We start from the raw sequence: 226,033 nt of genomic DNA on the forward strand, positions 1-226,033 counted from the left end.
CTGGGTCAGCTCCAGGTTGTCGAGCCCGGCCAGCTCCACGACCTTCGCGTTGCTCTTGCCCTTGAGCTGCTCGCCGATGAACCGGCCGGCGTTCAGGCCCATGCCGTAGTTGTCGCCGCCGATCCAGCAGCGGTACGCCTGCGGGCTGTTGAAGATCCGGTCCAGGTTGACGACGGGGATGCCGGCCCGCATGGCCTTCAGCCCCGCCTGCGTCATCGCCTTGCCGTCGGCCGGGAGGATGACGAGGACGTCGACCTTCTTGTTGATCAGCGAGTCGACCTGGCCTATCTGGGTGGCCGTGTCGTTCGAGCCCTCGGTGATGTCGAGGGTGACGTCCTCGTACTTCTCCGCGCGCGAGCGCGCGTTGTCGTTGATGGCGTTGAGCCAGCCGTGGTCGGCCTCGGGGCCGGCGAAGCCGATGGTGACCGGCTTGCCCGGCTTGTCGTCCGAGACGTTTGCCTGCTGCTGCTCGGAGCCGCCCTCGTCGTCGCTGTCGTCATTGCTGGTGCAACTGGTGAGGAAGGCGGCAGCCGAGACACCGGCGGCGCCGAAGAGCATGTTTCTCCGGCTGAAAGGCGATTCTGGCATGTGAGTACGACCCTTCATTGCGTCGAGGATTTACGCGAAGTGTGGTGCTGGATAAGGACGGCGGCGACGATGATCGCGCCCTTGGCGATCTTCTGTACGTCGCTTTGCACGTTGTTGAGCGCGAAGAGGTTGGTAATGGTGGTGAAGACGACCACGCCCAGCACCGAGCCGGTGATGGTGCCCCGGCCGCCGCTGAGCAGGGTGCCGCCGATGATCGCGGCCGCGATGGCGTCCAGTTCGTACAGGTTGCCGTTGGTGTTCTGGCCGGAGCCCGCGAGCACGATGAGCATGAACGCCGCGATGCCGCAGCAGAGCCCGGACAGGCCGTACAGCAGCAGGCGCTGGCGCTTGATGTCGATGCCGGCGAGCCGGGCGGCCTCGGGGTTGCCGCCGACCGCCACGGTGCGGCGGCCGAAGGTGGTGCGGTTGAGCAGCACCCAGCCCAGGGCGGCGACGCCGAGGAAGATGAGGACCAGGTACGGGATGCCGAGGATGCGGGCGTCCGCGTTCCCGAGGTCCAGCACCGCGTCGACCTCGACGATCTGCGTCTGGCCGTCGCTCATCTGCTCGGCGAAGCCGCGCGCGGAGGCGAGCATGGCCAGCGTGGCGATGAACGGCACGAGGCTGCCGTACGCGATGAGGACGCCGTTGACCAGGCCGCAGCCTATGCCGACGGCTATGGCGCAGAAGAGCATGCCCGTCAGGCCGTAGTCCTGCGTCGCCTGCGTCGTCGCCCAGACCGAGGCGAGGGCGACGATCGCACCGACCGACAGGTCGATGCCGCCGCCGATGATGACCAGCGTCACGCCGATGGTGACGACGCCGATCGCCGACGACTGGGTGAGGATCAGCCGGAAGTTGTCGACGTCCAGGAACTGGTCGGGCTTGGTGAGGGCGCCGACCGCGACCAGCAGGCCGAGCACGCCGACCAGCGCCAGGAGTCTGAAGTCCAGACGGCTGTGCCAGTCGGCGGCGTTGCCGTTCCCCTGAGGCTTCTCCGGCGCCGGGGCGGAGAGCGAGTCCGATTTGCTCAACACTTACGAGGTCCCTTCCATGACGAGGTCGAGCACCCGGTGCTCGTCGAGATCCCGGGCCGGGGCGGTGTGCACGACCCGGCCCTCGCGGAGTACGAGGACGCGGTCGGCGAGGCCGAGGACCTCGGGGAGTTCGCTGGAGACGAGCAGGACCGCGACGCCTTCGTCGGCGAGCCTGCGGATGAGCGCGTACAACTCGGCGCGGGCGCCGACGTCCACGCCGCGGGTGGGCTCGTCCAGCAGCAGCACCCGGCAGTCGCGCAGCAGCCAGCGCGCGAGCACGGCCTTCTGCTGGTTGCCCCCGGAGAGCGTGCGGACGAGGGCGTCGGGGTTGTCGGGACGCAGCGAGAGGTCGCGTACCGCCTGCCGGGCCGCGGCCCGCTCCCCCGACCGGTCCAGCCAGCCGCCGGTGGAGAAGCGGGTGAGCGAGGAGATGGAGACGTTGCGGCTGACGGACTCCGTCATGAGCAGCGCCTGCGACTTGCGCTCCTCGGGGGCCAGCCCGATGCCCGCCTTGACGGCGGCGGTGACGCTCCCGGGGCGCAGCGGGCGGCCGTCGACGAGCACCCGGCCGGCGGTCGGCTTGCGGGCGCCGAAGACGGTCTCCAGGATCTCCGAGCGGCCGGAGCCGACGAGGCCCGCGAGCCCGACGATCTCGCCGGGGGCGAGCTTGAGGTCCACCGGCGCGAACTCGCCCTGCCTGGCGAGCCCTTCGAGGGTGAGCACGGGATCCTTGCCCGCGCCGGGCGCCTCGGGCCGCTCGGGAAAGACGTGCGCGACGTTGCGGCCGGTCATCAGGGTGACGATCTCGTTGGTCGACGTGCTCTGCGCGGGCAGCCCGCGGGCGACGGCGCGGCCGTCCTTGAGCACGGTGACGCGGTCGCCTATCCGGCGGATCTCCTCCAGCCGGTGGGAGATGTAGATGACGGCGACGCCCTGCTCGGTGAGGTCGGCGACGATCCGGAAGAGGTTGTCGACCTCGTCGGGGTCGAGCGCGGCGGACGGCTCGTCCATGACGATGAGCTTCACGTCGTGGGAGAGCGCGCGGGCCATGGAGACGACCTGCTGGCCGGCGGCGGAGAGGTCGCCGACGATGGTGGACGCGGAGATCTCCGGGTGGCCGAGCCGGGCCAGCAGGTCCTGGGCGGCGCTGTGCGCCTCGCGGGCCTTGATGAACCCGCCGGAGGAGCGCTCGTGGCCGAGGAAGACGTTCTCCGCCACCGACAGGTGCATCACCAGGTCGAGTTCCTGGTAGATGGTGGCGATGCCCAGCCGCATGGCGGCGACCGGCGACTTCAGCGCGGTCTCGTCGCCCTGCCAGACGATGGTGCCGTCGTCGGGCTGGTGGGCGCCGGCGAGGACCTTGATGAGGGTGGACTTGCCGGCGCCGTTCTGGCCGAGCAGGCAGTGCACCTCGCCGGCCACGACGTCGAGGTCGACGCCGTCGAGCGCGCGGACGCCGGGGAAGGACTTGGTGATCCCCGTCATGGTGAGCAGGGGTGTGGCGGGGGTGGGCGGCGTATCTGACGTAGGCGCCATGTACGGATCTCCTCGGCGGTGCTCCGACTGCGGCTGCGCAGGGGCAGGTTGGGCAGGGCGGAGCGCAAACGGGCGGGTTCACCGGGCGGTGCGGGTGGTGCGGTGGAGTGGTCGGAGGGCAGCGGCGTGGTGCGGGGGCCTGCGCGGGTGGTGCCACGGTCGGCCGGGGGTGCTGCGGGAGTTGCGGGTGCTGCGGAGTGGTGCGGGTGGTGCTCTCGGTGCCTGTGGTGCTGGGGTGGTGCGGTGGGTCGGGCCCGGGGTGGTGCGGGCCGTACGGGTGGTGCGCGGATGTCCGCGCCCGGCGTCAGGCGGGCGAGAACAGGTGGTCGCTGGTGAGCCGGGCGGCGCCGATCACCCCCGCGGTGGGGCCCAGCTCGCCGAGCACGATGGGGAGGTTGCCGGTCGCCAGGGGCAGCGACTGGCGGTAGACCTGGGTGCGGATGGCGGCGAGGAGCGTGTGACCGAGGCCGGTGACGCCGCCGCCGATGACCACGAGACCGGGGTTGAAGAAGCTGACCAGTCCTGCGATGACCTGGCCGGTACGGGTGCCGCCCTCGCGGATGAGGTCCAGCGCGACCGCGTCGCCCGCGGTCGCCGCCGCGGCGACGTCCTTGGCCTCCAGCTCGCCGGTCTCCTCCAGCCGGGCGGCCAACTGCGCGGACCGGCCCTCGCGGGCGGCGTTCTCGGCGTCCCGGGCGAGGGCGTAACCGCCGAAGTACGCCTCCAGGCAGCCGCGGTTACCGCAGGCGCACGGGCGCCCGTCCACCTCCACCTGGATGTGGCCGATGTCGCCGGCGCTGCCGTTCGTCCCGCGGTAGACCTCGCCGCCGACGAGGATGCCGCAGCCGATGCCGGTGCCGATCTTGACGTAGAGGAAGTCCCGTACGGCACGGGCGACACCGGCGTGCTGCTCGCCCTGGGCCATGATGTTCACGTCGTTGTCGACCATGACGGGGCAGCCCAGCTCCTGGCTGAGCGCCTCGCGGACCGGGAAGCCGTCCCAGCCGGGCATGATCGGCGGCGCGACCGGCACACCCTCGGGGAAGCGGACGGGACCCGGGACGCCGATGCCGGCGCCGTCGAACCCCTCCGCCACCCCGGAGGCGCGGAGCTTGGCCGCCATCGCCAGCGCCTGCTCGAAGACCGCTACCGGGCCCTCGCGCACGTCCATGGGCTGGGTCAGATGACCGAGCACCTCCAGCTCCGCGTTGGTGACCGCCACGTCGATGGAGGTGGCGCCGATGTCGACGCCGAGGAAGCGCAGCGAGGGCGCGAGGCGGATGTTGTGCGACCTGCGTCCGCCCCGTGAGGCGGCGAGGCCGTCGGCGACCACGAGCCCGGTCTGCAGCAGCCGGTCGATCTCGACCGCCAGCTTGGACCGGGACAGTTCCACCTGATCGCCGAGCTGCGCCCGGGAGTTCGGCCCGCCGTCACGCAGCAGGCGGAGCAGTCGCGCCTGGTGCGCGTTCGCGGGCCGAGCTGTCATGCGCCTCACGCCACTCCTCCCCGGCCTCGCGTACGTCGTTCTCGTACGCCGTTGTCGGCTTTCCGAGGGAAACGTAGCAGTGCTTCGCCACCGAGGGAAGAAGTTCTGCAGGAATCGGTATCTACTTTCTCCACCATCAGGACAAAGATGGGGTCGCCATCGGCGGCGTACGCTGACCGGCATGGGTCGGGTGACGGTGCGGCGTCCGGTGGTGCGGGTGCGCGGGGGGCGGGTGGACCGGCGGGCGGACACGCTGGTGGCGGAGGAGCCGCTGGAGATCCGTCTGGGGGGCCGGGCGCTGGCGATCACGATGCGGACGCCGGGTGACGACTTCGCACTGGCGGCGGGGTTCCTGGTCAGCGAGGGGGTGGTGGCCGAGGGCCGGGAGCTGGCCGGGATCACGTACTGCGCGGGGGCGGTGGACGGCGCGGAGGGCGGCAACACGTACAACGTGGTGGACGTGCGCCTGGCCGCGGGCGTGGTGGTGCCGGACATCACACTGGCGCGGAACGTCTATACGACGTCGTCGTGCGGGCTGTGCGGGAAGGCGAGCCTGGACGCGGTCCGTACGACGACGCGCTGGCCTCCCGGCGACGAGGGCATGCGTCTCGCGCCCGGGATCCTGGCCGCGCTGCCGGACCGGCTGCGGGCCGGGCAGCGGGTCTTCGACCGCACCGGAGGGCTCCACGCCGCCGCCCTGTTCACCGAGGGCGGGGAGCTGATCGACCTGCGTGAGGACGTGGGCCGGCACAACGCCGTCGACAAGCTGATCGGCCGGGCCCTGCAACAGGACCGCCTCCCGCTCTCCGGCACCGTGCTGATGGTCTCCGGTCGCGCCTCCTTCGAACTGGCCCAGAAGGCGGCGATGGCCGGCATCCCCGTCCTGGCCGCCGTCTCAGCGCCCTCCTCCCTGGCCGTCGACCTCGCCGCCGAGACCGGCATGACGCTGGTCGGCTTCCTGCGCGGGGACACCATGAACGTGTACGCAGGCGACCACCGCATCGTGCTCTGACGCACCCCGGGCGGGCGGGTAGACAGTGTCCACCCGCATGGTAGACACTGTCCACCATGACCGCGGACACCCGCGCGCGCCTGCTGGAGGCCGCGCTCGAACTGCTCGACGAGCGAGGCGTCGACGCCCTCACCCTGCGCGCCATCGCCCGCCGCTGCGGCGTCTCGCACGGCGCCCCGCTCAAGCACTTCCCGCACCGCGCGGCGCTGCTGTCGGCCGTGGCCACCCAGGGCTTCCGCGAGTTGCAGGACTGGGCGGGCGAGGCGCTGGCGAAGCTGCCGGCGGACGCGAGCCCGGCCCGGCGGCTGCGCACGGGCACGCGCGCGTACGTGGAGTACGCCGTGGCCCGGCCCGAGATGTTCGCGCTGATGTTCCGCCGCGACCTGCTCGATCCGCAGGACCGCGAGCTGGGCCGCGCCGCGCTCGGCGGCTTCGAGAACCTCGTCCGTCTCGTCGAGGCCCGGCAGGCCGAGGGCTGGCGGGCCGACGCGGACCCGCGGCTGCTCACCGGCGCACTGTGGTCCGCCCTGCACGGCACCGCCGAGCTGTGGTCCTGGGGCTCCCTGCCGCTGGCGACCGGCGCGGCGACCATCGACGACGTACTCGACGGCCTCTGCGAGGCGTTCGAGATCGGCCCACCCACCGCACGACGAAAGCGAAGCACGCCATGACCACCACCCCTCCCCCGGACTTCGACCGGGAGACCGCCGTCCACGCGCGGCCGGACGAGTCCGGCACGTACGACACGGACCTGCCCGGCGCGTGGAAGGTCGGCCAGGGCATCAACGGCGGCGTGCTGCTCGCGGTCACCGCCCGCGCGCTGGCCGCCGAACTCGGCACCCCCCGCGACGACCGCCCCGGCCACCCGGACCCGCTGTCCGTCTCCGCGTACTACCTCTCCACGGCCACCGCGGGGCCGGCGGTCGTCCGCACCGAGACCATCCGCCGCGGCAACTCCGTCTCCCACGGGGGCGCGGAACTCCTCCAGCAGGAGGACCCCGCCGCCGACCCGGCCACCCGGCTGCGCGTCCTGGCGGCCTACGGCACCCTCGCCGACCAGCCCGACGACGTCAGGACCTCCGCGAAGCCCCCGGCGCTGGCGCCGGTGGAGCAGTGCATAGGCAGTGACGCCGCCCCGCCGGAGTTCCGCGCGGAGTCCCCGATGCTCACCCGCGCCGACCTCCGCCTGGACCCGTCCTGCGTGGGCTGGGCGGTCGGCGCGCCGTCGGGCCGGGGCGAGATGAAGGGCTGGTTCCGCCTGCCGGAGGACCGCGACCCGGACCCGATGCTGCTGCTGATGGCCGTGGACGTGCTGCCCCCGGTGAGCTTCGACCTGGGCGTGATCGGCTGGGCCCCGACGCTGGAACTGACGGCCCACGTACGCGCCAGCCCGGCACCGGGCTGGCTCCGGGTGATCCACACGACCCGCAACGTCGCGGGGGGCCACATGGAGGAGGACGCGGAGATCTGGGACTCGGCGGACCGCCTGGTGGCCCAGTCCCGCCAACTGGCCCGCCTCCCCAGGCAGTCCTGACCGGGGCCCGCCCGCTCCCGCCGGAGATCGCCGCCCGAGCCGGGCGGTTTCGGCGCGCTGCTCCCCGTGGGAAGGCGTGAAGCCCGTTCGGGGGCCGGGGAGTCGGTGCCGGCCTTCGTCCGGTCCCGCCCTGCACTCCCGCCATGTCCGCCGGCCCGGGGCGGGGTTGACACAGTGCATCATGTCCATGACTGTCGAGCCTTCGGCGACGTGCATCCGTTCCGGGGGCGCAACGCCGACGACAGGCCGCCGACACGGAGGTACGTGGATGGGGGAGCCGACGTTCGGACTCCTGGGGCCGCTGCGCGTGTGGGCGGGAGGCGTCCCCATCCGGATCGGGGGGCCGAAGCCGAGGGCGGCGCTCGCCACGCTGCTGCTCCAGCCCGGTCGCTTCGTCTCCGTGGACGTGCTGACGGAGGTGCTGTGGCCGGGCGGGGCGCCCCCGTCGGCCGTGGCCAACGTCCGTACGTACGTGCGCAACCTGCGCCGGGCGCTGTCCGCCGCGGGGATCTCCGCCGCGGGGCTGCGGACGGAGCCGTCCGGCTACGCATTCGACGTCGCGCCTGACGACGTCGACATGCTGCTCTTCGAGCGCCGCCTGGACCGGGCTCGCGCGGCCCGCGACCGGGGCGACGACGTCGCCGCGCTGCGCGACTACGAGACGGCGCTCGGCCTCTGGCGCGGCGGCGTACTGCAGGACGTACCGGCCAGCGTGGTCTGGGACCCCGGCGTCACCAGGCTGGAGGAGCTGCGCGCGACCGCGGTCGACGAGTGCCTCGGGGTCCGGCTGCGGCTGCGGGACTACGCGCTCCTCCTCGCCGAGTTGCGCTCCCGGCTCACCGAGGATCCGCTCCGGGAGGACCTGTGGCGGATGCTCGTACGGGCGCTGCACGACTCGGGCCGTACGACCGAGGCCCGCTCCGCCTACGCCGAGGCCGAGCGCGTCCTGGCCGCCGAACTCGGCACCGAGCCGAGCAGGCCGCTGCGGGCGGTCGGCGAGGAGGTCAACGGCTACGCCGGGCGGCGCCCCGCGGTGGCGGTCACGCCCGTGTACCAGTTACCCATGGACGTACCGGACTTCACCGGCCGGACGGCGGAGATCGCCGCACTGGAGAAGCTGCTGTCGGCGGCCGACCGGCGACCGGTCGTCGTGGCGATGTCGGGGCCGCCGGGGTCGGGGAAGTCCGCGCTGGCGGTGCACGTGGCGCACCGGGCCCGGGCGGCGTTCCCCGACGGCCAGCTCTTCGTCGACCTCGGCGGGCTGAGCGACCGGCCGCGCGACCCCGCCGACGTCCTGGCCGAGATGCTGCGCGGCCTCGGTGTCGTCGACAGCACCGTCCCCGCCGAGCGGAGCGAACGGGCCGCGCTGCTCCGCTCGCGTCTGGCGCAGCGGCGCTTCCTCATCGTTCTCGACGACGCGGCCGACGGCGCGCAGGTACGCCCCCTGCTGCCCGGCACCGGAGGCTCGGCCGTGCTCGTCAGCTCGCGCCGCCGGATGCCCGATCTGCCGGCGCACCACTTCTCGCTCGGCGAGCTGAAGCAGGAAGAGGCCCGCGCCCTGCTGGGCACCGTCGCCGGCCCCGACCGGCTGGTCACCGACGCGGCCGGGGCGGACCGGGTGCTCGCCGGCTGCGGCTCGCTGCCGCTGGCCGTACGGATCGCGGGGTCGCGGCTGGCGAGCCGGCGGTCCTGGACCGCGGCGACGCTGGCCGATCTCTTACAGGACGAGCGCGGGCGGCTCGACCAACTGCAGGCGGGCGAGCTGGAGGTGCGGGCGAGCGCGGAGCTGAGCTACCGGCACCTGCCGGAGGCCGCGGCCACGGCCTTCCGCGCCTTCGGCGGGCTGCCGGCCGAGCCGGTGGGCGGCTGGCTCGTGGCCGTCGCCATGGGCGGCGCCGCCGACGGCGAAACCACCGCAGAAGCGCTGGCCACCCTGGCCGACAGGCATCTGATCGAGGCCGTGGGGACCGACGGACTCGGGCTGCCGCGCTACCGCATGCACGACCTGCTGCGCTGCTACGCGCGCGAGCTGGCGGACGCGGACACCTTCACGGTGCGCCGGCGGCAGCAGCTCCGTATCGTCGACGCCCTGACCGCACTCGCGCGGAGTGCGAACGCGGCCATGCCCACGCGGTTCCTCGGCGTGTTCGGTGCGGCGGCCCAGCCGGCCGGGGCGGGCGCGGAGATCGCGCGGGCCGTGCGGGCGGCGCCCGTCGAGTGGTTCGAGACCGAACGCCGGATCCTCGTCGCCACGGTGGAGTCCGCGCTGCGGCTCGGCCGGGTCGCGCAGGCCGCCGACCTCGCGCTGGAGCTGGCGAGCTTCTTCGACCTGCGCGGCTACTACGGCGACTGGCTGCGTACGCACCAACTGGTGCTCGACGCGATACCGGCCCCGTCGGACGCGCGGGCCGCGGCGCTGCTCCGTAACATCGGGCAACTCCACCTCTACCGCGACCGCTACGCCGACGCGCTCGACTCCTTCGTCTGGGCACGCGCGATCTTCGCCGCGGTCGGGCACCCCGCCGGCGAGGCGATGGCGGCGGCGGGCGAGGGATCCGTACACCGGATCCTGGGCGACCTCGACGCGGCGCTGGCGACGTTCACCGACACGCTGCGCGGCTTCCGGGAGGCCGGCGACCGGCACGGCGAGGCGGTCGCGTGCAACGCGATCGCCTCCGTCTGGCTGGAGCGCGGGAACCCGCGCGCCGCGGCGTCGTGGCTGGACGGAGCGCTGGAGCTGGCCCGGGACCTCGGCGACCGCCACCGCGAGGCGCAGGTCCGCCGCCGTATCGCCGTGCTGCACGATCTGCGCGGCGAACCGGACCTGGCACGGGCGGAGCTGGAACGGGCCCTGGACATCTTCGGCGACCTCGCCGACACGCACTGCGCCGCCTACGTGCAGGAGAGCATCGGCGAACTGTGCCTGCGCCGCGGCAACGCGGGCGAGGCGTCGGCGCTGCTGGCCGACGCGCTCGCCGTGCAGCGGCAGTTGGGCGACCGGCGCGCGGAGGCGAGCCTCGCCTGCCTCCTCGGTGAGCTGCACCGCGCGACGGGCAGGGAGCAGACCGCGCGGCACTACTTCCACCGCTCCCTGTCCACCTGGCGGCGGCTGGAGCAGCACGACCGGGCCGAGGTGGTCCACGCGAAGCTGCGGACGCTGCGCTCCGGCCCGTAATGACGCGCGTAGAGCGAATGCGCGGAAAACAGGCGCATTCGCTCCACGCGGGCACGTCAGCAACCGTTCGTGCTCTTCAGCCGCCGGTCGAGGTAGTCGTACCAGGTGACGCCTTGGACGACCGCGACGACGACGGAGCCGTTGTGGATCTGCTCGTAGTGCAGGTGGGGGGAGAACTCGTAGATCGCGGACGTGGCGCCGACCTTCCCGATCACCTGGCCCCGCTTCACCTGCGTGCCGCGCGCGACGCTGCGCTCCTTCAGATGCGCGTACCGGGTCCGCCAGCCGTCGCCGTGCGCGATGACGACGGTGTTGCCGTAGCCGTCGCCGGTGGAGTAGTACGACGCGACGACCTCGCCCCCCGCGCTGGCGAGTACGCGGCGGCCCAGGTCGTCGGGGGTGCCCTGGGCGTTGTAGTGGTTCCAGTCGATCGAGTGCGCCGGGCTGTGCCCGCTCCAGTTGTTGCCGCGCCAGACCTGGCCGCAGATGAACGGCATCCTGAAGGCGGGCCGGGCCAGCGGTTCCGCCGTCGCGGACGACGTGGCGCCCTGGGGCGCCGCGACGGCGACCGGCGTCGCGACGGCCACGGCGGCGGCCACGCTCACTGCGGCGAACAGTCGGTGGAAACGTCTGCGCATGGTTCTCCCCTTCTCATCGGTGACCCGGCGATTGAAGGGGGCGCCGATACAAAGCGGATACACAAGGGCGGGCAGTCCGCACACGGCCGCGACCTGCTGAAGCCCTGCGGCGGCAGCCTGTCGGACTCCCGGCAGAAGGGCCTTCCGACGGGCGGAAGACGACCCTGCCCGACGTCGTGGAACGGGCCGCGAAGGAGCGGCGTACGAACCGTGCCGCCGGCGTTCCGGTCCGCCCCTGCGCCCGCTGACCCGGCGCGGCGGGGTATGGGCTCCGTTGCGGCGGTGGTACGGATGGCGTCGTGGAGTGGTTTTCGTCTGACGGGTACTGGCTGAGCCGGCTGGTTTTCCAGCGCGGGCTCGCCCTGCTGTACGTCGTCGCCTTCGTCGCCGCGGCGCGGCAGTTCCGGCCGCTCATCGGTGCGCGCGGCATGCTGCCCGTGCCGCGCTTCACCGCGCGGGTGCCGTTCCGGCGGGCGCCGAGTCTCTTCCAGGTGCGGTACTCCGACCGGCTGTTCGCCGGGGTCGCCTGGTGTGGTGCGGCCCTGGCGGCCGCCGTGGCCGGCGGGGCGGCGGATGCGGTGCCGTTGTGGGGGGCGATGCTGCTGTGGGCGGTGTTGTGGGCGCTCTATCTGTCGATCGTCAACGTGGGGCAGGCGTGGTACTCGTTCGGCTGGGAGTCGCTGCTGCTGGAGGCCGGGTTCCTCGCCGTCTTCCTCGGCAACGACACCGTCGGGCCCCCCGTGCCGGTGCTCTTCCTGCTGCGCTGGCTGCTCTTCCGGGTCGAGTTCGGCGCCGGGCTGATCAAGATGCGCGGCGACCGGTGCTGGCGGAAGCTGACCTGCCTCTACTACCACCACGAGACCCAGCCGATGCCCGGGCCGCTGAGCTGGTTCTTCCACCATCTGCCCCGGCCCCTCCACCGCGTCGAGGCCGCCGCCAACCACGTCGCCCAACTCGGGCTGCCCGTACTGCTGTTCACGCCGCAGCCGGTCGCCACCTTCGCCGCCGCGGCCATCGTCGTCACCCAGCTCTGGCTGGTGCTCTCCGGCAACTTCGCCTGGCTCAACTGGATCACCATCCTCGTCGCGCTCACCGCTATCGACGGGCGGTTCGTCGCCGACCACACCCCGCTGCCCGGCCCGCCCGGGTTCGGCGCCACGCCCACCTGGTTCATCGTCGTCGTCTGCGCCGCGACCGCCGTCGTCCTCGCGCTGAGCTGGTGGCCCGCCCGCAACCTGCTCTCCCGGCGGCAGCGGATGAACGCCTCGTTCAACTCCCTCCACCTCGTCAACACCTACGGCGCCTTCGGCAGCATCACCCGCGTACGGCACGAGATCGTCGTCGAGGGCACGGCCGACACCATGCCCACCGCGGCGAGCGAGTGGCGGGAGTACGGGTTCAGGGGCAAGCCCGGCGATCCGCGGCGGCTGCCGCGGCAGTTCGCGCCGTACCACCTGCGGCTCGACTGGCTGATGTGGTTCGCGGCGCTCTCCCCCGCGTACGCGGAGCGGTGGTTCGGCCCCTTCCTGCTGCGGCTGCTCGACGGGGACCGCGACACCCTCCGCCTGCTGGCCCACAACCCCTTCCCCGGCACACCGCCGGGCAGCGTCCGCGCGCGGCTCTTCCGGTACGAGTACACGGGCTGGGCGGAGCTGCGCCGCACCCGGGCGTGGTGGCGGCGGGAGTTCGTCCGCGAGTACGCCCCGCCCGTGACGGCCGGGGAGCGCAGCGGCCTCAGCCCGTGAGCCGCTGGAGCCCCACCACCCGCAGCAGCTCCAGCCGCTGGTGCGACTCGCTGCCCGGCCGCGCCGTGTAGACCACCAGCCGCTGGTCGTGCTCCGGGTTCAGCAGCACCTCGCAGTCCAGCTCCAGCAGCCCGACCACCGGGTGGACGAACCGCTTGGCCTCCCGGCGCCGCACCGCCACGTCGTGTGCCTCCCAGAGCGCCGCGAACTCCGCGCTGCGCGCCCGCAGCCGCCGTACCAGCCCGGCCACCCGGGTGTCGTCCGGCCGCCGGGCGACGGTCGCCCGCAGGTCGGCGACGGCGCGGCGGGCGACGTCCTCGCGGTCCTCCGGCGGGATCAGCGCGCGGCTCTCCGGCTCCGTGAAGAACCGCCAGACGATGTTGCGCCCGTCCCCGGCGCGGTCGGCGGTGTCCCCGGACAGCGCCCGCGACAGGGCGTTCTGCGCCAGCACGTCGCCGCAGTCGGCGAGCACCTGCGCCGGGGTGTCGGTGAGCCGGTCGAGGATCAGCAGCAGCCCCGGGCGGACGTGCGCCCCCGCGCCGCGGGCGCGCGGCGGCTCCTCGCCGGCCAGGTGGAACAGGTGGTCGCGCTCGTCGTCGCCGAGGCGCAGCCCGCGGGCGACGGCGGCGAGCATCTGGCGCGACGGGCGGGAGCCGCGGGCCTGTTCGAGCCGGGTGTAGTGGTCGGCGGACATCCCGGCGAGCTGCGCGACCTCCTCGCGCCGCAGCCCCGGCGTGCGGCGCCGCGCCCCGGGCGGCAGGCCGACGTCCGCGGGGGTGAGCCGGGCGCGGCTGCGGCGCAGGAAGTCGGCCAGCTCCGTTCTGTCCATGGCCACCAAGGGTGCCGCAGGGGTGCGCCCGCAGCCAGGGACCGCCCGTCCCCGGATGAAGCCGTCTCTCCCGTCGCGGGCACGCCGGCCGCAGGGTGGCGGGGACGTCGGCGTACGAGGAGCGGAGTGACGATGAGCGTGCTGGTGACGGGAGCGACGGGGGCAGTCGGGCAGCGGTTCGTACCGCGGCTGCTGCAGTGGGCGGGCGGCGAGGAGGTGCGGCTCCTGGTGCGCGACGAGGAGCGCGCCGCGCCGCTCGCCGGGCGGGGCGCCCGCCTCGTCGTCGGCGATCTGCGGGAGCCCGGCGACCGGCGCCGGGCGCTGGCAGGGGTACGGGACGTGGTGCACGTCGCCGCGGCGTTCCGCGACGTGCCGGACGAGGAGGCGTACGCCGTGAACCGCGACGCGACGCTCGCCCTCGGCGCCGAGGCCGCCGCGGCGGGCGTGCGCCGCTTCGTCTTCACCAGCACCAACCTCGTCTACGGCGCCGGCCGCGGCCGCCCCGCCGTGGAGACCGACGAGCCCCGCGGGGACGGCCCGCTGGCCGGCGCGTACCCGCGGTCGAAGACCGCCGCCGAGCAGGGGCTGCTGGAACTCCACCGGGGCCGCGGCCTCGACGTGCGCGTCGCGCGGCTGGCGTTCGTCTACGGCGAGGGCGACGGGCACCTGGAGGCGTCACTGCGCTGGACCCCGCACATGGCCGCGCACCAGCGGATCCAGATGGTGCACCAGGCGGACGTCGCCCGGGCGCTGTGGCGGGTGCTGAGCGCTCCGGGACTCGCCGGGCGGGTCTACAACGTCGCCGACGACGCGCCGGTCAGCGCGCTGGAGCTGCTGCACCTGGTCGGTGCGCCGGTCCCGGAGGGGATGGCGGAGCGGGCGTCGGACGACCCGTGGCACGGGGTGGTCTCGAACGAGCGGATCCGCGCGGAGCTGGGCTTCCGGCCGCTGTACCCGTCGCTGTGGACGGCCCGGGACGCGGGGGCGCTGTAAGGGAGCGCCGCGTCGGACGAGAACGGCCGGGCCCGGTCCGTACACCGCCGCCACCCGCGGCGTACGGACCGGGCCCGCGCACTTTCGCCGTCCCCGCGCCGCGCCCGCGCGCGCCGCGCCATGCTGGACTCGCCACTCCTTCCCGCCGGCCGGGCGACGTGCGCCCCTCGCAGAGGTTCCGTGCAGAGGTGATGGAGGATCGCAGACCAGCGGCCTCCTCGGGTACGGTCGCCGCGCCGGGCGCCCCACCGTCTGAGGAGAGTAAAGCGTTGCGCGAGTTCACCGTGCCTCCCCTGGCAGACGCACCGAAGTCGGGGGGGCTAGCGGACGCGGTCTTCCAGCGGGCCGCGCAGGATCCCGGGCAGATCGCCTTCGCCCGCAAGGTCGGCGGCGAGTGGCGGGACGTGACGATAGGGGCCTTCCGCGACGAGGTGCTCGCTCTCGCCAAGGGGCTGCTGGCCGCGGGGCTGCGGTTCGGCGACCGGGTGGGGATCATGTGCAGGACCCGGTACGAGTGGACCCAACTGGACTTCGCCCTCTGGTCGATCGGCGCCCAGGCCGTGCCCGTCTACCCGACCTCCGCCCCCGACCAGGCGTACTGGATGCTGCACGACGCCGGCGCCGTGGCCTGCGTGGTCGAGAGCGCGGACCACGCGATGACCGTCGGCTCGGTGATCGACAAGCTGCCCGGGCTCAAGCTGCTCTGGCAGATCGACGAGGGCGCCGTCGAGGAGCTGAGCGCCGCCGGCGCGCACCTCGACGACGACGTGGTGGAGCGGCACCGCCTCGCCGTCACCCCGGACTCCCCCGCCACCGTGATCTACACCTCCGGCACCACCGGCCGGCCGCGCGGCTGCGAGCTGACCCACGCCAACTTCATGGCCGAGGCCGACAACATCCTGCTGCGCTACGAGGCCCTCTTCCGCCCGTACGAGGGCGAGCCCGCCGCCACCCTGCTCTTCCTCCCCCTCGCGCACGTCTTCGGCCGGATGATCCAGGTCACCGCGGTCCGCGGCGGGGTCAAGCTCGGCCACCAGCCGGACCCGTCGGCGCCCGTGCTGCTCGCGGACCTCAGGACGTTCCGGCCCAGCCTCATCCTGGCCGTACCGCACATCTTCGAGAAGATCTACGCAGCCGCCCGCCGCAAGGCCGAGACCGAGGGCCGGCTCGCGGTCTTCGACAAGGCCGCCGACGTCGCCGTCCGGTACGCCGGGGCCCGCGAGGACGCGTCCTTCGGCGCAGGCCGCGGGCCCGGCCCGGCGCTGCGGGTGGAGCACCAGGTGTTCGACAAGCTGGTGTACGCCAAGATGCGCGCGGCGCTCGGCGGCCGGACCCGCTTCGTGTTCTCCGGCGGCTCGGCGATGCAGCGCCGGCTCGGGCTGTTCTTCGCCGGCGCGGGCATCACGGTCATCGAGGGCTACGGCCTGACGGAGACCACCGCCGCCGCGGTCGCCAACCCGCCCGAGCGCCCCCGCTACGGCACCGTCGGCATCCCCATCCCCGGCATCACCGTCTACATCGCCCCCGACGACGAGGTCTGGCTGCACGGCCCGCAGGTCTTCAGCGGCTACATCGGCGACCGGCCGGGCGCCGCGCACGCGCTGCGCGACGGCTGGCTGGCCACCGGCGACCTGGGCAGCCTCGACGAGGACGGCTATCTGACGATCACCGGCAGGAAGAAGGAGCTGCTGGTGACGTCGAACGGCAAGAGCGTCTCGCCGGTGCCGCTGGAGGAGCGGGTGCGGGCGCACCCGCTGGTCTCGCAGTGCCTGGCGGTCGGCAACGACCGGCCGTACGTCGCGGCGCTGGTCACCCTGGACCCGGACGGCGTGGCGCACTGGCAGCTCATGCGCGGCCGGCCGTCGATGACTCCGTCCGAGCTGGTCAGGGACGGGGAGCTGGAGGCCGAGATCCGGCGGGCGGTGGTGGCGGCCAACACCCAGGTGTCGCCGCCGGAGTCGATCCGGGCCTTCCGGATACTGGCCGTGCAGTTCACCGAGGAGCACGGGCTGGTGACGCCGTCGCTGAAGCTGAAGCGGAAGGCGATCGAGAAGGCGTACGCGAACGAGGTCGAGGCCCTTTACCAGACGTAGGCCCGGTCCGGATGATGATCGAGGGAATGCCACGGCGGCCGATCGCGGTTAGCGTCGGGAGGGCGAACCGCCTGTACGCACTTTTCGACCAAGAGGGATGCATCCCACGTGAGCAACGTTCCGACCATCACCCTCAACAACGGCGTCGCGATGCCGCAGCTCGGCTTCGGCGTCTGGCAGGTGCCCGACGCCGAGGCCGAGACCGCGGTGCGCACCGCCCTCGACGCCGGTTACCGGAGCATCGACACCGCCGCCGTCTACGGGAACGAGGCGGGCACGGGCAAGGCCCTGACCGGGTCCGGCCTCCCGCGCGAGGAACTGTTCGTCACCACGAAGCTGTGGAACTCCGAGCACGGCTACGACGCCGCCCTGCGCGCGTTCGACGACTCGCTGCGCCGGCTGGGCCTGGACCACGTCGACCTGTACCTGATCCACTGGCCGGCGCCGGCCAAGGACAGGTACCTGGAGACCTGGCGGGCCCTGGAGAAGCTGTACGCGGACGGGCGCGCCCGCGCCATCGGCGTCTCCAACTTCCAGCCCGCCCATCTCCAGCGGGTCCTGGACGAGGGCACCGTCGTGCCCGCGCTGAACCAGGTCGAGCTGCACCCGGACTTCGCCCAGGCCGACGTGCGCGCCTTCCACGCCGCGCACGGCATCGCCACCGAGGCGTGGTCGCCGCTGGGCCAGGGCAAGGGGCTGCTGGACGAGCCGGTGCTGCGGGAGCTGGGCGAGAAGCACGGCCGCAGCCCCGCGCAGATCGCGCTGCGCTGGCATCTGCAACTGGGCAACGTGGTCATCCCCAAGTCCGTCACCCCGTCGCGGATCCGGGAGAACATCGACGTCTTCGGCTTCGAGCTGGACGACGCCGACATGGCCGCCGTCGCGGGCCTGGACACGGGCAACCGCATCGGCGACAACCCCGACGACGTGAACTGACGCACCCCACCCCGCGGACGGCCGGCCGTCCCGCTCGGAACCGTTGCACCCGCAACCGCGTCTGAGGGGACGACCGGAAGTCGATCATCGAGGGGGAGTCAGATGGCTGCACGGGCCGGACGTGAGCTCGACTGGGACGGCTGCTTCAACGTACGCGACCTCGGCGGGCTGCCCGCGGCCGGCGGCCGCCGCACCCGGCCCGGCGCACTGGTGCGCGCCGACAACCTGGACGGGCTGACCGGCGCGGGCTGGGCCGCCGTCGCGGACCACGGCGTCCGCACCGTGGTCGACCTGCGCAACGCCATCGACCACCGGCCCCGGCTGCCCCGCCCGGAGGGCATCGGGCTGGTCCGGGTGCCCGTGGACGAGCTGGCCGGGAACGTGCGCTGGTGGCGCGAGTGGGGCCACCTCGAAGGGACCCCGCTGACCTGGGCCGCCTATCTGGAGTACGTGCCGCAGGTGGCGGCGTCCGTCGTCCGCGAGGTCGCGGCGGCCCCGCCGGGCGGCGTCGTGGTGCACTGCACCGCGGGCCGGGACCGCACCGGCTTCGCCTCGTTCGTGCTGCTGACGCTCGCCGGGGTGGCGGCGGCCGACATCGCCGCCGACTACCTGCTCAGCGGCCCCAACCACCGGCGGGCCGCGGCCGCTCTGGGCCACCCGGACCAGACGCTGGAGATCGCCGGGATCCAGGCCCGCTCGGGCCGTACCGCCACGCAGGTCATCACCGACACGCACGCGGCCTTCGACGCGGCGGCGTACCTCGCCAAGGCCGGGCTGCCGGACGCGGCGGTCGCCGCGGCCCGGGAGCGGCTGCTCGCGCCGGGGTGACGCGGCGGCCGGGAACGTCAGCTCGCGCCGTGCTCCGGGGCGACGTCCTCGATCCGGCGCGCGAGGTCGAAGTCCAGCTCGGTGACCCGGCCGCCCACGCTGTGGGTGTTGACGGCGATATCGAGGGTGTTGTAACCGAGCGTGAGCATCGCGTGGTGCCCCAGCTCCTCCTGGATCCGGGAGACGTCCGCGACCATCGCGGCGGCGGGCGGGTGCGAGTCGAAGCGGTACGTGCGCGACAGCAGCTCCCCCTCGGCCACCGACCAGCCCGGAAGCCGGGCGAGCCGGTCCTCGGTGTCCTGCGGGGAAAGCGGTTCGACGGCCATGCGAGGGGCTCCCTTCGCGGCGGGGCGGTTCCCGGCCGACAGTACCCCGCGGAACTCGGTTACCGTCGATGACATGACGACCTCCGGTCTCCCCGTCACCCCAGGTACGCCGGCCGGCGGCACGCCCCGTACGGGCGGCCCCGACGACGGCGCCGCCACCGCGGGCGCCCTGCTGCGCAACTGGCGGGAGCGCCGCGGGCTGAGCCAACTGGAGCTGGCGCTGCGCGCGGACTCCTCGGCGCGCCACATCAGCTTCGTCGAGACCGGGCGGTCGCGGCCGAGCCGGGCGATGGTGCTCAAGCTCGCCGAGCACCTGGACATGCCCGTACGCGAACGCAACGCGCTGCTGCTCGCCGCCGGCCACGCGCCGCACTACCCCGAGACCCCCCTGGACGACCCGGCGATGGCCGAGTTGCGCCAGGGCGTCGAGCAGCTCGTCGCCGCGCACGAGCCGTTCCCCGCGGTGGTGGTGGACGGCGCGTACACCGTGGTGGCCGCCAACCGCGGCATCCTGCTGGTCCTCGACGAGGTGCCGGAGGAGCTGCTGCGCCCGCCGCTGAACGCGATGCGGCTGACGCTGCACCCCGACGGGCTGGCGAAGAAGATCCGCAACCTGCCGCAGTGGCGCGCCCATCTGCTGCACCAGATGGACCGCCAGCTCTCGCTGGTGCGCTCGCCCGCACTGAAGGAGCTGTACGACGAGGTGGCGGCCTATCCGCTGCCGCCGGAGGCGGGCGACGAGGTGGTCGAGGAGGTCGGCGGCCGGGCACCGTTCGCGCTGCCGCTGCAGGTGGCGCACGACGGGCACCTGCTGTCGTTCGTCTCCACCATCTCGACCTTCAACACGCCCATGGACGTGACGGTTTCGGAGCTTGCGCTGGAGACGCTGCTGCCCGCGGATCCGGAGACGACGAAGTACCTGCGCCAGCAGCTCGGCTCCTGACTTACCCGATCGGGGCAGGGCACTTCCCACCCGCAAGCTTTCATAAACCTTTAGTAGGGCTTTATTTGACGGAAGGTCCGCCGTCGCGCAAGATCAGCGTGAACTGCCGGTCCCTTCCAGCGCGCCGGCGCCCGAAGGGAGCCCGTCATGGCCAGCCGTCGCGAAGTCCTTGCCACGTCCGCGGTCGCCGTCGGCGCGACCGCCTTACCGCTCCCCGCCGGCACCCCCAACGCCCGCGCGGCGGTCGCCGACCCCGACCCGACCCGGCCGCCGGGCCGCGGCCCGAACGTCGTCCTGATCGTCCTCGACGACCTGGGGTACGGCGATCTCGGCTGCTACGGCTCGGAGTTGATCGACACCCCGCACCTGGACCGGCTCGCCCGCCAGGGCACCCGCTTCACCCAGGGCTACTCCGGCGCCCCGGTGTGCAGCCCGTCCCGCGCCGCGCTGCTCACCGGACGCGTACCGCCGCGCACCGGCGTGCGCAAGGTGCTCAGCCGGGACGACTCGCAGGGGCTGCGGGCCGCGGAGAAGACGCTCCCCGGCTATCTGCGCGACGCGGGCTACCACACGGCCGCCATCGGCAAGTGGCACCTCGGCCGGCTCGACGAGAACCACCCGTCACGGCACGGCTTCGACTCGTACTTCGGCGTCGACGCGATGTTCTCCGAGGACTCGTACCCCACCGAGATCTGGCGCGACGGCGCCCCCGTAGGGACCCTGCGCGACGACGCCGACCTGGCGACGCTGACGCGCCGGTTCACCGACGAGGCGATCGACGTGATCGACCGCGCCGGGAAGCGGCCGTTCTTCATCTACCTCGCCGAGACCATGCCCCACCTCCCGCTCGCCGTGGAGCCGGAGTTCGAGGGCCGCTCCCGCGGCGGCCTCTACGGGGACGCCGTCGAGTCCGTCGACCACCACCTCGGCCGCCTCTTCCGCGCGCTGGCGGACCGCGGCCTCGAACGGGACACGCTGGTCATCGTCGCCAGCGACAACGGCCCCTGGTTCGAGGGCTCCACGGGCGGGCTGCGCGGCCGCAAGTCCGGCTGCTACGAGGGCGGGGTGCGGGTGCCGTTCCTCATGCGCTGGACGGGGACCGTCCCCCGCGGCCGCGAGTCGCACCAGGTGGTCTCGTTCCTCGACGTGCTGCCGACGCTCTGCGGCCTCGCCGGCGTGGTGCCGGACCGCGGGGTGAAGCTCGACGGCACCGACCTGCGCACGGTGCTGCGGGGCGAGCGGCTGCGCGAGCGCCCGCCGGTGCCGTTCTTCCTCGGCCGGCACGCGGCGGCGGTACGCGACGGCCGCTGGAAGCTGCACGTCCGGCGGGCCGGGCGGAACCAGCGCTTCCTGCCCGAGCTGTTCGACCTGGAGGCCGACCCGCGCGAGGTGGCGAACGTGGCCGCGCGCCGGCCCGAGGTCACCGAGCGGCTGCGCACGTACCTCGCCGCGCTGGAGGAGGACGTGGCCGCGGAGCGCCGCCCCGCGGTGGCGCTCACCGCGAAGCCCCCGCTCTTCGCGGGCCGCGCCAACACCCTGCGGGTACGGCTGTCGCGCGCGCTGCGTCCCGGGGGCGGCGGCAAGGCCAGGGTCTCGGTGACGGTCGCGGTGCCGGAGGGCTGGACGGCGACGACCGTACGGAAGGCCGTCGACCTGACCGCCGCCCCGGTGGTCGAGATCGACGTCACCCCGCCGCCCGCGGCGGGTGCACCCGCCGGGCGGCTGCGCGGCCACCGGCTCACGCCCCGGGTCGTCGTCGACGGCCGGACCGTGACCGGCGCCGACGTGCAGGTGTACGCCGTGCCGCACGGCCGCGACGCGGCCCTCGCGCTCGACGCGGGACCCGACGGCCGCCCCGCGCTGCCCTCGTACCGCCATCTGACCCCCGCCACCGCCTGGGACCGGGCCGCCGGGTTCGGCTGGGTCTCCGCCCCGCCGCAGTCCCGCGCCCACGCGGGACCCGACCCGCTGCGCCGCGGCGTGGTCCGCGACCGGTCGGCGGCGGTGCTGCGGCTGCGGCTGGCCGCGGGCCGGCGCCGGATCTCGCTGCTCCGCGGCGACGACAAGCGGCCCACGCACGGTTTCACGGTGGCGGCGGACGGCGAGACGGTGATCGAGCCGGGCCCGCGGCTGCCCGCGGGGGCGTACCGCTGGGAGGAGTTCGTCCTCGACGGCGGGCCCGAAGGCCGGACGATCGAGCTGGGGCTGAGCGGCACCGGGGGCAACAGGTGGACGCTCGTCGCGCTGGTGGTGCACTGACGCCGCCGGGTTCCCACCCCGGCGCCCCCGGGGCACGCCCAACGCGGCCGCCCCGCCCCTGACTTGCCCGAATGGCACCCAGACGTGCCCTCCTGTGCACCTTCATAAACCTGTAATACGCTCTTATTTGACGCAGGGGCCGCCGAAGTCCGAGGATCAGCGGCACCTGCCGGTCTCCCTACGCGCCGGCGTCCGAAGGGAGTCCGTCTTGGCCAGCCGTCGCGATGTCCTCGCAGGATCGGCAGCGGCGCTCGGTACGAGCGCGTTATCCGTCTCGGTCGGCGGGCCCCACCTGCAGACCGCGGCCGCACAGCCGGCCCGGCCCGCGGGCGGCGGCCCGAACGTCATCATGGTGCTCCTGGACGACCTCGGCTACGGCGACCTCGGCTGCTACGGCCATCCGCTGATCCGCACCCCGCGGCTGGACCGGCTCGCCCGCCAGGGCACCCGCTTCACCCAGGGCTACTGCGCCGCCCCCGTGTGCAGCCCCTCGCGCGCCGCGCTGCTCACCGGACGCGTACCGCCGCGCACGGGCATACCGGACGTGCTGAGCCGCGACGACCCGCACGGTCTCGGCACGGCGGAGCGGACCCTGCCCGAGTACCTGCGCACCGCGGGCTACGTCACGGCGGCGATCGGCAAGTGGCACCTCGGCCGGCTCGACGCCCACCACCCGGCGCGGCACGGCTTCGACTCGTTCTTCGGCGTCGACGCGATGTACACGGCGGACACGTACCCCACCGAGGTCTGGCGCGACGAGCAGCCCGTGGAGACGCTGAACAGCGACGCCGATCTGGCGACGCTCACCCGGCGCTTCACCGACGAGGCGATCGACGTCATCGACCGCGCCGGCGACCGGCCGTTCTTCATCTACCTCGCCGAGACCATGCCCCACCTCCCGCTCGCCGTGGAGCCGGAGTTCGACGGCATCTCCCGCGGCGGCCTCTACGGCGACGCCATCGAATCCGTCGACCACCACCTCGGCCGCCTCTTCGACGCGATCGCCGAGCGCGGCCTCGACCGGGAGACGCTGATCATCGTCGCCGGGGACAACGGCCCCTGGTTCGAGGGCTCGTCGGGCGGACTGCGGTCCCGGAAGTTCGAGGTCTTCGAGGGCGGCGTGCGGGTGCCGTTCATCGCCCGCTGGACGGGCACCGTGCCGCGCGGCCGGGAGTCGGACGACGTGGTCTCCTTCCTCGACCTGCTGCCGACGGTGTGCTCGCTGGCCGGCGTCGAGCCGGAGCCGGGCGTGCCGCTGGACGGCACCGACCTGACGGCGACGCTGCGCGGCGCGCGGCTGCGCGAGCGCGCGCCGGTGCCGTTCTTCCTCAGCGCGCGGGCCGCGGCCGTACGCGACGGCCGGTGGAAGCTGCACGTCCGGCGGCGCGGCTCGGACCAGCGCTATCTGCCGGAGCTGTACGACCTCGACGCGGACCCGCGGGAGTCGGTGAACCTGACGGCGCGGCAGCCGGAGGTGACCGCGCGGCTCCAGGAGTTCCTGACGGCGCTGGAGGAGGACATCGCGCGCGAGCAGCGCCCGCCGGTGGAACTCACCGCGGACCTGCCGCTCTTCGCCGGCCGCCCCCATGCCGTCCGGGTACGGCTCACCCGCGCGCTGCGCCCCGGCGGCGACCCCGTGGCGGAGGTGACGGTGTCGCTGGCGGCGCCGGACGGCTGGGCGACGACGGCCGTACGGGAGGTCGTGGACCTCGGCACAGAACCGGTGATCGACGTCGAGGTCACCCCGCCCGCCGCGGTCGCCGCCCCCGCGGGGCGGCTGGCGACGTACGCACTGACGCCCCGCGTCGAGATCGACGGCCGGACCGTGACCGGCGAGCCGGTGCGCGGCTACGCCGTGCCGCACGGCGACGACGTGGCCCTCGCGCTCGACGCGGGCCCGGCCGGCTCCCCGGTCACCCCCTCCTACCGCGCCCTGACGCCCGAATCCTCGTGGACGGAGGAAGCCGGCTACGGCTGGACGGGTGGAGCGCCGGTACCGATGTCCCGCGACCGCGGCGCGCCCGACGTACTGCGCCGCGACATGGTCAACAACCAGCCCGCGGCGCTGCTGCGACTGCGCCTGCCGGCCGGCCGGAGCACGGTCTCCGTGCTGCGCGGCGACGACGACTACGCCACGCCCGGGATCGTCGTCGCGGCGGACGGGACGGAGGTGCTCGCACCGGGACCGCAGGTGCCGGCGGGCGCGTACCAGTGGGAGGAGTTCGTCCTCGACGGCGGGGCGTCGGGCCGGGTGACCGAACTGCGCGTCGGCGCGCCGGAGACCGCGAACTGGAAGATCGTGGCACTGCTGGTGCGCTGACCCGGCCGCGGGCCGCCGCCCCGGCGAGCGCCGGGGCGGCGGCCCGTACGTCCGGGCGGTCAGCGCCCGGCGGCGGCCCGCAGGCCGCGCAGCAGCCCGTACTGCACGACGGCGAAGCCCAGCACCACCGCCGCCTGCATCGGGATCCACACGTATCCCGCGGTGGTCGGGTCGAGGACCCCGGTGACGAGGACGACGACGCTGGCCACCGCCCACGCGACGTTGATGTCGACCACCAGCGCCACCAGACGCGCGGGCGGTACGGGCTTGCGGGCGAGCCAGGCGACGTCGGCGGCGTAGAGGACGAGCACCGCGCCGAGCACGAGCAGCAGCCCGCGGTCCACGCCGAGGAGGTCGGCGACGGGCCCGGAAAGGGCCAGGTACGCCAGCCCGTTGGCGCCGGTGACGACGGCGTCGAGGCCGAGCCAGCGGCGGAGCGTGATCTGCGGGGTGGAGGCGGCGGTCGGGGAGACGGCTGCGGACATGACGGATCACCCTCCGTACGACGTAGGTACCGGTCAGAGCCGGAACCCGGGCCGGAGTTCGCCGGTCCGGGCTCCGATACCCCTACGGTGCCCGCCCCCGCTCCGCACGTCGATTACCGGCGAGGTAATGTCCGGCTCCCCACGGTCCGGCTCTGAGGCGGGCGACCTGCCGGTTTCGGCGCTATTGCGGTGCCGCCTCCGTGGCCCTACGTTTCCGGAAGCGGCCCGTGCCCGGCCTGAGATGAGACGGCGATGGATTTGGAACTGCGGCATCTCAAGCTCGTGCGCGCCATCGCGGAGACGGGGAGCCTCACCCGGGCCGCCGGCCGCCTCGGTCTCGCCCAGTCGGCGATCAGCGCGCAGCTCAAGCGCATCGAACGGGCCCTGGGCGGCCCGTTGTTCGTACGCGACCGGGCCGGCGCCCGGCCCACGGCCCTCGGCGAGCTGGTGCTCGACCGGGCGCAGGTGCTGCTGCCCGCGGTGCGGGAGCTGCAGGAGGAGGCGGTGCGGTTCGCGAACGCCTGGGAGGACATGCACCGGTTCCGGCTCGGCGGCACGCACGGGCCGCTGCTGGGGGCGCTGGTGGACCGGCTGGCGGCGCTCCACCCGGACGAGCCGGTGAGCACGTACACCTCCTGGTCGGTGCAGGAGATCAGCGAGATGGCGTCCTCGGGGCGGCTGGACTTCGCGCTGATCGGGGTCTGCGGCGAGAGCCCGCCGCCCGCGGAGGACCTGGAGTGGCGGGTCGTGGGCACGGACCCGGTGTTCCTCATGCTGGCCGGGGACCATCCGGCGGCGGACGAACCGGAGCTGGAGCTGGGGCGGTTCCGCGAGGAGCGGTGGACGACGGTGCCCGGCGAGGGGTGCTTCGGGGACTGCTTCTCGGCGGCGTGCGCGCGGGCCGGGTTCACGCCGACGCCGATCCTGGAGACCGACACCGTCTCGTGCGCGCACCTGGTGCAGGTCGGCCGCGCGGTGGGGCTGTGCCGGGCGACCATGCCGCCGACGCCGGGGATCGCCACCGTGCCGATCACGGGGACGCCGCTGAGCTGGCGGCACCTCATCGGCTGGCATCCGGAGTCGCCGGCGGCGGGTACGGCGCCCGCCGTGCTGATGTACGCGCGGGCGGCACACGCGGAGGCGGCGCGGCGCAACCCGGTCTACGCGAAGTGGCTCGCCGCCCACCCCGAGTACGGCACCGCCGGCTGACGGGCCGCCCGGCCGCCGTCACCCGGCGCGCTGGTCCTCCGCCACCGGCTCCGCGCGCACCCCGGCCGCCGCCGCCCGGCGCACGACCGGGCCGCCGCACTCGCCGATCCACCGGCGCAGCACCCGGTGCACCGACTCGGCGCCCGCCAGCGTCTCCCCCGCCGGAACCGGCGGCGTCAGCCCCTCGGGCCAGAACAGGAACGCCCGGCTCTGCTCGCCGCCGAGGCCGCCGTGCGAGCCGATCTGGTCCTCGAAGGCGTGCACGGTGCCGGTCTGCGGGTCGTACGAGGAGTTGACCATGATGTCCGCGGCGTGCGGGAAGCGCGCGGTGCGCAGCACCGTCCCGGCGGCGCCGGGCCCGAAGGGCAGCAGCGGGTCGATGCCGACGACCTTGCCGGTCTCCAGATGGTGCTCCGCCCCGTCGGCGCCGAGGACGACGGGGCCGTGCTCCCCGGAGCGCACCAGGACGAAGCCCACCCCGGGGTGCTCCGTCAGCGCCGGCAGCAGCGCCGGGTGGCGGCGCTCGATCGTCTCCCAGCTGGCGACGCCGGGCAGTTCGGGGAAGGACACCAGGCCCAGGTTCCCGGAGGCGAGCACCACGGGCTCCAGCCCGCGGCGCCCCTCGCCGCCGTGCCCGTCCTCCGGGCGCTCGGGCCGGCGCAGCGCGGCGCGGGCGGCGGTGCGGGCCTCGGCGCCGCTCCTGGTCTTGCCGACCCGCCGCGAGACGGGCAGCCCGCAGCCGGCGCGTACCAGGTCCTGCAGCGTGAGACCGTACGCGGCGGCGAACGTCGGGCCGTGGCTCTGGCCGTGGTCCGACAGCAGCACGATGCGGTACAGGCGCGGGGCGTGCTCCGCGGCCTTGGCGATGAGCGCTATCGAGCGGTCGATGCGGCGCAGCACCTGCTGGGTGTCGCGGTGGTGCGGCCCGGCGTAGTGCGCCACCTCGTCGTACGCGACGAGGTCGGCGTAGACCGCCGTGCGCCCGGCGAGCATGTCCCCTATGACGGAGGCCACGACGACGTCCCGGGAGACGACGGTGGCGAAGGCGCGGATGAACGGGTACAGCCCGCCGCGGCCGACGCGCGGCGTCTCCCGGCGCAGCCGGGAGCGCAGCGACTGGAAGACCTCGCGGACGGCCTCGGCGACGAAGGAGGCGAAGGTGCGGGAGGCGTTGGCGGGGTCGGAGAAGTAGGCGAAGTACCCGGCGCGGGAGCGGGTCTTCTTGTTCCGCCGGACGGCGACCGAGAGCACGAGGGCGAGCTGGGTGGCGCCGCCCGTGAAGAGGTTGCCGCGGCTAGCGGTGTCGCCGGGCTCGCCGGTGGCCAGCAGCCCGCCGGGCGCGGCCGGGTCTGCGGTGCGGGAGGCGGCCCGGCGCTCCAGCTCCTGCGCGGTGGAGGGATGGCTGCAGACCATCACCTCGCCGGTCTCCTTCTCGTACCAGCGGAAGGCGGGCACGTCCTCGTTGGTGCCGTGCAGGATGCCGAGCTGGCTGGCGCCCGTCTGGCTGGACCAGTCGGTGCGCCAGGGGATGAGCCGGTGGCTGGTGCCGTGCCACGAGGCGACGGTCTCCATCACCGGCGGCAGCCGGTGCGCGAGCAGCCGCTGCCCGCCGAGGCTGCGCCCGCCGGCCCGCTCGCGCTCCTGGAGCGCGGCGTGCAGCACGTCGTGGCCGACGCCGTCGAGCTGGAGGAAGACGATGCCGGGGGCGGCGTCGGGGGACACCGCGGGCGCGCCGCGGCGGTATGCGAGCCGGGCGAGCCGGCGGCGGTACGCGCCGTCGTCGCGGACGGTGAGCGCGGTGCTGGTGGCGGAGGACGCGGCGGACATCACCGCGGCGACGACGACGGCGGTCTCCGGGTTGGCCTCGCCGCGTCCCGTGGGGTTGAGGCTGAGCGCGATCAGCAGCAGGGAGCCGTTGAGGAAGAAGACGAGCAGGCCGAGCACGAACGCGGGCACCAGCAGCAGGGCCCGGACGAGTACGGGCCAGACCAGCGCGGAGAGCACGCCGAAGACGCCGGCGCCGACGGCGGCGGTGACGGCGATGTGGGTGGCGCTGTCGCCGCCGGGCGCCTGGAGCCGGAAGTCGGGCAGGGCGCCGGCGAGGATGAGCATCGTCACCGTGCCGACGGCCCACACGACGACGATCCGGCCGAGGCCGCGGGCGGCGGCGCGGCGGCCCCTGCGCGTGGCCGCGGCCCGCAGGGCGGTCAGGCCCGCGCGGGATCCGGAGCCGGTGCGGGGCGGGTCGTCCTCGTCCGTACGGAACGGGTCGTCCGGCTCCGTACCGGGTTCGTGGCCCGGCTCCGCGGGGGACCGGCCGTCCGGCTCCGTGCCGGACTCGGGCCCCGGCTCGGTGCGGGACAGGGGGTCCGGGTCCGCGCGGGACCCGGCGTGCGGCCCGGACCGGGGGTCCGGGCCGGGTCTGGTGCCCTCCCCCGCGCCCTCCCCGGACTCGGGCTCTTCACCCGGTCCGGAGTACCCGCCGGGCGCCTTCCGCGGCTCTGCCATGCGCTGTCTCACCTCCGCTCCTGTCGTACCAGCCTTCCACAGCCGGGCGGCAACCCGTTCCGCCCGGAGCCGCGGGGCCGCACGGGGCGGGCGGGACGCCGTACCCTCGGTGGGGCCGGAGCTGGTGGTGGCGGCGGAGGGAGCGGGCGTTGCCGGTCGAGATCACGTGGTGGGGGCATGCCACCGCGACCGTGCGGGACTCGGGGGTGCGGGTGCTGACAGACCCGCTGTTCGTACCGCGGCTGATGCACCTGCGGCGGCGCCGCGGCGCGCTGCCGCCGCCCGCGGCCGCGATGGCCGACGTCGTGGTCGTCTCCCACCTGCACTCCGACCACCTGCACCTGCCGTCCCTGGCCAGGATCGCGCCCGGCACCCGGCTCGTGGTGCCGCACGGCGCCCCGGGCGCCGTCCCCGGGCTGCGGCGGCTCGCCGACTCCCGCGGGCTGCGGGTGACCGAGGTGCGCCCGGGGGACGAGGTCGTCGCCGGGCCGCTGACGATACGCGCCGTGCCCGCCGCCCACGACGGCCGCCGCTGGCCCTACGGGTCGCGCACCGCGCCCGCGCTGGGCTACGTCTTCGAGGGCGAGGCCCGTACCTACTTCGCCGGCGACACCGGCCTCTTCGACGGCATGGCCCGCGCCGTGGGCCCGTGCGACGTGGCGTTGCTGCCCGTCGGCGGCTGGGGCCCGTTCCTCGGCCACGGGCACCTCGACCCCGGCCGCGCCGCGGAGGCGCTGGCCGAGCTGGCCCCGCGCGCGGCGGTGCCGGTGCACTACGGCACGTACTGGCCGATCGGCATGGACGCCGTCCGCCCGCACGAGTTCCACGCCCCCGGCCACGACTTCGTCCGCCGGGCCGCGGCGCTGGCCCCCGAGGTGGCGGTGCACCGGCTGGGGCACGGCGAGGGCATGCGGCTGGAGGCGGCCCGTTGAGGCTGCCGAACGCACCGCCCGAGCTGCTCGCCGCCGCCCGGGACGTGGCCCCCGCGCAGCAGGCGGTGGGCTACCCGTCGCTCTTCCTGCTCGTGCTCGTCGGATCGCTGGTGCCCGTGGTGCCGACGGGTGCCGTGGTCAGCTCCGCCGCCGTCGTCGCCTTCCACCACGAGGCCGCGTACGCGCTGCTGCTGGTGTTCGGCACCGCCGCGATCGCCGCCTTCCTCGGCGACGTCGCGCTGTACTGGCTGGGCGGCCGCGGCGTGCGCTCGCGCAACGGCTCGCGCTGGCTCGACCGGCTGCGCGACCGGGTCGCCCCCGAGCAACTCGCCCACGCGCAGCGGAGGCTGGAGCAGCACCGGATCTCGGTGCTCGTGCTGTCGCGGCTGCTGCCGGCCGGGCGGATCCCGGTGATGCTGGCGTGCCTGCTGGCGCGGATGCCGCTGCGCACGTTCGTACGGGGCAACTTCCCCGCCTGTCTGGCGTGGGCGGCCACGTACCAGTTGATCGGCATCCTCGGCGGCTCGCTCTTTCCCGAGCCGTGGCAGGGCGTGGCGGCGGCGGTGGCGCTGACGGTGCTGATCAGCGTGGCGCCGCCGGTGTGGCGCCGGTTGCGCGGCCACGGCGGCCCGGGGCGGGGCGCGTAGTACGTACGCGGCCGTGCGCGCCGTACGCCCCGCGCCACCGTCACAGCACCCGCGACGCGCCCACCGGCAGGTCCCACAGCTCCGCCCGCGGCCGGCCGGTGCGCTCCCAGGCCGCCCGCACCCGCCGCAGCGGCTCCAGCGGCGGCTCCGCCGACAGCAGGAACGTGCCGAAGTGCATCGGCGCCATCCGCCGCGCGCCGACGTCGCCGCAGGCCCGCACGGCCTGCTCGGGGTCCATGTGTACCGGGCCCAGCATCCAGCGCGGCGAGTACGCGCCGATGGGCAGCAGCGCGAGGGCGATGCCGGGCAGCCGGCGGCCGATCTCCTCGAAGAAGTGGCCGTAGCCGGTGTCGCCGGCGAAGTAGATCCGCCGGCCCGCGCCGTCGGTGAGCACCCAGCCGCCCCAGAGCGAGCGGCAGGTGTCGGTCAGCGTGCGCTTGCTCCAGTGGTGCGCCGGTACGAAGTCGAAGCGCACCGGCCCGCCGGGCGCGGGCAGTTCCGCGGCCTCCCACCAGTCCAGCTCGGTGACCCGGGTGAAGCCGCGGCGGCGGCACCAGCGGGCGAGCCCGGCGGGCACGAACAGCGGGGTGGTGCGCGGCAGTCGCTTGAGGGTGGGGCGGTCGAGGTGGTCGTAGTGGTTGTGCGAGACGACGACGGCGTCGACGGGCGGCAGGTCCTCCCAGCGCACCCCGACGGGGGTGACGCGGGCGGGGGTGCCGAGGATCCGCCGGGACCACAGCGGGTCGGTGAGCACGGTCAGGCCGCCGATGCGCAGCACCCAACTGGCGTGCCCGGCCCAGGTGACGGCGACGGTGGCGGGCCCCGCGGCGGGCAGCGGCCCCGGCTCGTAGGGCAGCTCGGGGATCTCCTCGAGGGTCCTGGCCGACGGGCGGAACTGGCCGGTGCGGGCCAGCCGGGCGAGCATGCCGATGCCGGGGAGGGGGGCGTTGAGGCGGTCGGTGAAGGACCGCGGCCAGCGGCGGATCTCGCCGAGGGGGCGCGGTTCCGTGCCGGAGCGCCCGGTCGGTGCGGCGGGCCCCGCGGCTCCCGTCCGCTGTGACTGGCTGGTCAACGGCGCACTCCTGTCAGCTCGGTAAGGGCCGATCCGAGGGACCTCAACGCCTCGGCCACCTGCGGCCAGTCCGCGGGGTCCGGCTGCTCCTCCCCCGCGGTTCCGGGGGCGGCGGGGCCTGCCGGGCCGGGCGCGGCGGCGCGGGTCAGGGTGGTCGCCGCGACGGCGGGCGGCCTGGCCTGCGCCGAGGCGAGGGCGGCGGCGTGCGCGCCCCCGGCGTCGCCGAGCAGCGGCGCGGTCGTCACCCGCAGCCGGAGCGCGGTCAGGTCGTCACCGAAGCGCTGCGCGCCGACGACCGCGCGGGCGCGGGGCCCGGGGCCCAGCGCCCGGACGACGGCCGTCTCCAGGTCCACGGCGTCCACGACGCCGCGGCGGGCCAGGTCCCGGCGCAGGGCTTCGAGGTCCGCGTACAGGTGGTAGCCGGCGTGCGGCGGGCGGACCAGGGCGCCCGCGCCGGTCAGGACGGACCGTACGGCCGCGGTGAGCGCCGTGTGCAGCCGGACGGCGGCGGCCAGCCGGCCGGTGACCGCGGGCGGCTCGGCCAGCGCCGCCGTGGCGGCGGCCTCGACGGGCGGCGGCAGCGGCGGCACCGCGGTGCCGAGCACGGCCAGCGCGGCGGCGTGCAGCGCGGCGCCCGCGCGGGTGGCCGGGAAGCGGGCGACGGCGGCGGGCCAGCCGGGCGGGGTGAGCGTGCCGCCGAGGTCGGCGAGGACGACGACGTCGTCGGGCAGCATCTCGGCGGGGCTGACGAGCACGGTGGCGTGCGGGTCGTGCAGCGTGTCGCGGTACGTCTCGTCGCTGACGACGAGCAGCCCCTCCCGGGCCGCCGCCTCGCACGCCTCGTGCACCAGCTCCGGCGGCGGCACGGTGCCGGTGGGGTCGTCGGCGACGGAGAGGACCAGCAACCGGGGGTCGCCGCCCTCCGCCCGTACCCGCCGGACGGTCTCCAGCAGCGCGATCGGGTCGGGGGTGCCGCCGGCCTCGGCCGTGGTGGGCACGCGGTGCACGGCGCGGCCGAGGACCGCCGGCTGGGCCGCGTACCAGGACGCGGAGGGCCGGGGCAGCAGCACCTCGCCGCCGACGGCGGCGACCAGGGCGAGGAGCAGCGCGGGGCCGCCGGGGGCGGCGACGGTCTGCCCGGGGTCGGTGGCCAGGCCGCGGCGGTGCCAGTAGCCCGCGGCGGCGGCGCGCAGCCCCGGGCCGCCGCCGGGCGGCCCGGGCGCGGCGGTGGCGGCGCCGGCGAAACAGTCGACGAGTTCCGCGGGAGGTGGCAGACCGGCGTCGGGGACGGCCTGCTGCATGCGCCACCTCCCGCTGTCACGCGCCCGTCGGGCGCTCACAAGAGTGCGAATCTCTCCCACTGTCCCAGATCGGGCGGCCTCCGGGGCGGTGCGCTGCGCGCCTGGTCAGGTGAGGTGCGGCCGGGCGGGCGCGGCGGGGCGCGCGGCGGGCGTACGGCCCGGCGCCCGGCCCGTACGCCCGGTACGGCCCGTTCGGCACGCGTCCCCTGCGCACGTCCCTCAGCCGCGCTCGCGTGCGCCTGCACGGGTGCGGCCGAGCGCGACGGAGCGTTCGGGGTGCCGGCTCAGGTACTCGCCTTCGAGCTGCGCCATGCGGGTGTTGTGCATGGCGAGTGCCGCCGCGGACCCGTGCAGCAGCGTGTCGTGGCGGGTGCGGTGGATGGTCTCCAGCTCCCTTATCAGTTGCTGGTCGGTCAGCCGCGCGGGGGCGATGCCGCCCCGGCGCCGGTCGCTCTCGCCCATCTGCGGCTCTCCTTCGCGCCGGCGGTCTCCGTCTCCCAGGATCGGGCAATCCGGGCCCCGCTGCTACCCGGAGGACGCGCCCAGATTCGCCGAACCCTCCCCGGGTTCCCGTATAGCGAGACGATACTTCTCGTCATACGAGACCGGAGCTACGCTGCCGCCATGGCCGTTTACACGCACGGACACCACGACTCGGTGCTGCGCTCGCACCGCTGGCGCACGGCCGCCAACTCGGCGGCGTACCTGACCGGCGAACTGCGCCCGGACATGCACGTCCTCGACCTCGGCTGCGGCCCCGGCACGATCACCGCCGACCTCGCCGCCCTCGTGCCCCGGGGCCGGGTGACGGCGGTGGACGCCGAGGAGGGGATCCTGGCGCGGGCGCGCGCCGCGGCGGCGGAACGGGGCGTGGCGAACGTGGAGTTCGCCGTCGCCGACGCCGAGGCGCTGGACTTCCCGGACGACTCGTTCGACGTGGTCCACGCCCACCAGGTGCTCCAGCATCTCGCGCACCCCGTGCGGGCGCTTGAGGAGATGCGCCGGGTGTGCCGCCCCGGCGGGCTCGTCGCCGCGCGGGACGCGGACTACGCGGCGATGACCTGGTACCCCGATGTGCCCGCCCTGGACGACTGGCTGGACACCTACCGGCGGGTGGCGCGCGCCTCGGGCGGCGAGCCGGACGCGGGGAGGCGGCTGCTGGGCTGGGCCCGCGAGGCGGGGTTCGAGGACGTCACGGCCTCGGCGGGCGCATGGTGCTTCGCGACGGCGGAGGAGCGGGCGTGGTGGAGCGAGTCGTGGGCGGACCGCACGGTGGCCTCGTCGTACGCCCGCCTCGCGGTCGACGGCGGGCACACGGACGCCGCGGGGCTGGCGCGGATCGCCGGGGGCTGGCGGGAGTGGGGGGCGGCGGCGGGCGCGTGGTTCGCGGTGCTGCACGGCGAGGTGCTGTGCCGGGTGCCGTGACGGCGCGGCTGGCCCGGCGCGTACCCGCGTCAACGGCCCGGCGTCCGGGCGGGCTTCGCCGCCCCTAGACTCTCCCCCATGGAGATCCTCGGCACCTCACTGCGCATCTGCGTGGACGACCTTGAGTCCGCCGTCGACACGTACGAGAGGCTCACCGGCGAACAGGCGCAGCACTTCTCGCAGGCGGGCGTCTCCGTCGCCGCGGTCGGCTGCTTCCTGCTGATGTCCGGTCCGCCGCAGACCCTCGACGTGCTGCGCAGAATCACCGCGACGCTGGCGGTCAAGGACGTCGCCGAGGCGTACGCGACGCTCCGGTCGGTCGGCGCGGAGATCGTCGCGGGCCCGTCGGAGACGCCGATCGGGCGCAACATGGTGGCGCGCCACCCCGACGGCAGCATCTTCGAGTACGTCGACCGCCGCCGCTGACCCGCGCCGCCGGCCGCTACCGCGGAGGGCCGTCGATGTCGGTCATCTCGACGGTCAGGGCCCAGCGTTCGTGGTCGCGCCAGGCGCCGTCGATGAAGAGGTAGTCGGGCGAGAAGCCCTCCAGCCGGAAGCCGGCGCGCTTGGCCAGCGCGATGGAGGCGGCGTTGCCCGGCTGGACGTTGATCTCCAGCCGGTGCAGCCCGAGGTGGGTGAAGGCGTGGCGGACGACGAGGCCGATGCCCTCGGACATGAGCCCGCGGCCCGCGTACGGCACGAAGGCCGCGTACCCGAGGGCGCCGGAGAGGAAGGCGCGGCGCACGATGGCGTTGATGTTGACGAAGCCGGCGAGGGCGCCCGACTCCCGCTCGCAGACGAGGAAGCCCTCGGTCTGCGGCTCGGTGAGCCGCTCCAGATAGGCGCGGTAGTCGGCGGGAGTGGCGGGCGGGGACAGCCACGGGTGGTGGAGCCGGGCGCTGGCCCGGGCGCGGGCGAGGAACTCCTCCTCGTCCGCGGGGCGCGGGAGGCGGATCGCGGTGCGCGCGCCGGCCGCGATGACGTCGTTCTCGGGCACCGGGCGAGTGTACGCCCCGCCGCCGGTCAGGGGTTCGGCTGGACGAACCGCAGCCGGTTGCCGAAGGGGTCGGTCAGCTCCAGGATCGTGCCGATCCCGGCGTCCTCCTCGAGTCCCGGCTTCAGGTACGGGTAGTCCTTGGCCTTCAGCTCGGCGTGCAGCTCGCCGGCGCCGTCGACCTCGACGTAGACCGTGGCGCCGGGACTGGCGTCGCCGTGGTGCTCGCTCAGGTGGAGGGTGAGGTCTCCGCGGGAGACCTGCATGTAGAGCGGGAATCCGTCGGCGAATCGGTGCTCCCAGTCGACCGTGAAGCCCAGGTAGCCGAGGTAGAACTCGCGGGCCTTGGCGATGTCGAAGATGCGGAGGATCGGTGCGGTACGCCGGAAGAGGACAGTCATGTCTCCACTATGCCTCCGCCGCCAGCCGCTCGGCGAGACGGCGCATCCCGTCTCCGACCAGGTAGTGGCCGGGCAGCCCGGGGATCTCGACGGGGCGTCCGGTGGGGCGCCGGGGCGGGTGGCGTATGAGGTGGCCGAGGACGCGGGCGGCGAGCGCGGGGTCGTCGGGCGGGTCGCCGAGGACGTAGTGGTAGGCGTTCGGGCGCCAGTGGGGATAGCGCTCGGTGAGGCCGACGATCAGCGCGGGCGGACGGCGGCGGTACGAGGCGTAGGGCTCGGCGTAGGACGAGGTGCGGCGGCCCTCGGCGACGTTGCACGAGTCGCAGAGGAGGCCGCGGACCAGCCCGGAGACGTGGTGGTGGTCGACGACCAGCCGGGCCGGGCGCAGCCCGCAGACCGCGCACCGGCCGTCCTGCCAGCGCCGTATCGCCCCGAGCGCCCCGCCCGGACCGGCGGCGGGCACGAGCGCGGGTGCGGCGCCGGGCGGCGTCCACTCGTGGCAGGCGGGGACCTCGCGGCCCGGCGGTGGCGTGCTGCTCATGGTCCCGACGCTACGGCCCGGCACTGACATCGGCCGCCGCCCGCGGCCCCTCCGCCCGCAGCAGCGCGACGAGTTCGTCCACGTGCTCGCGGCGGGTGAGGAACCCGTTGACGTTGATCCGCAGCGCCCGCCTGCCGTCGAGGACCGTGGTCGCCACCCACGCCCGCCCACCGCGCTCGACGCGCTGCTGGAGCGCGCGCTGCACCGCGTCCCGCGTCGCGGCCGGCGCGTTGCGTACGGCCGCGGGCAGATAGCGCACGCAGCACACGGCCGTCTGCACGTCGCCCGCAGGCTCCGCTCCACGGTGGGTCCCGACCTGGCCGCCGGGTCGCTGGTCGAGCTGCCCGTCACCGACCTGCCGCGCTGGGAGCTGACCCTCGCCCTGGCCCACCGCACGCAGGACACCGCCACCGCCCCCGTACGGGCGCTGCGCGCGGCGCTGCTCCGCGGCTGAGGCCGCGGGGCGCCCGCGTCACCTGCGGCGCTGGAGCATCCACCCCACGATGATGCCGATCACCGCCACCGCCAGCAGCGCCAGCCACAGCGGCGTGGTGACCTCCCAGAACAGCAGTTGGATGCGGGTGCGGCGGGTGTTCTGGAAGATGAACGCCAGGCCGAGGGCGGCCAGCACGAGCGCGGCCACCCGGCGGGCCGTGAGCGCCTGCCGGGGGCCGCCGGTCCGTACCGAGGTGTGAGCCATGAGCCCAGCGTGCTCCCCGCTTGCGGGATCGCGCCCGGCGGCCGGGACCGTTCGGGCGAACGCCGGCGGCGGCTCAGGCGAGCCCCGGGGCGTCGAGGGTGAGGGTGCCCGCATCCGCGTCGAGGACGGCGGGGAGGCCGAGCGGGACGGTGAGGGCGGGAACGCCGTGGCCGAAGTCCAGGCCCTCCAGCACCGGCACGCCGAGGTCGCCGAGCCGGTCGGCGAGCACGGCGCGGACGGCCTCGTACGGGCCGGAGTCCTCCCAGGTGCCGCAGACGACACCGGCGACGCCGGTCAGCCAGCCGCTGCGGCGGAGCTGGGTGAGGATGCGGTCGAGCCGGTAGTCCCCCTCCTCGACGTCCTCGATGAGCAGGATGCCGCCGGCGGCGCCGGCGCGGGCGCCGGGGGTGCCGAGACCGGCGGCGAGCAGGCTGACACAGCCGCCGAGGGTGACGCCGCGGGCCCGGCCCGGGACGAGGGCGCGGGCGCCGGGGCTGGTCAGGCGCTGCACGGCGGCCGGCTCGAAGAGGGTGCGGCGCAGGTGCTCGCGGGTGGCGTCGTCCGCCGCGAACGGCGCCCAGGCGGGCATCGGCCCGTGCAGGGTGGCCACACCGAGGTGGGTCGCGATGGCCTCGTGCAGGGCGGTGGCGTCGCTGAAGCCGACGTAGACCTTCGGTCCCGCGGCGCGCAGGGCGGCCCAGTCGACGTGGTCGAGCATGCGGTGGGCGCCGTAGCCGCCCCGGCCGGAGAAGACCGCGGCGACCTCCGGGTCGCACCAGGCGCGCTCGAAGTCGCGGGCGCGGGCGGCGTCGTCGGCGGCCAGGTAGGACAGTGTGTCGTGCTCGCCGTACGCGGTGGGGTGAACGACGACGTCCAGGCCCCAGCCGCGCAGCACCTCGACACCGGCGTCCAGCTCCTTGCGCGGGAACCCGCCGCTGGGGGCGACGACCGCGACCCGGTCGCCGGTCCGCAGCCGGCGGGGACGGACGAGCGCGGCGGCGGACCCGGTGCCCGGGGCGGCCGGGCGGGCGGTCGCGGCGGCGGGGGGCACGGGCGCGCCCAGGTCCACGGCCGGCACGTCCGGCGCCGCGAAGCCGAACGTCTGCGCGTACAGCGACAGCTCGGCCTCCAGCGCCCGGATCAGGGTGTCGGCGCGGCGGAAGCCGTGGCCCTCGCCCTCGAAGGTCAGGTAGGCGTGCGGCACGCCCCGGCCGGCGAGCGCCGCCAGGAACCGCTCGGACTGCACCGGCGGGCAGATCACGTCGTCCAGCCCCTGGAGCAGCAGGAACGGCGCGGTGATCCGGTCGGCGTGGTGGACCGGGGAACGGTCACGGTACCGCTCGGGCACCTCGGCGAGCGGGCCGACCAGCGACTCCAGATAGCGCGACTCGAAGTCGTGGGTCTCGTCGGTGGCCCAGCCGGCGAGATCGAGGATGGGGTAGACGATCGTGCCGCACGCGTACAGCCCCCCGGCCAGCGGCGAGGTAAGGGACGCGGCGGTGGTCCAGCCGCCCGCGCTGCCGCCGCGGATCGCCAGCCGGGCCGGATCGGCCGTGCCCTCGTCGGCCAGCGCGCGGGCGACGGCGGCGCAGTCCTCGACGTCCACGACGCCCCACTGCTCGCGCAGCCGCTCGCGGTAGGCGCGGCCGTAGCCGGTGGAGCCGCCGTAGTTCACCTCCGCGACGCCGATGCCGCGCGAGGTGAAGTAGGCGATCTCCAGGTCGAGCACCAGCGGTACGTGCCCGGTGGGGCCGCCGTGCGCCCAGATCACGTACGGCGGCAGCTCGTCCTCGGGGCCGGTCAGCTCCGGGTGGCGCGGCGGGTAGACGTGGGCGTGCACCTCGCGGCCCCCGGGGCCCGCGAAGGTGCGGGACACGGGCCGCGGCAGGAAGTCCGGGCCGACGGCGTCGCGGTGGGCGTTGCCCGCGACGCGGGCGTAGCCGGTGGCGGTGTCCAGCTCCACGACCTCGTACCCGGTGACGGGGCTCGCGGCCAGGCCGAAGACCCGCTCGCCGGCGGCGGCGAGGGCCGCGGCCCAGTTCGACCACGGTCCCGGCACGTCGGCCAGCTCGCCGGTGGCGGGGTCGAGAACGCCGAGGCGGGTGCCGCCGGTCCCGTGCAGGGTGGCGACGAGGCCGCTGCCGAGAACGGCGAACCAGCGCAGCCCGACCTTCCACAGTGCGTCGGCGAACTCCTCGGGCAGCGGGCAGAGTTCGGTGGTCACCGCGGTGGCGGGGTCGACCCGGTGCAGGTTCCACCAGCCGCTGCGGTCGGTGGCGGCCACCAGCGTGCCGTCCGGCAGCCACTCGGCCTGCGCAACGGACTCCGCCTCGGAGCCGGTCTGGGCGCCGAGGACCGTGGTGACCCCGGCCAGCCGGCCCTCTCCGGTGACGTCGGCGACGCGCAGTTCCGTGCCGTCCCACGGCATCTGCGGGTGGTCCCAGGCGATCCAGGCGGCCTGCCGGCCGTCCGGGGAGAGGCGGGGGCCGGTGACGAAGCGGTGCCGGTCGTCGGTGAGCTCGCGTACGGCCGACCGGTCGGCCGCGGCGGAGCCGTCCAGCGGCACGGCGGCGAGCACGCGGCGGACGTCGGTGGGGGCCTGGCCGGTGAACTCCTCCAGCACGCACCACACCTCGCCGCGCTCCGGCAGCACGACCGCGTCGCACCAGCGCAGCCCGCCGCCGACGGCGGAGACGGGGGTGAGCGGGCGCGGCTCGCCGCCGCCGTCCGGCTCGTACGCGTACAGCCGCTGGTCGGCGAAGTGGGTGAAGACGATCAGCGGGCCGCCGGTGGCGCGCGGGACGCCGGCCCAGGGCCGGCCGCCGTACTCGATGACCCGGTTGCGCACGTTCCACGGCGGGGGCAGCACCGACTCCTCGGTGCCGTCCGGGCGCAGCCGCACCAGCGCCCGGCGCCCGCCCTCGCGCGGCCGCGGGGCGGTCCACCACACCTCGTCACCGACGGCGTCCAGATACTCCGGGCGGCCGTCGTGGGTCGCGGCGAGGGCGGCGGTCAGGGGGGAGGGCCAGGAGCCGTACGGGGCGGTGGTCACGGGCGGCGTCGTCTCTTTCCGCTGGTGGTCGAGGCGCCGCCGTTCTCGGCGGGCGCGCTCGCTGGTCGTGGGCCGCGTCCCGCGCGGCCGCCGGGGTGGAGGTGTGCCGTCAGGCCGATCTGAGGAAGTCGTCCAGCACCCGCACGCCGAAGTGCAGCGCGTCCACCGGCACCCGCTCGTCCACGCCGTGGAACAGCTCCTGGTAGTCGAATCCGGCGGGGAGCTTCAGCGGCGAGAAGCCGTAGCCGGTGATGCCCAGGCGGGAGAACTGCTTGGCGTCGGTGCCGCCCGACATGCAGTAGGGCACGACGTGCGCGCCGGGGTCGAAGCGCTCCAGGGAGGCGCGCATCGCGGCGTAGAGGGGCGCGTCGACGGGGGCGGTGAGCGGGACCTCGCGGTGGCTGAACTCCCAGTCCACGTACGGTCCGGTCAGCTCGTCGAGCGTGCGCGCGAACTCCTCCTCGCCGCCGGCCACCATCCGGCCGTCGATCTGGGCGGTGGCGCTGCCGGGGATGACGTTCACCTTGTAGCCGGCTTCGAGGACGGTGGGGTTGGAGCTGTTGCGCACGGTGGGGGCGACGAGGGCGGCGGCGGGGCCGAGCTTGCCGAGCAGCGCGTCCACGTCGAAGGCGGGGTCGTCCAGCTCCCCGGGGGCGACCTCGACGCCGTAGGCCGCGGCCGTCTCGACGAGCGCGGCGCGGACGGTGGGGGTGAGCCGGACGGCCCAGCGGTGCTCGCCGATGCGGCCGACGGCGGCGGCCAGCCGGGACACGGCGTTGTCCGCGTTGACCTTCGAGCCGTGTCCCGCGCGGCCGCGGGCGGTGAGCCGCAGCCAGGCCGTGCCGCGCTCGCCGGCGGCGACGGGATAGAGGCGCAGGCCGTTGCCGGCGTGGAAGGTGAAGGCGCCGGACTCGCTGATGCCCTCGGTGCAGCCGTCGAAGAGCGCGGCGTGCTCCTCGGCGAGGTAGCCGGAGCCGTACTCGGCGCTGGCCTCCTCGTCGGCGGTGAAGGCGAGCACGATGTCGCGGCGGGGGCGGACGCCGGCGCGGGCCCAGGCCCGTACGACCGCGAGGACCATCGCGTCCATGTTCTTCATGTCGATGGCGCCGCGGCCCCAGACCACGCCGTCGCGGATCTCGCCGGAGAAGGGGTGGACGCTCCAGTCGGCGGGCTCGGCGGGCACCACGTCGAGATGGCCGTGGACGAGCAGCGCGTCGGCACCGGGGTCCGTGCCCTCGATGCGGGCCACGACGTTCGTCCGGTCGGGGGCCTTCTCCAGCAGGGCGGGCTCGATGCCGGCGCCGGCGAGGCGCTCCGCGACGTACTCCGCGGCCTGGCGCTCGACGCCGTCGCCGCCGCCGTGGTTCGTGGTGTCGATGCGGATCAGGTCGGAGGTGAAGCCCACGACCTCGTCCAGCGCCGCGTCGTCCGGGCCCGGGTGCGGGGCAGCGGGGGCGTGCGGGGTCGCGTCAGCCATACTGCTCCTCCACCGCGGCCGAGACGAGCGTGGTGACCGCCTTGAAGCAGCGGATGCCCTCGTACATGGTCTCCGTCGTATACGCCACGCGCCGCTCGCCGGTCGGCGCCACGCCCGGCACCACCGTGGCCGCGCCGGCCAGATGCTCCGCGTCGAACTCCAGCTCCACCGTGAACGGGCCGCCGCGCACCGGCTCCGCCCGCACCGCGAGCGCCGCGCCCTCGGCGGCCGCGGCCCGGATGTCCGCGGCGGTACGCGCCGGGGTGCGGCACACCGCGGCGTACCGCGAGACGTAGTCCTTGACGGCGACGCCGGGGGCCGCGGGCGCGTACCCCTTGGCGTCCTCGATCGTCTTGTCGTCGCCGGTGACGAGCACGACGGGGACGCCGAACTCGGCGACCACGTGCGCGTTCAGCAGGCCCTCGCTGGCCCGCACGCCGTTGAGCCAGACGCCCGTGAGGGAGTTGGCCAGGTAGGTGTGCGCGAGGACCCCTTCGGCGCCCGCGCCCGTGTGATAACCCACGAAGGCGATGCCGTCGACGTCGCCGTGCTGGACGCCCTCGACCATGGACAGCGACTTGTGCCGCCCGGTGAGCATCTGGGCGCGGTCGTCGATGCGCTCCAGCAGCAGATTGCGCATCGTCCAATGCGCCTCGTTGACCAGCACCTCGTCGGCGCCGCCGGCGAAGAAGCCCTCGATGGCGGCGTTGACGTCGGATGTGAACATGGGCCGGCAGCGCTCCCACTGCGGGCCGCCGGGAAGCACGTCGGCGGGCCACGTGACGCCGGTGGCCCCCTCCATGTCGGCGCTGATCAAGACCTTCATGCCGAGCCACGGTACGCGGTCGGACGAAGCGGTGAAACCCCTGTGGATACGTACAGAGGTCTAGACCGCCCCAACTCCCCCGGAACGCCCCGCGACCAGCCACTTCGACAACCGTCGCGGTCCTCCGCCAGCCGGAGGATGCACGCTCGCGACGACTGGCGCCGCGCCCCGGCGCACCCGCCCCGGCGCGGGTCGTCCGCCCGGCCGGAGCGGCGGCTAGTCGCCGTGGCCGAGCTGGAGGTCGCGTTCCGTGCGGCCGCCGCCCTCCACGCGCAGCACGGTGGCCACCGGCGGGTATCCCGCGGCGATGACGGTGTACTCGCCCGCCGACAGGTCGACGAAGCGGAACGCGCCGTCCGGCCCCGTGGTGCCGGTGTCGACGACGTTGCCCGCGGCGTCCAGGAGCGTCACCCTGGCGTCCTCCACCGGCCTGCCGCCGTACGCCCGCACGGTGCCGCGGAGCACCGCGCCGCCGGCCAGCTCGACGTCCTGCCGGGTCTCCCGCGCCGCCTGCACCGACACCGGCAGCGCCGCGGGCCGGAAGCCCGGTGCGGTGGCCGCCAGGGTGTACTCGCCCGCGACCAGCTCGCCGATCGCGTACGAGCCGTCGTGGCTGCTGCGCGCCGAGGCGACGACCTCCCCGCGCGCGTCGGTGAGCGTTACGACGACGTTCCCCAGCGGCGTGCCGTCGGCCGCCGCGACGGTGCCGCAGATGCGGCCCGCACCGCCCAGCACCAGGTCCAGTTCGACCGGCCGGTCCCCGACGGTGACCGTGACGGCCTGCGGCTGGTGCCCGCCGGCCGCGGCCACCAGGACGTACGAGCCCGCGCCCGGGGTCGGCAGCACGTACCGGCCGTCGTCACGGCTGGCGTCACGGCCCACCTGGCGGCCGGCGCCGTCGATGAGGGTGAGCGCCGCGCGCGGCACGGTGGTGCCGTCCTGGTGCTGCACGCTGCCGCACACCGGCACGCCGGCGCCCGCCGGGACGGTGCCGCGGGCCGCGGGCACGGTGGTGTCGACCCCCGGGTACTCGTCCGTGGCGGGGCCGGGCCCCGAGTGGTTCTGGGACACCAGTGGTCTCTCCTTCAGCAGGAACGCGAACACCACGCCGAGGACGAGCACGGGCACCAGGTACAGGAAGATGCCCGGCATGGCCTCGGCGTAGGCGCGGATGTAGCCGTCGCGCAGCTCGGCGTCGAGCGCGTGGACGGCCTCGGGGGTGATCGACTCCGCCTCCGGCAGCGTGGCGCCGGGGGGCGGCGGGGGCAGGGTGCCGGCCAGTTCGTCGGCCAGGCGGTCGAAGAAGAGGGTGCCGAAGACGGCCGTGCCGACCGAGCCGCCGATCTGCCGGAAGTAGTTGTGCGCGCTGGTAGCGACGCCCAGGTCGGCGGGGCGCACCGCGTTCTGCACGGCGAGGATGAGCACGGGCAGGACGAGCCCGAGGCCGATGCCGAGGACGGCCATCCAGATGCTGTACGAGAGCTGCGAGGTGTCCTCGTCCAGCCGGGAGAGCAGCCACATGCCGACGGCGGCGACGGCGCAGCCGGCCACCGGGTAGGGGCGGTAGCGGCCGGTGCGGGTGATGAGCTGGCCGGAGGTGATGGAGGCGGCGACGGTGCCGATCATCATCGGCAGCATCAGCATTCCCGACTCGGTGGCGCTGGCGCCGTCGACCATCTGCAGGAAGGTCGGCAGGTAGCTGGCGGCGCCGAACATCGCCACCCCGGTCACCACCCCGACCAGGGAGGTGACGTTGAAGATGCTGTCGCGGAAGAGCCGCAGCGGCATGACGGGCTCGACGGCGAAGTGCTCGACGACGAGCAGCAGGACGGTGGCGGCGACGGCGCCCGCGCCGAGGCCGAGGATGACGTCGGAGGTCCAGTCGTACTCCAGGCCGCCCCAACTGGTGAGCAGCACCAGGCAGGTGGAGGCGGCGGCGAGGAACAGCCCGCCCAGGACGTCGAGCCGGGGCCGGGCCGCCGGCTTGGGCAGCTTCAGCACCAGTCCGGTCACCAGCAGGGTGACCAGGCCGAAGGGCACGTTGAAGTAGAAGCACCAGCGCCAGGACAGCTCGTCGGTGAAGAACCCTCCGAGCAGCGGTCCCGCGACCGAGGCGAGCCCGAAGGAGGCGCCGATCAGGCCCATGTACCGGCCGCGTTCGCGGGACGGGACGATGTCCGCGATGATCGCCTGCACGCCGATCAGGAGGCCGCCGGCGCCCAGTCCCTGGACGGCGCGGAAGGCGATGAGCTGGTCCATGCTGCGCGAGGCCCCGGCGAGGGCGGAGCCGGCGACGAACACCACGATGGCGAACTGGAAGACGCCCTTGCGGCCGAAGAGGTCGCCGAACTTGCCGTAGATCGGCAGGCTGATGGTGGACGTGAGCAGATAGGCGGTGATCGCCCAGGACATCTGGTCCAGGCCGTGCAGCTCGCCGACGATCTTCGGCAGCGCGGTGGCGACGATCATCTGCTCCAGCGCGGCGAGGAGCAGCGCGAGCATCAGGGCCGGGAACACCAGCCGGACACGCCAGGGGCTCAGCTCATCGCCGTCGCCGTCGCCGGCGCCGGGCGCGGCGCCGCTCCCGGCCGGCGGTCCGCCCTTTCCGGTACGTCCCGGCCGTTGCGCCGGCTCCGCCGTGCCCACCGCCGGGCCGGCCGCGGGCACGGTGACCGGCTCGTCGTTCACCAGGGTCGTCCCCACGTGCCAGCTCCCCATCGTCCGCCTGCGCCGGACCATTCTTCGCACCGTCCAAGATCCGGGGGCAAACGCGATTCACTCCCCCGTACGGCCCGGCCGAGCCGTGCCAACTCCGGTGCGCGGGACGCCGGTCGGGCGCTCATCAGCGGCTTTCGCGAACGGGCCCGCGGAGCGGGAGGCGTACGGGCGCGCGGCGGGAATCCACCCGAACCGGCGAGCCGCACGGCGGCCCGCGCGGAGCGGCGTTGACCAGGGTCACCCGATCGAGGACTCGACGCGAAGGGAACGTGTGTTCTATTCTCGGCGGCAGATCAACGGGAGGTGCCGATGCGCTGGGAGAATCTGACCGACGAGGCCGCCGACGGGGGCGCGGCCACCGGGGCCGGGCCGCCCGCCCTCTTCGGCACGGCGGCCGTCGTGACCCGCACCTTCGACACCCCGGAGTTCCGCGGCATCACGTTCCACGAGGTGCGGGCCCGCTCGATCGTCAACAGGGTGCCGGGCGCGTCGCGGATGGCCTTCGACTGGACCGTGAACCCCTACCGGGGCTGCAGCCACGCCTGCGTCTACTGCTTCGCCAGGAAGACCCACGGCTACCTGGACCTCGACACCGGCCGCGGCTTCGACTCGCAGATCGTGGTGAAGATCAACGCCCCGGAGCTGCTCCGCCGCGAGCTGGCGAGCCGCCGGTGGCGCGGCGAGCACATCGCCATGGGCACGAACGTCGACTGCTACCAGCGGGCCGAAGGACGCTACCGGCTGATGCCCGGCATCCTCGCGGCGCTGCGGGACTTCGCCAATCCGTACTCGATCCTCACCAAGGGCACGCTGATCCTCCGCGACCTGCCCCTGCTCAAGCAGTCGGCCGAGGTCACGCAGGTCGGGGTCGCGGTCTCGGTGGGATTTCTGGACGAGGAGCTGTGGCGCACCGTGGAGCCGGGCACGCCCGCGCCGCAGCGCCGGCTCGACGTGGTGCGCACGCTCGCCGAGCACGGTATCGGCTGCGGGGTGCTGATGGCGCCGGTGATCCCGTTCCTCAGCGACTCCCCCCGGCAACTGCGCGCCACGGTGCGGACGGTGGCGGAGGCGGGCGCCACGTCGGTGACGCCGCTGGTGCTGCATCTGCGGCCGGGCGCGCGGGAGTGGTTCATGGCCTGGCTGGAGTACCACCACCCGCATCTGGTCCGCCGCTACCGCACGATGTATGCGGGCGGGTCGTATGCGCCGAAGTGGTATCAGCGCCAGATCACCCGCCAGGTCCACGAGTACGCGGCGGAGCTGGGCATAGGCCCGTCGGCCCCGGGCATCGCGCGCCGTATCGAGCCCGAGGGGGGTCCTGGCGCGCCGCCGGAGGGCCCGGAGAACACGCAGTTGACGCTCCTCTGACGCCGCCCCGCGCCGCTACGCCGCGAGCCGGGGCCGTGCCGCCGCGCCCGCGGCCCGCACCGCTCCGCCCTCGCCCCGCGCCGCCTTCACTGCGACGGGGTGCGCGGGCCGATGCGGGTGATCGCCGCCGTCGCCGCGCGCCACAACTGCGGGAAGCCGAGCGCCTCGGAGAGCGCCGGGATCGCGCGCGGGTCGCCCAGCTCGCCCAGCCCTTCCACGCAGGCGGTGGCGATCGGCCAGTGGTGCTGCGGCTCGCGCACCAGCCGCTGGAGCGTGCTGATCAGCGCGGGCGCCGACTCCGGCGCGCGCAGCCTGACCAGCAGCCGGATGGCGTGCAGCGCGTACGCGGTGCGCAGCGGGTTGGTCGCCAGGGCCGCCGCCGCCCGCGCGGTGCGCGGGTCGCCGAGCCGGGCCAGCGCGCACGCCGCGCTCTCCGCCCGTACCGGATCGCGGTAGTTGAGCAGCAGCACCAGCGTCTCGAACGCCCGCCGGTCCCCCGCCGTGCCCAGCGCGAAGGCCGCCAGCTCCCGGGCCCACAGCGGCTCGCCCGGCTGCTCCAGCACGCGCGCCAGCTCCTCGTGGGCGGTGGTCGTGCGCTGCCGCGCGAGCGCGGTCATGTGCTCGAACCGCGCCCGCGCCGGCGGGTCCTCCAGCCTGCCGCGGATCCGTTCGGTGAGCGCCAGATACTCCTGGTCCATGCCTCGGCCCCCTGCCTCGCCGGCACTCAGGGTACGTACCCGCCACCGGTCGGTGACGGGCTCGTCGATCGGGGTTCACTCCATGTGTGCCCCTGCTGACGGGTACATTCCCTGATTCGCCCTCTGGCGCCCATGGTTACTCACGAGTTAAGCTCGGGGGACGAGCAGCACCCCTGCTCGGGCGGTCTGGTGACGCAGCCGCCGAGAGCTGAAGTCGGTTCGGCAACTGACAGCACGCGCGACGGGCGCCCCGGTGCCCGTGGCGAGGACGCCCGGCCCCGGGACAGGGCAGGCCGCGGATCTCGCCGCGCGCGCTCCGCCGCCCCGCGCGGTTCCCGCCGCGGGCTCCCGCGCCCCGGCCCGGACTCCGTGCGCGTGCGGCCCCGGACCCTCATCTCCCGCGTCACGACTGGAGTCCCGCGATGGACCGCAGCCCTGTCCCCGAGTCCCCCGAGTTCCCCCCTGTTCCCTTCCCCACCGTGGCCGTCGTCGGCCTCGGCACCATGGGCACCGGCCTCTGCGAGGTGCTGGCCCGCGCCGGCCGCGAGGTCGTCGGCATCGACGTGAGCCCGGCCGCCGCCCGCGGCTGCGTCGCCGCGCTGGAGCGCGCCACCGAGCGCGCCGTGGCCCGTGGCCGGCTCGCCGAGGGGGATCGCGCCGGCGTCCTGGCCCGGCTGCGCACGTTCCCCGGCCTGCGCGCGGCCGCGGACGCGGACCTGGTCATCGAGGTGGTGCCCGAGTCGTACGAGATCAAGCAGCAGGTCATCGCAGAGCTGGACGGCATCGTCCGCCCCGGCACCGTGCTGGCCACCGGCACCAACGCGCTGTCCGTCACCCGCCTCGCCGCCTCCTCCGCCCGCCCCGAGCGCGTCCTCGGCCTGCACTTCTTCACCCCGGTCCAGGCGATGCGGCTGGTGGAGGTGGTCTCCTCGGTACTCACCGAGCCGTCCGCGGTGGCGCAGGTCACCGCGCTGGTACGGGAGTTGGGCAAGGAGCCCGTCGCGGTCGGGGACCGGCCCGGGTTCATCGCCGACGGGCTGCTCTTCGGCTATCTCAACCAGGCCGCGGCGATGTACGAGTCGCGGTACGCCACCCGCGAGGACATCGACGCGGCGATGAAGCTCGGCTGCGGCCTGCCCATGGGCCCGCTGGAGCTGCTCGACCTCATCGGCGTCGACACCGCGCGTACGGTGCTGGAGGCCATGTACGCCGCGTCGCAGGACCGGCTGCACGCCCCCGCACCCGTCCTCGGCCAGTTGACCGCCGCCGGGTTCACCGGCCGCAAGGCGGGCCGCGGCTTCTACGCCTACGACGCCCCGGGCAGCGGCACCGTCGTGCCGGACGCCGCGCCCGGCGCCGCGGCGCCGGGCGCGCCGCCGCGGCCCGTCGAGGAGATCGGCGTGGCCGGCTCGGGCACGATGGCGAGCGGCATCGCGGAGGTCTGCGCCCGGGCCGGGTACGCGGTCACCCTCGCCGCCCGCAGCACGGACAAGGCGGCGGCGGCCCGGGCCCGGGTCGCCGCGTCGCTGGACCGCTCCGTGGCCAGGGGCCGCCTCGACGCCGCCGGCCGCGACGCCGCGCTGGCCCGGATCTCCCCCGCCGGCACCCTGGACGCGCTGGCCGGCGCCGGCCTGGTGGTGGAGGCCGTCGCCGAGGACCTGGCGGTCAAGCGGCAGGTGTTCGCCGCCCTGGACGAGGTGGCACGGCCCGGTGCGGTGCTGGCGACCACCACCTCCTCGCTGCCCGTCATCGCCTGCGCCGCCGCCACCTCGCGCCCCGAGGACGTGGTCGGCATGCACTTCTTCAACCCGGCGCAGGCGATGAAGCTCGTCGAGGTGGTGCGCACGGTCCGTACCGCGGACGACGCGCACGCCACCGTCCGCGCGGTCTGCGCCAGGCTGGGCAAGCACGCGGTGGACTGCGGCGACCGGGCCGGGTTCATCGTCAACGCGCTGCTCTTCCCGTATCTCAACAACGCGGTGAAGATGGTCCAGGAGCACTACGCCTCGCCCGACGACATCGACGCCGCGATGAAGCTCGGCGGCGGCTACCCCATGGGCCCCTTCGAGCTGCTGGACGTCGTCGGCCTGGACGTCTCGCTGGCCATCGAGCGTGTGCTGCACCGCGAGTTCCGCGACCCCGGCCTGGCGCCCGCGCCGCTGCTGGAGCACCTGGTGGCCGCCGGCTGCCTCGGCCGCAAGACGGGCCGCGGCTTCCGCGAGTACGCCGCCGCCGGGCGCTGACCGCCGCCGGCAGGGCGCCCGCCCGGCCGTCCCCGAATTGGCGGAGATCCGGGGGCCACGCATGGAGTACGTTCCTTACATGTCCCAGCCTGCGAAGCCCAGCCGTTCGAACTCCAGCACCCAGCGCCTGAAGATGCGCCGCGACATCGCGGCCGCCGCCATGGAGCTGTTCGCGACCAAGGGCTACGAGGCGACGACAGTGGACGAGATCGCCGCCGCGGCGGGCGTGGCCCGGCGCACCTTCTTCCGCCACTTCCGCTCCAAAGAGGAGGCGATCTTCCCCGACCACGACGACACGCTGGAGCGCGTGAAGGCCGTCCTGGACGCCGCGCCGCCGCACGAGTACCCGCTGGACACCGTCTGCCGCGGCATCCGGGAGGTCATGCGGATGTACGCGGCCCAGCCCGCGGTCTCCGTCGAGCGCTACCGCCTGACCCGTGAGGTGCCCACGCTGCGCGAGCGGGAGATCGCCTCGGTCTCCCGCTACGAGCGGCTCTTCACCCGCTACCTGCTGGGCCACTTCGACGAGGGCGCCCACCAGGACGGCGACGACGGCCCGCTGCTTGCCGAGGTCGCCGCCTCCGCGGTGGTCACCGCGCACAACCACGTGCTGCGCCGCTGGCTGCGCGCGGGCGCGGAGGGCGACGTGGAGGGCCAGCTCGACCGCGCCTTCGCGGTGGTGCGGGCCAGGTTCACCGGCGTCGGCCAGCCGCACGGCCCCGCGACCCTGGGCGGCGCGGAGGCGGGCGCGGCGGGCGCTCCGGCGGTCGTCGCGGGGGGCGGTGAGGGCTCGGACGTGCTGGTCGCGGTGGCCCGTACGGACGCGCCGCTGAGCGAGGTCATGCGCACCATCGAGAAGGCGCTGAAGAAGAGCTGACCGGGGGTTCCGCCCCCCGTCTCCGGCTCCCCGGCCGCTTCCGGCCGGGGAGCCTTCGCATGCTCATGCGTGCGCTGCCGCCGACAAGTGAGAAAGATTTTTGGCACCGAGTGTCTTGCAGCTTGGCACGGCGTGCCATACGGTACGGGATACCCGGGTGACCGGCGCACGACTTCGAGCGCGCGCCGGCTGTCCCCGCGAGCCCCGGCTCGCGCGCCCGGTCCGCGCCTCGTCACAGGCGCCGGGGCGCCACCGCGCCCGTACCACGCACACCGGCCGCACCGCCGGAGCCGAACCGCCGCCCAGCTCTCACCCCCGACGTCCCTCAAGCGTCCCCGACACGCTTCGCCGGAGGCAGCACCATGAACGAGATACTCGCCGCGATTCAGGCACCCGACAGCACCGCCGCCGACTTCGCCTCCCTGCCCCTGCCCGAGTCCTACCGGGCGGTGACGGTGCACAAGGACGAGACGGAGATGTTCGAAGGGCTCACCACCCGGCAGAAGGACCCGCGCAAGTCGCTCCACCTGGACGAGGTGCCGGTGCCGGAACTCGGCCCCGGCGAGGCCCTGGTGGCGGTCATGGCCAGCTCCGTGAACTACAACTCGGTCTGGACGTCGATCTTCGAGCCGCTGTCCACCTTCGCCTTCCTGGAGCGCTACGGCCGCCTCTCCCCCCTCGCCAGGCGCCACGACCTGCCGTACCACGTCATCGGCTCCGACCTCGCCGGCGTGGTGCTGCGCACCGGACCCGGCGTCGTCGCCTGGCGTCCCGGCGACGAGGTGGTGGCGCACTGCCTGTCGGTGGAGCTGGAGAGCGCCGACGGCCACGACGACACGATGCTCGACCCCGAGCAGCGCATCTGGGGCTTCGAGACCAACTTCGGCGGCCTGGCGGAGATCGCGCTGGTGAAGTCCAACCAGCTCATGCCCAAGCCGGACCACCTGTCCTGGGAGGAGGCCGCCGCCCCCGGGCTGGTCAACTCCACCGCGTACCGCCAGCTCGTCTCCCGCAACGGCGCCGCCATGAAGCAGGGCGACAACGTGCTCATCTGGGGCGCGAGCGGCGGACTCGGCTCGTACGCCACGCAGTTCGCGCTCGCCGGCGGCGCCACGCCCATCTGCGTGGTCTCCAGCCCCGAGAAGGCGGAGATCTGCCGCCGGATGGGCGCCGAGGCGATCATCGACCGGCGCGGCGAGGACTACCGCTTCTGGCGCGACGAGCACGAGCAGGACCCGCGCGAGTGGAAGCGCTTCGGCGCGCGCATCCGCGAGCTGACCGGCGGCGAGGACGTCGACATCGTCTTCGAGCACCCCGGCAGGGAGACCTTCGGCGCCTCCGTCTACGTCACCCGCCGCGGCGGCACCATCGTCACCTGCGCGTCGACCTCCGGCTTCGTGCACGAGTACGACAACCGCTACCTGTGGATGTCGCTGAAGCGGATCATCGGCTCACACTTCGCCAACTACCGCGAGGCGTGGGAGGCCAACCGCCTCGTCGACAAGGGCCGGATCCACCCCACCCTGTCGAGGACCTATCCGCTGGCCGAGACCGGCCAGGCGGCGTACGACGTCCACCGCAACCTGCACCAGGGCAAGGTCGGCGTGCTCTGCCTCGCCCCCGCCGAGGGCCTGGGCGTGCGGGACGAGGAGAAGCGTGCGGCGCACATCGACGCGATCAACCTCTTCCGCGGCGACCCCGCGCCTGGGAGGCAACCGGCCGCGGCACCCGGCCGCCCGGGTGTGCGGGAGCGGGCCGTCGAGCACGCAGGGAACGTGTGATGGCGGCCAAGGACCGGCCCTGGCTGATGCGCACCTACGCGGGCCACTCCACCGCCGAGGCGTCCAACGAGCTGTACCGGCGCAACCTCGCCAAGGGCCAGACCGGCCTGTCCGTCGCCTTCGACCTGCCGACCCAGACCGGCTACGACCCCGACCACGTGCTGGCCCGCGGCGAGGTCGGCCGCGTCGGCGTGCCCGTCTCGCACCTCGGCGACATGCGCCGCCTCTTCGCGGGCATCCCGCTGGAGCGCACGAACACCTCCATGACCATCAACGCCACCGCGATGTGGCTGCTGGCGCTCTACCAGGTGGTCGCGGAGGAGCAGGGCCTGGACGAGGCGGGCGTCGCGAAGCTCGCGGGCACCACCCAGAACGACATCGTCAAGGAGTACCTCTCCCGCGGCACGTACGTCTTCCCGCCCGGCCCCTCGCTGCGGCTGACCACCGACACCATCGCGTACACCGTCGGGAAGATGCCGAAGTGGAACCCCATCAACATCTGCAGCTACCACCTCCAGGAGGCGGGCGCGACGCCCGTGCAGGAGATCGCGTACGCGATGGCCACCGCGACCGCCGTCCTGGACGCGGTCCGCGACTCCGGCCAGGTGCCTCCGGAGAAGCTGGGCGACGTCGTCGGCCGGATCTCCTTCTTCGTCAACGCCGGGGTCCGGTTCGTCGAGGAGATGTGCAAGATGCGGGCGTTCACCCGCATCTGGGACACCCTCACCCGCGAGCGCTACGGCATCGAGGACCCCCGGCAGCGCCGCTTCCGCTACGGCGTGCAGGTCAACTCCCTCGGCCTGACCGAGGCGCAGCCGGAGAACAACGTCCAGCGCATCGTGCTGGAGATGCTGGCCGTGACGCTGTCGAAGGACGCCCGCGCCCGCGCCGTGCAGTTGCCCGCCTGGAACGAGGCGCTGGGCCTGCCGCGCCCGTGGGACCAGCAGTGGAGCCTGCGCATCCAGCAGGTGCTGGCCTACGAGAGCGACCTGCTGGAGCACCCCGACCTCTTCGACGGCAGCCACGTGGTGGAGGCGCGGGTGGCCGGACTGGTCGAGGGCGCGACCGCCGAGATGGCGCACATCGAGCGGCTGGGCGGTGCCGTCGCGGCGGTGGAGTCCGGCTATCTCAAGGCGCGGCTCGTGGCCTCGCACGCCGAGCGGCGGGCCCGGATCGAGTCGGGCGAGGAGAAGATCGTCGGCGTCAACTGCCATACGGAGACCGAGCCCAGCCCGCTCACCGCGGACCTGGACGCCGCGATCATGACCGTCGACCCGGACGTGGAGGCGCGGGTCGTCGCCGCGATGCACGAGTGGCGGCTCTCCCGCGACGAGCCGCGCGTGCAGCGCGCGCTGACGGCGCTGAAGGCCGCCGCGGCGGGTACGGCCAACCTGATGCCCGCCTCCCTGGAGTGCGCCCGCGCCGGCGCCACCACCGGCGAGTGGGCCTGGGCGCTGCGCGACGTCTTCGGCGAGTTCCGCGCCCCCACGGGCGTCGGCGGCGCGCCGGTCGCCGTCCCGGCGGCGGAGACGGGCGGCGAGGCCGCGCTCACCGCCGTACGGTACCGGGCCGCGGCCACCGCCGCGGAACTGGGCAGCGGCCGGCTGCGGCTGCTGGTCGGCAAGCCGGGTCTCGACGGGCACAGCAACGGCGCCGAGCAGATCGCCGTACGCGCCAGGGACGCCGGCTTCGAGGTCGTCTACCAGGGCATCCGGCTGACGCCGGAGCAGATCGCGGCCGCCGCGGTCGCCGAGGACGTGCACTGCGTCGGCCTGTCCATCCTCTCCGGCTCGCACGCGGAACTCGTCCCCGACGTCCTGGACCTGCTGCGCCGGGCGGGCGCGGGCGACGTGCCCGTGGTCGTCGGCGGCATCATCCCGGCCGCGGACGCCGAGGCGCTGCGCGCCGCGGGGGTGGCGGCCGTGTTCACCCCGAAGGACTTCGGAATCACGCAGATCATCGGCCGTATCGTCGACGAGATCAGACTGGCGAACAAGCTGGACCAGGAGGTCCCCGCATGAGCCCCGCCCCCAGGCGGCGACGGCACCCCCGCGCCGTCGCACCGAAGCCAGGCCACGGGCTGAGGGGAAGGGCCCGGGAACGGACGGCGGACCTGGTTTGCCGTGGCCCGGAGGACACCTGCGCACCGGCAGCACAACCGTACGCGCCCCGCGCAGCGGGCTTTCGTATCGTCGACGAGATCCGACTGGCGAACAAGCCGGACCAGGAGGTCCCCGCATGAGCCCCGCCCCCACCCCGTCCGACCGGCTGCGGCCGCGGCGTTCCTGCCTCGCCGTTCCGGGGTCCAGCCCCCGGTTCCTGGAGAAGGCCCAGGGGCTCCCCGTCGACCAGGTGTTCCTGGACCTGGAGGACGCCTGCGCGCCGCTCGCGAAGCCCGACGCGCGGCACACCATCGTGACGTTCCTCAACGAGGGCGACTGGAGCGGCAAGACGCGGGTGGTGCGGGTCAACGACTGGACCACGCACTGGACGTACCGCGACGTCATCACCGTCGTCGAGGGCGCCGGGCCGAACCTGGACTGCCTCATGCTGCCGAAGGTCCAGGACGCCGAGCAGATCACCGCGCTCGACCTGCTGCTCACCCAGATCGAGAAGACGATGGGCTTCGAGGTCGGCCGCATCGGCATCGAGGCGCAGATCGAGAACGCCAGGGGGCTGGTGAACGTCGACGCCATCGCCGCCGCCTCGCCCCGGCTGGAGACCATCGTCTTCGGGCCCGCCGACTTCATGGCGTCGATCAACATGAAGTCCCTGGTCGTCGGCCGGCAGCCGCCCGGCTACCCGGCCGACGCCTACCACTACATCCTCATGCGCATCCTCATGGCCGCCCGCAGCCACGACCTCCAGGCCATCGACGGCCCGTACCTCCAGATCCGCGACGTCGACGGCTTCCGCGAGGTCGCGGGACGCGCCGCCGCGCTCGGCTTCGACGGCAAGTGGGTGCTGCACCCGGGCCAGGTCGAGGCCGCCAACGAGGTCTTCTCGCCGTCCCAGGAGGACTACGACCACGCCGAGCTGATCCTCGACGCGTACGAGTACCACACGTCGGACGAGGGCGGCAGGAAGGGCTCCGCGATGCTCGGCGACGAGATGATCGACGAGGCGAGCCGCAAGATGGCCCTCGTCATCTCGGGCAAGGGCCGCGCCGCCGGCATGACCCGCACCACCGCCTTCACCCCGCCGGAGGGCTGACATGCAGTTCGGACGCACCTACGAGGAGTTCGAGCCGGGCGCGGTGTACAAGCACTGGCCGGGCAAGACCGTCACCGAGTACGACGACCACCTCTTCTGCCTGCTGACCATGAACCACCACCCGCTGCACCTCGACGCGCACTACGCGGGCGAGGCCACCGACTTCGGCCGCAACGTCGTCGTCGGCAACTACGTGTACTCACTGCTGCTCGGCATGTCCGTGCCGGACGTCTCCGGCAAGGCGATCGCCAACCTGGAGGTCGAGTCGCTGAAGCACGTGGCGCCCACCTTCCACGGGGACACGGTCTACGGCGAGACGACCGTGCTGGACAAGTGGCCGTCGAAGTCGAAGGACGACCGCGGCATCGTGCAGGTCGAGACCCGCGGCCACAAACAGGACGGCACCCTGGTCTGCGTCTTCCGGCGCAAGGTGATGGTGCCCACGGAGGCGTACGTCCGGGAGCGCGGCGGCGAGCAGCCGGGCCGTCCGGAGCCGGCCGGGCGCGGCGGGGAGCGGTGATGGGACGGCTGGCGCAGACGGAGGGACTGACGGAGGTCCAGCGCGAGATCGTCGCCACGGTCCGCGGCTTCGTCGACAAGGAGATCCTGCCGGTGGCCACCGGCCTGGAGCACCGCGACGAGTATCCCGCGCAGATCGTCGAGGGCCTGAAGGAACTGGGCATTTTCGGCCTCATGATCCCGGAGGAGTACGGCGGTCTCGGCGAGTCGCTCCTCACCTACGCGCTGTGCGTGGAGGAGATCGCCCGCGGCTGGATGAGCGTGTCGGGGATCATCAACACGCACTTCATCGTGGCCTACATGATCAAGCAGCACGGCACCCGGGAGCAGCGGGAGCACTTCCTGCCGCTGATGGCGGCCGGTGAGGTGCGCGGCGCGTTCTCGATGTCGGAGCCCGGGCTCGGCTCCGACGTCGCGGCGATCAAGTCCAAGGGCGTACGGGACGGGGAGAGCGGCGACTACCTGCTCACCGGCCAGAAGATGTGGCTCACCAACGGCGGCACGTCGTCGCTGGTCGCGGTCCTCTGCCGGACGGACGAGGGGCTGGGTCCCGAGGCCCCCGCGCACCGGTCGATGACGACGTTCCTGGTGGAGAAGGAGCCGGGCTTCGGCACCGTGAAGCCGGGGCTGACCATCCCCGGCAAGATCGACAAGATGGGCTACAAGGGCGTCGACACCACCGAGCTGATCATGGACGGGCTGCGCGTCCCCGCCGACCGGGTGCTCGGCGGCCCCGAGGGGGCGGGCCGGGGCTTCTACCAGATGATGGACGGGGTGGAGGTGGGCCGCGTGAACGTCGCGGCGCGCGGCTGCGGCGTCGCGCAGCGCGCCTTCGAGCTCGGCGTCGGCTACGCACAGCAGCGGCACGCCTTCGGCCGGCAGATCGCCCGCCACCAGGCGATCCAGTTCAAACTGGCCGAGATGGCCACCAAGGTCGAGGCGGCGCATGCGATGATGGTGCGAGCGGCACGCAAAAAGGACACCGGAGAACGTAACGACCTAGAGGCGGGAATGGCCAAATATCTCGCTTCCGAGTACTGCAAGGAAGTCGTGGAAGACGCGTTCCGCATCCACGGCGGCTACGGCTTCTCCAAGGAGTACGAGATCGAGCGCCTCTACCGGGAGGCGCCGATGCTTCTCATTGGCGAAGGCACCGCCGAGATCCAGAAAATGATCATTGGACGGCGACTGCTCGAGGAGTACGGGTCCCAGGGTTGAAGGAGTGCTTCAGGGGCAGGCGGCAGGGATGACGTGGCAGCCGGTCACGGGCCCCCGCGGGCGAAAGCTCGCTTCGGCTTGCCGAGTTGCCGGTGCCAACCGATAGCATCCCCGACAAGCCGCCGTCCCCCATCACCGCGGCCCCCTCCCGCTACGAAGGTCAAACATGCCCCACAGCCCAGATAACGTTCCGCGCCGCCGGATCCGCCTGGCGCGCGGCGCATCGCCGTGGCTCCTGCCGACCTTGGCCACCGCCGCCGTCACCGCCGTCCGCGCCCGCCGCAGCGGCCGCTGGCCCGACCGGCTGGCCGCCGTGCCCCCCGCCGCGCTGGCGGCGGGCATGCTGTGGTTCTTCCGCGACCCCGACCGCGAGATCGCCGAGGGCCGGGTCATCTCCCCCGCGGACGGCGTGGTGCAGAGCATCATGCCGTGGCCCGACGGCCGCACCCGGGTCGCGATCTTCATGAGCCCGCTGAACGTGCACGTGAACCGCGCGCCGCTGGCCGGCACCGTCCGCTCCGTGGAGCACGTCCCGGGCGGCTACGTCCCGGCGTTCAACAAGGAGAGCGAGAACAACGAGCGTGTCGTGTGGCACCTGGACACCGAGCTCGGCGACGTCGAGATGGTCCAGATCGCCGGCGCGGTCGCCCGCCGCATCGTGCCGTACGTGACCGGCGGCACCAAGGTCGAGCAGGGCGAGCGGGTCGGGCTGATCCGCTTCGGCTCCCGCGTCGACGTGTACCTGCCGCAGGGCATCGCCCCCGGCGTGGACGTCGGCCAGGCCACCACGGCGGGGGTGACGCGCCTTGACCGTGATTGATCCGGAGACGAAGGCCGGCTGGGTCCCCGAGGTCGACGAGGACGACGACGACATGCCGCTGTCCACGCGGCTGTCGATCGCCGACACCCTCACCCTGGCCAACGCGACCTGCGGCTTCCTCGCCGTCTACTTCACCACCACCGGTGTGCTGGTCCCGCACCTGGCGGGCGAGGACGCCGGCGGCATCGCCCGGCACAGCGCCGCCACCGCCGTGATCCTCATGCTGCTCGCCTCGGTCTTCGACCTCTTCGACGGCCTGGTGGCACGCAAGCTGCGCAGCTCGGCGATGGGCGCGGAGCTGGACAACCTCTCCGACCTGATCAGCTTCGGGCTGGCGCCCGCGTACTTCGTGCTGGTCTACGGCATGGTCGCCGACGACGCGCACCAGCGGGTCTCCACGGTGGCCGCGGTCGCGGTGGTGCTGGCGGTGGTGCTGCGGCTTGCCCGGTTCTCCTGCGTCACCGTGCGGGACGGCGTCTTCCAGGGCATGCCGAGCCCCTTCGGGGCACTGACGGTGATCTCGGTGGTGCTGCTGGAGCTGCCGTTCGTGCCGACGCTGCTGGCGATCGTCGGGGTGGCCTGGCTGATGGTGAGCCGCGTGGAGTACCCCAAGCCGCGCGGCCGGCTCGCGGTGGCCACGCTCGTGTGGATCTTCATCAGCATGACCTGCCTGGGCGCGTGGGCGTTCGACGCGCCGAACGGGCAGTTGCTCCTCCAGACCGGTTGCGCGCTGCAGATCGTGACGGCCGCGACCATCCCGCTGTTCGCCACCGCCCGCCGGGTGAACACCTTCCGCGTCGGCCGCCGCGAGGCGCGCGCCGCCGCGCAGGGCTGAGCAGGGCCGCACAGGGCGCACCCGCGGGGCCGCGGGCGCCCGTAGCGTACGAGAACGACCGCACCGCCGCGCCCGGGGGAATCGCTCCCCCGGGCGCGGCGGCTTTCCGGCCTGCCCGCCCTGGATCGGGGTCAGACGGGCTGCCAGAGCGCGGTGACGTTCGGCGGCTCCCAGCCGGGCAGGGCCGGGTGGGGCTGGAGGCAGCGGTAGCCACGGCCGCCGTACGTGACGGTGTCACCGGCCCGGTAGGAGGTGCCGGCCGCCCAGGTGCCGGGTCCCGGCCGTCGCCGGGGACCCGCCCGCCCACACCTCGTCCGTGCCCGTGTCGCTCCCTGCCCTGTCGTACGGCTCCTCCACGGCCGCGCTGAACATGGTCACCGTGCAGTACGCCCGTGCTCTCCCGCACCTCCGGATCAACGCCGTCGACCGCGGCCTGACCGCGACCGACTTCAACGGCCACGCCGGAAGCCGGACGGTCGCCGAGGGCGCCGAGATCATCGTGCGCAGGGCCACCGCCGGACCCGGCGGCCCCACCGGCGGCTACTTCTCGGCCGCCGGCCCGCTCCCCTGGTGACCACCCCGAAAGGACCGGCCATGCCCAGCCGAGTACGCCGTGCCGAGATCGCTCTGGACCTTGCCTGCGTCCGTTGCTACCTCGGCTTCACCCGCCTCACCCGGGCCGCCCGCCGCCATCGCGCCGGCGGCGACGGCGGGGTCGACATCGTCATTCGCCCCTTCCAGGCCGAGCCCGGGGCGCCGTCCGCCGGTGAGCCGCTGTTCGAGGTGTGGAGGCGGACCCGGGGCGAGGCGTTCGTGCGGCAGGTCGCCTCGGACACCTCGTTCGGCGTGGCGGACGGCCTGGATCTCCGCTTCTCCCGTGCCTTGTTCACAACACCTTCGGGGCGCACCGGCTGGTCGCCCGCGCGGCCGGGCAAGGGCTCGGCGAGCGGATGGCGGAGCGGATGTTCCGGGCGTACTTCACCGACGGGCTGCTGATCTCCGACCGCACCACCTTGGCCCTGCTCTCCGCCGAGGCCGGGGTGGTGGCGGCCGCCGGCACCGGCGGCACCGCCGACGCCGACGAGTTGCGCGCGGAACTCGGCCGTGTCCGCGCGCTCGGCGTCCACGTCGACTCTCTGCCCTATGTCCGCTTCGGTGACGGGACGGTCCTCGAAGGCGCGCAGCCGGAGGATGCCTACCGCGCGGCGCTGACCGCGCTCACGCCGGCCGGATGACGTTCCGGGGGCCGGGGCGCAGGCCCGGGTTCGGGGAGGGGCGGATGCGGGGGGTCACCCCGCTTCCACGTAGTCGCGGGCCAGGGTCTCCGCCACCGACTCCAGCAGCGGGCCCGCGTTGCGCATCGAGCGGTCCACGTCCGGTTCCACCGCCGAGAGCGCGTACGCCCGCTCGATCCCCGCCCCCCGCAGCGCCGCATCGTCGATCGACAGGCCCCCGCACACCGCCACCACCCGCTTCCCCGCCGCGCGCGCCGCCGCCGCCACGCCCGCCGGGGCCTTGCCGTGCAGCGTCTGGCGGTCCAGCGAGCCCTCCCCCGTGATCACGAGGTCCGCCCGCGCGACCGCCGCCTCGAAGCCCAGGACGTCGAGCAGCACCTCGATCCCGGGCCGGAAGACCGCGCCGAGGCCGATCAGTGCCCCGTACCCGATGCCTCCCGCCGCCCCCGCGCCCGGCTCCCGCGCCAGCGCGGCAGCCCGCGGCCCCACGGCCTCTTCCAGCACCCGCACGTAGTGCGTCAGCGCAGCGTCCAGCGCCTCGACGTCCGCCGCGCTCGCGCCCTTCTGCGGGCCGTAGACCGCCGGTGCTCCGGCCGGGCCGGTGAGCGGGTTGTCGACGTCGCTGGCGAGGATCAGCTCCACGGACGCGAACCGCGGGTCGATCCCGCTCAGGTCCGCCCGGGCGAGATCCGCCAGCGGTCCGCCCCCGGGGGCCACCGGCGTCCCCTCCGCGTCGAGGAAGACCCCGCCCAGCGCCGCGAGCATGCCCGCGCCGCCGTCCGTGGTCGCGCTGCCGCCGACGCCGAAGACGATGCTCCGGGCCCCGGCGTCGAGCGCCGCGCGCAGGAGTTCGCCGCTGCCGTACGTGGTGGCGGTGCGCGGCGCGAAGAGGCCGGGCGGCAGCAGTTGCAGCCCGGACGCCTCGGCCATCTCGACGACGGCGGTGCCGTCGCGCAGCGCGTACGCCGCGGTGACGGGTTCGCCGAGCGGCCCCGTGACCCGCGCCTCGCGGCGCTCGAAGCCGGCCGCCAGCGCCGCGGCCACCGTGCCGTCGCCGCCGTCCGCGACGGGCAGGGCCTCGACGGCGAGGCCGGGCGCGACCTTCCGCAGTCCCGCGGTCACCCGCTGGGCGACTTCTTCCGCGGTGAGGGAGCCCTTGAACTTGTCGGCCGCGATCAGCACCCGGGTCACCGATCCGTGCGTCACTTGCCACCCCTCGCTCTGGTCCTGGTCACGCCGGTGCGACCCTATCCGCAAGCCCTCCGGATCGCCCATCGGGCCCGGGGCCGGCGACAGCGCCGGCCCCGGGCCCGTACGGCAACGGCCGCGGCCACGGCGGCAGGGGCTCTCAGCCCTCCCGCCGCTCCAGCGCGAGCAACTGCTTCTTGCGGTCGATCCCGCCCCCGTATCCGGTGAGGCTGCCGTTGGCGCCGACGACGCGGTGGCAGGGGACGATGATCCCGACCGGGTTGCGCCCGTTGGCCATGCCGACGGCGCGGGAGGCGGCGGGGTTGCCGACGCGCTCGGCGAGTTCGCCGTAGGAGATCGTCTCGCCGTACGGGATCTGCCGCAGTTGCTCCCACACCCGCTGCTGGAACGGCGTGCCGGCCAGGTGCAGCGGCAGGTCGAAGTCGGTGCGCTCGCCCGCGAAGTACGCCGTGAGCTGCGCGGCCGCCGCCGCGAACGGCGGGTCGCCGGGGTCGGCGGGGGTGCCGAAGGTCTCCTCGGCGGGGCGATGGCGCTGGTCGGTCATGTAGAGCCCGGTGAGGCTGTCGTCCTCGGCGACGAGGGTGAGGGGTCCTACGGGGCTGTCGAGGGTGGTATGGGTGCGCATGTCCTTCACTCCGTGGGCATCAGGTTGATCGGGTGGTCGCCGGCGGGCGGCGCCGCCCAGAGGTACTGCACGGCGTACGCCCGCCAGGGCCGCCAGGCGGCGGAGTGCCGGACGAGGGCCGCGGGGCTGCCGGGCAGGCCGAGTCCGGCGGCGGCCTTGCGGACGCCGAGGTCGGTGGCCGGGAAGGCGTCGGGGTCGCCGAGGGCCCGCATGGCGACGACCTCGACGGTCCAGGGGCCGATGCCGGGCAGCTCGGCGAGCCGGTGGCGGGCCTGCTCCCAGTCGCTGCCGCCGCCGAGGTCGAGATCGCCGGCGGCCAGGGCGGCGACGAGCGCGGTGAGGGTGGTGCGCCTGGACCGCGGCATGGCCAGGGCGGCCGGATCGAGTCCGGCGAGGGCGCCGGGCTCGGGGAATAGGTGGGTGAGGCCGCCTTCCGCATCCTCGATCTCCGTCCCGTACGCGGTGACCAGCCGGCCCGCGTGGGTGCGGGCGGCGGCGGTGGAGACCTGCTGGCCGAGGACGGCCCGTACGGCGAACTCGGCGCCGTCCGTGGTGCGCGGCACGCGCCGTCCGGGCGCCTTGGCGATCAGCTCGGCGAGCTGGGGGTCGCGGGCGAGCTGCTCGTCGACGGCGGCGGGGTCGGCGTCGAGGTCGAGCAGCCGGCGGCAGCGGCTGATGGCGATGGCCAGGTCGCGCTGGTCGGTGAGGGCGAGGCGCGCGGCGATGTGATCGGGCCTGGGCGTGAGCGAGGCGATGCCGTGCCCGTACGGGAGCCGCAGCGTCCGCCGGTACGCGCCGCCGCGCCACTCCTCGACGCCGGGGACGGCGGTGGCGACGAGGTGGCCGAAGAGGTTGTCGGGGGTGAGCGGCTGCCGGAAGGGCAGCCGGAGGCCGATGACGCCGGGGGCACCGCCGCCGGTGCCGGTCGCGCCGGCGGTACCGCCGGTGCCGGCACCGGCGCGGCTGCGGGCGGCGCGGCGGCGCAGCTCGGTGGGGGCGAGGGCGAAGACCTCCTGGACGGTGTCGTTGAAGGTGCGGATGGAGGAGAAGCCCGCGGCGAAGGCGATGTCGCCCATGGGCAGCGGGGAGGTCTCGATGAGGACGCGCGCGGTCTGGGCGCGCTGGGCGCGGGCGAGCGCGAGCGGTCCCGCGCCCAGCTCGGCGCGGAGCTGGCGCTCGATCTGGCGGGTGCTGTAGCCGAGCCGGGCGGCGAGCCCCTCCACGCCGTCGCGGTCGACGACGCCGTCGGCGATGAGCCGCATGGCACGCGCGGTGAGGTCGGCCCGGTGGTTCCACTCCGGGGAGCCGGGGCTGGTGTCGGGGCGGCACCGCTTGCAGGCGCGGAAGCCGGCCTGCTGGGCGGCGGCGGCGCTGGCGTAGAACCGCATGTTCTGCGGCTTCGGCGGGACGACGGGGCAACTGGGCCGGCAGTAGATGCCGGTGGTCAGCACCCCGGTGAAGAACCAGCCGTCGAAGCGGGCGTCCTTGGACTGGACGGCCCGTACGCAGCGCTCCGTATCGGTGAACATGTCACCAGCGTCGTCCACCGCGAGGGTGAAAGCTAGCGAGAATCCGACATGACGGTGCGGTGCCGGTACGGCCCCGCCGGCCCGGGAGCGCCGCCCGTCAGCGGGACCGCGTCAGCGTGCGGAAGACCGCGCGGGCGGCGTTGTGGCCCCCCATCCCGTGCACGCCGGGCCCCGGGTACGTGGACGAGGAGCACAGGAAGACGCGGGGGTGGACCGTGGCCCACGGCACCCGGGCGAGCCGGGGGCGCATGAGGGTCTGCATGCCGGAGAAGGCTCCGGAGGCGATGTCGCCGCCGACGTAGTTGGCGTTGCGCGCGGCCAGTTGCGGCGGTCCCGCGGTGGCGCGGGCCAGCACCAGGTCGCGGAAGCCGGGCGCGAAGCGCTCCAACTGCCGCTCGATGGCCTCGGTGGCGTCGCCCTCCCAGCCGTTGGGCACGTGCCCGTAGACCCAGAAGGTGTGCTTGCCCTCGGGCGCCCGGGTGGGGTCGGCGATGGTGGGCTGGCAGGAGATGAGGAACGGCACGGCGGGCGCGACGCCGTTCACGGCGGCGTCGAGGGCCGCGCCGATCTCACCCTCGGTGGGTCCGACGTGCACCGTCGTGGCGCGCCGCGCCTCCTCGGAGGTCCACGGCGTGGGCCCGTCCAGGGCGTAGTCGATCTTGAAGACGGAGGGCCCGTAGCGGAAGCCGTCGTACGCGCCGCCGAGCCCGGCGATGCGTGCCAGCGCGGTCGGGGTGGTGTCGAAGACGTACGCGCGCGCCGGCGGCAGCTCGTCCAGCCGCTTCACCTCGATCCCGGTGTGGATCTCGCCGCCCAGCTCGCGCAGGTACGCCGCGAGCGCGTCGGAGATGGCCTGCGAGCCGCCGCGGGCCACCGGCCAGCCGACGGCGTGCCCGGCGAGCGCGAACGTCAGCGCCATGGCCGCGGTGATCGGCGTGTGCAGCGGCGCGATCGCGTGCGCGGCGAGGCCGGCGATCATGCCTCGGGCGTGCACGCCCTGGAAGCGGCGGTTCAGCAGCGAGGCGGGCATGGCGAGCTGGCCGAGCCGCAGCAGGGTGACCGGGTCGCGGGGCACGGAGCGCAGCGAGGCGGTGAAGAAGTCCCACGACAGCGTCTCCCACTTCCCGAGGAACGGCTCGACGAGCCGCCGGTAGACGCCGGCGTCGCGGGTGCCGAGCGAGGTCGCCGTCTCGCCCACGGAGCGGGAGAGCACGGCCGCGGAACCGTCGGGGAACGGGTGGGCCATGGGCAGTTCGCTGTGCACCCAGGCCAAGCCGTGCTCGGCCAGCGGGAGCTCACGGAAGACCGGGGAGCCGATGCCGAAGGGGTGGGCGGCGGAGCAGGGGTCGTGCCTAAAGCCCGGCAGGGTCAGCTCGGTGGTGCTCGCCCCGCCGCCGATGGAGTCGCGGGCCTCGAAGACCTCGACCGTGAAGCCGCGTCGGGCGAGTTCGACGGCGGCGGTCAGCCCGTTGGGCCCCGCGCCTACGACCACCACGTCGACCAGCGTCGTCATCCGCCTCGCCACTCCCGTCGTCGCTGACTGGGGTCGGGGCTCTTCCGATGGAACGTCCCGGCCGGCCCGATCCGGCAGAGCGCCCACCCTAGGGTCCCGCCCCGGGTACGCCCCGGCCCGGTCCGGCCAGCAGGGCCAGGATATGCCGTGCCGTTTCCGCGTCCCGCGCCGCGGTGAACGGAAGCGCGTTGCCGCCGGCCACCCGGAACGGCTCCCCCGCGACCGTACCGCTGGCGCCGCCCGCCTCGGCGACGAGCAGCAGGCCCGCGGCGTGGTCCCAGGGCTTCTCCCAGGAGAACGCCACGGCGTCGATCTCGCCACGGGCCACGGACAGGTAGTCGTGGCCGGCGGAGCCGCAGGGCCGGGCCCGTACCCCGGGAACGTCGAGGCGGGCGAGCGCCCGCTTCTCGGCGTCGGTGGTGAAGTCGTGGTGGGAGACCGCGACGTGGAGCTCCTGCCCGGGCTCGGGCACGCCGGAGCGCAGTTCCTCGCCGCCGACGAGGTGCGCGCCGCCGCCTCGGCGGGCGACGGCCATGAGGTCCTTCGCCGGCAGGTACGTCCAGGAGGCCAGCACCTCGCCGCGGTGGGCGAGCGCGACGAGCATGCAGAAACCGGGCTCGCCGCGGACGAACTGCCGGGTGCCGTCGACCGGGTCCACGATCCACACCGGCGCGTCCTCGCGCAGCGCGGCGAGCCGCCCGCGGTCGGCGTGCGTCCCCTCCTCGCCGACGAGCACGGACCCGGGCAGCAGCGCGGTGAGGCTGCGCTCCAGGTGCACCTCGGCGTTCCGGTCGGCGACGGTGACCAGGTCGTGGGGTCCGTCCTTCTGCACGATCTCGTCGGCGCGGAGCTGGCGGAAGCGGGGCATGACCTCCTCGGCCGCCGCCTTGCGCAGGGCGTCCTCGACGCGGTCGAGGGCGTCGGCGGAGGCCAGGAAGTCGTCGATCATATGTCCATCGAACCATGCGGGGACCCTGGACACGGAAGAGGGGGGAATACGTGATTCCGTAGATTGCTGGAGAATCTTGACCAAAAGGGTCGGGTCCGCCCTCACCGGCCGGGGGCCCGCCGCGGCGGGGACGAGGGACAGCGTCCCGTTCGGGCGGTCATCGAGCCGGATCGAGCCGAAGGGCGGCTTCGCGAACGAGGAAAAGCCGTGGCGCGACCGGGGGCGGGCGCCCGTACCCTGTCCGCATGTCTGCGACGACGGAGAGCACGGGGCGGCGCCCTCTCGTGGCGATCCTCAGCGGCGCCGGCATCTCCACGGACTCCGGCATCCCCGACTACCGCGGCCCGAACGGGGTCTGGCGCCGGGACCCGGAGGCGCAGAAGCTCGTCACCTACGACTACTACATGGCGGACCCGGAGATCCGGCGGCGCTCCTGGCAGATGCGACGCGCCAACCGCACGCTCCTCGCCGAGCCCAACGCGGCGCATCTGGCCATCGCGGATCTGGAGCGCGCCGGTGTGCCGGTGCGGGTCCTCACGCAGAACGTGGACGGACTGCACCAGCGCGCCGGGATGCCGGACCGCAAGGTCCTGGAACTGCACGGCTCCGCCCGGAGCTTCGTGTGCACGAACTGCGCCGCCCGCGGGCCGATGGCGGACGCCCTGGCCCGGGTCGAGGCCGGCGAGGCCGACCCGCCGTGCCTGGAGTGCGGCGGCATCCTCAAGTCCGCCACCGTGATGTTCGGCGAACGGCTCGACCCCGCCGTCCTGGGCGAGGCCGCGGCCATCGCCGAGGCGTGCGAGGTCTTCCTCGCCGTCGGCACCAGCCTCCAGGTCCGGCCCGCCGCCGGCCTGGCCGGACTCGCCGCCGACCACGGCGCCCGCCTGATCGTCGTCAACGCCGAGCCGACCCCGTACGACACCCGCGCGGCGGAGGTCGTCCGCGAGCCGATCAGCGAGGCCCTGCCGCCCCTGCTGGCCCGGCTGTGACCGCCTTGCCGCGCGTCCCCGCCATCAGCGCCGTGTAGAGGATCAGCGACGTCCCGAGGCCCACCGCCCAGCCGTAGTCCGCCAGGGGTTTCAGGAAGGGGATCAGGCCGTCCTCCGGGTACGGGCCGGAGGCGCCCGCGTCCGTGTGGGAGCCGCCGACGGCCAGCAGGCCGCCGACCGCGAAGGCCAGGACGCCGCGCCAGTTCCAGCCGCCCGCGTACCAGTACGCGCCGTCGCGGCGGTACAGGTCGGGCAGTGCGAGTGCGGTGCGGCGGACGAGCCAGTAGTCGGCGATCAGGACGCCGGCGACCGCGCCGAGCAGGCCGCCGTAGGTGCCGAGCCAGACGAAGATGTAGATGTCCGGGTTGGCGATCAGCTCCCAGGGGAACATCAGCATGCCCGCGGCGCAGGCGATCAGCGATCCGGTGCGGAAGCTGATGGCCTTCGGCGCCAGGTTCGACAGGTCGTACGCCGGACTGACCAGGTTGGCCGCGACGTTCGTCGTCAGGGTGGCGAGCAGGATGACGAACAGGGCGAAGGCGACGCCCAGTTTGGTGTCCATGCGCGCGGCCAGCTCCGCCGGCTCCCAGATCGGCTTGCCGTAGACCGCCTGCGAGCCCGAGGTGACCAGCACGGACAGCAGCGCGAACGCGGCCATCGTGGTGGGCAGTCCGAGTGACTGGCCCCAGATCTGCGCGCGCTGGCCGGCGCCGAAGCGCGTGAAGTCCGGGATGTTCAGTGACAGCGTCGACCAGAAGCCGATCATGCCCATGAGGGCGGGGAAGAACACCTTCCAGAACTCGGTGCCCCAGCCCAGCTCGGACGGCTCGTCCAGCAGCGGGCCGAAGCCGCCGGCCTGGTCGGCGATCCAGATGAGCAGGGCGACCGCGCCCGCGAGCATCAGGGGCGCGGCCCAGTTCTCCAGCTTCTTCACCCCCTCCATGCCGAAGAGGATGATGCCGACCTCGACCAGCCAGAACAGCACGAAGCACAGCCACTGCGGCCACGGATAGCCGCCCCACGAGCCGGCCTCGGCCCACCAGCTCCCGGCCCCGCTGATCTTCCCGCCCAGGAAGTAGATCGCCTGGCCGCCGATCCACGTCTGGATGCCGAACCAGGCGCAGGCGACGACGCCGCGCAGCAGCGCAGGCAGGTTGGCGCCGACCACGCCGAACGACGAGCGGGCCAGGACGGGGAAGGGTATCCCGTACTTCGGTCCCGCGTGGCCGGTCAGCAGCATCGGCAGCAGCACGATGACGTTCGCCAGGGCGATGGTGAGGACGGCCTGCTTCCAGTCCATGCCCAGCGCGATGAGGCCGGCGGCGAGCGTCCAGGTCGGCACGTTGACCGCCATGCCGATCCACAGCGCGGCGAAGTTGTACGTGGTCCAGGTCCGCCGCGCGGCCGGGACGGGGAGCAGGTCGCCGTTGGCGTAGCGGCTTCCGGCCAGGTCGTCGGAGGGTGCGAGCTCCACCCTGCCGTCGGCGGGCTCCTGCGGGTAGGGCGGTGACGCGGCGTCGGCAACCATGGTTCCCCCTCAGGCCAGCGCCGGGATGACGTACTTCCCGTACGCGTCGATGGTGGACTCCTTCGCGTCGTGCATCGCGTAGATCGCGAACTGGTGCACGCCCAGCTCCCGCAGCCGGCGCAGCTTCTCCAGGTGCGCCTCGACCGGGCCCAGGATGCAGAAGCGGTCCACGATGTCGTCGGGTACGAAGTCGGTGGACGGGTTTCCGGCGCGGCCGTGATGGGAGTAGTCGTAGCCCTGGCGCTGCTTGACGTACGCCGTGAGCGCCTCGGGGACGACGTCGGAGTGCTCGCCGTAGCGGTCGACCAGGTCGGCGACGTGGTTGCCGACCATGCCGCCGAACCAGCGGCACTGCTCGCGCGCGTGCGCCAGCGCCTCGGGGGTGCCGTCCGTGACGTACGCGGGGGCGGCGACGCAGATCGTCAGGTCGTCCGGGTCGCGGCCCGCCTGGGCGGCGGCGGTGCGGACGGCCTTGACCATGAACTCGGTGAGGTAGATGTCCGAGAGCTGGAGGATGAAGCCGTCCGCGACCTGCCCGGCGAGCGCCAGCGCCTTCGGCCCGTACGCCGCCATCCACACCGGGAGCCGGCCGTTCTCGACCCACGGCAGCCGCAGCGTCGTGCCGGACTCGCGGTCGACGACGGCCTCGCGGCCCTCGGCGAGGTCGCGGATGACGCGGATGGCGTCGCCGAGGCGCGCCAGGGTGTTGGGCGGGCGGCCGGCGACGCGCATGGCGGAGTCGCCGCGGCCGATGCCGCAGACGGTGCGGTTGCCGTACATCTCGTTGAGGGTGGCGAAGGCGGAGGCGGTGACCTCCCAGGTACGGGTGCCCGGGTTGGTGACCATGGGGCCGACGGTGAGCCGGTCGGTGTGCTCGAGGATGCGGCTGTAGATGACGTACGGCTCCTGCCACAGGACGGTGGAGTCGAACGTCCAGCCGTAGCGGAAGCCGTTGTTCTCCGCGCGGCGCATGAGGCCGACGACGGCGGATGCGGGCGGATCTGTCTGCAGCACGAGTCCGAAATCCACTTCGGCCCCCTTGGGTCGCGATGCCGGAGGTGTGGGTCTGGTGGCTGGTTCTACAGGAACTGGCAGGTGCCGCGCGGGATGTACTGGCCGTGTCCCGCGTGGCCGGTGAACTCCCGGCCGTCGAGGACCCTCTCGCCGCGGGAGAGCACGGTCTCGACCCGGCCGGTGATCTCCTTGCCCTCGTACGCCGAGTAGTCGACGTTCATGTGGTGGGTGGCGGCGGAGAGCGTCTGGCGGGCCCCGGGGTCGTAGATGACGATGTCGGCGTCGGAGCCGGGGGCGATGGTGCCCTTGCGGGGGTAGAGGCCGAACATCCGCGCCGGGGCGGCGCAGGCGATGTCGATCCAGCGGCGGCGGGTGAGGTGGCCGTCGAGCACGGCCTGGTGGAGGAGGTCCATCCGGTTCTCCACGCCCGGCAGCCCGTTGGGGATCTTGGAGAAGTCGCCGCGGCCCAGTTCCTTCTGGTCCGCGAAGCAGAACGGGCAGTGGTCGGTGGAGACGACCTGGAGGTCGTCGGTGCGCAGACCGCGCCAGAGGGCGGCCTGGTGCTCGCGGGGGCGCAGCGGCGTGGAGCAGACGTACTTCGCGCCCCCGAAGTCCGGCTCGGCGAGGTTGTCGGTGGAGAGGAAGAGGTACTGCGGGCAGGTCTCGCCGAAGACCGGCAGGCCGGCGTCGCGGGCCTGCGCCAGCTCGGCGACGGCCTCCTCGGCGGAGACGTGCACGACGTACAGCGGGCTGCCGGCGACGCGGGCGAGCTGGATGGCGCGGTGCGTGGCCTCGGCCTCCAGCAGCACCTTGCGCACCTCGCCGTGGTAACGCGGGTCGGTCTTCCCGGCCTTGAGGGCCTGTTCGACGAGGACGTCGATGGCGATGCCGTTCTCGGCGTGCATCATGATCAGCCCGCCGTTGCCCGCGGCGCGCTGCATGGCGCGCAGGATCTGGCCGTCGTCGCTGTAGAAGACGCCCGGGTAGGCCATGAAGAGCTTGAAGGAGGTCACGCCCTCCTCGACCAGGCCGTCCATCTCCTTGAGCGTGTGCTCGTTGACGTCGGAGAGGATCATGTGGAAGGCGTAGTCGATGCTGCACTGGGCGTCAGCCTTGGCGTGCCAGGCGTCCAGCCCTTCGCGCAGCGCGCTGCCCTGCTTCTGTACGGCGAAGTCCACGATGGTCGTCGTGCCGCCCCAGGCGGCGGCGCGGGTGCCCGTCTCGAAGGTGTCCGAGGCGAACGTGCCGCCGAAGGGCAGTTCCATGTGCGTGTGGGCGTCCACCCCGCCCGGGATGACGTACTTCCCGGTGGCGTCGAGCACGGCGGCGCCCTCGCGCCAGCCGGCGGCGGCGTCGCTGCCGTGTGCGGCGAGCGCGGTGACGCGGCCGTCCTCGACGAGCACGTCGGCGTGGATCTCGTCGGCGGCGGTGATGACAAGACCGCCGGTGATGACTGTACGGCTCACGGCCTCTGCTCCCTTCCGGCGACGCGACGTCACCAGGGGTCTACACCCGTAGAGTCGAGCTGCGTGCGAAGACCGTAGAAGCATGGCACCGCGCTCGGCAATACCGCGGCAGCCGCCCGTCGCCACCGCGTGGCGCGGGCCGTGCGCGCGGGGCGCCGTATCCGTGCGTTGTGCACGCCTTGTTCGTGACAGCGGTGACTACTGCCGGTACGCGTCCGGCTGCCATCCTTCGTGGGCCAAAGCAGCTCCTCCACCTCCCTCGGGAAGTCGCGGGCCGGGGCCTCGTTGCGGTATCGCTCACCCGCCGCCACCCGCCGGAGGCCGGCCGGGCGCCTCGCGGCGCACGGCCGGCCTCCGTCCTTGCGAACTCCGCCTCAGCCGGCGGTCTCCGCGTCGGCGGCGTGCAGGGCCCGTTCGAGAACGGCCGCGCCCTCCTCCGCCTCCGCGACGGTCAGGGAGAGCGGCGGCGCGATGCGCAGCGTCTCGCCGGCCTTGCCCCGGCCGACGAGCAGGCCGCCCGCGCGGGCGTGCTCCAGCACCGCCGCGGCGTGCCCGGGGGTGGCCAGCTCGATGCCGATCATCAGGCCCCGGCCGCGTACCTCGCGCACCGAGGCGAGGCCCGCCGCGGCGGCCCGCAGCCGCTCGATGAGCAGGCCGCCGACGCGGCGGGCGTTGCCCTGGAGGTCGTGCTCCAGGACGTAGCCGAGGTTGGCCAGGCCCGCGGCCATGGTGACCGGGCTGCCGCCGAACGTGGAGAGGGAGTTGGCGTCCAGGCAGTTCATGATCTCGGCGCGGGCGACGACGCCGCCGATGGAGGTGCCGTTGCCGATCCCCTTGGCGAAGGTGAGCATGTCCGGCGGGCCGTTGCCCGCGTGCGCCTGCCAGCCCCAGAAGTGGTCGCCGGTACGGCCCCAGCCCGACTGCACCTCGTCGGTGATCCACAGGATCCCCTCCTCGGCGAGCACCTCGCGGAACGCGGCGTACAGGCCGTCGGGCGGGGAGGTGAAGCCGCCGACGCCCTGGACGGGTTCGGCGATGAGGGCGGCGACGCCGCGGGTCTGGGAGAGCATGTCGCGCAGGTCGGCGACGCAGGCGTCGATGAACGCGGCGTCGTCGAGGTCGGCGAAGGGGCCCGCGGTGCGGATGCCGCCGTGGACGTAGAGGGTCTGCAGCGGGGAGAGGCTGGTGGGCGACCAGGCGCGGTTGCCGGTGATACCGACCGCGGTGAAGGAGCGGCCGTGGTAGCTGTTACGCATGGCCAGCACCTGGTTGGAGCGGCGGTACGTGCTCGCCAGCAGCAGCGCCGTGTCGGTGGCCTCGGTGCCCGAGGTGGTGAAGAACACCCGCGCGTCGGGGATGCCGGACAACTGCGCGATGCGCTCGGCCAGTTCCACCATGGGGCGGTTGAGATAGAGGGTGGAGGTGTGCAGGATGCGGCCGGCCTGCTCGGCGACCGCCTTGGTGACCTCCGGGAGGGCGTGGGCGGTCATGGTGGTGAGGATGCCGCCGAAGAAGTCGAGGTAGCGGTTGCCCTCGGCGTCCCAGACGTGCCGGCCCTCGCCGTGGGTGATCTCGATGGGCTCGGCGTAGTAGAGCGCCATCCAGTCGGGCAGGACGGCCCGGTGCCGGGCGAGCAGATCGCGGTGTACGCCGCCGCCGTTCGCCGCGCTCACGGCTGCACCAGGTCCCCGTAGGCGTCCGGGCGGCGGTCCCGGTAGAAGGCCCACTGCCGGCGGACCTCCTCGATCATGCCGAAGTCGAGGTCGCGCACCACCAGTTCCTCCTCCTTGTCGCTCGCGACGTCGCCGACGAACTGGCCGCGGGGGTCGACGAAGTAGCTCGTGCCGTAGAAGTCGTTGTCGCCGTACTCCTCGACGCCGACGCGGTTGATGGCGGCGATGAAGTACTCGTTGGCGACGGCCGCCGCGGGCTGCTCCAGTTGCCACAGGTACGCCGACAGGCCGCGGGAGGTCGCCGACGGGTTGTAGACGAGCTGGGCGCCGGCGAGGCCGAGGGCGCGCCAGCCCTCGGGGAAGTGCCGGTCGTAGCAGATGTAGACGCCGACCCTGCCGACGGCGGTGTCGAAGACCGGCCAGCCGGCGTTGCCCGGCTTGAAGTAGTACTTCTCCCAGAAGCCCTTGACCTGCGGGATGTGGTGCTTGCGGTACTTGCCGAGGACCGTGCCGTCGGCGTCGATGACGACCGCGGTGTTGTAGTAGAAGCCCTCCTGCTCGATCTCGAAGACCGGGACGACCACGACCATGCCGGTCTCGCGGGCGAGGGCCCGCATCCGTACGACGGTGGGCCCGTCGGGTACGGGCTCGGCCCAGCGGTAGTGCTCGGGCTCCTGCACCTGGCAGAAATAGGGGGCGTTGAAGACCTCCTGGAAGCCGATGATGCGGGCGCCGCGGGCGGCGGCGGCTCTCGCGTGCTCCTCGTGCTTCGCGATCATCGACTCGGTGTCGCCGGTCCACGTCGCCTGGACGAGTGCGGCGCGTACAACGTTGGCCATGGCTGCTCCTCGGACGGGACGCCGGAGGCTCTACGCACGTAGAAGCCGGGCGGATCTCTGAACGTAAGTCGCCGCGGTGGCGCTGGCAAGAGCGGCGCACCGAACACCGGCCGGGCGGAACGGCCCGGTTCAGGCTGATTCGGGCGCACCCGGCAGGCCCGCGGAGCGCATCGCAAGGGCGAGCCGGCGGTGGCGCTGGGCGGGCCCGCGGCGGGCGGCGCGCAGCAACTGCGGCACGAGCCGGCCGGGATCGGCCCCGGCCAGCTCGACCGCCTCGTCGGTGCCGCGGGAGGCGGCGAAGGCGTCGAGCAGTTCCTCCGACTCCCGGTCGCGGCCCGCGCGGTGGAGGGCGGAGAGGATCGCGGCCAGCTCGGGTACGGGCCGGGCGGCGGCGTGCCGGACGAGCTGCAGCGCCTCGCGCGCACGGCCGGCGGCGGCGAACGCGTCCGCGGCCCCGGTCAGCCGCTCGGGGGGCAGCGCGGCGGCCTCCCACAGCAGGGTCGCCACCTCTGCGGCGCCGGCGGTGCGCTCCAGTTCGGCGGCGAGGTCGGGCAGCGCCTCCGGCGGGCCCGCCGCGGCGGCGCTGAGCCGGGCGTACGCCTCGCCGGTACGGCCCGCGTCGCGCAGGGCGGCCACGGCGGCGGCGGTCTCGCCGGCGAGCCGGCGCGCAGCGGCGCGCCGGGCGGCGGCGCGGTCGGCCTCCGCGGCGTCCTTCCGGCGCCGCCCGCCGCCCCCGGACCCGGCGCCGGCGAACCGGGCGCCGCTGGGCGGCGGTACGGACGGCACGGCGGCCGGCTCGGGGGTCCCGGCCGCGGGCGGACCGCCGGCCCCCTCGGCAACGGGGCCCGGGAACCGGGCGCCCCGGGGCGGGGACGGCACGGCGGCGCCGGCCTCGGCGGCGTCCGGCGGCACGCCCTCGTACGCGCCGCCCACGGCGGGCAGCACCGGCGGCGGCGCCGAGGCGGCTCCCGCGAACCGGGCGCCCCGGAGTGCCGCCGGGGGCGGGGGCGCGGGCTCCCGGCCCGGCGCCTGCCGCGCCAGCGCCTCGATCCGGCCGCGCAGTTCCGCACAGCGGGCGGACGCGCGGGCGGCGTCGTCGCGCACCCACGCCAGCTCGTACTCCAGCTGCTCTGCCGTCCAGGGGTTGCGCTCCACCGCCAGCCGGTCGCGCAGCCGCTGGGCGTCCTCCTCCGCCGTGCGGTGCTCCGCGAGCCGGGCGCGGAGCACCGCGGTCAGGGCGGCGGGGTCGGGACGGCGGGCGTCGTGGGCGGCGACGGCGGCGCGGTGCAGATCGCGGGCGCGCGGCAGCGCCGCGTCCGCCGTACGCCGTCCGGCGTGCTCGGCCAGGTCGTGCAGGAGCGACTCGACGACGTCCCACGGGGCCGGTGCGGAGCCGTCCAGGCAGGCTTGCAGCCCGTCGGGATCGCCGCGGCGAAAGACTCCGTACCAGCCGGCCCCTTCGTCCAGCCATCCTGTGATCTGCCGCAAGAATCGCGCGAATTCCGCCATTTCCGGCGGCAGCGATTGTTCCGCCACGGCGGGCATTCGACACCCGTTGTGTTTCGTCCGCGCTACGGGGGCTTTGCAGCCGCGGTAAACGGAACCTGAGCTACGGCAGCCTCGAACAATGTTACGGACGACCGCTAGCATGCCCGGTCATGAGCGAACCCATCCTCGTCCTCGTCTCGGCCGCCGCCGGCCTCGTGGTCGGCGCCGCGCTCGGGTGGTACGCGCGCGGCAGCCTCGTCGGGCGCCGCCACCGGCGCCGGGAGCGCTTCTTCGGGCTGCCGCGCAACTCGGAGGCCCTGGTGGTGGTGAACCGGGACGCCGGCGGCGGGGACTGGAGCGTGGCCAAGCACGACGCGCTCGCCCTGCTGGAGCTGTCCGCGGTGATCAAGTCCTGCGGGGCGCACGTGCAGGTCGTCGCGCAGGACACCGCGCAGCAGACGTTCGGCGACCGCACCGAGTTCTGCGTCGGCACCCCGATATCCAACCGCCGCATGGCCGCGCACATGCAGTCCCTGCTGCCGGGGGTACGGATCAACACCGACCCCGAGCCGGGCCCCGACCGCGGTGCGTTCGCGGTGGGCACGGAGCGCTACCGGCTGGAGAACGGGGTCAGCGAGCACGTGCTGCTGGCCCGGCTCTCCGCGGGCCAGGAGGCCAGGCCGGTCTTCCTCTCGTGCGGCCAGCGCTCCATCACCAACCAGGCGGCGATGCGCTATCTGGTGAAGAACGAGAGCCGGCTGAACCGGAAGTACGGCAGCAACTCCTTCGTCCTGCTGCTGAAGGTCGTCAACTCGCAGTCGTACGGACCCGATGTGGTGGAACTCGTCGGGGACGTGACCAAGCAGGCACAGACGCCGCTCGCCCAGCCGAACGGGAAGCACGGCAAGTCGTGACCCCGCCACGCCGCGCCCGCGCGGCCGGAGCGCACGCCCGGCGGCCACCGCGGCACGGAAGCCGACCCCAGGTCCTGTCCGGCAGATCGCGCCTCTGTCGCGGAGGGCGGACAGCGCCGTTTGCCAGACAGGACCTAGGTACGCATTCGCTCCCTGAGTACCTAGCCTGTCGGGCGAGTTGCGGGAGAGGAGCCCCCGGGTATGGGCGACGCCAAGCCGGTGTACCAGCGCATCGCCGACGATCTGCGCGAGCGGATCGACGGCGGTGAGCTGTCCGTGGGGGCGCAGATCCCGTCGCGCTCCCAGCTCAAGCGCGCGTACGCGGCGAGCGACCAGACCGTCGACCGGGCCGTGCGGGTACTGAAGGCCGCGGGCTACGCCCACGGGCAGTTCGGCCGCGGCGTGTTCGTCGCCGACCGCACCCCCGTGGGCAGCCTGCTGCGCAGCACGGGCGCGGTCGACTCCCCCTTCGCCGCCCGGCTGGTGCCCGAAGGGGTGACGCTGACCTGGGAGGCGGTCTCCACGCCCGGGCCCGCGCCGCGGGAGGCCGCGCGCCGGCTCGGGATCCCGGTCGGCGACCGGGTGATGTGCACGCAGTACGAGTACCTGGCCGACCGCAAGCCGGTGCAGTTGGCCGTGAGCTGGGAGCCGCTGGCCTTCACCGACGGCACGGACGTGGTCTTCCCCGAGCGCGGCCCGTACGCCAGGCGCGGCGTCCGCGGCCGGTTCGCGGCCATCGGGATCCGGGTGGTGCGGGCCGCGGAGCTGGTCGGCTCGCGGTCGGCGACGACGGCGGAGGCGGAGGCCCTGGGCTGCGCGCCCGGGCAGTGCGTGACGACGGTGGAGCGCACGCACTACGACGAGCGCGGCCGGGCGGTGGAGACCTCGGAAGCGGTGGTACGGGCCGACCGCTGGCGGCTGGAGTACGACATCGCCTTCACCGGCTGACGGGCCGGCGCGCCGCGCGTCAGCCCTCCGCGACCTCGGCGTACATCTGGGACAGCTCCGGCGCCCCGTTCGCCGCCCACTCCGCGCCGATCTCCAGCACGTCCATCTCCCGCCCCGAGGACAGCCGCACCACCGGCGCGCCGTCGTGTGAGTCGATCACCCACTGCGCACCCGCGATCGTCCGTACGATCACCGTGCCCAGGTAGAGTCCCGCGTCGCTGCCCAGCCAGGGCGTGACCTCCGGGTCGTCCCGCCAGCGCGGCAGCAGTTGGTCCAGCTCCTCCAGCGACCGCGGGGTGTCGTCCAGCTCGACGCCCGCCGACTCCGCCTGGACGCGCAGCAGTTCGCACTCGCTCAGCAGCTCGGCGACGCCCTCCTGGTCGACCGACGTGTCCGGGTGCGACGTCCGCTGCTCACGCCCGGAGCCATGCCGTCTACGCCAGTTGTCGAGGAAGGAGATGTTCATGCCCCCACCCTCGCATCCGGGCAGGCGGGAGCACCACAGGCGCGCGGATCCGATTCGCTCACCAGGTGTTTCCCGGAACGCCGTCTTGACCGTTCACCCGTGTCTCTCTAGCTTCATTGCGCCCCCCTGAGATGACTGGTCATGTCGAGACGCCGAACCGGGACCCGGAGGGCCACCTTGCGGATTCGCCTCGTCACCACCGCCACCCTGCTCGCACTCGCCGCCACCGCCGTGCCGGTGGCCGCCCAGGCCGCCGTACCACCCGGCGGGCCACAGCCGTTGGCCAAGCTCTTCGACAACACCGCCGTCAGCGACGACGCCGACCCCGGCGCCGCGGACTTCGACGGCGCGGGCAGCTTCCTGTACGCCGGGGACCTGGCCGCCGCCGGCTGGACGCCCGGGCGGAGGCTGGACATCGACGCGGCCGGGCTGCGGCTGCCGCGCTACGGCCGCGGCGCACCCGACAACGTCGTCGCCGACGGCCAGTCCGTCGCGCTGCGCGGCAAGGGCAACGCCGTCTCCCTGCTCGTCGCGGGCTCCACCGCGGGCGGCCCGGGCACAGGGGTCTCCGGCACCGGCACCGTGGGGTACGCCGACGGCAGCTCCAGCCCGTACAGCCTGACCGCGCCGGACTGGCGCGCCGGGCCGCTGACCACCAAGGCGCTGGCACTGCCGCGGCGGGGCACCCCGGAGGGGCCGCGGGCCGAGGCCACCCGGCTGTACGCGGTGACCGTGCCGGTCACCCGCGGCAAGCGGATCACCTCGCTCACCCTGCCCGACGACCCGGGCCCTCAGTCCGACCTGCACGTCTTCGCCGCCTCCGTACGGGCGGAGGCCACCGGCTGGACCGGGAGCTGGGCCGCCAGCACCTCCGGCTACACCGCCGTGGGGCCGTGGACGGACCGGACGCTGCGGCTCGTGGTGCACGCCGGCGCGGGCGGCGACCGCACCCGCGTGCGGCTGGCCAACACCTTCGCCGCGTCGCCGGTACGGTTCGGGCAGGCGACCGTCGCCGTGCAGGGCGAGGGCGCCGCGACCGCGGGCCGGCCGGTGCCGCTGACGTTCGGCGGCAGGACCGGCACCACGGTCGCCGCCGGCGCCGAAGCGGTCAGCGACCCGGCCCGCTTCACCGTGCCGCCGGGATCGAACCTGCTGGTGAGCATCCACCTGCCGGAGACCGTCCGTGCCGCCCCGGTGCACGCGCTGGCCATGCAGACCTCGTTCATCAGCGCCGACGGCAGCGGCGACCGCGCCGCGGACACCGGCGCCGATGCCTTCACCGGCACCATCGCCACCTGGCCGTTCCTCACCGGCATCGACGTCGGCGGCGGCCCCGGCTCCGTCGTCACGCTCGGCGACTCCATCACCGACGGGCACAGCTCCGGCACCGGCACCAACCGGCGCTGGCCCGACGTGCTCGCCGCCCGGCTGCGGGCGCAGGACGACGTGCCGCGCTACGGCGTCCTCAACCAGGGCATCTCCGCCAACCGCATCGTCACCGACCGGTACAAGGGCGACGGCGTGAGCAGCGACGTCGGCGGCGTCAGCGCCCAGCACCGGCTGGAGCGCGACGTGCTGGCGCAGACCTCGGCCCGTACCGTCGTGGTCTTCGAGGGCATCAACGACGTCCGCGCGGGCACCAGCGCGGACGAGGTGATCGCCGGGCTGCGCGGCATCTCCGAGCGGGCGCAGGCCCGCGGGCTGCGGGTGGTGGCCGCGACCGTCGCGCCGTGCGAGGGCTACGGCGACTGCAGCCCCGCGGTCGACGCGCGGCGCACCGCGGTCAACGAGTACATCCGCGCCAACGCCACCGGGGCGGACGCCGAATTCGACGCGATGCTCGACTTCGACGCCGTGCTGCGGGACCCGGAGCGGCCGCAGCGGCTGCTGCCCGCGTACGACAGCGGGGACCACCTCCACCCCGGGCCCGCGGGGCTGAAGGCGGCGGCGGACTCGATCGACCTGGGGCTGCTCGTGCCGCGCTCGTAGCGCCGCACCTCACACCCGGCGCATGCCGGCCTAGAGGTCGAGGTCGACGACGACGGGGGCATGGTCGGACGGGTTCTTGTCCTTGCCCGGCCGCCGCGCCTCCCGGTCGACGTACGCGTCGGTGACGGCGGCGGTGAACGCCGCGTTGCCGTAGACGTGGTCGATGCGCATGCCCTTGTTCTTCTGGAAGCCGAGCTGGCGGTAGTCCCAGAAGGTGAAGGGGATGTCGTACTTCAGCGCGCGCGGATAGACCTCGCCGAGTCCCGCGAACTTCTGCAGCTCGTCGAGGGCCGTGCGCTCCGCCTTGCTGACGTGCGTGTGCCCGCCGAAGAGGGAGATGTCCCAGACGTCCTCGTCCTTCGGCGCCACGTTGTAGTCCCCGAGGAGGGCGTACGGCCGCTCGCCCGCGGCCTCCTGCGCGGCCATTTCGCGCAGGGCCTCCAGCCAGCGCAGCTTGTACGCGTAGTGGGCGTGGCCGACGTCGCGGCCGTTCGGCACGTACAGCGACCAGACGCGCGCCGGACCGCACGTCGCGCCCAGGGCGCGCGGCTCGGTCACGCCCTCGTACTGCGGCTGGTCCGGCAGGTCCACGGTGACGTCGGCCAGGCCGACCCTGGAGACGACCGCCACCCCGTTCCACCGGCCGTCGGCGCGGATCGCCGCCTCGTACCCCAGACCGGCCAGGGCGGCGCCCGGGAACGCCTCCTCGGTGCACTTCAGCTCCTGGAAACAGACCACGTCGGGCGCGGTCTCCTCAAGCCACTGCAGGATGCGGGGCAGCCGGGGATTGATGCCGTTGACGTTCCACGTAGCGATGCGCACAGCCATGCCCACAACCTACCCCGCCCCTCTGACACCGCTCCCGGGCCTCCCGTCGCCCCGGCCCGCGCCCCCGGTCCCCGGGGGCGGGAGGGCTACACCGTGAGGGTCGTGCCCCGTTCGAGGTGGAGGTGCTCCGCGCCGGCCACGCCCGGGCCGTTCGGGCCCAGCATGCGGCCGTAGAGCTGCGGTGCGAGGTCGGAGAGGAGCGCGTCGTGGACGTCGACGGCGCGGCGGGGGGCGACGGCGCGGACGTAGTCGATGACTTCGGCGACCTTGTTCCACGGCGCCATCACCGGCAGCAGCAGTGTCTCGACGGTCCGGTCCGGCACGGTCAGCGCGTCGCCCGGGTGGAAGACGGCACCGTCCACGACGTAGCCGACGTTGGTGATCCGCGGGATGTCCGGGTGGATCACGGCGTGCAGTTGGCCGTGCACCTCGACCTCGAAGCCCGCGGCGGTGACCACGTCGCCCTCGCCGACGGTGTGCACCCGCCCGGGGAACGCCGCGGAGACCTGCTCCGCCACGCTGCGCAGCGTCCACAACTGCGCCGCCGGGTTGGTGTCGAGCGCGGCGCGCAGCCGGCCCTCGTCGAAGTGGTCGGGGTGCTCGTGCGTGACGAGGAGGGCGTCCGCGCCGACCGCCGCGTCCGGCTCGCTGTACCCGCCGGGGTCGATGACGAGCACCGCGCCGTCCTTGGCCAGCCGGACGCAGGAGTGCCCCTTCTTCGTCAATTCCATGATGCCGGTGACAACTCCTCGTCAGTACTCCGTCGTGGACACGGTACGCACCACGAGGTTCTCGGGGTCCGCCGTGTTGACGACGATGGACACGTCCGGGCGCGCGCCGGACTGCTTGAGCTTCAGCCCCGACCAGTCCCCCTCGGTGAAGTCCCAGCCGACGGTGTCCGCCTGCGCGGGGGTGACGGGGTTGAGCCCGTCCTTCAGCCGCGGCAGGGGCCGGACGTCGGAGCGCGAGAGGGTCGTCTCCAGGTACTCGTCCACGGACTCCTGCGGGGCGGTGAAGTCGACGTACAGGGCGCTGTCGTGCAGCGCGTTCTGCTCGTAGTAGCGGATGTTCTCGGCGCCGCCGGGCACGGGCACCTGGTAGATGCGGCGCAGCAGGCGCGGCGGCCAGCCGGGCTCCATGTCGGTGAAGGCGGCGCGCTCCGCCTTGTCGCGGCCGCTCTCGCGGCTCTGCTGGGTGGAGATCCAGCCGTAGACCAGCGGGATGCCGACGAGCAGGGCGATGGCGAGGTACGCCTTCCAGGAGCGGGCGACGCGGCGCGGGGGGCGGTGATGCATGTGCCCATTCTGGGCGGGATCCGGGTCGTGGCGGCGCACAGGACGCTCGCCGGAGTCCTGGAGGGTCACTTGCCGACCACCTGCGCGAACCGCTCGTAGCGCTCGACCCGCCGCCGGTTGGTGCGGCGGAACCGGCGGGCCACGAGACGGGCCAGGTCGGCGGCGCCGACCAGCCCGGCGTCGTTGCCGAGGCGGGCGCGTACTATCCGCGCCTCCGGCCGGTAGCCGCGGCCGGTGAGGCTGCGCCGGAAGGCGTCCTGGGCGGGCTTGATGAGCAGGTCGTCCGCGGAGCTGACGCCGCCGCCGATGACGAAGCAGGAGGGGTCGAGGGCCGCGGCGAGGTTGGCGATGCCGACGCCGAGCCACTGGCCGATGTCCTGGAGCAGCTCTATGCACATCGCGTCGCCCTCGCGGGCCAGCTCGGTGATGAGCGGGCCCGTGATGTCGCCGACGTTGCCCTTGACGCGGTCGATGATCCCGTACGCGACCGGGGACTCGGCCGCCGCCAGCTCGCGGGCCTCGCGGACCAGCGCGTTGCCGGAGCTGTACTGCTCCCAGCAGCCCCGGTTGCCGCAGGGGCAGCGGTGCCCGCCGGGCACCACCTGCATGTGGCCGAACTCGCCGGCCACCCCGTACTTGCCGCGCTTGACCTGGCCGTCCTCCAGGATGGCGCCGCCGATGCCGGTGCCCAGCGTGATCATGACCAGATAGTCCTCGCCGCGGCCGGCGCCGAAGCGCCACTCCGCCCAGGCGGCGGCGTTGGCGTCGTTGTCGACCATCACGGGGACCCGCAGCCGCTCGGAGAGCGCGTCACGCAGCGGCTCGTTCCGCCAGGACAGGTGCGGGGCGAAGAGCACCCGGCTGCGGTCGGCGTCGATCCAGCCGGCCGCGCCGATGCCGACGGCGTGCACGTCGTGGCGCTCGGAGAGGTCGAGGACCAGCTCGACGATCACGTCCTCGACGACCTTCGGGCTCTTGGACTTGTCGGGTGTCTCGGTGGTCGCGCGCTCCAGGATGTGCCCGTCGGCGTCGACGACGCCGGCGGCGACCTTGGTGCCGCCGATGTCGATGCCCACGGTGGGCACCCGGGGCGCGGTCAGGTGCGAGCGCCGCTCGCGGTGGCTCACGCTGCGCAGCACGGTGGCGCGGGCGGTGCTGCCGTGCGGTGTCCTCTCGGCGGCCGTCACGGGCGCTCCCCTCGCCCGGGCCGGGGATGCGGCTCGGTGGGTGCGGGTGATCGCAAGGGGTGGCCCCTTCCCCTGTCGGGAGTCGCTGACGTGTGCCGATTCTGCCTCACAGGCCCCCTCCCTCGCACGGCGGAGTGGGCAGCGGGCGGCGGCGGGGCCGCACGCCGCCGCCGCGGGGTGCGGCGGCGGCTGCCGCGTACGGCGTCGGGCGTGGTCAGGCCCGTTTCCCCGCTCCGGCGCGGGCTCTCTCCGCTCCGGCTAGGACTTTTCCCGCTGCAGCTCGTGGCTGAGCTGCTCCAGCTCGCTGCCGCCCGCCATCTGGCGGGTCAGCTCGTCCAGGGTGATGCCGGCGCGGGCGTGGCTGCCTGCCATGGCCCCCCGTTTGAGCAGGATGAACCGGTCGCCGACGAGGTAGGCGTGGTGCGGGTTGTGGGTGATCAGGACGACGCCCAGGCCGTGGTCGCGGGCGGCGGCGACGTACTTCAGCACCACGCCGGACTGCTTGACGCCGAGCGCCGCGGTCGGCTCGTCCAGGACCAGCACCTTGGCGCCGAAGTAGATCGCCCGGGCGATCGCCACCGACTGCCGCTCGCCGCCGGACAGGGTGCCGATGGGCTGGTCCACATCCCGCAGGTCGATGCCCATGCGCAGCAGCTCGGCGTGGGTGGTGGCGCGCATCTTCGCCACGTCGAGCCGGCGCAGCGGGCCGCGGCCCAGCGTCGGCTCGGAGCCGAGGAAGAAATTGCGCCACACGGGCATCAGCGGCACCACGGCGAGGTCCTGGTAGACGGTGGCGATACCCCGGTCCAGCGCCTCGCGCGGATTCGACAGCCGGGAGTCCCGGCCGTCGATGCGGAAGCTGCCCGCGTCGTGCTGGTGCAGCCCGGAGATGATCTTGATGAGGGTGGACTTGCCCGCGCCGTTGTCGCCGAGCACGCAGGTGATCTCGCCGGGGTGCACCTGGAGGGAGACGCCCTCGAGGGCGCGGATGTTGCCGTAGTACTTACTGACGTCCGCCAGCTCCACCAGCGGCCGGCCCGCCGCGGACCCTGCGGCCGTGTCGTCCGTGGCCTTCGTCATCTGGCCGCCTCCGCGCGCTTGCGTACCCAGGAGTTGAGGATCGTGGCCAGCAGCAGCATCGCGCCGAGGAAGAACCAGAACCAGTCCGAGTCCCACTGCGCGTAGACGATGCCCTGCTTGGCCATGCCGAAGATCAGCGCCCCGATCGCGGCCCCGACCGCCGAGCCGTAGCCGCCGGTCAGCAGGCAGCCGCCGATCACGGCCGCGGCGATGTAGTGCAGCTCCAGACCGCGGCCCTCCGCGGACTGCACCACCCCGGAGAACGAGAACAGCAGGTGCTGCCCGGAGATCCAGGCCGCCACCGCGACGCCGAGGTAGAGCCCGATCTTGGTGCGCCGCACGGGGACGCCGACCGCGCGGGCCGCGTCCTTGCCGCCGCCGACCGCGAAGATCCAGTTGCCCCAGCGGGTCCGCAGCAGGATCCAGGTGGCCAGCGCGACCAGCCCGATCCACCACAGGATCGTCACCCGTACCTTGAACGAGCCGACGTCGATCGACGAGGCGAAGAGCACCCGCGCCGACTCGAAGCCCTGCATGTCCGAGATGGACTTCGTCGAGACCGTGCCCTGGATCCTCTTGGTGATGCCGATGTTGGCGCCCCACAGCATCAGGTACGTGCCCAGCGTGATGATGAAGCTGGGCAGCCCGGTGCGGACGAGCATGTAGCCGTTGAAGAAGCCCACGGCGAGGGTGACCAGCAGGGAGACGAAGACGCCCACCCAGACGTTGGCGGTCATCTCGTACGCGAACATCGTCGACGTCAGCGCCGCCGAGGTGACCAGCACGCCCGCCGACAGGTCGAACTCGCCGCCGATCATCAGCAGCGCCACCGGCACCGCCATGATGCCGATGGTGGAGGCGGCGTACAGCACGGTGTCCAGGCTGGACAGGAAGCTGTCCGCGATCACGGCGAAGAAGAGGAAGACCGCGACGGCGCCGATGACCGAGCCCAGCTCGGGCCGGCCGAGGAGCCGGTGCAGCGGGGAGGCGTGCAGGAGGCGTTCGTCCGGCGCCTTCGGCGCCGGGTCCGCCGGGAGGGTGGCGGTCATCGGGTGCCGCGCTCCGTGAACTTCTTCAGGTCCGGGGCGTCCTCCTCGGTGACGATGGCGGGACCGGTCAGCACGGTCTGGCCGCCGCCGATCACGTTGCCGTTCGTCTCGTACAGCCACAGCTCGTCGACCGCGAGGTAGCCCTGCAGATAGGGCTGCTGGTCCACGGCGAAGCTGAGCTGCTTGCTCTCCAGCGACGCCGCCACGGCCGCGTTCAGGTCGAAGGTCGCGACCTCCGCCTTGCTGCCGGAGGCGTCCTTCGCCTCGACCGCGGAGGCGGCGACGTCCGCGTTGAGGGTGACGACCGAGTCGATGCCGCCGTCGGCCTCAAGCTTGGCCTGGATCCCCGAGAGCACCGCGGGCTTGCTCGCCCCGTCCACGGTCAGGTTCTCCACCGAGCCGGAGAACGTCTTCTTCACCCCGGCGCAGCGCTGCTCCAGGCCGACGTTGCCCTGCTCGTGGATGACGCAGACGGCGTTCTTGCGGCCGCGCTCGTTCAGCTCCTCGCCGACCGCCTCGCCGGCGACCGCCTCCTCCTGGCCGATGTGGCTCAGGGCCCCGTACTCCTTGGAGAACTCCGCGCCCGAGTTGATCGTCACCACCGGGATGCCGGCGTCCACGGCGGCCTGCACCGCGCTCTTCATCGCCTCCGGCTTGGCGAGCGTGACGATGATGCCGTCGACCTTCTTGTCGACGAACGTCTGGACCAGCCGCGCCTGCTCGTCGTCCTTCTCGCTGTTGGCGTAGAGGAACTCGACGTTGTCCTTGGCGGCGGCCTGCTTGGAGCCGCTCTGGACGATGTCCCAGAAGGTGTCGCCCGGCGCGGAGTGGGTCACCATGGCTATCTCCATGCGGGGCGTGTTCACGCCCCCGCCGCCGCCCCCGCCGCCGTCGTTCTCCTCGGCGTCCTTGCCGCCGGAGTCGCTGCAACCCGCCGCGGCGACCGCCAGCAGGGTGGCCGTCGCCACCGCCGCGAACACCCGCGTGCTACGGGCCATACGGCTGCGCGCCATCTGGGTACCCGCCTTTCTTCCCTGGTCGTCCCCGCCGCCCGCGTGGCGGCTGGAGGTGTTCTAGCCGGGGGCGGGGGCCGAGTCAATGCCTTGTCCGATCATTCTGACCCGCGGCTACCCGCGAGTCACCCCGTGGGTCCCCGCCCGGTCAGCCCCGGTCGAGCAACTGGAACTCGAAGCTGTAGCGCGAGGCCCGGTAGAGGTGCGAGCCGAATTCCACCCCGCGCCCCGTGTCGTCGTACGTGAACCGCTCCATCGTCAGCACCGCGGCGCCCTCCTCCTCGCCCAGCCGCGCCGCTTCCGCGGCCGTCGCGGGCCGGGCGCCGACCCGCTGGCGGGCGCTGTGCAGCGCGATGCCGGCGGCGCGGAGCACCCGGTAGAGCCCCGTCGACTCCAGTTCGTCCGCGCGCAGCCCGACCAGCTCGGCGGGCAGGTGGTTGCAGAGCAGCGCGACCGGCTCGCCGTGGGTCAGCCGGAGCCGGTCCACGCGGACGACGTCGGTGCCCTCGGCGATGCCGAGGGCCGCGGCGACGTCCGCGGTGGCCTTCACCTCGGCCACCCCCAGCACCCGGGTGGCGGGTCGCTGCCCGGCGGCCTCCAGGTCGTCGTAGAGGCTGGTCAGGCCGAGCGGGCGGCGCACCTGGCTGTGCACGACCTGGGTGCCGATGCCCCTCTTGCGTACGAGCAGCCCCTTGTCGACCAGCGACTGGATGGCCTGCCGCACGGTGGGCCGGGACAGGCCGAGCCGGGCCGCCAGCTCGATCTCGTTGCCGAGCAGGCTGCCGGGGGTCAGCGCCCCCTGCTCGATCGCCGCCTCCAGTTGCTGGGACAACTGGAAGTACAGCGGGACCGGGCTGCTGCGGTCCACGCCGAGCCGGAGGGCCGGGACGGGGCCTGTGCCGCGCTTCGTCACGCTCCGGAGCGTAACGGTCGGGCCGGGCCACCGGAAGGCTTCACGTCAGGTTGTCCTGACAATTGACAATCCCGCTGGCCACGGGAGATTTTGAGGCCATGCGCATCGGACTCCTCGGCACCGGCAGGATCGGCGCCTTCCACGCGGCCGCGCTGCGGCGGCACCCGGACGTCACCTCCCTCGTGGTGACCGACGCGGACCCGCGCCGGGCCGCCGAGGTCGCCGCCCGTACGGACGCAGAGGCGGTCGCCACGCCCGCCGGCGCGCTCGCCGCGGGGGTGGACGCGGTGGTGATCGCCGCCGCCACCGCCGCGCACGCGGAGCTGCTGGGCGCGGCGGCGCGGGCCGGGCTGCCGGTGTTCTGCGAGAAGCCGATCGCCGTCGACCTGGCGGGCACGCGTGCGGCGCTCGCGGAGGTGGCCGCGGCCGGGATCGTGCTCCAGATGGGCTTCATGCGCCGCTTCGACGCGGGGTACGCCGCGGCCCGCGAGGCGGTGCGCGGCGGGCGCCTGGGGCGGCTGCACACCGTACGGACCGCCACCTCGGACCCGGCGCCGCCGCCGGCCGCGTACCTGCCGCTCTCCGGCGGGCTGTACCGGGACTGCGTGATCCACGACGTCGACGCGCTGCGGTGGGTGACGGGCCGCGAGGTCACCGAGGTGTACGCGGCGGGCTCGGACGCGGGCCCGGCGATGTTCCGCGAGGCCGGCGACGTCGACACCGCGGCGGCCCTGCTCACCCTGGACGACGGCACGCTGGCCACCGCGACGGCGACCCGCGTCAACGGGGCGGGCTACGACGTGCGGATGGAGCTGGCGGGCGAGCGGGACCAGATCGCGGTGGGCCTGGACGAGCGGACGCCGCTCACGTCCGTCGAACCGGGCACCCCGGCGCGGGCCGGCAAGCCGTGGCAGGGCTTCCTGGAGCGCTTCGGCCCGGCGTACGAGGCGGAGTTGGCGGCGTTCGTCCGGGTGGTCCGCGGCGAGCTGGCCAACCCGTGCGACGGCGCGGAGGCGCTGGCGGCGCTGCACGTGGTGGAGGCATGCGAGCTCTCGCGCCGCGAACGGCGCCCGGTCCGGGTCGCGGAGATCGCGGACGCGCCGTAGGGGGCCGGGCCGCCGCCCCGGCGGGCGTTGTCAGGCCGGGGTGAGGCGGGAGAGGAGGTCGGTGGCGCGTTTGGCCACCTCTTCGCGGTCGCCGCCGGAGAGGGCCGAGCCCATGCCGACGGCCACCGCGCCCGCGGCGATCCAGTCGGGGGCCTCGGCGATCGAGATGCCGCCGGTCGGCAGCACCGCGGCCTGCGGCAGCGCGGCCCGTACGTCCTTGACCCAGCCCGGCTCGTGTGCCGAGGCCGGGAAGAGCTTCATGACGTCGACGCCCAGCTCCAGCGCGCGCACCACCTCGGTGGGGGTGGCGACGCCGGCGAAGACCGGGATGCCGTAGCGGTGCGCGGTGGCGACCACACCGGCGTCGAGGTTGGGCGCGACGAGGTAGCGGGCCCCGGCGTCGACGGCCAGCCGCGCCGAGGCGGCGTCCAGGACCGTACCGGCGCCGATGACCGCCTCCGTGCCGGCCTCGCGGCGCAGCGAGCTGACCAGCTCCAGCGCGAAGGGCGTGGTGAGCGAGATCTCCAGACTGCTGATCCCGGCGGAGAGCAGCGAGTCGGCGGTGGCGGCGGCACCGTCGTAGGTGTCGCTGCGGACGATGGCGACGACCCGCTGTTCCAGCGCGGCCCGGGTGATCTCCCAGCGGTACACGTTTTCCTCCGGCGGTTCTCTCTGGGCGTCCTACCGGGCGGCGCCCGGTGCCGCGTTGCCCGGGGCGGGTACGGCCGCACGTCTCGTACGGGCCGGGCGCTCAGCGGTGGACCGCGTCGCCGCCCGAGGTGAACGCGGCGAGCGCGCGGTCCCGGGCGGCCGCGGTCGGCAGCCCGTCGGTGTCGGTCACGGTCTGGATGACGAGGGCGGCGACGCAGGCGCCCTCGGCGAGCGCGCGGTCCAGCGGCAGGTCCCGCAGCCGGGCGGAGAGGAACCCGGTGGCGAAGGCGTCGCCGGCGCCGACTGGGTCGGTGAGCCGCACCTCGTACGGCGGCTGGTCGACGCGCTCGCCGGCGGCGGTGAGCGCGGTGGCGGTGTGGTCGGCGCGCTTGATCACGACGGTGTCCGTACGGCCGCGCAGCAGCCGCGCGGCGGCGGCGTCGGCGGGCTCGCCGGTGAGCATCTCCAGCTCGTCGTCGCCGGCGAGCAGCAGGTCGGCCTCGGCGAGCAGCGGTCCCACGACCTCCGCCCAGCGTTCGGGTCCGGCGAGCTTGCGGCGGACGTTGGGGTCGAAGGAGACGAGGGCGCCGGCCGCGTGGGCGAGTTCGACCAGCTTGACCGTCGCCTCGGCGGCGGACGGCGACAGGATCGGCGTGATGCCGGAGATGTGCAGCACCCGCACGCCCTCGACGACCTCGGGGCTGATGTGCTCGGGGGCGAGGCGGGAGGCGGCGGAGCCGGCGCGGTAGTACTGCACGTCGATGGCGCGCTGCGGGTGGCTGTCGCGGAGCAGCATGCCGGTGGGCGCGTCCGGGTCGACGTCCGCGTACGACACGTCCACGCCGTCCGCGCGGAGTTGGGCGAGGACGGCCTCCCCCGCGGGGTCCGCGCCGACGCGGCCGAACCAGCGGGCCCGGTGCCCGAGCCGGGAGAGCCCGGCGGCGACGTTCGACTCGGCGCCGCCGATGGCGCGGCGGAAGTTCACGGCGCGCGCCAGCGGCATCCCGGGCTCGGCCAGCATCAGCAGCATGGCCTCGCCGCAGGTCAGCACCTCCGGTGCGGGTTCCGCCATCAGTTCCTCCCCGGTGGTGGCGCGCGTTCGTGCTCCGATCCGTCCTCCGAACGTTATCCCGGGCGGCGCCCGCGCCGGTATGGCGGGGGCACAGCGGCGACCCCGGCGAGCGGCCCGTTCGGGGCGCCGGGGACGACGTGAGTCCATGCCGGAGCGCGGGTAAGTCCATTGCCTCCGGGGCGGGTCGGGGTGACGCTCGACGCTGAGTGACTTGTGCACTACACGCCCGAGATCCCGGAGGTTCCGGATGCCCGTCCCCCGCCCGGCCGTCGTCGGCGCCGTACTCCTGGCCCTGGGCTTGAGCCCGCTCGCCGCCCCGCCGGCCGCCGGCGCGCCACCGCCGCCGGCCAGGGCCGGCGACATCAGCCCGACCCCGCGCTCCGTCGAGGCGCGCGCCGACGGCGTCACCGTGACCCGCACCGTCACCCTCGTCACCGGACCGGAGCCCGACGGGCCCGCGCTCGCCGTCGCCGAGAAGGCGCTGCGCGACGCGGGGGCCGAGGACGTACGGCGGACGGCGACCGCCCCGGACGAGGGCCGCGGGCTCACCGTCTACCTCGGCGGCCCCGACGCCAACCCCGCCTCGGCCGTCGCCCTCGGCGCCCTCGGCGTCGAGGGCCCCGCCGGGCTGCCCGCCGACGGCTACGTCCTGGCCGCCGGCACCGCGGAGCCGGCCGGCGGCACCCCCGGCGGCGACGGCATCGTGCTGGCCGGCGCCGACGCCTCCGGCACCTACTACGCCGCCCAGAGCCTGCGCCAGCTCCTCCCCCACCGCGACTCCCCCGGCACCCGTGTCGCCGGCACCGCCGTCCGCGACTGGCCCGGCACCGGCTGGCGCGGTGCCATCGAGGGCTTCTACGGCGTCCCCTGGTCCCACGCATCGCGTCTGGACCAGCTCTCGTTCTACGGCGAGCACAAGATGAACATCTACGTCTACTCGCCCAAGGACGACCCGTACCTGCGCGAGCGCTGGCGCGAGCCGTATCCGGCGGACGAACTCGCCCGCATCGCCGAGCTGGTCGAGCGCGCCCGGGCCAACCACGTCGAGTTCACCTACGCTCTCTCCCCCGGTCTGTCGGTCTGCTACAGCTCCGACGCGGACGTGCAGGCGCTGAACGACAAGTTCCAGACCCTGTGGGACATCGGCGTCCGCACCTTCGCCGTGCCGCTGGACGACATCAGCTACACCGACTGGAACTGCGCCGCCGACGAGGAGCGCTTCGGCACCGGCGGCGGCGCCGCGGGCGCGGCCCAGGCGCATCTGCTCAACCGCGTCAACCGCGAGTTCGTCCGCACCCACGACGGCGCCGAGCCGCTGCAGATGGTGCCGACGGAGTACTACGACACCACCCCGTCCCCGTACAAGAAGGCGCTCGCCGAGCAGTTGGACGAGGACGTGCTGGTGGAGTGGACCGGCATCGGCGTCGTCGCGCCCGTGATGACCGTCGCGCAGGCGCGCGACGCCCGCGAGGTCTTCGGCCACCCGATCCTCACCTGGGACAACTACCCGGTGAACGACTACGCGCAGCAGCGGCTGCTGCTCGGTCCGTTCAACGGCCGGGAGAAAGGGCTGCCGGGCGAGCTGGCGGGGATCACGGCCAACCCGATGAACCAGGCCGCCGCGTCGAAGCTCGCGCTGTACACGGTCGCGGACTTCGCCTGGAACGACGCCGCGTACGACGCGCGGGAGTCCTGGGCCGGGGCGCTCGCCGAACTGGCGGGGGGAGACCGGCACACGACCGCCGCGCTCCGGGCCTTCGCCGACGCCTCGTACGGCTCGGCGCTCAACCCCGGGCAGGCGCCGGAGCTGTCGGCGGCCATCGCCGCGTACTGGGGCCGCGGCGGAGAAGACGCCCTGGACGACGCCCTGGCCGCCCTGGAGGCCGCGCCGGGCGTGCTCCGCGACCGGCTGCCCGACCGGGCGTTCGTCGAGGAGTCGGGTCCCTGGCTGGACGCGACCCGCGACTGGGGCACCGCGACCCGCACCGCGCTGCGGATGGTCGAGGCCGCCCGCGACGGCGACGGCGACCGCGCCTGGCGGCTGCGGCAGCGGCTGCCGGAGCTGGTGGACCAGGCCACGTCGCACATCTACACGGGGCTCGGCGGGCGCGAGGTGAAGGTCGTCGTCGGCGAGGGCGTGCTGGACGCCTTCGCCGCGGACGCCGCGGCGGCGCACGACCGCTCGCTGGGGCTGCCCCCGCGGCCGAAGGGCGCGACGAACCTCGGTACGTACCAGGGCAACACCGTGGACCGGATGACGGACGGCGACGACTCGACGTTCTTCTGGAGCGACGGGGCGCCGCGCGCCGGCTCGTGGGTGAGCGTGGACCTGCACGGCGAGCGGGAGATCGGCGAGGTCGGGCTGGCGATGGCGAAGTCCGGCAGCCCGAACGACTATCTCCAGCAGGGCGTGCTGGAGTACTCGGCGGACGGCGAGACCTGGCAGGAGCTGGCTTCGTTCTCCGGTACGCCGGACGTCGAGGCGACGGCGCCCGAGGGCACGAAGGCGCGGTACGTGCGCGCCAGGTCGACGGCGGCGCAGGGCAACTGGCTGGTGGTACGGGAGTTCACCGTCGCCGGCGGCGGCCCGGCCACGACGGCGGGCGGTCCGCCGGCGGCCGAGGGCAGCTCCCTGGCCGCCGCGGCGGACGGCGACACCGCCTCCGTCTACCGCGCCGCGCGGGCGCCGCAGGCGGGCGAGTCGCTGGACATCCGCTTCGCGGAGCCGCGCGCGGCGAAGTCCCTGATCGTGCTCCGCCCGCAGGACGCGCCGAACGCGGGCGCGACGGTGCAGATACGCAACGAGCCGGACGGCCCGTGGCGTACGGCGGGCACGCTGGCCGGCGCGTACACCGAACTCCGCGTACCGGGCGGGGCGGTGGCGGAGGTGAGGCTGCGCTGGTCGGGCGGCGGGGCCGTGCCGCAGATCACGGACGTGGGGGTGGCCGGAAGCTGAAGCGCGGTGGCCCGGCGGCGACCTGACGCGGCCGCCGGGCCACCGCCGGTCACGGGACTGTCCGCCCCCTCACCCGTCCCCCGCACCGGCCCCGCCCTCCGGCGCCAGGCTCCCGTGCAGCCGCAGCCGCGAAATTCCCCCGTCCGGATGGATGTCGATACGCGCGTGGGTGGCGACCGCCGCCGCGGGCAGCACGAAGCGGTGGTTGGTGTCCGGCTGGAGGCGGGTGCGGGGCAGGATCTCGGTCCACCCGCCCGCGGACCCGTCCCGTACCGACACCGCCGCCCAGCCCGCCGCGTTGCCCTTCAGATACGCCGTGTCTATCTCCACCGCCCGGATCTCCCCGCGGCCCGCGAGCGCGTAGCGGATCCAGTCGTGGCCGGTGTCACGGCGGCGCCGCGTCTCCCAGCCGTCGTCCATCTGCCGCGAGCGGCCCGGCCTGATGGTGTTGACGGGCGGGGAGTAGAAGCGGTCGGAGGCGTCCTCGACGCGGCCGCCGTGCTCCAGCGCGACGAGGTCGAAGGTGCCGAGCGCCGCCAGCCACGCCGGGTCCGGGACGACCTCGCCGTGGACGCGCAGGCGCGCGATGCCCCCGTCGGGGTGCTGGCGCAGCCGCAGATGCGTGAACCGCCGCCCCCCGGCGACCGCGAAGCCGTTCGCGGCGTGGCCGCCGACCTCCGTGCGGGGCACCAGTTCCGTCCACCGCACACCGTCCGCGAGCAGCGCCTCGGGCGACGGCGCGCCGGGGACCTCCGCGCCCTCGACGCTCACGGAGTGGGGGTGGTTGCCGCGGAAGTGGGCGGTGTCGACGACGATGCCGTGTACGACGCCGGGGGCGCCGAGGCGTACCAGCGCCCAGTCGTGGTCGCCCGCGGCCGGGTGCGGGGCCCCGGCGGAGGCGCCGCGGCGGCGCCTGGTCTCCCAGCCGTCCATGACCTTGCCCTTGTGCCCGAACGCCGCCGGGTCGAACTCCGCCCGCTCCGGCCGCAGCAGGTTCTCGCGCGGGGCGAAGAACTCGTCGTTCGCGGCGATCACCGCGCCGCCGAGGCGGCGGTCGGCGAGGTCCGGCAGCGCGGCGAAGGCGAAGTCGGCGGTGCGGTAGTCGGCGTAGGGGTCGCCGCCGCCGTACGGGGCGGCGGCGCCGGTGAAGCGGGTGATCTGGGCGGTCATGCCTGCTGCTGCCTTTCGTCCCGGTCGGTACGGCCGAGGAGGAGGCCGCGGGGTTCGGTGTGCACGCCGCCGTGGTGGATGCGGCGGCCGCGGAGCCAGGTGGCGCGTACGACGCCGTGGAGCCTGCGGCCCGCGTACGCAGTGAGGCGGTTCCTGTGCTCCAGGCCCGCGGGATCGACGGTGAAGGCGGCGTCGGGGTCGAGGACCGCGAAGTCCGCGTCGCGGCCCGGCTCGATGGCGCCCTTGGCGGTGAGCCCGGCGAGCCGGGCGGGGCCCGCGGCCATCCAGCGGACGACGTCGGCGAGCCCGTGGCCGCGGCGGCGCGCCTCGGTCCAGACGGCGGGCAGGCCGAGCTGGAGGGAGGAGATGCCGCCCCAGGCGGTGGCGAAGTCGCCGGTCTTCAGCTCGGCGGTGGCCGGTGAGTGGTCGGAGACGACGCAGTCGATCGTGCCGTCGGCCAGGCCCGCCCAGAGCAGGTCCCGGTTGGCGGCCTCCCGTATCGGCGGGCAGCACTTGAACTCGGTTGCGCCGTCCGGGATCTCCTCCGCGGTGAGGGTGAGGAAGTGCGGGCAGGTCTCGGCGGTGACGGGCAGCCCGGCGCGGCGGGCGGCGGCCAGGGCGGGCAGTGCGTCGGCGGAGGAGAGGTGCAGGACGTGGACGCGGGTGCCGTGGCGCTCGGCGAGCGCGACGACCCGGGCGACGGCCCGGTTCTCGGCGGCGCGCGGGCGGGAGGCGAGGAAGCCGGCGTAGCCGGGTCCTGGGACCTGCGGGGCGCCGTCGAGCACGTCGGGGTCCTCGGCGTGGACGATGAGCAGCGCGCCGAGGCGGGCGGCCTCGGCGGCGGCCCGCTCCAGGTCCGTACCGGCGAGCCGCGGGAACTCGTCGACGCCGGACGGGGAGAGGAAGCACTTGAAGCCGAAGACGCCGGCGGCGTGCAGCCGCGCGAGGTCGGCGGTGTTGCCGGGGATCGCGCCGCCCCAGAAGCCGACGTCGACGTGCGCCCGGGGGCGGGCCACTGCCTGCTTGACCGCGAGCGCCTCCGTGTCGGTGGTCGGCGGCAGGCTGTTGAGCGGCATGTCGATCAGGGTGGTGATCCCGCCGGCGGCGGCGGCCCGGGTGGCGGTGGCGAAGCCCTCCCACTCGGTGCGGCCGGGGTCGTTGACGTGCACGTGGGTGTCGACGAGGCCGGGGAGCAGCGCGTCGTCGCCGCAGTCCGCGGCGCGGGCGCCGGGCGGCGGGGGGGTGTCGTACGGCAGCACGGCGGCGATCCGGCCGCCGGCGACCGCGACGGCGGCGGGCCGCACGCCCTCGGGGGTGACGACGCGGCGTGAGCGCAGCACCAGTTCGGCGTCCGGCACCCGGTCTCCTCTCGGCGGTCCACGTCTTCAACGTTCTGTTGAAATGCACTGTCGTCGCGGGTGCCCGCCCTCGTCAAGGGCCGGTTCGCGGGCGGCTTGGCGGATTCCACATGCTGAAAGCCGGATTCCGGACCGTTAAGCTGCGGTCGCACCCGTACGGAAGGAACCGCGAACGTGCCCCGCAGCACCGATGAGCCCAGGCCGCCCGCAGGCGGCGGCGTCCAGTCGCTGGAGCGCGCCTTCGACCTGCTGGAACGGATGGCCGACGCGGGCGGCGAGGTGGGGCTGAGCGAGCTGGCGGGCAGCAGCGGGCTGCCGTTGCCGACCATCCACCGCCTCATGCGGACCCTGGTCGCCACCGGCTGCGTACGCCAGCAGCCCAACCGTCGCTACGCGCTGGGCCCGCGGCTGATCCGGCTCGGCGAGAGCGCGTCCCGGCTGCTCGGCACCTGGGCGCGGCCGCATCTGGCGCGGCTGGTGGAGGAGACCGGCGAGACCGCGAACATGGCGCTGCTCGACGGCGACGAGGTCGTGTACGTCGCGCAGGTGCCGTCGCGGCACTCGATGCGGATGTTCACCGAGGTCGGGCGGCGGGTGCTGCCGCACTCGACCGGCGTGGGCAAGGCGCTGCTCGCGCACCTGCCGGACGGGGAGGTACGGGCCCTGCTGGCCCGTACCGGCATGCCGGCGGCGACCGAGAAGACGATCACCTCGGCGGAAGTCTTCCTCAAGGCGCTGGCCGCCGTCCGCGCGGACGGCTACGCGGTGGACGACAACGAGCAGGAGATGGGCGTGCGCTGCCTGGCCGTCGCGGTGCCGGACGCGCCCACGGCGGCGGCGGTCTCGATCTCCGGGCCCGCGGGCCGGGTGACCGAGGCGGCGACGGAGCGGATCGTGCCGGTGCTCCAGGAGGTCGCGCGGGAACTGTCGGCGGCGCTGACGGACGCGACCGCGGGCGCGGACTGACGGCGCGGCGGGACGGCCCTCATGACGCGGCACACCACCGGGAACGGGCGCTTCGGATGAGCGCGCCCGCCGGATCACCCGGCACGGGCCCCGCCGTCGCCGGGCTGCTCCTCGCCGCGGGCGGCGGACGGCGGCTCGGCGGGCGGCCCAAGGCGCTGCTGCCGGCCGGCCCCGCCGGGCGGCCGCTGGTGGAGCGGGCGGCCGGAGTGCTGCGGGCGGCGGGCTGCGCGCCGGTGCACGTGGTGCTGGGCGCGGCGGAGGAGGCGGTACGGGCCGGGGCGCGGCTGGCCGGCTGCGTAGCGGTGTCCAACCCGGACTGGGAGTCGGGCATGGGCTCGTCGCTGCGCGCCGGTCTGGCGTCGCTGGAGCCGACCACCGCCGCGGCGGCGGTGGTGCTCCTGGTGGACCAGCCGCGCGTCGGGCCCGCGGCGGTCGCGCGCGTGGTCGACGCGTACGCCGCCGGGGGCGCCGGGTTGGCGGCGGCCACGTACGGCGGGGTGCGCGGCCACCCGGTGCTGCTGGGCCGCCCGCGCTGGCCGGAGGTCGCGGCGGGCGCCACCGGCGACCGGGGCGCCCGCGACGTGCTGGCCCGCGCGGCGCGCCGGGGCGAGCTGGCGCTGGTGGAGTGCGGTGACGTCGCGGCGCCGGACGACGTGGACACCCCCGCGGATCTGGCGCTGCTCGACGAGCCGCGGGCAGGCTGGCACTGAGCGCCGCTCGGCCCGTACCGAAAGCCTCTCGACGTCAACAGACCGTTGAACTTCCGGCATAAGGAAACTATTCTCCACAGGCCAGAAGGGTTCGGAATGCGTTTCCGGCCGCCCACGCCACGTTCCGCTGCGCCCGGCACCCCGTGCCGCCAAGGAGTGACAGCCATGTCCGCAGTCGTCGCCGCCGCCGAGCCCGCGTCCCGCCAGGACGACGTCCTCACCGACGCCGCCCTCGCCTTCCTCGGCGAACTCCACCGCCGGTTCACCCCCCGCCGCGACGAACTCCTCGCCCGCCGCGCCGAACGCCGCGCCGCCATCGCCCGCACCGCCGCCCTCGACTTCCTCCCCGAGACCGCGGCCGTCCGCGCCGACGACACCTGGCGCGTCGCCCCCGCCCCGCCCGCGCTGGAGGACCGCCGGGTGGAGATCACCGGCCCCACCGACCGCAAGATGACGATCAACGCCCTCAACTCCGGCGCCCGGGTCTGGCTCGCCGACTTCGAGGACGCCTCCGCACCCACCTGGGAGAACGTCATCGGCGGCCAGGCCAACCTCATCGACGCCTACGAGCGCCGCATCGACTTCACCGACCCCGCGTCCGGCAAGTCCTACGCCCTCCGGCCCGCCGCGGAGCTGGCGACCGTCGTCGCCCGGCCCCGCGGCTGGCACCTGGACGAGCGTCACGTGACCGTCGACGGCCGCCCCGTGCCGGGCGCGCTGGTCGACTTCGGGCTCTACTTCTTCCACAACGCCCGGCGGCTGCTCGACGTCGGCAAGGGCCCGTACTTCTACCTGCCGAAGACCGAGTCGCACCTCGAGGCGCGGCTGTGGAACGAGGTGTTCGTCTTCGCCCAGGACTACTGCGGCATCCCGCAGGGCACCGTGAGGGCCACCGTCCTGATCGAGACCATCACCGCCGCGTACGAGATGGAGGAGATCCTCTACGAGCTGCGTGACCACGCCTCCGGCCTCAACGCCGGCCGCTGGGACTACCTCTTCTCGATCGTGAAGAACTTCCGCGACGGCGGCGCGAAGTTCGTCCTCCCCGACCGCAACGCGGTCACGATGACGGCCCCCTTCATGCGCGCGTACACCGAACTCCTCGTCCGCACCTGCCACAAGCGCGGCGCGCACGCCATCGGCGGCATGGCCGCCTTCATCCCCTCCAGGCGCGACCCCGAGGTGAACGAGGTGGCGTTCGAGAAGGTGAAGGCGGACAAGGACCGCGAGGCGCGCGACGGCTTCGACGGTTCCTGGGTCGCGCACCCGGACCTGGTGCCCCTCGCCCTGGAGTCGTTCGACGCGGTGCTCGGGGAGCGACCGCACCAGAAGGACCGGCTGCGCGAGGACGTGTCCGTGGCCGCCGCCGACCTGATCGCCGTCGACTCCCTGGACGCGAGGCCGACGTACCCGGGGCTGGTCAACGCCGTGCAGGTGGGCATCCGTTACATCGAGGCGTGGCTGCGCGGCATGGGCGCGGTGGCCATCTTCAACCTCATGGAGGACGCCGCCACGGCGGAGATCTCGCGGTCGCAGATCTGGCAGTGGATCAACGCGGGCGTCGTCTTCGACGACGGCCGGCGGGTGACGGAGGAACTGGTGCGGCGGATCGCGGCGGACGAACTCGCGGACCTCCGCGCGGAGCTGGGGGCGGAGGCGTTCGCGGCGGGGCGGTGGCAGCAGGCGCACGACCTGCTGCTGCGGGTGTCGCTGGACGCGGACTACGCGGACTTCCTGACGCTGCCCGCGTACGAACTCCTGGACTGACGCGCCCGCCCCAGCTGCCGGCACCCTCTGGCGGAGCGGGGTCCTCACGTGGTCGCATGCTGCCATGACCGACGACACACACGACTCCCGCGACCCCGGCGGTGCCTCCGGCGCCGCCGCCCGCGCCGCCGTGGCCGGCCGCTTCCGCGGCCTGCTCGACGACCTCGACCGGACCGCGGGGACGGCGGTCGCGGACGCCGCCACGCTGATCCTGGACGCCGTCGCCGCGGGCGGCCTGGTGTACGCGGCCGGGGCCGGGCACTCGCTGGCGATGGTCTGCGAGACGTTCTACCGTGCGGGCGGGCTGGCCTGCGTACGGCCCGTGTGGGACCCGGAGATCCTGCCGCTGAACGGCGCGACGGCGAGCACCGCCGCGGAGCGCCGGCCGGGCTCGGGGCGGGCGACGGTGGAGCGGGTGAAGCCCGGGCCGCAGGACGTGGTGGTGGTCTTCTCCACCAGCGGCCGGAACCCGTATCCGGTGGAGATCGCGCAGGAGTGCATGGCGCGGGGGGTACCGGTGGTGGCGGTGACGTCGATGCAGGCGTCGGCGAGCGCGACGGCGCGGTCGAGCACGCGGCTGGCGGACCACGCGACGGTGGTGCTGGACACGCGGGTACCGCCGGGCGACGTGGTGCACCCGCAGGAGTCGCCGCGCACGGCGGCGGTGTCGACGGTGCTGGGGGCGTACACGTGGGCGCTGCTGCTGGCGGAGCTGGACGAGCGGGCGGCGGAGCGGGGGGTGGAGCTGCCGCGGTGGGTGAGTGCGAACGTCCCGGGCGGGGACGAGGCGAACCGCCGCAACTTCACCCGCTACGGGGGCCGCGTCCCGGAGCTGTAGGGGCTTTCCCCTGACCCGCCCCGCCCCGGAACCCGGGGCCCCCGGGGCTCCGCCCCGGGCCCCGGGGGGGCGCCGCCCCCGGATCAGCCCTGACGGCGCCGCTGGTTGCCGATCGCCGCGTATTGCTGCGCCGGCTTCGCGCGCGTCGAACAGCTACCCCTGCTCCGCGTCCGCGCCCTCGTTCGGGAAGCGGGCGGTGCGGGATCCCGTCGGCACGCCGCACCCTGTGTCGGGTGCCCGTCGGCATCGTCGCTGCCCGGGACTCCGACGAGGGTGCGTCGGCTGCTTCGGTCCAGCTCCTCCTGGAACCCGGCGCGGGCGACCCGTCTTCATCGGCCGCACCGGTTCCCGGGGCGCAGGCGGGAAGACCCCCGGGCCGCGCCGGGAGTTCCTCCCCCGCCCCGGTCCCGGCCGGGGCCGTCCCCCCGGCCGGGAGTCTGTGGGCTCTCCTCAGTCGCCGCTCGCCAGCCGCGCCAGTCTTCCGGCCTCTTCCCTCGTCTTCGCCGCCACCGCCTCCTCGTCGACCGTCACCAGCCGGCCCTCCTCCACCACCGGCTTTCCGTCGGCCAGCGACAGCGTCACCGGCGCCGGCGCGCCCAGGACCAGGGCCGCCACCGGGTCCGCGATCGAGGCGTGGGCCAGGCCGTCGAGTTTCCACAGCACCAGGTCCGCCAGCTTGCCCGGCTCCAGGGAGCCGATCGCGTCCTCGCGGCCCAGCACCTGGGCGCCGCCGTACGTGGCCAGGCGCAGGGCCTGGCGGGCCGTCAGGGCCTTCTCCCGGTGTGCGCCCAGCCTGTTGATCAGCAGCGCGTTGCGCAGCTCCGTGTGGAGTTCGCCGGACTCGTTCGACGCGCTGCCGTCCACGCCCAGGCCGACCGGGACGCCCGCCGCCAGCATGTCCGGGACGCGGGCGATGCCCGCCGCCAGGCGGGCGTTGGACGAGGGGCAGTGGGCGACGCCCGTGCGCGTGCGGGCGAAGGCGGCGATGTCGGCGTCGGTCATGTGGACGCAGTGGGCCATCCACACGTCGTCGCCCAGCCACCCCGTGGATTCGAAGTAGGCCGTCGGGCCCATCCCGAACCGCTCGTGGCAGAACTTCTCCTCCTCCACCGTCTCGCTGCCGTGCGTGTGCAGCCGCACGCCCTTGCGGCGGCCCAGTTCCGCGCCCTCGCGCAGCAGTTCCGTGGAGATGGAGAACGGCGAGCACGGCGCCGCCGCGACCTGCACCATCGCGTCGTACGACGCGTCGTGGTGCGCGTCGATGACCGCCTCCGTGCCCGCGAGCGCGCCGTCCAGGGTCTCGACCGCGAAGTCCGGCGGCAGTCCTCCGGCCGTCTCGCCGAGGTCCATCGAGCCGCGGGCGAAGGTGAAGCGCAGGCCCGTCTCGCGCGCGGCGCGGATGATGGCGCCGGAGAGGTCGCCGGCGCCGCGCGGGTAGACGTAGTGGTGGTCCATCGCGGTGGTCACGCCGCCGCGCGCGAGCACCGCCAGCGAGCCCTGCGCCGCCGCGTGGCACATCGGCTCGTCGATGCGCGCCCAGGTGGGGTAGAGGGCGACGAGCCAGTCGAAGAGGTTGGCGTCCTGGGCGAGGCCGCGGGTGAGCCACTGGTAGAAGTGGTGGTGGGTGTTGACGAGTCCGGGCGTGGCCAGGTGTCCCGCGGCGTCGATCCGGCGCGCCACGCCGGCGAGCCCGGCCGGCGCCGGACCCGCGCCCACGGACTCGATCCGGTTGTCCGCGACGACGACGTGCCCGGAGGCGTACTCCGTGCCCGCCGCGTCCACGGTGGCGATCGCGCAGTTCTCGACGACGGTGCGGCGTGCTGCCATGGGTTCCTCGGCTTCCTTCACCGGCGGCGGGTGGCCGGCGGTCAGAGGTTGGTCATGTCCTCGGGGATCCGGGCGTCCGCGCCGGCGCGCAGGACGGTCGCCTCGATCAGACCGTACGGGCGGTCGGCGGCGAAGTAGACGGCGCCGTCCGCGGCGTCGTTCTTCAGCCCGAAGGGCTCCAGGTCGACCCGGAAGTGGTGCTTGTTGGGCAGGGAGAAGCGGATCTCCTCGATCTCGGGTCGGTGTTCGACGACCCGCGCGCCCATGGCGTACAGGCTCTGCTGGAGCGAGAGCGAGTAGGTGTCGGCGAAGGCGGTCACGAGGTGCTTCGCGGTCTGCCCGTACGACTCGTCCCAGGCGGGCGGCTCGGCGCCGGCCGTACCCGCTGCGCCGGTCCAGCGGTGCCGCCACCAGGCGGAGACCTCGGTGGCGAGGATGCGGTCGTAGTCCTCCTGGAGCGTCGTGTACGCGTCCTTGGCGTAGCCCCAGAACTCCGACGCGGTGGTGTTCATGACCACCAGGTCCTTGAGGCCGCCGAGGACTTCGAAGCGCTCGCCGTCGTAGGTCACCTGGGCGACGCGGGTCTCCCGGCCGCGGCGTACGAAGGAGTGGCGAGTGGGGGTACCCCCGCCGGTGAGGGCGTAGCCGGCGGGGGAGGGCGCGTCGATCCGCTCCCAGGCGTACTCCTCGACGCGGATACGGGCGCGGTGTATGGCCTCCTGGGTGGTGGTGAAGTGCCGGGCGAGGTGGACCGCGAACGCCTCGGGGGACTCGATGCCGTACCGCTTGGCGAAGGCGTAGACGGTGTTCTTGGTGGTGTCGGTGGGGAGCACGTGGGTGTTGGTGCCGGAGTAGTGGACCTCGTCCATGTCACCGGCCAGCGCGACCGAGACGTTGAGGTCGCGGACGTGGTGGGTGTCGCCGTCGCGGGTGACCTTGACGACGCGGGTCTCGGCCTTGCCGTACTGGTTGCGGCCGAGCACGGCGGGGCGCGCGGCGCGCGCGGGGCGGTCTGCCATCTGCTAGCTCCCTCGGTATACGGAGTAGCCGAACGGGGTGAGCAGCAGCGGCACGTGGTAGTGCTCGCCGGAGGCGACGGCGAAGACCACCGCCACCTCCGGGAAGAACGCGCCGCCGTCCCGGTGCGCGGGGGCGTCCTGCCGGTCCTCGGCTGCTGGTTCGCTGAGGTACGGGCCGGTGGCGAAGACCAGCCGTACGTGGGTGGTGCCCGCCGGCAGCGCCGGGAGGTCCCGGACGCGGCCGTCGGCGTCGGTGGCGGAGGCGGCGTGGGCCGTCCAGCCGCCGGTGCCCCCGTCTCCCGTACCGCCGGTCCTGACGGAGAGTTCGACGGCGACCCCGGCCGCGGGGCGGCCGACGCTGGTGTCCAGGATGTGCGTGGAGACGGAGGCGGCGCCGACGCTCACGGTCAGGCTCCTTCTGCTTCGACGAGGCGGGTCAGCCGGATACGGTTGATCTTGCCCAGCTCGCCGCGCGCGATCTCCCGCTCCCGCTCCGGCGCGTTGCCGAGGCGCGCGCGCAGCGCGTCGCGCATCCGTACGGCGCCGAGGCCGGTCGCGCAGATGAGGAAGACGTGCCCGAACCGCTCCTGGTACGCGAGGTTCAGCTCGCGCAGCTCCGCCCGCAGTTCCTCCGGCGCCCCCGCCATGCCCCGCTGCTCGCGCGCCGAGGCCGGGTCGCCCGGCGCCGGCCGGCCGATGGGCGGGTGCCCGGCCATCGCCTCGGCCAGCCCCGTCTCGTCGAGCGCGGCGAGCGCCGCCTCGGCGGCGGCGTACAGGTGCGCGGGCTCCGGGTAGGGGCGGCCCGCGGCCACGGCCGCGATCCAGGGGCCCGCCGCGCACACCTCGTGCAGCAGCGCGGCAACGGCCTGGTCGTCGGCGGAGTTGAGCCGGGCGAGGCCCGGCGGAACGCGCGAAGTCACAGCCGCAAGCTATGAGCCCCCGGCGCACCGCGTCAACAGTTTGTTGAATTTTCCGGGTCAGCCGCCCTCGCGCGGCGGACCCTGCCCTGCTTCCCTGTTCAGGTAGTTGTAGATGGTGAACCTGCTGACGCCCAGCGCGCCGGCCACCGTCTCCACTCCGTGCCGTACGGAGAACGCGCCGCGGGCCTCCAGGACCCGTACGACCTGCTGCTTCGCCTTGCGGTCGAGCTGCGCGAGCGGCACGCCGTGGCGGCGCTCCAGCTCCGCGAGCATGTGGTCGAGCGAGTCCGCCAGGTGAGGCAGCCGGACCGCCACGGCCGGGCGGCCCTCCCAGGACAGCACGACATCGTCGCCCGCCGCCGCCTCCGGCGGGACCATCTCCCCGCCCATCGCGTCGACCAGCGGCTTGACCGCGGCGACGAACGGGTGGTCCGCGGACTCCGTCATGCGCCGGCCTTCCCCGGCTCCTCCGGCGCGCCCCCGACGACGCTCACCTGCAGTGAGATCCGGGTGGCGCCGGACGCCAGCGATCTGCGCAGCAGTTCGTCCACCGCGTCGAGCACGACCTCCGCGCCGCCCTCGGCACTGTTGCCGAACGGGCCGACGTCGACGGCATCGAGGTCCGCCGACTCCACCAGATCCCGGGCCGCCACCGCGTGCGGCGGCGGCTCCTCCAGGTCGAACGGCTCGGTCGTGAACTCCACCCTGAGTCGCATCCGAGCAGCATACGTGTCCGGTCACGGCTCCGGCGGCGGCCGGGCGGCGCCGGGGCGCCGCTCGCAGGCGCCCGGGACAGCGGGTTGCCTAGCGTAGCCGCGTGATTCCGGGGGGTGACACATGACAAGGAACCTGCGGGTGGCTGTCGCCGGCGCCGGGCTCGGCGGGCTCGCCGCCGCGGCGGCGCTCGTCCGGCAGGGCCTGGAGGTCGCCGTCTACGAACACCGGCCCCGGCTGCCCGGGGACGAGACGGCACTGCACCTCGCGCCCAACGGCACCCGCCTCCTGCAGCGCTGGGGCCCGGGCACGCAGTTGCTCGCGCTCGCCGTGCAGCCGGTCGCGCTGGAGTTTCCGCGAGTGGAGCGACGGCACGCTGACCTGGCGGCAGCCGCTCGGCAGAATGGGCCCGGGCGCCTTCGCGGCCCCGTACTGCACGCTGCTCACCGACGAGAGGTACGACCTGCTCCTCGCCCGGCTGCCGCAGGAGCGCATCCGGCTGGGCCGCCGGCTGTCCGGCTTCACGGAGACGGCGGACGGCGTGGAACTGGAGTTCGCGGACGGGGCAGCGCGACGGCCGACGTGCTGGTGGGCGCCGACGGCGTGCGTTCGCTGGTGCGCTCCCGGCTGATCGGCACGCCCCGGCGCGTCTACCACGGCACCACCGCCTGCAGCGGCGCGCTCCAGGCCGACGAGGTGCCGGGGCTTGCCCGCGACCGGATCACCGTGTGGCTCGGCCCGGAGTCCCGTGTGGTGGGCGCGCCGGTGTCGCAGGGCGAGCAGATCGGCTTCGCCGCCGGTGACATCCGGGGCCCCGGAGGCTCCGGGTTCGTCAGGCGCGGGCGGGCGGGGGCGCCGGCGGCAGCACGACGGTGACGCGGAGCCCGCCGGAGGAGCGCGGGGTGAGGGTGAGCGTCCCGTCGTGCGCGTGGGTGAGGGTTTCGACGATGGCCAGGCCGAGGCCCACGCCTGCGCGGTCGCTGTGGACGCGCTCGGTGCCGCGCTGGAACGGCTCGGTGAGCGTCGGGGCCAGCTCCGGGGAGATGTGCTCGCCGGTGTTCTCGACGATGAGCACCGCCCCGGTGCCGTGGGCGCCGGTGCGCACCCGGACGACTCCGTGCTCGGGCAGGTTGTGGACGATCGCGTTGTGCACGAGGTTCGTGGTCAACTGCAGCAGGAGCGCCGTCGACCCGAAGGCCGGGGTGATGTCGCCGGAGGTCTCGATGGTGACACCGCGCTTCTCGGCGAGCGGGAGCAGTGCCTCGGTGGCCTCTTCCGCGAGCAGGGACAGGTCGACGTGCTCCCGGCTGAAGGACCGCTGTTCCGCGCGGCTGAGCACGAGGAGCGCCTCGGTGAGGTCGATCGCGCGGGCGTTGACGGTGCTCAGCCGGTCGACGAGCTTGCCGGGTTCGTGGGCCGGGTCGCTGCGGGCCACGTCGAGGAGCGACTTCGAGATCGCGAGTGGCGTACGCAGCTCGTGCGACGCGTTGGCGGCGAATCTCCGCTGCTCGGCGACGTGGGCTTCGAGCCGGGCGAGCATCGTGTCGAAGGCGTCGGCGAGTTCGCGGAACTCGTCACTGCGGCCCGGCAGCCGGATCCGGTGGGAGAGCGAGCCGTTCGTGGCCATGCGGGTGGCGTCGGTGATGCGCGTCAGCGGGGCGAGCATGCGGCCGGAGAGGATCCATCCGCCCAGGAGGCCGAAGCCCAGGAGGAAGAGCATGACCGCGGCCGCGGTGGGGGCGAAGCCGCGTACGAAGTGGGTGCCGGGGGTAGCCCTCCATGCTCCCTCCGCGTTGGTCTGCAGCCACCCCTCCCGTACGAGGAACAGTCCTATGGCGGCGAGCAGCAGGGCACCCGCGAGCATGAGGAATCCGGCGTAGCTGAGGGTGAGCTTGACGCGAACGCTCAGACCCGGCCGCCTATTCACGGCCGCGCCTCTCCCGTCCGGTGCCGGCTGTCAGAACGTGCATGGCACACATGCTAGGAGCCGGGGCATATCGTCCAGATATCGAAAACCCTCCGCATCCGGGCGCCGGGCCGTGACCCTACCCGCCGGTAGCTTGTCGTCGGCGTATCGAAAACCCCATACGTGCGGACAACATCGCGCCGTCTTGACTGGGGGCATGTCCTCCAGCAAGCCGGGCCCGAGCCTGTCCGTCCGGCCGATCACCGCCGCCGAGCACCTGGCGTTCGTACGGCGGCAGCGGTCGGTCAGCTTCCTGCAGACCCCGGCGTGGGGCCGCGTCAAGACCGAGTGGCGCAGCCAGTCCCTCGGCTGGTACGACGGCCGGGGGATGGTCGGCGCCGGGCTCGTCCTGCACCGCCCGGTGCCGCGGCTCGACCGTTTCACGCTGGCCTACCTGCCCGAGGGCCCGGTCCTCGACTGGACCGGCGGGATCGACGCGTGGCTCGACCCGCTGGCCGCCCGGCTCAGGGCAGACGGCGCGTTCGCGATCCGGCTCGGCCCTCCGGTGCGTACCGCCACCTGGAACGCGGACCAGGTCAAGGAGGGCATCGCCGACCCCGGCGTCACACGCCTCACCGACGTCTCCGGGCACTGGGCCGACCCGGTCGGCACCCGCGTGGCCGGCCGGCTCCGGGACGCGGGCTGGCTGCCGCAGAGCCCCGAGGACGGCTTCGGGACCGGGCATCCGCAGTTCAAGTTCGAGATCCCGCTGGCCGGCAGGACCGAGGACGACCTGCTCGCGGGCATGAACCAGCTCTGGCGCCGGAACATCAAGAAGGCGGCCAAGGCGGGTGTCGAGGTCACGGTCGGCGAACGCCCCGAGGATCTCGGGGCGTTCCACGCCCTGTACGCCCACACCGCCGAGCGCGACCGCTTCACACCGCGTCCGCTGGGCTACTTCGAGACCATGTTCGCCGCGCTGGGCGCCGAGGACCCCGAGCGCATCAGGCTCTATCTGGCCCGGCACCGGGGCGAGCTGGTCGCCGCCGCCGTCCTGGTCCGCGTCGGCGCCCACGCGGTGTACGCCTACGGCGCCTCCTCCACCGCACACCGCGACGTGCGCGGCTCCAACGCCTGCCAGTGGGCGATGATCCGCGACTCGCTGGCGGCCGGCTGCGACGTCTACGACCTGCGCGGCATCACCCCGACCCTGGACGCCGGCGACCCGCACATCGGGCTGATCCAGTTCAAGGCCGGCACCGGCGGTCAGGCCGTACGGTACGTCGGCGAGTGGGATCTGCCGCTGCGGCCGATGGTCTACCGGGCCTTCGACCTCTATCTGAAGACGCGCGAGTCCCGCAGGCGGCGGGGGCGGGCATGAGCAACGGCCGGGGCGCCGGCCCGGATGCGGCCCGCGACCTGCCGTGACCCGGCCGTCCGAAGGGCGGCGGCGGGGCGGCACTGATCTCCCGGCTCGCCCCGCCCGTCACCCGAGCGCCGCGGCGACCTCGTCGAGTCCCGCCCCGCGCGACGCCTTGACGAGCACCACGTCACCGGCGGCGAGGTTGCCGCGCAGCCAGTCCACGGCGGCGTCGTTGTCCGCCAGCGCCATGGCCCGCTCCCCCGCGCCGTCGGCGATCGGCCGGGCGGCCTCGCCGACGGCGAGCACCAGATCGGCCCGGGAGGCGGCGTACGCGCCGACGGCCCGGTGCGCGGCCCGGCTCTCCTCGCCCAGCTCCAGCATCTCGCCGAGGACGGCGATGCGGCGCCCGCCCTCGATCGCCGACAGCGCGTCCAGGGCCGCGCGAGTGGAGTCGGGGTTGGCGTTGTACGAGTCGTTGAGGAGCGTCACGCCGCCCGCGAGGTCGCGCAGTTCCATGCGCCACTTCGACAACGACGCGGTGGCGAGCCCCTGCGCGGCCACGTCGAGGGGGATTCCGGCCGCAAGTCCGGCCGCCGCGGCGGCGGATGCGTTCAGCGCCTGGTGGGCGCCCACGAGCGGCAGGGCGACGCGGGCCGAGGCGTCGGCGGTCCGCAGCGTGAAGGACGGCCGGCCGCACGCGTCCAGCGCCAGGTCGAGCACCCGCACGTCGGCGTGCTCCGCCCGGCCGAAGGTGAGCACCGGGCCGTCGGTGAGCGCGCGCATGGCGGCGACTCGCGGGTCGTCGGCGTTGAGGACGGCCGTGCCGCCGGGCGCCAGCCCCCGCACCAGCTCGCCCTTGGCCGTGGCGATGGCTGCGCGCGAGCCGAACTCGCCGAGGTGCGCCTGGCCGACGTTGAGGACGACTGCGACGTCGGGCGCGACCAGGCCGGTGAGCGCCGCGATGTCGCCGATGCGGCGGGCACCCATCTCCAGGACGAGGAACCGGGTGCCCAGGTCGGCCCGGAGCATGGTCAGCGGCACCCCCAGCTCGTTGTTGAACGAACCGAACGTGGCGGTCGTCGGCGCGGTGCCCGACAGCACGGCGGCCACCAGGTCCTTGGTGCTGGTCTTGCCCTGAGAGCCGGTCAGCCCGAACACCGTGAGACCGCGGCGCAGCCGGGCCACGACGTGGGCGGCGAGTCTCTGCAACGCCGCCTGGACGTCCTCGACGACGACGGTGGGCAGCGGCGTGGGCCGGGAACCGAGCACGGCCACCACGCCCGCCCGGCCGGCCTGCCCGGCGTAGTCGTGGCCGTCGACACGCTCGCCGGCGACGGCGACGAAGAGGCCGCCCGGCTCGGCCTGCCGCCCGTCGAGCACGGCAGGGGCGGTCACCGTCACGGCACCGTCGCCCTCGACCGTCCCGCCGACGACCGCGGCGATCTCGCGGAGGCTGAGCGGCACGATACCCGCGCGACGCGGGAGCCGGGCAGCGGGATCGAGGCCGGAGAGGTAGAGGTAGGAAGAGGCTCGTTCGCTGTGGGTCACGCGTCCAGTCAAGGAAAGGCGGCGTTGCGGGCGCGTATGCGGATTTCGATATGCCGACGATATCCCGCACCCGATACCAATCGGTAACATATCGCCGGGATATGGGAAAGAGGATACGCCCCGGCAACACCGCGTCCCGTTGGCTGGAGGCATGACCTACAGCGAACCGCCGGCCGTCACGGCGGGTATCACCCTCTACGGCTGCGGGCGCGACGAGGAAAAGCTGGTCCGGGAGCTGGCGCCGCGCCTGGGCGTGGTGCCGACCCTCACCGCGGCGGCGATCTCGGAGGCCAACGCCGGGCTCGCACGCGGAAACCGGTGCATCAGCGTCGACCACAAGACCCGGATCACCGGTTCCACTCTTCGCGCGCTCAGCCGGGTCGGCGTCGCTTACATCTCGACCAGAAGCATCGGATACAACCACATCGACGTCGAGTACGCGGAAAGCGTCGGAATCTCCGTGGAGAACGTGGCCTATTCGCCCGACAGCGTGGCCGACTACACCCTGATGCTCATGCTGATGGCGGTGCGGCACGCGAAATCCACCCTCCGTCGCGCGGATGTCCACGACTACAGGCTGCAGGACGTCCGCGGGAGGGAACTGCGCGATCTGACCATCGGGGTGGTGGGAACGGGACGCATCGGCGCGGCGGTCATCGACCGGCTGCGGGGCTTCGGCTGCCGGATCCTGGCCCACGACGCCCGTTCCGGCACCGACGCCGACTACGTTCCGCTCGACGAACTGCTGCGGCTGAGCGACATGGTGACGCTCCATACGCCGCTCACCCCGGAGACCTACCACCTTCTCGACGGCCGGCGCATCAAACTGATGAAGCACGGCGCCGTCATCGTCAACACCGGACGGGGCGCACTGCTGGAGACCGGGGCCCTGCTGGCGGCGCTGGAGGACGGCAGGCTGGGCGGCGCCGCGCTGGACGTCCTCGAAGGCGAGGAAGGAATCTTCTACGCCGACCGCAGGGACGAGCCCCTCACGACCGGTCCTCTGCCGCGGCTCCAGGAACTCCCGAACGTGCTCATCAGCCCGCACACCGCGTACTACACGGACCACGCACTAAGCGACACGGTCGAAAACTCCCTCACCAATTGCCTTGCATTCGAAAGCAGGAATCAGCGTGGCTAGACTGAAGGTCGGAATCCTCTTCGGCGGCAGCTCGGAAGAGCACCCCGTCTCCGTGAAATCCGCGCAGCAGGTCGCCCGGAGCCTCGATCTCGAAAAGTACCAGCCGTTCTACGTCGGGATCACGGAGAGCGGCGCCTGGAAGCTCTGCGACGGTCCCGGCCCCGACTGGGAGAACGGTAATTGCCGTCCGGCGCTGCTCTCACCCGACCGCGGCGTGGGCGGGCTTCTCGTGCTGGAGCAGGGACGATACGGGACGATCGGTCTGGACGTCGTCCTGCCCGTGCTGCACGGCAAGCTCGGCGAGGACGGTGCGATACAGGGTCTGCTGGAGCTGACCGGCATCCCCTACGCCGGGTGCGATGTGCAGAGTTCCGCCGTGTGCATGGACAAATCACTTGCCTATCGCGTCGTCAGGAGCGCGGGAATCGCCACGCCGGACTTCTGGACCGTCACGGCGGACGACGTCGTCGACCCGGGCCGGCTGACGTATCCCGTGTTCGTCAAACCGGCCCGTTCCGGCTCGTCCTTCGGCGTCAGCAAGGTTTCCGGTCCCGCGGAGCTCCCGGACGCGGTGAAGACGGCACGGCAGTACGACTCGAAGGTGCTGATCGAGGAGGCGGTGGCCGGCAGCGAGGTCGGGTGCGCCATCCTGGGCGACGAGCCGGATCTGCTCGCGGGCGAGGTGGACCGGATCGCGCTGTCGCACGGCTTCTTCAAGATCCATCAGGAGGCGGACCCGGAGAGCGGTTCCGAGAACTCCACCCCCCTCGTGCCCGCCGACATCCCGGCGGAGTCGCGCGCGCTCGTCCGGGAAACCGCGAAGGCCGTCTACCGCGCCCTGGGGTGCAGGGGACTGGCGCGGGTCGACCTGTTCCTCACCGACGAGGGGGACGTGGTCCTCAACGAGGTCAACACCTTTCCCGGCATGACCTCCTACAGCCGGTACCCGAGGATGATGGCGGCCGCGGGGCTGCCGCTCTCCCAGGTGATCGACCGGCTGATATCGCTCGCCCTGAACGGGAACACCCGGTGAACGAGGACTTCGCCTTCCTGGACGAGTTGCTACCCGGGCTGCGATGGGATGCCAAGTACGCCACCTGGGACAACTTCACCGGGAAGCCGGTGGACGGATACCTGGTCAATCGCATCGCCGGCACCAGGGCCCTGGGCGCGGCCCTGGGCAGGGTGCGGGAGAAGGCGGCGGCCCGCGGCTTCGGCCTGCTGCTCTGGGACGGCTACCGCCCGCAGCGGGCCGTGGACTGCTTCCTGCGCTGGTCGGAACAGCCGGAGGACGGACGCACCAAGCAACGGCACTACCCGAACATCGGGAGGGCCGAGATGTTCGAGCGGGGGTACGTCGCCGCCCGGTCGGGCCACAGCCGGGGCAGCACCGTCGACCTCACCCTCTACCACCTCGGCACCGGTGAACTCGCCCCCATGGGCGGTGACCACGACCTGATGGATCCCCGCTCACACCACGGCGCACCGGGGATCACGCAACCCGAGGCGGGAAACCGCGCGCAGCTCCGTTCTCTCATGGAGACGTGCGGCTTCAGCTCCTACGCATGCGAGTGGTGGCACTACACGCTCACCGACGAGCCCTATCCGGACACCTATTTCGATTTCCCCGTCGCGTAGGGCCGCCCGCCCCGACCCGCCGGAGCCCTCGGCCGCGGACCACCGGCCGGCACCTTGACAGTGCTCGCACCGAACCGGCAGAGTTTCCGTTATCCAGAAGGGTACTTCCGAGATACGGAAGGAGCGCGGAAACCTCATGGGCTTCGGCGACCAGCGCTTCACAGTGAACATCTCCCTCCTGTTCACCGAGCTTCCGCTGCTCGAACGCCCGGCCGCGGCCGCCGCGGCCGGCTTCGACGCGGTCGAGCTGTGGTGGCCCTGGCCCGACGCACCCGTTCCGGATCCGGCGGAGCTGGACGCCCTGCGCACCGCGCTGGACGCGGCCGGCACCCGGCTGACCGGGCTCAACTTCTACACGGGCCGGCTGCCGGGACCCGACCGCGGCGCGCTCTCCGTGCCCGGCGCGGAGTCCGAGCGGTTCCGCGCGAATCTCGACGTGGCCGCCGGCTTCGCCGCCGCCACCGGCTGCACCGCGCTCAACGCCCTCTACGGCAACCGCGTCGAGGGCGTCACCGCCGCCGAGCAGGACCTGCTCGCGCTGGAGAACCTGGTGCTCGCCGCCCGCGCGGCCGACCGGGCCGGCGCCGTCCTGCTCATCGAGGCGCTGAACGAGCCCGAGTCCCCGCACTACCCGCTGCTCGACGCGGCGGCGGCGGTCGCGGTGGCCGACAAGGTCGACGCCGCCTCGGGCCTGGGCAACGCCCGCTTCCTGATGGACCTCTACCACCTGTCGATGAACGGCGCGGACCTGGAGCAGGTCATCGACGCCCACGCGGGCCGCACCGGGCACGTCCAGATCGCCGACGACCCCGGCCGCGGTGCCCCCGGCACCGGCACGCTGCCGCTGGCCGCGCTGCTGGACCGGCTGGCCGCCGCCGGGTACGACGGGCACGTGGGCCTGGAGTACAAGCCGGGCGACCGGCCGAGCGCCGAGTCCTTCGGCTGGCTCCCCCGCTGACCGCCGACCGCGCGCCCCGTACCCCCGCGCCTCCGGCCAGAGCAGAAAGGCACCACCTCATGACCACCAACTCCGCGGCCCCCGGGGCCGGTCTGCCCGCGATCGCCTGGATCGGCCTCGGCATCATGGGCTCCCCCATGTCCGAGAACCTGATCGCGGCGGGCTATCCGGTCACCGGCTACACCCTGGAGCAGGAGAAGCTCGACCGGCTGGCCAAGGCCGGCGGCACGGCCGCCGGGTCGATCGCCGAGGCCGTCGCGGACGCGGACGTGATCATCACGATGGTCCCCGCGTCGCCGCAGGTCGAGGCCGTCGCCTACGGGCCGGACGGCATCCTGGCGCACGCCAGGAGCGGCGCGCTGCTCGTCGACATGTCCTCGATCACCCCGCAGACCTCCGTGGACCTGGCGGAGAACGCCGCCGAGCGCGGGATCCGGGTGCTCGACGCCCCCGTCTCCGGCGGCGAGGCCGGGGCGGTCGAGGCGGTGCTGTCCATCATGGTCGGCGGCGAGCAGGCCGACTTCGAGCGGGCCCGGCCGGTCTTCGAGGCGCTGGGCCGGACGATCGTGCACTGCGGCCCGCACGGCGCGGGCCAGACGGTCAAGGCCGCCAACCAGTTGATCGTCGCGGTGAACATCCAGGCGTGCGCCGAGGCCGTGGTCTTCCTGGAGAAGTCCGGCGTGGACCTGGCGGCCGCGCTCGACGTCCTCGGCGGCGGCCTGGCCGGGTCCACCGTGCTGGCCCGCAAGAAGGACAACTTCCTGGGCCGCGACTTCCGGCCCGGCTTCCGCATCGACCTGCACCACAAGGACATGGGCATCGTCACCGACGCCGCCCGGAACGTCGGCGCCGCGCTGCCGGTCGGCGCGGTCGTCGCCCAGCTCGTCGCCGCGCTGCGCGCGCAGGGCGACGGCGGCCTGGACCACTCGGCGCTGCTGCGCGGCGTGGAGCGCCTCTCCGGCGGCGAGGTCTGACCCGTACGCCGCAGGCGGACGAGGGACGAGGACGACAGACAAGGACGAAGCAGCAGAAGACCGCAGAGGACGGCCCTCGCCCCCGTCCGCCCGTCCGGGGCGGGGGCCGTCCGCTCGCGGGCGGCCGCCGTCAGTTCTTCAGCGGCAGGATCGACGTGGGGGCATGCCACTGCTCGGTGGCCAGGTCCTCCCACTCGCGGACGTCGCTGATGTCCGCCGTGGTGCTCATGGAGATGTTGGTGATCCGCTCCAGGATCGCCTCCACCACCACCGGCACCCGGTGTTCCGCCGCCAGCTTCCGCGCCTGGGCGAACGCGGCGCCCAGCTCCCCCGGCTCGGTGACCCGGATCGCCTTGCAGCCCAGCCCCTCGGCGACCTTGACGTGGTCGACGCCGTAGCCGCCCAGCTCCGGCGAGTTGACGTTCTCGAACTCCAGGTTGACCTGGAAGTCCATGTCCAGGCCCAACTGGGCCTGCCGGATGAGGCCGAGATAGGAGTTGTTGACGAGGACCTGCACGTACGGAATGCGGTGCTGGGCGCCGACCGCCAGTTCCTCCACGAGGAACTGGAAGTCGTAGTCCCCGGAGAGCCCGACGACCAGCGCCTCCGGGTCGGCGGTGGCGACGCCGAGGGCGGCGGGCACGGTCCAGCCGAGGGGTCCCGCCTGGCCGCAGTTGATCCAGTGCCGCGGCCGGTAGACGTGGAGCATCTGGGCGCCGGCGATCTGCGAGAGGCCGATGGCGGTGACGTAGCGGGTGGCGGGGCCGAACGCCTTGTTCATCTCCTCGTAGACCCGCTGCGGCTTCATCGGCACGTCGTCGAAGTGGGTACGGCGCTGGAGCCGCGCCCTGCGCTCCTGGGTGGCGGCGGCCCACGCGGCGCGGTCCGGCAGCCGGCCGGCGGCCCGCCGTTCGCGGGCGGCCTCGGTGAACTGCCGCAGCGCGGCGCCCGCGTCGGAGGCGATGCCGTAGTCGGGGGCGAAGATCCGGCCGATCTGGGTGGGTTCGACGTCGACGTGGACGAAGGTACGGCCCCCGGTGTAGACGTCGAGCCGGTAGCCGGTGTGGCGGTTGGCCCAGCGGTTGCCGATGCCGAGGACGAAGTCGGCGGCGAGGAGGTTCTCGTTGCCGTAGCGGTGGGAGGTCTGCAGCCCGACCATGCCCGCGTTGAGCGGATGGTCGTCGGGGAGTGCGCCCCAGCCCATCAGGGTCGGCACGACGGGGGTGCCGGTCAGCTCCGCGAACTCCACCAGCTCCGCGCAGGCGTCGGCGCCGATGACGCCGCCACCGGCGACGATCAGCGGCCGCTCGGCGGCGCAGAGCATCGCGACGGCCTTCTCCGCCTGCGCCCGGGTGGCGGCGGGCCGGTGCACGGGCAGCGGCTCGTACGTGTCCGGGTCGAACTCGATCTCGGTGAGCTGGACATCGGTGGGCAGGTCGACGAGCACGGGCCCGGGGCGGCCGGAGCGCATCAGGTGGAACGCCTGCTGAAAGACGCCGGGCACCTGTGCGGCCTGGAGCACGGTGGTGGCCTTCTTGGTGACGGGGGCGGCGATCGCCGCGATGTCGACGGCCTGGAAGTCCTCCTTGTGCAGCACGGGCGTCGGCGCCTGTCCCGTGATGCACAGGATCGGGACCGAGTCGCCGATCGCCGAGTACAGCCCGGTGATCATGTCGGTGCCGGCGGGGCCCGACGTGCCGATGCACACGCCGATGTTCCCCGCCCGGGCGCGGGTGTAGCCCTCGGCCATGTGCGAGGCGCCCTCGACGTGCCGCGCGAGCACGTGGCCGACGCCGCCGGCCGCCCTGAGGGCCGCGTAGAACGGGTTGATCGCCGCCCCCGGGACGCCGAACGCGACCTGGACGCCTTCCTTCTTGAGGATCTCCACCGCCGCGCGCGCGGCTGTCATACGAGGCATCGCGTGCACCTGCCTCTTCCCTGAGTTTTCCGTATGACGGAATATGGATTTTGCTATATGGAAGCAATGTAGAAGCGGGGCAAGTCGGCGTCAAGAGCCGGATTCGTAGGGGATGCTGGAGTGCGAACCCACCACGCGGCCCAGAACCAGGAGCACGTCCCATGCCAGAGAGCGTGCCGGTGCGCTGCCCGGCCTGCCGGCGCGAGCACGCGTACACCCCGAGCACGTTCCCGTGCGCCTGCGGCGCCCCGCTCACGCTCCCGCTGCTGCGCGGCGGGGTGCCGGTGGAGCTCAAGCACCGCACGTGGCAGGACTCCTGGGTGACGGTGCGCTGTCCGGTCTGCGACCGGCGCGACGAGTGGCCGCGGCCGGAGCTGTCCTGCGACTGCGGCGCGGTGGTACGGCTGCCGGTGGCCCCCGTGCAGTCCCGCCGCCCCCGGCCCGCCGCACCGCCGGTCCCGCCCGCACCGGCGGCCGCGCCGCCCGCGCCGGCCCCGCCCGGCCCCCCGCGCCGGCCGGCGGCGGCGCCGGCACCGCGGCGTCCCGCGTTCCGCCCCGTGACCATCCGCAACACCGGGGACGCGGTGACGGCCGCCGCGCAGTACCTGCGCTGGCTGGGCTTCACGGACCTGGTGAAGAACGAGGACCGGCCCGCCTCCGGCGTCGACGTGCGCGGCGCGGGCGTGGTCGCCCACGTCGACCCGACGACGACGCCCACGGCGCTGCGGCACGTCGAGTGCGTGTGGCTCAGCGGTCTCAACGCGTCGGCGCTCGCCGTCTTCTTCTCCCTCGCCGGCTACACCCGCGAGGCCCGTACCCGGGCCGACGAGCTGCGGCTCCCGCTGTACGTGATGGACCTCACGGGCACCCCGCAGCCGGTCAACGACCCGGGGGACGAGCTGATCCGCACGGGCGCCGCCCCGCGCGGCTGACGGGGCGGTCCGGGGGCGGCGACCAAAGTATGCGCGCGGGCCGCCGCGGTCGTACGAAGGTCTCGGTGCCGTCCTCGGGGGGCGCCGCGGCGTGCGGACGACCGTAGATTGGCCGGTATGCCCCGTACCGCCTCCGCGACCCGCCCCGCCGGCAGCACCCGGCGGGACCGGCTCGCCGACGCCGGCCTCGTCCTCTTCGCCGGGGCCTTCTCGTTCCTGTCCGCCGACTCCGTGCTGCCGGAGGACGGCGCCGGCGTCTCGGAGAACGTGCTCTTCGCCGAGGCCCTGGCCGCGGGAGCGGCCTGCCTGGCGCTGCCGCTGCGGCGCCGCTGGCCGGTGCCGCTCGCGGTGGCGTTGCTCGTCGCCGACTCCTTCGGCCACTTCTTCATCGGCCCGACGCTGGTGGCGGTCTTCACGGTCGCGGCGCACCGCCCGCTGCGCGCCACCGGCTGGATCGCCGCCCTCGTCTTCGCCCGGCTCGTGGGCTTCCTCGCCACCACCCCGGACCCGCAGGACCCGCGGACCGGCGCGGGGGTGGCGTACTTCTCGCTGGTCACGGCGGCCGTGGTCTTCGGCCTCTACCGGCGCTCGCGCCGCCAGCTCGTCGCCTCGCTGCGCGAGCGCGCGGAGCAGGCGGAGGCCGACGCGGCGCTGCGCGCGGAGCAGGCGCAGCGGCGGGCCCGGGAGGAGATCGCGCGCGAGATGCACGACGTGCTGGCGCACCGGCTGTCGCTGCTCAGCGTGCACGCGGGGGCGCTGGAGTTCCACCCCGGCGCCCCGCCCGCGGAGGTCGCCCGCGCGGCGGGCGTGATCCGCGACAGCGCGCACGAGGCGCTGCAGGACCTGCGGGACGTGATCGGCGTGCTGCGCGCACCGGCCGACTCCGGCCCGGGCGCCGGGCGTCCGCAGCCGACGCTCGGGGACGTGGACCGGCTGGTGGCGGAGGCGGGCGAGGCGGGCATGCGCATCGCGTACGCACCGGACGTCGCCGCTGCGGAGGCGGTCCCGGCGGCGACGGGGCGCACGGCGTACCGCATCGTGCAGGAGGGCCTGACGAACGCCCGCAAGCACGCGGCGGGCACGAAGGTGACGGTGACGCTGACGGGGAGCCCGGAGAAGGGCCTGACGGTGGAGGTGAGCAACCCGCTGCCGCACGGGGGCGGGGAGACGGGCTCCGCCGCGCACGGCGAGCACGGGGCGGGCGTTCGGCGCGCGGAGGCGCCCCGCAACGGCCGGCCCGGGAGCGGCGGACAGCGGACCGGCAGGCGGGATCCGGACGCCACCGCCGCCGGCCGGACGGCCGGGACGGGACGTTCGGCCGGTACCGGCCCCGGGACCGACCGAACCGCGGAGATCCGGCGCCCCGCGGCCGGGACGGATGCCGCCGATACCGGCCGGGTTGCGGTGCCCGCCCTCGCGGCGGAGCCGCGGGGCGGAGCGGGCCGGCTCGCCGCGGCGGCCGTCGGCTCCGGAGCCGAGGGCGGCTCGGGCCGGGCCGGCGCCGGTACCCGCGCCACCGGCCCCATCCCCGGGGCCGGGCAGGGCCTCATCGGGCTCGCCGAGCGCACCGCGCTGGCCGGCGGGCGGCTGGCGCACACGGCAGACGGCGACGGCTTCCACCTGCGCGCCTGGCTGCCGTGGGGCCGCCCGTCCCGTACGGAATGAGCCTCCGGCGCTCCCGCTAGGGTGGGCGCGTGCCCGACCAGACCCCCGATCCCGCAGATCCCGCGGACCCGGCAGATCCCGCCGATCCCGCCGATCCCACTGCCCGCATCGCCGTCCTCCTCGTCGACGACGACCCCCTCGTCCGGGCCGGGCTGCGGCTGATGCTCGGCGGGGCCGGCGACATCGACGTCGTGGGCGAGGCCGCGGACGGCGGCGAGGTGCCGGCGCTCGTGGCCGCGCACGCGCCCGACGTCGTGCTCATGGACATCCGCATGCCCCGCCTCGACGGCCTCGCCGCCACCGAGGCGCTGCGGCGGCGCGCGGAGCCGCCGGAGGTGCTGGTGCTGACCACGTTCCACACCGACGAGCACGTGCTGCGGGCCCTGCGCGGGGGCGCCGCGGGGTTCGTCCTCAAGGACACCCCGCCCCGGGAGATCGTCGCGGCCGTACGCAAGGTCGCCGCCGGCGAGCCCGCGCTGTCGCCCGCGGTGCTCCAGCAGCTCATCGCCCAGGTCTCCGGCGCCGGCGCCGAAGAACGGGCGCGGGCCGGGGAGCACGCCCGCCGCCGGCTCGCCGCGCTCGGCGAGCGCGAGCGCGAGGTCGCCGTGGCGGTCGGCCGCGGCCGGTCGAACGCGGAGATCGCCGCCGAGTTGTACATGAGCGTGCCCACCGTGAAGACCCACGTCTCGCGCATCCTCACCAAGCTCGACCTCAACAACCGCGTGCAGATCGCCCTCCTCGTCCACGACGCAAGGGAATCCTGAGCCGTCCGCGGTGTTGTAGGGATCATGGACATCCCCCTCTCCGTGCTCGACCGGTCACTGCGGCGCAAGGGCCAGGACCCGGCCGACGCGCTGCGCTGCACCGTGCGCTTCGCGCAGGAGGTGGAGGGGTACGGCTTCCGCCGCTTCTGGGTCTCCGAGCACCACAGCGTCCCCGGCGTCGCCGGTTCCGCGCCGACCGTGCTGGCCGCCGCCGTCGCCGCCGCCACGTCCCGGATCCGGGTCGGCACCGGCGGCGTGATGCTGCCGAACCACCGGCCGCTGGTGGTCGCCGAGCAGTTCGGGGTGCTGGGCTCGCTCTTCCCCGGCCGGATCGACATGGGCCTCGGCCGCTCGCTGGGCTTCACCGACGGCATCCGGCGCGCGCTGGGCCACGGGGAGGCGGACGCGGGGGACTTCGGAACGGCGCTGGCAGAGCTGCTGCGCTGGTTCGAGGGCGCGCAGCCGGCGTACCCGGGGGTGCACGCCGTACCGGCGGAGGGGCTGCGGGTGCCGGCGTACGTGCTGGCCATCGACGGCGGCGCCGACATCGCCGCCGCGCACGGGCTGCCGCTGGTGATCGGCGCGGGCCGGCGCCCGGAGAAGCTGCTGCGCGCGGTCGGGCGCTACCGCGAGGCGTTCACGCCCTCGGCACAGCAGGGCGCGCCGTACGTCGTCGTGGCGGTCGCCGCCGCGGTGGCGGACACGGCGGAGCAGGCCGCCGATCTGCTGCTGCCCGAGGCGTGGGCGACGGTCTGGTCGCGTACCCGCGGGGAGTTCCCGCCGCTGACGGCGGCGGAGGAGATACGGACCCGTACGCTCACCGAGCGCGAGGCCCGCTACCTCGACGAGGCCCGCCAGTCCCAGGTGTCCGGCACCGGGGACCAGGTGGCCGCCGCCCTGGGCGACCTCGTCACCCGCAGCGGCGCCGACGAACTGCTGGTCTCCCTGCACACCCCCGACGAGGACGCCCGGCTGGAGTCCTTCCGGCGGCTGGTGGAGCTGAAGACCGCGGCGCCCGCGGCGGGTTGACGGCCGGCTACAGCTCCACCGCCTCCCCCGGCCGCGGCAGCCGCAGCCGGTGTCCGAGCCCCGCCGCCTCGAAGGCGGCGACCAGCGAGTCGGCGCCCTGCGTGAAGTGCTCCCAGTGCTCGAAGTGCAGCGGCACCACGTCGTGCGCCCCGAGCACCGCGGCCGCGGCCGCGGCGTGTTCGCTGGTGAGCGTGAGGTGCGCGGCGCCGAGCAGCGGGGTCTGTGCGGCGCCGGCGAAGAGCACGGCGATGTCGACGGGGCCGAGGCGGGCGGCGATCGTACGGACCACGTCGAGCGAGGCGTTGTCGCCGCTGACGTAGACCGTGGGCAGCCCGTCCCCGGTGAGCACGAACCCGGTGACCTCGCCGGTCAGATGCCCGGTGCCGGGCGGGCCGTGCTGTGCGGGCACCGCGGTGACGCGGACCGGTCCCACCGCGTACGACTCCCACGCCGGCAGCGCCCGCACCGGGCCGCGCAGCCGCTCCGCCGCCGACGCCGTGGAGAGCACCAGCGGCGCGGCGGCGGCGCACTCGCGCCCGGCCCGGTCGAGGTTGTCGGGGTGCTGGTCGTGCGAGAGCAGCACCGCGTCTACCGGGCCGAGGCCGGCCGGGGCTATCGCCGGGCCCGCGGTCTTCACCAGCCGCCGCCCGCCGACGGGGTACTCGCCCGGCGGGTCGAACGTCGGGTCGGTGAGCAGCCGGACCCCGCCGAGGTGAAGGAGCGCGGTGGGACCGCCGACGTAGTGCAAGATCGTCATGGCAGTCCCAAGTGCCCGCGGGCCGCCGCTATTCCGCAGCACTGAACTGCTCCCGCAGCTCGACCTTCCGCACCTTCCCGCTGACCGTCATCGGGAACTCCTCCATGATCCGCAGATGCCGCGGGATCTTGTAGTGCGCAAGCCGGTTCTCGCAGTAGTGGGCCAGCTCGCGCCGGGAGAGCGCGTGCCCCGGATCGCTGAGGATCACGCAGGCGAGGATCTCCTCCCCGTACGTCTCGTCCGGCACGCCCACCACCTGCACGTCGGCGATCTTGGGGTGGGTGTACAGGAACTCCTCGATCTCGCGCGGATAGACGTTCTCGCCGCCCCTTATGATCATGTCCTTGATCCGGCCGACGATCTCCACGCAGCCGTCCTCGCGCATCCGCGCCAGGTCGCCGGTGTGCATCCAGCGGCCGGCATCGACGACCTCGGCGGTGCGCTCGGGCTGCTCCCAGTAGCCCTGCATGACGCTGTAGCCGCGGGTGCACAGCTCGCCGGTGGTGCCGCGGGGCATCGTGACGCCGGTGACCGGGTCGACGACCTTGACCTCGATGTGCGGCAGGACCCGGCCGACGGTGGCGGTGCGGCGCTCCAGGTCGTCCTCGCGCCGGGTCTGGGTGGCGACGGGGGACGTCTCGGTCATGCCGTAGCAGATGGTCACCTCCGCCATGTGCATCTCGTTGACCACCCGCTTCATCACCTCGACGGGACACGGCGAGCCGGCCATGATCCCGGTGCGCAGCGACGTCAGGTCGTACAGGGCGAAGTCGGGCAGGGCCAGTTCGGCGACGAACATGGTGGGTACCCCGTAGAGCGAGGTGCAGCGCTCCTGCTCGACGGCCGCGAGGGTGGCGGCGGGGTCGAAGGAGGGCCCGGGGACGACCATGCAGGCGCCGTGGCTGGTGGCGGCGAGGTTGCCCATGACCATGCCGAAGCAGTGGTAGTACGGGACGGGGATGCAGACCCGGTCCTGCTCGGTGTAGCCCAGCGTCTCGCCGACGAAGAAGCCGTTGTTGAGGATGCTGTGGTGCGACAGGGTCGCGCCCTTGGCGAAGCCGGTGGTGCCGGAGGTGTACTGGATGTTGACCGGGTCGTCGCAGGACAGCAGCGCCTCGCGCTCGCGGACCCGCTCCGGGGGCACCGCGCGGCCGGCCTCGATCAGCCGGCCCCAGCCGGAGTCGCCGATGTAGAAGACGTTGCGCAGGGCGGGACAACTGCCGCGTACCTGCTCGACCATCCGCCGGTAGTCGCTGGACTTGTGCGCCAGCGAGGCGACCAGCAGGGAGGTGCCGGACTGGTTGAGGACGTACTCCAGTTCGTGCACCCGGTAGGCGGGGTTGATGGTGACCATCACCGCGCCGATACGGGCCGAGGCGTACTGGACGAGCACCCACTCCGGGCAGTTGACCGCCCAGATGCCGACGCGCTCGCCCTTGGCGACGCCGCGGGCGAGCAGCCCGCGCGCCACCTCGTCGACGGCGGCGCCGAACTCGGCGTAGGTCCAGCGGCGCCCGGAGACCACGTCGACCAGGGCCTCGCGGTCGGGGTGGGCGGCGATGGCGCGGTCCAGGTTGGCACCGATGGTGTCGCCCAGCAGCGCGGTGGCGCCGGTTCCGCTCGTGTAGGACGGCTCTGCGGTCATGTGTGGTCCTCCTCGCGGTACTCGTCGGCGGATCCGGCGGCGGTCGCCTCACGCAGCTGCACACGGCGGATCTTGCCGGAGACGGTCTTGGGCAGGTCGGCGAACTCCAGCCGCCGGACGCGCTTGTACGGGGCGAGCACGGCGCGGGAGTGCGCGAAGATCGCCTCCGCGGCGGCGGCGCCCGGCTCCCAGCCGGCGGCGAGCACGACGTACGCCTTGGGCACGGCGAGCCGCACCGGGTCGGGCGCGGGCACGACGGCGGCCTCGGCGACCGCCTCGTGCTCCAGCAGCGCGCTCTCCAGCTCGAAGGGACTGATCTTGTAGTCGCTCGCCTTGAAGACGTCGTCGCTGCGCCCGATGTACGTGATGTAGCCCTCGGCGTCGCGGGCGCCTATGTCGCCGGTGCGGTAGTAGCCGCCCGCCATGGCCTCGGCGGTGCGGGCGGGGTCGCCCTCGTAGCCGGTCATCAGGCCCACGGGGCGCGCGGTCAGGTCGAGGCAGATCTCGCCCTCGTCGGCGGGCTTGCCGCTGACGGGGTCCAGGAGCACGACGTCGTATCCGGGAGTGGGACGGCCCATGGACCCCAGCTTGACGGGCTGCCCGGGGGAATTGGCGATCTGCACCGCGGTCTCGGTCTGGCCGAAGCCGTCCCTGATGGTGAGGTTCCAGGCCCGCCGGACGGCCTCGATGACCTCCGGGTTGAGGGGTTCACCTGCGGCGACGGCCTCGCGCGGCGGGGTGGCGAGACCGCTCAGATCCGACTGCACGAGCATCCGCCAGACGGTGGGCGGGGCGCAGAAAGTTGTCACGCCGCCGCGGGCCATGGCGTCCAGCAGCGCCCCGGCGTCGAAGCGCGTGTAGTTGTACAGGAAGACCGTCGCCTCCGCGTTCCAGGGCGCGAAGAGATTGGACCAGGCGTGCTTGGCCCAGCCGGGTGAGGAGATGTTCAGGTGGACGTCGCCGGGGCGGATGCCGATCCAGTACATCGTCGCCAGATGGCCCACGGGGTACGAGACATGGGTGTGCTCGACGAGCTTGGGGAGCGCGGTGGTGCCGGAGGTGAAGTACAGCATCAGGGTGTCGTCCGCGGCCGTCGGCCCGTCCGGCGTGAAGCTCGCGGGCGCCTCGTACGCGTCCTCGTACGGGAGCCAGCCCGCCCCGCTGCCGCCGACCGAGATGCGGGTGTAGCCGCCGGGCACCTCGGCGAACTTGGCCTCGTCGGCGGCCCGTACGAGCACGTGGGCGGCCCGGCCGCGCTCGATGCGGTCGGCGAGGTCGGCCGGGCCGAGGAGGGGCGTGGCGGGGATGACGACGGCGCGCAGCTTCATCGCGGCGAGCGCGGTCTCCCACAACTCGGCCTGGTTGCCGAGCATGACGACGATCCGGTCGCCGGCCCGCACGCCCTGGGCGCGCAGCCAGTTCGCCACCCGGTTCGAGCGCTCACTCATCCGAGTGAAACTCAACCGCGTCTCGCGGCCGTCTTCCTCCACGATGTGGAGGGCCGTGCGCTCGTTGCCCTCGGCGATGGCGTCGAACCAGTCGAGTGCCCAGTTGAAGCGCTCCGGCCTGGGCCAGGAGAAGGCCGCGCGGGCGGCGGCGTAGTCCTCCCTCCGCGCCAGCAGAAGATCCCGCGCGGACCGGAAGTCCGCGGTCGGATTCGTTGCCGTCACATGTCCTCCTCGTACGGCGGCGGCTCGCTAGCATCGTGCTGCGAGTGACCTACGCCTCACTACCCCCGTACGGGGGTGCCCTGCCGCCGGCCACGCCGGCGATCCCCCGTCAGCACCAGGGAGCGAGCGACATGCCGGAGACCGCGGACGCAGCGGAGGTGCGCGGCGCGCTGGCCCGGCTGCGCCGGTTCGGCGGCGTGCCCGTCGCCTTCGGCGGGCTGCTCACCGACGGCGGGCGCAAGCTGCGGATCAGCGAGCTGAGCGGGACGGTGACGCCCTCCCTCCAGGGGCTCGGGGTGGCCACGGGCAACGGGCTCGGCGGCAAGGCCATCGCCTTCTCCCGGCCCTGCGCGGTCACCGACTACACCTCGTCCCGCGCCATCAGCCACGAGTACGACGGCCCGGTGGGCGCCGAGGGCCTGCGCTCGGTGCTGGCGGTGCCCGTCGTCGTGCGCGGCCGGGTGCGGGCCGTGCTCTACGGCGCGCTGCGCGACTCGCTGCCGCTGGGCGACCGGTCGCTGACCGCGGCGGTGGAGACGGCGCGCCACCTGGAGCAGACCCTCGCCGTACGCGACGAGGCCCGCCGGCTCCTCGCCGTCGCCACGCCCACGGCGCAGCGGGCGGCGGACCCCGTCGCCTGGGAGAACGTCCGCACCGCGCACCGCGACCTGCGCACGCTGGCGCCGCGTATAGCCGACGAGGAGCTGCGCGAGGAACTGCTGGCGCTCTGCGACCGGCTGGCCTCGGCGGCCGTCACCGTCGCCCCGCCCGCCGGGGCCGGGCCCGACCGGACGGTGCTGGCGCCGCGGGAGCTGGACGTGCTGGCGTGCGTCGCGACGGGCGCGACGAACGCGGCGGCGGGCGAACGGCTGGGGCTGCGGCCCGAGACGGTGAAGAGCTATCTGCGCTCGGCGATGCGCAAGCTCGGGACGCACACCCGGCTGGAGGCGGTCACCGCCGCCCGCCGGGCGGGGCTGCTCCCGTAGGCCCTGTCTGGCACACAGCGCCGTCCGCCCTCTGGGCGGGCTCCCCCACAGTGCGCAAGCGCGCGTGGGCGGTACCCCCAGGCGTCTGGTGCGTGCGATCGCAAGGCGGAGGGCCGACCGCATAGTGGTCCTCTTCGGCCGATCCGACAACGCGGCGAGCGTGCGTGCCAGGCTCCCCCACAGCGCGCTGCGCGCGCGTGGGCGGTACCCCCGGACGCAGGCGGGATCTGCCAGACAGGGCCTAGCGGCCGGGGTCCGCCGGGCGGGTCACCCCTGGTGCGCGACGACGTTCACCACCTGCCCGTTGGGGTCGCGGACGAAGAACCGCCGCACGCCCCACTCCTCGTCGGTCAGCGGGTGCACGATCTCGGCGCCCGCGGCGCGCATCGCCTCGTGCGCCGCGTCGACGTCCGCGACCTCGATGCTCATGTCCGGCTCCACGGGCGCGGAGGCGTCCCGCTCCATGAAGATCAACTGCGCGGTGGGGTTGCCGGGTGCGGCGAGCGCCATCACCCACCCCAGGTTCATCACCTCCTCGAAGCCGAGACGCTCGTAGAACTCGCGGCTGGCCTCGAAGGACTCGGTCTTGATGTCGGGTACGACCCTCCTGATGCTCATGCCGCGGAGGCTACCCGCGGGCGGTGACACCGCCGGGCCGCGCGGCGGACCGCGGCCGTCCGGTGCCGGGCGCGCGCGGGGGAGCGTCCGCGGGCGGCCGGGGGCGCCGGACGGGCGTCGGGGGCGCACACGTCCGGGCATGCCGCGCACCGCCGTGCGGGTGCGGCGGCCCGCGTGCGTCAGGGGCGCATGGCAGCACGTGCCTCCCCGAGGGCGACGTCGCGGCGGCCAGGCGGGAAAATGGACCCGTGGCCGATCACCCCATCCTGAGCTGGAACGCGGACGGACGCGCGCAGACCGCCCGCTGGTACGCCGCGGGCGGCACCCCGCCCCCGCGGCGCGTGGTGCCCGCGGACGACCGGATGTGCGCCGACATCGCGTACCGGCTGGTGTGCGAGGGCACGGCCGTGCTGTGGCAGGGCGACTACCACGGCGGGCGCCAGCTCCTCGCCGCGCTGGGCCGCCGCATCGACCGTCGCGCCACCCGCCGCGGCCGGCGGCCGGCCGCACCGGCGGGCGGCCGGGCGACCGGCCCGGCGGACGTCTTCCACCGGCACCGGCAGGCCAAGGGCCACCGGGCGCGGGTCCTCGGCATGCTGCTGGTCCCGCTCGAACCCGGCCCGCGGGGCCCGGCCGTGCCACTGCGCCGGGCGCCCGACGTCGGCGAGGCGGCGGTCGAGGCGTACGGGCCCGTGACCGAGCCGGGCGCGGTGGCGCTGCGCGAACTGCTCGGCGCGCTGGGGGCTCACGAGTGGCGCCGCAAGGGCGTGGACATACCGGCGCTGGGCGCGCGGGTGCATCCGCACTACGGGGTCTTCTCGCCGGTGCGCGGCGAGTACGTCGACCTGGTGGCCGAGGCTCCGCTGCCGGCGAAGTCGCTGGCGTTCGACGTGGGCACCGGGACCGGAGTGCTCGCGGCGGTGCTGGCGCGCCGGGGGGTGGAGCGGGTCGTCGCCACCGACACCGACCCGCGCGCGCTGGCCTGCGCCCGCGACAACGTCGACCGGCTCGGCCTGGCCGACCAGGTCGAGGTGATGGAGGGGAACCTGTTCCCGCCGGGGCGCGCACCGCTGGTCGTCTGCAATCCGCCGTGGCTGCCCGCCAAGCCGACCTCCGCCCTGGAGCACGCCGTCTACGACCCGGGGGGCGGCATGCTGCACGGCTTCCTCGCCGGTCTCACGGCACATCTGGAGCCGGGCGGCGAGGGCTGGCTGGTCCTCTCCGACCTGGCCGAGCACCTGGGGTTGCGCGGCCGCGGGGAGCTGCATGCGGCGATCGAGGCGGCGGGGCTGCGGGTGGCGGCCCGCCACGACACCCGCCCCCGGCACCGCAAGGCGGCGGACCCGTCGGACCCGCTGCACGCGGCACGGGCGGCGGAGGTGACATCGCTGTGGCGGCTGACCGCGGCGCGGTGAGAGGGGCCGGGTCCGGGGGCCGACCGCGGGGGCGGCGTGTGGGGGCGTGCGGCCGGGCGTGAAGGGGCGGCCGCGCGCGGAGGGTGTCCGGCATGTGGGCACGGCGCCTCCCGCCGCTCCGCCGCCCCGGCGCCTCTGACCGGCGGCTCTTCCGGGAGGTTCCCGTGGGGTGGTCTCGCATCGCGGAACACGGGTGCCAGCGGGGGCAGGGGCCCGTACCGTCGGAGTGTGGACACCTCCGGATCTGCCCCCGCCCCCCGACGCCGACCTCAGTTGTACGTTCCCGTGGAGGACGGAAAGGGCGGGATGCGGCTGCGGATGTTCCGTACGCCGCTGGGCACGCGCACGGCGGTGGCGTTCACGAGCCAGGCCGCGCTGGTGCGCGCGCTCGGCCCCGAGCAGAAGTGGGTGCGCCTGGGAGAGCCGGCGCTGCGCGCGCTGGCCACGCCGGTGGGCGCCGAACGGATCACCGTGGACCCGCTGCTCACCGCCCGCCGGCCGTACGCCCACTTCACCCCGCCGCGATCCCAGGGCGAGCCGCGTCCCCAGCAGCGCCCCGCGCCGCCGTCCTCCCCGACGCCGCAGCAGCCGGCGACCCACTGACGGGCGTCCCCGCCCGCACGCTTGGACGCTCCGCAGCTCCGGCGGCCGCCCGGGGCCGGCGTCTCCGGCACTCCTTCCGCTACCCACGGCGCAGGACCTGTCCGGCGGCCGGGGCGTGAGGTCGCCCGGCTCCCCCGGGGACCGTGCGCACACCGCCGGACCGGCTGAGGGAAGATCGGGGGCCGGAGGCGACGACAGGGGACACGGTGGGGACGCTCGACGGACAGCGCGAGAACGCCGGCGGCGGGAGGGCGCGGGACCCGGCGGAGCGCGGTGGCCGCGCGAGCACGGGCGGCGCGGCTGACGCGGGCGACGCGGCCGGTGCCGCGGACCGGCCGGACTCACCGCGGACCGGGGCCGCGCACGCGTCCCCACGGCACAACGGCCGGGCGGGATCCGCAGGAGCTCCGCGCGCTGACACGGTCCCCGGCTCCGCACAGGCGGACGGCGGAAGCTCCGGCCACGCCGGGAACGCACCCGGTCCCGCGCATCCCGGAGGGCCGCTGGGCACCGTGCGGGGTGAGGATTCCGCTCGGCGGCACGCCGCAGCGGGCGCCGCCCGGCGCTCCTCGCGCCTGCGGCTCGCCCTTGTCCTCGCCGGGGGGTTGCCCCTGCTGCCCGTCTCCGGGGTTCTCGGATTCCGTGTCGCCGGCGGTGACGGTGTTTCTCCCCTGCCGCAGCTCGCCGCCTTCCTGCCCTGGCTGCTCGTGCCCGGCGGTTTCGGTCTGCTGCTGATGGGACTCGCCCGCAGCCGGGCCGGTGTCGTGTGGGCGCTCGTCGTCGTCGCCGGGACCGCCTGGTTCGTACGGCCCTACGAGTCCGCCGCGGAGCCGCCCTCCTCTCCGCCCCGGGAGGAGTTCCGGCTGCTCTCCGCCAACCTCAGGTTCGGCGACGCCACCCCCGCCCTGCGCACCGCGCTGCGCGCGTACGAGCCGGACGTCGCCCTGGTCCAGGAGTGCGACAGCCGCTGCGTGGAGGCCCTCCGCGGTCCGGCGCTGCAGGCCGCGTACCCGTACCGCGTCATCGACGGCGGCGATCCCGCCGAGGGCTCCGCCATCCTCAGCAGGTACCCGCTGACCGAGGAGCCCGGCGTGCCCGGCACACTGTCGATGCCCGCGGCCACCGCGCGGGTCGCGGGCGAGCGGGTGCGGCTCCAGGTCGTGCACCCGATGCCGCCGACACCCGGGTCCATGGACGCCTGGCGCACCGAGCTCGGGCGCCTGCGGGACGCCGCCGCGGGGCGCGGGGACGTGCCCACGGTCTTCGGCGGCGACTTCAACTCCTCGCAGGACCACGAGGCGTTCCGCGACATCCTCGACACCGGCCTGCGGGACAGCGCCATGCTGCTCGGCCGCTCGCGCACCCCCACCTGGCCGGCGTCGGCGACGCCCCTCTTCGGCGCCCAGATCGACCACGTGCTGGTGAGCGACCGGCTGAGCCCCGCCGGGATCGAGTTCCCCGAGCTGGCCGGAACCGACCACCGCGCGGTGCTCGTGGAGCTGCAGTTGCGCTGAGCCGTGGCCGATACTGGCCCGTATGGACCGTCACGAGTGGGCCGCGCGGACGCTGGCCGTACGGCCGGGCGACAGGGTGCTGGAGATCGGCGCCGGGCACGGGGTGACCGCGTCGCACGTCTGCGCGGAGCTGGCCCGAGGGCCGCGGGACGGGGCGCCGCGGTTCGTCGGCCTGGACCGGTCCGCGAAGATGACCGCCGCTGCCGGGCGGCGCAACGCCGCCCACGTCGCCGCCGGGCTCGCGGAGTTCAGGACCGGCGCCTTCCCCGCGGACCTCGCGTCCTGGCAGCCCTTCGACGTCGCGTACGCGTTCAACGTACGGCTGCTGTGGACGGAGCCCGCCGCCGCCCGCGCGGCCGCCGTGCTGCTGCGGCCCGGCGGACGGCTGAGCGTGTTCTTCCAGTTGCCCGCGTGGAGCGCCGCGACCCACCGCGAGGTCGCCGCGCGGGCGGCACGGACGCTGGCCGCGGGCGGGCTGGCGGTGACCGCGGACGGGCAGGACGAGACCGTCGAGTGCGGCTACGTCACCGCCAGGACCCCGTCCGGCTGAGGCGTCTCAGGCCACGTCGCCGATCCGGCCCGCCGCCCCCCGCTCCCGGTGGATCGGCGTGTGCGCGCCCGTCAGCGGCACCCCCGTGCCGCCCCGGCGGGCCGCGACGATCTCCCCGGCGATGGAGACCGCGACCTCCTCCGGCGAGCGGGCGCCGAGGTCGAGGCCGATCGGCGAGCGCAGCCGGGCGAGTTCGAGGTCGGTGACGCCCGCCTCGCGCAGCCGCCGGTTGCGGTCCAGGTGCGTACGGCGCGAGCCCATCGCGCCGACGTACGCCACGGGCAGCCGGAGCGCGGCGGTGAGCAGCGGCACGTCGAACTTGGGGTCGTGCGTGAGCACGCACAGCACCGTGCGCCCGTCCAGCTCGCCCGCGGCCAGCGCGTCCGCCAGGTACTCGTGCGGCCAGCGCACCGCCACCTCGTCGGCCTCCGGGAACCGGCGGGCCGTGGCGAAGACGGGGCGGGCGTCGCAGAGGGTGACGTGGTAGCCGAGGAACTTGCCGATGCGGACCAGGGCGTGCGCGAAGTCGATCGCGCCGAAGACCACCATCCGCGGCGCCGGCACGCTCACCTCCACCAGCAGTGTCACCGGTTCCCCGCAGCGCGCGCCCGCCGCGCCGACCGACACCGTGTCCGTACGCCCCGCGTCGAGCAGCGCGGCGGCCTCGGCGGCGGCGGTGCGCTCCAGTGCGGCGCCGTCCCAGTCGGGCAGGCCGGGCAGCGGGCCTGCGAAGCGGCCGTCGTACGTGCCGTCGGGGCGTACCAGCAGCGCCTGCCCGAGCAGCGCGGCCGGGCCGCCGACGACTCGCGCGACCGCCGCGGCCCCGCCCTCCGCGGCGGCGGCCAGCGCCGTACGGAGCACGCTGCCCGCACTGACCGGCGCGACGAGGATGTCGATCTCCCCGCCGCAGGTGAGCCCCACCGCGAAGGCGTCGTCGTCGGAGTAGCCGAAGGTCTCCAGCACCGCCTCGCCGGTTTCGAGGACCTCCCGGCACAGCTCGTACACCGCGCCCTCGACGCAGCCGCCGGACACACTGCCGACCGCCGTGCCCCCGGCGTCCACCGCCAGCGCGGCGCCCGGGCCGCGCGGCGCGGAGCCGCTGGTGCCCACGACGGTGGCGACGGCGAAGGGGCGGCCCTCCGCGCACCACCGGGCGAGGTCGGCAGCGATGTCCAGCATGCTGATCAGCTCCTCACAGGGCCCCTGGTCCTATTTGACACCCATCCACTGCTCGATCGGATGGAGCGCGAAGAAGACGGCGAAGACGGCCGTCAGCACCCACATGAAGGGGCCGGGCTCGCGCCACTTGCCCTGGGCGGCCCTGATCGCCGTGTACGAGATGACGCCAGCGGCGACGCCCGCCGTGATGGAGTACGTGAACGGCATGAGCACGACCGTCAGGAACACCGGCACGGCCACGCCCCGGTCGGCCCAGTCCACGTGCCGCGCGTTCGCCATCATCATGGCGCCGATGACCACCAGCGCCGCGGCGGCCACGTTGCCCGGCACGAGCTGCGCCAGCGGGGTGAACAGCAGCCCCAGCGCGAACAGCAGCCCGGCGACGACGCTCGACAGACCGGTGCGGGCACCCTCGCCGACGCCGGTCGCGGACTCCACGAACACCGTCTGCCCGGAGGCCCCCGCGGCGCCGCCGACCGCGCCGCCGGCGCCGTCGATGAAGAGCGCCCGCGACAGCCCCGGCATCCGGCCCTTCTCGTCGGTGAGCTTCGCCTCCGTACCGACGCCGATGATGGTGGCCATCGCGTCGAAGAACCCGGCCAGCACCAGCGTGAAGACGATCATGCCGACGGTCATCACGCCGACGTCGCCCCAGCCGCGGAACGACACCTCGCCGAGGAGGCCGAAGTCCGGCGTCGAGGTGACCCCGCCGGCCGGCAGCTCGGGCGCCCGGCCGTTCGCCCACGCCTCCGGCTTGAGGCCGGCGACCGCGTTGACGACGACCGCGGCGACCGTGCCGGCCACGATGCCGATGAGGATGGCGCCGGGCACGTCGCGCGCCTGGAGCATGAAGATCAGCAGCAGGGTGAGGCAGAAGACGAACACGGGCCAGCCGCGGAGCTGGTCGTTCACCCCGAGGGTGACGATCTTCGCCTCGCCGGCCTGCACGAACCCGGCGTTCACCAGGCCGATCAGGGCGATGAACATGCCGATGCCCATGGTGATGGCGTGCTTGAGGGCCAGCGGGATCGCGTTCATGATCATCTCGCGCAGGCCGGTGACGGCCAGCAGCATGATCACGACGCCGTACGCGACGCACATGCCCATCGCCTGCGGCCACGTCATCTGCGGCGCGACCTGGCTGGCGAGCACGCCCGAGACGCTGAGCCCGGCGGCGGCGGCCAGCGGCACCTTGCCGAAGAAGCCCAGGAGCAGCGTGGTGACCGCGGCGGCCAGCGCGGTGGCGGTGATCAGTGCCGACGGGGCCAGCACGTTGCCCGCCGCGTCCTCGCCGCCCAGGACCAGCGGGTTGAGCAGCAGGATGTAGGCCATCGCCATGAAGGTGGTGAGCCCGCCGCGCACCTCGCGCGCGACCGTGGAACCGCGCCGGGATATCCCGAAGTAGCGGTCGAGCCACGACGTGCGGCCGGAGGCGGCGGTGCCGGGCGGGCGGGACGGCGCTTCGGCGCGCCGGTCGACGGAGGACTGGGTCATGCGTTCTCCCAGGGTTCACAGAGGCACCCGCGGTTGCGGGATGTGGGATGGGTGGTGCTGCACGACCCGGGGGACGGCCCGAGGCGAAGGCGGAACTGCTGGTGCGTCGGTCTCGTTTCGGGTGCGGTTCAGGTGCCGGTGAGGTGCTCCGGCCGTACCGGGGCCTTGGTGAGGGCCAGTCCCGTGGCCTGGCGGATGGCGGCGAGCACCGCCGGGGTCGCCGAGAGCGTGGACGCCTCGCCGACGCCGCGCAGCCCGTACGGAGCGTGCGGGTCGGCCAGTTCGAGCACGTCGACGGGGATGGCCGGGGTGTCGAGGATGGTCGGGATCAGGTAGTCGGTGAACGACGGGTTGCGCACCCGCCCGGTCGCCGGGTCGACCACGATCTCCTCCATCACCGCCACGCCCAGGCCCTGCGTGGTGCCGCCCTGGATCTGCCCGACGACGGACAGCGGGTTGAGCGCCTTGCCGACGTCCTGGGCGCAGGCCAGCTCGACGACCTTGACCAGGCCGAGTTCGGTGTCGACCTCGACGACCGCGCGGTGCGCGGCGAAGGAGTACTGGACGTGGCCGAAGCCCTGTCCCGTCTCGATGTCGAAGGGCTCGGTGGGCCGGTGCCTGAAGGGCAGTTCGACGTCCACGGGCGGCTCGCCGTCGAGCACGTCCGCCAGGTCCGCGAGGACCTCGCCGCCGTCCGTGACGACCTTGCCGCCCTCCAGCAGCAGTTCGGCCGTCGTCCACGCGGGGTGGTACGTGCCGAGCTTGCGCCGGCCGAGGGCGAGGACCTGCTCGCGCACCGCCGCGCAGGCGTTCCGTACCGCGCCGCCCGTCATGTACGTCTGCCGGGAGGCGGAGGTGGAGCCCGCGGAGCCGACCCGGGTGTCGGCCGGGGCGATGACCACCCGGGCGACGCCCAGTTCGGTGCGGGCGATCTGCGCCTGCACGGTGATGCCGCCCTGGCCGACCTCGGCGGCCGCGGTGTGCACGGTGACCACCGGCTCGCCGCCGACGGCCTCCAGCCGCACCCGGGCGGTGGAGAAGTCGTCGAAGCCCTCGGAGAAGCCGACGTTCTTGATGCCGACCGCGTAGCCGACGCCCCGTACGACGCCCTCGCCGTGGGTGGTGTTGGACAGCCCGCCGGGCAGTGCCCGGACGTCCGCGGTGCCGCCCGCGCTCTCCCACTGCCGCTCCGGCGGCAGCGGCCTGGCCTGCACGCGGCGCAGGATCTCCGCGACCGGCGCCGGGGAGTCGACCCGCTGCCCGGTCGGCAGCCGCGAGCCCTCGGACATGGCGTTCAGCTGCCGGAACGCCACCGGGTCCATGCCGACCGCCGCGGCGAGCCGGTCCATCTGCGCCTCGTACGCGAAGCACGCCTGGACGGCGCCGAAGCCGCGCATCGCGCCGCAGGGCGGGTTGTTGGTGTAGAGGCCGACCGCCTCGATCTCGACGTCCTCCACCACGTACGGGCCCATGGACAGCGACGCCGCGTTGCCGACGACGGCCGGAGTGGAGGAGGCGTACGCGCCGCCGTCGAGGACGATGCGGCAGCGGGCGTGGGTGATCCGTCCTTCGGCGGTGACGCCGTGCTCGTAGCGGATCCTGGCCGGGTGGCGGTGCACGTGGCCGAAGAAGGACTCGAAGCGGTCGTAGACCATCTTCACCGGCTTGCCGGTGCGCAGCGCCAGCAGGCAGGCGTGGATCTGCATCGACAGGTCCTCGCGCCCGCCGAAGGCGCCGCCGACGCCGGAGAGCGTCATGCGCACCTTCTCCTCCGGCAGCCCGAGCACCGGGGCGATCTGCCGCCGGTCGGCGTGCAGCCACTGGGTGGCGACGTACAGGTCGACGCCGCCGTCCTCCGCGGGCACCGCGAGGCCCGACTCCGGGCCGAGGAACGCCTGGTCCTGCATGCCGAACTCGTACTCGCCGGTGATGATGTGGTCCGCCCTGAGGGCCGCCGCGGCGGCGTCGCCGCGGACGATCGGCTGGCGGTGGACGATGTTCGGGTGCGGTACGTGCGGCCTTTGTCCGTCGGCGCAGTCGTCGGTGCGGTCGGGGTGCAGCACGGGCGCGCCGGGGGCGAGCGCGGACTCCTCGTCGGTGACCAGCGGCAGCTCCCGCCACTCGATCCGGATCTTCGCGGCGGCCCGGCGGGCGGTCTCGGGATGGTCCGCGGCGACCAGCGCGACCGGCTCGCCGTGGTGGCGCACCCGGCCGGCGGCGAGCGCGGGGGTGTCGGCGATCTCCAGGCCGTAGTTCTTCTGCCGGGCGGGCAGGTCGTCGTACGTGAGCACGGCGTAGACCCCGGCCTGGGCGAGGGCGGCAGAGGTGTCGATCGCGACGATCTCGGCGTGCGCGTACGGCGAGCGCAGCGTGTGGCCCCAGATCATGTCCTCGTGCCACAGGTCGGAGGAGTACGCGAACTCCCCGGTGACCTTCAGCGTGCCGTCGGGGCGCAGCTTGGACTCGCCGATGCCGCCGGCGGTCCGCGAACCCTGGGTGAGGCTCGTCGGGATGCGGGTGACGTCGGACATCAGGCCCCCTCGCCCCGGCGGGCGGCGGCGAGCCGGACCGCGTCGAGGATCTTCTCGTAGCCGGTGCAGCGGCACAGGTTGCCCGACAGGCCCTCGCGGATGTCGGCGTCCGACGGTGAGGGGTTGTGCTCCAGGAGGTCGTCCGCGGCGACCAGAAGACCCGGGGTGCAGAAGCCGCACTGCACGGCGCCGGCGTCGACGAACGCCTGCTGGACGGCGGAGAGACCGTCCTCCGCCAGCCCTTCGACGGTGACGACCTCGCGGCCCTCGGCCTGCCCGGCGGCGACCAGGCAGGCGCACACCGGCACGCCGTCGAGCCGTACCGTGCAGGAGCCGCACTCCCCCTGCTCGCAGGCGTTCTTCGAGCCCGGCAGGCCCATCCGCTCGCGCAGCACGTACAGCAGGCTCTCGCCCTCCCAGACGTCGTCGGCCTGCTGCTCGCGGCCGTTGACGGTGAACGTCACCCGCATCACGCGGCTCCTTCCGCTCGTGTGGCCCCCGCCGCGCCCCGGCGGTACGACTCCCAGGTCCAGCCGAGGGTGCGGCGCGCCATGACGCCGACCGCGTGCCGGCGGTAGCGCGCGCTGCCGCGCACGTCGTCGATGGGGTTGCAGGCGCCCGCCGCCAGCTCGGCGAACTGCCGGGCGAGCGCGGGGGGGAGGGTCCGGCCGCTCTCCCAGTAGCCGCCCTCGGCCAGCGCCGCGTTCAGGAACTCCTCGGCGGCGGTGGCGCGCACGGGCGTCGGCGCGGCCGAGCCGATGCCGGTACGGACCGTGCGGGTGTCGGGGTGCAGGGCGATGCCGAACGCGCACACGGCGATCACCATGGCGTTGCGGGTGCCGACCTTCGAGAACTCCTGCGGTCCGGTGGCCTTCTTGACGTGCACCCACTTGATCAGCTCGTCGGGCGCGAGCGCATTGCGCTTGACGCCGGTGAAGAACTCGTCGACCGGGATCCGCCTGCCGCCGCGTACGGACTCCACCTCGACCTCCGCGCCCGCGGCCAGCAGCGCCGGGTGCGCGTCGCCGGCCGGGGAGGCCGTGCCGAGGTTGCCCCCGACGCCGCCGCGGTTGCGGATCTGCGGAGACGCCACGGTGTGCGCCGCCCGCGCCAGACCCGGCAGCGCCCCGCCCAGCTCCGCCACGATGCGCGCGTACGGCACGGAGGCGCCGAGCCGCACGCTCTCCGCGCCCGTCTCCCACTCCCCCAACTCGCCGATGCGGTTGAGGTCGAGCAGGTACTCCGGACGGCGGTGGTCGAAGTTGATCTCGACCATGAGGTCCGTGCCGCCCGCGATCGGTACGGCCTCCGGATGCTCGGACTTGGCGGCGAGCGCTTCCGCCCAGCTTGCGGGGCGCAGGAAGTCCATGGATCCTCTCGGCTTTCCCTCGAAAGTGCGGCTGTGTGCTTGTGCTGTTGACGGAACGTGGCCCAAGTACACAGAAACGCCGCCGTCCGGGTGCAGTCACGGAAACCATGAAGCAAGGGGCAGGCCGGAACCCGGTTCTTGTAGATTCGAACGAAGTCCGGGGCATCCTTCCCCTGCGGGACATCCCACGACGACCGCCCGGCGGCCCGCCCGCACGGGCGGGCCGGCCGGCGCACGACCGACAGCAAGGGGACGCGCATGAGGCTGCGGGCACTCCTGGACTCCGAGGCACTGGGCCTGCGGCTCCTCGGGGGCGCGGACGAGCTGGACCGCACGGTGCGGGGCGTGATGACCACCGACCTGACGGATCCGAGCCGGTATCTGTCGGGCGGCGAGCTGGTCCTCACCGGGCTCGCCTGGCGGCACGGGCCGCAGGACTCGGAGCCCTTCGTACGGATCCTGGCCGCGGCCGGCGTCGCCGGGCTCGCGGCGGGCGAGGCGGAGCTGTCGGGGGCGGGGGTGCCGGAGGACCTGGTGCGCGCGTGCGCGCGGCACCGGCTGCCGCTCTTCGCGGTGGACGAGGACGTCGCGTTCGCCACCATCACCGAGCACGTGGTACGGCAGGTCTCCGGCGAGCGGGCCGGCGATCTGGCGGCCGTGGTCGAGCGGCACCGCCGGCTGATGTCGTCCGGGCCCGCGGGCGGCGGCCCCGACGTGGTGCTCGACCTCCTCGGCTCCGATCTGGACCTGCGCGCGTGGGTACTCTCCCCCACCGGCCGGCAGATCGCCGGCACCGCGGCCGGTGCGGCCGGTGGGCGGCTGCCGGCGCAGTTGCGGGCGCAGTTGGCCGGCGAGCACCTCGGGGCGCTGCGCGGCGGCCGGCCGGGGCCGCACCGGGTGACGCTGCCGGCGGCGGGCGGGGGCGTGACGTACTCGCTCTTCCCCGTCGGCGGCGGGCGGGACCTCCGCGAGACGGTGCTCTCGGACTGGCTGCTGGCGGTGGAGGCGGACGCCGGGGAGTGGCCGCCGGAGCGGCTGGACCTGGTGCACGGCGTCACGCAGTTGATCGCCGTGGAACGGGAGCGGCGCGACGCCGCGCGGTCGGTGCGGCGGCGGCTGGCGCAGGAGGTGCTGGAGCTGGTGCAGGCCGGGGCACAGCCCGCGGAGATCGCGGCACGGCTGCGGGTGGCGGTGCCGGTGCTGCTGCCGGGGACCGGGGCGGCGCCGCAGTGGCAGGTGGTGGTGGCGCGGGTCGAGTGGGAGGTCCCGTACGGGCAGCCGGGGATCGCGGGCGGTCCTGTGGCGCAGGCGATGCTGGAGGAGATGCTCGCGGGCGCGGACCGGGACCCGGCCGAGCGGATCGCGGTGGCGCACACCGGCGACGAGGCGGTGGCGCTGGTGCCGCTGCCCGCGGTCCCGGCGCGGGGGGCGGCGGACGGGGCGCCGGAGACGGGCGGCGCGGACCCCGGCGCGGGGGGCGGGCGGTCCCGCAAGGGCGCCGCCGAGGGCGCCGGGACCGGCCGCGCACGCTCCGGCGGCCCGAGCGCGGTGGCCGGCCCCGGCGCGGCGGGCGGCGCGGCGGCCGGCGCGGGCGGGCTGCGCGCCGCGGCGCTGCTCGCCGCCGTACGGGAGCCGCTGGCCCGCGCGCTGGCCGACGACGGCCGGCTCACGCTCGGCATCAGCGCCGCGGTGGACTCCCCGGAGGGACTGCGCGGCGCCCTGGAGGAGGCCCGGCACGCGCGCCGGGTCGCCGCCGCCCGGCCGGGCAGCGTGTGCGCCGCCGGCCACGAGGAGCTGGCCTCGCACGTGCTGCTGCTGCCCTTCGTCCCCGACGACGTACGCCGCGCGTTCACCGCCCGGCTGCTGGACCCGCTGCGCGCGTACGACCACCGCCACCGGGCGGAGCTGGTGACGACCCTGGAGGCGTTCCTCGACTGCGACGGCTCCTGGACCCGCTGCGCCGCCCGCCTCCACCTGCACGTGAACACGCTGCGCTACCGGGTGGGCCGGATCGAGCAGCTCACGGGCCGGGACCTGGCCCGGCTGGAGGACAAGCTCGACTTCTTCCTCGCCCTGCGCATGCGCTGACCGCCGCCGTCCGCGAGCGCGGCCTCTTCACTGAACGGCTGCGTCCGCGCCGTACGTTCGTGCGCGTCGTTCCCGTGCCGCGGGCAATCCGTTGGCCAAGATCTTGTGAAGTCGTTCACGCAAGCCCTTGGCCCAGGGCAGACTTCGTGCTGAGATTCGACTCACAGTGGGCTGCGTTGATTCTTGTTGTTCCTTGGCTCGACGGCGCGTTGGGGAGGCAGAAGTGGCGGATACCGCCATGGCACGGTCGGAATCGGTGATGTCGGAGGATCCGCTGGAGCGGGCGATCTGGCGGCTGCGCTCGCGCGGCTGCTGGGACGACGCCGCGGCGCTCCTCGACGACGCCGCCGGGACCGACGCCGAGGCGGCGCGGCAGCGCGCGGCGCTGCTGGTGGAGCAGTGCATGTTCACGGCCGCCGGCTGGGAGCGCGCGGAGGACGCGGTGCGCAACGCGGAGGCGCTGTCGATCGACGGGGAGAACCGCGGCGTCACGGCGTGCGAGCGGGGCTATCTCGCGTACGCCTCGACGCTCTTCCAGGAGCGCGACCGCTCCGACGAGGCCCGTGCGGCGCTCGGCCGCGCCGCGGCGCTGCTGGCGCCGACGTCGCCGTACCGGCCGATGCTCGACTTCCGGCGCGGTCTCGTCGCACAGCACCTGACGAAGAACGCGACGGCGGCGCTGGCGGCGTTCCGCCGCGCCCACGCGGGCGCCGTGGAGCAGGGCGACCTGCTGCTGTGCTCGTTCACCTGGCGCCACCTGGCCTCGCTCGCGGCCGACGCCGGCGACCTCGCCGAGGCGCGGCACGGCTTCCGCGAGTCGCTGCGGCTGCGCGAGGAGGTGGGCTATCTGATCGGTACGGCACCGGCGCTGATGGCGCTGGCCGACGTGGAGTCGGAGCCGGAGGCGGGCCGGTTGCGGGCGGAGGCGACGCGGCTCGTACGGCTGCTGGACGGGGTGCCGTCGTGGCTGGCGGAGCAGTTGGGCGAGGAGCCCCGGCGGGTGGCGGCGGCGGACTGACGCGGCCCGGGGGGCCCGGCGAGCGGCCGGGCCGGCGCGTGGCGCAGGGGTGTCCGGCCGGAGGGACAGTCCATTTCCGGCCGTCTTCACCGCCCGTACCCGCGGCTACGCGTGCGCCGCCGCGTCCCGCTCCCGGTGCACCGCGACGCCCGCGACGACCAGCGCGATGCCCGCCGCCTCCGCGGCGCCCGGCACCTGGCCGAGGACGGCCACGCCCATGACCGCCGCCGTCGCCGGCAGCAGCGACAGCATCAGCGCGAACGTCGCCCGCGGCACCCGCGCCATGGCGAGCTGGTCGCACACGTACGGGATCACCGACGAGCACACCCCCACCCCGAACGCCGCAGCCAGCAGTACCGGTGACGTCACGGCCGCCGCGCCCTGCGCGAGCCCCGCCGGCGCCGCGACCACCGCCGCCACCAGCATCGCCGCGCCGAGCCGCCCCACCCCGGACGCGCCGCCGTCGGCCGCGAGCCGGTGGCCGAGGACGACGTAGAGCACGAACAGCGCGCAGTTGCCGAACGCCAGCGCGAGCCCGAGCGGTTCCGCGACCAGGTGCACGTCGGTGAGGAGCGCGACGCCCGCGAGGACCAGCGCCAGCGCGGCGACGTTCCGCCTGGTCCGCACCCCGGCCGCGGCCAGCGCCACGGGCCCGAGGAACTCCACCGCCCCGACCGTCCCCAGCGGCAGCCGTTCGAGGGCGAGATAGAACGTGCAGTTCATGGTGGCGAGGACGGCCCCCATCGCGACCAGGAGCCGCCGCTGGTACGGCGTCGCCGCCCGCCAGTCGCACCACGGCCGCCGCCAGACGGCGAAGACCAGTGCGGCCGAGGCGATCCGCAGCCAGGCGACGCCGAGCACGTCGAGGCGGGCGAAGAGCAGGACGGCGCAGGCCGGGCCGAGGTAGTGGAAGACCGCGGAGGAGACGAGGAACGCCGGCGGCGGCACCCGCTCGGCGGCGAGGGCGAGCCGGCCGCCGGAGGCGGCGGCGGGGCTGCGGGGCAGGGAGTCGGCCACGGGGGAATCGTCGCAACGCGCGCCTCCGCGGGCCATGGCGAACCGGAAAGCCCAGCGGCGGATCACTTTCCGCTCCGGGGTACGAAACGGGCGCCCCTCGTGCCAAGGTGAAACGGTGGACGCACTCGACCGCTCGATCCTGACCGCACTCGACGCCGACCCCCGCCTGTCCATGGCGGAGCTGGCCCGGCGCACCGGAGTCTCCGTGCCCACCGCCCGCGAGCGGGTGCGGCGGCTGGAGGAGTCCCGGGTGATCCGCGGCTACCGCCTGGACGTCGACCCGGCCGCCCTGGGCTACCCGGTGGCGGCGTTCGTCCGGGTGCGTCCCGGGCCGGGGCAGTTGCCGCGGATCGCGGCGCTGGCGCGGAGCCTGCCGCAGGTCAGCGAGTGCCACCGGATCACCGGCGAGGACTGCTTCCTGCTCAAGGTGCATGCGACGGACCTCGACACCTTCGAGGAGGTGCTCGACCGCTTCCTGCTGCACGGGCAGACGACGACCTCGATCGTCCAGTCCACGGCGGTGCCGCCGCGGACGCCGGGGCTCGGCGCGTACGCGGAGGAGGGGGCCGGGAGCGGCGGCGGCACGGGGGCCGGGCCCGGCGCCGGGGCGGGGGGCCGGGTTCCGTAGCGGCTGCGGCTAGGGTTGCCGGGCGTGGACCTCGATGCCGTGCGCACCTTCGTCGCCGCCGCCGACACCGGCCAGTTCCAGGAGGCGGCGGCCGAGCTGATGCTGACCCAGCAGGCCGTCTCCAAGCGCATCGCCGGGCTGGAGAAGGGCCTCGGGGTGCGGCTGTTCACCCGTACCGCGCGCGGCGCGAAGCTCACCATCGACGGCCAGGCGTTCCTGCCCCACGCCCGCACGCTGCTGCAGGCCGCGGAGCGGGCCGCGGCGTCCGTACGGCCCGGGAGCAGGGCGCTGCGCGTGGACGTGGTGGGGCGCCGGGTCGCCACCGCCGGGCTGCTGCGCGACTTCCACCGCGCGCACCCCGAGGTGGAGCTGGACGTCGTCACGGTCTACGGCGGCGGCCCGGCCGTCGAGGCGGTACGCGACGGCACGATCGACGCGACGTTCCGGACCCTGCCGCCGCCCGGCCGGAAGCTGCCCGACGACATCGCGGTCGGGTACGTGATGTACGAACCGGTACAGCTCGTCACCGGCCCGGCGCACGAGTTCGCCGGCGCCCGCTCCGTCAGGCCCGCGCAGCTCGCCGGGCACCGGATCTGGATGCCGGGCAACGCGCCGGGCACCGAGTGGGCCGCGTACTACGAGGACATGGCGGCGGAGTTCGGCTTCGTCATCGACGCGGTGGGCCCCGACTTCGGCGTCGAGAGCCTGCTCGACACGGTCGCCGAATCCACCACGGTGGGCACCTTCCTCAGCGAGCGGACCCCGCTGGTCTGGCCCGTCGACTACGACCTGTGCCGCATCCCGCTGCTCGACCCGACCCCCGTCTACCCGCACCTGCTGCACTGGCACACCGACAACGCGCACCCCGGCCTCGCCCTGCTCCGCGACTACGCCGCCGCCCGCGCCCCGCGGCACACACCCACGGACCCCGCCGGCACCTGGGCCCCGGCCTGGTCCCGCTGACCGCCTTGACCGCGTCCGCGACCACGTAGCCGTCGGTGGCGTCGTTGCGTATCCGTACGCCCGCCGCCGTCCCCGCCGCGAAGGTGTGCCGGCCCAGCACCCCCCACTGCCCGCCGCGCGAGCGCTGGTCGACGGTGTACGTCTGCGTGCCCCCGGGTCTCCGGGGGTGAAGTCGATGCCTGCGCGTGCCATCAGGTCGCCCTCGTACGTCGCGTCCACGAACATCCAGCCGCCGTGCGCGCGGCCATCGTCGGTGACGAGGCGGCGGAGCGGTCGACGCAGCGGAGCCGGGCGCCGAGGACCACGGGGATGTCATGCTCGGCGAGCAGGTCGGCGAAGACGTCAGAGGAAACGTGCGGTTCGAAGGTTTGACGTGCTCCCCGGGCTGAGGCCCGGGGATTCTGGCCTTCCCTCCCGAAGCTTGTACCGCTGGGCAGCACAAGCTCCGGGAGGGAGTCCGTGGCTTCCTGCTTCGTTGCGCTGCGCCAGAAAGGGTTCTGGTCTTATCGGCGCTCCACAGGCTGATGCCGCCAGTCCAGCGGCCTTTACCACGTCGAGAAAGCGCTTTCTCTGCCATGGTTCCGGAGTGTGCCCGCGCCCCGGAGGGACGTCAACGCATCCGTACGCCCGGATCCCAGTCGGCCGGCAGCGCCGCCGGCACGGTGAAGCCGGCGCCCGCGACGGGCACGAACTCCCCGTCCCGCGCCGACTTCTCGACCGCCGCCATGGTCTCCAGCACGTGCTGCGCCAGCTCCCCCGAGGCGCGGTGCGGCTCGCCCGCGGCCAGCGCCCTGGCCATGTCGAGCACGCCCATGCCGCGCCCGGCGGTCGCACCCGCCGCCTCGATCTCCGTCCACTCCGCCGAGCCCGTGGGGCGCAGCCGCAGGGAGCCGTCGAAGCGGTTGGGGTCGGGCAGCGCGAGGGTGGCCTCGGTGCCGGTGATCTCCACGAACCCCTGCCGGTTCAGCGGGGAGTCGAAGCTGACCACCAGCGAGGCGGTCTGGCCCGCGGCGTAGTCGAGGAGCGCCGCGACGTGCGTGGGCACCTCCACCGGGAACTCCGTGCCAGCCTTCGGCCCGGAGCCGACCACCCGGGTCTCGCGCGCCCTGCTGGCCACCGCCGCGACCCGCCGGGCCGGGCCGAAGAGCGTGGCCAGACAGGTCAGGTAATAGGGGCCCATGTCGAACAGCGGCCCGCCGCCCCGCAGGAAGTAGAACTCCGGGCTGGGGTGCCACGACTCCGGGCCCGGGGTCTGCAGCAGCGCGAGACCGCTCAGCGGCACGCCTATCGCCCCGTCGTCGACGAGCCGGCGCGCCGTCTGCAGCCCGGCGCCGAGGAACGTGTCCGGGGCGCAGCCGAGCCGCACGCCCGCCCCGGCGGCCCGGGTGACCAGCTCGGCGCCGGAGACGGGGTCGAGGGTCAGCGGCTTCTCGTTCCACACGTGCTTGCCGGCGCCGATCGCCGCCGCGGCCACGTCGTGGTGGGCGGCGGGGAGGGTGAGGTTGACGACCAGCTCGACGCCGGGGTGGGCGAGGGCGTCCTCGGTGCTGCCGTGCGCCGGTACGCCGTAGGCGGCGGCCTGCGCGGCGGCGCGCTCCGCGTCGAGGTCGGCGCAGAAGAGCACGCGCAGGTCGGGGAAGGCGGTGAGGTTCGTCAGGTACTGGTCGCTGATCGTGCCGCAGCCGACGACGGCGACGCCCAGGGGCTCTCCTGCGGTCATCGGCGCTTCCCCTCCAGCCAGTCGAAGCTCTCTCGGACGGCGGTGAGCATGTCGGTGGCGCAGGCGTCGAGTTCGACGATGTGCCGGCGGGCGCCCGCGCCCGCGGCGAGCACGTCCTCGACGGGCATCCGGCCGGCGCCGACGGCGGTCATCGGGTCGTCCTTGGTGACGGGCCCGTCCTTGATGTGCAGGTGCGTGACGCGCTCGCCGAGGCGGCCGAGCAGCGCGGGCACGTCCTGGCCGCCGACCGCCGCCCAGTACGTGTCCACCTCGAACTGCACCGGGGCGTCGAGCCCGGCGAGCAGGTCGGCCAGCACCTCCAGCGCGGGGACGCCGCCGACGTGCTGGGAGAGCTCGAACTCGTGGTTGTGGTAGCCGAGCGCGAGGCCGTGGCCCGCGGCGCGCTTCGCGGCCTCGGCCAGCTCGCCGGCCACGGCGCGTACCTCCTCGGCGCCGGCGAACCGCTCCGGCGGCAGATACGGCACGAAGACGGTGTCGGCGCCGACCGTGCGCGCGCCCCGGAAGGCGGCGTCGGCCTGCTCGGGACCGGCGAGCACATGCGCGTGGACGGAGCCGGCCGCGAGGCCCGCCGTGTCCAGGTCGGCGCGGAGCTCCTCGGGGTCGGTCAGTACGTCGTAGCACTCGACCTGGCGGTAGCCGAAGCCGGACAGGGCGGCGAACGTGCCGGGGCGGTCGGCGGCGATCTCGTCGCGAACGGTGTAGAGCTGCACGCCCAGGGACGGGCTCATGGTCTCCTCCGGCGATCATTTTCGACAATTTTTCGCTCGCCAATTGACGCTAGAAGCCGGGCAGACCTCCGTCAACACCCTTGACAGGGTCGGAAGTCGACGGTCAGGCTGGCCGGAGTTTTCGAAAAGGACTCCCGCCATGCCGCCCGAACAGGCCACGCTCAGCGACATCGCCGCCCGCGCCGGCGTCTCGGTGTCGACCGTCTCCAAGGTCCTGCACGCCCGCACCGACGTCGCCCCCGCCACCCGCGAGCGCATCGCGCGGCTGCTCGCCGACCACGGCTACCGGCCGTCCCGCGGCGCCGGCGTCGTCGACCTCGTCATCGGCAGCCTCAACAGCCCGTGGGCGGACGCGCTCGTCACCGGCGCGGTCGAGGCCGGCGCCGAGGCCGACTGCCGGATCGTCATCGACAGCGTGCCCGACAGCGCCGACGTCCTGCGCCACACCCTGGAGCGCATCATGGCGCGCGGCAGCGACGGCGTCCTCCTCGTCCACCAGGTACCGGCGCCGGAGACCCGCGCGCGGCTGGCGGCCAAGCGCATCCCGCTGGTCGCCATCGACCCGCCGGCGGAACCGGGCGCGGGCGTACGCTCCGTGGGCTGCACGAACTGGCAGGGCGGCCTCGCCGCGACCCGCCACCTCATCGAGCTGGGCCACCGCCGCATCGCCACCCTCACCGGGCCGCTGACGATCTGGTCCGCCCGCGCCCGCTTCGACGGCTACCGCGCCGCGCTGCTGGAGGCGGGGCTGCCGGTGGCGGAGGAACTGATCCGCAACGCCGACTTCTTCGCGCCCGACGGCCGCGCCGGTGCGCTGGCACTGCTGGACCTGCCCGAGCCGCCCACCGCGGTGGTCGCGGCGAACGACGGGCAGGCGTTCGGCGTGCTCCAGGCCCTGGCGGAACGGGGGCTGCGGGCACCGGCGGACATGAGCGTCACCGGCTTCGACGACACCCCCGTCGCCGCCTGGGCGGCACCGCCGCTGACCACCGTCGCGCAGCCGCTGGAGGCGATGGCGGCCACCGCGTTCCGGATGCTCCGGCTGCACGGCGAGGGCGGGGCGGCGCAGCCCGAGCAGGTGGAGCTGGCCACGACGCTGACGGTACGCGCCTCCACGGGCCCGCCGCCGGCCCGCTGAGCCCGGAGCGCCCGCGCCCGTCGCCGGATACGTTCCGTACGCGCCGGGTACCGGCATCCCGTACACGCCGCACCGCCTTCCCCCCGCACCCCGCCCGCACCCGCCATCCCAGCCCCCGCACCGCCGTCACGACCGACTGGAGCGTCCCCATGGCCCTGTTCGACCTCCCCCTCGCCGAGCTGCGCGACTACCGCCCCGAGCGCGAGGAGCCCGCCGACTTCGACGACTTCTGGACCCGCACCCTCGCCGGTGCGGAGGAATCGGCGGGCGGCCTGGCGCCGGAGTTCCGCCCGTACCCGACGGGCCTGACGGCCGTCGACGTGCACGACGTGTCCTTCGCCGGCTGGGGCGGCCACCGCATCTCCGCCTGGCTCGTCCTGCCGCGCGGCGCCGACGGGCCCGTGCCGTGCGTCATGCACTACATCGGCTACGGCGGCGGCCGCGGGCTCCCGCACGACCACCTGTTCTGGCCGGCCGCGGGCCGCGCCGTCTTCGTCGTCGACACCCGCGGCCAGGGCGCCGCCCACCGCGACAACGCCGGCTCCACCCCCGACCCGTACGGCACGGGCAACGCCCAGACGCCCGGCTTCATGACCCGCGGCGTGCTCGACCCGGCGGAGTACTACTACCGCCGCGTCTTCACCGACGCCGTGCGCGCCGTGGACGCCGCCGCCGCGCACCCGGCGGTGGACGGCGACCGGATCGCGGTGAGCGGCGGCAGCCAGGGCGGCGCGATCGCCACCGCGGTCGCCGGGCTGCACCCGGGGGTGCGGGCGGCGATGATCGACGTGCCGTTCCTCAACCACTTCCGCCGGGCGGTGACGATCACCGACAAGAACCCGTACCAGGAGCTGGTCCTCTTCCTGGCGACCCAGCGGGACGCGGAGGAGCGGGTGTTCCGGACGCTCTCGTACTTCGACGGGCTCAACTTCGCCGCGCGCGCCCGGGTGCCGGCGCTGTACTCGGTGGCCCTGATGGACGAGGTGTGCCCGCCGTCGACGGTCTTCGCGTCGTACAACCACTGGGGCGGGCCGAAGGACATCGAGGTCTACCCGTGGAACGGCCACGAGGGCGGCGGGAACGACCACCGGGTGACCTCGCTGGCCTGGCTGCAGGCGTAGCGGCCCGCGCCCGTACGCCCCGTCAGGGCCGCTCCGGCGCGCCCAGCAGTTCCCGCAGCACCGCCTCGGCCGCCGCCGCGTCCCCCGCCGCCAGCGCGTCGACCAGCGCCTGCCGGCGGTCCTGCGTGGCCGCCGGGGGCCGTGCCCTGGCCCGCAGTTCGCCCGCGACGCGGGCCAGTTGGCGGTTGCCGGAGAGCGCCGCCAGCGCCTCGTGGAACTCCGCGTCGTCCCCGGTCAGCCGGCTCAGCGTCAGCAGGCGCCCGGCCGGCGGCCCGGCCGCCAGCCGGTGCAGCAGCGGTACGAGGAGCAGCGCGCGCACCTCCGCCAGCTCGGCCAGGTCGCGGGCGCTGGGCGCGAGGATCCGGAAGCCGCGGTTCGGCAGTATCTCCACCGCGCCCTCCGCGGCGAGTTGCTGCATGGCCTCGCGCACCGGGGTCGCCGAGACGCCGAACCGCTCGCCCAGCGCGGGCGCGGAGTACACCTCGCCGGCCCGCAGTTCGCCGCCGGCCACCGCGACGCGCAGCTCGTCGAGCACCTGGCCGCGTACGGAGTGCCGGCGCACCCGGGCCGGGGCGCGGCGCCGGCCGGGTACCGCCGGCGGGTGCGGCACGTCCTCCACTGCTTCCCTCGTTCCCCCGATTTCCCCGATTTCCCAGATTTCCCCGATTTCCCAGATTTTCCGATTCACGACGGAAGTACACCCGGCGGGCGGCGCTCGCGCCCCACGGTAACCCGGTGCCCCTTGCCCCTTCCCGGACCAAGCGGGTTAAGGTTAGCCTTACCTCAACCCGCCGACGGGTCGAGAACACGTCACGCCCCGCCGAGCCCAGGGTGGTCACCGCACGATGTCCGCGCCCGCAGTGCCCCAGCCGCTCGCCGACGCCGGAGCCCCGCCCGCGCGGCCGGCCGGCACCCCGGTCACCGCGGCGTACGCACGGCTCAGCGAGGTGCTGCCGTTCCTCGCCGTCACCGAACTCGGCACCGCGGACCCGCTGCCCGCGGGACCCGGCTGGGTGGCCGCCGCCGACCTCGCCGCCGGCGGCCCCGCCCTCGACGACTTCCTCGCCTGGGACGCCGAGCAGGTCCGCCGCACGTACGGCGAGGAGGCCCGCCCCGACGTGGTCGCCAGCTTCGGCCTGCACCGCTACGCCTGGTCCGCCTGCCTGCTGGTCACCCTCCCCTGGTTCCTGCTCCGCCGCGTGCCCCGCGTCCCGCTGGAGGCCGTGGCCCTGCACCGCAACGCCGACGGCAGCCGCATGCGCCTGGCCGTGCACGGCGGCGCGTTCGCCTGCCTGCCCGACGACCCGGCCGCGGGACTGCCAGGCGCCCGCGTCGTCGCCGGCGAGGAGGCGCTGCGCGCCGAGGTGCGGGCGGCCGTGGCCGAGCATCTGGAGCCGGTGCTCGCCGCGTTCGGCCCGCGGATGCGCCGCGGGCCGCGGGCGCTGTGGGGGATGGCGACGGACGAGATCGTCGAGGGCCTGTGGTACCTCGGGGACCTGCTGGGCGAGGAGGAGCGGGCGATGGCCGAGACCGGGCAGCTCCTGCCCGGCACCGGAGGGGCCACCGCCCCGTACGCCGGCGGCGCCGCCTTCCGCACCCTCACCGGGCCCGCCGGGCAGTCCCTGGCCACCCGGGACCGCGCGAGCTGCTGCATGTACTACACGCTGCGGCCCGAGGACACCTGCGTGACCTGCCCGCGCACCTGCGACACGGAGCGCGTCGCCCGTCTCGTCGCAAGCTCTTAGCACAGAAGCCATCCCATTGAGTGGCTGATTTCGTTTCCTCCGGAATCGCGCGGGAATTCCGCGAGTATCGGTCCCCGAGTCACCCGTCATCCGGCGAGGCAAGGGACATCCGATGGGATTCAACGGGATACCGCTGAGCTGGGCCCTCCCGGCCGCCGTGCTGCTGCTCGGCGTGCTCGCGGCCATCGCCGTCGTGGTCCGCGGCCGGCAGAAGGCCGACGAGCCCGCGGACTCCTGGGAGGCCGGCGAGCAGCGCCGGCGCCGCAAGGAGGCGATGTACGGCACGCTCGCGTACGTCCTGCTCTTCTGCTGCGCCGCGGTCGCCGCCGCGCTCTCCTTCCACGGCCTGGTCGGCTTCGGCCGGCAGAACCTGGGCCTGTCGGGCGGCTGGGAGTACCTGGTCCCCTTCGGGCTCGACGGCGCCGCGATGTTCTGCTCGGTCATCGCCGTACGCGAGGCCAGCAACGGCGACGCGGCGCTCGGCTCCCGGCTGCTGGTGTGGACGTTCGCGGGCGCGGCGGCCTGGTTCAACTGGGTGCACGCGCCGCGGGGTACGGGCCACGCGGGCGCGCCGCAGTTCTTCGCCGGCATGTCGCTCTCGGCCGCGGTGCTCTTCGACCGGGCGCTGAAGCAGACCCGCAGGGCCGCGCTGCGCGAGCAGGGGCTGGTGCCCCGGCCGCTGCCGCAGATCCGGTTCGTACGGTGGCTGCGGGCGCCGCGGGAGACGTTCCGCGCGTGGTCGCTGATGCTCCTCGAAGGCGTACGCACGCTGGACGAGGCCGTCGACGAGGTGCGCCAGGACAGCAGGGACGAGGCGCGCCGGCGGGCCGAGGAGCGCGAGCAGGCCCGGCTGGAGCGGGCCCGGCTGAAGGCCCTCGGCAAGCACCAGCGCGCGCTGGCCCCCGGCGATTTCACCGCGGCGCGCGCCGAGCCGCAGGTGGCGCTCACGCCGGAGCCGGTCACGGAGGCGGCGCGGTTCCCGCTGCGGTCGCGCTCGGCGCCGGAGACCCGGCCCGCGGTGGCCGGCGGTCCTTCCGGCGGCCAGCCTCCGGCGAAGTCCGTCGCCGCGGCCGCGGGCCCGGACGACGCGCTGGCGGCACCGCTGGACACCCTGGAGCAGAAGCTCACGGCGATGGAGAACCAGTACCGCTGAGGGTGCTCCCGTGACGATCGAGGTGGTGGGTCCTCTTGCCCGGTCGGCCGCGCGCAGGTTAGGCAGATCACAGCGACGACTGTGAGGAGCCGCGATGCACGACGACCGACTGCTGGCGGAGGGCCGGCTGGACCGCGCGCTGCGCCAGTTCATCCGACCCGCCCAGTACACCGAACGCGTCCCCCTGGAGCTGTCGGTGTGGCACCGGCCGGGTGAGCCGGTGCCGGCGGACGAGGCACTGAAGATCCCCCCGGAGGAGTACGAGCCCTTTACCGTCGGCACCGCCTGGGGGCCGCCGTGGTCGACCAGTTGGTTCCGGCTGACCGGCGCCGTGCCCGCGGGCTGGGCGGGGCGGCGCGTCGAGGCGGTGATCGACCCCGGGTTCGGCACCGAGATGCCCGGGTTCCAGGCCGAGGGGCTGGTGTACGACGCGGCCGGTGCGCCCGTCAAGGGCGTGCACCCGCGCAACCGCCATGTGCCCATCGCCTCCCCCGCGGCCGGCGGCGAGCCCGTACGGCTGCTGCTGGAGGCCGCCGCGAACCCCGCGGTGCTCCAGGACTTCACCCCCACCCTCCTCGGCGAGCTGCGCACCGCGGGCGACGCGCCGCTATACACCTTCCGCTCCGCCGACCTCGCCGTGCTCAACGAGGACGTGTGGCATCTGGTCCTCGACATCGAGGTGCTGTCGGAGCTGATGCACGAGCTGCCGGTGGACCGCGGCCGCCGGCACGACATCCTGCACACCCTGGACCGCATGCTCGACGTGCTCGACCTGCACGACGTGCCCGGCACGGCGGCCGCCGCCCGCGAGGTGCTGGCCCCGGCGCTGGCGCAGCCCGCGGCGGCCAGCGCCCACCGCGCGTACGCCGCGGGGCACGCGCACATCGACTCCGCCTGGCTGTGGCCGCTGCGCGAGACGGTGCGCAAGGCGTCGCGGACGTTCGCGAACGTCACCGAGCTGGCGCTGTCCGGGGACTACCCGGAGCTGGTCTTCGCCTGCTCGCAGGCGCAGCAGTACGCCTGGGTCAAGCAGCACCAGCCGCAGATCTACGAACGTATCCGCGCGGCCGTGCAGACCGGGCAGTTCGTGCCGGTCGGCTCGATGTGGGTGGAGTCGGACGCCAACATGCCGGGCGGCGAGGCGCTGGCCCGGCAACTGATCCACGGCAAGCGGTTCTTCGCCGAGGAGTTCGGCGTGGACACGCAGGAGGTGTGGCTGCCGGACTCCTTCGGCTACACCGCGGCGTTCCCGCAGCTCGCGCGGCTGGCGGGGATCCGGTGGTTCCTCACCCAGAAGCTGTCGTGGAACCAGACCAACAAGATGCCGCACCACACCTTCTGGTGGGAGGGCATCGACGGCACCCGGGTCTTCACCCACTTCCCGCCGGTGGACACGTACAACGCCACCATGCACGCCTCCGAACTGTCGCTCGCCGAGCGCAACTTCGCCGACAAGGGCCGGGCGAGCATGTCGCTGGTGCCCTTCGGGTACGGCGACGGGGGCGGCGGGCCGACGCGCGAGATGCTGGAGAAGGCGCGCCGGCTGCGCTCGCTGGAGGGCTCGCCGCGGGTGGAGGTGGCCGACCCGGCGGTGTTCTTCGCGGCGGCCGAGGAGGAGTACGGGGCGGCGGCGCCGGTGTGGTCCGGCGAGCTGTACCTGGAGTTCCACCGCGGCACGTACACCAGCCAGGCCGACACCAAGAGCGGCAACCGGCGCAGCGAGCACCTGCTGCGCGAGGCGGAGCTGTGGGCGACGGCGGCGGCGCTCGCGGATCCGGCGTACGCGTACCCGTACGAGGAGCTGGACCGGATCTGGAAGACGGTGCTGCTGCACCAGTTCCACGACATCCTGCCGGGCTCGTCGATCGCCTGGGTGCACCGGGAGGCGGCGCAGACGTACGCGGCGGTGGCGGAGGAGCTGGCGGGGATCACGGCCGCGGCGGTCGCGGCGCTGAGCACTCCGGGGGGCGACGGGGTCGCGGTGCTGAACGCGTCGCCGTACGACCGGGGGGAGGTCGTGGAGCTGGCCGCGGAGGAGGCGACCGCGCTGCCGCCGGATGCGGTGACGCAGCCGCTGGGCGACGGCCGGTCGCTTGCGCGGGTGGACGCGCCGGCGCTGGGCGCGGGTACGGCGGGCGCGGCGGCCGGGGCCGGGGTGTCGGCGGTGCGGGACGGCGCGCAGGTGGTGCTCGACAACGGGCTGCTGCGGGTCGTCGTCGACGGCGACGGGCTGGTGGCCTCCGTACGCGACCTGACCGCCGGCCGCGAGGTGCTGGCGCCGGGCGCCCGGGCCAACCTGCTCCAGCTCCACCCGGACCACCCCAACCAGTGGGACGCCTGGGACATCGACAAGTTCTACCGGCGCACCCGCACCGACCTGGTGGACGCCGAGTCGGTGGAGGTCACCGAGTCGGGGCCGCTGCGCGCGGCCGTGCGGGTGGTGCGTACCACCGGCCGTTCGCGGATCGTGCAGGACATCAGCCTGGCCGCGGAGAGCGGGCGGGTGGACTTCACCACCGAGGTCGACTGGCGGGAGGAGGAGAAGGTCCTCAAGGCCGCGTTCCCGCTGGACGTGCACGCCGACCGGTCCACGTCCGAGATCCAGTTCGGGCACGTGCACCGGCCGACGCACGCCAACACGAGCTGGGACGCGGCGAAGTTCGAGATCTGCGCGCACCGCTGGCTGCACGTGGGCGAGCCGGGGTACGGCGTGGCGGTGCTCAACGACGCCACGTACGGCCACGACGTGACGCGCGAGGCGCACGAGGCGGGCCTCGGCACGACGGTGCGGCTGACGATCCTGCGGGCGCCGAAGTTCCCGGACCCGGAGACGGACCTCGGCGTCCACCGCTACCGGTACGCGCTGCTGCCGGGCGCGGACGTCGGCGCGGCGGTGGAGCAGGGCCTGGCGCTGAACCTGCCGCTGCGCACGGCGCGTACGGCGGCGCGGGCGCCCCTGGTGTCGGTGAGCGACCCGGCGATCACGGTGGAGTCGGTGAAGCCGGCGGAGGACCGGAGCGGCGACGTGGTGGTCCGGGTGTACGAGTCGCGCGGGGGCCGGGCGTCGGGGACGCTGACGACGTCGTTCGCGGTCGGAGACGTCCAGGTGACGGATCTTTTGGAGCGCCCGCTGGACTCGTCCGACGCAACGCGGGAGGAGGGCGGCGGGGTGTCGCTGCGGCTGCGCCCCTTCCAGATCCTGACGCTGAGGATGCGGCCCGTACGGTGAGGAGAGGGGGCCCGGCCCGCGCCGGGCCCCCTTGCTCAGCTCTCCCAGAGGGCGGCGGCGGTGCGGTCGTCGGCGAAGCCCTTCGCGCGCAGTTGGACGTCCCCGAGGAACGCCGCGAGCCCGGGCGGCGCCTCCTCGCCGCGCCACCGCTCCCCCAACTCGGCCGCCAGCCCGGGGGCGCCGCGCAGCGGCTCGGCGAACCCGGGGCTGCACAGCAGCAGTACGTCGCCGGGCCTGCCCTCCGAGGCGCGGAAGGCGAACGGGGCGGGCTCGCCGGGATCGGGGGTGTCCACGAGCGCGCCGAAACCGGGCGGCGGCGGTCCCGCGGGGGCGGAGCGCTGCGGCTGGACGCCGAGGTCGACGGTGAGCCGCGGATCGGCGGGGGGCCCGGGTGCCGGGGGCGGGGCCTGCGCGGCCCCCTCCTCCGGCGGAGCGGGCTCCAGGTCCTGCCACTCGTCCCCGCGCAGCCGGAAGAGCCCGCCGGTTCCGGTGCCGAAGAAGACCCGGGTGCGGCAGCGGGGGTCGGCGGAGAGCAGCAGGCAGCGCAGCCCGGCGGTGTACCCGGCAGGATCCACCCCGAACTCCTCGGCCTGCGCGCGCATCAGCCCGTACGTCCGCCCGGTCAGCCGGTGCAGCCCGCCCTTCAGGGCGGCGCGGCGCCCGGTCCTCATGTCCTCGGACAGCCGCGCCCGGCTCCTGCCGACGGCCTCGCCCATCCACCGTACGAGCGAGTCGGCGGCCCGGTCGGTACGGGGCACGCCGCGCGCGCCGGTCGCGACGGCGACGAACACCAGCGCGTCCTCGCCGCCGCCGAACCGGGCGGTGAGGAGTGCGTCACGGCGCTGCTCGCCGCGGTAGCGGGGACTGTCGCCGCGGGTGGAGGCGGCCCGTAGCGTGAAGGACCCGTACCGCGCCCCGTCGAGCACGGTGTCGGGCACCAGATCCGCCAGCGCCCCGGGCGCCACCTCGGGCAAGGCGGTCGGCTCGGCCTCGTAGGTGGGCGGTCCCCCACCGACGGACTCCCCGCCGCGGCGGGCCCATTCGACGTCGGTGAGGGTGTCGGTGACGGACACCTGCCGCAGGCGCATGGTGGCGGGCGGGGGTTCCTCGGTGTCGGGCTGCGGTGCGGAGCCCGCCCGTGGGGGCGGGGCAGGGGGCACGGGCGCGGGTGATGCCGAGACGGATGGCAGGGGTTCGGGCCGCGCCGGTTGGGCGGACGCGGAGGGCGCCGCCTGCCCCGGGCCGGACCCGGCCGCGGGGGTGGGCGGCGCCGGGCGTTCGGCGGCGGGGCGCACCGGCCGCGGTGGCGGTACGGGTGCGGGGGCCGCCGGTGGCACGGAGGGCCCCGCGGCCGGCTGCGCCGGGCCTCGCCGGCCGGGTCCGGGTGGCACCGCGCGCCCGGGACCCGGCTCCGCCGACGCGGGGGCGGGCGGTGCCGGTTGCTCCGAGCCGGCGGGCTCCGGCCGGGCAGGTGGCGGGGCGGGTGCGGGCGACTCCGGTGCCCCGGGGGCCCGTTGGCCCGGCGCGGGGGCGGCGGACGCGCGGGGCGCCGGCGCGGGAGCCGCCGGCGCGGGCTCCCCGGTATCCGCCGAGCCCGGCAGCGCCGCGTCGGCCGGGGCAGGTCCGGCGGCCTCCTCCGCGCCGGGCGGCGCCACGTCCGCCGGAGGGGGTGTGTCGCGCAGCTCCGCCTCGGGCTCCTCCCGGTCTGGCAATGCCTCTTCCGCCGGGGCACGTTCGGCCGTTTCCCGCGGGGCGGGCGGCGAAGGAGCGCTCGCCGGGCGGTCCCCGTCCGCCGAGTCCCACCACAGGGCGGCCGCTTCCGCCGCCGGCCCGGGAGGCTCCACCGGCTCCGGCTCCGGCTCCGGCTCCGGTTTCCGGTCCGGTTCCGGTTTCCGGTCCGGTTCCGGTTTCCGGTCCTGGACGCGCTCGGCCGGTCGCGGCACCGGCCCGTCGTCCTCCCGCAGGCCCGCGAACACGTCGTCCGCCCAGCCTCGGCCCGCCGGCTCCGCGCGCTCCGTGAACCCCGGGACCCCCGCCACCGACGGCGGCGGGGTCGAAGAGGCAGGCGGCGGCGGGTAGTCGGGGTCCTGCATCTGGTCGTACGGCTCCGCCGCCGACGGCCGCGACGGACGCGACGGACTGGACGACCCAGCCGCCCCCGGCGGAGCGGGGTCCGCCTCCTCGTCCACCGCCCGCGCCACCGACGCGAAGCGGTCGTCGAGGGTGTCGCCCGCGCGCTGCGGGCCGGTGTCCGGCACCCCCTCCTCGTACAGGTCGTGCCACCACTCGTCCTCGGTGCGGCGTTCCCCCGCCGTCTCCCCCTGGCGATCCATGCTCCCTATTGTTCCCCGCCGCCCCTCGCCGCAAGGGCGGGACCGGCAAGATCACGGCAAGGGCCTTCCACCCGACCCACCGGTACGGTCAGGATGTGCAGGTGCTCGGTGCCATCGGACTCGACGACGTACAGGAGACGGCCTACCGCGCGCTGGTCGCACTCGGCGCCGCCGACGTCCCCGAGCTGGCGCGGCGGTTGACGCTGCCCGAGCCGGAGGCGGTGCGGACGCTGCGGCGGCTGGAGCAGCACGGGCTGGCGGCGCAGTCGTCGGCGCGGCCGGGGCGCTGGGTGGCGGCGCCGCCGTCGGTCGCGCTGGGGGCGCTGCTGATCCAGCAGCGGCACGAGCTGGAGCGCGCCGAGCTGGCCGCCGCCCTGCTCGCCGAGGAGTACCGCGCGGAGGCAGGCGAGCCCGCCGACGTGCACGACCTGGTCGAGGTAGTGACCGGCGCCGGCGCGGTGGCACACCGGTTCCTGCAACTGCAGCTCGGCGCCGAGCAGGAGGTGTGCGCGCTGGTCACGCGGGAGCCGCTGGCCGTACGCAGCCAGGACAACACCGCGGAGGAGAAGGCCGCGGGGCGCGGCGTGCGGTTCCGGGTGGTGCTGGAGCGTTCCCGGCTGCTGGCCCCCGGCACGGTGGCCGAGGCGGCGGAGGCGCTGCGCAGGAACGAGGAGCTGCGGGTCGCGGACGTGGTGCCGACGAAGCTGGTTATCGCCGACGGTGCGACGGCGATGGTGCCGATGTTCGCCGAGGCCGGCGAACCGGCCGCGCTGGTGGTGCACGCGAGCGGACTGCTGGAGTCGCTGACGGGCCTCTTCGAGAGCCTGTGGCGGCAGGCGCTCCCCCTCCGGCTCACTACGGGCGGCGCGGCGGTGGTGGAGCAGGCGGCGGGCGGGCCCGACGCGGTGGACCTGCAGATCCTCGGCCTGCTGCTGGCGGGCCTCACGGACGCGAGCGCCGCCAAGCAACTGGACCTGGGACTGCGGACCGTACAGCGGCGCGTGAAGCGGCTGATGGAGATCGCCGGGGTGCACACGCGGCTGCAGTTGGGCTGGTACGCGCACGAACGCGGCTGGTGCGCCGAGCAGCGGTCCTGACCCGCCGGCGAAGCCGCCGGACGACGCCCCCCGGTGGCAGCGCGCCACCGGGTGCCGTGCACGGCATCGCCGTAAGGTTGCCGGGTGAGTTTGCGCCCCGACGTCTCGATGGCCCAGCGCAAGCGCCGGCTCGTGGCCGACGAGCTGAGCGAGGCGGCGCTGCGGTTGCTGGCGTCGAAGGGATTCGACGCGGTCACCGTCGACGAGATCGCCGCCACGGCCGGCGTCTCCAAGCGCACGTTCTTCCGGTACTTCGCCTCCAAGGAGGACGTGGTCGTCCGGTTCCTGGCGGGGCTGGGCGGCGGCATGCGCGCGGCGCTGGCGGCCCGCCCGGAGGGTGAGCCGCCTTCCGCGGCGCTGCGGGAGAGCGTCCGGGCCGCGCTGACCACCTGCGCCGACCAGCCCGGCAGGACGCTGCGGGTGGTCCGGCTGGTCCTCGGCACGCCCGCCCTGCGGGCGCGTTTCCTGGAGTACCAGGACCGGTGGCGCGACGACCTGGCGGCGGAGCTGGCGCGGCGCCCGGGGCTCGGCCCCGGCACCGGCCTGTACCCCCAACTGGCCGCCGGGATGGCGCTCGGCGCCTTCGACACCGTGCTGCGGCGGTGGAGCGGCAGCGACGGCGCCGAGGACCCCGCCGGGCTGACCGACCGGGCCTTCGCCACGCTGGCCCCGGCGCTGGACGCCGCCGCCGGGTGAGCCGCGGCGGCGGATCACCCCGGTGACGTACGGCGGCAGGTGCCCGCCCGCGGGCCGGGCCGGCGCCCCGGCCGCCGCGCCCGCTCGCGCCCCTGCCTCAGCCTCTCCCCTTGCGCGCCCGCGCCTCGCGCTCCGCCGCGTCGCGGCGCTTCCAGTCCCGCCGCCGGTCGGCCTGCACCCGCAGGTCCGTGCGCGCGGCGATGCGGGCGTTCTCGCGCTGGAGCTTGCGGTAGCTCTCCAGGCGGCGCGGGTGCAGCTCGCCGTCCTCCAGCGCCGCGAGCACCGCGCAGCCCGGTTCCGCGGTGTGCGTGCAGTCGGGGAAGCGGCAGCGGGCGGCCAGTTCCTCGATCTCCGCGAAGACCTGGCCGAGCCCGTCGTCGGCCTCCCAGAGGCCGACGCCGCGCAGGCCCGGGGTGTCGATGAGGACGCCGCCGCCGGGCAGCGGCAGCAGGTCGCGGGCGACCGTGGTGTGCCGGCCCTTGCCGTCCGCGTCGCGCACCTCGTGGACGCGCTGGGTGTCCTCCCCCAGCAGGGCGTTGGCCAGCGTGGACTTCCCCGCTCCCGAGGCGCCCAGCAGCACGGAGGTGCCGGTGGACAGCGCGGCGGCCACCTGCGGGACGCCCGCGCCGGTGGCGGCGCTGACCGCGAGGGCCGCGGTGCCGGGCGCGAGTTCCCCGACGTCGGCGACGAGGTGTCCGAGGACCACGGGGTCCGCGACCAGGTCGGCCTTGGTGAGCACGACCAGCGGTTGCGCGCCGCTGGACCAGGCGAGGGACAGCAGCCGTTCCAGCCGGGCGGGTTCGATGTCGGCGGCGCTCGCCGCCGCGAGCGAGACGGCGATGACGGCGTGGTCGACGTTGGCGGCGATGACCTGGCCCTCGGAGCGTTTGGACGACGCCGAGCGGAGAAAGGCCGTGCGGCGCGGCAGCAGGGCCTGTACGGCGAACCGCTCGCCCGGTTCGAGCGCCGCCCAGTCGCCGGTGCAGGGCAGCCGGGTGAGGTCGGCTGTCCGGCCGGCGGCGCGGTCGGCGGCGGCGAGGCGGGCGGTGGTGGCGCGGACGGGTCCGGCCTCGGTGAGGGCGATGCAGGAGCCGCGGTCCACCCGCGCGATACGGGCCGGGATCAGACCTTCCGACTCGTACGGCGCGAACGCGTCGGCGGCGGCCTCATCCCAGCCGTAGGCGATCAGGCGGTGGGGTGCGGGGAGGTGTGTCAACAGAGCGACCCTTCAGAAAGGAGCGGGCGTGCGGCTGTCGTGCGGGGACTGCGCCCCTGACGGCTTCGGTCATGGCCCTCACCTCCCTGGTCGATACCGGTCACGTGGTGCGCTGAAAGCGTATGCAGCCGCGCACGTATCCCGCCACGGGTTTTCCCCGCCGCCGCGATCCCCGCGTCCCGCCGCGCTCGCCCGGCGGGGCGCGGCGAACGGCGGCATGCTTGTGCGCAGGGGAGCGTCGCCGGCGCGGCTCCGCTCCCGTACCCCCGCAGCCTCCGCGACGTGGACCGAGGTGACCGACGTGGCGTCCAACGAGGAGGTCGCCGCGCTCCTTCAGGAGTACGCCGACCTGCTGTCCATCACCGGTGGCGACGCCTTCAAGGCGCGCGCCTACGAGCGCGCCGCCCGCGCGGTCGCCAACCACTCGGCCGACGTGGCCGCGCTGAACGCCAAGGAGCTCAAGGAGATCCCCGGAGTGGGCGCCTCCATCGCGGGCAAGGTCGGCGAATACCTCCGTACGGGCCACATGGCGGCGGTCGAGGAGGCCCGCGGGCGGATCCCGGCCGGGGTCCGCGAGCTGATCGCGATCCCCGCGCTCGGCCCGAAGCGCGCGCTGGTCCTCTACGAGGAGCTGGGCGTGTCCTCCGTCGGCGAGCTGGCGACGGCCATCGGCGAGCACCGGCTGCGCGACCTCAAGGGCTTCGGGCCCAAGAGCGAGGAGAAGCTGCTCCACGGCATCGACCTGCTGCGCTCGGCCACCGGCCGGATCCCCGTCGACACGGCGCTCGCGCTCGCCGACGACATCGTCGCGCACCTGTCAGCAGTGACCGGCTGCGAGCGCTGCGCGTACGCGGGCTCGCTCCGCCGCCGCCGCGGGACCGTGGGCGACCTCGACGTGCTCGCCGCCGCGGCCGACTCCGCGCCGCTGATGGCGGCGTTCACCGGGCTGCCGCTGGTCGGCGAGGTCATCGGCTCCGGCGAGACGAAGACGAGCATCCGCACCACCGGCGGCGTCCAGGTCGACCTGCGGGTGGTGCCGCCGGGAGCATGGGGAGCGGCGCTGCTCTACTTCACCGGCTCCAAGCAGCACAACATCCGCCTCCGCGAGATCGCCGTGCGGAAGAAGCTGAAGCTGTCGGAGTACGGGCTCTTCCACGCCCGCAGCGAACGCCGCATCCGGGTCACGACGGAGGAGGACGTCTACGCCTGCCTCGGCCTGCCCTGGATCCCGCCGCCGCTGCGCGAGGACCGCGGCGAGATCGAGGCCGCGGCCGACGGCGGGCTGCCGGAGCCGGTGACGGAGGACGACCTGCGCGGCGACCTGCACACCCACACCGACCTCACCGACGGCATCGACACGCTGGAGGCGATGGCCGAGGCCGCCCGGGAACGCGGCTACGCGTACTACGCGATCACCGACCACGCCCCCGAGCTGCGCATGCAGCGCATGACCAGGGAGAAGATGCTCGCCCAGCGCGAGACGGTGGCGGAGCTGGACGCCCGCTACCGGCGGCGCTCGGGCGGGCTGCGGCTGCTGCACGGCACGGAGCTGAACATCGCGCCGGACGGTTCGGTCGACTGGCCGGGTGAGTTCCTGGAGACGTTCGACATCTGCGTGGCCTCGGTGCACTCGCACTTCACCCAGCCGAAGGACGAGATGACCCGCCGCTTCCTCGCCGCGGTCGAGAACCCGTACGTGCACGTCATCGGCCACCCCACCACCCGCAAGGCGGGGAAGCGGCCGGCGGTCGAGGCGGACTGGGACGCGGTCTTCGCGGCCTGCGCCCGTACGGGCACGGCGCTGGAGGTCAACGCCCACCCCAACCGGCTCGACCTGCCGGACGAGCTGATCCTGCGCGCGCGTGGCCACGGCGTGAAGTTCGCCGTGAACAGCGACGCGCACTCGGTGCCGGACCTGGCGAACACGCGCTACGGGGTGGGCATCGCGCAGCGGGGCTGGCTGACGCCCGCGGACGTGATCAACACCTGGCCGCTGGCGAGGCTGCGCCGCTTCCTGCGGGCGAAGGGCACCTGAGGCGGCGGCGGGACGGGGCGGCCGGGGCAGCGGGCGACGACACGGGCGGGCGACAGGTGTCCGCGGGAGCGCCGACCACGCTCGGGTGCCTTCCACCGTCGGGCAGCGGCTACGCCCGCGGTCACTTGACCTCGTGCCGGTCCCCGTCCACCCGGTCAGCCGGATCGTCCCACTCCGCCGGCCCCTTCCGCTCCGGCGGCTGCGCCGGCCGGCCCTTCGCCGCCGCCCTGCGGCTCTCCTCCGCCGCCTCCTCCTCTTCCTCCGCCCACTCCGGCTCGGGCTCCCGCGCCCGCTCCTCCGCGGAGGCGTCCCCGTCGAGTCCGCGCAGGCGCGCCTGCCGCTCCGCCGAGGCCGCCGCGACCAGCCGGGCCGCCGCCTCCTCCCGGGCGCGCGCGGTCTCGGCGCGGCCGGTGGCGGTGGCGACGGACGGCCAGACGCGGTCGAACGCGGCGTTGACCGCCGCGCCGACCAGCACCGCGAACGCCGACACGCCGAACCAGAGCAGCACCGCGACGGGCGCGGCCAGCGACCCGTAGATCGTCGGGCCCTCCACCGCGTTCACCAGGTAGAGCCGCAGCAGCACGCTGCCCAGCAGCCACATGCCGAGCGCCACCAGCGCCCCCGGCAGGTCCTCGCGCCAGGGTGAGCGCACGGGGACGGCCGCGTGGTAGAGCGTCGTGAGGAAGGCGACGGAGAGCACCACGACGACCGGCCAGTACAGCACCCGCACGGCCGTCTCGCTCCACGGCAGCAGCGTCACCACCGCGTCCGGCCCCGCCACCATCAGCGGCAGCGCGACCACGCCCATGACCAGTGCCACGAGGTAGAGCCCGAACGCCAGCAGCCGCGTCTTGACGATGCCGCGGTGGCCTTCGAGCCCGTACATGATCGTGATGGTGTCGATGAAGACGTTCACCGCCCGCGAGCCCGACCAGAGCGCGAGCGCGAAGCCGAAGGAGATCAGGTCGGCGCGCCCGCCGCGGGTGACGTCGTCGAGCAGTGGGCGGACGATCTCGTCGACGCCCTTGGCGGTCATGACCGTGTCGGAGGCGTCGATGATGTTGTGCCGGATGGTCTCGACGTCGATGAGCCACTGGTCGAAGTAGCCCAGCAGGCCGAGGAGGCCGAGGAGCAGCGGCGGCAGCGAGAGCAGGCTGAAGAACGCGGCCTCGGCGGCGAGCCCGATGACGCGGTACTGCATGCAGGAATTGACGGTGTCCTTCAGCAGCAGCCAGGCGACCCGGCGCTTGGGAAGGTTCTGGTACAGGGCGCGGGCCCGGCCCAGCCGGCCGCGGGGTTTGCCGCGTCCGCCCAGTTCCGCACCCGTTTCCCGATCTGCTCCCACCTGCCTACCGTAGCTGTCATGGCAGCAGGTACTCATACAGTGACGAATCAGGCACCGCCCCTGGTCGGCTACGACGTCTACGCCGCCGACGCGGCCCTCACCGAGGCGGTCGAGCGGTACGTCGCGCCCGAGCGGCACGCCGAGGCGGACGCGGAGCTGACCGCTCTCGGCCGGGCGGCCGGCTCCGCCGAGGCGCAGCGGTGGGGCGCCGAGGCGAACGCCTCGCCGCCCGTGCTGCACACCCACGACCGCTACGGCCACCGCCTCGACGAGGTCTCCTTCCACCCCTCGTGGCACCGGCTGCTGGCACGCGGGGTGGCGGCCGGGCTGACGGACGCCTGGGGGCGTCCTGACGGGCACGTGCGGCGGGCGGCCGGGTTCCTGGTGTGGACGCAGGCCGAGGCGGGGCACGGCTGCCCGCTGTCGATGACGCACGCCGCGGTGCCCGCGCTGCGCGCGCAGCCGGAGCTGGCGGCGGTGTGGGAGCCGCTGCTCACCTCGCGGACGTACGAGCCGGGCCTGGCGCCCGCCGCCGCGAAGGCGGGTGCGCTGGCCGGCATGGGGATGACGGAGAAGCAGGGCGGCTCGGACGTACGGGCCAACACCACCCGGGCGGAGCCCGCCGGGGACGGTGCGTACGCCCTGACGGGCCACAAGTGGTTCTGCTCGGCGCCGATGTCGGACGCCTTCCTGGTGCTCGCGCAGACGCCGGACGGCCCCGGGTCCGGCGGGCCCACCTGCTTCCTGCTGCCGCGCGTGCTGCCGGACGGCAGCCGCAACACCTTCCTGCTCCAGCGGCTCAAGGACAAGCTCGGCAACCGCTCGAACGCCTCCGCGGAGGTCGAGTTCGACGGCACGACGCTCGCCTGGCGGGTCGGCGAGGAGGGCCGCGGGATCCCGGCGATCATCGAGATGGTCGCCGCCACCCGGGTCGACTGCGCGACCGCCGCGGCGGCCGTGATGCGGCAGGCGGTGGCGCAGGCGGTGCACCACTGCACGCACCGCGCGGCGTTCGGCGGGGTCCTCGCCGACAAGCCGCTGATGCGCAACGTGCTGGCGGACCTGGCGCTGGAGTCGGAGGCCGCGACGGCGCTGGCGCTGCGGCTGGCGGCGGCGTACGACGCGGGCACGGACGAGGAACTGGCGTTCCTGCGGCTGGCGGTGCCGGCGGCGAAGTACTGGGTGACGAAGCGGTGCACGCCGGTGGCGGCGGAAGCCCTGGAGTGCCTGGGCGGCAACGGGTACGTGGAGGAGTCGGGGATGCCGCGGCTGCTGCGCGAGGCGCCGCTGAACTCGATCTGGGAGGGCTCGGGCAACGTCCAGGCGCTCGACCTGCTGCGCGCGCTGGGGCGGGAGCCGCGGGCGGTGGACGCCGTGCTCACCGAGATCGGCCGGGCCCGCGGCGCCGACCACCGGCTGGACCGGGCGGTGAAGGACCTGCTCACCGAAGTGGCGGACCTGGCGGGCGTCGAGTCCCGGGCGCGCCGGCTCGCGGAGCGGCTGGCGCTGGTGCTGCAGGGAGCGCTCCTCGTACGGCACGCGCCCGCCGCGGTCGCGGACGCCTTCTGCGCCTCGCGGCTGGGCGGCGAGTGGGGTACGGAGCTGGGGACGCTGCCGCACGGGCTGGACCTGCGCGCGGTGGTGGACCGGGCCCGGCCGGTGCCCGCGGTCTCGTAGTGCTCCGGTCGGAAAAGCCGCCTGAGCGGTTGCGGCAGGGCACGCGACAGCGGAAGGTCCCTCCCGCAGGGCGGGGAGGTGACCTTCCGCTGTGTCAGGGCGTCGGAAAGCGGTGCCGCGCCGACTCGGCACCCCCTCCGCTCGTCAACCCGGCCCCTACTCAACTCCGCGCGCACGCGCGCACGCAAAGGTTGCACACCGTTGCAGCGTGCTGTGGCGACATGACCGGTTTGGTCCAAGAGGTGGGCGGAGGGGCGGTGGCGCGTGCACCATTGACCCGGACCGGCTGAACGGACGGGCCAGCGGGGAGTGTTGTGCCGGAAAGTGCGGATGCGGGCGGCAGCGGGCGGGGGCACCGGCAGCGGAGCCGGGCGCGTGGCCCGCGGACCGCCTGGGGACGGGCGCTGACGGGCGGCGCCGCGGGCGGCCGTACGGGCGGCGCGCGGGCCGCCGAGGCGTACGCGGTCTCCGTGCCGGAACTGCGGCCGGCCGCCCACGTGCCACGCGAGCTGATCGGCGACTCGTGGCGCCGCGCGGAGGAGCGCGGCCTGGACCGCGAGGACGGCCGCCCCCGGCGGGTGGGCGTCGCGGAGCTGGAGTGGCGGCGGCGTACGGCGGGCGTCGGTGTCCTGCGCGAGGTGCTGTGCGACGGGCTGATCCCGGCCGGGGAGAGCGTGCCCGAGCACGTCGTCGTGGTCGCCGACGCCGACGGCGTGGTGCTGTGGCGGGAGGGCGAGCGCGCGATGCTCAAGGCGGTGAGCCGCATCGGCCTCGCGGAGGGCGCGAGTTGGAGCGAGGACTCCGCGGGCACCAACGGCATCGGCACCGCGCTGGCGACCGGCCGCCCCGTCGGCGTCTACGGCGACGAGCACTTCCTCCGCAACTGCCACCGGTGGAGCTGCGCCGCCGCGCCGCTCACCGACCCGCGCGACGGGCGGCTGCTCGGCGTGGTCAACGTCACGGGACCCGCACGCACGATGCCGACGATCTCGCTGGCGTTCGTCACCGCCGTCGGCCGGGTCGCGGAGGGCGAGTTGCGCGACCGGCACTGGACGGCGATGGGGCGGCTGCGGGCCGTCGCGGCGCCCGTGCTCGCCGGCATCGGCGGCCGGGTGCTGGCCGTCGACGAGCACGGCTGGGCGGCGGCGGCCACCGGGATGGCGCCGCCGGAGCGGGTGGCGCTGCCGAAGTCGCCTGCGGCGGGCGCGTGCGTGCTGCCGGGGCTCGGGCGGTGTGCGCTGGAGCCGCTGCCGGGCGGCGGATGGCTGGTACGGGTGGAGCCGGAGGGGTCCGCGGCCCCGCCGACGCGGGTGGTGCTGGACCTGACCCGGCCGGCGTCGCCGAGCCTGATGGTGCTGGGCGGCGCGGGGCGGTGGTCGCGGCAGGTGAGCCCGCGGCACGCGGAGTTGCTGTATCTGCTGGCGGTGCACCGCGACGGGTTCAGCTCCACGGCGCTGGCCGACGCGCTCTTCGGCGACCCGGGGCGTACCGTGACCGTACGGGCGGAGCTGTCCCGGCTGCGCCGGAAGCTGGGCGGGCTGCTGGCGCACCGGCCGTATCGTTTCTCCGACGAACTCGACGTCCAGCTCCTGCTCCCCAGCCGCCCCGACGACCTGCTCCCCCGGTCCACGGCCCCCGCGGTGCTGGCCGCGCGCCGCTGAGTTCGCCCGCGCGGGCTATGATCGCCCGCCCACGCGTCTGCAGGGGAGGAAGCGATGCCCGTCGCGCCCGCGACCAGTGACACCGTCTACGAACCCGTCCCCCTCTGGGCGAAGATCCCGCACGGGATCTGGCTCAGGGAAGCGACCTCGGTGGCCGTCGACTCGGCCGACCGCGTCTACGTCTTCAACCGCGGCAACATGCCGGTGCTCGTCTTCGACCCGGATGGCAACGTTGTCGACATGTGGGGCAACGACACCCCGTACCTCGGCACCGAGCTGTACGAGGACCCGTACGGCAACGTCCAGCCGCGCTGGCGCGGCTGCCGCTTCACCCGGCCGCACGCGGTCACCGTCGACCACGAGGACCACCTCTGGCTCGTCGACGACGTCGGCAACACGATCACCAAGACCGACCGCACCGGCACCACCCTGCTGACCCTCGGCACCGGCGAGCCCAGCGGCTTCCAGAGCGGCGAGCCCTTCAACCGCCCCACGGACGTGGCGATATGCCCGCGCACCGGCGACGTCTTCGTCACCGACGGCTACGGCAACTCCCGCGTCCACCACTACGACGCCACCGGCCGCCACCTCGCCTCCTGGGGCACCCCCGGCACCGACCCGGGCAGCTTCAGCCTCCCGCACGCGCTGACGCTCGCGGACGCCGCCGACGGCGACGGCACCGTGGTCGTCTGCGACCGCGAGAACCACCGCGTCCAGGTCTTCTCCCGCACCGGCGACTTCCGCACCACCTGGCACGCCCACAAGGCGGTCGCGGTCTGCGCCACGGGAACGGGTCCCGGCACCCGCCTCTACGTGGCGGAACAGGGCCCGCCCCCGATCCAGCACGGCGTCCCCGGCATCGGCCACAAGATCCGCGTCTTCGACGCCGCGGGCCACGAGATCACCCGCTTCGGCGCGGACCTCCCCGGGGAGTCCCCGGCGAGCTTCAACTGGCTGCACAGCATCGCGGTCGACTCGGCGGGTGACGTCTACGCGGCGGAGGTCTCGTACGTCGAGGTCGGCAGCAAACTGACCCCGCCCCGCGAGCTGATCAGCCTCCGCAAGTGGCGCCGGGTGCCGGGCTGACCCGGGGCGCTAGCGCGCGGCCTTGAGCCTATCGGCGAACCGGTGCGGAGAAGCTCGTACTCCGCAGGCAGGCGGACTCTCCGCACCCGCCACTGACAAGCCGCTCCGCAGAGGCACGGCGTGCCTCCCGGACCGGCCCCGACGCCCGCCTTGCGGCCCCGTACCGGCGGGCGGTGCTCCGGCGTTACGCGGAGAGCGGCAGGGGCTGCGTCGCGCACGCCTCGTCGTAGCGCCGTGCGAGCAGCAGCGCCAGTTCCGGCGCCGCCCCCAGCACCGGCGCGAGCACGTCCGCCCGCGCCTCGGTGGCGCCCCGCACGATGCGGTCCGGCAGGAAGCCCGGGGCGATGACGTAAGGCGCCACCGCCACCCGCTCGGCGCCGTCCGCGCGCAGCGCGCGGACGGCGTCGGCCGTACGGGGTGGTGCCGCGGAGGCGAACGCGGGCCGCACGGCGCACCATCCGGCGGTACGCCGCCACTCCCCCGCGGTCTCGGCGACGCTCGCGATCGCCTCCGGGTCGGAGGAGCCCGCCGCGGCCAGCACGACGCCCGTGCGGGCCCGCTCCGCGGGCAGGTGCAGCCCCGCCGCCGCCATCCGGCGGTCCAGCGCCGCCGTCAGCAGCGCGTCCGGGCCGAGCACGCCGCCCTGCACGACGCGCAGCCGCGGCAGCGCGGCCCGTACCTCGTCCAGGACGACGGGGATGTCGGACTTGGCGTGGAAGGCGCGGGCCAGCAGCAGCGGCAGCGCCACGACGTCACGTACGCCCTCGTCGTACAGCCGCCGCAGCGCCCGCGGCACCCGCGGGGCGCAGTGGTCCAGGTAGCAGGTCTCCACCCGCGCGTGCGGCCGCGCCGCCGCCACCCGCGCCGCGAGCGCGGCGACGGTGGCTGCGTGCCGCGGGTCGCGGCTGCCGTGGGCGACGATCAGCAGTACGGGATGCATGGCTCGCAACGCTAGGACGGTCCGGTTGGGGCTCGGTTGGGTCGCGGCGGAATCAGACGTTGATGCCGCACTCGGTCTTGGCGAAGCCCGCCCAGCGGCCGGCGCGGGCGTCCTCGCCGGGGGCGACGCGGCGGGTGCAGGGCGCGCAGCCGATGGAGGGGTAGCCGTCGGCCAGCAGCGGGTTGGTCAGCACGCCGTGCTCGGCGACGTACGCCTGCACGTCCTCCTCGGTCCAGCGGGCGATCGGCGAGACCTTCACCTTGCGCCGCTTGGCGTCCCAGCCGACGACCGGGGTGTTCGCCCGCGTCGGCGACTCGTCGCGGCGCAGGCCCGTGGCCCAGGCGTCGTACGCGGCCAGGCCGTCCTCCAGCGGCTGCATCTTGCGCAGCGCGCAGCACAGGTCGGGGTTGCGCTCGTACAGCCGCGGGCCGTACTCGGCGTCCTGCTCCGCGACCGTCAGCCGGGGCGTGAGCGAGACGACGTTCACGTCCATGACGGCGGCGACCGCGTCGCGGGTGCCGATGGTCTCGGGGAAGTGGTAGCCGGTGTCGAGGAAGAGGACGTCCACGCCCGGCATCGCACGGGACGCCAGATGGGCGACGACCATGTCCTGCATGGACGAGGTGACACAGAAGCGCTTGCCGAACGTGTCCGCGGCCCAGCGCAGGATCTCCAGCGCCGGGGCGTCCTCCAGTTCGCGGCCGGCCTGCTCGGCAAGCGCCGCGGTATCGGCGGTATCGGTATCCGCGTCATCGATGACCGTCATCGGTTGTGGTTCCCTCCATCGCTGTCGGGACGCAGGCCGTCGGCCAGCAGCCCGAGGAACGAGAGCTTGAAAGCGCGATTGCAGGCCCTGCACTCCCACGCTGTGCCTTCTCCGCGGGAGGTCCCCTCTTCGGACGGGCGCAGGTCCTCGTCGCCGCAGTACGGGCAGTAGAACGGCGCCGCCCGCCCGCTCACTTGAGGTCCTCCTCGCCGGCCCGCGCGGCCCACTGGGCGAACCGCTCGCCCTCCTCGCGCCCGGCGGTGTAGCGGGTGAGCACGCGCTCGACGTACTCGGGGAGCTGCGCGGCCGTGACCTTCAGGCCGCGTACCTTGCGGCCGAAGCCCGGGTCCATGCCGAGGCTGCCGCCGAGGTGGACCTGGTAGCCCTCGACCTGCCGGCCGTCCTCGTCGGTGACGAGCTGCCCCTTGAGACCGATGTCCGCCACCTGGATACGGGCGCAGGAGTTGGGGCAGCCGTTGAGGTTGATGGTGATCGGCTCGTCGAAACCGGGCAGCCGCCGCTCCAGCTCGTCGACGAGCGAGGCGCCGCGGGCCTTGGTCTCGACGATCGCCAGCTTGCAGAACTCGATGCCGGTGCAGGCCATCGTGCCGCGCCGGAACGGCGACGGTTCGACCTGGAGGTCCAGCGCCGCCAGCGCCTCGCGCAGCGGCTCGACCCGGTCCTCCTCGACGTCGAGGATGAGCATCTTCTGTTCCACGGTGGTACGCAGCCGGTCGGAGCCGTGTTCCGCCGCCAGCTCGGCGATCTTCGTCAGGGTGCCGCCGTCGACCCGGCCGACCCGGGCGGCGAAGCCCAGGTAGTAGCGGCCGTCGTGCTGCCGGTGCACCCCGATGTGGTCGCGCCAGCGCTCGGCGGGCGCCGCGGGCGGCGGGCCGTCGGGGAGCGTGCGCAGCAGGTACTCGTCCTGGAGCACCTGGCGGAACCTCGAAGGGCCCCAGTCCGCGAGCAGGTACTTCAGCCGGGCCCGGTTGCGCAGGCGGCGGTAGCCGTAGTCGCGGAAGATGGCGACGACGCCCTCGAAGACGTCCGGTACGTCCTCCAGCGACGCCCAGGCGCCGATCCGTACCCCCAGCTTGGGATTGGTCGACAGGCCGCCGCCGACCCAGACGTCGAAGCCCGGACCCAGCTCCGGGTGCTCGACGCCGACGAAGGCGACGTCGTTGATCTCGTGCACGATGTCGAGCTGCCGCGAGCCGGAGATCGCGCCCTTGAACTTCCGGGGCAGGTTCGAGTACGCCGGATTGCCCACCACGCGCCGCTGGATCTCCTCCAGCGCCGGGGTGCCGTCGATGATCTCGTCCGCCGCGATGCCGGCGACCGGGGAGCCGAGGACGACGCGCGGGACGTCGCCGCACGCCTCGGTGGTGGAGAGCCCCACGGACTCCAGCCGGCGCCAGATCTCGGGGACGTCCTCGATCCGGATCCAGTGGAGCTGGATGTTCTGCCGGTCGGTGAGGTCCGCGGTGCCGCGGGCGAACTCCTGCGAGATCTCGCCGATCGTCCGCAACTGGGTCACCGTCAGCCGGCCGCCGTCGACGCGGACGCGGAGCATGAAGTGCTCGTCGTCCAGCTCGTGGGGCTCCAGGACCGCCGTCTTGCCGCCGTCGATACCGGGCTTGCGCTGGGTGTACAGCCCCCACCACCGCATCCGGCCGCGCAGGTCTGCGGGGTCGATGGAGTCGAAGCCACGCTTGGAGTAGATCGTCTCAATGCGTGTCCGCACATTGAGACCGTCGTCGTCCTTCTTGATCTGCTCGTTGCCGTTGAGCGGCGTGAAGTGGCCGGCGGCCCACTGGCCTTCGCCGCGGTGGCGGCCCGCCTTGCGGCGACCGGCCGCCGTGGGGCGCGAGGAGGAGTTAGCCATGACAGGGGTGTCCTTAAGGCAAGCGGAGGAGCCGGCCCTGGGCGCGTACGACCCTGATGACCTGCGCAAACGGTTCTCCGGCAGGGCGGCTGTACAAGGGCGCGCGCGGGCGTCCGCGACGGTGGGGACGGCTGGGCGGCGGCGGGAGGTCGGCGGTGCTGTGACTTTCAGCCCGCCGGACAGATGGCGCTGGACATACGGCCGAGATCGACGTGACGCCGACTCACCAGGGCGACTCCAGCTCGATCCATGGAGAGAGCGTGGCATGGGGTGCCGCGGATCGTCCACAGTAATCCGCCATACGGACAGTCCGGTCTTGCCATGTGGACACTGGGATGTGAGCGCCTATTTCTGCGGTCCGCCGGCAGCCCTGTCCTCGGTGCGTACGCCGAAGACCCGGAAGCCCCGGCGCCGGTAGTTGTCGAGGGCGTACGGGCCGTCATCGCTGCAGGTGTGCACCCACACCCGGCGCGTGGGCGACCGCCCGGGCCACCGCTCCGCCAGGTCCCAGGCGCGGGCCGTGCCGACGGAGAGCAGGTGCCCGCCGACGCGCCGGCCGCGGAACGCGGGCAGCAGCCCGAAGTACGTGATCTCGACCACCCCGTCGGACTGCCCCTCCAACTCCAGGTAGCCGGCGGGCGTCCCGCGCTCGTACGCCACCCACGTCTCGGTCCCCGGCTGCTCGACGAAGGCGCGCCAGCGCTCCTCGTCCCACACCAGCCGGTCCGTCCACGACACGTCGGCGCCGACGGCCCCGTAGAGATAACGGCTGAAACCCGGGGAGGGGACAGCGGCGCGTACGACGGTCAGCTCGCCGGCCGCGACGGTCGCCGGCGCGGCCGCCGGGGTGAGATCGTCCGCGGCGGTCTGCTCCAGTGACCAGGTGGTGAGGGCGCTGCTCTCCATGGAGGAATCAGACCACGGCGCACGGTGCCTTGCGGAGCCGGGTGCGGTGCAGGAATCTGCCTCACGACCCCTTGCCCGCGGGTGGGCGCCGCCCGTAGCTTATGGCAAGCGCTTTCTGTGGCCTTGGCCACTGTCGTAGCACCGCACCTGGCACCACTCGGCACCACCTGGCACCACCCTCACTGCACGACCGCAGGACGACCTTCGGAACAGGCCGCCACGGTCACCGCCCGGAAGCCACCCGGGCCGGTGCCGGGAGCCGTTCCACCGTCCGCAAGAACCGCACCGGCGACGGCCACGTGTTCAACCTCGATTGGATGCATCTCGAGTGACAACGGCACAGGACGACATCAAGGCGCCCGCCGCCGTCCCGACCGCTCCCGAGCGGACGGGGCGGCGCGGAGCGCGCTTCGGCAACCAGCTCGCCGCCTTCGGCTCCGCCGTGTGGCGGCCCCTCATCGTGCTCGCCGTGATCGGCCTCGTCTGGTGGTTCGTCACCGCGCGGGAGATGGTCGAGCGCTACCTCGTCCCCACCCCCGGCTCGGTCTTCGAGGTCATGTGGGAAGACCGCTCGATGCTGGCGGAGCACACCTACGTGACGCTGTACGAGACGGTCATCGGCTTCCTGCTGGCGGCGCTCATCGGCATCGCCTCGGCCGTGCTCATCGTCTACTCCAAGACCGCCGAGCGCTCCCTCTACCCGATCATCCTCTTCGCCCAGGTCATCCCGAAGATCGCCATCGCGCCGATCCTCATCGTGTGGTTCGGTACCGGGCTCTCCCCGAAGATCATCCTGGCGGTGCTCATCGCCTTCTTCCCCGTCGTCGTCTCCGGCGTCGCCGGGCTGCGCGACACCGACCCCGAACTGCTGGACCTCTCCGCGACGATGGGCGCCAGCCGGTGGAGCGTCTTCGTCAAGGTGCGCTTCCCCGGCGCGCTGCCGCAGCTCATGGCGGGGCTGAAGGTCGCGGTGACGCTCGCGGTGGTCGGCGCCGTCGTCGGCGAGTTCGTCGGCGCCAGCGAAGGGCTCGGCTACATCCTGCTGCTCGCCAGCGGCAACCTGAACTCCGCGCTGCTCTTCGCGGACCTGATCCTCATGTCGGCGATCGGCGTGGTGCTGTTCGTCGTCATCGAGGTGGCCGAGTCCCTCCTCATCCCGTGGCACGCCAGCCGCCGCGAGGGCTCCAGCGTGACCATGGCGACGACCTGAGCGGGGCCCCTGCCGGCCCGTGCGCGTCCATGGCACCGCAGCCCGTATCCCGCAGTAGGACCACCCAGGAAGGCAACGACATGAAACGCACCGCGGCGACACTCACCCTGCTGAGCGCGCTGCTCGCCGCCGCCGGCTGCGCCCCCGACACGTCGGACGACGACGGCGGCGACTCAGGCGGCGACGGCAACGGCAACGGCAAGAAGGTCACGCTGACGCTCAACTGGGTGCCGTACGGGGAGCACGCCGCCTTCTACTACGGCGTGGAGAAGGGCTTCTACGCCGACGAGGGCATCGACCTGGAGATCAAGCCCGGCAACGGCTCCGGGGCCACCATCCAGCAGGTCGCGCAGAACAAGACCGACTTCGGCTGGGCCGACACCCCGCCGCTGATGGCCGGCATCGGCGAGGGCATGGGGGTCAAGAGCCTCGGGGTCTACCTCCAGAAGGGCCCCTCCTCCGTGCAGTTCGTCTCCGACGAGAACATCAAGGAGCCGGCCGACCTGGAGGGCAAGACCGTCGCGGGCACGCCGGGCGACGCGATGTACGCCACCTTCCCCGGCTGGCTGGAGGCCAACGACGTCGACCCGTCGAAGGTCAAGGTCGTCAACGTCCAGCCCGCGGACAAGATCTCGCAGCTCGCCGCCGGCAAGGTCGACGCCATCATGGGCTTCTTCCACGACCAGGGCCCGACGATCGAGAACACCACCGGCGAGACGGTCGACTACATCCTCTTCTCCGACTTCGGCATGAACGTCCTCGGCACCGGCATCGTCGCCTCCGACAAGATGCTGGCCGACGACCCGGAGCTGGCCAAGGCGTTCGTCCGGGCCACGACGAAGTCCTGGCAGGAGGTCGAGGCCAATCAGGAAGAGGCCGTGAAGATCATGTCCGAGGCCGCGACCGAGCCGCCGCCGGACAACGTGCTCGCCAACCAGCTCAAGGACACCCTGCCGTTGCTGCAGGGCGACGGCGGCGGTATCGGCGTCAACTCCGAGGAGTCGTGGCAGGAGACCATCGACCTGCTGTCGGACGGCGGGATGCTGAAGGAGGCCAAGAAGCCCGCCGACTACTGGGACGCGTCGTACGCCGCTAAGGGGTGAGCAGTGCCGCAGCTCGAAGAGAAGAAGACCGCCGCGACCGACGCGGCGGCGTCCGCAAGCATCGACATCCGCGAGGTGACGTGCACCTTCACGACGAAGCGCAGTCGCACCACGGCGGTCGACGGGGTCTCGATGCGGATCGAGCCCGGTGAGTTCGTCTCCATCCTCGGCCCTTCGGGCTGCGGCAAGTCGACCCTGCTGAAGATGATCGCCGGCCTGGTGCTGCCGACGACGGGCCAGGTCAGCCTCCTGGGCCGGCAGGTGACCGGACCGCAGCGCAACATCGGCTTCGCCTTCCAGCGGGCCGCGCTGCTGCAGTGGCGCGGGGCGCGGAAGAACATCCTGCTCCAGGCCGAGATGCGCGGCATGGACAAGCAGACCGCGGCCCGCCGGGCCGACGAGCTGATCGAGCTGACGGGCCTGAAGGGCTTCGAGGAGGCCCTGCCGCACGAGCTGTCCGGCGGCATGCAGCAGCGCGTCGCCCTGTGCCGCGCGCTGCTGCACGAGCCGCCGGTGCTGCTGCTCGACGAGCCGTTCGGCGCGCTCGACGCGCTGACGCGGGAGCATCTGAACGTCGAGCTGAACCGCATCTGGCGGGAGACGGGCACGACCATCGTGCTGGTCACCCACTCCATCTCGGAGGCCGTCTACCTCGGCACCCGGGTCGAGGTGATGAGCGCCCGCCCGGGCCGGATCATCGAGACGATGCCGGTGGACCTGCCGCCGGCCCGGGACTACGGGAAGGTCATGTCGGCGCCGGAGTTCGAGACCCTGGCGGCCCGCATCCGCGGCCTCCTGGGCGGCGCCCACTAGCCCGCCACCGGTACGCCGCCGCCCGGGGCCCGCGCATCACGGAGCCCCGGGCGGCGGCGTATGCGCGCCCGCGGCAGATGCAACACACGCTTCCTATCGTTTCGGAGCCCGCCCCCGTACGAACCCCGGAACGAGGTCTCCATGTCCACCCCGCCGACGCTCTCCCCCACCCCGCCCGCCGTCGCGCCCGGCGCACCCGCCGCCCCGGCGCCCCCGCGCTCGCCGAAGCGGCCCGGCGGCGGGCTGCGCCCGGTCCGTACCGACCCGGTGACCGACTGATGGCCGCCGGGACCCCCGGGATCGACGCCGCGCTCGCCGCCGTACGCGCCACGCTGGACCGCCTCACCCCCCGGCAGGCGTACGCCGCCCTCGCCGAAGGCGCCGTCCTCGTGGACACCCGGCCCGAGTTCCAGCGGCGCGCCTCCGGCACCGTGCCGGGGGCCCTGCCGGTGGAGCGCAACCACCTGGAGTGGCGCTGCGAGCCGGCCGGCGGCGCTTCGGTGGCCGAGGCCACCGGCACGGGGGTGCACTGGATCGTCATGTGTGACGGGGGATACGCCTCGTCGCCGGCCGCCGCCTCGCTCAGATCCCTCGGGCTGACCCGGGCGACCGATCTGATCGGCGGCTTCCAGGCGTGGCGGGCGGCCGGGCTGCCGGTCACGCTCCCGTAACACCTCACCCGCACAAAGGCGTACAGAGGTGCACGAAACCCTGACCCGCATGCCGGGCGATTCGTCCACGCCTCAAGAACCCCCTTGACCGAGCCGCCTCGACGGGCTTATCCCTACTAAGTCAATAGGAATACTCGGAAAGACGATGTGGAATCCCGGATCACCCCGAGAGGATGACCCTCCCGTGTCTGCACCACGCCGCCGCCGCGCGGCCATACGCCTGCTCGCCGGTACCGCCGCCCTTCCCCTGCTCGCCCTCACCGCCTGCGGTTACGGCTCCGACAACGACGGCAAGGGCGACGACGCGGCCCCCGCCGCCCAGGGCGAGAAGATCGGCGGTCTCGACGAGATCAACATCGGCTTCTTCGGCAACGTGACCCACGCGACCCCCCTGGTCGGCCTCGGCGACGACGGCCTGATCACCGAGGAGCTGGGCGGCACCGCCGTCAAGCGGCAGATTTTCAACGCGGGACCGTCCGCCATCGAGGCGCTCAACGCCGGCTCCGTCGACATGACCTGGATCGGCCCCTCCCCCGCCATCAACGGCTACACCCAGGCGGACGGCCGCAACCTGCGCATCGTCGCGGGCGCCACCTCCGGCGGCGCCTCGCTGGTCGTCAACCCCGACAAGATCAAGACCCTGGACGACCTGGAGGGCAAGCGGATCGCCACGCCGCAGATCGGCAACACCCAGGACGTGGCCCTCCTCAACTACCTCGCCGGCGAGGGCCTGGAGGTCGAGCCGGAGTCCGGCAAGGGCGACGTGCTCGTCATCCGCCAGGACAACAAGGAGATCCCGACCACCTTCCAGCAGGGCGGCCTCGACGGCGCCTGGGTGCCGGAGCCCACCGCCTCCAACCTGGTCGCCAAGGGCGGCGAGGTGCTGCTGAACGAGAAGGAGCTGTGGGACGACGGCACGTTCGTCACCACCCACCTGATCGTCTCGCAGACGTTCCTCAAGGACCACCCCGACGTGGTCGAGGCCGTCGTGCGCGGTTCTGTGAAGACCAACGCCTGGATCAAGGAGAACCCGGACGAGGCCAAGACCCTGGTCAACGAGGGGATCGAGGAGTACTCGGGCAAGCCACTGCCCGACGACGTGCTCGACCGCGCCTTCGGCGACATCGAGGTCACCGACGACCCGCTCGCCTCCACCCTCGGCGACCAGGCCGACCACAGCGTCAGGTCGGGCCTCCTCGACGAGGCGAGGACCGACGGCATCTACGACCTGTCCATCCTCAACAAGGTGCTCAAGAGCGAGGGCCGGCCCGCGGTCGACGACGCCGGCCTCGGCGTCGAGTAGCTCTGCCCGCCTCACCTCCGGGAGGTGCAAGAGATGTCCACCGCCATCACCGACGACGCCCCGGCCGGCTCCGCGCAGGCCGGGGACGGGCCCGCGGCCCGCATCACGCACGTGTCCAAGACGTTCGGGCGCCCGGGGGCTCGGCTCCTGGTGCTCGACGACGTCACCGTCGACGTCGCGCCGGGCGAGTTCGTCACGCTGCTCGGCGCGTCGGGATGCGGCAAGTCCACCCTGCTCAACCTGGTCGCCGGCCTGGACGCGCCGACCGCCGGGACCATCGAGATACCCGGCGGCCAGCGTCCGGCGCTGATGTTCCAGGAGCACGCCCTCTTCCCATGGCTGACCGCGGGCAAGAACGTCGAGCTGGCGCTGAGGATGCGCGGGCTCGGCAAGGCCGAGCGCCGCACCGAGGCGGAGCGCCTGCTCGAACTCGTCCGGCTGGGCGGCGCGTACGGCAAGCGGGTGCACGAGCTGTCCGGCGGCATGCGCCAGCGCGTCGCGCTGGCCCGCTCGCTCGCGCAGGACAGCAAGCTGCTGCTGATGGACGAGCCGTTCGCCGCGCTCGACGCCATCACTCGCGACGTCCTGCACGACGAGCTGACCCGCATCTGGGCGGAGACGAAGGTCTCCGTGCTCTTCGTCACCCACAACGTGCGCGAGGCCGTCAAGCTCGCCGAGCGCGTGATCCTCATGTCCTCCCGCCCCGGGCGCATCGCCCGGGAGTGGACCATCGACATCCCGCAGCCGCGCCGGATCGAGGACACCGAGGTGGCCAACCTCTCACTGGAGATCACGGAAGAGCTGCGAGAGGAGATCCGCCGCCATGGCAAGCACTGACACCACCGGCAGCACCGGCACGTCCGGCGCGAAGTCCGGGGCGAAGTCCGGTGAGGACTCCGCCGCCCGCCTCGCCGGGCTCGAAGCGGGCCTCGACGCCCTCGACACCAGGACCGCTTCACGTACCCCGCTGCGCCAGGTGCTGCTGCAGAAGGTGCTGCCGCCGATCATCGCGGTCGCCCTCGTCGTGGCCGTCTGGCAGTTGCTGTACGTGCTGGAGGTCAAGCCCGACTACCAGCTGCCGGGCCCCGGCCAGGTCTGGGACGCGCTCGCCGACCAATGGTACGAGGGCACGCTCTTCGACGTCATCTGGACGAGCCTCTCCCGCGGCGTGCTCGGCTTCCTCATCGCCATCGCCATCGGCACCCCGCTCGGCCTGATCGTCGCCAAGGTGCCGTTCGTCCGCGCCGCGATCGGCCCGGTCCTCACCGGGTTGCAGTCCCTGCCGTCGGTGGCCTGGGTGCCGGCCGCGATCATCTGGTTCGGCCTCACCCCGTCGATGATCTACGCGGTGGTGCTGCTCGGCGCCGTCCCGTCGATCGCCAACGGGCTGGTCGCCGGCATCGGCCAGATCCCGCCGCTGTATCTCCGCGCCGGCCAGGTCATCGGCGCCGCCGGGCTGCACGGCGTACGGCACGTGCTGCTGCCGGCGGCGCTGCCCGGCTATCTGGCCGGGCTCAAGCAGGGCTGGGCGTTCTCCTGGCGGTCGCTGATGGCCGCCGAGATCATCGCCACCTCCCCCGACCTCGGGGTGGGCCTGGGTCAGTTGCTGGAGACCGGCCGCGGCTACCAGGACATGGCGATCGTGCTCAACGCGATCCTGCTGATCCTCATCGTCGGCGTCGCCATCGAGCTGCTGGTGTTCGGCCCGCTGGAGCGCCGGGTGCTGCGCAACAGGGGGCTGCTCGTGGCGCGCTGACGCGAGCCGGCTCCCCTGAGAACCCGCCGGGGACCGTTCCGGGCCTGAAATCCGGGCCCGGAACGGTCCCCGGCGTGATGCGTGTAAGGGACATGACTCCTTCGGGGTGGGGTTATCCCCCCTTCTTTCGGTGGAGCTGAGCACCATCGGGTTCACCAGCCAGCACGATGGGGTCCGCACCCGGCCTTCTCTAGCGTCGTATCGGCAGGTGGGGGCAGTGTGCCGCCGCCGCGCACGAGGGAGAAGGACGATGGGGGCACCGAGGGCGCCGAGGCACACGAAGCGGCGCCAGGGCGTCGCCGCGGCCGTCGGCGGCTGGAGCGTCACCCACCGCTGGGCCGCGGTGGGTATCTGGGTGTTGTTCGTGGTGCTGGCGACGGTCGCCGGCTCCGCGGCGGGGCGGGCGGAGGTCAGCGACAGCGAGGAGGTCCCGGGCGAGACCGGGCGGTCCGCGAAGATCCTGGAAGACGCGGGCGTGGACGAGCCGGTCGGGGAGAGCGTGCTCGTCCAGTCGCGGCAGGGCGGGCCGAAGGCGTCGGCGAGCGAGTTCCGCACCGCCGTCGAGGACGTCGTGCGGGCCGTCGAGGGCACCGGCGAGGTGACGGACGTCGTCTCGCCGTACGAGAGCGACACGATCTCCGCGGACGGGCGCTCGGCGCTGGTCCAGTTCCGGATGAAGGGCGACCCGGAGACCGCGGCGGACCGGGTGGAGCCGGTGACCGACGCGGTCGCGGAGGTCCAGGACGCACACGGGCCGCGGGGCCTGCTGATCGAGGAGATCGGCGGCGCCAGCATGGAGAAGACCTTCGACGACGCCTTCGGCGAGGACTTCAAGAAGGCGGAGTACTCGGCGGTGCCGATCGCGTTCGGCATCCTGCTCATCGTCTTCGGCGCCTTCGTGGCCGCGCTGCTGCCGATGGTGCTGGCGATCACCGCGATCGTGGCCACGATGGGCCTGATGGGCGTGGTCAGCCACGTGCAGCCGATGAGCGACGTCGCCGACTCGGTGATGCTGCTGGTGGGGCTCGCCGTCGGCGTCGACTACTGCCTCTTCTACCTGCGCCGCGAGCGCGAGGAGCGGGCCAGGGGCCGGGACGCGCGGACCGCGCTGGAGATCGCCGCCGCCACCTCCGGGCGGGCGGTGCTGGTCTCCGGCATCACGGTCATCGTCGCGATGTGCGGCATGCTCTTCACCGGCCTCGCCGACTTCGCGGCGATGGGCGTCGCGTCGCTGATGGTGGTCGCGGTGGCCATGGTCGGCTCGGTGACCGTGCTGCCGGCGATGCTGTCGCTGCTCGGCGAGCGGGTCGAGAAGGGCCGGGTGCCGTTCCTGGCGCGGCTCAAGCGCGGCAGGACCAACGCCGGCGGCGAGAGCCGGGTGTGGCGGGCCGTGCTGACGCGCGTGCTGCGCCGGCCGAAGGCCGCGGTGATCGTGGCCACCGGCGCGCTCGCGGCGATCGCCCTGCCGGCGGTGGGCATGAACACCGCGAACCTCACGCTGGACCAGGAGTTCGGCGACTCGCTGCCGATCGTGCAGACCTACGACCGGATCAACGAGGCGTTCCCCGGCGGCTCCGACCCCGCCGAGGTGGTCGTCAGGGCCGACGACATCAACGCGCCCGAGGTCCGCGAGGCCATCGTCGACTTCGAGGAACAGGCGCTGGACACGGGCGCCTCCAAGGGCCCGATCGACATCCAGGTCTACGACGAGAAGAACGTCGCCATCATCGAGGTGCCCCTCGTCGGCGGCTCCGACCAGGACAAGGCGGAGAAGAGCCTCGCGCTGCTGCGCGACGAGATCCGGCCGGTGACGCTGGAGGCGGTGGACGGCGTGGAGGCGCCGGTCGGCGGCCAGGTCGCGGGGAGCAAGGACTTCAACGACCAGCTCGTCGGCGCGGTGGTGCCGGTCTTCCTCTTCGTGGTGGCCTTCGCCTTCCTGCTGATGCTGATGGCCTTCAGGTCGCTGACGATCGCCGTCACCTCGATCCTGCTCAACCTGCTGTCGGTGGGCGCCGCGTACGGCGTGCTGACGATGGTCTTCCAGCACGGCTGGGGCGCGGGCCTGGTCGGTGCCGAGGGGGTCGGGGCGATCGTCGCCTGGCTGCCGCTCTTCCTCTTCGTCATCCTCTTCGGGCTGAGCATGGACTACCACGTGTTCGTGGTCTCGCGGATCAAGGAGGCGCGGGCGCAGGGGCGGAGCACCGCGGACGCCATCTCGCACGGGGTGATCACCACCGCGGGCGTGGTGACCAGCGCGGCCGTCATCATGGTCGCGGTGTTCTCGATCTTCGGCACGCTGTCGATGCAGTCCATGAAGCAGATGGGCGTCGGCCTGGCGACCGCCGTGCTGATCGACGCGACGATCATCCGCGGCGTGCTGCTGCCGGCGGTGATGGCGCTGCTCGGCGAGCGCAACTGGTACTTCCCGAAGGCGCTGCGCCGGCTGCCCGACCTGGAGCACGCCGAGCCGCAGCCGGTACCGATGGGTAGCGTTCCGCCGCCGGTTCCCGCAGACTCTCCGTTGGCCGAAGGGAGCCGCCGATGAACCTGCCGTTCGGCAACTACCAGAACGAGATCTATCTGAACGGGCTGGCGGATGAGCTGCCGCCGTTCACCACCGACCTCACCGCGCTGGAGCAGTCCGCGCGCGAGCGGCTGGCGGACGGTCCGTTCTGGTACGTCGCGGGCGCGGCCGGCTCGGGCGCCACCGCCCGGGCCAACCGGTCGGCGTTCGACCGGGTCCGCCTCGTCCCGCGCATGCTGACCGGCGCCACCGAGCGGAGCCCGGCCACCACCGTGCTGGGCACCGCGCTCCCCGCGCCCGTACTGCTGGCGCCCGTCGGGGTGCAGTCGATCGTGCACCCCGACGGCGAACTGGCCACGGCCCGCGCCGCCGCCGCCCTCGGCCTCCCGATGGTGATGTCCACGGCCTCCTCGTACACCATCGAGGAGGTCGCCGAGGCGAGCGGCGCGGGCCCGCGCTGGTACCAGCTCTACTGGCCGAACGACGACGAGGTGTGCGTCAGCATCCTGGCGCGCGCCCGCGCCGCGGGCTTCACCGCGCTCGTCGTCACCCTCGACACCTGGACGCTGGCCTGGCGCCCGCGCGATCTCGACGCCGCCTACCTGCCGTTCATCCGCGGCGTCGGCACCGCCGTCGCCTTCTCCGACCCGGCGTTCCGCGCAGGGCTCGAGAAGCCGCCGGAGGAGGACCTGGGCGCGGCGGTGCTGCGCTGGGTGCCGATGTTCACCGGCAAGGACCGGACGTGGGACCGGCTGCCCTTCCTGCGGGAGCACTGGGACGGGCCGATCCTGCTGAAGGGCGTCCAGCACCCGGACGACGCCCGCCGGGCCGCGGACGCGGGCATGGACGGCGTCGTCGTCTCCAACCACGGCGGCCGGCAGGTCGACGGCGCGGTCGCGTCGCTCGACGTGCTGCCGGAGGTCGCCGCGGCGGTCGGCGACCGGGTCGAGGTGCTCTTCGACTCGGGCGTACGGACCGGGGCCGACGTGCTCAAGGCCCTGGCGCTGGGCGCGCGTGCGGTGCTGTACGGCAGGCCGTACGCGTACGGCCTCGCGCACGGCGGCGAGGCGGGCGTCACGCACGTGCTGCGCAGCCTGCTCGCCGACCTCGACCTCACCCTGGGGCTGTCCGGTCACCGCTCGGTGCGCGAGCTGGGCCCCGGCGACGTGCGGCGGCTTCCGGACTGATGGCCCGCAGCGCGTAGCCCACGGCGGTGGCGGCGACGTAGCTGAGGACGGCGTACACGGCGCCCGGCATGGCCATCGCGGTGCTGTCCAGCAGGGTGGGGCTGATCGCGATGGTCATGGCCAGGCCCACGTTGTGCATGCCGATCTCGAAGCAGCACGCCACGGCCTGCGGGTGCGCGGCGCGCACCAGCCGGGTGGCGCCGTAGCCGACGGCCAGCGAGACCAGCGTGAAGAGGAACGTGATCGGCCCGAGGTCCACGAACGAGTCGGTGATGCGGTCCCGTTCCGCCCAGGCCACGCCGACGATCACCAGGAAGAGCCCGAACAGGGACGCCACCCGCACCGGCCGGTCGATGCGCTCCCTCACCCGCGGGGCGCGGGTCCTGGTGACCATGCCGAGCCCGACGGGGATCAGCACGATCGCGAAGACCTGGAGGATCTTGTCGTAGTTGAGCCCGAGGGAGTCGCGGCCGACGTCGAAGTACTCCAGCGAGAAGTTGACGATCAGCGGCAGGGAGAAGAGCGAGAGCGCCGAATTGACGGCGGTGAGCGTGATGTTGAGGGCCACGTCGCCGCCGAAGAGCCGGCTGTAGTAGTTGGCGACGGCCCCGCCGGGCGACGCGGCGAGCAGCATCATCCCCACCGCGTACGCGGGCGCCAGGTCGAAGGCCAGCACCAGCCCGAAGCAGGCGGCGGGCAGGAGAAGGACCTGGCAGAGCAGCGCGACGGCGACGGCCCGGGGGTGGTGCTTCACCCGCCGGAAGTCGGCGAGCGTGAGGCCCAGCCCGAGGCCGTACATGATGACGGCGAGGACGACGGGCATCATGACGGTCGTTACCGGGGAGTTCACGCGCACCAGCCTGCCGGGGCGCGCGGCGCGCTGTCCATGCCGGAGAGGTCTCGTTAATTCGATGGCGCCTCCGCTTGCGTCCGGCCCAGGATGGCGCATGCTCACGACACTCCTCGCCTTCCTCGGGGCCTGCTCGCTGATCGCCGCGACGCCGGGACCCAGCACGGTCCTGATCATCCGCAACTCGATGCACAGCCGCCGCGCCGGGATGATGACCGTCCTGGGCAACGAAACGGGGGTCTTCCTGTGGGGCACGGTCGCCGCGTTCGGGCTCACCGCGCTGCTGGCGGCGTCGCAGATGGCTTACGACGTGATGCGCTGGGTCGGCGCGGCGGTGCTGATCTGGTTCGGGGTGCAGGCGCTGCGCGCGGCGCGGCGGGGGACGGTGGCGGAGTTCGCGGACCGGGCGGGGCCCGAGGTCACGTCGTGGCGGGCGTACCGCTCGGGGCTGCTGCTGAACCTGGCGAATCCGAAGGTGGGCATCTTCGCGATGTCGTTCCTGCCGCAGTTCGTGCCCGCGTCGGCGCCGCAGTTGGCGACGACGGTCGTGTTCGCGGCGCTGTGGGCGGTGTACGAGGTCGGCTGGTACGCGGTGTACGTGTGGTTCGTGGGGCGGCTGAAGGGGCTGCTGTCGCGGGCGGGCGTGCGCAAGCGGCTGGAGCAGGTGTCCGGCACGGTGCTGGTGGCGCTGGGGATCCGGCTGGCCGTGGAGCACTGAGCGGCGCGCGGCGGCGCGTTGGCGGGTGGGCGCATGGGGGCGCGGGAGGCGCACGGGACGGAACGCGACCCTGACCGGAACGTGACGTGCCCGTGCGCCGGAGGCCGCAGACTGGTCCGCCATGTACGTGCGCTCAGGCGGCGCCATCGCCGCATCGGGACGGATACTCGCGGCCGTCGTGCTCCCGGCCGCCCTGCTGGCGGCGGGCTGCGGAGGCGGAGGCGGGGACGGGGGCGGGGACGGGGAGGGGGAGGAGGAGGTGGCGGCCGACTGTACGTTCGCTTCCGACCGGGACGGCGGCGCCTCCGGCCGGGCCGGCGGCCCTGCACACCGGGACGACGTGGACGGCGACGGGCACGCCGACGTCGTGGCCAACGGCTGGTACAAGGTCCCGGCGAACCCGGGCACGGAGTGGCGCAACAACCGCTTCGTGCTCCGCGCCGCGGCCGGCGGCCCGGACCCGTCGGCCGCCTTCCCGCTCACCGGCTGCTACCCGCCACACGGCCCGCAGTCGCAGTATCCCGTGGGCCACGACTTCTCCGTCCAGCTCACCGGGGACCTCGACGACGACGGGTACGCCGACGTCCTCGTCCGCGGGGTACGGGGCCCGGACGGCTCCCAGTCCCGCCGGCAGCGCATCCTCTGGGGCGGTCCCGACGGCCCGGTGGCCGCCACCGACCTCCCCCGGGACGCCGACCCGGCCGCCGCCGTGGGCGACTTCGACGGCGACGGCACCCCCGACCTGCTCACGCTCGCCGTCTCGGGGGGCGAGTACGACATGCACGCCCAGCCCGCCACCGTGCTGCGCGGCCCCCTCGACCGCGCCGGCGGGAAGCCGCGCGGCGAGACGGGGACCGACGTGGGCTTCGGCGGCTGGGCGTCCGTCACCGACGTGGCCGTCGGCGACTTCGACGGCGACGGCCGCGACGACCTGGTCACCAAGGCCACGTACGACGAGGAGGACGTGCGCTTCGAGGAGGACATGCCGGAGGAGGTCGTCGACGCCGCGCTCTACCGGGGAACGCCGGAAGGGCTGCGGCTCGCCGGCGCCGTGCCCGGCGTCACCTCCGGGTCGCGCGACGGAGCCACTCCCCTCGTGGCCGGCGACTTCGACGGCGACGGGACGGACGACATCGTCGCCCGGGGGTGGCTGGGGGACGCCGTCGTGGTCTACGGCAGCCCGGAGGGTCCGGGGGGCGGCCGCAAGGCCGTCGAGCTGGGCCGGCGGGTCGGCCTGGCCGTCGTCGTCGGCGACGTGAACGGCGACGGGACGGACGACCTCGCCACGTCCCACTCCCCGAGCGGCGGCGAGGGCGAGGTCGCGGTGACCCTGGGCGGCCCCGGCGGTCTCGCCGTGGCCGGCACGCAGGTCGTCGTGGCGCAGGACGTGGGGGCGGAGCCGGGGCTGCGCCGGAACGCGGACCACTTCTTCGGCTGGCAGCTCTACCTCGCCGACCTCGACACGGACGGGGACGACGACCTGGTCGTCGGCACGTTCCGCGCGGGTGACCCGCCGGGGAAGTCCGGCTACTGGATCTTTCAGGGCACGCCGGAGGGCACGTCCGTGGCGGACCGCGACTTCGTCACGACCGAGGACGCCGGATAGCCCGTATCCGGTGCTACGCGCGGTGCGAGGGAGCGACGGGCAGGTAGCCGAGGTCCACCGGACCGCCGCGGGGCGCGGCGAGGAGGCGGGCCAGCGGCGGCGGCCACAGCGGCTCGCACGGCTCCGCCGCCTCCGCAGGAGACCACCACTTCCAGCCGAGGATGCGGTCCTCCGGGTGCCGCGCGACCGCCTCCGCGGTGGGCTCGCGGCGCGGCCCGGCGGCCAGGTAGATGTGCTCGTGCTGGCGCACCGGCACGCCCTGCCGGGTGAAGTCGTGCTCCCAGGTGCACAGCAGCTCGCCGGCCACGATGTCCGTCCAGCCGGTCTCCTCGTGCAGCTCGCGCACCGCGCCCGCGCGCGGGCTCTCGCCGGGGTCGAGGCCGCCGCCCGGGGTGGCCCAGTGGATGCCGGCCTCCACGTCGTCGTAGCGGAACATGAAGACCGCGCCGTCCGGGTCGAGGATGGCGAGGCGGGCGGCGCGGCGGGGTGTGCGCATGCGGCCGAGCCTAACCGCTGCGGCCGGTGCGTCGATCATTTGTCACGGGTACGTACGGGAACGGAAGCGTACTGGACACCCGCCGTCGCCCAGCCCGACAATTCGAAGGTGTCAGGCTCCGACCACCCCACGTCTTCCTCGTTCCCCATGTACCCGGCGGGGACCCCGCGCGTCTCCGACGAAGAGCGGGACAGGGCGATCGAGTTGCTGCGCGACGGCGCGGCCGAGGGACGGCTGTCCCAGGACACGTTCCTGGCCCGCGTGGACCTGGCGTTCGCCGCCCACTCCCACGAGCAGTTGGCGGCGCTCACCGCCGATCTGCCGCCGCCGCGCGAGGGGCGGTTGACGCGGGCGATCCTCGGCACGGTCGCCAAGGCGTCGTCGCTCGGGGTGCGGGTGAAGCAGGCGTGGCAGGCGGAGCGGCTGCCGCCGCTGATGCTTCCGGCGCCGGGCACGCTCCCGCTGCGCATAGGGCGCGATCCGCGCAACGGGCTGCGGCTGATGGAGGAGACGGTCTCGCGGATGCACGCGGAGCTGCGGTGCGCGAGCGGGGTGTGGCTGCTGCGGGACCTCGGTTCGACGAACGGGACGTTCATCAACGGCCGCCGGCTGACGGGCGAGGCGCCGGTGCGGCCCGGCGACCAGTTGGGCTTCGGCCACACCCGGTACCTGCTGACGGCCCGCTGACCCCGCCGCCCGCACGGGAGGACAGCGGGGCCGGACGCGTCGCGCCGTTGCCCGTGCCGTACCGGCCGGGCGCCCCCGTGCCCGCCCCGCCGCCGATGCCGTACGGGCCGCGCCCCCGTGCTCACCCCGCCGCCAGCACCGCGCTCACCACCGGGCCCGCCGCCTCGCTGCCGTGGCCGCCCTCCGGCACCACCGCCGCCGCGGCCACGTCGCCCCGGTACGCCGTGAACCAACTGTCCGGCCGCTCCTGCCCGTCCACCTCCGCCGAGCCGGTCTTCGCGCCCGCCCCCGTGCCCAGGCCGAGGCCCGCGGCCGTGCCCTCGGTCGCGGTCAGCTCCATCATCCGCCGCAGGTCCGCCGCCACCGGCGGCGGCAGCGGCGCGGCCGTGGCGACCTCGCGGTCGTGGAACGCGCGCGGGAGCAGCACCGGCTGCCGGAAGCCGCCCGAGGCGACGGTGGCGGCGACGGACGCCATGGTGAGGGGGTTCATCTGCACCTGGCCCTGGCCGATGAGCGCGGCGGACTTCTCGTCACCCGTGGCCACGGGTACGGCGCCGTCGAAGGTCGCCACCCCCGTCTGCCAGTCGTCCTCGCCGAGGCCGAACCAGCGGCGGGCGGTCGCGGCCGGCTCGCCGTCGGCCAGCTCGTCGCTGAGCGAGACGAACGCCGTGTTGCAGGACTCCGCGAAGTCCTGCGCGAACGTGGCGTCCTCGATCTCGCCGCCCTCCACGTTGTGGAAGGTCATGCCCTGGTCGTGGGCGTAGGTGCGGGGGCAGCCCACCGGCGTCTCCGGCGTGACGCCCGCGGCGAGCAGCGCCGCCGCCGTAATGATCTTGAACGTGGAACCGGGTGCCGTCGCGCCCTGGAGCGCGTTGTTGAACTCCCCGCCGCCCTTGGTGTTGGCGATCGCGAGGATCTCGCCGGTGGAGGGCCTGACGGCCACCACGGAGGCCCGGCGGTGGTCCCGTACCGCCTCCTCCGCCGCCTGCTGCACTCCGGCGTCCAGCGTCGTCGGCAGCTTCGCGGGCCTGCCCTTCGAGATGCCCAGCAGCGGCGTGGTGCGCTGCGCGCCGTCGGTCTCCTCGACGAGCACCTCGATGCCGGGCTCGCCGCGCAGCTTCCCCGCGTACCGCTCGCGCAGTTGGGCGAAGACCGGCCCGAGCGACGGGTACTTCTCCTCGCTCAGCGTCCTGCCGTCCGCGTCGACCGCGACCACCTGCGGGGTCTCGCCCTCCCGGGTCACCAGCCGCCGGTTGCCGGCCAGCGCCGGGTGCACGACGGAGGGATCCCAGGCGACCAGCGGCTTGCCGGTCGTCCGGCCGCGTACGACCGTCAGCTCGGAGTCGTACGTCCACGTCTTCGCGTGCCCCTCGGCCACGATCCGCGCCGTCACCGAGAACGGCACCGTGGCGCCCCGGGCCGCGCCCGGCTCCAGCGTGACCTTCCGCACCAGGGCGTCGGTGAAGTACGCCCCGAGCACCGGCCCGGCCTCCGCGGCGTCGTCCGTCAGCCGGGCGGCGGCGCCGGGGCGCCGGTCGGCCCAGGCGGCGAGGAAGTCACGGGCGGCGGTGCGCACTTCTGCGGCGCCGGGCGGCCCCGTCGGCACGCCGGGGCCGTCGTCGCCGCCGGCGAGCGCCTGGTAGATGCTGGTGACGCCGAACACGGCCAGTGCGGCCATCCCGGCGAGCACCAGGCATAAAACTGCTTTGGCTCCGGTTCGCATGCGCGTCCCCCTGCCGTCGAGGCCCCTCCCCCGGGCCGCCCACGACTCTACCCGCGGCCTCCGACACTCCGCGGTTGCACTGAACCAGGGTTGAAGTTCTAGCTTTACGGGGCGGGCCGCCGCACCCGGCCGCGCACCACGAGACGGGAGAACCCGATGGACATGCAGGCCACCGCCTGGCAGTCGCTGCACAGTACGGTCACCGCGCAGCGGGACAAGCGCCCGCTGTCGCGGGCCGGGCTCGGCCGGATCTGGCGGTTCGCCCAGCCGCACCGGCGCCTGCTGAACTGGTTCCTGCTGCTCAGCGTGGTGACCGCGGCGCTGGCCGTGGCCACGCCGCTGCTCGCCGGCCGGGTCGTGGACGCCATCGTCAGCGACGCCGACCGGGGCCGGGTCGTCTCCCTGGCGCTGCTGATCGCCGCCATCGCCGTCGCCGAGGCGGGGTTCGGTCTGGTGGCGCGGTGGCTGTCGGCCCGTATCGGCGAAGGGCTCATCCTCCAACTGCGCACCGCGGTCTACGACCACGTGCAGCGCATGCCCGTCGCGTTCTTCACCCGCACCCGCACCGGCGCCCTCGTCAGCCGGCTCAACAACGACGTCCTCGGCGCCCAGCGCGCGTTCAGCAACACCCTCTCCGGCGTCGTCGGCAACCTGGTGACGCTGCTGCTCACGCTCGCCGTCATGCTGCGGCTCTCCTGGCAGATCACCCTCCTCGCGCTCGTGCTGCTGCCCGTCTTCGTGCTGCCCGCCCGCCGCATGGGCGCCCGGCTCGCCCGGCTGCAGCGCGAGGCCGCGGGCCACAACGCCGCCATGGGCACCCAGATGACCGAGCGGTTCTCGGCGGCCGGCGCCACGCTCGTCAAGCTGTACGGGCGGCCGGAGCGGGAATCGGCGGAGTTCCGCGAGCGGGCGGCGCGCGTACGGGACATCGGCATCCGCACGGCGATGGTCCAGACCCTCTTCATCACCGCCCTCACCCTGGTCTCCGCGCTCGCCCTCGCTCTCGTCTACGGCCTCGGCGGCTGGTTCGCGCTGCGCGGCACCCTGGACGCGGGCTCCGTCGTCGCCCTCGCCCTGCTCATCACCCGCCTGTACGCGCCGCTGACCTCGCTTGCCGGGGCGCGGGTGGAGGTGATGAGCGCGCTCGTCAGCTTCGAGCGGGTCTTCGAGGTACTGGACCTCAAGCCGCTGGTCGCCGAGAAGCCGGACGCGCGGGAGGTGCCGGAGGGCCCGGTGGCGGTGGAGTTCGACGGCGTGGACTTCGGCTACCCCGCCGCCGACAAGGTGTCGCTCGCCTCGCTGGAGGAGGTCGCCGTGCTGGACACCAAGGCCGGCGCGCAGGTGCTGCACGGGGTGTCGTTCCGCGCGGAGCCCGGCCGGATGGTCGCCCTCGTCGGCTCCTCCGGCGCGGGCAAGTCGACCATCGCGCAGCTCATCCCGCGGCTGTACGACACGGACGGCGGCACGGTCCGCCTCGGCGGCGTGGACGTCCGCGACCTGTCGGCCGCCTCGGTGCGGGCGACGCTGGGCATGGTCACCCAGGACGGGCACCTCTTCCACGAGTCGGTCCGCGAGAACCTGCTGCTGGCGCGGCCGGACGCGAGCGACGCCGACCTGTGGGACGCGCTGCGCAAGGCGCGGCTGGACGAGCTGATGGCCGCGCTGCCCGAGGGCCTGGACACCGTCGTCGGCGAGCGGGGCTACCGGCTGTCGGGGGGCGAGCGGCAGCGGCTGACGATCGCCCGGCTGCTGCTCGCGGAGCCGCGCGTGGTGGTGCTGGACGAGGCCACGGCGCACCTGGACTCCACGTCGGAGGCGGCGGTGCAGGAGGCGCTGGCGGAGGCGCTGGCCGGGCGCACGGCGGTGGTCATCGCGCACCGGCTGTCCACGGTGCGGGCCGCGGACCAGATCCTGGTGGTGGAGGAGGGCCGGATCGTGGAGCGGGGCACGCACGCGGAGCTGCTGGCGGCCGGCGGGCGGTACGAGGAGCTGTACCGCACGCAGTTCGCGGAGGACGGCGGGGCCGGGGAGCTGGTGGCGCAGGAGGCGTAGGAGGCGTAGGACGGAGGGGTACGAGGACGGGGGCGCGGGCCCGTACCGGCGCGCGGCGTACGGGCCCCGCGGCGGCGGACGGCGGGTGGCGTCAGGCGACCGGGTCCGGCTCCGGGACGGGTGCGCCCGGGAGGTGGCGGCGGGTGCGTACCGGCGAGAAGTACAGCGGCAGCGCCGCCACCACCAGGATCACCGCCCCCGTCCACAGCGCCGCCCGTACGCCCGCGAACTCGCCGATCACCCCGGACAGCGCCGAGCCCAGTGCGACGGAACCCATCAGCAGGAAGCGGAAGGTGGCGTTCATGCGGCCGAGCAGCGCGTCGGGCGTCAGCCCCTGCCGCAGGCTCAGCCCCAGCACGTTGTCGATGCCGATCTTCACCGACACCAGCGCCATCCCCGCGGCCCCCGCCACGCAGAGCCACGGCGGCCGGCTCAGCAGCGGTACGAGCAGCGCCGCCGGCGCCACGCACAGCCCCGCGGTGGCCAGCGTCCACCCGCACCCCCGGCGGGCGGCGAGCGGCCGGGCGAGCCGGGCGCCGACGAAGGTGGCGGCGCCGCAGAGCACCCAGTAGCCGCCCAGCAGCCAGGCGGGCAGCCCGAGCTGGCGGACGAAGAGCACCGGGACCATCGTGTTGACGGTCTGCGCCCCGAGGTTGGCGAGCGCGGCGCCGAGTGCGAGCGGGCGCAGCTCGCGGCTGCCCAGCACGTGCCGCAGCCCGTCGCGCATCTCGGCGGCCAGCCGGCGCGAGACGGCAGGCGGCGGGCGGGTGCGGCGCGGGGTGCCGCCGCGGATGCCGGTGAGCGATACGGCCGTGGCGAGGTGGCTGACGGCCTGCGCCGCGACCGCGACCGGCGCCGTCAGCGCCTCCACGAGCAGCCCGCCCACCCCGCGCCCGGCGACGCTGCCGACCGCGTACAGGCTGACGACGCCGGCGTTCGCCCGCACCAGCGCCTCGCGCCCGACCACCGCGGGCAGGCAACTGTGCGAGGCGACGTCGAAGAAGACCGTGGCGCAGCCCGCCAGCAGCACGGCCGCGTACAGGTGCGGCAGCGTGAGCGTGCCGAACCACCAGGCCAGCGGCACGGCGGTGAGCAGTACGACCCGCGCCAGGGCGGCGGTCAGCAGCACCGGCACGCAGCCGAGCCGGTCGACCCACACCCCGGAGGGCAGCCCGATCAGCAGGTACGCGGAGGTGCCGAGCGCGGCCAGCAGGCCGATCTGACCGGGGCTCGCGCCGAGACCGAGCGCCACCAGCGGCAGGGCCAGATGACCGACCTGGATGCCGATCTGATCGGCGGCGGTGGCGGCGTACAGCCGTCGGAAGGCGGGCACGCGCCAGGGGGATGCGTATGCCATGGAGGGAGCTTGCCGTGCCACCGGGGCGGGGGGAAAACGGAGCGCGTTCGTCCCGCCCCGGGCACCCCGCTAGCGGTATGCTCCGCCCTTCGCGCCCGGTGGCGGAGGTGCGGCGTCGCGCGCGGCCAGCAGCGGCAGGACGTCCGCGACCAGCTCCAACTGCAGCCGCAGCGCGTCCCGCGGGGCGGCACGCAGCACGGCGCGCATCAGGTCGGTGGCGCCGGCGGGGGCCTTGAGGTCGTCCAGGTGGCGCTGGCAGGTGCCGAGGTCGAGCGAGGGGTTGGGCAGGTCGTTGGCCGCCCAGAGGGTACGGAGCAGCTCGTTGGTCATCACGGCCGCCGCCCAGCCCGTCTCCACGGGGTCGCCGCGCTGGCGGACGGCCTGCATCTTGGGCACGACGTGGGTCCAGAGCTCGGCGTAGTGCGCCTTGACGGGCGCGGGGGTGCGGTAGCCGGCGTGGATGGCCGCGGCGTCGGCGATGAGTTCGGCCACGGCACCGTCGGGGTCGTGCAGCGGGACGCCGTCGAGGAAGGCGTAGCCCCACGACTCGTCGCCGACGCCGTGCGGGGCGAAGCAGGAGCGCCACTGCTCGGCGGTGCGGGGCACGAGGTCGACGGGCAGCGGGCGGCGGCGGGACCGCCAGGGGGCGCGGCGTACCGGGTCGAGGGCGGTGACCACGAGGACGTCGAGATCGGAGTCGGGGCGTCCGGTGCCGCGGGCGAGGGATCCGGACAGCAGGACGCCGCGGACGTCGGGGTCCGCGCGCAGTTCCGTGAGCACCACCTCGAGCACCGTGCGGTGCAGGGAGGTGGGAAAGGCAGCGGTGGTCATCTCGCTCCCGGGTCCGGCCCAGGCGGGAGCGTAGCAGCCCCTGCACCGAGCGTGCGGGGCCGGGGCCGCGAAACGGAGGTGCGCGGGCGGCGGGCGAGTGGTTAGGGTGGTCGCGGAAGTGCATCCGAGGCAGGGAGACGCCGTGGGCACGCTGGCCGTGTGCGCCGGGGACCACGAAGGTTCGTGGCGCGCGTTCTTCTCCCTCGTGCCGTATCGCCACCGCGTGGTCCCGGCGCCCTGACCGGCAGCCCGGGACGGCATTCCCGCTGAGCGACCCCGTCGCAGGCCCCGCGATCCGCGCGCGCTGAGCGCGCCCGCCGGGCTCTTCCCACCGCGTTCACGTGCCCCGCCGAGGGCCGACGTCGCGCTGCCCGGCCAGGGCCATCCGCCAGTCCAGGAACACACTTCTTCCCGGAAGGACGGCAGGCTGTGGCCCGCTCCCACCGACGCATGTCCGCACGCGCGGACTCCGATACGAACCGTCGCGCCGACGCCCGCGCGACCACGGGCGGCAACGCCCGGACGAACCGCCGCCGCGGCTCCCCGGAGGGGGGCCGGGACACCGGCTCCCGGGGCGGCGGCTCCCGGTCCCGGTCACTCTCCCTCTCCCAGAACTTCCTGGCAGGACCCGCCGTCGCGCAGCGCGTGGTGCGGCTCGCGGCGCCGGAGGCAGGCGCCGGGCTCGTCGTGGAGGTCGGCGCCGGCACCGGGATGCTCACCGAGGCCCTGGCACCGCACTGCCGGGAGCTGATCGCGTACGAGATCGACCGCCGGCTGCTCCCGGACCTGCGCGCCCGGCTGGCCGCCCACCCCCATGTCCGCGTCGTGGGGCAGGACTTCCTCACCGCCCGGCCGCCGCGGGAGCCGTTCGCGGTGGCGGGCAACGTCCCGTACGCGCGGACCTCCGCGATCGTCGACTGGTGCCTGCGCGCGCCGCGGCTGGAGTCGGCGACGTTCGTCACCCAGCTCGAGTACGCCCGCAAGCGCACCGGGGACTACGGGCGTTGGAGCCTGCTGACCGTGCGCACCTGGCCCTGGCACGAGTGGCGGCTGCGCGGGCGGGTGCCGCGGGAGTCCTTCCGGCCGGTGCCGCGGGTCGACTCGGCGGTGCTGCGGATCGACCGCCGCGGGGAGCCGCTGCTGCCGCGGGGCGAGGAGGCGGCGTACCGCCGCCTGGTCGAGACGGGCTTCGGCGGCGCGGGCGGCACCCTGTACGCGTCCCTGCGCCGCGCGGGCTACCCGACGGCCCGCCTGACGACGGCCTTCCGCAGGGCGGACCTGTCGAAGACCACGGTGGTGGCCTACGCCACCCCGGCCCAGTGGCTGACGCTCCACGAAACGCTGCGCTGAGCCGAGGGCCGGGCGGGGCCCGGGTCCCCGGGCAACGCGCGGCAGCGGCCCCCGCCCGCGAGGCGGGCGGGGACCGGCTGCCCGGTGTCCTCCGGGGAGCACACGGCTGTCACGCCCCCGTCCCGGGCGAAGGCCGGGCCGCAACGCCCGTGCCGCGCCCAGGAGTCGGTGCCGGCCGCTCCCCCTCCGCTACGCCACCGCCCCGTCCGGGCCGTAGCCCCTCTTCGGCACCGGCCCCGCCGTCGCCGCGTCCGGCATCGGGGCCGTTGCCGCGTCGCGGGTCTGGCGGGCGAGCCACTGGCGGTAGCCCTCCGCCCGCTCCGCGTGCCAGCCCGCCTGGCCGCGGTGCAGGTCCCACGCGCCGGCCGACGCCACGTCCCCGTACCGCTCGGCTATCGCCACCGCCAGCCGGACCGCCGCCAGCGCGTCCTCCGCGGCGTCGTGCGCGCGGCCGAGCACCACCCCGTATTCCACACAGACCGCCTCCAGCGTCCTCTTGCCCTCCCGGAACGGATCCACCGTCCGGTCCATCGCGTACGGATCGATCACCGGGCCCTCCTCCCCGCCGCCCAGCCGCTCGCGCATCGAGGCGAGCCCGTGGCGGCGCAACTCCGCTGCCAGCAGCGTCAGATCGAACGTGGCGTTGTACGCCACGACCGGCACGCCACGCGTCCAGTGCGCCGCCAGCGCGTCCGCCACCTCGTCCGCGACCTCCGCCGCAGGACGGCCGTGGGCCGTCGCCCGCTCGTCGGTGATCCCGTGGATCGCGGTCGTCTCCGGCGGCACCGGGACACCCGGGTCGGCCAGCCACTCCCGCCTGCGCGCCGGGACGCCGCGAACGGCCTCCACGACGGCGGCGGAGACGATCCGCGCCTCCCCCGGGTCCGTCCCGGTCGTTTCCAGGTCGAAGCCGACCAGCAGCTCCCCGTACCACCCCATGGGCGCCCTCCCTGCTCCGTGGCCAGTGACTCCACACTCTCACCCGCCACTGACATACCGGACCTGCAGATTCCGGATGCCGGGGAGCACTCAAGGCGCGTAGACAAGGGGTTGGGAGAAAGGCGCGGAGGAGGTGTGAACGAGCGCGCGGCGGGCGTCAGGAGACCGGGCGCGCGTCCGTCCAGAAGCTCTCGAACTCCTCGCGGTACACCTCGAAGAGCCCCGGCTCGCCGCCGCCCTCCCCGTGCACCAGCTCCCGCCGCGCCGCCCGCAGCACCAGCGCCGGCGCCTCCGCGCCGCGCGCCCGCCGCAGGTACGTCTGCACCACGCCGAGCCCGTCCGGCCGGTCGCCGTTGATGAGGTACGCCGTGAACCGCGGCGTCTCGTCGAAGACCCGGATCTCGAACGACCCCGCCGCGTCCCCGCCGCCCTGCGGGCGCAGCCGGGAGCGGACGCGGCGCATATGGATGATGTTCGTCTCCACCGCCCGGGCCAGCTCGCCCCGCTTCATGCCCAGTTCGCGCTCCCGCCGGCGCACCGTGCTGCTCGCCGGGTTGAGGAAGAGCAGCCGGATCCGGCAACCGCCCTCCGCGAGCCGGCCCAGCCGGCGGCCCGAGTAGTTCTGCACCAGCAGGTTGAGCCCGATGCCGATCGCGTCCAGCCGCCGGGCGCCGCCGAAGAGGTCCTCCGCGGGCAGCGCGCGCTGCAGCCCGACCCGGTCGGGGTGGACGCCGACCACGTCCGCGTACCGGTCGCCGACCAGGTCCTCCACCGCGTCCACCGGCAGCCGGTCCGCGGACGGCGGCTGGTCGTCGGCGCCGAGGAGGCGCAGCAGCCGGCTCGCCGCGCGCTCGGCCTGCGCCAGCACGGTGCCGGAGAGCGCACGGTTGCGGGAGACGACGTTGCGGGCGACCTCCAGTTCGTCGAGCGCCAGCTCCAGGTCGCGGCGGTCGTCGAGGTACGGCTCGAAGCACGGCCAGTGCTGCACCATCAGCTCGCGCAACTGCGGCAGCGTCAGGAAGCTGATGACGTTGTCGTCGGCGGGGTCCAGCAGGTAGCCCTTGCGCCGGCTGACCTCCCGCACCGCGACCGCCCGCTGCACCCACTCCTGGCCCGCGGGCCCCGCCGCGGCGACGACCCAGTCCTCGCCGTGCACCGGCTCGTAGACGGGGCGCAGCACCGAGGCGACGACGGAGCGCAGCCGCTGCTCGACGACGTTCAGCCAGATGTACGCCCGGCCCGCGCGCGCCGCGCGGGTGCGTACCTCGTCCCAGTCGTCCTGGCCCCAGCCGATCTCCGCGCCGATCTCCATCGGCCGGGCCAGCGACACCGTCCCGGGCGGCGGTGGCGGCTCGGCCGAGCCGCCGTCCCCGCGGCCCTCATCCTCGGGACCGCCTGCCGAGGGCAGCTCAAGACCGCCCGCACCCACGCCCGTACCGCCTTCCGCGCCCAGCTCCACGATCACGGCAGCGTACTGCCACGATCCCCGGGGCGCATCCTGATCGAGCCAGGGGTAACCCAACTGCCGTGCCGGGTTCCGCGGTTGTCACCCGGGCGGGCGGCGAACGACCCGCCAACGGCCCGCGGACGACCGCCAAGTGCCCCCCGGACGGCTCGCGGACGACCTTCCGGCGGCCCTGCGCGACTCTTACGCCCCGCCGCCGGGCGGCTCTTGGGCGGTCGCGGGACGCCCGCCCCACAGGACGCCGGCGAGCAGCCCGGCGATGTTCCAGGCGTCGTCCACGCCGCGGTGGTGGGTGCCCTCCAACTCCTGTCCCGCGTGGGCCAGCGCCTCGGCCATGCCCAGCTCGCGGCCGAGCCCGTGGGCGAGCGCGTAGAGCGTCTTGGCGTTCACGTGCCGCCTGCCGAAGGGGTACGCGACCTCCGCCGCCGCGCACTGCCGCTCGAACTGCCGCCGGTCGTAGTCCCCCCAGCTCGCCCACACCCGCTGCCGCGCGCCGTGTTCGCGCCGCAGCAGCGCGCACGCCTCGGCGAACGGGACGCCGGCCGCGACCTGTTCGGGGGTGAGGGTGGTCAGCCGGGTGCAGAAGTCGCCGACCTCCGAGTGCTCAGGACGTACCAGCACCGACCGTCGCGAGAGCCGCTGCCCGGTCCGCACGTCCAGCTCGCAGAGCCCGATCTCGATGATCTCCGGGCTCATCCCGGCCGGCGGCGGGCCCTCCCAGCAGGTGGCTTCGACGTCGACGACGAGGACGCGGTCGAGCAGGTGCGTGGTCATGCGGACCAGCCAAGCACGCGGCGCCCGCCCGCCGCGCGGCGATTTCCGGCGGCGGGTCCCGCACGGAGAGTGCCGCCGCCGCTTTCCATCGCGGCGCGTTATGGGAAGTTGTGATTACCGCGAACTCCCGGTTTCCGGAATCCTGACACCTGGTACTTCCCTGGCCCTCCACGCGCGGGCCCACCCGAACCCGCGTGCCTTCGGAAACGAGGAACCTTGCGAATAACCAGGACACTCCCCACACTCGTCGCCGCGCTGCTGGCCGCCCTCGCCTTCGGCACCACCGCAGTCGCCGCCGACCACTCGTCCGCCCGCGGCGCCGCCGACGTCACCGCGGCCGCCCAGGCCCGTACGCCCGAAGGGCCGCCGTCCACCAAGATCATCGGCGGTGGCTACGCCCAGAGCGGCCCCTGGGCCGCACGGCTGTTCTCCAACGGCCGCCAGACGTGCAGCGCGTCGATCATCGCACCCACCTGGATCCTCACCGCCAAGCACTGCGTCAGCGGCGGCGGGCTGTCCTTCCGCATCGGCAGCCTCGACCAGACCAGCGGCGGCACCCTCGCCAACGGCGTGCAGACCTACACCCACTCCTCCGACCTGGCGCTGGTCCGGCTCGACCGGTCCGTCTCCACCACGTACGCCACGCTCGGCCAGCCCGGTTCCGTGACGGTCGGCCAGAGCGTCCAGGTCTACGGCTGGGGCGCCACCTCGCAGTGCGGCTCCGAGATCAACTGCCAGTCCCAGTACCTGAAGGTCGCGAACGTCACCGTCACCGGCGGCTGCACCGACGCCTACGGCGGCAACGCCATCTGCGCCCGGCGCGGCGACGGCATCACGGCCGGCGGCGACTCCGGCGGTCCGATGATGGCGAACGGCGTCCAGGTCGGCGTCGCGTCCACCAGCGACCGGCAGACCACCACCGCGTACACGAACGTCACGCGGTACCGCTCCTGGATCCAGTCCATCGCCGGTGTCTGAGGCCCACCCGCCGCACGGCACCTGAAGCCGGGCGGATGCACCCGGTCCGTACGCCGGCACGCCCGGACCGGGCGCATCCGTCCACTCTCCGCCCACCCGCCCCGCCCGTCCCGCCTGACTGCGCGCGGGACGGGTGGGCGGACTCCTCCGTGGGGACCGCCACCTCCTCCCCGGCGCCCCACCGCGGTGCTCCGCCGCGGACATCCCGGCCGCGGCGGGGTGCCGCTCTGTCCCACCGGCGATCCCTTGCCGCCTTCCGGTCACGGACGAATGAGTGGGCGGCATGACCGCATGGAACGACCGGTTCGACCTGAGCGACGCCAGGTGGCGCAAGACCGGTTGCAGCGACCGCACGGGGACCGCCTGCCTGGAGGTCGCGGACGGCTTCCCCCCGCGCTGGTCCCGGTGCGCGGCAGCAAGGACCCGCACGGCCCGGCGCCGGTCTTCACCGCGACCGCCTGGGAGGCGTTCATGGACGGCGTGAAGTCGGGGGACTTCGGGGCGTAGCGCACGGCGGGCGGCAGGTAGCGTGCGTACGGTGAACGACCCCGCGCACTCCCCCGGACCTTCCCGCGATCTCCCGCCGGCCCTCTTCCCGCCCGGCCTGCCGGTCCTCAGCGACATGCGCGTGCACGCCTCCGGACGCGCCTGGCTGGCGGAACTGCCGGACCTGGTGGAGAAGTTGCGTGCGCGCTGGTCGCTGCGGCTCGGCGCGCCCTTCAGGGGCGGAAGCTGCTCCTGGGTGGCCCCGGCGCGGCTGCCGGACGGCACGGACGCGGTCTTCAAGGTGACGTGGCCGCACCGCGAGGCCGCCGGCGAGGCCGAGGGCCTGCGGATCTGGGACGGCCGCGGCGCCGTCCGCCTCCTGGCCCACGACCCCGGTCACTACGCCCTGCTCCTGGAGCGCTGCAAGCCGGGCACCGAACTCGGCACGGCCGGCGAACTGGGCGCCGAACACCGGCTGCGGCTCGGCGCGGAGGTGCTGCGCGAGCTGTGGAGCGCCCCGGTGCCGCAGGACTGCGGTCTCGAGCGGGTCGCGGACGTCTGCGCCGAGTGGGCCGACCTCCTGGAGGAGCGGATGGAGCGGCTGCGCCCCGGCTACGACGCGGGGCTCGTCGCCCACGGCGCCCGGCTGCTGCGCGAACTGCCCGGCGGCGCCCGGCGCGAGGTGGTCGTCCACGGCGACTTCAACCCCGGCAACATCCTCGCCGCGGGCCGCCGCCCCTGGCTGGCCATCGACGCCAAGCCGATGACCGGTGACCCGGGCTACGACCCCTTCCCGCTGCTGGAGCAGATCGACGACCCCTTCGCCACCGCCGACCCGGCGCGCACGGTCGCCGCCCGGCTGGCGCTGCTCGCCGGCGAGTTGGGCGAGGACACCGGGCGGCTGGCGGCGTGGGCCGTGGCCCGGCGGGTGGAGGCGGCGCTGTGGAGCGCGGAGCACGGGGACGTGCCGGGCGGCGCCGGGGTGCTGGGCGAGGCGCGGCTGCTCGCGGAGGTCGCGGGGGTGTAGGTGCTGCGGGCCCGGGGTGCGCCTCCGCGAAGGGCGGGCCCGGTGGCGGCGGCCCCGATCGGCGGGGCGCCGGGGACCCGTCGGGCCCGCGGTGCCGTGACCGGCCTACGCCAGCGGTGCGTTCGGCCCGTCCGGGCGGCCGCGGCGGCCCTCCAGCACGGCGAGCGACAGCTCGGAGACCCGGTCGTCGTCCAGCCGCCGGCAGCCCTCCGCGGTGACGGTGTAGACGAGGGGGTAGATCCGGCGGGTGGCGTCGGGGCCGCCGGTGGCGCTGTCGTCCTCGGCCGCGTCGTAGAGCGCCTGCACGGCCATCGTCACGGCGTCGTCCCGGCTCATGCCCTCGCGGTACAGCTTCTTCAGCGCCCCGCGCGCGAACACGGAACCCGAGCCCGTCCCCCCGAAGCCCTTCTCCTCCGCGCGCCCGCCGGTGATGTCGTACGAGTAGATCCGCGCGGTCCCGCTGCGCGGGTCGTACCCGGCGAAGAGGGGCACGACGGCGAGGCCCTGCATGGCGGGGCCGAGGTTGTCGCGGATGAGGGTGCCGAGGCGGTTGGCCTTGCCCTCCGGGGAGAGCGGCACGGTCTCGATCTTCTCGTAGTGCTCCAGCTCCAGGCGGAACAGCCGGACCATCTCCTCGGCCATGCCGGTGGAGCCCGCGATGCCGACCGCGGAGAACTCGTCGGCCGGGAAGACCTTCTCGAAGTCCCGGTGCGCGATCATGCCGTTGCCCAGGGTGACGCGGCGGTCGGCGGCGAGGAGGACGCCGTCGGCGTAGGAGGCGGCGACGATGGTGGTGCCGTGGGGGATGTCCACCGCGGCAGCCCCGGTGCCGGGGAGCGGGCGGTTGGCGGGGAGCTGATCCGGGGCGTGGGCGGCGAGGAAGTCCACGAACGACGACGAGCCGGGGGTGAGGAATTCGGGCGGCAGTTGCTCCACGGCGGTTCCCTTCGTCGACTCTTCGATCCGTCCGGCCGTGCGGGCCCGTTCGCCCGCGACGGCCGCGGGCCACGGCCGGGCGCGTACCGCCCGGGCACCGTCCGACCCTACCCGTACCCCCGCGGGGGGCCGTCGGGTGCCGCATTCTGCGCCCGCGACCTGAGCTTCGCGCAGTGTTCATCTCACGTCTGCCACGTGGCCAAACCGGGCCTCGGCGGCTGCGGAACAGTCGCACCCTGTTCGCACGAACCGGGAGCACGATGAAGAGTCCGCGATCCAGACCGTCCCGCCGGGCGCGGGCAGAACAGGCGCTCGCGCTCGCGGAGTGCGCCCGCGTCTGCACCGGATACCTGGCCGGGCTGACGGCCGAGGAGGACGCCGCGGCCCCGCCGCCGGCCGGCGTCGGCCCGGGGCCCGCCCGTACGGCCCTGGTGGCGGCGCTCGGCGAGCTGCTCGGCACCGCGCCGCCGCCGCGCCGCGAGCCGGTCGGCGCGGAGCTGTTCGAGACCCTGCTGCGGGCCGGCGACCGCGCGGTGGAGACGGGCGGCGAGCGGGAGTTGCTGCTGGCGGTGGCGCTGGCCGACACGGGCGTCTCGCTGCGCGCGAAGTCCCGCGCCGCGTGGCGGCTGCGCGCGCGGGCGCTGGACGCGCTGGGGCACGCGGCCGCGGCGACGGAGGCGTACGAACGGACGCTGGCGCTGGGCAGCACGCACCCGGAGACGCCCGTGCTGCTGTCGATGGCCCGCGAGAAGCGCACGTGCCTGGCGACGGCGGTGGGGCTCTTCCCGGCGGACACGGCCGGGGGCCGGGAGACCGGCGCGGGACAGGAGACCGGCGGGCCGGAAGCCGGAGCGGCATCGGCCGCCGCCGGGCCGGCGTTCGCGTCGGCCGTCGGGGCCGAGGCGATGCCCGGGGTCGTGCGGGAGGCGTTCACCGCGTACGTCACGGAGCAGATGGGCCGGTACGGGGCCGGGGACGCGCGGGTGCGCGAGCTGGCCGGGGCGTACGGGACGTACTGCCGGATCCTCGACCAGGGCCGCATGGCCGATCCGCTGCTCGCGGGCGCCCGCCCCGTCAGCGTCGCCGACTTCCGCGGCCTCGTCGCCGGGAAGACGGCCTGCGTCGTCGTCGGGCCGGGCCGGTTCGAGGAGGCGGGCGACTACGAACTCGTCGTCCGGTGCGACGACTTCCGCGGCGGCGAGCGCGCCGACGTGCACGCCGTCGCCGATCCGGCCAGCGCGTCGTGGCACCGGCCGGCCGGCGTCCGGCTGCTCTTCGCCGACCCCGGCGAGACCTGGCGGGAGACGGTCAGGCGCGCGGTGCCCGGCGCGCAGGACGGGCTCGGCGACGCCTCGCTGCGCCGCCCGCTCCAGGACCCGGCGCTGCTCGGCGACGGCGGCTGGGGGCCGGAGACCAGCGCCGCGTTCACCGTGCTGCGGCTGCTGGACCACCTCGACGTCAGCCCGCGGCTCGACGTCCACGGCGCCGGCCGGCTGCGGCCGGAGGAGCGCCGCTGGATCACGTCCCGGGCGAAGGACCGTACGAAGACGAGGACCGCCCTGCGATGATCCCTTCCTCCCCCCGCTCCCCCGCCGGCGCCCCGGCGTCCCCCGCCCCCCGCGCGCTCCCCGGCCCGGTCCCGCCCCTGGCCGCAGGGGCCGGCCGCCCCGCACCGGCCGTGGCGGCGGCCGCCCGCCGCGCGCCCCGCGTCGCCTTCGTCTGCCGGGCCGACGCCGCCGACCCCGGGCACGCCGCCGGGCTGCCCGCCCTGCTCCGCAGCCTCGCGCTGGCCAACCCCGGCGTCTGCGAGGACTTCCTGCTCCGCCACGACGGCCTGCCGGACGACGTCCTGGCCGCGGCCCGCCGGCTGCACCCCCGGATCGTCGAACTCCCCGCCGGGGGCGGCGAGGCGGGGGCCGCCCCGGACCCGTACGACGACCTCACGGGCGCGTACGACGACCTCATAGAACTGCACCCCCGCTGGCTCGTGGCCGCCGACCTCGCCGTCCTGCGCGACCCGTCCGACGAGACCCGCGCCCGCTACGAGCTGACCGACGAGCGGTTCTGGCGCGCGTACTGCACCCTGCCCGCCCACCGCCAGCACCCCGACCTGCTCCTCCACTACGGCCCGCCCCTCCTGCGGCTGCGGCCCACCACCGACCTCGCCCGCCGCACCGCACTCGGGCTGCGCACGATCGGCGCCTACGAGGAGGCCGTGGAGGCCCTGTCCACAGCCCGCTCGCAGGCCAACCAGCCGCGCTTCCACGATGCGATGGGCACCGCGCTCATGGCCGTCTCCCGTTACGACGAGGCCGAGACACACCTGCTGCTCGCCGCCGCGGCCCCCGAGCTGGCGCCGAAGGCGTTCAGCCAGCTCGCCCGGCTGGCCTGGATGCGCGGCGACGAGGAGCGGTCGAAGGCGTACGCGCGCGAGGGCCTGGACGCGGAACCGACCAACCGCACCTGCAAGGCGCTGCTCCAGGGCGGCTACGGGCTGCCGGAGTTCGCGGCCCACCGGGGGGAGGCGTCGGTCGTCTCCACGCAGCTCGCACACGCCGCCGCGTACGCCACAGGACAGGAGAACGCCGGCGACAAGATCCTCCCCGAGGCCGTCCGGCTCTGCTTCGGCCAGGACGCCTCCGCACGCAGGTGGCACCCGGTCCCCGTGCACCGGCTCTTCGACGAGGAGGCGCTGGCGGAGGTCAACGCGCGCCGGGGGCTGGTCGTCGGCGGCGGCGGGCTGTTCCTGCCCGACACCTGGCCGAACGGCAACAGCGCGTGGCAGTGGAACGTGCCGGACGAGCTGCTGGCGCGTATCGACGTGCCGCTGGCGGTCTTCGCCGTCGGCTACAACGTCTTTCCCGGCCAGTCCTACCGCCGCAGCCGCTTCCGGGAGAGCCTCGCGGCGCTGGTGGATCGGTCGGCGTTCTTCGGGCTGCGCAACCGCGGGTCGGTGGAGCGGGTGCGCGAGCTGCTGCCGGAACGGCTGCGCGAGAGGGTCGCGTACCAGCCCTGCCCCACCACCCTCACCCGGCTGCTGCAGCCGGGCTGGGACGACGGCGAGGTGGAGCGCGCCGACACGGTGCTGGTCAACTGCGCGTACGACAGGGCGGGGATGCGCTTCGGCGACGGCTATCCGCGGTTCCTGGACGCGATGGCGCGGGCGGTGCGGGCGCTGCGCGAGCGGGTGGACGTGCGGGTGGCGGCGCACATGACGGCGGACGAGCAGTTCGCGCACGACCTGCGCCGGGAGCACGGGATCACGCTGCCGGTGGACGCGCTGTACGACCTCGGGAACGACGCGATCCGCGCCGCGTACCGGCGGACGCGGCTGGTGATCGGGATGCGCGGGCACGCGGGGATGATCCCGTTCGGCTGCGGCACGCCGGTGCTGAGCCTGGTGTCGCACCCGAAGCTGGCGTACTTCCTGGCCGACATCGACCGCCCGGAGTGGGGTGTGCGGGTGGACGACGAGCGGCTGGCGGAGGTGCTGGTGGAGCGGGCGGAGGCGGTGCTGGACGACCACGGCGCGGCGGTGGCGGACGTGCTGGACCGGCAGCGGGTGCTGTGGAAGGTGACGCGGGAGAACCTGGCGGAGCTGCGGCCGGCGCTGGGGCTGCAGGGCGGGACGCCGTAGGCGGGCCCGGGGCGGGGAATGCCCGGGGGCGTACGCCTGGTCCGGAGCGCCTCACACCTCGTACGGCGTGGGAAACGCCGTGGTCGCGCGGGGCCTGGCCCGGTTAGATTCCGGGCATGAGGATACGTACAGGAGGCCCGGCCGACGTCCCCGCCATGCTCGCGCTGCTCGACGGGGCGGTGGCGTGGCTGACGGGGCAGGGGCGGACCGGCCAGTGGGGCACGGAGCCGTTCTCCGGCCTGCCCGAGCGGGTGGCGCAGATGGAGGAGTACGCGCGCGACTTCCTGGTGCGGGTGGCGGAGACGCCGGCGGGCGGGGTCGCGGGGGTGTGTGTGCTCGCGGACGAGCCGCAGTCGTTCGTGCCGGCGGCCGGGGAGCCGGAGTTGTACGTCCGGCTGCTGGTGACGGACCGGGCGCTGCGCGGCGCCGGGGTGGGCGCGGCGCTGGTGGCGGACGCGCGGGCGGAGGCGGTGCGGCGGGGTGTGGGGCTGCTGCGGGTGGACTGCTTCGGGGGCGGCGACGGGGCGCTGGCGCGGCAGTACGAGCGGCTGGGGTTCACGCCGAGCGGGACGTTCGCGGTGGAGCGGCCGGGGCGGCCGGTGTGGCCGGGACGGCTGCTGGAGATCCGCCTTTGAGGCGTGCGTCCTCCTTGGTGGGGCCCGGGCGGAACAGACATTCGGTGGCGACTTGGGAAACTTGTTCGAGGCCGTGTTGAAGAAGTGACCCATGGGTCAGTACCGTCCGTGTGCGTGGATGCAAACGAGCGAATCCGGGCGAGTTTTGCCCGAGTTGAACGCAGAGCCGACCATGTCGCCAAGTACTTCTATTCGCATCTGTTTGCCCGCAATCCGGGGGTCCGCGAGCTGTTTCCCGCGGACATGTCCGAGCAGCGTGACCGCCTCTTCGCCGCCCTCACCCACGTCGTCCAGCGCCTCGACGACCCCGGCCTGCCCCGCTACCTCGCGACGCTGGGACGCGACCACCGCAAGTTCGACGCCCGCCCCGAGCACTACGCGGCGGTCGGCGAGAGCCTGATCGCGGCGCTGCGCTTCGGGCTGCCGAACACCTGGGACGAGGAGACCGAGCAGGCGTGGCTCGGCGCGTACAAGATCCTCTCCGAGGCGATGATCGGCGGCAGCGAGGAGGCCGACAAGCGGCAGGCGCCGCGCTGGTGGGACTGCCGGGTCGTGGCCCGGCACGCGGCCGCGCCGGGCGTCACGGTCCTCACCCTGCTGCCGGACCGGACCCTGCCGTACGCGGCGGGGCAGTTCGTCAGCGTCTCCACGCCGAAGGTGCCGCGGGTGTGGCGCCCGTACTCCATAGGCTGCGCCCCGCGCGCCGACCGTACGATCGATCTGCACGTCAGCCGGGTCGACGGCGGCCTGCTGAGCCCGGTGCTGGTGGATCGGACGGCGCCCGACGACACCCTCCGCCTGGGCTCCCCGGCGGGCACGGCGGTGCTGCCGAAGCGCGCGGGCCAGCCGGTGACGTTCATCGCGGCGGGCACGGGCTGGGCCCCGGTCCGGGCGCTGCTGGAGGAGATGGTGCACCGCTGGACGCCGACCACGGCCCGGCTGTTCCTGGTCGCCCGCAGCCCCGCGCACCTGTACGACCCGGAGGCCGTGGACGCGCTGCGGAAGCACCACTCGTGGGTGGACGTCACGGTGATCACCCCGGAGGGCATGGAGCGCCAGGGGGCGACGGCCCACCGCCTGGAGGCGGCCCTGTCGGCGCACAGGGACTGGGCGAAGCACCGGGTGTACGTGTCGGGTCCCGCGCAGTTCATCGCGGAGGTACGGGAGTTGGTGCGGGGGTACGGAACGCCACCGGAGCAGATCGCCCACGACCACGTACCGTCGCCGGAGCGGGCCTCCCGGGAGCCGGGCCACTCGGCGTGGTTCTTGCACCCGTCGCAACCGCAATGGATCAACCCGGCGGACCGCTGAGGAGGGGCGAATAGTCCGGGAGCACATGCGACTTCGCGAGTGCCAAGGAACGGGGTTGAGACGGCTGGGGCGGGTGCGGCGCGTGGGGCGGTCGGAGGCCGGGCGTGCGGCGGTGCGGGGCGGCGGACGGGCTCCCATCCGCGGGCGGCAGGCAGACGCCGCTGCTCGCGGAGGTCGGGAGCGACGGGGGCGGAAGCGCCGGCGGGCGGTGGGCGGAATCCGGCGCCGGGCGAGGCACGTCCGCGCGCCGCACGGCGCCGGGGGCGTGGAGCGGCAGCCGCCGGCTCTTCGTCGCCGGACTGCCCGGCGTCGCGGGGAGGGCGGGCGTCGGGGTGGACGATCTCGTATACGCACGGCCCCACGCCACGCACCACAGCCACCCCGACGCCGTCCCCCGCACCCGGCCCACACAGACACGTCGTACCAGCTCAGCGCCCTGACGCCTCCGCGATGTCAGACCAGGCGCATACCCTTGGGTGGGTGTGAGGGGACGTACGGGAAGGGGCGCATCAGACCCGGCGCATACCTTGGGTGGGCGTGAGGGGAGATGGGGGCGCACCCCGCCACCCATTCGCCTCACCCCCGCCCCCGCCACCCGATCGCCCCGCCCAGGTATCCCCGCCCCCACGTCCCGCCGAGGATGACCCCAGCGGGATTTTCTCCACAGGAGGCGCGTGTGACGGGCAGCGACGGCGAAGAAGACAGCGCCGCTGGCGACGAGGTCTACCAGCCCTACGCCTCCGGCGCGCCCGGTGACGGTTCTCAGGACGACGAAGGGCTGCTGCCGCCCGAGGACACCCTCGACGGGTTCATCGACCCCCTCGACGAGGGCTACTCCCCGCCCGAGAAGCCCCGCGGGGTCGAGCACACCGGCGTCACCGCCGCAGAGCAACGCCGCGGTGAGTCCCTGGACGAGCGGCTCGCCGAGGAGATCCCCGATCCGCCCCTCCTCCCCGACGACGACGGCATCGGCGACGCCGCCGACACCGACGGCGAGCTGATCGACGAAGAAGTCGGCGATCGCCGAGCCGGCCGCCTCGTCGCCCCCGACGAAGGCGCCCACGACGACGAGGAAAAGGACATGATCGCCTCAGACGCGGGCATCAACGGCGCCGCCGCCTCCGCCGAGGAAGCCGCCGTCCACGTCGTCGACGAAGAATACGCATACCAGGACGAGACCCCCGACGACCGCTCCTGAAACCGACCACCACCCCCACCCCCCCCACCCCCGCAATCCCGCAATCCCGCAATCCCGCCACCCTCACTCCGGGTGCGCCACCAGCACCTCCACCCCGTCCGCCTGCAGTGCGTCCAGATCCGCCGGCGGGATCCCCGAGTCGACGATGACCAGGTCGAAGGCCGTCACCGGGGCGAGTTGGTACAGGCCGTGGCGGCGGAACTTCGTGTGGTCGACCAGGAGGATCTTGCGGGCGCACGCCTCCATCAGCGCACGCTTGACCGCCACCGTCTCCTGCGACTGGTGGTAGCAGTGGCCCCGGGTGATCGCCGTCGTGGAGGCGAAGAGGGTGTCCGCATACAGGCTCGTGACCGCGTCGACCGTGCGCAGGCCGAGGAAGGCGTCGTACGCGGGGTAGTAAGTACCGCCCAGCGATATCAGCTCGATACCCGGGCTGCCGGCGAGGACCTGCGTGACCGGCACGAAATTGGTGATGACCGTCAGCGGCGCCTGCTGGGTGAGCAGGCGGGTCAGGGCCAGGGCAGTGGTGCTGTCGTCGATGATGACCGACTGGCCGGACTTGACGAGCGGCAGCGCCGCGCGGGCCAGGGCGTTCTTCTCCGCCGTCATCGCCTGGGTGCGGTGGCGTACGTCGCCGTGGAAGGCGGTCGAGGGCTGGGCGGTGGCGCCGCCGCGGACCTTGCGGAGCCAGCCCCTGCTCTGCAGGTGGTCGAGGTCCCGGCGGATGGTCATGGGAGTCACGCCGAGTTCGTCCGCCAACTGCTCGATGCGGACGAACCCTTCGTCCACGACGCGGCCTTTGATACGGTCTCTTCGCTCCCGGGGCTTTCGCCCGCTCATGTCGGCCGGCTGCCGGGTCTCTGCCCCCATGGAAACTCCTGTTCTCTTTCTGTGAAGTGAACATTCCCGTATCCGGACGACGCGCACCGCTCAGGGCTGCATACGCGACGGACGGCGACGCGGCTGCCTGCACTGTCACAGCCCCCCACCGCATCGGCCATCGACCCGATGTTAACCGCCCCTGATCGAGCGAACACTCAAAGGGGTGCACGAGCGGGGTCCATTGTTCATTTTCTGAGGCCCGTTGACACGAATGAAACATCCGAGTTTCGTGTGCGTCGCCTTCCAAGCGCCCGCCGGGCGCCCACCGAGGCCACCACGCCAAGGGCACGACACCGAGGGCACAGCGCACAGCGCCCCCGCGCCCCACCGCAGCCAGCGCCCACGGGCAAGGACACGAGCAAGGAGTGGAACATGAGACGACTGGCCAGTTTTGCTCTCGCCGGCATCCTCGCCACCGGCGCACTGACCGCCTGCGCCGAGGAGCCCGGCAGTCCGGGTGACGACGGCGAGGGCGGCGGCACCGGGGCAGGGAAGGTCGCGTTCCTCATGCCCGACCTGGCCTCCACGCGCTACGAGCAGTACGACGCCCCGCTCTTCAAGAAGCGGATGGGCGAGCTCTGCGACGAGTGCAAGGTCATCTACCAGAACGCCGACAGCGACGCCGCCCTCCAGCAGCAGCAGGCCAACTCCGCCATGGCGCAGGGCGCCAAGGTCATCGTCCTGGACCCGGTGGACTCCGAGTCCGCGGCGACCATCGTGCAGACCGCGCAGTCGCAGGGCGTCAAGGTCATCGCGTACGACCGGCCGATCCCGACCAAGCCCGCCGACTTCTACGTCTCGTTCGACAACGAGGCCATCGGCGAGTCCATCGGCCAGTCGCTCGTCGACCACCTCGACAAGGAGTCCGCCGAGGGCGGCATCCTCCAGGTCAACGGCTCGCCGACGGACGCCGCCGCCGGGCTGATCAAGAAGGGCATCCACAACGCCGTCGACGACAGCGGCTACAAGCTCCTCGCCGAGTACGACACCCCGGACTGGTCGCCGGAGAAGGCCCAGCAGTGGGTGAGCGGCCAGATCTCGCAGTACTCGGGACGCATCGCCGGGGTGGTCGCCGCCAACGACGGCACCGGCGGCGGGTCGATCGCCGCGTTCAAGGCGGCCGAGGCCCAGGTCCCGCCGGTCACCGGCAACGACGCCGAGCTTGCGGCCGTTCAGCGGATCATCGCGGGCGACCAGTACAACACCATCTCCAAGCCGATCAAGACCGTCGCCGAGGCCGCCGCCGAGGTCACGTACGCCTTCATGCAGGGCGAGAAGCCCAAGGCCGACACCGAGCTCTTCGACACGCCGTCCCAGCTCTTCGAGCCGACCGTCGTGACGCAGGAGAACCTCAAGGAGGTCATCTTCGGCCCGGACGGCGTGCTGAAGGCCGAGGACGTCTGCACCCGCGAGTACGCCAAGGACTGCCAGAGCCTCGGGATCGGCTGACCGCACGCGGCTCCGCACCTGGCGGCCTGCACACCCGCAGCCGCCGCACCGAGCGGCTTCCGCGCCCGGCGAAACGAAAGGAAAGGGTCACGATGACAGCCCCCGCCGCCCCGGCCGCGCCCACCGTGCTGTCCCTGCGCGGCGTCAGCAAGCAGTTCGGCGCCGTCGCCGCGCTCACCGGCATCGACCTCGACGTGGCCGCCGGCGAGGTGGTGGCCGTCGTCGGGGACAACGGCGCCGGCAAGTCCACGCTGGTGAAGATCCTGTCGGGGGTCTACACCCCCGACGGGGGCACCATCACCTTCCACGACCGGGAGGTGTCGCTCGGCTCGCCCGCCGACGCGCAGGCCATCGGCATCGCCACCGTCTTCCAGGACCTGGCGCTCTGCGAGAACCTCGACGTCAAGGCGAACCTCTTCCTCGGCCAGGAGCTACGCCCCTGGATGCTGGACGACGTCAGGATGGAGACCCGCTCCTGGGAGCTGCTGCGGGAGCTGTCGGCCCGTATCCCCACCCTCGACGTGCCGGTGGCCGCCCTCTCCGGCGGCCAGCGGCAGACGGTGGCGATCACCCGGGCACTGCTGGGCAAGCCCGAGGTGATCCTCCTCGACGAGCCGACCGCCGCGCTCGGCGTGGCGCAGACGGCCGAGGTGCTGAACCTCATCGAGCGGCTGAAGGGCAACGGCCTCGGCGTCGTCATGATCAGCCACAACATGGACGACGTCCGCGCCGTGGCCGACCGGGTGGCGGTGCTCCGCCTGGGCCGCAACAACGGCGTCTTCGACGCCCGCACCGTCACCTCGGAGCAGGTCGTCGCCGCGATCACCGGCGCGGTGGACAACGTGGTCGCGCAGCGCGCGGCCAGGAGAGCCGCGGCCGGCGAACCGCGGCCGGACGCGGCGACGCGGAATGAGCGGAAAGAGAAGGAACTGCCGTGACATCCCTGGACACTCCGCCGAGCAAGACCACCGACCTGATGGACGAGCGGCTGACGACGCCCCAGGGCATCGGCGACAGCGTCCGCGCCGCCGTCCGCCGCACCCGCGACGGCGACCTGGGCATGCTGCCCGTCGTCGCCGGCATCGTGGTCATCTGGACCATCTTCCAGTCGCTGAACCAGACCTTCCTGTCCAGCACCAACCTGGTGAACCTGGCCTTCGAGATGGTGCCGCTTGGCGTCATCGCGCTGGGCATCGTGTGCGTGCTGCTCGTCGGCCAGATCGACCTGTCGGTCGGCTCGGTGAGCGGCGTCTCGGCCGCGGCCACCGCCGTCGTCATGGTCAAACATGAGCAGCCGATGGTGCTGGCCCTGGCCGTCGCGATCGCCGGCGGCTGTGTGATCGGCTGGCTCTACGGCCAGATACTGAACCGCTTCGGCGTGCCGAGCTTCGTCGTCACCCTGGGCGGGCTGCTGGCCTTCCTGGGCCTGCAGTTGTGGCTGCTGCGCGACCAGAACGCGATCAACATCCCGTACGACTCGCCGCTGGTGAAGTTCGCGCAGGTGTGGTTCGTGCCCGAGACGCTGGCCTACGTCTTCGCGGTCGCGGCGGCCGGCGGCTTCCTCGCCGTCGGCTGGGTACGGGCCCGCAGCCGGCGCCGCGCCGGGCTGTCGTCCGCGTCGATGCAGTGGCTCGGGCTCCGGGCCGGGCTGCTGGCGGCGGCGCTGCTGTTCACGGTCTTCTACCTGAACCGCACCCGTGGCGTCCCCTGGATGTTCATGCTCTTCGTCAGCCTGGTGCTGATGGTGCACTACGTCCTCACCAAGACGAAGTTCGGGCGGTCCCTGTACGCGGTGGGCGGCAACGCGGAGGCGGCCCGCCGGGCCGGCATCGACGTCCGCGCCGTCTACACCTCCGCGTTCGTCATGTGCTCCGCGCTGGCGGCGACCGGCGGCGTGCTGGCCGCGGCGCGGCTGGCGGCGGCGAACCAGTCGACCGGCACCGCGGACGTCAACCTCAACGCCATCGCCGCCGCGGTCATCGGCGGCACCAGCCTCTTCGGCGGCCGCGGTTCCGCGTTCGCGGCGCTGCTGGGCGTGCTGGTCATCCAGTCGATCTCCAGCGGTCTGACGCTGCTGAACCTCGACTCCTCGTACCGCTTCATCATCACGGGCCTGGTGCTGCTCGTCGCCGTCGCCCTGGACTCCGCGGCACGCCGGTCGCGGCAGGCACACGGAAGGGGCTGACGACATGGGTGAAGCGGACCTGACCGCCCTCGCGATCGACGCCGGCACCACCGTCGTCAAGGTCGTCGGCTACGGCCCGGACGGCGCGGAGCTGACGGTCGGCCGGCGCCCGACGCGGGTGACGCGGCCCCGGCCGGGCTGGGCCGAGCAGGACATGACCGACGTGTGGGACGCGGTGGCCTCCGCCGTACGGGAGGTGGTCGCCGCGCTGCCCGCGCCGCCCGCGTTCGTCGCGGTGACCGGGCAGGGTGACGGAGCCTGGCTGATCGACGGCGCGGGCCGGCCCACCGGCCCCGCGGTGCTCTGGAACGACGGCCGCGCCGCCGGCATCGTCGGCGACTGGGAGCGGGACGGGACCGTGGACGAGGCGTTCCGCATCTGCGGCTCGCGGCTGTCCACCGGCATGCCGAACGCGGTCCTGGCGTGGCTGCGCGCGCACGACCCGGACCGCGCCGCCCGCTCCCGGCACCTGCTGACCTGCGGCGGCTGGCTCTTCTACAAGCTCACCGGGCAGCCCGCCGTGGACGAGTCGGAGGCCGCGGCGCCGTTCCTGGACATCGCCGGGCGCACCTGGTCGGACCGGCTGTTCGAGCTGTACGGGGTGGAGTGGGCCCGCGAGCTGCTGCCGCCGCTGCGCGACGACGACCACCGCGTCACCCCCCTCGGCGCCGCCGCCGGCGCCGAGACCGGGCTGCCGGAGGGCATCCCCGTGGTGCTCGCCCCGTACGACATCTGCGCCACCGCGATCGGCTCGGGCGCGGTCAGCGCGGGCCGCGCGTGCACCATCCTCGGTACCACGCTCTCCACCGAGATCGTCACCGACGCGCCCCCCGCGCCCGGCCCCGCGGACACCCCGGTGGGCATCACCGTCCCGCTCGGCGTGCCCGGCCACTACCTGCGCGCCTTCCCCACGATGAGCGGCGGCGACATGCTCGACTGGGGCGCCAGGCTCCTCGGTCTCTCCTCCGCCGCCGAGCTGATGGAGCTGGCCGAGCGCGGCTCCGCGGACACCGCGGGGGTGCGGTTCATGCCGTACCTCTCCCCCGCCGGCGAGCGCGCGCCGTTCTTCGACCCGGCCGCCCGCGGCTCGCTGACCGGACTGTCGCTGGACAGCGGCCGCGAGGACGTGGCGCGCGCGGTGGTGGAGGGGGTCACCCTGGCGATCCGCGACTGCCTCGCGGCCTCACCCGCGGAGCCCGGTCTGCTGACGCTCAGCGGCGGGGGCACCCGCAGCGGGTTCTGGATGCGGCTGATCTCCGACGTCACGGGCGTACCGGTGGCGGTCCCCGCCGACACCGAGATCGGCGCCCGCGGCGCGTGGCTGACCGGCGCCGTCGCGACCGGCCGGGAGCCGGACTTCGCGACGGCGGCGGCGCACCGGGTGCGTATCGCGGCGTCGTACGAACCGGACCCCGCCCGCGCCGCGGACGGCCGCTACGCCGAGTTCCTGGAACTGCGCGACCTGCACCGGCCGGTGTGGGCGCTGGGCCGGGAGCGTACGGCCGGCGGGACCGGATCCGCGCACGCGGGTGGAGCCGGCGCATGACCCACCCGGCTCCGGACGCCTGGCTCGGCATCGACCTGGGCACACAGGGCGTCCGCGCGGTGGCCGCCGACTCCGCCGGGCACCTGCTCGGCACGGGCACGGCCCCGCTCACCAGCGACCGGCGCGACGGCCGCCACGAGCAGGACCCGGACGAGTGGTGGCACGCGGTCTGCGCCGCGGTCGGGCAGGCCCGCGCGGCGGGCGCGGACCCGCGCCGGATCCGCGCCGTGGCCGTCGACGCCACCTCCGGCACCGTCACCCTCACCGACCGCCGCGGGCGCGCCGTCACGCCCGCGCTGATGTACGACGACGGGCGCGCCGCCGCCGAGGCCGAGAAGGTCAACGAGGCCGGCGAGGCGCAGTGGACCCGGGCCGGCTACCGGCGGATGCAGCGCTCCTGGGGGCTGCCGAAGCTGCGCTGGCTGCTCGACCGGCATCCGCGGGCCGCCGCGGACGGCTGGCGGCTCGCCCACCAGAACGACGTGGTCAACCGCCGGCTCGTCGGCCACGACGTACCGGCCGACACCAGCAACGCGCTCAAGACCGGCGCCGACGCCGCCACCGTGACCTGGCCCGATGAGGTCTTCGCGGACCTCGGCATCCCGGCCGGGGTGCTGCCGGGACTGGTGCCGCCGGGGACCGTGCTCGGGGAGGTCTCGGCCGCCGCGGCGGCGGAGACCGGCCTGCGCGCGGGCACCCCGGTGGTCGCCGGGATGACCGACGGCTGCGCCGCCCAACTGGGCTCCGGGGCCACGGCGGTGGGGAGCTGGAACTCCGTCATGGGCACCACGCTGGTGCTCAAGGGCGTGACCGCGGACCTGGTCCACGACCCGGCGGGCGTCATGTACTCGCACCGCTCGCCCGCGGGCACCTGGCTGCCGGGCGGCGCGTCCAGCGTCGGGGCCGGGCTGGTGGCGCGGGAGTTCGCGGGCGCCGACCTGGACCGGCTGACGGCCGGGGCGGCGGAGCTGCTGCCGACCGGGCTGCTGCGCTATCCGCTGGTCTCGCCCGGGGAGCGGTTCCCGTTCGTCGCGCCAGAGGCGACGGCGTTCCGCAGCCGCGAGGCGGCGGGCCCGGCCGAGGACTTCGCGGCGCTGCTCCAGGGGGCCGCGTACGTCGAGCGGCTCTGCTTCGACTACGCCGACCTGCTCGGCGCGCCCGCCACCGGGGCCGTCGTCCTCACCGGCGGCGCGACCCGCAACCCGGTGTGGAACCAGCTCCGCGCCGACGTCCTGCGCCGCCCGGTGACGCTGCCGCGCCACGCGCAGCCGGCGCTGGGGATGGCCGTCCTGGCCGCCGCCGCCCTCGACGGCACCGGCACCGATACCGACTCCGGCGGCGCCGCCGGCAGCCCCGCCGCGGGCGGCGCCCTGGACCGCGCCGCCGCCGCGATGGTCCGGGCCGACCGCACCGTCGAGCCCCGCGACCCGTACCGATCCGCCCACGACGAGGGCTATGTCCGGCTCGTCGACCTGCTGGCCCGGCGCGGCTGGCTGCCCGAGGTCGTCGCGGCCCACGCACGAGAGAGGACCGCGTCATGAGCCTCAACGTCATCTTCGTCCGGCACGGGGAGAGCGTCTGGCACGGCGAGAACCGCTACGCGGGCGCCACCGACATCGACCTCACGGACCACGGCCGCGACCAGGCCGCCGCCCTCGCCGACTGGGCGGCGCAGGCGGGGCTTACGGCCGTATGGTCCTCGCCGATGCTGCGCTGCCGGCAGACGGCGGCGGGCAGCGCGGCGGCCGCGGGGCTGCCGCTCCACCTCGACCCGCGCCTGCGCGAGCTGGACTTCGGCGTCGCCGAGGGGCTGACCCGCGCCGAGATGCGCGAGCGGATGCCCGAGGCGGTGGCGTCGTTCGAGGCCGACCCGGTGGCCAGCCACTTCCCCGAGGGGGAGGATCCGGCGGCGGTCGTCGAGCGGTACGTGGCCTTCCTCGCCGACCTGCGCGCGGAGCACGACACCGGTGCGCAGGGCGACGGCAAGCAGACGGGCGGCAAGGAGAGCGACGGGCGGATACTCGTCGTCGCCCACTCCACCGCCATCCGGCTCACCCTCTGCCGGCTGCTCGACCTGCCGCTGCGCGACTACCGCCGTCGCTTCCCCCACCTGGCCAACTGCGCCCTCAACGAGCTGGTCCTCAGCGACGGCACGCCCTCGCTGCTGACGCTGAACCGCCCCGTGACCCCGGGAGTCCCCGCGTGACCACCATCCTCGCCGCCGGCGACCACTTCGTCCGCAACGACCTGCTCCGCGACCGGCTCCGCCCGGTCGCCCCCGACGCCGACGTCCGCGAACTCACCCTGCCCTGGCCCGTCGAGCCGTTCGGCCCGGTGGCCGAGGTGAAGGAGGCGTCGGGCACGGAGGACCAGCTCATCGAGGCCCTGGACGGCGCCGAGATCTGTGTGACGCAGATGGCGCCGCTCACCGAGCGGATCCTCGCCGCGAGCCCGGCCCTGCGGCTGTTCTGCGTCAGCCGCGGCGGCCCCGTCAACGCCAACCTGGACGCCGCCACCCGCCACGGCGTCGCCGTCACCTACGCCCCCGGCCGTAACGCCACCGCCACCGCCGAGCACACCGTGGCCCTGATGCTGGCCGCCGCCCGCCGGGTCCCCGCCACCCACGCGGACCTGGCGGCCGGCGTCTGGCGCGGCGACTACTACCGCTACGAGGCCGTCGGCCCGGAGCTGGCGGGCAGCACGGTCGGCATCGTCGGCTACGGCGCCATCGGCTCCCGCGTGGCCCGTATCGCCCGCGGCTTCGGCGCCCGCGTGCTCGTCGCCGACCCGTTCGCCGAGGCGGCGGCCATCGCGCCGGACGAACTGGTCGAGCTGCCCGAGCTGATGAACCGTTCCGCCTTCGTCACCGTGCATGCCCGCGCCACCCCGCAGACCGAGGGGCTGATCTCCCGCGAGCTGATCGGCCTCATGCCCGCCGGCGCCGTCCTCGTCAACTGCGCCCGCGGCTCCCTCGTCGACTACGACGCGGTCTGCGACGCCCTCGACGAAGGCCGGCTCTTCGGCGCCGCGTTCGACGTGTTCCCCGTCGAACCGCTGCCCGCTGACTCGCGACTGCCCCGTACCCCGGGCGTCGTGACGACCCCCCACCTGGCCGGCGCCAGCCGCCAGACCGCCCACAACGCGGCCGGCATGGTCGCCACCGAGGTCGGCCACCACCTGGCCGGCCGGCCCTTGATCCACTGCGCGAATCCGGAAGTGCGTAACCGATGAACCCGTGGAAAGGAACCCGCATGCGCGGCAAGTACCGTACGGCCAGAGCGGCCGTCGTCGCCGGCATAGCCGTCCCCGCCCTCCTGCTCACCGCCGCCCCGGCAGGCTTCGCGGCCGCCACCGCACCCGCCGCCGCCCCCGCGGCCAAGCCGCTCCCGCCCGACCTGCCCACCCACATCGAAGGCGGCGCGTGGCCGACGAGCCACGTCCAGGGCGTCACCGTCGACACCGAACGCAACTTCGTCTACTGGTCGTTCACGCAGATGCTGGTCAAGACCGACCTCGACGGCAACGTGATCGGCACCGTCGAGGGCCTCACCGGGCACCTCGGCGAAATCGACCTCAGCGACCGCGACGGCCGCGTCTACGGCTCGCTCGAGTACAAGGCGGAAGAGGCGTTCTACATCGCCGTCTTCGACGTGGACAAGATCGACCGGGTCGGCATGAACGCCGAGACCGACGGCGTGATGACCGCCGTGCACCTCGACGAGGTCGTCGCGGACTTCACCGCCGACATGAACGGCGACGGTGTCTTCGACGGCGACACCGCGAACACCCCCGACCACCGCTACGGCTGCTCCGGCATCGACGGCGTCTCCTTCGGCCCGGAGTTCGGCAAGCGCGGCGGGGTGCAGAAGCTGATGGTCGCGTACGGCGTGTACTCCAACACCACGCGCGCGGACAACGACCACCAGGTCATCCTGGAATACGACGTGCGCGACTGGCGCCGCTACGAGCGCCCGCTGTCGCAGGCGGAACCGCACCGCAGCGGCCCGAAGCGGACCGACGGCAAGTACTTCGCGTACACCGGCAACACCACCTATGGCGTGCAGAACCTCCAGTACGACCCGTACACCCGCAACTGGATCATGGCGGTCTACGACGGGGTGAAGGAGGGCTTCCCGAACTACTCGTTCTTCACCGTCGACGGCTCGAAGAAGCCGGTGCGCGGCGAGATCAAGGGCCAGGCGAAGCCCGAGGAGGGCAAGCTCCTCACGCTGCGCGACGCGGGCCTGAACGACCCGGCGACGGGCGTGCGCGGCTGGGAGTTCCACGGCAACTACGGCATCGACGCGCTGGGCGACGGCCGCTACTACGTCGCCGAGGGCCGGGCGGTGACCGAGGACGGCGTGCGCAAGCAGGAGGGCGAGGTCTACCTCTACCGCTGGACGGGCGAGACCCCGACCCCGTTCGCACGCGTCGAGGACTGACGCGGGGCGCTCTCGCGCCTCCCGGGCCCGCGCGTATCGGGGGCGGGCCCGGGGGCCCGGCGGTTACTGCCCGCTGGAATCACCGGCGGGCAGCAGCCGCAGGGAGACGGAGTTGATGCAGTAGCGCTGGTCGGTCGGCGTCGGGTAGCCCTCGCCGCTGAAGACGTGGCCCAGGTGGGAGCCGCAGCGGGCGCAGCGCACCTCGGTACGGGCCATGCCCAGGGAGCGGTCCTCCAGCAGCTCGACGGCCTCGCTCTGCGCGGGGTCGTAGAAGCTCGGCCAGCCGCAGTGGCTCTCGAACTTCTCCGTGGAGCGGAAGAGCTCCGCGCCGCAGGCCCGGCACTCGTAGACGCCCTCGGTCTTGGTGTCGGTGTACTCGCCGGTAAAGGCGGGTTCCGTGCCCGCCCGCCGGAGCACGCGGTACTCCTCGGGCGACAGCTCCGCGCGCCACTGCTCGTCCGGCTTGTCGACCTCGTATGTCATCTCAGCCCTCCAGTCGGGACAGGATCCGGGGTCCCAGCTCGGTGACGTCCCCTGCCCCCATGGTGAGAACGAGATCACCGGGCTTCGCCATTCCGGCGACGAGGCCGGGGACGGCGGCCATGTCGGGCGCGAAGGTGACGTCCGCGCCCTGCGCGCGGGCGGCATCGATGATGATGTCGCTGGTCACGCCGGGGATGGGGTCTTCGCGGGCGGGATAGATGCCGAGCACCAGGGAGGCGTCGGCGAGCGCGAGGGCCTGGCCCATCTCGGTGCCCAGCTCGCGGGTGCGCGAGAACAGGTGCGGCTGGAAGACGACGAGGATGCGGCCGGAGCGGCCGCCGTGGCCGTCGTCCGCGGCGGCCCGCACGGCCTCCAGGTCGGCGCTCATCTCCGTGGGGTGGTGCGCGTACGTGTCCACGACCCGGACGCCCCCCGCCGTGCCCTTGGGCTGCAGCCGCCGGCCGACGCCCGTGAAGGACGCCAGCGCGGGCGCCAGCTCCGCGGCGGGCACGCCGGCCGCGGCGCCTGCGGCCAGGGCTGCGACGGCGTTGTGGGCGTAGTGGCGGCCGGGGACGGAGACGCCGAAGGTGAGCTTGGCGCCGTCGAGCACCACGGCGACCTCGCTGGCCAGACCCTTGGGGGTGACGGAGAGCACGCGCGCGTCGGCGTCGGGCGACTCGCCGTAGGTCACCGTACGTACGCCGCTCGCGGCCAGCCGCCCGGTCAGCTCCCGGGCGCCCGGGTGGTCGGCGGAGACGACGAGGGTGCCGCCGGGGACGATGCGGGCGGCGAAGGTCTCGAAGGAGGCGTAGATCTCCTCCAGCGAGGCGTAGTTGGCGTGGTGGTCCAGCTCGACGTTGAGGACGATGGCGACCTCGGGCGCGTACTTGTGGAAGCTGCGGTCGCTCTCGTCCGCCTCGGCGACGAAGAGGTCGCCGGTGCCGTGGTGCGCGTTGGAGCCGGGGGCGTCGATATCGCCCCCGATGGCATACGACGGGTCGCGGCCGAGGCTGCGCAGTGCGACGGCGAGCATCGAGGTGGTCGTCGTCTTGCCGTGGGTGCCGGCGACGGCGATGGGGCGCAGCCCGTCCATAACGGCGGCGAGCGCGTCGGAGCGGTGCACGACGGGCAGCCCGCGCGCGCGGGCGGCGGCCAGCTCGGGGTTGTCCTCGCGGATGGCGGAGGAGACGACGACGGCGCTGGCCCCGGGGTCCAGGTGCCCGGCGGCGTGGCCGAGGTGCACGACGGCGCCCAGCTCGCGGAGCGCGGCGACCGTGCCGGACTCGCGGGCGTCGCTGCCGGCGACGGCGGCGCCGCGCTGGGCGAGGATCTTCGCGATGCCCGACATACCGGCGCCGCCGATGCCTACGAAGTGCGGACTCTCCAGCGTGGGCGGGATCCCCGGGGTCATGTGGTGCGCTCCTTGGGCTCGGGTGGGACGCGACGATTCTCGCACCCCGCACCGACAGTCCGGTGCCGCCGCCGGGCGCGGGCGGCGCGTGGCCCCCGTCCCGGCGCGCGGCCGGGTTCAGCCTTCGTGCGCGAAGAGCTTCAGCACCGGCACGCCGACCTTGTGGCGGGCCCGGGAGGCCCAGTCGCGGTGGAAGAACTCCTCCACCAGGTGCGGCGCGGTGAGCACGATGACCTCGTCGGCCTGCGTCTGCTCCACGACGGACTGCAGCAGGTCGAGCGGGTGCCGGTCGACGATCTCGCCGACGGCCTCCGCTCCCTTCTCGCGCAGCGCCTGCAGGGAGTGCTCCAGCGCCAGCTTGGCGGTGGGCAGCGCCTCGCGCCCCTCCGGCTCGTCCGTCTCGCGGACCGCGTCCTCAAGCTCTCCGAGGGCTACGTCGTCGAGCGCCCGCAACAGCACTCCCTGGTCGCCGCGGGGTTGCAGCAGCACGACGAAGCTGACGGGCTCCTGACCGTGGAGCGTGGTGACCATCTCCACATCCACGGGTGCGAGCGGCTTCTCGATCATCAGGACGGTGGTGAACACGATGAACGCCCTTCTTCCGCACAGGCACACAGACCACGTCAGAAACGATCCTGCCGACTCAGTCTGCCCCAGCACGGCTAAGCGGAACGTGATATTCCGCAGATTGTCAGAACCGACGGTAACGCGTGAACAGGAAGCCGGCCTCCTCCATGACCGACTCCAGGCCGAGGCCCAGCGGCTCCGCCGCCGAGGCGGTGCCGTGCATGATCCGGGGCCCGTCTCCCAGCGCCACCCGGGGCGCCAGGGTCAGGCACAGCTCGTCGAGCACCCCCGCCCGGGCGAAGCGGCCCAGCGCCGAGGGGCCGCCCTCCGTCAGCAGCCGCCGGTGCCCGCGCTCCGCGAGCGCGGCGACGGCCGCCGCCGGGTCTGCGCCCCGGCCCTCCCCCGCGACCACGACCTCCACCCCCGCCGCCCGGGCCGCGGCGACCCGCTCCGCGGGCGCCTGTGCGCCCGTGAGCAGCAGCGTCGGCACGGCCGGCGCGGTGAAGAGCGGCAGCGAGAAGTCCAGGTCGAAGGAGGCGGTGAGGACCGCGACGGGCGGCGCGGGGGTCTGGCCCGCCACGGCCCTGCGGGCGGCGAACGCCTCGCGGACGCGGGCCGGCCGGTACCCCTCCAGGCGTACCGTTTCTGCACCCACGACCACCACGTCGGCCAGCGCCCGCAGCACGCCGAAGAGGCGCATGTCCGCCGGGGACGACAGCGGCTGGGAGCGCCCGTCGAAGGCCGCGGCGCCGTCGACGGAGCTGACCATGTTGGCCCGCAGCCAGACGCCGTCCCCCGGGGGGTATGCGTAGGCGTCCGCGAGTTCGTCCAGGGACCACTCGCGGTCGGCGAGGGCGGACGGATCTGCGGGTACGGGCAGCAGGCGGCGCATATGCGGCAGTGTGGCATGACGTACTGGTGTACGGCTTGCCGAGGCATCGACCGTACAGTGAGAACGTGTCCCCTTCCGCCTCCGCCTCCATCGCCGACACGCCCGGCGGCATAGCCCCGGGCGTGCTCACCGGCCGCGAGCCGCGCGTGCCCGCCGAACGGCTGGTCGCCGAGCTGGTGCCGCCGCCGCGCTTCGACGCGGTGCGCTTCTCGACGTACGTGCCGGACCCGGCCCGCCCCAGTCAGGCGGAGGCCGTACGCGCCCTCGCCGCCTTCGCCGCCGGGCTCGGCGGCGGCGCCACCGCGGTGGGCGGCCGGCGGCCCTGGTGGCGGCGGGCGCCGAAGGAGCCCGCCGGGCCGCGCGGGGTGTATCTGGACGGCGGCTTCGGCGTCGGCAAGACGCACCTGCTGGCCTCCCTCTGGCACGCCACCGAGGCGGCGCCCGAGCTGAAGGGCTTCTGCACCTTCGTCGAGCTGACGAACCTGGTGGGCGCGCTGGGCTTCCAGCAGACGGTACGCACCCTCGGGGACCACCGGCTGCTGTGCATCGACGAGTTCGAGCTGGACGACCCCGGCGACACCGTGCTGGTCTCCAGCCTCCTCGGCAAGCTCGTCGACTCCGGCGTCGCGCTGGCCGCCACCTCCAACACCCTGCCGGGCAAGCTGGGCGAGGGCCGCTTCGCCGCGGCCGACTTCCTGCGCGAGATACAGGGCCTGGCGGACCGCTTCCGCCCGCTGCGCATCGACGGCGAGGACTACCGCCACCGCGGGCTGCCAGCAGCCCCCGCCCCGCTGACCGACGAAGCCGTCGGCCGCGCCGCCCACACCGTCCCCGGGGCGACGCTCGACGCCTTCCCCGACCTCCTCGGCCACCTCGCGCGGGTCCACCCCAGCCGCTACGGCGCGCTCACCGACGGCGTACGCACCGTCTGCCTGACCGGCGTGCGGCCGGTGGCCGACGAGGCGACGGCGCTGCGGCTCGTGGTGCTCGCGGACCGGCTGTACGACCGGGAGATACCCGTGCTCGCCTCCGGCGTGCCGTTCGACCGGCTCTTCGGCGACGACATGCTCGCCGGCGGGTACCGCAAGAAGTACTTTCGCGCGATATCCCGGCTCACCGCGCTGGCCCGCGACGCCCGCTCTGACGTGGAAAAACGGGACAGCACGGACGACTCCGCGGCGGTCGGCGGCAGCGGCGGCACACTGCCGCCACAGGAGTAGACCCTTCACACACCTCTCACCTGGTTCACTTTCAGTTCACCGAGTGGTACACACGGTCGGGTCACCGTTTTCCTGTCCGTCAGCAGGGAGTTGGTCTTTCCGCATGGCTGCAACACGACGTCAGGTTCTCGCCCGTACCGGCGCGCTGGGCGCCGGCATCGCCTTCACCGGAAGCGTCTCCGAGCTGTACGCCGGCACCGCCGCCGCGCACGCCCCGCAGGACGCCGGCTACGGCCCGCTCGTCCCCGACCCCAACGGCCTCCTCGACCTCCCCAAGGGCTTCGAGTACCGGGTGCTCTCCCGCGAGGGCGACCAACTGCTCTCCGGCGAGGGCGCCGTGCCCAGCAACCACGACGGCATGGCCGCCTTCCGCGCCCGCGGCGGAGACGTCCGGCTCGTCCGCAACCACGAGAACCGCCCCACCGCGACCCACCGCGTCCCCGCCGTCGACGGCCTCACGTACGACCCGATGGGCATGGGCGGCTGCACCGTGCTGGAGGTCGGCAGGGACGGCGAACTCGAGGGCGAGCGCGTCGGCATCGCCGGCACCGCGGTCAACTGCGCCGGCGGGCCCAGCCTCTGGGGCACCTGGCTGACCTGCGAGGAGACCGAGGACAAGGCCGGCACCAACGGGTACACCAAGGACCACGGCTTCATCTTCGAGGTCGACCCCGTCGACCCGCACGAGAGCGGTGCCGAGCCGCTCACCGCGATGGGCCGCTTCCAGCACGAGGCCGTCGCCTTCGACCCGTCCAACGGCGTCGTCTACGAGACGGAGGACGCCTTCCAGCATCCGTTCGGGCTCTTCTACCGCTTCCTGCCGAAGAAGCCCAAGGGCGGCCTCGGCTCCCTGCGGGCCGGCGGCGAGCTGCAGGCCATGCGGGTGCCGGACGTGCCGGATCTGTCGGTGGTCGAGGAGATCGGCACCACGTTCGACAACGTCGAGTGGATCGAGGTCCCCGACCCGCTGGCGGCCGAGACCCCGATCCGCCACCAGGACTTCGGGCGCCCCATGTCGCACGCGCAGAAGCTGGAGGGCTGCTACTGGGGCGGCACGTCGGTCTACTTCGTCTCCAGCTTCGCCAAGTCCTCCGAGGGCTCGGGCGGCGACCACTTCGGCCAGGTGTGGCGCTACACCCCGCGGACCAACGAGCTGAAGCTCGTCATCCGCTTCGGCCCCGACCACGGCGTCGACACCCCCGGCGAGTCCCCCGACAACATCGCCCTGTCGCCGACGGGCGGCCTCTTCCTCTGCGAGGACGGCGGCGGCGAGCAGCACGTGTACGGGGTCTCGCGGCGCGGCGAGGTCTTCGCGGTGGCGCGCAACCGGCAGAACACGGGCAGCGCGGAGGACCCGGAGTACGGCGAGTTCGCCGGCGTCACCTTCTCGCCGAACGGCCGGACGATGTACGTGAACTGCTACGCGCCCGGCACCACGTTCGCCATCACCGGCCCCTGGCGGTAGCCCGCCCGGCAGGTAGCGCCGCACGAGGCGGCATCGGCACGGCGCCCGGCGCCGGCACGGCGGAGGACCGGTTCAGACCCGTCCGCCGCCGGGCCGGCGCCGCGGCGTGTCGTAGCCCGTTCACCCGGGCGCTCGCTCCGGCGCGCGCGCCCCCGGAAGCGCTCTTACGCTCCCCGCATGATCGACTTCCGGCGCCCGCGCCCCGCCCGCGCGGCCCTCGTCGCGCTGCTCGCCCTCTTCCTCCCGGCGTGCGCCCAGCCGTCCGCGCCCTCCGCTCCCCCGGCACCGGTCGGCGCGCCCGCGGCCCGGGAGCACAGCGACCACCCGGCCGCGTACGGGACGGCGCGACCGCCGAAGGAGCCGGAGGGCGGGGCCCGGGGCGGGACCCTGCGCGAGGCGCGCGGCGGGGCGCGCGAGAAGGCGCACGGGGAGGCCAAGGCGGCCCGCGCGGGGCTCGCGCCGGTGTGGCGGCACGGCGCGCGCGGGGGCGTGGGCGGCAAGCGCGTCGCGCTCACCTTCGACGCCGACATGATGGCCGACCAGCACGACCGCGCCGACGCCGGCGAGCGGTTCGACAACCCCGGTCTCATCGCCGCGCTACGGCAGCTGAAGGTGCCCGCGACCGTCTTCATGACCGGCACCTGGGCCGCCCGCTACCCCGGCCAGGCCCGCGCCATCGGCCGCGACCCCCTCTTCGAGGTGGCCAACCACTCCTACAGCCATCGCGCCTTCGCCACCCCCTGCTACGGCCTGCCCGGGGTCGACCCCGGCACCATGCGCGCCGAGGTCGAGCGGACCTTCGCCGAACTGCGCCGCGCGGGCGTGCCCGCGCCCGTCCCGTACTTCCGCTTCCCCGGCGGCTGTTACGACGACGCGGCGCTGCGCGCCCTCGCCCCGACGGGCGTGACCGCCGTGCAGTGGGACGTCCCCAGCGGCGACGCGTTCGCCACCGACCCGGGCGCGGTGGCGGAGGAGGTGCTGACGCGGGTGCGGCCGGGTTCCGTGGTGGTCCTGCACGTCACGCGCAGCGCGGCGCCGGTCACCGAGCAGGCGGTGCGCGAGATCGTGCCGGAGCTGCGCCGGCGCGGCTACGGCTTCGCCAGGGTCTCCGAGCTGATGGCGGCGCGCTGAGGCCCGTACGGGACGGGCCGCGGCGGCACCCTCGCCCCCCCCCGCCGCGGCGTCCCCGGTCACCCGGTGGGCGCCCCCGCGCCGGTCTCGCTCGGCCGCACCACGACGAAGCCCTCGCCGTCCAGCCGGAGCTGCATGACCTCGCCGGAGCCGCCGCGGATCATCGACCCGAAGCTCTGCGAGCGGTGCAGCCCCGTCTGGAGCTGGGTGCTCCAGCCGACGACGGCGTCGGTGTCGACGAAGACCGGATAGCCAGGCGAGACGGGGATGACGATCGGGGTGCCGTCGCACACCACGCCCAGCCGGCCCTGGCCGGTGAAGACGCTGTTGAACAGCCCGCCGCCCGCCATGCCCGCGCCCTTGACCACCTTGATGTCGTACGACAGCGTCGAGTCGAAGCACAGCACGTTGCGCCCGTTGAGTGTGAGGCTGTCGTTCGGCTGGTCGAAGTCCAGGATGAAGCAGTTGGCCGCGCTCAGCGCGAACCAGCACTCTCCCTGCCCCTTCACCGACATGAGCGCCAGGCCCTCGCCGGTGACCGCGCGCTTGAGGAACTGCCCCGCCCCCTGGCCCTTCTTCTCGAACTGCAGATTGCCCCGGTAGGCGATCATCGCGCCCTGCCGGGCCAGGCACTCGCCGTTGACGGCGTACTTGATCGACTTGGCGTTCTGCAGAGTCATGCCGACCTGCGTGGCAGGCTCGGCCATGTTTTCCTTAGCGAACAAATCACTGCGCATACGGGCATGATCCGCCGGAATCCCTTCCTCCGCCAAGCGGGCTGCGCCCCTGGCACACTTGATCGTGTGACCGGCACCGAGACCAGCCCCTTCCAGCACGAGGCGGTGAGCCGCGACGACCTGCCGCAGTTCGTCCTCCCCCTCGTCGTACGCATCGAGCGCACCGGCCCGCCCACGCGCACCGACGCCCTCCAGACGGCGGCGCGGGCGGTGCTGGTCCTGCTGGCGGACGAGCGCAGCACGGGCGAGGGCCCCTGGGCCCGGGCGGTACGGGACTGGCAGGACGCGCGGATCCGCAAGGTGGTGCGGCGGGCCCGGGGCGCGGAGTGGCGCCGGGCGGAGGCGCTGCCCGGGATCACGGTGACGTCGGCGGCCGGCGGGGGCGCTGCGGACGGCCCGGCCCCCGGGCCCGGTGCCGCCGAGGTGCGGGTCTTCCCGCCCGTACCGCTCGACGGCTGGCCCAAGGACCTCGCCCGGCTCCAGGTCTCCGGCACCGACCTCGACGATCCCGAGCCCCCTTCCTCGCCCCCGGCCGGCGTCCCGGTGCTGTGGCTGGCGACGGGGCTCGGCATGACCGCGGGCAAGGCCATGGCCCAGGCGGGCCACGGCGCCCAGCTCGCCTGGTGGGAGCTGGGCGACGAGGAGCGCGCGGCCTGGCGCGCCGCCGGCTTCCCCCTCGCCGTCCGCACGGCCGCGCCGGAGCACTGGGCGGAGCTGGTCGCGAGCGGGCTGCCGGTGGTCAGGGACGCCGGGTACACGGAGATCGCGGCGGGCAGTTGCACGGTCGTCGCCGACCACCCCGCGCTCCGTACCGGCTGACCCGCGGCGGCCGTACGGGCACGCGCGCGTAAGACGCCCCTCGCGGTGCACGCGCGCATACGGGCGCGGGCGCGGCCGGCGCCGCTACTCCGCCACCCCGCACGCCCAGCGCCACCAGCGTGCCGCCGAGCAGCGGCTCCCGGATCCGGCTCACCCGGCCCGTACAGGCCGGGCGAGCCGGGCCGCCGTCGCGTCAGCCGCCGTCTGTCTCACGTGCGTCCTCCGCGACGGCCGCCGCCGCCTTGCGCGCCGCGACCAGCACCGGGTCCCACACCGGCGAGAACGGCGGCGCGTACCCCAGGTCCAGGGCCGTCATCTGCTCCACCGTCATGCCCGCCGTCAGCGCCACCGCCGCGATGTCCACGCGCTTGCCCGCGCCCTCGCGGCCGACGATCTGCACCCCGAGCAGCCGCCCCGTGCGCCGCTCCGCGAGCATCTTGACGTGCATCAGCGCGGCCCGCGGGTAGTAACCGGCGCGGCTGGTCGACCGGATGGTCACCGTCACGTACTGCAGGCCCACTTCGCGCGCCTGCGCCTCCAGCAGACCCGTACGGGCGATCTCCAGATCGCACACCTTGCTGACGGCCGTGCCGACCACGCCGGGGAACGTGCCGAAGCCGCCGCCGACGTTGCGGCCGATGACCTGCCCGTGCTTGTTGGCGTGCGTCCCCAGCGGGATGTACCGCTCGCGGCCCGAGACCAGGTCGAGCACCTCCACGCAGTCGCCGCCCGCCCACACGTTCTCCTGCCCCCGCACCCGCATCGCCAGGTCCGTCAGCAGCCCGCCGGACTCGCCCAGCGGCAGCCCCGCGTCCCGCGCGAGCCCGGTCTCCGGGCGCACTCCGAGGCCCAGGACGACGACGTCCGCCGGATACTCGCCGTTGGCCGTGGCCACGCCGCGCACCTCGCCGTCCGTGCCGGTGAGGATCTCGGTGACCTCGGCGCCGGTGACGATCCCGATGCCGTTGCCGTTCATCGCCTCGTGCACCAGCCCGCCCATGTCGGGGTCGAGGGTGTTCATGGGCTGTTCTGCGCGTTCCAGCACGGTGACGTGGATCCCGCGGTGGCAGAACGCCTCCGCCATCTCCACCCCGATGTACCCGGCGCCCACCACGACCGCGTGCCGCACCTGCTGCTTCTCCAGCCGGTCCAGCAGCTCCTGGCCGTCGTCCAGGCTCTGCACCCCGTGCACTCCGGGAGCGTCGATACCGGGCAGCGGCGGGCGCAGCGGCCGGGCGCCGGTGGCGATGACGAGGTGGTCGAAGCCGTGCCAGCGCTCCTGTGCGCCGGCCTCCTCGTCGAGGGCACGGGTGCGGACGCACTGCCGGTCGAGGTCGATCTCCGTGACCTCGGTGCGCATCCGCAGGTCGATGCCGCGCGCGCGGTGCTCCTCCGGGGTACGGGCGATGAGCTGGTCCCGCTCGGGGACCTCGCCGCCGACCCAGTACGGGATCCCGCAGGCGGAGTACGACGTGAACCGGCCGCGCTCGAACGCGGTGATCTCCAGCTCGTCCGGCGTCCGCATCCGGCGTGCCTGCGACGCCGCGGACATGCCCGCCGCATCGCCGCCGATGACCACCATCCGCTGCTTGGCCCCCATGACGCTCCCTTTCGTCGCCGTGCAGGACACGCTACGACGGGTTACTCCGGCTCGCCGCCCTGGGGTGTCGGCTGCCCGGGGAAGGGACTGGGCGGCGGGGCGATGTGCCGGCGCGGCAGCCGGCCGCGCAGCCACCGCCAGGCAAGGGCGAGCAGGACGAGGAGCGCGGCGAAGGGCAGCGACGCGGAAACGGCGATCAGCACCCCGCGCAGGCCCGTGACGAAGGCGTCCCAGCCGCCGGCCAGCGCGTC

At 74.3% G+C, this 226,033-nt stretch carries 200 protein-coding genes and 4 pseudogenes (2 of these 204 running past the window's edge); 108 read left to right on the plus strand and 96 right to left on the minus strand.

Going from position 1 to position 226,033, the window contains the following annotated elements:
• From FB457_RS08305 to FB457_RS08320, 4 genes are all read right to left on the minus strand, one after another.
• Positions 1-606: the 5' portion of a substrate-binding domain-containing protein gene (locus FB457_RS08305; RefSeq protein WP_486588961.1), read on the minus strand. It extends 462 nt beyond the left edge of the window; 606 of the gene's 1,068 nt are visible here — the first part of the coding sequence; the start codon lies at positions 604-606; the stop codon falls past the left edge of the window.
• Entirely contained in the window at positions 603-1,625 is a 1,023-nt protein-coding gene (locus FB457_RS08310) for an ABC transporter permease (RefSeq protein ID WP_047018823.1), read from the minus strand. Before FB457_RS08310 ends, FB457_RS08305 begins: the two co-directional genes overlap by 4 nt.
• On the minus strand, positions 1,626-3,161 hold the full coding sequence (locus tag FB457_RS08315) for a sugar ABC transporter ATP-binding protein (protein WP_047018822.1): 1,536 nt from the start codon (positions 3,159-3,161) through the stop codon (positions 1,626-1,628). It lies immediately after the preceding gene.
• Positions 3,162-3,465: 304 nt separating this feature from the next.
• Positions 3,466-4,647 carry an ROK family transcriptional regulator gene (locus FB457_RS08320; protein ID WP_047018821.1) on the minus strand — a complete coding sequence of 394 codons (1,182 nt, stop codon included), beginning with the start codon at positions 4,645-4,647 and terminating at the stop codon, positions 3,466-3,468.
• Positions 4,648-4,828: 181 nt separating this feature from the next.
• Between FB457_RS08320 and fdhD the strand changes: the two genes are divergently transcribed.
• From fdhD to FB457_RS08340, 4 genes are all read left to right on the plus strand, one after another.
• Positions 4,829-5,659: a formate dehydrogenase accessory sulfurtransferase FdhD gene (gene fdhD / locus FB457_RS08325; RefSeq protein WP_047018820.1), complete on the plus strand. Its 831-nt coding sequence runs from the start codon at positions 4,829-4,831 to the stop codon at positions 5,657-5,659.
• 56 nt (positions 5,660-5,715) lie between these two features.
• Entirely contained in the window at positions 5,716-6,330 is a 615-nt protein-coding gene (locus FB457_RS08330) for a TetR/AcrR family transcriptional regulator (protein WP_047018819.1), read from the plus strand.
• Positions 6,327-7,193 (plus strand): thioesterase family protein, encoded by an 867-nt coding sequence (locus FB457_RS08335; RefSeq protein WP_047018818.1) that lies wholly within the window; start codon positions 6,327-6,329, stop codon positions 7,191-7,193. The genes FB457_RS08330 and FB457_RS08335 overlap by 4 nt, the downstream gene beginning before the upstream one ends.
• Positions 7,194-7,461: 268 nt before the next feature.
• On the plus strand, positions 7,462-10,368 hold the full coding sequence (locus FB457_RS08340) for a BTAD domain-containing putative transcriptional regulator (protein WP_145781389.1): 2,907 nt from the start codon (positions 7,462-7,464) through the stop codon (positions 10,366-10,368).
• Between the two features lie 56 nt (positions 10,369-10,424).
• Here FB457_RS08340 and FB457_RS08345 read toward each other — a convergent pair whose 3' ends face one another.
• Entirely contained in the window at positions 10,425-11,006 is a 582-nt protein-coding gene (locus FB457_RS08345; protein WP_253911477.1) for a M23 family metallopeptidase, read from the minus strand.
• Between the two features lie 299 nt (positions 11,007-11,305).
• Here FB457_RS08345 and FB457_RS08350 point away from each other — a divergent pair, with 299 nt between their 5' ends.
• On the plus strand, positions 11,306-12,751 hold the full coding sequence (locus tag FB457_RS08350) for a lipase maturation factor family protein (RefSeq protein WP_047018816.1): 1,446 nt from the start codon (positions 11,306-11,308) through the stop codon (positions 12,749-12,751).
• On the opposite strand, the gene FB457_RS08355 is transcribed toward FB457_RS08350, so the two are convergent.
• Positions 12,741-13,580 carry a helix-turn-helix transcriptional regulator gene (locus tag FB457_RS08355; protein WP_047018815.1) on the minus strand — a complete coding sequence of 280 codons (840 nt, stop codon included), beginning with the start codon at positions 13,578-13,580 and terminating at the stop codon, positions 12,741-12,743. The two genes, FB457_RS08350 and FB457_RS08355, sit on opposite strands and share 11 nt — an antisense overlap.
• 132 nt (positions 13,581-13,712) lie before the next feature.
• Here FB457_RS08355 and FB457_RS08360 point away from each other — a divergent pair, with 132 nt between their 5' ends.
• The 4 genes from FB457_RS08360 (at position 13,713) to FB457_RS08375 (ending at position 18,430) form a co-directional block, all read left to right on the plus strand.
• Positions 13,713-14,573 (plus strand): NAD-dependent epimerase/dehydratase family protein, encoded by an 861-nt coding sequence (locus FB457_RS08360; RefSeq protein WP_047018814.1) that lies wholly within the window; start codon positions 13,713-13,715, stop codon positions 14,571-14,573.
• Between the two features lie 269 nt (positions 14,574-14,842).
• Complete coding sequence (locus tag FB457_RS08365; RefSeq protein ID WP_047018813.1) at positions 14,843-16,666, plus strand: AMP-dependent synthetase/ligase; 1,824 nt, start codon at positions 14,843-14,845, stop codon at positions 16,664-16,666.
• A 108-nt stretch (positions 16,667-16,774) separates the two neighbouring features.
• The gene (locus FB457_RS08370; RefSeq protein ID WP_047018812.1) at positions 16,775-17,602 is read left to right on the plus strand and encodes an aldo/keto reductase; all 828 of its coding nucleotides are present in this window, start codon (positions 16,775-16,777) and stop codon (positions 17,600-17,602) included.
• Between the two features lie 102 nt (positions 17,603-17,704).
• On the plus strand, positions 17,705-18,430 hold the full coding sequence (locus FB457_RS08375) for a tyrosine-protein phosphatase (protein ID WP_047018811.1): 726 nt from the start codon (positions 17,705-17,707) through the stop codon (positions 18,428-18,430).
• Positions 18,431-18,447: 17 nt separating this feature from the next.
• Here FB457_RS08375 and FB457_RS08380 read toward each other — a convergent pair whose 3' ends face one another.
• Positions 18,448-18,756, minus strand: coding sequence for a 4a-hydroxytetrahydrobiopterin dehydratase (locus FB457_RS08380; protein ID WP_047018810.1), 309 nt, complete (start codon positions 18,754-18,756; stop codon positions 18,448-18,450).
• A gap of 73 nt (positions 18,757-18,829) precedes the next feature.
• Between FB457_RS08380 and FB457_RS08385 the strand changes: the two genes are divergently transcribed.
• The 3 genes from FB457_RS08385 (at position 18,830) to FB457_RS08395 (ending at position 24,278) form a co-directional block, all read left to right on the plus strand.
• Positions 18,830-19,699: a helix-turn-helix domain-containing protein gene (locus FB457_RS08385; RefSeq protein WP_047018809.1), complete on the plus strand. Its 870-nt coding sequence runs from the start codon at positions 18,830-18,832 to the stop codon at positions 19,697-19,699.
• Between the two features lie 147 nt (positions 19,700-19,846).
• Positions 19,847-21,958, plus strand: coding sequence for a sulfatase family protein (locus tag FB457_RS08390; protein WP_047018808.1), 2,112 nt, complete (start codon positions 19,847-19,849; stop codon positions 21,956-21,958).
• Between the two features lie 208 nt (positions 21,959-22,166).
• Positions 22,167-24,278: a sulfatase family protein gene (locus tag FB457_RS08395; RefSeq protein WP_047018807.1), complete on the plus strand. Its 2,112-nt coding sequence runs from the start codon at positions 22,167-22,169 to the stop codon at positions 24,276-24,278.
• 59 nt (positions 24,279-24,337) lie between these two features.
• Here the strand turns inward: FB457_RS08395 and FB457_RS08400 are convergent, their stop codons facing one another.
• The gene (locus FB457_RS08400) at positions 24,338-24,763 is read right to left on the minus strand and encodes a hypothetical protein (protein WP_047018806.1); all 426 of its coding nucleotides are present in this window, start codon (positions 24,761-24,763) and stop codon (positions 24,338-24,340) included.
• A gap of 252 nt (positions 24,764-25,015) precedes the next feature.
• Here FB457_RS08400 and FB457_RS08405 point away from each other — a divergent pair, with 252 nt between their 5' ends.
• Positions 25,016-25,972: a LysR family transcriptional regulator gene (locus FB457_RS08405; protein ID WP_047018805.1), complete on the plus strand. Its 957-nt coding sequence runs from the start codon at positions 25,016-25,018 to the stop codon at positions 25,970-25,972.
• A gap of 18 nt (positions 25,973-25,990) precedes the next feature.
• Here the strand turns inward: FB457_RS08405 and FB457_RS08410 are convergent, their stop codons facing one another.
• Entirely contained in the window at positions 25,991-28,480 is a 2,490-nt protein-coding gene (locus tag FB457_RS08410; protein ID WP_145781391.1) for an alkaline phosphatase family protein, read from the minus strand.
• A 149-nt stretch (positions 28,481-28,629) separates the two neighbouring features.
• Here FB457_RS08410 and FB457_RS08415 point away from each other — a divergent pair, with 149 nt between their 5' ends.
• Together FB457_RS08415 and FB457_RS08420 are read left to right on the plus strand one after the other, a co-directional pair.
• A complete protein-coding gene (locus FB457_RS08415) occupies positions 28,630-29,412 on the plus strand; it encodes an MBL fold metallo-hydrolase (RefSeq protein WP_145781392.1) in 783 nt (260 codons plus the stop codon).
• Positions 29,413-29,414: 2 nt separating this feature from the next.
• The gene (locus FB457_RS08420) at positions 29,415-30,059 is read left to right on the plus strand and encodes a DedA family protein (RefSeq protein WP_047020488.1); all 645 of its coding nucleotides are present in this window, start codon (positions 29,415-29,417) and stop codon (positions 30,057-30,059) included.
• Between the two features lie 40 nt (positions 30,060-30,099).
• Here FB457_RS08420 and FB457_RS08425 read toward each other — a convergent pair whose 3' ends face one another.
• From FB457_RS08425 to FB457_RS08435, 3 genes are all read right to left on the minus strand, one after another.
• Positions 30,100-31,131 carry an MBL fold metallo-hydrolase gene (locus FB457_RS08425; protein WP_047018802.1) on the minus strand — a complete coding sequence of 344 codons (1,032 nt, stop codon included), beginning with the start codon at positions 31,129-31,131 and terminating at the stop codon, positions 30,100-30,102.
• Positions 31,128-32,432, minus strand: coding sequence for an aminotransferase class I/II-fold pyridoxal phosphate-dependent enzyme (locus FB457_RS08430; RefSeq protein WP_145781394.1), 1,305 nt, complete (start codon positions 32,430-32,432; stop codon positions 31,128-31,130). The genes FB457_RS08425 and FB457_RS08430 overlap by 4 nt, the downstream gene beginning before the upstream one ends.
• Before the next feature lie 219 nt (positions 32,433-32,651).
• Positions 32,652-32,894, minus strand: a complete 243-nt coding sequence (locus tag FB457_RS08435) for a DUF6158 family protein (RefSeq protein ID WP_047018800.1) — start codon at positions 32,892-32,894, stop codon at positions 32,652-32,654.
• Between the two features lie 162 nt (positions 32,895-33,056).
• Between FB457_RS08435 and FB457_RS08440 the strand changes: the two genes are divergently transcribed.
• Together FB457_RS08440 and FB457_RS08445 are read left to right on the plus strand one after the other, a co-directional pair.
• Positions 33,057-33,857, plus strand: coding sequence for a methyltransferase domain-containing protein (locus FB457_RS08440; protein WP_047018799.1), 801 nt, complete (start codon positions 33,057-33,059; stop codon positions 33,855-33,857).
• A 78-nt stretch (positions 33,858-33,935) separates the two neighbouring features.
• Complete coding sequence (locus FB457_RS08445) at positions 33,936-34,283, plus strand: VOC family protein (RefSeq protein ID WP_027770346.1); 348 nt, start codon at positions 33,936-33,938, stop codon at positions 34,281-34,283.
• A gap of 16 nt (positions 34,284-34,299) precedes the next feature.
• Here FB457_RS08445 and FB457_RS08450 read toward each other — a convergent pair whose 3' ends face one another.
• From FB457_RS08450 to FB457_RS08465, 4 genes are read right to left on the minus strand one after another with little or no spacing between them, the layout of a single operon-like run.
• A complete protein-coding gene (locus tag FB457_RS08450; protein WP_047018798.1) occupies positions 34,300-34,854 on the minus strand; it encodes a GNAT family N-acetyltransferase in 555 nt (184 codons plus the stop codon).
• 26 nt (positions 34,855-34,880) lie between these two features.
• Entirely contained in the window at positions 34,881-35,252 is a 372-nt protein-coding gene (locus FB457_RS08455; RefSeq protein ID WP_047018797.1) for a glyoxalase superfamily protein, read from the minus strand.
• Between the two features lie 7 nt (positions 35,253-35,259).
• Positions 35,260-35,793, minus strand: a complete 534-nt coding sequence (locus tag FB457_RS08460; protein WP_047020487.1) for an endonuclease domain-containing protein — start codon at positions 35,791-35,793, stop codon at positions 35,260-35,262.
• A 10-nt stretch (positions 35,794-35,803) separates the two neighbouring features.
• Positions 35,804-36,073 (minus strand): hypothetical protein, encoded by a 270-nt coding sequence (locus FB457_RS08465; RefSeq protein ID WP_047018796.1) that lies wholly within the window; start codon positions 36,071-36,073, stop codon positions 35,804-35,806.
• Between the two features lie 24 nt (positions 36,074-36,097).
• Between FB457_RS08465 and FB457_RS35160 the strand changes: the two genes are divergently transcribed.
• A complete protein-coding gene (locus FB457_RS35160; protein ID WP_164492597.1) occupies positions 36,098-36,247 on the plus strand; it encodes a hypothetical protein in 150 nt (49 codons plus the stop codon).
• Positions 36,248-36,265: 18 nt separating this feature from the next.
• On the opposite strand, the gene FB457_RS08470 is transcribed toward FB457_RS35160, so the two are convergent.
• The 5 genes from FB457_RS08470 to FB457_RS08490 form a co-directional block, all read right to left on the minus strand.
• Positions 36,266-36,493 carry a lipopolysaccharide assembly protein LapA domain-containing protein gene (locus FB457_RS08470; RefSeq protein WP_047018795.1) on the minus strand — a complete coding sequence of 76 codons (228 nt, stop codon included), beginning with the start codon at positions 36,491-36,493 and terminating at the stop codon, positions 36,266-36,268.
• A gap of 73 nt (positions 36,494-36,566) precedes the next feature.
• On the minus strand, positions 36,567-39,545 hold the full coding sequence (locus FB457_RS08475) for a prolyl oligopeptidase family serine peptidase (RefSeq protein WP_145781396.1): 2,979 nt from the start codon (positions 39,543-39,545) through the stop codon (positions 36,567-36,569).
• A gap of 109 nt (positions 39,546-39,654) precedes the next feature.
• A complete protein-coding gene (locus FB457_RS08480) occupies positions 39,655-41,022 on the minus strand; it encodes a M20/M25/M40 family metallo-hydrolase (protein ID WP_047018793.1) in 1,368 nt (455 codons plus the stop codon).
• Positions 41,015-41,848, minus strand: coding sequence for a M55 family metallopeptidase (locus FB457_RS08485; RefSeq protein WP_047018792.1), 834 nt, complete (start codon positions 41,846-41,848; stop codon positions 41,015-41,017). Before FB457_RS08485 ends, FB457_RS08480 begins: the two co-directional genes overlap by 8 nt.
• A 216-nt stretch (positions 41,849-42,064) precedes the next feature.
• A complete protein-coding gene (locus tag FB457_RS08490; RefSeq protein ID WP_486588962.1) occupies positions 42,065-44,551 on the minus strand; it encodes an MFS transporter in 2,487 nt (828 codons plus the stop codon).
• A 324-nt stretch (positions 44,552-44,875) separates the two neighbouring features.
• Between FB457_RS08490 and FB457_RS08495 the strand changes: the two genes are divergently transcribed.
• Entirely contained in the window at positions 44,876-45,934 is a 1,059-nt protein-coding gene (locus FB457_RS08495; protein WP_047018791.1) for an Rv2578c family radical SAM protein, read from the plus strand.
• Between the two features lie 86 nt (positions 45,935-46,020).
• On the opposite strand, the gene FB457_RS08500 is transcribed toward FB457_RS08495, so the two are convergent.
• Entirely contained in the window at positions 46,021-46,632 is a 612-nt protein-coding gene (locus FB457_RS08500) for a HEAT repeat domain-containing protein (protein WP_047018790.1), read from the minus strand.
• A gap of 422 nt (positions 46,633-47,054) precedes the next feature.
• On the opposite strand from FB457_RS08500, the gene FB457_RS08505 reads away from it, so the two are divergent.
• The 9 genes from FB457_RS08505 (at position 47,055) to pssA (ending at position 58,138) form a co-directional block, all read left to right on the plus strand.
• On the plus strand, positions 47,055-48,875 hold the full coding sequence (locus FB457_RS08505; protein WP_047018789.1) for a 3-hydroxyacyl-CoA dehydrogenase family protein: 1,821 nt from the start codon (positions 47,055-47,057) through the stop codon (positions 48,873-48,875).
• A 79-nt stretch (positions 48,876-48,954) separates the two neighbouring features.
• Entirely contained in the window at positions 48,955-49,752 is a 798-nt protein-coding gene (locus FB457_RS08510; protein WP_145781397.1) for a TetR family transcriptional regulator, read from the plus strand.
• A gap of 362 nt (positions 49,753-50,114) precedes the next feature.
• Positions 50,115-51,533 carry a crotonyl-CoA carboxylase/reductase gene (ccrA, locus tag FB457_RS08515; RefSeq protein ID WP_145781399.1) on the plus strand — a complete coding sequence of 473 codons (1,419 nt, stop codon included), beginning with the start codon at positions 50,115-50,117 and terminating at the stop codon, positions 51,531-51,533.
• A complete protein-coding gene (locus tag FB457_RS08520) occupies positions 51,533-53,554 on the plus strand; it encodes a protein meaA (protein ID WP_047018786.1) in 2,022 nt (673 codons plus the stop codon). The genes ccrA and FB457_RS08520 overlap by 1 nt, the downstream gene beginning before the upstream one ends.
• Before the next feature lie 217 nt (positions 53,555-53,771).
• Positions 53,772-54,746 carry an HpcH/HpaI aldolase/citrate lyase family protein gene (locus FB457_RS08525; RefSeq protein WP_047018785.1) on the plus strand — a complete coding sequence of 325 codons (975 nt, stop codon included), beginning with the start codon at positions 53,772-53,774 and terminating at the stop codon, positions 54,744-54,746.
• Between the two features lies 1 nt (position 54,747).
• Positions 54,748-55,266 (plus strand): MaoC family dehydratase, encoded by a 519-nt coding sequence (locus FB457_RS08530; RefSeq protein ID WP_047018784.1) that lies wholly within the window; start codon positions 54,748-54,750, stop codon positions 55,264-55,266.
• Entirely contained in the window at positions 55,266-56,483 is a 1,218-nt protein-coding gene (locus tag FB457_RS08535; protein WP_047018783.1) for an acyl-CoA dehydrogenase family protein, read from the plus strand. The genes FB457_RS08530 and FB457_RS08535 overlap by 1 nt, the downstream gene beginning before the upstream one ends.
• A 166-nt stretch (positions 56,484-56,649) precedes the next feature.
• Entirely contained in the window at positions 56,650-57,303 is a 654-nt protein-coding gene (locus tag FB457_RS08540) for a phosphatidylserine decarboxylase (protein WP_047018782.1), read from the plus strand.
• A complete protein-coding gene (pssA, locus tag FB457_RS08545) occupies positions 57,290-58,138 on the plus strand; it encodes a CDP-diacylglycerol--serine O-phosphatidyltransferase (RefSeq protein WP_078898493.1) in 849 nt (282 codons plus the stop codon). The genes FB457_RS08540 and pssA overlap by 14 nt, the downstream gene beginning before the upstream one ends.
• A 131-nt stretch (positions 58,139-58,269) precedes the next feature.
• On the opposite strand, the pseudogene FB457_RS35970 reads toward pssA, so the two are convergent.
• A pseudogene (locus FB457_RS35970) lies at positions 58,270-58,395 on the minus strand (carbohydrate-binding protein); the annotation flags it as partial.
• Between the two features lie 23 nt (positions 58,396-58,418).
• Between FB457_RS35970 and FB457_RS08555 the strand changes: the two are divergent.
• From FB457_RS08555 to FB457_RS35980, 3 genes and pseudogenes are all read left to right on the plus strand, one after another.
• Positions 58,419-58,712, plus strand: a pseudogene (locus tag FB457_RS08555) (short-chain dehydrogenase); the annotation flags it as partial.
• Between the two features lie 20 nt (positions 58,713-58,732).
• Positions 58,733-59,134 (plus strand): thioredoxin domain-containing protein, encoded by a 402-nt coding sequence (locus tag FB457_RS35975; protein WP_486588980.1) that lies wholly within the window; start codon positions 58,733-58,735, stop codon positions 59,132-59,134.
• Positions 59,050-59,373, plus strand: coding sequence for a thioredoxin domain-containing protein (locus FB457_RS35980; protein ID WP_486588976.1), 324 nt, complete (start codon positions 59,050-59,052; stop codon positions 59,371-59,373). Before FB457_RS35975 ends, FB457_RS35980 begins: the two co-directional genes overlap by 85 nt.
• A 54-nt stretch (positions 59,374-59,427) precedes the next feature.
• Here the strand turns inward: FB457_RS35980 and FB457_RS08565 are convergent, their stop codons facing one another.
• The 5 genes from FB457_RS08565 to FB457_RS08585 form a co-directional block, all read right to left on the minus strand.
• The gene (locus FB457_RS08565; protein ID WP_047020484.1) at positions 59,428-60,564 is read right to left on the minus strand and encodes a glycerate kinase; all 1,137 of its coding nucleotides are present in this window, start codon (positions 60,562-60,564) and stop codon (positions 59,428-59,430) included.
• Between the two features lie 157 nt (positions 60,565-60,721).
• Positions 60,722-61,207 (minus strand): methylated-DNA--[protein]-cysteine S-methyltransferase, encoded by a 486-nt coding sequence (locus FB457_RS08570; protein WP_047018781.1) that lies wholly within the window; start codon positions 61,205-61,207, stop codon positions 60,722-60,724.
• 5 nt (positions 61,208-61,212) lie between these two features.
• Positions 61,213-62,736 (minus strand): AlkA N-terminal domain-containing protein, encoded by a 1,524-nt coding sequence (locus FB457_RS08575; RefSeq protein WP_047018780.1) that lies wholly within the window; start codon positions 62,734-62,736, stop codon positions 61,213-61,215.
• A gap of 97 nt (positions 62,737-62,833) precedes the next feature.
• Complete coding sequence (locus tag FB457_RS08580; RefSeq protein ID WP_145781401.1) at positions 62,834-64,249, minus strand: phytoene desaturase family protein; 1,416 nt, start codon at positions 64,247-64,249, stop codon at positions 62,834-62,836.
• Positions 64,250-64,337: 88 nt separating this feature from the next.
• Positions 64,338-65,198, minus strand: a complete 861-nt coding sequence (locus FB457_RS08585) for an inositol monophosphatase family protein (RefSeq protein ID WP_047018778.1) — start codon at positions 65,196-65,198, stop codon at positions 64,338-64,340.
• A gap of 245 nt (positions 65,199-65,443) precedes the next feature.
• Here FB457_RS08585 and FB457_RS08590 point away from each other — a divergent pair, with 245 nt between their 5' ends.
• A complete protein-coding gene (locus FB457_RS08590; RefSeq protein ID WP_145781403.1) occupies positions 65,444-66,187 on the plus strand; it encodes a Sir2 family NAD-dependent protein deacetylase in 744 nt (247 codons plus the stop codon).
• Here FB457_RS08590 and FB457_RS08595 read toward each other — a convergent pair.
• The 6 genes from FB457_RS08595 to FB457_RS08620 form a co-directional block, all read right to left on the minus strand.
• Positions 66,150-67,715 carry an NCS1 family nucleobase:cation symporter-1 gene (locus FB457_RS08595; RefSeq protein WP_047018776.1) on the minus strand — a complete coding sequence of 522 codons (1,566 nt, stop codon included), beginning with the start codon at positions 67,713-67,715 and terminating at the stop codon, positions 66,150-66,152. The genes FB457_RS08590 and FB457_RS08595 overlap by 38 nt on opposite strands.
• Positions 67,716-67,724: 9 nt before the next feature.
• Entirely contained in the window at positions 67,725-68,744 is a 1,020-nt protein-coding gene (locus tag FB457_RS08600) for a TIGR03842 family LLM class F420-dependent oxidoreductase (protein WP_047018775.1), read from the minus strand.
• Positions 68,745-68,794: 50 nt separating this feature from the next.
• Entirely contained in the window at positions 68,795-70,195 is a 1,401-nt protein-coding gene (gene hydA, locus FB457_RS08605; protein ID WP_047018774.1) for a dihydropyrimidinase, read from the minus strand.
• A 374-nt stretch (positions 70,196-70,569) separates the two neighbouring features.
• Positions 70,570-71,796 (minus strand): aspartate aminotransferase family protein, encoded by a 1,227-nt coding sequence (locus FB457_RS08610; protein WP_047020483.1) that lies wholly within the window; start codon positions 71,794-71,796, stop codon positions 70,570-70,572.
• A 68-nt stretch (positions 71,797-71,864) separates the two neighbouring features.
• Positions 71,865-72,707, minus strand: a complete 843-nt coding sequence (locus FB457_RS08615) for a nitrilase-related carbon-nitrogen hydrolase (RefSeq protein ID WP_047018773.1) — start codon at positions 72,705-72,707, stop codon at positions 71,865-71,867.
• Positions 72,708-72,836: 129 nt separating this feature from the next.
• Complete coding sequence (locus tag FB457_RS08620) at positions 72,837-74,195, minus strand: hypothetical protein (RefSeq protein WP_253911475.1); 1,359 nt, start codon at positions 74,193-74,195, stop codon at positions 72,837-72,839.
• 170 nt (positions 74,196-74,365) lie between these two features.
• On the opposite strand from FB457_RS08620, the gene FB457_RS08625 reads away from it, so the two are divergent.
• Both FB457_RS08625 and FB457_RS08630 read left to right on the plus strand, forming a co-directional pair.
• The gene (locus FB457_RS08625; RefSeq protein ID WP_047018771.1) at positions 74,366-75,109 is read left to right on the plus strand and encodes a hypothetical protein; all 744 of its coding nucleotides are present in this window, start codon (positions 74,366-74,368) and stop codon (positions 75,107-75,109) included.
• 201 nt (positions 75,110-75,310) lie between these two features.
• Complete coding sequence (locus tag FB457_RS08630) at positions 75,311-76,057, plus strand: GntR family transcriptional regulator (protein ID WP_047018770.1); 747 nt, start codon at positions 75,311-75,313, stop codon at positions 76,055-76,057.
• 19 nt (positions 76,058-76,076) lie between these two features.
• Here FB457_RS08630 and FB457_RS08635 read toward each other — a convergent pair whose 3' ends face one another.
• Positions 76,077-76,523 (minus strand): DUF6278 family protein, encoded by a 447-nt coding sequence (locus tag FB457_RS08635; RefSeq protein ID WP_047018769.1) that lies wholly within the window; start codon positions 76,521-76,523, stop codon positions 76,077-76,079.
• Positions 76,524-76,700: 177 nt separating this feature from the next.
• On the opposite strand from FB457_RS08635, the gene FB457_RS08640 reads away from it, so the two are divergent.
• A complete protein-coding gene (locus FB457_RS08640; RefSeq protein ID WP_145781405.1) occupies positions 76,701-78,512 on the plus strand; it encodes an SGNH/GDSL hydrolase family protein in 1,812 nt (603 codons plus the stop codon).
• Positions 78,513-78,542: 30 nt separating this feature from the next.
• On the opposite strand, the gene FB457_RS08645 is transcribed toward FB457_RS08640, so the two are convergent.
• From FB457_RS08645 to FB457_RS08680, 8 genes are all read right to left on the minus strand, one after another.
• Positions 78,543-79,334: an exodeoxyribonuclease III gene (locus FB457_RS08645; protein WP_047020482.1), complete on the minus strand. Its 792-nt coding sequence runs from the start codon at positions 79,332-79,334 to the stop codon at positions 78,543-78,545.
• 92 nt (positions 79,335-79,426) lie between these two features.
• On the minus strand, positions 79,427-80,071 hold the full coding sequence (locus FB457_RS08650) for an MBL fold metallo-hydrolase (protein ID WP_145781406.1): 645 nt from the start codon (positions 80,069-80,071) through the stop codon (positions 79,427-79,429).
• A gap of 21 nt (positions 80,072-80,092) precedes the next feature.
• Complete coding sequence (locus tag FB457_RS08655; RefSeq protein ID WP_047018766.1) at positions 80,093-80,635, minus strand: hypothetical protein; 543 nt, start codon at positions 80,633-80,635, stop codon at positions 80,093-80,095.
• Between the two features lie 65 nt (positions 80,636-80,700).
• Positions 80,701-81,822, minus strand: coding sequence for an ROK family glucokinase (locus FB457_RS08660; protein ID WP_047018765.1), 1,122 nt, complete (start codon positions 81,820-81,822; stop codon positions 80,701-80,703).
• 258 nt (positions 81,823-82,080) lie between these two features.
• On the minus strand, positions 82,081-82,902 hold the full coding sequence (locus FB457_RS08665; protein WP_047018764.1) for an ATP-binding cassette domain-containing protein: 822 nt from the start codon (positions 82,900-82,902) through the stop codon (positions 82,081-82,083).
• The gene (locus FB457_RS08670; RefSeq protein ID WP_047018763.1) at positions 82,899-83,951 is read right to left on the minus strand and encodes an ABC transporter permease; all 1,053 of its coding nucleotides are present in this window, start codon (positions 83,949-83,951) and stop codon (positions 82,899-82,901) included. Before FB457_RS08670 ends, FB457_RS08665 begins: the two co-directional genes overlap by 4 nt.
• On the minus strand, positions 83,948-84,949 hold the full coding sequence (locus tag FB457_RS08675; protein ID WP_047018762.1) for a sugar ABC transporter substrate-binding protein: 1,002 nt from the start codon (positions 84,947-84,949) through the stop codon (positions 83,948-83,950). Before FB457_RS08675 ends, FB457_RS08670 begins: the two co-directional genes overlap by 4 nt.
• 163 nt (positions 84,950-85,112) lie before the next feature.
• Positions 85,113-85,877, minus strand: a complete 765-nt coding sequence (locus FB457_RS08680) for a GntR family transcriptional regulator (protein WP_047018761.1) — start codon at positions 85,875-85,877, stop codon at positions 85,113-85,115.
• A 98-nt stretch (positions 85,878-85,975) separates the two neighbouring features.
• Here FB457_RS08680 and FB457_RS08685 point away from each other — a divergent pair, with 98 nt between their 5' ends.
• Entirely contained in the window at positions 85,976-86,983 is a 1,008-nt protein-coding gene (locus FB457_RS08685) for a Gfo/Idh/MocA family protein (RefSeq protein ID WP_047018760.1), read from the plus strand.
• Positions 86,984-87,013: 30 nt separating this feature from the next.
• On the opposite strand, the gene FB457_RS08690 is transcribed toward FB457_RS08685, so the two are convergent.
• On the minus strand, positions 87,014-87,634 hold the full coding sequence (locus FB457_RS08690) for a bifunctional 4-hydroxy-2-oxoglutarate aldolase/2-dehydro-3-deoxy-phosphogluconate aldolase (protein WP_145781408.1): 621 nt from the start codon (positions 87,632-87,634) through the stop codon (positions 87,014-87,016).
• A 100-nt stretch (positions 87,635-87,734) separates the two neighbouring features.
• Positions 87,735-88,706: a sugar kinase gene (locus FB457_RS08695; protein ID WP_047018758.1), complete on the minus strand. Its 972-nt coding sequence runs from the start codon at positions 88,704-88,706 to the stop codon at positions 87,735-87,737.
• Positions 88,707-88,953: 247 nt separating this feature from the next.
• Here FB457_RS08695 and FB457_RS08700 point away from each other — a divergent pair, with 247 nt between their 5' ends.
• A complete protein-coding gene (locus FB457_RS08700; protein WP_145781410.1) occupies positions 88,954-91,662 on the plus strand; it encodes a glycoside hydrolase family 84 protein in 2,709 nt (902 codons plus the stop codon).
• A gap of 69 nt (positions 91,663-91,731) precedes the next feature.
• Here FB457_RS08700 and alc read toward each other — a convergent pair whose 3' ends face one another.
• Entirely contained in the window at positions 91,732-92,832 is a 1,101-nt protein-coding gene (gene alc / locus FB457_RS08705; RefSeq protein ID WP_145781412.1) for an allantoicase, read from the minus strand.
• A complete protein-coding gene (allB, locus tag FB457_RS08710; RefSeq protein ID WP_145781414.1) occupies positions 92,829-94,190 on the minus strand; it encodes an allantoinase AllB in 1,362 nt (453 codons plus the stop codon). The genes alc and allB overlap by 4 nt, the downstream gene beginning before the upstream one ends.
• A gap of 174 nt (positions 94,191-94,364) precedes the next feature.
• Between allB and FB457_RS08715 the strand changes: the two genes are divergently transcribed.
• The 4 genes from FB457_RS08715 to FB457_RS08730 all read left to right on the plus strand — a co-directional run bounded on the left by FB457_RS08715 (position 94,365) and on the right by FB457_RS08730 (position 98,471).
• On the plus strand, positions 94,365-95,156 hold the full coding sequence (locus tag FB457_RS08715) for an IclR family transcriptional regulator (RefSeq protein ID WP_145781415.1): 792 nt from the start codon (positions 94,365-94,367) through the stop codon (positions 95,154-95,156).
• Positions 95,157-95,212: 56 nt separating this feature from the next.
• Positions 95,213-95,866, plus strand: coding sequence for a nucleotidyltransferase family protein (locus FB457_RS08720; protein WP_145781417.1), 654 nt, complete (start codon positions 95,213-95,215; stop codon positions 95,864-95,866).
• Between the two features lie 165 nt (positions 95,867-96,031).
• Positions 96,032-97,633, plus strand: coding sequence for a malate synthase A (gene aceB, locus FB457_RS08725; RefSeq protein ID WP_145781418.1), 1,602 nt, complete (start codon positions 96,032-96,034; stop codon positions 97,631-97,633).
• A gap of 64 nt (positions 97,634-97,697) precedes the next feature.
• Complete coding sequence (locus FB457_RS08730; RefSeq protein ID WP_047018751.1) at positions 97,698-98,471, plus strand: SIS domain-containing protein; 774 nt, start codon at positions 97,698-97,700, stop codon at positions 98,469-98,471.
• Between the two features lie 450 nt (positions 98,472-98,921).
• Here FB457_RS08730 and FB457_RS08735 read toward each other — a convergent pair whose 3' ends face one another.
• From FB457_RS08735 to FB457_RS08760, 6 genes are read right to left on the minus strand one after another with little or no spacing between them, the layout of a single operon-like run.
• A complete protein-coding gene (locus tag FB457_RS08735) occupies positions 98,922-100,298 on the minus strand; it encodes an 8-oxoguanine deaminase (RefSeq protein ID WP_047018750.1) in 1,377 nt (458 codons plus the stop codon).
• Positions 100,299-100,339: 41 nt separating this feature from the next.
• Positions 100,340-101,317 (minus strand): factor-independent urate hydroxylase, encoded by a 978-nt coding sequence (gene pucL / locus FB457_RS08740; RefSeq protein WP_047018749.1) that lies wholly within the window; start codon positions 101,315-101,317, stop codon positions 100,340-100,342.
• A 3-nt stretch (positions 101,318-101,320) separates the two neighbouring features.
• Entirely contained in the window at positions 101,321-101,722 is a 402-nt protein-coding gene (gene uraH, locus FB457_RS08745) for a hydroxyisourate hydrolase (RefSeq protein ID WP_047018748.1), read from the minus strand.
• 2 nt (positions 101,723-101,724) lie between these two features.
• Entirely contained in the window at positions 101,725-102,237 is a 513-nt protein-coding gene (uraD, locus tag FB457_RS08750) for a 2-oxo-4-hydroxy-4-carboxy-5-ureidoimidazoline decarboxylase (protein ID WP_047018747.1), read from the minus strand.
• A gap of 57 nt (positions 102,238-102,294) precedes the next feature.
• The gene (locus FB457_RS08755) at positions 102,295-102,684 is read right to left on the minus strand and encodes a helix-turn-helix domain-containing protein (protein WP_047018746.1); all 390 of its coding nucleotides are present in this window, start codon (positions 102,682-102,684) and stop codon (positions 102,295-102,297) included.
• Positions 102,681-102,953 (minus strand): hypothetical protein, encoded by a 273-nt coding sequence (locus FB457_RS08760; protein ID WP_173534898.1) that lies wholly within the window; start codon positions 102,951-102,953, stop codon positions 102,681-102,683. Before FB457_RS08760 ends, FB457_RS08755 begins: the two co-directional genes overlap by 4 nt.
• 121 nt (positions 102,954-103,074) lie before the next feature.
• On the opposite strand from FB457_RS08760, the pseudogene FB457_RS35985 reads away from it, so the two are divergent.
• Positions 103,075-103,536: pseudogene (locus tag FB457_RS35985) on the plus strand (NAD(P)-binding protein); the annotation flags it as partial.
• Positions 103,537-103,554: 18 nt separating this feature from the next.
• Positions 103,555-103,827 carry a hypothetical protein gene (locus FB457_RS35990; protein WP_253911473.1) on the plus strand — a complete coding sequence of 91 codons (273 nt, stop codon included), beginning with the start codon at positions 103,555-103,557 and terminating at the stop codon, positions 103,825-103,827.
• Here the strand turns inward: FB457_RS35990 and FB457_RS08770 are convergent.
• Entirely contained in the window at positions 103,784-104,878 is a 1,095-nt protein-coding gene (locus tag FB457_RS08770; RefSeq protein ID WP_047018745.1) for a sensor histidine kinase, read from the minus strand. The two genes, FB457_RS35990 and FB457_RS08770, sit on opposite strands and share 44 nt — an antisense overlap.
• A gap of 196 nt (positions 104,879-105,074) precedes the next feature.
• Between FB457_RS08770 and FB457_RS08775 the strand changes: the two genes are divergently transcribed.
• Positions 105,075-106,238, plus strand: a complete 1,164-nt coding sequence (locus tag FB457_RS08775) for a peptidoglycan bridge formation glycyltransferase FemA/FemB family protein (RefSeq protein ID WP_145781420.1) — start codon at positions 105,075-105,077, stop codon at positions 106,236-106,238.
• Positions 106,239-106,343: 105 nt separating this feature from the next.
• Here FB457_RS08775 and FB457_RS08780 read toward each other — a convergent pair whose 3' ends face one another.
• Complete coding sequence (locus FB457_RS08780; protein ID WP_145781574.1) at positions 106,344-107,687, minus strand: UDP-N-acetylmuramoyl-tripeptide--D-alanyl-D-alanine ligase; 1,344 nt, start codon at positions 107,685-107,687, stop codon at positions 106,344-106,346.
• Between the two features lie 232 nt (positions 107,688-107,919).
• On the opposite strand from FB457_RS08780, the gene FB457_RS08785 reads away from it, so the two are divergent.
• The 5 genes from FB457_RS08785 (at position 107,920) to FB457_RS08805 (ending at position 112,479) form a co-directional block, all read left to right on the plus strand.
• Positions 107,920-108,909 carry an NAD(P)-dependent oxidoreductase gene (locus FB457_RS08785; RefSeq protein WP_186461948.1) on the plus strand — a complete coding sequence of 330 codons (990 nt, stop codon included), beginning with the start codon at positions 107,920-107,922 and terminating at the stop codon, positions 108,907-108,909.
• Positions 108,902-109,942, plus strand: a complete 1,041-nt coding sequence (vanA-Sc, locus tag FB457_RS08790; RefSeq protein WP_047018743.1) for a D-alanine--(R)-lactate ligase VanA-Sc — start codon at positions 108,902-108,904, stop codon at positions 109,940-109,942. The genes FB457_RS08785 and vanA-Sc overlap by 8 nt, the downstream gene beginning before the upstream one ends.
• Positions 109,939-110,547 carry a D-Ala-D-Ala dipeptidase VanX gene (vanX, locus tag FB457_RS08795; protein ID WP_145781422.1) on the plus strand — a complete coding sequence of 203 codons (609 nt, stop codon included), beginning with the start codon at positions 109,939-109,941 and terminating at the stop codon, positions 110,545-110,547. Before vanA-Sc ends, vanX begins: the two co-directional genes overlap by 4 nt.
• Positions 110,548-110,683: 136 nt before the next feature.
• A complete protein-coding gene (locus FB457_RS08800) occupies positions 110,684-111,505 on the plus strand; it encodes a TIM barrel protein (RefSeq protein ID WP_145781423.1) in 822 nt (273 codons plus the stop codon).
• A gap of 59 nt (positions 111,506-111,564) precedes the next feature.
• Entirely contained in the window at positions 111,565-112,479 is a 915-nt protein-coding gene (locus FB457_RS08805; RefSeq protein WP_047018740.1) for a 2-hydroxy-3-oxopropionate reductase, read from the plus strand.
• A gap of 130 nt (positions 112,480-112,609) precedes the next feature.
• Here FB457_RS08805 and gcl read toward each other — a convergent pair whose 3' ends face one another.
• Positions 112,610-114,388, minus strand: a complete 1,779-nt coding sequence (gene gcl / locus FB457_RS08810) for a glyoxylate carboligase (RefSeq protein ID WP_047018739.1) — start codon at positions 114,386-114,388, stop codon at positions 112,610-112,612.
• Between the two features lie 170 nt (positions 114,389-114,558).
• On the opposite strand from gcl, the gene FB457_RS08815 reads away from it, so the two are divergent.
• From FB457_RS08815 to FB457_RS08830, 4 genes are all read left to right on the plus strand, one after another.
• Positions 114,559-115,329 (plus strand): hypothetical protein, encoded by a 771-nt coding sequence (locus tag FB457_RS08815; RefSeq protein WP_047018738.1) that lies wholly within the window; start codon positions 114,559-114,561, stop codon positions 115,327-115,329.
• Between the two features lie 117 nt (positions 115,330-115,446).
• Positions 115,447-116,994, plus strand: a complete 1,548-nt coding sequence (locus tag FB457_RS08820) for a histidine kinase (RefSeq protein WP_047018737.1) — start codon at positions 115,447-115,449, stop codon at positions 116,992-116,994.
• Positions 116,995-117,023: 29 nt separating this feature from the next.
• Complete coding sequence (locus FB457_RS08825) at positions 117,024-117,758, plus strand: response regulator transcription factor (protein ID WP_145781425.1); 735 nt, start codon at positions 117,024-117,026, stop codon at positions 117,756-117,758.
• 24 nt (positions 117,759-117,782) lie between these two features.
• Positions 117,783-118,787, plus strand: a complete 1,005-nt coding sequence (locus FB457_RS08830; RefSeq protein WP_145781427.1) for an MsnO8 family LLM class oxidoreductase — start codon at positions 117,783-117,785, stop codon at positions 118,785-118,787.
• Positions 118,788-118,794: 7 nt separating this feature from the next.
• Here the strand turns inward: FB457_RS08830 and FB457_RS08835 are convergent, their stop codons facing one another.
• From FB457_RS08835 to FB457_RS08845, 3 genes are read right to left on the minus strand one after another with little or no spacing between them, the layout of a single operon-like run.
• Positions 118,795-119,544, minus strand: a complete 750-nt coding sequence (locus FB457_RS08835; RefSeq protein WP_047018734.1) for an MBL fold metallo-hydrolase — start codon at positions 119,542-119,544, stop codon at positions 118,795-118,797.
• A 28-nt stretch (positions 119,545-119,572) separates the two neighbouring features.
• Positions 119,573-121,189 (minus strand): AMP-binding protein, encoded by a 1,617-nt coding sequence (locus tag FB457_RS08840; protein WP_047018733.1) that lies wholly within the window; start codon positions 121,187-121,189, stop codon positions 119,573-119,575.
• The gene (locus tag FB457_RS08845) at positions 121,186-122,859 is read right to left on the minus strand and encodes an AMP-binding protein (protein ID WP_047018732.1); all 1,674 of its coding nucleotides are present in this window, start codon (positions 122,857-122,859) and stop codon (positions 121,186-121,188) included. Before FB457_RS08845 ends, FB457_RS08840 begins: the two co-directional genes overlap by 4 nt.
• 131 nt (positions 122,860-122,990) lie before the next feature.
• Between FB457_RS08845 and FB457_RS08850 the strand changes: the two genes are divergently transcribed.
• Positions 122,991-123,845 (plus strand): helix-turn-helix transcriptional regulator, encoded by an 855-nt coding sequence (locus FB457_RS08850; RefSeq protein WP_047018731.1) that lies wholly within the window; start codon positions 122,991-122,993, stop codon positions 123,843-123,845.
• A 267-nt stretch (positions 123,846-124,112) separates the two neighbouring features.
• On the opposite strand, the gene FB457_RS08855 is transcribed toward FB457_RS08850, so the two are convergent.
• Complete coding sequence (locus tag FB457_RS08855; RefSeq protein ID WP_047018730.1) at positions 124,113-124,463, minus strand: VOC family protein; 351 nt, start codon at positions 124,461-124,463, stop codon at positions 124,113-124,115.
• A 248-nt stretch (positions 124,464-124,711) separates the two neighbouring features.
• On the opposite strand from FB457_RS08855, the gene FB457_RS08860 reads away from it, so the two are divergent.
• The 4 genes from FB457_RS08860 (at position 124,712) to FB457_RS08875 (ending at position 128,545) form a co-directional block, all read left to right on the plus strand.
• A complete protein-coding gene (locus FB457_RS08860) occupies positions 124,712-125,878 on the plus strand; it encodes a methyltransferase (protein WP_145781428.1) in 1,167 nt (388 codons plus the stop codon).
• A 285-nt stretch (positions 125,879-126,163) separates the two neighbouring features.
• A complete protein-coding gene (locus FB457_RS08865; protein WP_347613666.1) occupies positions 126,164-126,481 on the plus strand; it encodes an SAV_915 family protein in 318 nt (105 codons plus the stop codon).
• A 605-nt stretch (positions 126,482-127,086) separates the two neighbouring features.
• Positions 127,087-127,995 (plus strand): endonuclease/exonuclease/phosphatase family protein, encoded by a 909-nt coding sequence (locus tag FB457_RS08870; RefSeq protein WP_253911472.1) that lies wholly within the window; start codon positions 127,087-127,089, stop codon positions 127,993-127,995.
• Positions 127,996-128,017: 22 nt separating this feature from the next.
• The gene (locus FB457_RS08875) at positions 128,018-128,545 is read left to right on the plus strand and encodes a methyltransferase domain-containing protein (RefSeq protein WP_047018727.1); all 528 of its coding nucleotides are present in this window, start codon (positions 128,018-128,020) and stop codon (positions 128,543-128,545) included.
• Positions 128,546-128,551: 6 nt separating this feature from the next.
• On the opposite strand, the gene FB457_RS08880 is transcribed toward FB457_RS08875, so the two are convergent.
• The 5 genes from FB457_RS08880 to FB457_RS08900 form a co-directional block, all read right to left on the minus strand.
• Entirely contained in the window at positions 128,552-129,724 is a 1,173-nt protein-coding gene (locus FB457_RS08880; RefSeq protein WP_047018726.1) for an XdhC family protein, read from the minus strand.
• 30 nt (positions 129,725-129,754) lie between these two features.
• Complete coding sequence (locus tag FB457_RS08885) at positions 129,755-131,218, minus strand: solute carrier family 23 protein (protein WP_145781430.1); 1,464 nt, start codon at positions 131,216-131,218, stop codon at positions 129,755-129,757.
• Between the two features lie 128 nt (positions 131,219-131,346).
• Entirely contained in the window at positions 131,347-133,749 is a 2,403-nt protein-coding gene (locus FB457_RS08890; protein WP_047018724.1) for a xanthine dehydrogenase family protein molybdopterin-binding subunit, read from the minus strand.
• Positions 133,749-134,219: a (2Fe-2S)-binding protein gene (locus FB457_RS08895; RefSeq protein ID WP_047018723.1), complete on the minus strand. Its 471-nt coding sequence runs from the start codon at positions 134,217-134,219 to the stop codon at positions 133,749-133,751. The genes FB457_RS08890 and FB457_RS08895 overlap by 1 nt, the downstream gene beginning before the upstream one ends.
• Positions 134,219-135,118, minus strand: a complete 900-nt coding sequence (locus tag FB457_RS08900; protein ID WP_145781431.1) for an FAD binding domain-containing protein — start codon at positions 135,116-135,118, stop codon at positions 134,219-134,221. The genes FB457_RS08895 and FB457_RS08900 overlap by 1 nt, the downstream gene beginning before the upstream one ends.
• 258 nt (positions 135,119-135,376) lie before the next feature.
• Between FB457_RS08900 and FB457_RS08905 the strand changes: the two genes are divergently transcribed.
• On the plus strand, positions 135,377-137,206 hold the full coding sequence (locus tag FB457_RS08905) for a PucR family transcriptional regulator (protein WP_047018721.1): 1,830 nt from the start codon (positions 135,377-135,379) through the stop codon (positions 137,204-137,206).
• Positions 137,207-137,444: 238 nt separating this feature from the next.
• A complete protein-coding gene (locus FB457_RS08910; RefSeq protein ID WP_047018720.1) occupies positions 137,445-138,224 on the plus strand; it encodes a hypothetical protein in 780 nt (259 codons plus the stop codon).
• A 105-nt stretch (positions 138,225-138,329) separates the two neighbouring features.
• Here the strand turns inward: FB457_RS08910 and FB457_RS08915 are convergent, their stop codons facing one another.
• The gene (locus tag FB457_RS08915; RefSeq protein WP_186461949.1) at positions 138,330-139,241 is read right to left on the minus strand and encodes an EamA family transporter; all 912 of its coding nucleotides are present in this window, start codon (positions 139,239-139,241) and stop codon (positions 138,330-138,332) included.
• Positions 139,242-139,356: 115 nt separating this feature from the next.
• Between FB457_RS08915 and FB457_RS08920 the strand changes: the two genes are divergently transcribed.
• Positions 139,357-139,869, plus strand: a complete 513-nt coding sequence (locus tag FB457_RS08920; protein ID WP_047018718.1) for an Lrp/AsnC family transcriptional regulator — start codon at positions 139,357-139,359, stop codon at positions 139,867-139,869.
• Between the two features lie 24 nt (positions 139,870-139,893).
• Positions 139,894-140,832: a LysR family transcriptional regulator gene (locus FB457_RS08925; protein WP_047018717.1), complete on the plus strand. Its 939-nt coding sequence runs from the start codon at positions 139,894-139,896 to the stop codon at positions 140,830-140,832.
• 61 nt (positions 140,833-140,893) lie between these two features.
• On the opposite strand, the pseudogene FB457_RS35995 reads toward FB457_RS08925, so the two are convergent.
• From FB457_RS35995 to FB457_RS08940, 3 genes and pseudogenes are all read right to left on the minus strand, one after another.
• Positions 140,894-141,409 (minus strand): annotated as a pseudogene (locus FB457_RS35995) (hypothetical protein); the annotation flags it as partial.
• A gap of 33 nt (positions 141,410-141,442) precedes the next feature.
• The gene (locus FB457_RS08935; RefSeq protein WP_125937769.1) at positions 141,443-142,552 is read right to left on the minus strand and encodes a Gfo/Idh/MocA family protein; all 1,110 of its coding nucleotides are present in this window, start codon (positions 142,550-142,552) and stop codon (positions 141,443-141,445) included.
• Positions 142,549-143,301: a sugar phosphate isomerase/epimerase family protein gene (locus FB457_RS08940; protein ID WP_145781435.1), complete on the minus strand. Its 753-nt coding sequence runs from the start codon at positions 143,299-143,301 to the stop codon at positions 142,549-142,551. The genes FB457_RS08935 and FB457_RS08940 overlap by 4 nt, the downstream gene beginning before the upstream one ends.
• A 139-nt stretch (positions 143,302-143,440) precedes the next feature.
• On the opposite strand from FB457_RS08940, the gene FB457_RS08945 reads away from it, so the two are divergent.
• Positions 143,441-144,439 (plus strand): LacI family DNA-binding transcriptional regulator, encoded by a 999-nt coding sequence (locus FB457_RS08945; protein ID WP_047018714.1) that lies wholly within the window; start codon positions 143,441-143,443, stop codon positions 144,437-144,439.
• Positions 144,440-144,588: 149 nt separating this feature from the next.
• Complete coding sequence (locus FB457_RS08950) at positions 144,589-145,560, plus strand: acetylxylan esterase (RefSeq protein WP_047018713.1); 972 nt, start codon at positions 144,589-144,591, stop codon at positions 145,558-145,560.
• 22 nt (positions 145,561-145,582) lie between these two features.
• Here the strand turns inward: FB457_RS08950 and FB457_RS08955 are convergent, their stop codons facing one another.
• Complete coding sequence (locus tag FB457_RS08955; RefSeq protein ID WP_047018712.1) at positions 145,583-146,179, minus strand: GntR family transcriptional regulator; 597 nt, start codon at positions 146,177-146,179, stop codon at positions 145,583-145,585.
• A gap of 226 nt (positions 146,180-146,405) precedes the next feature.
• Here FB457_RS08955 and FB457_RS08960 point away from each other — a divergent pair, with 226 nt between their 5' ends.
• The 3 genes from FB457_RS08960 (at position 146,406) to FB457_RS08970 (ending at position 151,687) form a co-directional block, all read left to right on the plus strand.
• Positions 146,406-147,305 (plus strand): (2Fe-2S)-binding protein, encoded by a 900-nt coding sequence (locus FB457_RS08960; RefSeq protein WP_047018711.1) that lies wholly within the window; start codon positions 146,406-146,408, stop codon positions 147,303-147,305.
• Between the two features lie 112 nt (positions 147,306-147,417).
• A complete protein-coding gene (locus FB457_RS08965; protein ID WP_047018710.1) occupies positions 147,418-148,458 on the plus strand; it encodes a DUF2637 domain-containing protein in 1,041 nt (346 codons plus the stop codon).
• Positions 148,459-148,552: 94 nt separating this feature from the next.
• Entirely contained in the window at positions 148,553-151,687 is a 3,135-nt protein-coding gene (locus FB457_RS08970; RefSeq protein WP_145781437.1) for a glycoside hydrolase family 38 N-terminal domain-containing protein, read from the plus strand.
• A 35-nt stretch (positions 151,688-151,722) separates the two neighbouring features.
• Here FB457_RS08970 and FB457_RS08975 read toward each other — a convergent pair whose 3' ends face one another.
• Entirely contained in the window at positions 151,723-154,020 is a 2,298-nt protein-coding gene (locus tag FB457_RS08975) for a protein phosphatase 2C domain-containing protein (RefSeq protein WP_047018708.1), read from the minus strand.
• 101 nt (positions 154,021-154,121) lie between these two features.
• Here FB457_RS08975 and FB457_RS08980 point away from each other — a divergent pair, with 101 nt between their 5' ends.
• Both FB457_RS08980 and FB457_RS08985 read left to right on the plus strand, forming a co-directional pair.
• Complete coding sequence (locus FB457_RS08980) at positions 154,122-155,117, plus strand: helix-turn-helix domain-containing protein (RefSeq protein ID WP_047018707.1); 996 nt, start codon at positions 154,122-154,124, stop codon at positions 155,115-155,117.
• 108 nt (positions 155,118-155,225) lie between these two features.
• Positions 155,226-155,813, plus strand: coding sequence for a TetR family transcriptional regulator (locus tag FB457_RS08985; protein WP_047018706.1), 588 nt, complete (start codon positions 155,226-155,228; stop codon positions 155,811-155,813).
• A 97-nt stretch (positions 155,814-155,910) separates the two neighbouring features.
• Here the strand turns inward: FB457_RS08985 and rsgA are convergent, their stop codons facing one another.
• On the minus strand, positions 155,911-157,029 hold the full coding sequence (gene rsgA, locus FB457_RS08990) for a ribosome small subunit-dependent GTPase A (RefSeq protein ID WP_047018705.1): 1,119 nt from the start codon (positions 157,027-157,029) through the stop codon (positions 155,911-155,913).
• Positions 157,030-157,321: 292 nt separating this feature from the next.
• Here rsgA and polX point away from each other — a divergent pair, with 292 nt between their 5' ends.
• Positions 157,322-159,064 carry a DNA polymerase/3'-5' exonuclease PolX gene (gene polX / locus FB457_RS08995; RefSeq protein WP_173534895.1) on the plus strand — a complete coding sequence of 581 codons (1,743 nt, stop codon included), beginning with the start codon at positions 157,322-157,324 and terminating at the stop codon, positions 159,062-159,064.
• A gap of 121 nt (positions 159,065-159,185) precedes the next feature.
• Here polX and FB457_RS09000 read toward each other — a convergent pair whose 3' ends face one another.
• Complete coding sequence (locus FB457_RS09000) at positions 159,186-160,445, minus strand: YihY/virulence factor BrkB family protein (protein WP_047018703.1); 1,260 nt, start codon at positions 160,443-160,445, stop codon at positions 159,186-159,188.
• On the opposite strand from FB457_RS09000, the gene FB457_RS09005 reads away from it, so the two are divergent.
• From FB457_RS09005 to FB457_RS09015, 3 genes are all read left to right on the plus strand, one after another.
• Positions 160,428-162,086, plus strand: coding sequence for an acyl-CoA dehydrogenase family protein (locus FB457_RS09005; RefSeq protein ID WP_047018702.1), 1,659 nt, complete (start codon positions 160,428-160,430; stop codon positions 162,084-162,086). The two genes, FB457_RS09000 and FB457_RS09005, sit on opposite strands and share 18 nt — an antisense overlap.
• Positions 162,087-162,400: 314 nt before the next feature.
• Positions 162,401-163,747: a helix-turn-helix domain-containing protein gene (locus FB457_RS09010; protein WP_145781438.1), complete on the plus strand. Its 1,347-nt coding sequence runs from the start codon at positions 162,401-162,403 to the stop codon at positions 163,745-163,747.
• A 54-nt stretch (positions 163,748-163,801) separates the two neighbouring features.
• Positions 163,802-164,833, plus strand: coding sequence for an NHL repeat-containing protein (locus FB457_RS09015; RefSeq protein WP_047018700.1), 1,032 nt, complete (start codon positions 163,802-163,804; stop codon positions 164,831-164,833).
• A 184-nt stretch (positions 164,834-165,017) separates the two neighbouring features.
• Here the strand turns inward: FB457_RS09015 and FB457_RS09020 are convergent, their stop codons facing one another.
• The 6 genes from FB457_RS09020 to FB457_RS09040 all read right to left on the minus strand — a co-directional run bounded on the left by FB457_RS09020 (position 165,018) and on the right by FB457_RS09040 (position 169,330).
• The gene (locus FB457_RS09020; RefSeq protein ID WP_047018699.1) at positions 165,018-165,773 is read right to left on the minus strand and encodes a sirohydrochlorin chelatase; all 756 of its coding nucleotides are present in this window, start codon (positions 165,771-165,773) and stop codon (positions 165,018-165,020) included.
• A gap of 52 nt (positions 165,774-165,825) precedes the next feature.
• A complete protein-coding gene (locus FB457_RS09025) occupies positions 165,826-166,539 on the minus strand; it encodes a phosphoadenylyl-sulfate reductase (RefSeq protein WP_047018698.1) in 714 nt (237 codons plus the stop codon).
• Complete coding sequence (locus FB457_RS36000) at positions 166,536-166,733, minus strand: hypothetical protein (protein WP_078898490.1); 198 nt, start codon at positions 166,731-166,733, stop codon at positions 166,536-166,538. Before FB457_RS36000 ends, FB457_RS09025 begins: the two co-directional genes overlap by 4 nt.
• Positions 166,730-168,424 carry a nitrite/sulfite reductase gene (locus tag FB457_RS09035; protein WP_047018697.1) on the minus strand — a complete coding sequence of 565 codons (1,695 nt, stop codon included), beginning with the start codon at positions 168,422-168,424 and terminating at the stop codon, positions 166,730-166,732. Before FB457_RS09035 ends, FB457_RS36000 begins: the two co-directional genes overlap by 4 nt.
• A gap of 167 nt (positions 168,425-168,591) precedes the next feature.
• Entirely contained in the window at positions 168,592-168,867 is a 276-nt protein-coding gene (locus FB457_RS36005; protein WP_486588963.1) for a putative leader peptide, read from the minus strand.
• Positions 168,770-169,330 (minus strand): GNAT family N-acetyltransferase, encoded by a 561-nt coding sequence (locus tag FB457_RS09040; RefSeq protein ID WP_047018696.1) that lies wholly within the window; start codon positions 169,328-169,330, stop codon positions 168,770-168,772. The genes FB457_RS36005 and FB457_RS09040 overlap by 98 nt, the downstream gene beginning before the upstream one ends.
• Positions 169,331-169,658: 328 nt before the next feature.
• Here FB457_RS09040 and FB457_RS09045 point away from each other — a divergent pair, with 328 nt between their 5' ends.
• The 10 genes from FB457_RS09045 to FB457_RS09085 all read left to right on the plus strand — a co-directional run bounded on the left by FB457_RS09045 (position 169,659) and on the right by FB457_RS09085 (position 179,897).
• Positions 169,659-170,540, plus strand: a complete 882-nt coding sequence (locus FB457_RS09045) for an ABC transporter permease (RefSeq protein WP_047018695.1) — start codon at positions 169,659-169,661, stop codon at positions 170,538-170,540.
• Positions 170,541-170,620: 80 nt separating this feature from the next.
• Complete coding sequence (locus FB457_RS09050; protein WP_145781440.1) at positions 170,621-171,643, plus strand: ABC transporter substrate-binding protein; 1,023 nt, start codon at positions 170,621-170,623, stop codon at positions 171,641-171,643.
• 3 nt (positions 171,644-171,646) lie between these two features.
• On the plus strand, positions 171,647-172,456 hold the full coding sequence (locus FB457_RS09055; protein WP_047018693.1) for an ABC transporter ATP-binding protein: 810 nt from the start codon (positions 171,647-171,649) through the stop codon (positions 172,454-172,456).
• A gap of 141 nt (positions 172,457-172,597) precedes the next feature.
• Positions 172,598-172,735, plus strand: a complete 138-nt coding sequence (locus tag FB457_RS35165; RefSeq protein WP_186461950.1) for a hypothetical protein — start codon at positions 172,598-172,600, stop codon at positions 172,733-172,735.
• Positions 172,735-173,127 carry a rhodanese-like domain-containing protein gene (locus tag FB457_RS09060; RefSeq protein WP_047020477.1) on the plus strand — a complete coding sequence of 131 codons (393 nt, stop codon included), beginning with the start codon at positions 172,735-172,737 and terminating at the stop codon, positions 173,125-173,127. The genes FB457_RS35165 and FB457_RS09060 overlap by 1 nt, the downstream gene beginning before the upstream one ends.
• Before the next feature lie 184 nt (positions 173,128-173,311).
• The gene (locus tag FB457_RS09065) at positions 173,312-174,430 is read left to right on the plus strand and encodes an ABC transporter substrate-binding protein (RefSeq protein WP_047018692.1); all 1,119 of its coding nucleotides are present in this window, start codon (positions 173,312-173,314) and stop codon (positions 174,428-174,430) included.
• 33 nt (positions 174,431-174,463) lie between these two features.
• Positions 174,464-175,267 carry an ABC transporter ATP-binding protein gene (locus tag FB457_RS09070; protein ID WP_145781441.1) on the plus strand — a complete coding sequence of 268 codons (804 nt, stop codon included), beginning with the start codon at positions 174,464-174,466 and terminating at the stop codon, positions 175,265-175,267.
• Complete coding sequence (locus FB457_RS09075) at positions 175,254-176,186, plus strand: ABC transporter permease (RefSeq protein WP_047018690.1); 933 nt, start codon at positions 175,254-175,256, stop codon at positions 176,184-176,186. The genes FB457_RS09070 and FB457_RS09075 overlap by 14 nt, the downstream gene beginning before the upstream one ends.
• Before the next feature lie 250 nt (positions 176,187-176,436).
• The gene (locus FB457_RS09080; RefSeq protein WP_047018689.1) at positions 176,437-178,731 is read left to right on the plus strand and encodes an MMPL family transporter; all 2,295 of its coding nucleotides are present in this window, start codon (positions 176,437-176,439) and stop codon (positions 178,729-178,731) included.
• On the plus strand, positions 178,728-179,897 hold the full coding sequence (locus FB457_RS09085) for an alpha-hydroxy-acid oxidizing protein (RefSeq protein WP_047018688.1): 1,170 nt from the start codon (positions 178,728-178,730) through the stop codon (positions 179,895-179,897). Before FB457_RS09080 ends, FB457_RS09085 begins: the two co-directional genes overlap by 4 nt.
• Here FB457_RS09085 and FB457_RS09090 read toward each other — a convergent pair.
• Entirely contained in the window at positions 179,824-180,747 is a 924-nt protein-coding gene (locus tag FB457_RS09090) for a bile acid:sodium symporter family protein (RefSeq protein ID WP_047020476.1), read from the minus strand. The two genes, FB457_RS09085 and FB457_RS09090, sit on opposite strands and share 74 nt — an antisense overlap.
• A 97-nt stretch (positions 180,748-180,844) precedes the next feature.
• On the opposite strand from FB457_RS09090, the gene FB457_RS09095 reads away from it, so the two are divergent.
• Together FB457_RS09095 and FB457_RS09100 are read left to right on the plus strand one after the other, a co-directional pair.
• Complete coding sequence (locus FB457_RS09095) at positions 180,845-181,465, plus strand: LysE family translocator (RefSeq protein ID WP_047018687.1); 621 nt, start codon at positions 180,845-180,847, stop codon at positions 181,463-181,465.
• 121 nt (positions 181,466-181,586) lie between these two features.
• On the plus strand, positions 181,587-183,071 hold the full coding sequence (locus FB457_RS09100) for an FG-GAP repeat domain-containing protein (protein WP_047018686.1): 1,485 nt from the start codon (positions 181,587-181,589) through the stop codon (positions 183,069-183,071).
• A gap of 13 nt (positions 183,072-183,084) precedes the next feature.
• On the opposite strand, the gene FB457_RS09105 is transcribed toward FB457_RS09100, so the two are convergent.
• The gene (locus tag FB457_RS09105; RefSeq protein ID WP_047018685.1) at positions 183,085-183,567 is read right to left on the minus strand and encodes an NUDIX hydrolase; all 483 of its coding nucleotides are present in this window, start codon (positions 183,565-183,567) and stop codon (positions 183,085-183,087) included.
• A gap of 147 nt (positions 183,568-183,714) precedes the next feature.
• Between FB457_RS09105 and FB457_RS09110 the strand changes: the two genes are divergently transcribed.
• On the plus strand, positions 183,715-184,254 hold the full coding sequence (locus FB457_RS09110; RefSeq protein ID WP_145781578.1) for an FHA domain-containing protein: 540 nt from the start codon (positions 183,715-183,717) through the stop codon (positions 184,252-184,254).
• Between the two features lie 121 nt (positions 184,255-184,375).
• Here FB457_RS09110 and FB457_RS09115 read toward each other — a convergent pair whose 3' ends face one another.
• The gene (locus FB457_RS09115; RefSeq protein WP_486588964.1) at positions 184,376-185,977 is read right to left on the minus strand and encodes a penicillin-binding protein; all 1,602 of its coding nucleotides are present in this window, start codon (positions 185,975-185,977) and stop codon (positions 184,376-184,378) included.
• Positions 185,978-186,133: 156 nt separating this feature from the next.
• On the opposite strand from FB457_RS09115, the gene FB457_RS09120 reads away from it, so the two are divergent.
• A complete protein-coding gene (locus tag FB457_RS09120; protein ID WP_047018682.1) occupies positions 186,134-188,029 on the plus strand; it encodes an ABC transporter ATP-binding protein in 1,896 nt (631 codons plus the stop codon).
• Positions 188,030-188,120: 91 nt separating this feature from the next.
• On the opposite strand, the gene FB457_RS09125 is transcribed toward FB457_RS09120, so the two are convergent.
• Together FB457_RS09125 and FB457_RS09130 are read right to left on the minus strand one after the other, a co-directional pair.
• Positions 188,121-189,386 carry an MFS transporter gene (locus tag FB457_RS09125; protein WP_047018681.1) on the minus strand — a complete coding sequence of 422 codons (1,266 nt, stop codon included), beginning with the start codon at positions 189,384-189,386 and terminating at the stop codon, positions 188,121-188,123.
• A gap of 69 nt (positions 189,387-189,455) precedes the next feature.
• On the minus strand, positions 189,456-190,217 hold the full coding sequence (locus FB457_RS09130; protein WP_145781444.1) for a nucleotidyltransferase domain-containing protein: 762 nt from the start codon (positions 190,215-190,217) through the stop codon (positions 189,456-189,458).
• Positions 190,218-190,667: 450 nt separating this feature from the next.
• On the opposite strand from FB457_RS09130, the gene erm reads away from it, so the two are divergent.
• A complete protein-coding gene (erm, locus tag FB457_RS09135; RefSeq protein ID WP_047018679.1) occupies positions 190,668-191,567 on the plus strand; it encodes an ErmE/ErmH/ErmO/ErmR family 23S rRNA (adenine(2058)-N(6))-methyltransferase in 900 nt (299 codons plus the stop codon).
• 189 nt (positions 191,568-191,756) lie between these two features.
• Here the strand turns inward: erm and FB457_RS09140 are convergent, their stop codons facing one another.
• The 3 genes from FB457_RS09140 to FB457_RS09150 form a co-directional block, all read right to left on the minus strand.
• On the minus strand, positions 191,757-192,506 hold the full coding sequence (locus FB457_RS09140; RefSeq protein WP_047018678.1) for an exonuclease domain-containing protein: 750 nt from the start codon (positions 192,504-192,506) through the stop codon (positions 191,757-191,759).
• 157 nt (positions 192,507-192,663) lie between these two features.
• The gene (locus FB457_RS09145) at positions 192,664-193,935 is read right to left on the minus strand and encodes an SAV2148 family HEPN domain-containing protein (protein WP_186461955.1); all 1,272 of its coding nucleotides are present in this window, start codon (positions 193,933-193,935) and stop codon (positions 192,664-192,666) included.
• 219 nt (positions 193,936-194,154) lie between these two features.
• Positions 194,155-194,745 carry a 3'-5' exonuclease gene (locus FB457_RS09150; RefSeq protein WP_047018677.1) on the minus strand — a complete coding sequence of 197 codons (591 nt, stop codon included), beginning with the start codon at positions 194,743-194,745 and terminating at the stop codon, positions 194,155-194,157.
• A gap of 216 nt (positions 194,746-194,961) precedes the next feature.
• On the opposite strand from FB457_RS09150, the gene FB457_RS09155 reads away from it, so the two are divergent.
• From FB457_RS09155 to FB457_RS09165, 3 genes are all read left to right on the plus strand, one after another.
• The gene (locus FB457_RS09155; protein ID WP_253911470.1) at positions 194,962-195,723 is read left to right on the plus strand and encodes a S1 family peptidase; all 762 of its coding nucleotides are present in this window, start codon (positions 194,962-194,964) and stop codon (positions 195,721-195,723) included.
• Positions 195,724-196,128: 405 nt separating this feature from the next.
• Positions 196,129-196,230, plus strand: a complete 102-nt coding sequence (locus tag FB457_RS36010) for a DUF397 domain-containing protein (protein WP_486588965.1) — start codon at positions 196,129-196,131, stop codon at positions 196,228-196,230.
• Positions 196,231-196,345: 115 nt separating this feature from the next.
• Positions 196,346-197,236: an aminoglycoside phosphotransferase family protein gene (locus FB457_RS09165; RefSeq protein WP_145781580.1), complete on the plus strand. Its 891-nt coding sequence runs from the start codon at positions 196,346-196,348 to the stop codon at positions 197,234-197,236.
• A 105-nt stretch (positions 197,237-197,341) separates the two neighbouring features.
• On the opposite strand, the gene prcB is transcribed toward FB457_RS09165, so the two are convergent.
• Positions 197,342-198,199 carry a proteasome subunit beta gene (prcB, locus tag FB457_RS09170; RefSeq protein ID WP_186461956.1) on the minus strand — a complete coding sequence of 286 codons (858 nt, stop codon included), beginning with the start codon at positions 198,197-198,199 and terminating at the stop codon, positions 197,342-197,344.
• A 233-nt stretch (positions 198,200-198,432) separates the two neighbouring features.
• Between prcB and FB457_RS09175 the strand changes: the two genes are divergently transcribed.
• The 5 genes from FB457_RS09175 to FB457_RS09195 all read left to right on the plus strand — a co-directional run bounded on the left by FB457_RS09175 (position 198,433) and on the right by FB457_RS09195 (position 204,953).
• Positions 198,433-199,740: a hypothetical protein gene (locus FB457_RS09175; protein ID WP_253911468.1), complete on the plus strand. Its 1,308-nt coding sequence runs from the start codon at positions 198,433-198,435 to the stop codon at positions 199,738-199,740.
• Positions 199,737-201,809 (plus strand): polysaccharide pyruvyl transferase family protein, encoded by a 2,073-nt coding sequence (locus tag FB457_RS09180; RefSeq protein WP_047018675.1) that lies wholly within the window; start codon positions 199,737-199,739, stop codon positions 201,807-201,809. The genes FB457_RS09175 and FB457_RS09180 overlap by 4 nt, the downstream gene beginning before the upstream one ends.
• Positions 201,810-201,988: 179 nt before the next feature.
• Positions 201,989-202,444, plus strand: a complete 456-nt coding sequence (locus FB457_RS09185; protein ID WP_078898730.1) for a GNAT family N-acetyltransferase — start codon at positions 201,989-201,991, stop codon at positions 202,442-202,444.
• Between the two features lie 114 nt (positions 202,445-202,558).
• Positions 202,559-203,755 carry a globin domain-containing protein gene (locus tag FB457_RS09190; RefSeq protein ID WP_253911467.1) on the plus strand — a complete coding sequence of 399 codons (1,197 nt, stop codon included), beginning with the start codon at positions 202,559-202,561 and terminating at the stop codon, positions 203,753-203,755.
• A 676-nt stretch (positions 203,756-204,431) separates the two neighbouring features.
• Positions 204,432-204,953, plus strand: coding sequence for a DUF5709 domain-containing protein (locus FB457_RS09195; RefSeq protein ID WP_047018672.1), 522 nt, complete (start codon positions 204,432-204,434; stop codon positions 204,951-204,953).
• Positions 204,954-205,016: 63 nt separating this feature from the next.
• On the opposite strand, the gene FB457_RS09200 is transcribed toward FB457_RS09195, so the two are convergent.
• Positions 205,017-205,793, minus strand: coding sequence for a DeoR/GlpR family DNA-binding transcription regulator (locus FB457_RS09200; protein ID WP_078898728.1), 777 nt, complete (start codon positions 205,791-205,793; stop codon positions 205,017-205,019).
• A 414-nt stretch (positions 205,794-206,207) separates the two neighbouring features.
• On the opposite strand from FB457_RS09200, the gene FB457_RS09205 reads away from it, so the two are divergent.
• The 8 genes from FB457_RS09205 (at position 206,208) to FB457_RS09240 (ending at position 215,457) form a co-directional block, all read left to right on the plus strand.
• The gene (locus FB457_RS09205; RefSeq protein ID WP_047018670.1) at positions 206,208-207,284 is read left to right on the plus strand and encodes an ABC transporter substrate-binding protein; all 1,077 of its coding nucleotides are present in this window, start codon (positions 206,208-206,210) and stop codon (positions 207,282-207,284) included.
• A gap of 92 nt (positions 207,285-207,376) precedes the next feature.
• Complete coding sequence (locus tag FB457_RS09210; protein WP_047018669.1) at positions 207,377-208,222, plus strand: ATP-binding cassette domain-containing protein; 846 nt, start codon at positions 207,377-207,379, stop codon at positions 208,220-208,222.
• Entirely contained in the window at positions 208,219-209,469 is a 1,251-nt protein-coding gene (locus FB457_RS09215; protein ID WP_078898488.1) for a sugar ABC transporter permease, read from the plus strand. The genes FB457_RS09210 and FB457_RS09215 overlap by 4 nt, the downstream gene beginning before the upstream one ends.
• A 4-nt stretch (positions 209,470-209,473) precedes the next feature.
• A complete protein-coding gene (locus tag FB457_RS09220; protein ID WP_047018668.1) occupies positions 209,474-211,015 on the plus strand; it encodes an FGGY-family carbohydrate kinase in 1,542 nt (513 codons plus the stop codon).
• Complete coding sequence (locus FB457_RS09225) at positions 211,012-212,556, plus strand: FGGY-family carbohydrate kinase (RefSeq protein WP_047020470.1); 1,545 nt, start codon at positions 211,012-211,014, stop codon at positions 212,554-212,556. Before FB457_RS09220 ends, FB457_RS09225 begins: the two co-directional genes overlap by 4 nt.
• Positions 212,553-213,221: a histidine phosphatase family protein gene (locus FB457_RS09230; RefSeq protein ID WP_047018667.1), complete on the plus strand. Its 669-nt coding sequence runs from the start codon at positions 212,553-212,555 to the stop codon at positions 213,219-213,221. The genes FB457_RS09225 and FB457_RS09230 overlap by 4 nt, the downstream gene beginning before the upstream one ends.
• The gene (locus FB457_RS09235; RefSeq protein ID WP_047018666.1) at positions 213,218-214,246 is read left to right on the plus strand and encodes a 2-hydroxyacid dehydrogenase; all 1,029 of its coding nucleotides are present in this window, start codon (positions 213,218-213,220) and stop codon (positions 214,244-214,246) included. The genes FB457_RS09230 and FB457_RS09235 overlap by 4 nt, the downstream gene beginning before the upstream one ends.
• A gap of 20 nt (positions 214,247-214,266) precedes the next feature.
• The gene (locus FB457_RS09240) at positions 214,267-215,457 is read left to right on the plus strand and encodes a hypothetical protein (protein WP_145781450.1); all 1,191 of its coding nucleotides are present in this window, start codon (positions 214,267-214,269) and stop codon (positions 215,455-215,457) included.
• Between the two features lie 63 nt (positions 215,458-215,520).
• Here the strand turns inward: FB457_RS09240 and msrB are convergent, their stop codons facing one another.
• The 4 genes from msrB to FB457_RS09260 form a co-directional block, all read right to left on the minus strand.
• Positions 215,521-215,940 (minus strand): peptide-methionine (R)-S-oxide reductase MsrB, encoded by a 420-nt coding sequence (gene msrB / locus FB457_RS09245; protein WP_047018664.1) that lies wholly within the window; start codon positions 215,938-215,940, stop codon positions 215,521-215,523.
• Position 215,941: 1 nt separating this feature from the next.
• Positions 215,942-217,351 (minus strand): UDP-N-acetylmuramate--L-alanine ligase, encoded by a 1,410-nt coding sequence (gene murC / locus FB457_RS09250; protein ID WP_145781451.1) that lies wholly within the window; start codon positions 217,349-217,351, stop codon positions 215,942-215,944.
• A 117-nt stretch (positions 217,352-217,468) separates the two neighbouring features.
• Entirely contained in the window at positions 217,469-217,936 is a 468-nt protein-coding gene (locus FB457_RS09255) for a hypothetical protein (protein ID WP_047018662.1), read from the minus strand.
• Positions 217,937-218,042: 106 nt separating this feature from the next.
• Complete coding sequence (locus FB457_RS09260; RefSeq protein ID WP_047018661.1) at positions 218,043-218,810, minus strand: pyrimidine reductase family protein; 768 nt, start codon at positions 218,808-218,810, stop codon at positions 218,043-218,045.
• 65 nt (positions 218,811-218,875) lie between these two features.
• On the opposite strand from FB457_RS09260, the gene zapE reads away from it, so the two are divergent.
• The 3 genes from zapE to FB457_RS09275 all read left to right on the plus strand — a co-directional run bounded on the left by zapE (position 218,876) and on the right by FB457_RS09275 (position 222,626).
• Entirely contained in the window at positions 218,876-220,030 is a 1,155-nt protein-coding gene (zapE, locus tag FB457_RS09265) for a cell division protein ZapE (RefSeq protein ID WP_145781453.1), read from the plus strand.
• Between the two features lie 103 nt (positions 220,031-220,133).
• Positions 220,134-221,495: an alkaline phosphatase PhoX gene (locus tag FB457_RS09270; RefSeq protein ID WP_145781455.1), complete on the plus strand. Its 1,362-nt coding sequence runs from the start codon at positions 220,134-220,136 to the stop codon at positions 221,493-221,495.
• 177 nt (positions 221,496-221,672) lie between these two features.
• Positions 221,673-222,626 carry a polysaccharide deacetylase family protein gene (locus FB457_RS09275; RefSeq protein ID WP_047018658.1) on the plus strand — a complete coding sequence of 318 codons (954 nt, stop codon included), beginning with the start codon at positions 221,673-221,675 and terminating at the stop codon, positions 222,624-222,626.
• Positions 222,627-222,685: 59 nt separating this feature from the next.
• Here FB457_RS09275 and FB457_RS09280 read toward each other — a convergent pair whose 3' ends face one another.
• Positions 222,686-223,363, minus strand: a complete 678-nt coding sequence (locus FB457_RS09280) for an AIM24 family protein (RefSeq protein ID WP_047018657.1) — start codon at positions 223,361-223,363, stop codon at positions 222,686-222,688.
• A 66-nt stretch (positions 223,364-223,429) separates the two neighbouring features.
• Here FB457_RS09280 and FB457_RS09285 point away from each other — a divergent pair, with 66 nt between their 5' ends.
• The gene (locus tag FB457_RS09285) at positions 223,430-224,182 is read left to right on the plus strand and encodes a peptidyl-tRNA hydrolase (protein ID WP_486588966.1); all 753 of its coding nucleotides are present in this window, start codon (positions 223,430-223,432) and stop codon (positions 224,180-224,182) included.
• A gap of 193 nt (positions 224,183-224,375) precedes the next feature.
• Here the strand turns inward: FB457_RS09285 and FB457_RS09290 are convergent, their stop codons facing one another.
• Both FB457_RS09290 and FB457_RS09295 read right to left on the minus strand, forming a co-directional pair.
• Entirely contained in the window at positions 224,376-225,782 is a 1,407-nt protein-coding gene (locus FB457_RS09290) for an FAD-dependent oxidoreductase (protein ID WP_047018655.1), read from the minus strand.
• Between the two features lie 41 nt (positions 225,783-225,823).
• Positions 225,824-226,033: the end of a DUF4349 domain-containing protein gene (locus FB457_RS09295; RefSeq protein WP_145781459.1), read on the minus strand. Its footprint extends 759 nt past the window's final position; the window shows 210 of its 969 coding nt (coding positions 760-969); its start codon lies off the right edge, out of view — the gene reads right to left on this strand; it ends in the stop codon at positions 225,824-225,826.

The sequence above is a fragment of the Streptomyces sp. CNZ287 genome (assembly GCF_007827615.1).

Excerpts from the sequence above, each read along its gene's own strand:
- FB457_RS08315 (WP_047018822.1), bottom strand. The coding sequence starts at position 3,161 with ATGGCGCCTACGTCAGATACGCCGCCCACCCCCGCCACACCCCTGCTC.
- FB457_RS08320 (WP_047018821.1), bottom strand. The coding sequence starts at position 4,647 with ATGACAGCTCGGCCCGCGAACGCGCACCAGGCGCGACTGCTCCGCCTG.
- fdhD (WP_047018820.1), top strand. The coding sequence starts at position 4,829 with ATGGGTCGGGTGACGGTGCGGCGTCCGGTGGTGCGGGTGCGCGGGGGG.
- FB457_RS08330 (WP_047018819.1), top strand. The coding sequence starts at position 5,716 with ATGACCGCGGACACCCGCGCGCGCCTGCTGGAGGCCGCGCTCGAACTG.
- FB457_RS08335 (WP_047018818.1), top strand. The coding sequence starts at position 6,327 with ATGACCACCACCCCTCCCCCGGACTTCGACCGGGAGACCGCCGTCCAC.
- FB457_RS08340 (WP_145781389.1), top strand. The coding sequence starts at position 7,462 with ATGGGGGAGCCGACGTTCGGACTCCTGGGGCCGCTGCGCGTGTGGGCG.
- FB457_RS08345 (WP_253911477.1), bottom strand. The coding sequence starts at position 11,006 with ATGCGCAGACGTTTCCACCGACTGTTCGCCGCAGTGAGCGTGGCCGCC.
- FB457_RS08355 (WP_047018815.1), bottom strand. The coding sequence starts at position 13,580 with ATGGACAGAACGGAGCTGGCCGACTTCCTGCGCCGCAGCCGCGCCCGG.
- FB457_RS08360 (WP_047018814.1), top strand. The coding sequence starts at position 13,713 with ATGAGCGTGCTGGTGACGGGAGCGACGGGGGCAGTCGGGCAGCGGTTC.
- FB457_RS08375 (WP_047018811.1), top strand. The coding sequence starts at position 17,705 with ATGGCTGCACGGGCCGGACGTGAGCTCGACTGGGACGGCTGCTTCAAC.
- FB457_RS08380 (WP_047018810.1), bottom strand. The coding sequence starts at position 18,756 with ATGGCCGTCGAACCGCTTTCCCCGCAGGACACCGAGGACCGGCTCGCC.
- FB457_RS08385 (WP_047018809.1), top strand. The coding sequence starts at position 18,830 with ATGACGACCTCCGGTCTCCCCGTCACCCCAGGTACGCCGGCCGGCGGC.
- FB457_RS08390 (WP_047018808.1), top strand. The coding sequence starts at position 19,847 with ATGGCCAGCCGTCGCGAAGTCCTTGCCACGTCCGCGGTCGCCGTCGGC.
- FB457_RS08400 (WP_047018806.1), bottom strand. The coding sequence starts at position 24,763 with ATGTCCGCAGCCGTCTCCCCGACCGCCGCCTCCACCCCGCAGATCACG.
- FB457_RS08405 (WP_047018805.1), top strand. The coding sequence starts at position 25,016 with ATGGATTTGGAACTGCGGCATCTCAAGCTCGTGCGCGCCATCGCGGAG.
- FB457_RS08410 (WP_145781391.1), bottom strand. The coding sequence starts at position 28,480 with ATGGCAGAGCCGCGGAAGGCGCCCGGCGGGTACTCCGGACCGGGTGAA.
- FB457_RS08430 (WP_145781394.1), bottom strand. The coding sequence starts at position 32,432 with ATGCAGCAGGCCGTCCCCGACGCCGGTCTGCCACCTCCCGCGGAACTC.
- FB457_RS08435 (WP_047018800.1), bottom strand. The coding sequence starts at position 32,894 with ATGGGCGAGAGCGACCGGCGCCGGGGCGGCATCGCCCCCGCGCGGCTG.
- FB457_RS08440 (WP_047018799.1), top strand. The coding sequence starts at position 33,057 with ATGGCCGTTTACACGCACGGACACCACGACTCGGTGCTGCGCTCGCAC.
- FB457_RS08445 (WP_027770346.1), top strand. The coding sequence starts at position 33,936 with ATGGAGATCCTCGGCACCTCACTGCGCATCTGCGTGGACGACCTTGAG.
- FB457_RS08455 (WP_047018797.1), bottom strand. The coding sequence starts at position 35,252 with ATGACTGTCCTCTTCCGGCGTACCGCACCGATCCTCCGCATCTTCGAC.
- FB457_RS08460 (WP_047020487.1), bottom strand. The coding sequence starts at position 35,793 with ATGAGCAGCACGCCACCGCCGGGCCGCGAGGTCCCCGCCTGCCACGAG.
- FB457_RS08470 (WP_047018795.1), bottom strand. The coding sequence starts at position 36,493 with ATGGCTCACACCTCGGTACGGACCGGCGGCCCCCGGCAGGCGCTCACG.
- FB457_RS08480 (WP_047018793.1), bottom strand. The coding sequence starts at position 41,022 with ATGGCTGACGCGACCCCGCACGCCCCCGCTGCCCCGCACCCGGGCCCG.
- FB457_RS08485 (WP_047018792.1), bottom strand. The coding sequence starts at position 41,848 with ATGAAGGTCTTGATCAGCGCCGACATGGAGGGGGCCACCGGCGTCACG.
- FB457_RS08495 (WP_047018791.1), top strand. The coding sequence starts at position 44,876 with ATGCGCTGGGAGAATCTGACCGACGAGGCCGCCGACGGGGGCGCGGCC.
- FB457_RS08500 (WP_047018790.1), bottom strand. The coding sequence starts at position 46,632 with ATGGACCAGGAGTATCTGGCGCTCACCGAACGGATCCGCGGCAGGCTG.
- FB457_RS08505 (WP_047018789.1), top strand. The coding sequence starts at position 47,055 with ATGGACCGCAGCCCTGTCCCCGAGTCCCCCGAGTTCCCCCCTGTTCCC.
- FB457_RS08510 (WP_145781397.1), top strand. The coding sequence starts at position 48,955 with ATGTCCCAGCCTGCGAAGCCCAGCCGTTCGAACTCCAGCACCCAGCGC.
- ccrA (WP_145781399.1), top strand. The coding sequence starts at position 50,115 with ATGAACGAGATACTCGCCGCGATTCAGGCACCCGACAGCACCGCCGCC.
- FB457_RS08520 (WP_047018786.1), top strand. The coding sequence starts at position 51,533 with ATGGCGGCCAAGGACCGGCCCTGGCTGATGCGCACCTACGCGGGCCAC.
- FB457_RS08525 (WP_047018785.1), top strand. The coding sequence starts at position 53,772 with ATGAGCCCCGCCCCCACCCCGTCCGACCGGCTGCGGCCGCGGCGTTCC.
- FB457_RS08530 (WP_047018784.1), top strand. The coding sequence starts at position 54,748 with ATGCAGTTCGGACGCACCTACGAGGAGTTCGAGCCGGGCGCGGTGTAC.
- FB457_RS08535 (WP_047018783.1), top strand. The coding sequence starts at position 55,266 with ATGGGACGGCTGGCGCAGACGGAGGGACTGACGGAGGTCCAGCGCGAG.
- FB457_RS08540 (WP_047018782.1), top strand. The coding sequence starts at position 56,650 with ATGCCCCACAGCCCAGATAACGTTCCGCGCCGCCGGATCCGCCTGGCG.
- FB457_RS35975 (WP_486588980.1), top strand. The coding sequence starts at position 58,733 with ATGCCCAGCCGAGTACGCCGTGCCGAGATCGCTCTGGACCTTGCCTGC.
- FB457_RS08570 (WP_047018781.1), bottom strand. The coding sequence starts at position 61,207 with ATGCGCACCCATACCACCCTCGACAGCCCCGTAGGACCCCTCACCCTC.
- FB457_RS08575 (WP_047018780.1), bottom strand. The coding sequence starts at position 62,736 with ATGTTCACCGATACGGAGCGCTGCGTACGGGCCGTCCAGTCCAAGGAC.
- FB457_RS08580 (WP_145781401.1), bottom strand. The coding sequence starts at position 64,249 with ATGACGACGCTGGTCGACGTGGTGGTCGTAGGCGCGGGGCCCAACGGG.
- FB457_RS08585 (WP_047018778.1), bottom strand. The coding sequence starts at position 65,198 with ATGATCGACGACTTCCTGGCCTCCGCCGACGCCCTCGACCGCGTCGAG.
- FB457_RS08590 (WP_145781403.1), top strand. The coding sequence starts at position 65,444 with ATGTCTGCGACGACGGAGAGCACGGGGCGGCGCCCTCTCGTGGCGATC.
- FB457_RS08595 (WP_047018776.1), bottom strand. The coding sequence starts at position 67,715 with ATGGTTGCCGACGCCGCGTCACCGCCCTACCCGCAGGAGCCCGCCGAC.
- FB457_RS08610 (WP_047020483.1), bottom strand. The coding sequence starts at position 71,796 with ATGGCGCTCTACTACGCCGAGCCCATCGAGATCACCCACGGCGAGGGC.
- FB457_RS08615 (WP_047018773.1), bottom strand. The coding sequence starts at position 72,707 with ATGGCCAACGTTGTACGCGCCGCACTCGTCCAGGCGACGTGGACCGGC.
- FB457_RS08625 (WP_047018771.1), top strand. The coding sequence starts at position 74,366 with ATGAGCGAACCCATCCTCGTCCTCGTCTCGGCCGCCGCCGGCCTCGTG.
- FB457_RS08630 (WP_047018770.1), top strand. The coding sequence starts at position 75,311 with ATGGGCGACGCCAAGCCGGTGTACCAGCGCATCGCCGACGATCTGCGC.
- FB457_RS08635 (WP_047018769.1), bottom strand. The coding sequence starts at position 76,523 with ATGAACATCTCCTTCCTCGACAACTGGCGTAGACGGCATGGCTCCGGG.
- FB457_RS08650 (WP_145781406.1), bottom strand. The coding sequence starts at position 80,071 with ATGGAATTGACGAAGAAGGGGCACTCCTGCGTCCGGCTGGCCAAGGAC.
- FB457_RS08655 (WP_047018766.1), bottom strand. The coding sequence starts at position 80,635 with ATGCATCACCGCCCCCCGCGCCGCGTCGCCCGCTCCTGGAAGGCGTAC.
- FB457_RS08665 (WP_047018764.1), bottom strand. The coding sequence starts at position 82,902 with ATGACGAAGGCCACGGACGACACGGCCGCAGGGTCCGCGGCGGGCCGG.
- FB457_RS08670 (WP_047018763.1), bottom strand. The coding sequence starts at position 83,951 with ATGACCGCCACCCTCCCGGCGGACCCGGCGCCGAAGGCGCCGGACGAA.
- FB457_RS08675 (WP_047018762.1), bottom strand. The coding sequence starts at position 84,949 with ATGGCCCGTAGCACGCGGGTGTTCGCGGCGGTGGCGACGGCCACCCTG.
- FB457_RS08685 (WP_047018760.1), top strand. The coding sequence starts at position 85,976 with ATGCGCATCGGACTCCTCGGCACCGGCAGGATCGGCGCCTTCCACGCG.
- FB457_RS08695 (WP_047018758.1), bottom strand. The coding sequence starts at position 88,706 with ATGGCGGAACCCGCACCGGAGGTGCTGACCTGCGGCGAGGCCATGCTG.
- FB457_RS08700 (WP_145781410.1), top strand. The coding sequence starts at position 88,954 with ATGCCCGTCCCCCGCCCGGCCGTCGTCGGCGCCGTACTCCTGGCCCTG.
- alc (WP_145781412.1), bottom strand. The coding sequence starts at position 92,832 with ATGACCGCCCAGATCACCCGCTTCACCGGCGCCGCCGCCCCGTACGGC.
- FB457_RS08720 (WP_145781417.1), top strand. The coding sequence starts at position 95,213 with ATGAGCGCGCCCGCCGGATCACCCGGCACGGGCCCCGCCGTCGCCGGG.
- aceB (WP_145781418.1), top strand. The coding sequence starts at position 96,032 with ATGTCCGCAGTCGTCGCCGCCGCCGAGCCCGCGTCCCGCCAGGACGAC.
- FB457_RS08730 (WP_047018751.1), top strand. The coding sequence starts at position 97,698 with ATGACCGACGACACACACGACTCCCGCGACCCCGGCGGTGCCTCCGGC.
- FB457_RS08735 (WP_047018750.1), bottom strand. The coding sequence starts at position 100,298 with ATGGCAGCACGCCGCACCGTCGTCGAGAACTGCGCGATCGCCACCGTG.
- pucL (WP_047018749.1), bottom strand. The coding sequence starts at position 101,317 with ATGGCAGACCGCCCCGCGCGCGCCGCGCGCCCCGCCGTGCTCGGCCGC.
- FB457_RS08755 (WP_047018746.1), bottom strand. The coding sequence starts at position 102,684 with ATGACGGAGTCCGCGGACCACCCGTTCGTCGCCGCGGTCAAGCCGCTG.
- FB457_RS08760 (WP_173534898.1), bottom strand. The coding sequence starts at position 102,953 with ATGCGACTCAGGGTGGAGTTCACGACCGAGCCGTTCGACCTGGAGGAG.
- FB457_RS08775 (WP_145781420.1), top strand. The coding sequence starts at position 105,075 with ATGTCCTCCAGCAAGCCGGGCCCGAGCCTGTCCGTCCGGCCGATCACC.
- FB457_RS08785 (WP_186461948.1), top strand. The coding sequence starts at position 107,920 with ATGACCTACAGCGAACCGCCGGCCGTCACGGCGGGTATCACCCTCTAC.
- FB457_RS08800 (WP_145781423.1), top strand. The coding sequence starts at position 110,684 with ATGGGCTTCGGCGACCAGCGCTTCACAGTGAACATCTCCCTCCTGTTC.
- FB457_RS08805 (WP_047018740.1), top strand. The coding sequence starts at position 111,565 with ATGACCACCAACTCCGCGGCCCCCGGGGCCGGTCTGCCCGCGATCGCC.
- gcl (WP_047018739.1), bottom strand. The coding sequence starts at position 114,388 with ATGACAGCCGCGCGCGCGGCGGTGGAGATCCTCAAGAAGGAAGGCGTC.
- FB457_RS08815 (WP_047018738.1), top strand. The coding sequence starts at position 114,559 with ATGCCAGAGAGCGTGCCGGTGCGCTGCCCGGCCTGCCGGCGCGAGCAC.
- FB457_RS08820 (WP_047018737.1), top strand. The coding sequence starts at position 115,447 with ATGCCCCGTACCGCCTCCGCGACCCGCCCCGCCGGCAGCACCCGGCGG.
- FB457_RS08830 (WP_145781427.1), top strand. The coding sequence starts at position 117,783 with ATGGACATCCCCCTCTCCGTGCTCGACCGGTCACTGCGGCGCAAGGGC.
- FB457_RS08835 (WP_047018734.1), bottom strand. The coding sequence starts at position 119,544 with ATGACGATCTTGCACTACGTCGGCGGTCCCACCGCGCTCCTTCACCTC.
- FB457_RS08840 (WP_047018733.1), bottom strand. The coding sequence starts at position 121,189 with ATGACCGCAGAGCCGTCCTACACGAGCGGAACCGGCGCCACCGCGCTG.
- FB457_RS08850 (WP_047018731.1), top strand. The coding sequence starts at position 122,991 with ATGCCGGAGACCGCGGACGCAGCGGAGGTGCGCGGCGCGCTGGCCCGG.
- FB457_RS08855 (WP_047018730.1), bottom strand. The coding sequence starts at position 124,463 with ATGAGCATCAGGAGGGTCGTACCCGACATCAAGACCGAGTCCTTCGAG.
- FB457_RS08875 (WP_047018727.1), top strand. The coding sequence starts at position 128,018 with ATGGACCGTCACGAGTGGGCCGCGCGGACGCTGGCCGTACGGCCGGGC.
- FB457_RS08880 (WP_047018726.1), bottom strand. The coding sequence starts at position 129,724 with ATGCTGGACATCGCTGCCGACCTCGCCCGGTGGTGCGCGGAGGGCCGC.
- FB457_RS08885 (WP_145781430.1), bottom strand. The coding sequence starts at position 131,218 with ATGACCCAGTCCTCCGTCGACCGGCGCGCCGAAGCGCCGTCCCGCCCG.
- FB457_RS08890 (WP_047018724.1), bottom strand. The coding sequence starts at position 133,749 with ATGTCCGACGTCACCCGCATCCCGACGAGCCTCACCCAGGGTTCGCGG.
- FB457_RS08895 (WP_047018723.1), bottom strand. The coding sequence starts at position 134,219 with ATGCGGGTGACGTTCACCGTCAACGGCCGCGAGCAGCAGGCCGACGAC.
- FB457_RS08900 (WP_145781431.1), bottom strand. The coding sequence starts at position 135,118 with ATGGACTTCCTGCGCCCCGCAAGCTGGGCGGAAGCGCTCGCCGCCAAG.
- FB457_RS08905 (WP_047018721.1), top strand. The coding sequence starts at position 135,377 with ATGAGGCTGCGGGCACTCCTGGACTCCGAGGCACTGGGCCTGCGGCTC.
- FB457_RS08910 (WP_047018720.1), top strand. The coding sequence starts at position 137,445 with ATGGCACGGTCGGAATCGGTGATGTCGGAGGATCCGCTGGAGCGGGCG.
- FB457_RS08935 (WP_125937769.1), bottom strand. The coding sequence starts at position 142,552 with ATGACCGCAGGAGAGCCCCTGGGCGTCGCCGTCGTCGGCTGCGGCACG.
- FB457_RS08940 (WP_145781435.1), bottom strand. The coding sequence starts at position 143,301 with ATGAGCCCGTCCCTGGGCGTGCAGCTCTACACCGTTCGCGACGAGATC.
- FB457_RS08945 (WP_047018714.1), top strand. The coding sequence starts at position 143,441 with ATGCCGCCCGAACAGGCCACGCTCAGCGACATCGCCGCCCGCGCCGGC.
- FB457_RS08950 (WP_047018713.1), top strand. The coding sequence starts at position 144,589 with ATGGCCCTGTTCGACCTCCCCCTCGCCGAGCTGCGCGACTACCGCCCC.
- FB457_RS08960 (WP_047018711.1), top strand. The coding sequence starts at position 146,406 with ATGTCCGCGCCCGCAGTGCCCCAGCCGCTCGCCGACGCCGGAGCCCCG.
- FB457_RS08965 (WP_047018710.1), top strand. The coding sequence starts at position 147,418 with ATGGGATTCAACGGGATACCGCTGAGCTGGGCCCTCCCGGCCGCCGTG.
- FB457_RS08970 (WP_145781437.1), top strand. The coding sequence starts at position 148,553 with ATGCACGACGACCGACTGCTGGCGGAGGGCCGGCTGGACCGCGCGCTG.
- FB457_RS08975 (WP_047018708.1), bottom strand. The coding sequence starts at position 154,020 with ATGGATCGCCAGGGGGAGACGGCGGGGGAACGCCGCACCGAGGACGAG.
- FB457_RS08985 (WP_047018706.1), top strand. The coding sequence starts at position 155,226 with ATGGCCCAGCGCAAGCGCCGGCTCGTGGCCGACGAGCTGAGCGAGGCG.
- FB457_RS09005 (WP_047018702.1), top strand. The coding sequence starts at position 160,428 with ATGGCAGCAGGTACTCATACAGTGACGAATCAGGCACCGCCCCTGGTC.
- FB457_RS09000 (WP_047018703.1), bottom strand. The coding sequence starts at position 160,445 with ATGAGTACCTGCTGCCATGACAGCTACGGTAGGCAGGTGGGAGCAGAT.
- FB457_RS09015 (WP_047018700.1), top strand. The coding sequence starts at position 163,802 with ATGCCCGTCGCGCCCGCGACCAGTGACACCGTCTACGAACCCGTCCCC.
- FB457_RS09020 (WP_047018699.1), bottom strand. The coding sequence starts at position 165,773 with ATGCATCCCGTACTGCTGATCGTCGCCCACGGCAGCCGCGACCCGCGG.
- FB457_RS09025 (WP_047018698.1), bottom strand. The coding sequence starts at position 166,539 with ATGACGGTCATCGATGACGCGGATACCGATACCGCCGATACCGCGGCG.
- FB457_RS09035 (WP_047018697.1), bottom strand. The coding sequence starts at position 168,424 with ATGGCTAACTCCTCCTCGCGCCCCACGGCGGCCGGTCGCCGCAAGGCG.
- FB457_RS36005 (WP_486588963.1), bottom strand. The coding sequence starts at position 168,867 with ATGACGGCCCGTACGCCCTCGACAACTACCGGCGCCGGGGCTTCCGGG.
- FB457_RS09040 (WP_047018696.1), bottom strand. The coding sequence starts at position 169,330 with ATGGAGAGCAGCGCCCTCACCACCTGGTCACTGGAGCAGACCGCCGCG.
- FB457_RS09050 (WP_145781440.1), top strand. The coding sequence starts at position 170,621 with ATGAAACGCACCGCGGCGACACTCACCCTGCTGAGCGCGCTGCTCGCC.
- FB457_RS35165 (WP_186461950.1), top strand. The coding sequence starts at position 172,598 with ATGTCCACCCCGCCGACGCTCTCCCCCACCCCGCCCGCCGTCGCGCCC.
- FB457_RS09060 (WP_047020477.1), top strand. The coding sequence starts at position 172,735 with ATGGCCGCCGGGACCCCCGGGATCGACGCCGCGCTCGCCGCCGTACGC.
- FB457_RS09070 (WP_145781441.1), top strand. The coding sequence starts at position 174,464 with ATGTCCACCGCCATCACCGACGACGCCCCGGCCGGCTCCGCGCAGGCC.
- FB457_RS09075 (WP_047018690.1), top strand. The coding sequence starts at position 175,254 with ATGGCAAGCACTGACACCACCGGCAGCACCGGCACGTCCGGCGCGAAG.
- FB457_RS09080 (WP_047018689.1), top strand. The coding sequence starts at position 176,437 with ATGGGGGCACCGAGGGCGCCGAGGCACACGAAGCGGCGCCAGGGCGTC.
- FB457_RS09085 (WP_047018688.1), top strand. The coding sequence starts at position 178,728 with ATGAACCTGCCGTTCGGCAACTACCAGAACGAGATCTATCTGAACGGG.
- FB457_RS09095 (WP_047018687.1), top strand. The coding sequence starts at position 180,845 with ATGCTCACGACACTCCTCGCCTTCCTCGGGGCCTGCTCGCTGATCGCC.
- FB457_RS09100 (WP_047018686.1), top strand. The coding sequence starts at position 181,587 with ATGTACGTGCGCTCAGGCGGCGCCATCGCCGCATCGGGACGGATACTC.
- FB457_RS09105 (WP_047018685.1), bottom strand. The coding sequence starts at position 183,567 with ATGCGCACACCCCGCCGCGCCGCCCGCCTCGCCATCCTCGACCCGGAC.
- FB457_RS09110 (WP_145781578.1), top strand. The coding sequence starts at position 183,715 with ATGTACCCGGCGGGGACCCCGCGCGTCTCCGACGAAGAGCGGGACAGG.
- FB457_RS09115 (WP_486588964.1), bottom strand. The coding sequence starts at position 185,977 with ATGCGAACCGGAGCCAAAGCAGTTTTATGCCTGGTGCTCGCCGGGATG.
- FB457_RS09120 (WP_047018682.1), top strand. The coding sequence starts at position 186,134 with ATGGACATGCAGGCCACCGCCTGGCAGTCGCTGCACAGTACGGTCACC.
- FB457_RS09125 (WP_047018681.1), bottom strand. The coding sequence starts at position 189,386 with ATGGCATACGCATCCCCCTGGCGCGTGCCCGCCTTCCGACGGCTGTAC.
- FB457_RS09130 (WP_145781444.1), bottom strand. The coding sequence starts at position 190,217 with ATGACCACCGCTGCCTTTCCCACCTCCCTGCACCGCACGGTGCTCGAG.
- erm (WP_047018679.1), top strand. The coding sequence starts at position 190,668 with ATGTCCGCACGCGCGGACTCCGATACGAACCGTCGCGCCGACGCCCGC.
- FB457_RS09140 (WP_047018678.1), bottom strand. The coding sequence starts at position 192,506 with ATGGGGTGGTACGGGGAGCTGCTGGTCGGCTTCGACCTGGAAACGACC.
- FB457_RS09150 (WP_047018677.1), bottom strand. The coding sequence starts at position 194,745 with ATGACCACGCACCTGCTCGACCGCGTCCTCGTCGTCGACGTCGAAGCC.
- FB457_RS09165 (WP_145781580.1), top strand. The coding sequence starts at position 196,346 with ATGCGCGTGCACGCCTCCGGACGCGCCTGGCTGGCGGAACTGCCGGAC.
- FB457_RS09175 (WP_253911468.1), top strand. The coding sequence starts at position 198,433 with ATGAAGAGTCCGCGATCCAGACCGTCCCGCCGGGCGCGGGCAGAACAG.
- FB457_RS09180 (WP_047018675.1), top strand. The coding sequence starts at position 199,737 with ATGATCCCTTCCTCCCCCCGCTCCCCCGCCGGCGCCCCGGCGTCCCCC.
- FB457_RS09200 (WP_078898728.1), bottom strand. The coding sequence starts at position 205,793 with ATGAGCGGGCGAAAGCCCCGGGAGCGAAGAGACCGTATCAAAGGCCGC.
- FB457_RS09205 (WP_047018670.1), top strand. The coding sequence starts at position 206,208 with ATGAGACGACTGGCCAGTTTTGCTCTCGCCGGCATCCTCGCCACCGGC.
- FB457_RS09210 (WP_047018669.1), top strand. The coding sequence starts at position 207,377 with ATGACAGCCCCCGCCGCCCCGGCCGCGCCCACCGTGCTGTCCCTGCGC.
- FB457_RS09220 (WP_047018668.1), top strand. The coding sequence starts at position 209,474 with ATGGGTGAAGCGGACCTGACCGCCCTCGCGATCGACGCCGGCACCACC.
- FB457_RS09225 (WP_047020470.1), top strand. The coding sequence starts at position 211,012 with ATGACCCACCCGGCTCCGGACGCCTGGCTCGGCATCGACCTGGGCACA.
- FB457_RS09230 (WP_047018667.1), top strand. The coding sequence starts at position 212,553 with ATGAGCCTCAACGTCATCTTCGTCCGGCACGGGGAGAGCGTCTGGCAC.
- FB457_RS09240 (WP_145781450.1), top strand. The coding sequence starts at position 214,267 with ATGCGCGGCAAGTACCGTACGGCCAGAGCGGCCGTCGTCGCCGGCATA.
- msrB (WP_047018664.1), bottom strand. The coding sequence starts at position 215,940 with ATGACATACGAGGTCGACAAGCCGGACGAGCAGTGGCGCGCGGAGCTG.
- murC (WP_145781451.1), bottom strand. The coding sequence starts at position 217,351 with ATGACCCCGGGGATCCCGCCCACGCTGGAGAGTCCGCACTTCGTAGGC.
- FB457_RS09260 (WP_047018661.1), bottom strand. The coding sequence starts at position 218,810 with ATGCGCCGCCTGCTGCCCGTACCCGCAGATCCGTCCGCCCTCGCCGAC.
- FB457_RS09270 (WP_145781455.1), top strand. The coding sequence starts at position 220,134 with ATGGCTGCAACACGACGTCAGGTTCTCGCCCGTACCGGCGCGCTGGGC.
- FB457_RS09275 (WP_047018658.1), top strand. The coding sequence starts at position 221,673 with ATGATCGACTTCCGGCGCCCGCGCCCCGCCCGCGCGGCCCTCGTCGCG.
- FB457_RS09280 (WP_047018657.1), bottom strand. The coding sequence starts at position 223,363 with ATGCGCAGTGATTTGTTCGCTAAGGAAAACATGGCCGAGCCTGCCACG.
- FB457_RS09290 (WP_047018655.1), bottom strand. The coding sequence starts at position 225,782 with ATGGGGGCCAAGCAGCGGATGGTGGTCATCGGCGGCGATGCGGCGGGC.